We start from the raw sequence: 230,686 nt of genomic DNA, 5'->3' as shown, positions 1-230,686 counted from the left end.
CTGCGCTACAGCGACGCCGAAGTGCTGTCCCGGCTGCGCCGGCGGCGCGGGGACCGCGACCCGCTCGGCTTCGGCCTCGCCGAGGTCGCGCCGCTGGTGGCCCCCCTGGTGTGGCTGACCCTGGACCAGGCCCGGGAGAGGCTCGCGCAGGCGATGGTCGACGGGGCCTCGCGGGGTTCGGCATCGGTGTGGCAGCGCGTGCTGCGGCGCAGGCCGGCCCCTGCCGTCATCCCGGCACTGACCCCGGCGCAGCAGCGGGTGGTCCACCGGATGGTGCTCGACGCCGCCGCGCGGGCCACGCTGCCGGACGAGCAGGCCAGACGGATCGCCGACGGGGTGGTGGCCGGCCTGGTGCTGTCCGATCCCGGCGAGGACCGGGGGGTGGGCCCGGAGGAGGTACGGTGACGGCCGCCGATCCGGGGCCGCCCGCGCCCGACGAGCGGATTCTGCGCGCGGGCACGAACGCCCGGTTCGCCCTGCTCCTGGTGCTGCTCGTGGCGTCCAGCGGCGCGATGCTGCTGTCGGTGCTCGCCGGCCTGCGCGACGGGGACTCCATCGGGTGCCTGCTGGCGGCCGGGGCCGACGCCGACCATCCCTTCGAGGCGGGATCGGCACTCCGTCGGACCGGCCAGGCGCTCGCCTACCTGCCCTGTGTGGCCCAGTACGATCCGCCGGTGCCGTGGTGGCAGATCCTGACCGGGCCCGCCGTGGTCCTCCTCGTCGCGGCGGCCACCACCGTCCTGCTGCCCCGGTGGAAGGAGCGGCCCGGCCGCTGCGTCCGGCTGGAGCTGATCGACGGCACGGGCGCGATCTCCGCCCGGATCCGTGACCTGGCCGCGGGCCGCGTCGACCGGGTGCCGGCGCTGTTCGTGGCACCCGCCGCGCTCTCCAGGAGCGGCGCGGTCTTCGGGACCGACCGCAGTCCCCGGCTACGGCTGAACGCGGGACTGGTCGCCTGCCGCGACACCGACCCGCGCACCTTCGACGCCGTCGTGCTGCACGAGCTGGGCCATGTGGCCAACCGCGACCTGACGATCACCTACGCCACCGTGGCCCTGTGGCGCGCCTTCCTCGTGCTGGTCGTCTGCCCCTACCTGGTCTTCTCCGCCTGGCTGGCCTCGGTCTTCATCACCTCGGGCAGCGGATCCTTCGCCGCCCCCGTCGCGCGCTTCCTGATCCTGCCGCTGGTGATCGCCGTCGTGCTGTACGTCGTGCGCGCGGACGTCCTGCGCAGCCGGGAACTGCACGCCGACCTGACGGCCCGCCGGTGGGGTGCGCCGCTGGGGCACGTCTGGGCGGCGATGCCCGCGCGGGCCGGCCACGGGCGGGTGCGGCGATGGGCGGGCGCGGTGGCGGATCGGGTACGGACCCATCCGAAGTGGGAGGTACGCCGGGACGCCCTGGCCGATCCCGCGCCCCTGTTCTCCGTCAGCGCGCTGCTGATGTTCCTGATCGGCGTGATCGCCACCCTGACGAACGTTCACCTGATCTCGTACTTCTTGCCGCGCCTCGGGATGCTGAGTGGCTGGGTCGGGCAGGCCGTCGGAGCCCTGCCGGCCGTGATGGTCTCGGTGTCGGCGTCGGTGCTGATGTGGCGGGCGGCGGCCTGGGCCGCCGTCCGGGACCGGCGGCCCCCCACCGGCCTGCGCGGCGGGCTGTGGCTGGGAGCGGGGATGGTGTCCGGTTCGTTGCTGAACGGCCAGTCCACCGGGGACCTGTGGCTGCCGCGCGGGTGGTGGGCCCTGGCCGTGGTCGTGGTGGCCGCCACCGGGTACGTCTGCTGGACGACCGAGTGCGCCCGGCTGGCGGCCGTGTCGTGGCCCGGCCGCTCACTCGGGCCGCCGCTGACGCTCTGTCTGGTCGCGGGCGGCCTCGTCCTGGCGGCCTGGTTCAGCTGGTGGGACTTCTTCGGGGTGACGCTCGCCCACGGGGTCGGCCTCGATACGGCCGGGGTCCGACAAGGCGTCGTCACCTGGTTCCCCGGCGAGGGCGAGGCCCATCCCGGTGCGCCCATGGTGATGGTGTGGACGCTCGTCGCGCTGGCGACCACGATGCAGATACCGCTGGTGCCCGTCGCCGCCGTCGTGGCGTGGGCCGTTCCGTTCGTTCTGTGGGCCGCGGGCCGGACCGGCACGGGACGCGGCCGGGCGGTCGCGGACGGCCGGGCGGCAGGGGATCACGCCTCGCGGGGCGGCGCGAAGCCGGCCCGGCTCGTTCCTTCTCTGCGGTGGGCGGTGTGGCCCGCGCTGGGCGGTGGGGCGGTGGCCGCCCTCGGCATCGTCGGAGTCCAGGCGTCGCTGCACGCCCTGCACGCGGCAGCGGACCAGCGCGGTGGGCCGTTCGCCCTCGGCTACGCGCTCTGGACGCTCGCGGCGGTCGTCCTCGGATCGGCGGCCGCCGCCGTGGTCGCGGTGCTCGCGCCGGGGTTCCGGTTGCAGGCGGCACTGATCGCCTCCGGCCTCGCCGCCCTGCTGGGCCTGGGCGGCGCGGTGGCTCTGATCTCCGCCGACGGCTGCTTCCCGGCGCTGACCGTCCTCCACGACGGGTGCGGCTGGCGGCCCGCGTGGCGGCAGCTGGAGGGCGGGCACACGTTCCGCCTGGTCGTGCAGGGAGCGCTCCTGCCGGCCCCCGTCACCGCGATGCTCGTCACCGCGGTGGCGGCTCTCGTCCGGCGCGCCCTGCATCCGCTGCGCGCACGGCGCGCACGGCGCGCACCGCGCGCGGCCGCGGCCCGGCGGCCTTCCGGTCCGGCGCGGGCCGCCGCCACCTCGGCGTTCGGCGGTTTCGCGGTCGCGGTGGCCCTGGCCACCGCGACCGTACTGGTCATCGGCGATGCGCACGCCCAGCTCCGCACCCAGGCCCAGACGGTGACCCCCGCCTACCAGGCCTCCCTCCAACGGGTGCTGGGCATGCCGGACCTGCCGGTCCCTGCGCGGATGCGCCGACGCCAGGTCCACGCCTGGTACCGCCTCGGCGGCCGGTACCTCCTCGACCGTGCGATCGCGTACGACGACGCGCTCCAGACGCTCCTGACTCCGGACATGCGCATCACCCCGGAGCTGACCGCCAGGATGCGCCCGCTCTGCGTGGACCTGCAGATCATCGGCAGCTGGGAGCCCTACTACTTCCGGGTGCCCGACCCGGCGGCACAGGATTCCTGGCACCAGTTCGGGGTGACCGCCGTGAGCGAGGGCCGGCGGTGCGCACAGGCACTCGACCGGGCGGACCTGAAGGCGCTCATCAGTGCGGTGACCGGCCTGACGCTCGCGGCGTACTACGCCACCGACGCGTCGGTCCAGGTCAAGGCGGTCATCGACGATCCGCTGGACTCCGTCTTCACCGGCCCTCCGGTCCAACCGGCCCAACCCCGGCTCTGACGGGCGGGGACCGCTTGCCGGGGATCGCCGGGTGGCGGACGCATCCGGTGGCGGCCGGGGCGGCGAAGAGGGGGTGAGGGGCGCGGCAGCGGGCCGGGCGCCGGGGCGGTGGAGGAGTGGGCACGGTGATCACGGTGGAGCGCGGTTTCCTCGTCGGGGTTCCCCTCGACGTCCTGGTCTCCTACCTGGAGGACTTCGGGCACGCCGCGCAATGGGATCCGGGCACGCTGCGGTGTGACCGGATCGACGGGGGGCCGGTACGGCCGGGCGCCCGCTGGCGCAACACCTCGCGCTTCCGCGGGCGTACCACGGAGCTGGTGTACCGCCTGGCGTCCCGCGAGCCGCAACGGCTCGTGTTCGTCGGGGAGAACAAGACCGTGACCGCCACCGACGACATGCGCTTCGAGGCACGGTCGGCCGGCGCCACCCACATGACCTACACCGCCTCGCTGCGGTTCAAGGGCCTCGCCCGGTTCGCCGAGCCGTTCCTGCGGCGGGAGTTCGAGGGGCTCGCGGACAAGGTCGCCGAGCGGCTGCCGGCCGTGGCGCAGTCCCGGTGAGGCGCGACGCTCAGGAGGGGTCCGGCGGGCGGGGGACGCGGACCAGGAAGACCTCGTCCGGGAAGCACCAGGCCCAGTCCTCGTCCGGGGCGAGCGAGACGACGAGGGGATGGCCCGTGGCGGTGTGGTGTGCGTACGCGTGACGGCCCCGGGAGCTGTCGCAACACCCCACGTACCCGCAGGTCAGGCAGCGGCGCAGGCGCACCCAGGACCAGCCCCGCGCACGACAGTCCGTACAGCCCTCCTCCGGTGCGGGGGCGGGGGTCGGCGGATCGGCCGGCAGCTCCGCGGCGTGGGCGCAGGTGCGGGCCCGGGGACGTCCGCCGTCCGGGGCCACCGCCCACTCGGTCCGACGGCCCACGGCCACCTCCGGAACTCCTGCGCGCGGGCGCCCGCGCGGACGGCTGGAAGCGCGTGCCCGGGGGTCGCGGCACGCGCTTCCAGCGTACGCCCGGCCGGGCGCGGCCCCGCGCTACTGGTGGGAGGCCTCGGCCTCGGCCACCCGCTGGAACTCGCCCAGGTCGTAGTTGGCCAGCGTCGAGTCGAGGTTCGTCAGCGCGCCCAGGTGCTCGATGAACCCCTGGGGTTCGTACTCGATCTGGAGCGTCACCCGGCTCTCGGTGTCGCTGAGGCGGTGGAAGGTGACGACGCCCGCGTGGTGGACGCCCTCGATCGTGCGCCAGGCGATGCGCTCCTGGGGGACCACCTCGACGAGTTCGGCCACGAAGCCCTTGTCCGCGCCCGGCAGGGCCACCTGCCAGGCGAACGTCGAGGCGTCGATCCGGTCGACGTGCTTGACGTGGCTGAGGAAGGCGGGCCAGCGCTCCACGTCCTGCCACAGGGCCCAGCTCACCGCCACCGGTGCCTTGATGTCGACCGCTTCGAGCAATGAGGACGCCATGGGTCCCTCCCTCTGTCCGTCTCCTGTGTGAACGTGCCTGCTGTCCCTCCGCTACCCAGCGGATCACGTTTCACCGCACGGAACGCGGGGCGGGCGTCCGTCGTCAGGCGGGCTGCGGGGTGAGGCGTTTGTGGCCCTTGCGGTCGTAGTACGAGGTCATGGCGAAACCGAACACGAGGGCGAGGACGATGCCGACCGCGATCATGATCCAGGAGTGGGTGAGGCCGGCGTCGCCGCGGGCGTCGAAGTAGAGGATGGCGCGCACCCCGTCGCTGAGCTGGCGCATCGGCTCGAAGTGGGACAGGAAGCGGTAGAAGCCGGGGACGGCCTGGAGCGGGACGGTGGCTCCCGAAGACGGCAGGCCCAGCACGATGAAGACGAACATGGAGACCAGCTGGCCGATCCCGCCGAACGCGGCGTTGATGGCCTGGACGCCCAGGCCGACCGCGAGGGCGGCGCAGTAGGAGTAGACCCACAGCAGGGGCAGCCGGGTCGCGTCCATGTCCAGCACGGCGACGCAGGCCAGCATCACCAGCGTGGTGGTGAGGAGCGTGATCCCGGCGGTCATCACCATCTTGAGCAGCAGCGTCTGGGTGCGGTTGATCGGCACGGTCGGGCGGCGGGTGTGCCAGGGGCCGATCTCGTTGTCGGCGTAACCGAGGGCGGTGTCGACCCCGTTGCTGATGACGTTGCCGCCCATGAACCCCGCCAGGACGAGGAGCAGGGTGTAGTAAAAGGCGGTCAGCCCGAGGCCGCTGCGGGTGCCGATGGGGTGGCCGGCCTGGGTGACGATGCGCAGCGGGTCGGCGAGCAGGACCTTGGCGGTGGGGCTCGCCGCGGCGGCGGCGGACGCCGTCAGCTGCCGGCCGACGGTCAGGGAGGCGGCGTGGGCCGCCCGGTTGGTGATCTGGGCGGCGAGGGAGGAACCGAGGCTGCCCTTGCCGGGGTTGGTGAGGATGAGGAGCGTCGGCTGCCGCGTGGCCCCGGACGTCGCCAGCGCGGCGACGGAGTCCGTGAACCCGGCCGGGACGACGAGCGCGCCGTACACCTTCCCGGAGTCGAGCTGGTCCTGGGCCTGGGCGGGGGTCAGCGGGCGCCATTGGGCCTTGCCGCCGGCGGGGTCGGAGGCGATGGCGGTGGTGAGCTGGGAGCCCAGGTTCTGCTGCTGCCCGGGGAGCGGCTTGCCGGTGTCGTCGTTGACGAGGGCGATGGGCAGGTGGCGGAGCTGCGCGTTGGGGTTGACGATGCCGCCCATGTAGAGGAGGGACAGCAGCAGCGCCAGCAGTCCGGCGAGGACCGTGGGTACCAGCCACAGTCGGGGCCGTCGCAGGAGCGTCGCGGCACGGGCTTCGGGGGCGGCGGGCTGGGACATCGCTCTCCGTAGGTTCCCGGCGGCGGGGGGAACCGGGCTCGGGCGCCGGGCGGGCGGGGTGGTGGCGGGGCGGGGGGCGTGGGACGCCCTGTCGGCTCACGGAACATCAGGAGGGGGCCCGTGGCGGGAGAAGCCGCGCCGTACGTGCGCCTCGTCCACTCCGTTGCACTAGGGGCGGGCGGGGGCGGCGGGAGTTCCGTTACGGGGCCAGGGCCGCGGCCAGTTGGGTGCGCGAGCGGATGCCCAGCTTGCGGTAGACGCGGCTCAGCATCGTCTCCACCGTCTTCACCGACAGGAACATCCGCTGCGCGGCCTCCCGGTTGGTGGCTCCCCCGGACACCAGGGCCGCCAGCCTGAGCTCGTGCCCGGTCAGCCGGGCGAGCGGGCCGCCGGGGGCGGAGCCGGGGGCCGGGGCCGCCGTGTCGGGGCGCAGGCCCGTCAGGCGGGCCAGGTGCTCCCGCGTCAGCTCGCTCCACGGGCGGGCCGCCGACTCCTCGAACACCTCCAGGGCCGCCTCCCAGGACGCGCGGGCGGCCGCGCGGCGGCGCCGGCCCCGCTCCAGGCGGCCGAGGGTCAGCCGGGTCCGGCCCTCTTCGACCGGGAACCCGAGCCGTGCGAAGGTCCGCGCCGCGTCGCGCAGCAGCTCCGCCGCCTCGTCGTCGGCGCCCTCCAGGTGCCGGCACACCGCCCGGGCCCTGGTCAGCGCGGCCCGCAGACCCGCGTGCGCCGGGCCGGGACCGACCCGCTCGCGCATCCGCTCCAGCAGGGCCCGGGCCCGCTCCTGCTGGCCTGACGCGGCGAAGGCCTCCACGGCGTCGCCCTGCCAGCGCAGGATCCCGGGGTCCGCCGCCCCCTCCCGGTCCTCCAGGTCGGCCACTTCGGCCAGCGCCGCCGCGGCCCGCTCCACCTCGCCGGTGTGCAGGTGGACCGCGCCCAGCACCCACAGGCCCCGCGCCACGTGCAGGGAGTCCCGCTCCTCGCGCGAGGCCCGTACGCCCTGCTCCGCGTACCGCAGGGCCTCGGGGAAGGCTCCGCCGCAGCTGTGCGCGAGCGCGGCCGTGTACCAGGCCGGCCCGGGCGACAGGCCCGCCGCCGCGGTGAGGGCGACCGCGCGGGCCGACCAGTGCAGGGCCCGCGCGCAGTCCCCCAGCCCGGCGTCCGCCTCGGCCATGCTCCGCCACACGTCGACCAGGTCCTCGGCCTCCCCGGCGGCCTCGGCGGCCGGGAGGAGTCCGGTCAGCATCCGGCGGGCGTGGGCGAGGCGGCCGTCGAAGACCGCGTGCCGGGCGGCCAGGTACTGGGGGCTGTTGCGGATGCCGAGCCGTGGCGGGGGCACGGCCAGGGACAGGGCGCGTGCCAGGGTGACCGGCGCGGCGTCGAGCCGGCCCAGGACCCGTTCCATGCGGGCGCGCATCGTCAGGGCGGCCGCTTCGAGGGGGAGGTCCCCGCCGTCGCGGGCGAGCCGGGCGGCGGCCCCCGCGTGCCGCAGGGCCGCCGCTGCCTCGCCGCCGGTGATGTTGGCCCGTACGGCCGAGCGCAGTTCCACGGCGGCGAGCAGCGCCGGGTCTCCGGCCGCCCGCCGGTGTGCCGAGGCGAGGAGGGGCTCCATGGCGCCCGTGTCCTGGCCGTGCGCGTCCACCACGGCCAGCAGGGCGTGCACCCGTTGCGCGGCGCTGCCGCCCGCCGCCGCGATCAGGTCGGACGCCTGCCGGGCCAGGTCCGCCCGCCCGGCGGCCGCCGCGTCCCGGGCGGCCGAGGCGAGCCGCTCCAGCCGTGGCCGGGGGTGGTCGGCGGGGGTCAGCCGGGCGGCGAGGAGCTCCAGTTCGGCGGCCGCGAGGCGGTCCCCGGCCTCCCGGGCGACGGCGGCGGCCCGCGCGGTGTCCTCCGCGAGGGGCTGGTCGGCGCCGTCCTGGGCGAGGGCCCGGTGCCGGGCCCGCTGGACGGGGTCGTGCACCGCCCCGGCGAGGGCCCGGTGGATGCGGCGGCGCTGCCGGGCGGTGCCGGTCGCCGCCGCGGCCTCGGCGAGGGCCCGCGCGGCGAACCGGGCCGGGGCCGGGGTCACCGCGTCGGGGTCGAGGGGGGTTCCGGGGGTTCCGGTGGGTCCGGGGGTTCCTGGGGTCAGCAGCCCGACGCTGACGGCCCGGTCGACGTGGTCCTCGGCGAGCGGGCGTCCGGCCGCGCGCAGCAGATCGAGATCCGGCTGCCGGGCCAGCGCGGCCACCTGGAGGGTGTCGCGCACCTCGGCGGGGACGGTGGCCAGCCAGGCCCCGGCCAGCTCCCGCACTTCCCGGGGCCAGCGCGGGCCGCCGTGGGCGTCGGGGCGCAGGGCGGCGCAGCAGGCGTCGAGGAGGGCCCGGTGGCCGCCGGTGTACTCGCGCACCGGCGCCGCCCAGCGGGCGGGGAGCCCCGCCCGGCCGAGGGCGGCGGCCGTCTCGGTCAGGTCCGCCGGGGGTACGGGCAGCAGGGGCGGGTGCCCGCCGAGCAGGGCGGCCGCCGCGGCGGGGTGTCCGGTGGTCCGCTCGGCGACCACCGCCGCCAGCCGGTCGGCGGGCAGGGCGCGCAGGGCGTACCCGAGTGCGGCGGCACTGGCCGGATCCAGCCACTGGGCCCCGTCGACGACGAGCAGTACGCGCTCCCCCGCCCCGAGCCACGCAACCAGCGCCACCCTCACCCCGAGCGACCCCCCACCCTCACCCCAGCCGACCCCGCCCGGGCCGCCGCCGGAGCCGCCGGACGGAACCGGGCCGGGGGCGCCGAAGCGGGCGTCGGCCGGGGCGGGTTCGCCCCGCCGGGGGCGGGTCCCGCGCGCGGCGTCCGCTTCGGGGGCCGCGCCCGGGATGCCCGCCGTGCGGCGCCCGTTCCCACCGTGCGGCCCCACCACCCCGGCCCCGGCCGCCGGGGCCGGAGCGGCCGTACCGCACGCCGGGCAAGCGCACAGCTCGCACTCCGACGCCCCGACCGCCGGACAGCCCGACGGGGCGCCGCCCGGGATGGCCACCGTTGAAGCCCCGTCCCCGCCGCGCGGCTCCAGCGCCCCGGGCCCGGATGCCGGGGCCGGAAGGGCGGTGCCGCTCGCCGGGCAGGCCCACAGGGCGTACTCCGGTGCCCCGACTGCCCCAATGCCCGGGGCTCCCCCCGGGATGCCCAACGTAGAACCCCCACCACGCGGCCCGGGCGGTGACGGGTCGTCCTCCGGCGTCCCGCCCACCCGCGGGCCCGGCGGGGCCGGTGCCGGTGTGCGGTCCGGCGGGGGGTACGGGCCCGGCCGGGGGGTGATCAGGCTCAGCAGGGTGGCCGCTCGGGCGGCGTGGGAGCCGTCGTCCCCGGCCGGGGCGGCCCCCGGTGCGGCGAGCAGCTGGGCGACGGCGGCGTACGGGACGTGCTCGTCGCCCGGCTGCGTACGGACGCGCAGGCACCGCCACGGCGCGGGCGTCGCCGACAGGGCGTCGAGGAGCGCGCTCTTGCCCGCGCCCCACGGCCCGCTCACGGCCAGCCGGCCGTGCCGTTCCAGCAGCCGGACGGCGTCCCGGGCCGGCGGGGGCGGCCGGTCCCCGTCGGCCCCGTACCCCCTGCTCGTACCGTCCGTCCGCGCGTTCACACCGCGCACCGTAGGCGGGCCCGCCCGCCCCGGCAACGGTTCTGACCACGGATCGGCCCGCGACAAGGGTTTTCCCCCACCTCCCCCTCCATCTTTTCCGCACGCGCGAGCGCCCCTCGGCGCGGGGGTTTTCCCGGATACCGGCGGTGGTGCCCGGCCGGGACGCTGTGGGCCTCCCCGGGAGCCGCCCCACCCCGGCCCCGCCCCGGCCGCCGTGCCCGTCGTCCCCGCGCACCCCTGCGGGAAGGGCCGCAGCACGCACCGCGGATGACACGCCGTCACCCGTCCGCTCTCCTTCATGGAAGGCCCCCACCCCATGCGCAGTTCCGTCAACCGGCCGGCGCTGACCGGCCTCGTGGCCTTCGCGGCCCTCGCCACGCTCGCCGTGCCCGCCGCCCGGGCCGGCGGCCCCTCGCCGTCCGCCCCGGCCGCCGCCGCCCCCGCCGCCGCCACCGCCGCCGCCACCGCGCCGCAGGCCCGGGTGCCGCAGGACGTCCAGGACGCGATGGGCCGCGATTTCGGCCTGTCCGCCGCCCAGGTCCGTGACCGGATCGACCGGGAGACCGAGGCCGCCCGCGCCGCGACCGCCGTACGGGCCACCGTCGGCGACCGGATCGCGGGGCTCTGGTTCGACGCCTCCGACGGCCGTCTGCACGTCGCCGTCACGGGCGCCGCCGGCTCCGCCGAGGCCGCCGCCGTCCGCGCCGCCGGAGCGGTCCCGCACCAGGCCCGCTCCTCACGCGCCCGGCTGGAGGAGACGGCCGCCACCGTGGGCCGCTGGGCCTCCGGCGTGCCCGGCGTCGTGTCCTGGGGCCCGGACGCCCGCGCCGACGGGGTCGAGGTCACCGTCGACCCGGGCCGCTCCACCGCCGCGACCACCGCGTTCCGCGCCCGCCTGGCCGCGCTCGCGGACCTCGTACGGGTCGTCGAGTCGCGGGACGTGCCCCGCCAGCAGGGCGGCAGCGTCATCGGCGGGGAGAAGTGGATACCGGGCAGCGAGAGCCCCTGTTCGATCGGCTTCCCCGTCACCCGTACCACCGGGGGCGGCGGCAAGGCGTTCCTGACGGCCGGTCACTGCACCAACGACGCGGACCAGCCCGCCTACGGCAAGGACGGCAGCCGCGTCGGCACGTCCAACAGGGGTGGCGTGGGCAGCGTCAACGCCAGGGAGGGGGACATGGGCATCGTGGACGTGGACCAGGCCGCCTGGAGCCTGGCCCCCACGGTCGCGGGCTGGGGCAAGGGCGACGTCACCGTCACCGGTTCCGCCGAGGCCGTCGTCGGCACCGCCGTCTGCCACTCCGGGCAGACCACGGGCCTGCAGTGCGGCGAGGTCACCAAGGTCGACCAGAGCGTGGACTACGGCACCGTGGTCATCGACGGGCTCTCCTACTCCAGCGCCTGCTCGGCGGGCGGCGACTCGGGCGGCAGCTACGTCACCGCGGCCGGCGGCAAGGCCGTCGGACTGCACTCGGGCGGCGGCAGCGCCACCTGCACCGGCGGCAGCGGGGAAAAGTTCACCATCTTCCAGCCCGTCAACGAGGCCCTGACCAGGTTCGGGGCGTCGCTGGTGACCTCCGCCCCGCAGCCGGACGCCGTGACGGTGGCCGCCGTCTCCGCGCAGAGCGGCGTCACCGGAACCCCCGTGGAGCTGAAGAACTCCGCCGAGGGCGGCACCGCCCCCTACACCTGGACCGCCACGGGCCTGCCCGCCGGGCTGGCCGTCGCGTCGGCCACCGGCACCGTCTCCGGCACTCCCACCACCGCCGGAACGTCCTCCGTCACCCTCACCGCCACCGACGCCGCCGGCCGGCGGGGCAGCACCACCTTCAGCTGGACGGTGACCCTCCCCGGCACCGGCAGCGGCCCGGCCCTGAGCGACCCGGGCAGCCAGAGCGCCTACATCGGCCGCCCGTACCGTCTCCAGCTCCAGGCCACGGGCGGGACGAAGCCGTACGCCTTCGGCGCGACCGGCCTGCCCGTCGGGCTCACTGTCGACAAGTCGACCGGTGTGGTCTCGGGCACGGCGACGGCCTGGGGCTTCCGCAACGCCACGCTGACCGTCACGGACGCCTCGGGCAGGAAGTCCACGGTCACGACCACCTTCACCGTCTGGTCCTGACGCCCCGCACGCGGCGCCGTCGTCTCCGGTCCGGGGGGCCGGAGACGACGGCGGACGGATCCGGGGCTGCCGGGCCGGGGCGGTTCCTCATACGGTTCAGCCCTTGGCACCGTCAGACCGTCAGACCGTCAGACAGGGGAGGCCCGCTCACATGGCCGAGCTCCATCCGCCCATCGAGCCCTACGCGCACGGCATGCTCGACGTCGGCGACGGCAACCGCGTGTACTGGGAGACCTGCGGCAACCCCGAGGGCAAGCCGGCCCTCGTCCTGCACGGCGGCCCGGGCTCCGGCGCGGGGCCGTCCTGGCGCCGGCTGTTCGACCCGGCGGCCTACCGCATCGTGCTCTTCGACCAGCGCGGGTGCGGCCGGAGCACGCCCGACGCCGCGGATCCGCAGACCTCGCTCGCCACGAACACCACCCCGCACCTGATCGCCGACGTCGAGCTCCTGCGCCGGCACCTCGGGATCGACAAGTGGCTCGTCACCGGCGGCTCCTGGGGGGTGACCCTCGCGCTGGCCTACGCCGTGCGGCATCCCGGACGCGTATCGGAGCTGGTGCTCTTCAGCGTCACCCACACCACCCGCCGTGAAGTGGACTGGGTCACCCGGGACATGGGGCGGGTCTTCCCCGGGGAGTGGGCCCGGTTCCGCGACGCCGTGCCGGAGCGGGAGCGGGACGGCAGCCTGGTGGAGGCGTACGCCCGGATGCTCGCCGACCCGGATCCGGCCGTGCGGGAGCGGGCGGCCCGGGAGTGGTGCCGGTGGGAAGACGTGCACGTGTCCACCCACAGCGGGCACAGGCCCGATCCCCGTTTCGAGGACCCGCGCTTCCGGATGCGCTTCGCCCGCCTCGTGACGCACTACTGGCGGCACGCCGGCTTCCTGGAGGACGGCGCGCTGCTGAGCGGTGCCGGGAAGCTCACCGGCGTCCCCGGCGTGCTGGTACACGGGCGCCTGGACATCAGCAGCCCCCCGGACGTCGCGTGGCGGCTGGCGCAGGTGTGGCCGGACGCGGAGCTCGTGCTGATCGGCGACGAGGGGCACGGGCTGTCGGGTCACGCCACGACGGAGGCCGTACTGGCGGCCATTGACCGGTTCCGGTAGGCCCGGCCGGCCCAGCCGGCTCAGGCCGGCCGGCCCGGCGTCCCGTACAGGTCCCGGTAGGCGGGGAAGGAGCCGCCGGGCCCCTCGAAGCCCTCCGCCGCCCGCACCGCGTTCACGACGGCCCGGGTCACCGTGTCCGCCGCGCCCGCGAGGACCGCGTTCACGGCCGCCGTGCCGGGTATCTCCCGCTCCCCCGTGGCGAGGGCGAACACGGTGTCGCCGTCGTTCATCAGGTGCACCGGCCGGATCGCCCGCGCGAGTCCGTCGTGCGCGCAGCCCGCCGGCTTCTGCGCCTGGGCCTGGGCCTTGGACAGCACGGCGTCCGTGGCCACCACCGCCAGCGTGGTGTTGAGCAGGTCGCCCGTACGGGTCCGCGCGCGGGCCCGGTCCAGGCGGGCCCGGGCGGCCCGGTGCACCGCTGCCGCGGGGTGGGCGGCCGGCCGGCCGCCGTAGAACTCGCCGTACAGGGCGCCGGTCCGGGGGTCCACGACGGAGCCCACCGCGTTGACGACGACCAGCGCGCCCACCGTGACAACCGGCTCCAGCAGGGTCCCGGCCGAGCCCACGCCGCCGCGCATGCCGCCCGCGACGGCGCCCGTCCCCGCCCCCACCGACCCCTGGGCCACCGGGGCCCGTACGGGCGTACGGGCCGCCGACTCCACGGCGGCCCGGCCCAGGGCCGCGTCGGGCCGGGCACCGAAGTCCCCGCCGCGGCCGAGGTCGAAGAGCGCGGCGGCGGGGACGACCGGGACGACCTGTCCCGCCCCGGGGCCGACGGAGAAGCCCCGCCCGTGTTCCTCCAGCCAGCTCAGGACGCCGTGCACCTAGGCCAGACCGTAGGCGCTGCCGCCGGTCAGGACGACGGCCTCCACCTTCTGCACGAGGTTGCGCGGATCCAGGGCGTCGGTCTCGTGCGTCCCCGGCCCCCCGCCCCGGACATCGACCCCGGCCACGACCCCGCCGGCCGGCGCCAGCACCACGGTGCGGGTCCAGCCAAGGTGAGCCCAAAAGGGGCAGTGGGATGATCTTGAAGCCCTGGCGGGGTAGGCCTTCGGTTAGAAGTGGCTCGGCGGCCTTCTCCCACCGCCTCCGCCCGGCCACGGGCGCCTCGTCGCCCAGTGCCGTCGATGTGCACCCGCACCGCGCCCTTGATCAGCCTGCTTCGGTCAAGGCTGCGCGCGCGGCGGCGAGGATCTCCTCGGAGAGCGGGGAGCCGCTGGTGGCCCGGGACAGAACCAGCGCTCCGAACAGGGTGCAGAGGCGGACGATGCCGTCCTGGTCGTCGGTGGCGAGGAAGTCGGCGAAGTCGGCCACCCCCTCGGTGTAGACGCGACGGGCCTCGCGCCCCCCGCCCTCGCGCGCGATGTCGGTGGCGAGGGCGGCGACCGGGCAGCCGTCCGCCGGGGCGTCGCGGTGCTCGACGGAGAGGTAGGCGTCGATCAGCGCCTGCTGGGCGGCCTCACGCTGCCCCTCGTGCCGCTCCAGCCCGGCGCTGTAGCGCTGGGTGAGCTCGGCGAAGGCGTGGGCGGTGGCCTCGTCGACGAGCGCCTCCTTGGAGGCGAACTGCTTGTAGAAGCCGCCGTGGGTCAGACCGGCCGCCTTCATCAGGTCGGCGACGCTGACCTGTGTGCCCTGCTCCCGGAACAGCCGGGATGCGGTGTCCACCACCCGCCTGCGATTTTCCTCCGCCTGCGCCTGCGATACGCGGCCCATGACCACCTCCCATTTGGATGTCGGCTGGCATCTATCGTAGACCCATGTTTAGATTGGAATCGTAATCTAATTTTTTGCGGGTGGCCGGCGGCGCCCGCCAGGACAGGAGCGAGCATGGAACTGAAGAACACGGTCGCGGTCGTCACCGGCGCCAACCGAGGGCTCGGGCGACACCTGGCCGCCCAGCTCGTCGAGCGCGGCGCGAAGGTGTACGGCGCGGCCCGACGCCCTGAGACGGTCGACGTGCCGGGCGCCGTCCCGCTGCGCCTGGACGTCACGGACGAGGCGTCGATACGGGAGGCCGCCCTCATCGCGTCGGATGCGACCCTGCTGATCAACAACGCCGGTATCTCCACCGGCGCGACGCTGATCGGAGGCGACACCGACGAGGTGCGCCGGGAGATGGAGACGAACTTCTTCGGCCCGCTCGCCGCGACCCGCGCCTTCGCCCCGGTCATCGAGGGCAACGGCGGCGGTGCCGTGCTCAACGTCCTGTCCGCCCTGTCCTGGTTCCACCCGGCCGGCCTCGGCTCCTACGCGGCCTCCAAGGCCGCCGCCTGGGCGCTGAGCGACGCGACCCGTGAGGAGCTGGCACCGCGCGGGATCACCGTATCGGCGCTGCACGTCGGCTACATGGACACTGACATGGCCGCCGGCGTGCCTGCCGATCAGAAGGTCGCTGCCGCCGACGTCGCGGCCCAGGCCCTGGACGGCATCGAGACCGGCCTGCCCGAGATCCTCGCCGACGAGACCAGCCGGTACGTCAAGCAGAACCTGTCCGCGGCACCCCAGCCGACCGCGGGCTGACGCTCACCCCTCCACCCCGGCGCGACCGCCTTCTCCCACCCCTCATGCAAGGACATCTCATGCGCTACACGACCTTCGGACACCGAACCGGACTGCGTGTCTCCGAGTACGCGCTCGGCACCGCGAACTTCGGCACGGGCTGGGGCGCAGGCGCCGAGCCGGACGAGGCACGCCGGATCTTCGAGCGGTTCGCCGAGGCCGGCGGCACCTTCCTCGACAGCGCGGACGGCTACCAGTTCGGCGAGTCGGAGGAGCTGACCGGAAAGCTGATCTCCGCCGACCGCGAGCACTTCGTCCTGGCCACGAAGTTCGCCCTCGGCGCCGCCCCGCAGCCGGACATATCCAAAACCGGCAACAGCCGCAAGAACATGGTCGCCTCGGTCGAGGCCAGCCTGAAGCGCCTGGGCACCGACTACATCGACCTGCTGTGGGTGCACTTCCCCGACGAGCTCACTCCGATGGAGGAACTCCTGCGCGGACTCGACGACCTGGTGAGCGCCGGCAAGATCCACCATGCCGCGCTGTCCAACTTCCCCGCCTGGCGCGTCTCGCGCGCGGTAACTCTCGCGGACCTGAAGAACTGGGCCCCGATCGTGGGCATCCAGCACGAGTACAGCCTCGTCGAACGCACCGCCGACCGCGAGCTGCTGCCCATGGCCGAGAGCCTCGGACTCGGCGCCGCCCTGTGGTCCCCGCTCGGCGGCGGACTGCTCACCGGCAAGTACCGCACCTCTGCCGAGGGCCGCCTGAGCGACCTGGGTGCAGTCATCCACACCGAGAGCACCGGCCAGAAGACCGCCGTCGTAGACACCGTCCTGGCGATCTCCGAGGAGACCGGCGTGACGCCCGCCCAGGTGGCGGTGGCCTGGGTGCGCGAGCGCGCCGCCCGTTCCGTGGCCACGCTCGTCCCGATCATCGGCCCGCGCAACCTCTCCCAGCTCGACAGCTATCTCGGCGCCCTCGACGTCCAGCTGACCGACGCGCAGTACACCCGCCTGACCGAGGTCAGCGCGGTGCCGCTCGGCGCGCCCCACGAGGGGACCGCCGCCTCCCTGGACCGCCTCCAAGGAGGCGCCGCCGACCGCGTCACCACCCCGATCGTGCCAGTGGCCTGATGAGTGAACGCGGCTCAGGCCGCAACGCGCCCGCGCCGCAGCCAGAAAAACTACACAAACCATTTCAAGAAGTACGGCGGCCATCCGGGATGCGCCACCGAGATACCCGACCCCCAGAAACGCTTTGCCAGGAGTGCTCCGTGAAAGCCTTCGTCCTCGAGAAGTACGGTTCCCCCTTGCGGGAGGTCGAGATGCCCGCACCGGTCCCCGCCCCCCATGAGGTGCTCGTGCGCATGGTCGCGTCGGGCGTGAACCATGCCGACGAACGGGTCCGTTCCGGCGAGTTCAAGGCAATTTTCCCGTTCCGGCTACCCAAAGTCATGGGCGGTGAGCTCTCCGGCGAGGTCATCGAGGCCGGCTCCGCGGTACGCGACATCGCCGTGGGTGACCACGTGTACGGCTATGTCGACTTGGCGGCCACGGGCACCTTCTCCGAGTTCGTCGCGGTCGACGCCGCCACGATGGCACCCGTGCCCCGGTCGGTGAGCCTGGTCGAGGCCGCGGGACTTCCAGTCGTCGCGCTCACGGCCTGGCAGGCCCTCGTCGAGATGGGCAAGGTGAAGAAGGGCCAGACCGTCCTCATCCACGGCGGGACCGGTGGCGTGGGATCGGTCGCGATCCAGCTCGCCAAGCACCTGGGCTGCACCGTCGCCACCACCGTCTCGACGGCGAACATCGCAGCCGCACGAGAGCTTGGCGCCGACATCGTCATCGACTACCGCCACGACGACCTCGCACAGAGCCTCGCCGGCACGCCCGTCGACCTCGTCCTCGACACCCAGGGCGGAGCCACCCTGCAGGCTTCCCTCGGCGTTGTGCGCCCAGGCGGCACCGTCATCGGCATCACGGGCCCGCCCGACCCGGCCTTCGCGCGGCGCGTCGGCGTCAACCCCATCGTCCGACTCGCCATCCGGGCCCTGAGTGCCCGCACCCGCCGCCGGGCACGCGCGCTCGGGGTCACCTACCGCTTCCTGTTCATCACACCCGACAGCGCCGCGCTGCGTCAGGTCGCCGGGCTGGTCGACGACGGGGTGCTGCGCCCGGTCATCGACCGCGTGCTCCCCTTCGGCCAGACCCCGCGGGCTCTCGACGAGGCGCTCGCCGGCGGCACACGCGGCAAGGTCCTGGTCACCACCGACCCGAAGGCGGTGACCAACCGTGGCTGAGTCCAACGTCCGTCCCCGCCCGACCACGTGGGCCACGGCGCCCAACCGCCGCATCGTCGTAGGGTCGGACACGCTCGTCTACCGCGACCTCGGCCCCGAGAACGGCGTCCCGCTGGTCCTGCTCACTCACCTGGGTGCCACGCTCGACGAGTGGGATCCCCGATTTGTCGACGCGCTCGCCCGCGACCGCCGCATCGTCGCGCTCGACCTCCCCGGGGTCGGCGGATCCACCGGCCGCGTCCCAGGCACCGTCGCCGCGATGGCGCGTGCGGCGGAGGGGTTCGTGGCCGCCCTCGGCCTGACCCAGATGGACCTGCTCGGATTCTCGCTCGGTGGCTTCGTCGCCCAGCAGGTGGCCCTCGATGCGCCGGGACTCGTGCGCCGCCTCGTCCTGGCCGGAACCGGCCCCGCCGGGGGAGCCGGAATCGACCGTCCGACCGGAGGAGCCTACGTCTACTGGGACATGGCCCGTGCCGCGATGGCCCGCACCGACGCCAAGGAGTTCCTGTTCTTTCCCCGCACCCCAGCGGGCAAGGCGGCAGCCAAGGCCTACCTCGCGCGCCTGCGCGAGCGCGTCATGGACCGTGACACCCCCATTAAACTGTCGTCCTTTCACCGCCAGATCACCACTATCCGGGGCTGGGGCCGGGCTGAGCCGCAGGACCTCTCCCGCATCGGCGCCCCGACGCTCATCGCCAACGGCGACCACGACCGCATGGTCCCCACTGAGCTGTCCCACGACATGCACGCCCGCATTCCCGGCAGCACGCTGATCATCTACCCAGGGGCCGGGCACGGCGGCGTCTTCCAACACGTCGACGAGTTCATCAACGCCGTGCGATCCCACCTTGACACCGACAGCTGACATCGGCTCCTCCGCACGCACCCTCGGCCCGGCCGACCTCGCCCCCCGCCGGGCCGGGGTGGGCCTGTACGACGGCGGCACCCTCGTCTACGTGACCGCCCGCCCGGCTGGCGAGGACGCCAACGAGATAGAGCGCTTCGAGGCGACGGCCCAGGAATGGACCAGCTTCTACGCCCAGCCTTAAGCCGAAGGTGATGGAGTCAGGTCTCGCCTTCGGCTGGAGTCGGTTGTCACCTACGAAGCCACCCGACAGCAGCAAACGGCTCGGCCAGATCAACGACCTCCTGCGGCGTTGGAGCCAGGAGAGGCGGCTGGTGACGACCTGGGACGCGGTAGGCGACCCTGCGAGCACATGGCCCCGGCCGCCGCGGTCTACACCGCCTTGTGCCGGACCTGCGGCGGCCTGTACGACAAGCCATGGCGCCGTATCCGGCCCTGCCCCGGTCAGCCTCGGCGTCCTCCGTATCGCAGCCGCTTGAGCAGCAGCGTCGAGGAGATCGTGCCCTCGCGGACCGAGACCGTGACCCGCATCAGGTCCTTGAAGTGGGTATCGATCAGGTCCCAGCCGATCACGTTGCGCCCCGCTTCGCCGAACAGGGCGTCGATGTGCTCGTAGACGGCGCTCCGGGACGGGCGGAAGAACAGGCAGTCCTTCCAGTTGTGGATCCTGGGCATCAGATCAATGCCGAGCAGGTCCGCGAGCGCGAACACCGGATAGCTCTGGCCTTGCGTGTCGGCGTGGATCGTGCCCGGCTGCACCTCGGAAGCGTTCTTCAGCAGGCCCTCGATGATGTAGACCGCCTCCCACACCCCGCACGGCACGAAGTGCGTGAACAGCGCGATATACAGGTCCGAGATGTGGTGGTATGCGATGCCACCCACTGCCCCGTACCGTACCGAGGTCTCGGCGAGGAGGTTGTCGAGGTAGGTGTCCATATGGGTGCCGTCGGCCGCGGCGGTGGTGCCGTTGCCCCAGGCGCGGGACATGTCCAGCTTGGCGTGCGCGTTCACCACGTCGGTGAGCGCCTCGTTCAGCTTGGCGGTGGTCGCGTGCCGGCGGGCGGCCACCGACAGCTCGTGCGCGCTGACATTGGCGATGTGGCGGGCGGCCTCGGCGAAGGTCATGTTCGTGCCCTTGACGAACGTGGTGATCACATACCGGCCGAAGGGGTCCTTCAGTTTCGGGTCGTTGCCGGAGGCCGGCCCGAACGCGCATTGAGCTTGGGCACCCCGGTGTCCGGGTCGATGAACAGCTCGCCGTTGGCCGGGTACTCCCCGTCCGCCGCGGCCGCCGCTGCGGTCAAGCGCCTGTGCAGCAGGGCCACCAGTGCGCGGCCGTCGAACACCGCGGTCTCGCCCGGCTTGAGCATGCCGACCTCTACCAGGTACTCGGGCAGCTTTGCCTCCACCTGCTCCCAGGGCAGCAGCAGCTCGGACCAGTTGGCGTACTCCTCCGACCCGATCACCGCCACATCCCCGGTACGCAGTTCGTCGGCGAGGTAGTAGAAGACCATGGCCTCGAAGTGGCGGCGTACGAAGTACCCGGGCCGGCGGCGGTCCCGGATGACCTTCTGCCAGTTCTGCGTCGCGAAGGAGACGTCGACCTTGTTCCCGTCCGCGTCACGGTCGGGGATGTAGTCACGGGCCGGGGTGCGGTGGGCTTTGGCGTGCAGCAGGGCGTCCAGGACGGCGGTGTCCTCGCTGGTGGCCTTCAACTCGATGACGTCGGTCAGGTCGAACATCACCGGACGGTCGGCCTTCAGGTGCCCGTGCAGCAGCACTTCCCAGTTGTCGCCGTGGTGGGCGGAGACCTTCTCGATCTGCGCGTACTGGGCCTCGAACCCGCCGAGCCCGTCCACCGCCGACAGCAGCGAGCCCAGGCCGTTCGACTGGACCATCAGCCCCTCGGCCAGCAGCAGGAACGCCGGCGAGACTCTCCCGCCCACCCGCTGGGCTGCTGGCGGTGGATCTCGGCCAGCTCCTCGCGGGCCTTCTTCGCCTTCGCCGCCATCCGCTTGCAGAACATCGTGGCCACATCGTCCCGGGCGCGCATACGGGCCTTGGCCGCCAGACACGCGATCAGCGCCACCCGCCTGTCCTCGGTGTAGTCCTTCAGCGTCCCCGCGTCCTGGGCCTCCGCCTCGCCCGCGAAGTCCGCGACCTTCGCCGACGCGACCCCCTCAAGCCACTTCCCCGGATCACCGAGCCCGTCCACCCGCTCCACATGGCCCTTGAGCCGCTTGAAGTGCGACCACGTCGCCCGGCCCGGATTCTGCTTGAGCGCGTTGAACAGCGTCTTGCCGTCCAGCCCGATCACATCCGCCAGCCCCAGCAGCCGGCCCCGCTCCTCCCCGGCCATCCGGCCCCGGATCCCCGCCAGGATCTCCTCGTTGACCTGGCCCCGCACCGTAGACGCCATCGCCTCCAGCGTGGAGAACCGCGGGAACTCCAGCCCGGCCTCGACCAGCTTCTCCAGCGCGATGTTGATCACATCCGCCGGATTGTTCTTCGACGCCGCCTCGACCCGCATCGTCTCCCCGGCCAGAGCGCGGGCCGCCGGGCCGTCGTAGCGAACCTGGCACCGCTGGCGGACCATGCTCCGCTGACTCTTGGCCGTCCGTTCCGAGCCGCATACCGGCAGGGTGACCTCCGGGAGCTCCGCCGCCCGGCGCACGAACTCCACCACCTGGTCCGGAACGTCGTGCGCCTTCGGGAAGCAACCCATCCGCTGGTAGGACTTCAGCGCCAGCAGCAGGGCGAGCCGGTGCTCGTCGGAATCCGTGACCTCCTCGGCCCAGACCCGCTCCTCCTCACCGGGAGTGAAGAACACGTGCAGCTCGCGCGCGGTTATCAGCCGCTTGAACCGCGGATACGCGGTCCTCTCGATCGAAGTCATCCCCACCCCACCCGACGTTCAGCCCAACCAGACGCACCACATGCGCCCGCGCGTGATCATCGCGGCGGCAGCACCCGGAAGAAGAGCGAAACAGCGGAGCCCAGGAAAAGGCCAAGCCCTCGGTGGTAGGCCCAAAACCCTGGCGCTCACCCCTTCAAGATCATCCCACTGCCCCTTTTGAGCTCACCTTGGCTGGACCCCCGGTGGTGCCCGTGAGCGCACCGCTCCCCGTCAACTGAGCGTGCCCCACCTTCAATCCGCGTACGTCCGTGATCGCGTCGACGCGTCCCGCAGGCTCGTTGGCTTCCATGGGCCATGGCATACCACCGGGCGACCGGAGCCGAACAGCCCTCCCGTCAGCGGTACTTGGGCACCGCCCGAGGAGGCGACCGCCGTCAGGCCGGATCGCCGCCCGGAGGGGCGGGGAGGAGGGCCCGGACGCGGACGCGGAGGGCTTCGTCCTGGCCGATGACGCGGTCTTCGACGCCCGAGCGGATCACACGGGCGTCGCCGTCGGCCAGGGCGGCGAGCCGGCGCAGGTGGTCACCGGTCACGGCGGTGGCGCCGAGGGCTTCCAGGGCGTCGCAGGCACCCGTCGGGTCGGCGTCCGCCTCGGCCGACCGCAAGGCGGCCCCGACGAGCGCGGGGCGGTCCGGTGCGGCGGGTTCCGCCACGGCCGTGAGGGCCAGCACGGCGGCCGCCGCCTGCACCGGATCGTCCAGGGCGGCTTCCAGGCGGGCGACGAGCGGCCGTCCCGCCGGACCGAGGAGCGCCGCCGTACGGGCCGCCCGTACCACCGGCCACCGGGACCAGGGATCGTCCGCGGTGCGGGCGAAGACGGAGTCCAGTACGGCGACCGCCTCGTCCGCCCGTCCCGTGACGCGCCACAGGGCCTCGGCGAGCGCCGTCGCGGTGTCCGGTGGGGGCGGCGTGCTGTCGCCGTCGGGGCCGCCGAGCGCCTCGCGCAGGGCCGGCGCCAGCGCCGCTCCCCGGTGTCCGAGCGCGGCAGCGGCGGCGACGGCCGCTCTCAGGTCGTGGCCGCCGCGCCGGAGTTCCCGTTCGAGGCAGTGCAGCAGGGGCACGGCGTCGCCGACGAGGTCGTAGAGGCCCTTCGCCGCGGGCAGGACTCCCCGCTCGGCCGCCGCACGCAGCGCGGCGACGGCCCGGGAGCGGTCGGACGGGGCACGGCCGGCGGCGAGGGCGGCGATGACCGGGGCGGCCGGGCCGGGGAAGTGCGGGAGCGCCGCGCACAGCACGGGCAGCGCCGGCCCCGCGTCGGCCCCCCAGCCGGCCAGCAGGTTCACCAGCTGCCACGGTTCGTTGCCGGTCAGGGCCTCGGGCCGGGAAAGGCGCTCCCGCACCGCGTCGAGCAGGCCGGGATCGTACGGGAAGGGGGATTCCGCGGAGCTGCGGAATCCGGCGGCGGCGTCGAGGGCCCGCGGGCGCCGCCCGAGACCGGCCGCCAGGAGCGGGACGGCCCGGGCGGGCGCTACGAGGACGAGCGCGGCCAGGGCCCGGTCCGCGTGGTCGTCGTCCCGGTCCGGATTGCGGCGGGCGAGCCCGGCGAGGGCGTCCGCGGCCGGCGCCGCGACGCTGCCCAGCCGGCCGAGCAGGGACGCCGCGCCGACCAGCGCCTGCTCGTCGACGGCCGCCGCCGCGGCCAGGCTCCGCACCAGCCGCGCCGGGGCGCTGCGGGAGAGCGTGCACGCGCGGTCGGCCGCCCAGAGGCCTTCGGCGCGCACCTCGGCCCGGTCGTCGCGCAGGGCCGCTTCGACCAGGGCGAACGCCGCCTCGCGCGCCGACCGGTGGTCCCGGCCCAGAAGTGCCGCCATGACGGCGGCGAGCGGTTCGCCGCGTTCGAGGTCGAGGTCGGAGCGCAGCGCGTCGGCGGGGAGCAGGGACAGCATCGTCGTGTGTACGGCCCCGGTCCACGGGGCGCCCGCGTCGAGGCGGGCGAAGACGGCGGCCAGGCGCACCTCGGCGGGCTGGGACGGCTCCAGGACGCCGGCGGCCGCCGCCGAGGCGCCCTGCGGGTCGAGCCGGGCCAGGCCGGCCAGGACCTCCGCGCGGGCGCCGGGCTCGGCTTCCCGGGTCCATCGCGCGCGCAGCGCGGGCAGTACGGTCTCGGCCGCGCGGGTGTGGGAGAGCGCCCAGGCGGCGGTCCGGCGGACGGCCGGCTCCGGTGCCCGCAGCAACGGCAGGAGCAGCGGCAGCTGTTCCGCCACGGCCTCCCGTACCGCGCCCGGTGCCGTGCCGTACTCGTCCTCGCTCTCGGCCATGCCCCCGAGCAGGCCCAGGACGTCGGACGTGTGGTGGCCGGCCGCCGCGATCCTGGCGAGGAACGGGGCCGCCTCGGCACTGGCGGCGTAGACCGTTCCCTGATGGAGGACGCACCCGTACAGCTCGGACAGCGCCTCGCCCGCCGCGTCCGCGTCGGTGCCGGTCAGCGCCCGCAGCAGGCCGGGGACGTCCTCGGCGCTGCCGTAGGCGTGGGAGGAGGAGAGCCACGGGCGGTCGTCCAGGCCGTCGAGCGGGTGTGCGAGATCCATGCGGTGCATGGTGCCTGCCAGGTCCGACATTCCCCTCCCGCCCTGCGAGCGGAGCCGACGCCGGGCGCGGGCGCGGGCGCGGGGCGGTCAGGGCGATGCGCAGGTGCGGGGGAGGGTCACGGTGCCGGGGCGGCGCTCGAAGGTGTCCATGACCAGCCACTCGTCCAGTTCGGGGTCGTAGAGGTTCTGGACGCCGAACTGCAGCACCTGCCAGAAGGTGCCGCGGTCGTGCTCGTCGACGTAGATGTCGCCCAGGGCGAGGGGGAGGCGGGGGTAGTTGCCGGGAGGCAGCTGCGGGAGGACCACGCCCATCCGCCAGTGGTTCACCTGCCGTTGCGTGGTGCGCCGCAGGGTCTCCCGGCCGACGAACCGGGCGCCCTCGAACCCCCGGTTCAGGTCGTCCAGGCTGAAGCCCGGGATGCGTGAGCAGGGGTGCTCGGTCAGACCGGGCCATTTGTACGTCAGCGTGTAGAGCGTGCCGTGGTAGATCAGGTTGGTGAACCAGATGGGGTACTGCGGGCCGCCCGCGGTCATCTGGCTGTCGCCGTTCCTGCCGTCCCAGGTGAACGGCACCGTGATGTCCAGGTCACGGACGATCCACTTGCCCTTGCCGTGGAAGTCGCGGGGCAGGCGGGGCGGAAGGGGTGCGGGGGTGGTCGGGGCGCTCGGGGAGGTCGCCGGCCGGGCGGCCGCCGTCCGGGGAGCGGCGGCCACCGGGAGCGGGGCCGCCAGGACGAGGGCGATCGCTCCGGCGAGAGCGGCCGAGGTGGCCGTCCGACGTGTGCCTTTCCAACCCATGCGCTGTCCCAGCTGTCGTGTCGGTCCGTCACGGCGTGGGGGCCGTCACGGCGATGCTGGGACACGGTCCCCGGAACTGGCGATTCCGAAACCGGCGGTCACCGTTGGCCCACGGGTGGCCCACCGCGCCTTGCGGCCCGCTTCACTCCGCGCCGGTGGCGTACCGGTACGACCTCTGGACGATCTTCCAGACCGTCTCCAGCTCCGCCGCGTTGCGGGGCCCGTAGATGAGGGTCACGTCCTGGGCGGGGTGGTGCACGCCCCAGCCCGCCCCGATGACCTCGGCCTCCTCCTGCGCGGGGAGGGTGAGGTGCAGCGAGCCGTCGTGGTGGGGGTGGATGTGGGCCCACTCCCGGCCGCGCTGGAAGGCCTCGGCCGGACCCGTACCGATGCCCTCCGGCAGGAACAGCGCACGGGCGTGCGGCACCGAGACCAGCGTGGGCGACATGTACACGTACGGCAGCGCACGCATCCGCTCCCACAGCTCCTCCTGGAGCATGATCGGGGAGATCTGCGAACCCTGGCCGTGCGGCGCGGGGCCGAAGACCCTCGGGGCCGCACCGGTACGGGGAGTGAGCGTGAGCATGGCGGTGATCCTCTCCGGCCGGCCGGTGAGCCGGCTGCGGCGTGAAGGGGCAAACGGAGCTGCATCATGTGCACCGCGGGCTCTCGCCCCGGTGGAGGGCGGGTCGAGGGGCGGCGGAATCCGGTGGCGCCGGTGGTCGGATCCGGGGGGGCCTCGGGAGCCGGTGGCGGAGCGCGTGCGCGGGTGAGCGATCCTTGAGCGATGCGCCCCGGAGACAAGGACGGCCGAGCTCGTGGATCACTTCGGGCTCACCCCGCTGCCCTCGGAGCCGGATGCGGTGGCCGACCGCGTGATCTCCTGGTGGGCAGCGGCCCGCGAGGCAGGGCGCCGGTCCCGCGCAGCCGGTCCCGCGCTGAGCGCCGAACTCATGCGCGCGGTGACGGGTTTGGCGGACGGGATCGGGGACATACGCGCCAGGACGGTCGTGCGCCTTCGCAGACGGGCCACGGCCGCCGCTGGGTGACCGTAGGCGGCTTCCTCCCCCGGGGCCGCCTACGGCCCGACGGCCGCCGGCTCAGCCGGCGGCGGGCAGACCCGCCCGCCCGGTGCCGTAGGCCGCGGCCATGGGCGAGGTACCCGTGGTGACGAAGTCCCGGATGCCGCTCAGGTAGGTGTCGCGGTCGACCAGGCCGTCCCGGTCGGCGTCGAGGGCGTCGAACGCCTCCTCGACTCCGGACTCGCCCTTGCCCGCCGCCGTGCGCAGGCGGGTGAACTCGGCGCGGTCCAGCCGCCCGTCGGCGTCGAGGTCGGCGATGTCGAACAGGGAGCCCAGCGCGCGTCGGCAGTAGCGCTCGAAGGCCTCGTGCCCCACCCAGGTGCGGTATTCCTCGAAGGTCACGCGCCCGTCCTGGTCGGCGTCCATGTCCTGGAAGACGGCGTCGTGGGCGACGCGCGACGCGGCGACGACCGGGTCGCAGCCGTCCACCCACAAGGGTGAAAAAGGAACGTCTCAGCTGTCCCCGGGAGCCTCCGTGCGGTCCGGCCGGGCTCTCCTGGGCGGGAGCAGGGCGGCCGCGCACAGCAGCGCGGCGAGCAGGAACGCGCTCGCGGCGAGGAAGGCCGACGGGGTGGCCGTGGCCGTGACGATGCCCGCCGCGTCGTCGGCGTCGTCGTTGGCGGCCAGGACCAGCGCCCCTGCGGTCGCCAGCCCGACCGCCCCGCCCAGCTGGCGCAGCGTCTGGCGCAGGACGGAGGCGTCGCCCCGCTTGTCCTTCGGTACCGCGCGCATGAGTTCGGCACTCAGCGCGGGAACCGGCAGGCCCATCCCGAGCCCCGCGAGGGCCATTCCGGGCACCTGGCGGGCGTAGGAGAGCGACGGCAGGGCCAGCGTCCAGAGCACCGCGCCCAGCGTGGCGACCACCAGCCCGAGCAGGACGGGCACCCGGACCGACCGGGAGCGGTCCAGCAGGTACCCGGACAGGAGCGTGCCCGCCGTCAGGGTGACGACCAGGGGCAGCAGGCACAAGCCGGTGGCCAGGAGCGGCCGGTGCATGGCCTGCCGCAGGAACAGCGTGCCGTGCACCAGCACGACCAGCTGGGCGGCCTGCACCGCGAACGTGAGCGCCACCGCCACGGCGTAGGGGCGGATGCCCAGCAGACGCAGGTCGAGGAAGGGCTCCGGGGAGCCCAGTACGAGGCGTACCGCGAGGGCCAGGGCCATGGCGCCGCCCAGCAGCACGGCGAACGGCTCGGGCTCGGTGAAACCCCCGGCACCGCACCAGTAGAGCCCGAGGACGAGGAGGACCACGGACGCGACCACCAGGAGGGGCCGGACCACGGTCAGCGCGCCCCCCACCGGCTGCGGCTCCCCCGTGATCCGGGCCTTGGAGGCCAGCCACAGGACCGCCGCGGCGACGGGCACGTTGACGAGGAAGAGGGAACGCCACCCGAGGTACTGGGTCAGCACCGCGCCCACCACGGGGCCCAGGACGAAGAAGACCTGCGCCAGCCCCGCGTACGTCGCCAGGGCCCTGCCGCGTTCGTGTTCCTCGTAGAGGTGCGTGATCAGGGTCGTGGCCACCGGAAGCATCAGCCCGGCCCCGGCGCCCTGGAGGGCCCTCAGCAGCAGCAGAAGGGGTTCGGCGGCCGCGCCCGCCGGAGTGAGCCCGCAGGCGCCCGAGGCGAGGGCGAAGACGACGACGCCGCAGCGGAAGGTGGGCAGCAGGCCGAAACGCCGGGCGGCCATCCCGCCGACCGGCGCGAACGCCGCCATCCCGAGCACGTAGACGAGCGCCACGCCGTGCAGTGCGTACGTCGTCAGCCCCAGACCCGAGGCCATCGAGGCGAGGGCGACCGCGACGACGGTCTGGTCGAGCATGATCATGCCCCCGGCGCAGCCCATGGACGCGAGCACGAAGCGCCTGCGCTGCGGTCGGGGGCTCCCCGTCATCCGGCCGCGCGCGTACGGGCCCGGTCGTCCGGCAGGTGCCAGCGGTACGGCGCGACGAGGGCGTCGATGCCGTCCGGCCCCCAGCTCCCGGGGGCGTACCGGGCCACCGGCGGCGGCGCGTCGAGCAGCGGGGCAGCGACCTCCCAGAGCCGTTCGACGCCGTCGGACCGGGTGAACAGGGCCTGGTTGCCGCGCATGGCCTCCAGCAGGAGGTGCTCGTAGCCCTCCAGGAAGTTCTGCGCGGCGAACGAGGTGCGGTAGGTGAAGACCATCTCGCCGTCGGCCAGCCGCATCGACGGCCCCGGCTCCTTGACCAGGAAGCGGGCGGCGATGGAGCCGGGGTCGTCGAAGTCGATGACGAGTTCGTTGCCCCGTCCCTCGGCGGTGGCCCGCGCGTCCAGCGGGAACATCCGCAGGACCGGCTCGCGCAGGCCGAGCGTGACCACGTGACGGCCTTCGGCCAGGGCCTTGCCGGTGCGCAGGTGGAACGGCACGCCGGCCCAGCGCCAGTTGTCGATCCCGACGCGCAGCGCGACGAACGTCTCCGTGTCCGACGCGGGATCGACGCCCTGCTCCTCGCGGTAGCCGGTGTACTGGCCGCGAACGGCCTGCGCGGGGTCCAGCGGGCGCATGCTGTGGAAGAGCTTGACCTGCTCGTCGCGGAGCGCGTCCGCCTCCAGGGCGACCGGCGGTTCCATGGCGATGAACCCGAGGAGCTGGAAGAGGTGGGTGACGACCATGTCGCGGAAGGTTCCGGTGCCCTCGAAGAAGCGCGCGCGGCCCTGGATGTCGATGTGCTCGGGCACGTCGATCTGTACGTGGCTGATGTGCTCGCGGTTCCACAGCGGCTCGAAGAGCCCGTTGGCGAAGCGGAGCGCGAGGACGTTGTCGACGGCTTCCTTCCCGAGGAAGTGGTCGATCCGGAACACCCGTGACTCGTCGAAGACGGCGTGGATGGCGGCGTTGAGCGCGCGGGCGGAGGAGAGGTCGGTGCCGAAGGGCTTCTCGACGATGACCCGGCCGTCCCCGGCGAGCCCCGTGGCGCCGAGCAGGTCGATCACCGAGGTGAACGCGACGGGGGGCACGGCCAGGTGGAAGAGCCGGCGCGGCTTGCCCCCGAGCGCCGTCTCGGCCCCGCGCACCGCCGCCACCAGGGGCTCCGCGGCTCCGGTGTCGGCCGCGCCGAAGGTCAGGGCGGCCGCGAACGCCTCCCAGGCCGGGCCCTCGGGCCGCGAGCGGCCGAATTGCGCGACGGCCTGCTGCGCGTGGGCCCGGAACTCCTGGTCGGTCAGGGCTTCCGCGGCCGGCGCGGTGCCGACGATGCGGTAGCGCCGCGGCATCAGCCCCGCCCGCGCCAGGTGGAACAGCCCGGGCAGCAGCTTGCGGCGGGCCAGGTCGCCGGTGGCGCCGAACAGGACGATGACGTGGTCCGCGGGGGGTTCGGGGGTCTCGCCGGGCTCGGGGGGCGCGCCCGGCTCGGCGGGCGCGCCCGGCTCGGTGGGCTCGGGGGACCTGGCGGGCTGGGCCATCGGGCATCCTCACTCGTCCGCGCCTGAGCGCTGCACCGGCACGGCCCGGGCCCCGTGCCGTCTGCGCGCCGTGGCGGCGGCCGTGCGTCCTCGGGCCCCACTCTGCCCGCCCCCGGTCCATCCGGCACGCCGGGCCCGCCCGAACCGGTCCGAACCGGTCCGGACGGACCCGAGGGGGCGTTCAGCCGTCGAAGCGGTCCGGGTCGGGGCCGGTGCGCTCGTCCCGGTTGAGGGCGGAGATCGCGTTCATGTCCGCTTCGGCGAGCTCGAAGTCGAAGAGGTCGAAGTTCTCCTCGATGCGGGCGCGGGTCGAGGACTTCGGGAAGACGATGTCCCCGCGCTGCAGGTGCCAGCGCAGGGTCACCTGAGCCGGCGTCTTGCCGGCCCGCTCCGCGACGCGCCGGATGACCGGGTCGTCGAGCACCTTGCCCCGGGCGATGGGCGACCAGGCCTCGGTGGCGATGCCGTGCTCGGCTCCGTAGGCCCGTGCGTCGGCCTGGGTGAGGTACGGATGCACCTCGATCTGGTTGACGGCGGGCACCAGCAGGCCGCCCTCCAGCAGCCGGCTGAGGTGGCGGGGCTGGAAGTTGGACACGCCGACGGCCTTGGCCCGTCCGGAGCGGTAGATCTCCTCCATGGCCCGCCAGATCTCCACGACGTCGCGCCGGGCGGGCAGCGGCCAGTGGACGAGGAAGAGGTCCAGGTGGTCGAAGCCCATGACCTCCAGGCTGCGGTCGAACGCCCGGAGGGCGTCGTCGTACGTACGGGCTTCGTTGGTGACCTTGCTGGTCACGAAGACGTCGGCGCGGTCGAGGCCGCTGTCGCGGACCGCCTGGCCGACCTCCTTCTCGTTGCCGTACATCTGCGCCGTGTCGATGTGCCGGTAGCCCGTCTCCAGGGCGGCCAGGGTCGTCCGCCGGGTCTCTTCCGGGGGGATCTGGAAGGTGCCGAAGCCCAGCTGGGGAATGCGGACGGCGTTGTTGAGGGTCACGGTGGGTACTGCGGTCACGGATCGGCTCCCGGGGTCGCGGTGGCTGGGTGTGTAGGGGTGGCAGGGGGGTGGGGCGCGGGGGTGCGGAGGGGGCTGTCAGCCCGCGATGCCGCCCACTTCCGCGTCGGGGGGCAGCACCCGGATGAGCTTGCGGTTGGCGAACTCGTGCATGCCCAGGCGGGAGAGCTCCCGCCCGTAGCCGGACCGCTTGATGCCGCCGAACGGCAGTTCGGCCCGGGTCGAGGTCGGGTGGTTGACCCAGACCATGCCGGACTCCACGCGCTCCGCCACCCGGCGTCCCCGTTCCGCGTCCGCGCAGAAGACCGAGCCGCCGAGGCCGTACTGGCTGTCGTTGGCCAGGGCGACGGCCTCGTCCTCGTCGGCGACGCGGTAGACCACCGCGGCCGGGCCGAAGAGTTCCTCGGCGTAGGCGCGCATGCCCGGCTTGACGCCGGTGAGGACGGTGGGTTCGACGAAGGCGCCCGGGCGGTCGATCCGGTGGCCGCCGGTGACCAGTTCCGCGCCCTGTTCCACGGTCTCGCGGATCTGGTCGGCCAGGTTCGCGGCCGCCCGCTCCGAGGAGAGCGGGCCGAGGGTGGTCGCCTCGTCGGCGGGGTCGCCCGGCTCCAGCTCCTCGAAGGCGCGGCGCAGGCCGTCCACGAAGTCGTCGTGGACCTCGTCCAGCACGATGAACCGCTTCGAGGCCACGCAGCTCTGGCCGGTGTTCCCCATGCGTCCCTTCACGGCGGCGGCCACGGTGCGTTCCAGGCCTTCGCCGTCGAGGACGATGAAGGCGTCGCTGCCGCCGAGCTCCAGCAGGCTGGGCTTCATGTTCCGTCCGGCCGCTTCCGCGACCCGGGCTCCCGCCCTCTCGCTGCCGGTGAGGGAGACGCCGCGGACGCTCGTGCTGTCGATGATGCGGGAGATCTCCTCGTGGCTCACGAACAGGTTCGTGTACACGCCTTCCGGGGCGTCGGCGTCGCGGAACAGCGATTCCAGGGCGAGGGCGGACTGCGGGCAGATCCCGGCGTGCTTGACCAGCAGGGTGTTGCCCAGCACCAGGTTGGGCGCGGCGAAGCGGACCACCTGGTAGAGCGGGAAGTTCCACGGCATGACGCCCAGGAGGACGCCGAGGGGCTGGTAGACGAGGTGGGCCTCGCCCTCCCCTACGTCGAGCCGCTCGTCGGCGATGTATCCGGCGCCGTGGTGCGCGTAGTGCTCCAGGATCGAGGCGGCGAGGTCGACCTCTGCGCGGGCCTCGGCTATGAGCTTGCCCATCTCCAGGGTGATCAGCTGGGCGAGCTCTTCCTTGCGTTCCCTCATCAGCTCCGCCGCGCGCCCGACGACGGCCGCGCGCTCTTCGACGGGCCGCTCGCGCCAGGCGTCGGAGGCATCGGCGGCGAGCGCGAGCGCGTTGTCCACTTCTTCGCCCTCGATGACCGGGAATTCCACGATCGTCTTCCCGGTGTACGGGTTCACGGTCGCGAACGGGCTCTTCGTTTGATCCGACATGACTCTCCATAAAACGGTCGGCAGTCGGCTGTACGGAAGGGGCGAAAAGGTATGTATCTCGCTTCCTTAGCCGCTACCCGGCATTGACGTGGGCAAACGGCTCGCGGGCGTGGCCGATGAGTGGGGCGGGGGCGGGGCGGGGGGCGGAGCGGGGCGACCGCCGGGGAGTGGGGCGGTGGGCGGCGGGTAGGCGCCGCACACCACCACTCCCACCGGCCCGGGGAGCCAGTCGAGCCGGACCAGGCCAGGAAGGCAGACCCATGGCCGCACACTTCCCGGAGCCGCTACAGCCGCGCCTCCCCCTGCACGGGACGAACCCCGGGGTCCCCCCGGGCGAGACGCCGCCCTGCGAATCGAGCACCGGCAGCGGAGCGGGGCCCTACCGGCCGCTCACCCGCGGGTGGGCCATGGGGCCGCTCGTGCTGATCTGCCTGCTCGCCCTGTCCGTCGCCTTGTTCTTCCTGGCCTACGCCATCACCCTCAACATCTGAGCCACGGGGTGCTGGGCGCCGCGCGTCAGTGCTGTCCGCCCTCGCCGCCCTGTCCTCGCCGCAGGTCCAGCATGTCGAGGAGCGAGGCCAGGTCCTCCGGGCCCGTGGTGCGGGAGGCCACCGCCTCGTGTGCGGCTCGTTCACGCCGGGCCACGGCGCCGGGGCGGCGGCGGTCGCCGGTGCGGGGGCCGCCCGCAGTGCCCGTACGGGCCGTACCGGACCGGTGCGCGCAGGCCGTCGGGCAGACGGCGGCGCCCGGCGCCCCGCCACGGCGCCGGGCGCCCCGGGTGAGGAGCCCGACCGCCTCCGCCAGGAGGCGCGGGCCGAGCCGCGGGTAGGTGGAGCAGGACGTTCGAAGGACTGCCATGCCCCGCTGGTGCCCAGGCTCGGCGGGTCCATCCGGCCCACTTCCCGGCTGCCGGACCGCCGGGTCCGCGGGCGGCCGTCGGCCTCGTGGCCCTCGGCGCCCTGGCCATCGTCGCCGACCTCGTCGGCGAACCGGACACCCGGCGCTTCGGGGCCCTGCTGCCGGCCGGTGCCCACGGCATCGCCGACATGGAGCTCACGGGCCACCTCGACGCCGAGGGCCTGAACGCCACCGCCGACGAGCTCGTCGACACCCTCGTCCGCTTGGTCACGGACGCCGGCGCGACCGGATAGCCCGGCCGCCTGCGGCCGGACCTTCCGGTGCGCCACCGCGAGGGCTTCCGGCGAACGCCGCTACGGGGTCACGGAGGGCAGCTCCTCTTCCGGCACAGCCTGGACGAGACCCGAGCTGACGGGGCGCTCGTCGCGGGACACGGAGCCGGTTCGCGGCCCAGGTATCGAGTCGGCCGCATGCCCAGACGGGGTCGTACGCTGCCGTGGGCAGTTGGGGTATGCGCTTTCGACCGGTGTCGTCGAGCCGGTAGGGGACCTCGAAGGCCGTGTTCCAGTCGTCCAGGGCCGCGGCGAACCGCTCTTGCGCCGCTGCCGGACCGATGCCCAGGTACTGGGCGATGTCCGTCCAGGAGCTGCCCCGCTCCCGTTCGTAGATCACGGCCGAGGCCAGAGCGCGCTCCGCGAGCTCTACGAGCTGGAACGCCTGGCTCGCCCGGCCTCCGGGGCCGGTGTCGGGGTCGTTGCCGGTGGCGACCAGGCCGGCGGCGCCGTCCGCCACGTCCGTTGCGTGATCGCACAGGACGAGGCGCGCCAGGGCCTGGCGGGGGAATCGGGCACGGTCGGCGTCATAAGGAGTCGTCTCGCTCACCCCCACAGCCTCGCAGGACGCGTCCGCGGCGCGTACCCGATTTCCGCGGGGGCCGTTCTCCACGTGACGGCGTGAGGGTGTCTAGGGTCGTGTCCATGACCAGAACCACTCCCCCGCGCCCTCTCGACGTCGAGGTGCTCTTCCCGGAACTGGCCGCCTTTCGGGGGACGACGACTCGGCTTCATCCGCGGCCGGGCACACCGGACGCTTCGGCCAGTTCCGTGGGCGGTCCCCTGCTGTGGCCGGCGGACGAGCCGTGGCCGGTGTGCGGGGAGGCCCACGGCCGTGGGCGGGGCCGGCGCCCGGCCGACATCCGCAGCCATCGGCGGGTTCTGGCATCCGCGTGGGCCCGCGAGGAAGATCCCGGCCCGACCGACGAAGAACGGGAGCTCCTGGGTGAGCTGCGCCGGGAGCACCGGATCCCCGGGGCGTCCGAGGCCGGTCCGCTGCCGCTGATCGGCCTGGCACAGCTGTACCGACGGGACGTGCCCGACCTGCCGGCGGGGCCGGGCGACTGCGATCTGCTGCAAGTGTTCTGGTGTCCCTTCGACGCGCACGGCCCGGGCCGGTACGACCTTGGGCTGCACCTGCGCTGGCGGCGGTCGTGGGAGGTCGGCGAGGTGCTGGCCGTGCCGCCGCAGCCGCTGGTCGTCGGGTCCGATGGCTTCGTGCCCGAGCCCTGTGTGCTGCATCCGGAGCAGGTGGTCACCTACCCGTTCGCCGGCCTCCTGCCCGAGGAGCTGTGCGCCCGGATCGACGCCTGGGAGGAAGCCCTTGAAGACCTTGCAGAGGAGGCCGAGCCATCGGCGGACGAATGCACGACGGAGCCGCTCGGCTACCAGTACGACCTGTCCATCCCGCCCGGCTGGCGGGTGGGCGGCTTCGCCTCCTGGCACGCGACCGACCCGCATCCCATGGACTGCCTGACCTGCTCGACCCCGATGCACCTGCTGCTGACCGTCGACAGCTCGGAATGGGACGACGGAAGCGGCAGCTGGAAACCGCTGGAGGACCAGGACCGGCCCACGCACCGTTGCGCCACTCCCACGGAGGTCATCGTGGGGGGCGGGGGCGAGCTCAACGTATTCGCCTGCCCCCGACATCCCGAGCACCCGCACCGCTGGAGCATCCAGTAGCCCGTCGCACCCCGGGGCGCGCGGCGCGCAACCGGCCTTTGGCCTCGGGGCACGCCGTGCGGCCGGCCTCCTGGGAACGGTGCCAGACCAGCGTGTAGCGCCAGAACAGTCGTCGGCGCAGCCGTGCACCAGGGAGCGCCTGGCGGGCGTCGAGGACGGTGTCCGCGAAGGTCATGGTCGCCGGTCGGGTCGGGGCGGTCATCGAGGCCGGCCGCGGCGCCTTGCGACCCTTGTTCTTGAGCCAGGCCATGGCGACGTTCGCCGGAATGGCCACGGCGTCGATCAGGTAATCGCTCGGAGGCTGCGGGCGGTAGACGCCGACGACGACCAGAGCTCCGCCGGGCGACAGCTGGTGGCGGAAGCAGGTGAGAGCGTCTCTGAACGGCATGTGGTGGATGGTGGCGACACAGGTGATGGCGTCGTAAGGGCCGGGCGGCGCCTCCTTCAGTGCGTCTCCGACGGTGAAGCTCACCGGGGCGGCGGGGTCGGTGAGCTCCCGCGCGCGATCGACGATCGTGGGATCGACGTCGATACCGTGCACTGCTCCGGCCCGTGAGGCCAGGAGTCTGGCGAGGTCCCCGCTGCCTGATCCGACGTCCAGAGCCCTGCCGAGACGTCTGGGCAGTTGGCGCAGGATCCACCGGTGATAGTGGGCGTTGTGGTCCCAGGGGTGGGTGGCATGGAACTGCTCAAGTGCTCGCATGATGCGGAGCGGCCATGTCGTCATGGCGTGAGTCCATCACCCCCTCGGGAGGCCGGGGGTTTGCGGGTGCGGGGAGTGGGCAGCCGCGGGGCAGTGACCGACCGCCGTGGATGAGGGAGTTGCTTAGCGTGAACGCGAACGTGTGGGCCTACCGCAAGACTTCGGGCTGGCGGCCGGGCATCGACCTGACCGGGTTCACCGTGGAGGCGACCGAGGGGCCCGTCGGCAAGATCGACGCGAACTCCCACGAGGTCGGCTCGTCCTACCTGGTCGTCGACACCGGTGTATGGATCTTCGGCAAGGAGATCCTGCTCCCGGTCCGCGCCATCACAAAGGTCGACGAGGAGTCCCGGAAGATCTACGTGGACCTCACCAAGAGCGAGCTCAAGAACGCCCCCGAGTTCGACCGCGAGCGTCACCTCGGCCACGCCGACTACCGCTCCGCGCTGAGCACCTACTACGGCTTCGGCGCGGCCGTCGGCCGCCGCACCGCCTGAGGCAGCGGCCCGGCCGGGCGTGGGCGCGGGCGGCAGGCGGCGGGTGATGCGGTCGAACAGCTCCGTCAGCGGTTCGCCGATGTCCCGGCCGAACTCGGTGAGCCCGTAGGTGACCTGGGGCGGTGTCGTCGGCTCGACCTCCCGCCAGACCAGGCCGTCCTGGACCAGCGCCCGCAGGGTCTGGGAGAGCATCTTCTCGCTGATGCCGCGAATGCCGTCGCGCAGCTCGTAGAACCGAAGGTCGTTGCTCCGCAAGGAGATCAGCACCCAGACGCCCCACCTGCTGGTCACGTGGTCGACCACGTCGCGGGCGGGACAGTCCGTGTGAAACACGTCATACCCCTTGGCCGGTCCGGCCTGTCCTTGCTGCACGCCTTCCACCATGCCCGGAGCTTACCCTGAGGTATGTCCTTACCAGAAGTTAGCCCAGCTCCTAGCGTGACGGCCCTGGCCACAGAGGGCACGAACGACGAGGAGCTGCATCATGATCGTGATCACCGGGGCCACCGGAAACATCGGACGGCCATTGACGCGGGCGCTCGCCGGGGCGGGCGAGCAGGTGACGGCGGTGTCGCGGCACGCGGCGGCGGTGCCGGACGGCGTCCGGCACGTCGTGGCCGACCTGGCCGAACCGGCCGGCCTGGAACCGGCGTTGGCCGGGGCGAAGTCCCTGTTCCTGCTGCTGTCCGGCGACCTGCACGCCACGGGAGCCGGCCCGGCCGGCATCATCGGCCGGGCCGCGGCCGCCGGGGTCCGCCGCATCGTCCTGCTCTCCACGCTCGGCGTCGTGACCAGGCCCTTCGGCACGACCCGGATCGCGATGCGCGCGCTGGAGGACGCCCTGCGCGGCTCCGGCCTGGAGTGGGCCGTCCTGCGGCCGGGCGGCTTCGCCTCCAATGCCCTGTGGTGGGCCGAGTCCGTCCGCGCGCAGCGGCTCGTCGCCGCGCCGTTCGGGGACGTCGGGGTGCCGGTCATCGACCCGGCGGACATCGCCGAGGTCGCGGCGGCCTGCCTGCTGGACGAGCGGCACACCGGCGCCGCGTACGAGCTGACCGGCCCGGAGGTGATCACTCCGCGGGGGCAGACGGAGGCCATCGCCGCCGCGCTGGGCACGCCCGTCGGGTTCCACGAGCTCACGCGCGAGGAGGCCGGGGCGGCCATGGCCCGGAGCATGCCGGCGGAACTCGCCGCAGACACACTGGACATCCTCGGTTCCCCGAGCCCGGCCGAGCTGCGCGTCAGCCCGGACGTCCAGCGGGTCCTGGGCCGCGCCCCGCGCCCCTTCGCCGACTGGGCCGCCCGCAACGTGGCCGCCTTCCGCTGACCCCGCCCGCGTACGGAGCGAACGGGTACGGAGCGAACGGGTGCGGCGCGGAGCCGGCCCGGACACCGCCACCGCACCCCCGCGGCCCCGCTCGCGCCGTACGCGGTCCGTGGGGGCGGGGTCATTTGCCCCCGCCGGGAGTTACGTTGGGGAGAGCCCTTGGTGATATCCGCGCCGCCGCGTCCCCTGCCCGGTGCAGGGGGCGCTCCGGTACGGGCCTCCTCGACCGCGCGGCCGCCGAACGGCCGCGCGCTTCTTTCCCGCTGTAGCGCGCGGAAAGGGAGGGGTGTCCCACCCACAAGGACGGCAACATGCCCCTGCGTACCCACGGCGCCCCGCGCCCGCCCCGCTCCCACTCCCCCTCCCGCCCCGGCCCCGGCCCCCGCTCCACCGCGACGCCGCCTCCGGAACCGGCCGAGGCCGACTGCGAGATGGGGCCCGACGGGACCGTGATCCGCGTCCGGGGCGAGCTCGACCTCGACTCCGTACACGTCCTGCACACCGCCCTGCACCGGGCGCGCGGCCGGACCGTCGTCGACCTCAGCGGCGTCGCCTTCGCCGACACCGCGCTCCTGCACGCCCTGCTCGACGCCCGCGCCGCGCACGGGTTCGTCCTCGCCGGTCCCCTCAGCACCGGCCTGAGACGGCTCTTCGACCTCAGCGACACCCGCCGCTGCTTCGCCTTCACCGCAGAGGGGTGAGGCGGAGCGCTCCGGCGCCGCTCTCAGGGCTTGTTCAGGTAGGCGAGGACCGCGCGGACGCGGCGGTTGGTGTCGTCGTCGTCCGTGACGCCGAGCTTGCCGAACAGGGAGGTCGTGTACTTGCTGATGGCGCCCTCGCTGAGGAAGAGGCGGCGCGCGATGGCGTGGTTGGACAGGCCCTCGGCCATCAATCCCAGTACGGAGTACTCGCGTTCGGTGAGCCGGCCCAGCCCCCGGCCGGGGGCGCTGCCGGTCAGCAGCTTCGCGATCACGGCCGGATCCATGGCGGTGCCGCCCGCCGCGACGCGTTCCAGGGAACCGATGAACTGCTCGGCGTCGAACACGCTCTCCTTGAGGAGGTAGCCGACGCCGCCGGAGCCGTCGGCCAGCAGTTCGCGGGCGTACAGCTGCTCCACGTGCTGGGAGAGGATCAGGACCGGCAGGCCGGGGATCTCCGCGCGGGCGGTGAGGGCGGCGCGCAGGCCCTCGTCCGACTGGGTCGGGGGCATGCGCACGTCGATGACGGACACGTCCGGGCGGTGCGTCCGCAGGGCGTCGAGCGTCTCGGGGCCGGTGGCGGCGGTGGCCACCACCTCGTGCCCGAACGCCTCGATCAGGCGGACCATCCCGTCGCGCAGCAGGTACAGGTCTTCGGCTACGGCTATGCGCATGGCAGGGTCATCCTCACACGGGTCGGGCCGCCCCGGGGGCTGGTGATCGCGAGCGTGCCGTCGAAGGCGGCCAGGCGGCGGCGCAGTCCGGCGAGCCCGCCGCCGGGCGGGGCGTCGGCCCCGCCCCGCCCGTCGTCCTCGACCTCGACGACGATGCCCGTCTCGTCCCGTACGAGGCTGACGTGCGCCCGGGCCGCCCCGGCGTGCTTGACCGCGTTGGTGAGGAGCTCGGCGACGCCGAAGTAGACGGCCGACTCGATCGGCGGGTCCAGGCGCAGCGGGCCGCCGGAACTGACGGCCACGTCGAGGGGGACGTCCAGCGCGAGGGCGCGGACGGCGTCGAGGAGCCCGCGCTCGCTGAGGACGGGCGGGCTGATGCCCCGGATCAGCTCGCGGAGTTCGGTCAGCGAGGCGGCGGCCCCGGTGCGCGCCTCCCGCATCAGCGCCTTGGCCTGCGCGGGGTCCCGGTCCATCAGCGCCTCGGCGGTGGCCAGGGCGAGTCCGAGTGCGACGAGGCGGGCCTGGGCGCCGTCGTGGAGGTCGCGCTCGATGCGGCGGATCTCGGCGGCCTGCGCGACGGTGGCGTCGGCGCGCTGGGCGGTCAGCTCGTCCACCCGCCGGGCCAGCGCCATCGCGGGCGAGGGGGCGAGGAAGCGGACGGCCACCCGGGGCAGCGACCGCCAGGCGTACGGGGCGCAGCCGATGGCGACGGCGAGGGCGCAGGCCGCGATCGGGCGCGCGGCGGGCCCGGGCACGGGGATCGCCGCTCCGAGGACGGCGACGGCCAGCGCGGCCGGCGGGAGGGCGGCCACCACCCCGGCGGTGAGCGGGGCGATGACGGCGAACCGCAGGTCGCGCCAGGTGGCGGGGTCGCTCCACCACAGCCGCATCCGCTGGTCCATGACGGCGTCCCGGCGGCTGCGTTCGTAGCTGAAGCCGTTCCACCAGTACCCGGTGGACAGTTGCGTCACGGGCCCGGCCTCGCGGTGACCGGCGGGGATGGCCGTCCCGGTCCAGCGCGCGACGAGGGCGCGGACCGCCCGGCAGACGGTCCGCGCCAGTGCGAGAGTGCCCGCGCACACGATCACGACGGGCCCGATCCACGACCACGGGTGCTCCGCCCCGCACCACACCCCCAGCCCCACCGCGCCGGTCCACACCACCGGCACGAGCAGGCAGACGGCGGCGCCGGCACACGCCCGCCCGAAGCCGACGCCGACCTGCACCGCGGCCCGCACCGCAGCGTGGCCCACGGCCCGGACCACCCGGGAACCCACCCGTCCCATGACTCCCCCTCACTCTCCTTGCCCCGCCCCTACTGTGCACCGCCCGGCGCCCGCGACGCACCGGGCCTGCCGGGGAGTGGGTCTGGCCCCACCCCCCTGTGGGTCCAGGCCGATACCGCGCCGCACGGCCGGTCCCTAGCGTCGTGGTCATGGAAACCAACGCGCACTCCCCGGCCACGCCGACGCCCCCCACCACCGCCACCGCCGCCGGCCCGGCCCTCCTCGACGGCCCCGCAGCCCGCGCCGCCTTCGGCACGATCGGAACCGGCATCAGGATCTACGGCGTACTCACCGGCGCCGCCCTGCTGACGGTCATCGCGGTCGCGGGCACGGGCCACCTGGTGAACCCGTTCATGTGGATCCGCGCGATCCTGCTCCCCCTCGTAGCGGTGCTGCTGCACCGCCTGGCCGGCTCCGCGTCCCGCGGTTCCCGGCGCTCCTTCGAGCGGCTGCGCGGCGTCTCGGCCGTCTTCCCCGTCGCGATCGTCGGGGTGGACCTGATCCCGGGCGTCTGCCCGTGGTGGTACGCGGCGCTGCAAGCGCTCTGCGTGCTCCCGGTCGCCCGCGTCGCCCTCACCCTGCGCGGCGCCGCCCTGCGGGCGGCGTTCCCGGGCGGCCCCGGCGCGCACGGCAAAGACGGCGCGCGGGACGCCCGTTGAGCCGTCTCAGACGTCCCGGCGGCGCATGACCGTCACCGCGACGGTCACGGAGACGAGCGCCCAGGCCGCGAGTGCGACCCAGGAGCCCGTGATCGTTGCCGGGTACGTGCCCAGGCTGGTGCGGCCGTCGGGGTTCAGCGCCAGCCGGGCCTGCGCGGCCAGCGGCAGGTGGTTGCCGATCTCCTTCAGGAGCCGGTACCTGTCGCCCCCGAAGAGCATGGGCAGGAGGAAGAGCATGGACACGACGGCGACGATGGAGGCCGTGGCGTGTCGCAGGACGGCACCGAACGCGAGGCCGATGAGCGCGCAGACCGGGATGACCAGCGCGTACGCCGCGACGGCCCGCAGGCAGCCGGGGTCGTGGAGGGAGAGTCCGATGTGGCGGGACGCGAGCATCGCGTTCGTGGTGAGGAACGAGGTCACGGAGACGGTCACACCGAGGAAGAGCGTGATCGCCGTGACGAGAACCACCTTCGCCGCGACCACCGCGCGCCGGTCGGGGGTGGCGGCGAGCGTGGTGCGGATCATTCCGGTGGCGTACTCGCCGAAGACCGTGATGGCGCCGAAGCTGGCCGCGGCCAGTGCCATGACGTCGATCGCGATGCTGCCCAGGCCGTGGAACAGCGGGTCGTACGTGAAGGGGGGCACACCGGGGGGAGCGGGATGCGGCTGGTCTATGTACGTCAGGTCGGAGTGGACGGCGTTGACGTTGATCGCGATGGCGACGACGGCGCTCAGGGCGAGCACCCAGTAGGTCGACCGGAGGGACCGCATCTTGATCCACTCGGCGGCGAGCAGGTCGGTGAACCTGGCCGCCGGTTCGCCGGCGCGCCCGGACGGCTTGATGGCGCGGGACGTCATGGTGCTCATCGGGCTTCTCCCGCGAGGTATTCGACGCTGTCGGCGGTGAGGGACATGAACGCCGACTCCAGGGACGAGGTGTGGGTGGCGAGTTCGTGCAGCATGATGCGGTGCCGGTGGGCCAGTTCGCCGATCCGGGCCGCGGTCAGGCCGGTGACCCGGACCGCCCGGTCGCCCTCGCGGCGCACCGACGCGCCCTCGGCGATCAGCACGGCCTCCAGGGCCGCCAGGCCGGGCGTGCGCACGGTCACGCCCAGGGTGGCGTTGCGGGCCGAGAAGTCCTCCAGGCCCTCGTCGGCGATCAGCCGGCCCTGCCCGACGACGATGAGCCGGTCGGCGGTGTGCTCCATCTCGGCCATCATGTGGCTCGAGACGAACACGGTGCGGCCCTCGGACGCCAGCCGGCGGAACAGGCCGCGCACCCACAGCACCCCCTCGGGGTCCAGACCGTTCAGGGGCTCGTCGAAGAGCAGCACCGGCGGATCGCCGAGCAGGGCGCCCGCGATGCCGAGGCGCTGTTTCATGCCGAGGGAGAACCCTCCGATCCGGCGCCGCGCCGCCTTGGCCAGCCCGACCTCCTGGAGGACCTCGTCCACGCGGGCCGGGGGGATGCGGTTGCTGCGGGCCAGGGCGGTCAGGTGCGCCCTCGCGCTGCGTCCGCCGTGGACGTCCTGGGCGTCCAGCAGCGCGCCGACGTGGCGCAGTCCGCGGGGGCGCTGCGAGAAGGGAACCCCGTCCACGGTGACGGACCCGCTGGTGGGGGTGTTCAGGCCCAGGATCATCCGCAGGGTGGTGGATTTGCCGGCACCGTTCGGGCCGAGGAAGCCGGTGACCTTGCCGGGTTCCACGGTGAAGGTCAGGTTGTCGACGGCGACGGTGTCGCCGTACCGCTTGGTCAGTCGGGTGGATTCGATCACGGGTCCAAGCTGCCGTGGAGGGAGCGGAGCCGGCATCGGCCGGCGGTCCGGACTTGGGAGCGCCGCTGGTGGCCCGGGGGACTAGTTCCGCGGGCCGATGTCCCGGCGGCAGCGCGTCGATAGGATCGGCTGATGATCGCCACTCCTCCTCCACCCCTGCTCAGACGCGTGCCACCGGGTGTGTGGGTGGCGGCCTTCTGGTCGGTCCTCATCCTGGTGCGCACGTTCCAGCGGCCGGACGAACTGCAGCATCTGCTCCGGTACGACGGCAACACGGAGGACGCACCCCTGCTGGTCACCGCCGTCGTCACCACCCTGGGCGCGCTGCTGCTGGTCCGCGCGCCGCTGGCGGCCGTGGCCATCGCGCTCGCGGGCGCCTCGTTCTCGATCGGGATGGCGGTGCGGGAGACACCGTACGTGCTCTTCCTGCTGGCCGACGCGGGCGTGGGCTACACCGCGGCGACCCGCTCACGGCGCGTGTCGGTCCTCGCGGCCGCGCTGCCGGTCGGGGTGCTGGCCGCGTACACGCTCTGGCGGCTGGGCAGCGGGTACTTCTTCGACCTCTCGGTGCCGGCCGGCCTCGCGTCGACCGTCGTCATCGCCTGGCTGACCGGCAACACGGTCCATCAGAACCGGGCGCACGCGGACACGGTGCGCGCCCAGGCCACGCAGCAGGCGGTCACGGCCGAGCGGCTGCGGATCGCCCGGGAGCTGCACGACATGGTCGCCCACAACATCGGCATCATCGCCATCCAGGCCGGGGTGGGCAGCCTGGTCATGGACACCCAGCCCGCCGAGACGCGCAACGCGCTGGACGCCATCGAGGCCACCAGCAGGGAGACGCTCGCCGGCCTGCGGCGGATGCTCGGCGCGCTGCGCCGGAGCGACCCGCAGTCCGCGCCGCTGGATCCGCTCCCCGGTCTGGCCGCCCTCGGTCCGCTGGTCGCGAAGACCGCGGCCGCCGGGGTCCGGGTCGACGTCCGGTGGCGGGGGGAGCGCCGCGGCCTGCCCTCCGACGTCGACCTGGCGGCCTTCCGCATCGTCCAGGAGGCGGTCACCAACGTCGTGCGGCATTCCGGCACCCGGGACTGCAGCGTCACCGTCGACTACCGCCACGACGAGCTGGCCGTCGATGTCGTCGACCTCGGCTCGGGCGGCGCCGTCGCGGACTGCGGATACGGCATCGCGGGAATGCGCGAACGGGTCGCTCTGCTGCACGGCGAGTTCAGCGCCGGGCCGCGTCCGGAGGGCGGCTTCCGGGTGGCGGCCCGGCTTCCGGTGCCGGTGGAGGCGGGACGATGATCCGTGTCGTCCTGGTCGACGACCAGCCCCTGATCCGTTCCGGCCTGCGCGTCCTCATCGCCGACACCCCCGGCCTGGAGGTGGCGGGGGAGGCCGGGGACGGTGCCGAGGCGGTGGAACTGGTCCAGCGGCTGCGGCCGGACGTCGCCATCATGGACATCCGCATGCCCGGTACGGACGGCATCGAGGCCACCCGCCGGATCCACGCGGATCCGGAGTCGACGACCCGCGTCCTCGTCCTGACCACCTTCGACGACGACGAGTACGTCTACGGCGCGCTGCGTGCCGGAGCGAGCGGCTTCCTCGTCAAGGACATGCCGCTGAGGACCATCCTCGAAGGGATCAGGGTCGTCGCCGCCGGAGACGCCCTCATCGCTCCCGGCGTCACCCGGCGGCTCATCGAGGAGTTCGCGGCACGGCCCGAACCCGCCGCCACCGGCCGGGCGGTGGTCGACGGCATCACGGCCCGGGAGCGCGAGGTCCTGATCCTGGTCGGCCGCGGGCTGTCCAATGCCGAGATCGCCGAAGAGCTCACCATCAGCGTGGCCACCGCCAAGGCCCACCTCGCACGGCTCTTCACGAAACTCGACGCGCGCGACCGGGTCCACCTTGTGATCCTCGCCTACGAGACCGGCCTGGTCGCGCCCCCGCGGTGAGGCGCGCCCGCGGCTGTCAGACCCCCTCTGACCTGCCCGTAAGGGGCCCGGGACGCGCGGGGGGGCCGATCCGGTGACACTGGCAGGACCACGAACGCAGGGAGGCCGGATGAGCTGGGCGTCATGGACCACCCGCGGTGTCTTCGCCGGGCGCGCCGGAGTACGGACGGGCGAGGGGGGCCCCGTCCTGACCGGCGAGCTCGACGTGCACACCACCTGGATCGAAGCCACCGGCCTCGCGCAGGTCACCGTGCAGTACAGCGGGGCGTCCGAGTGGTTCCCGCTGGCGGAGAGCCCCATCCCGTGCACCGGCGAGGCCGAGAGCCGCGCCCTGCACGACCTGGTGATCGCCTCCATCCGCGCCGGCACCCCGCTCCTGCTTGGCCCGACCTCCCCCACCGCCGGGCCGCTGGCCTAGGCGGCGGCCGCCGGGTCCGGGCCGCCCGGCACCGCGGGGGCGCCCCGAAGGCGTGCCCCCGCGGTGGGGCCGGATCAGGCGTTGACGCAGGTGTTGCCGAAGGCCGGGTTGAGCAGCCCGATGATGCTGACGGTGTTCCCGCAGACGTTGACGGGGATGTGGACCGGTACCTGGATGAGGTTGCCCGAACCCACGCCCGGCGAGTACGCGGCCACGCCCCGGGCGCCCGCGTCGGCGCCGGCCGCGGACGCGCCGCCGGCCATCACCGCGCCGACCGCCAGGGCCACTGCCAGACCTCGTCGTACACGAACCATGTGAAGTACCTCCGTAAGGGTGCCGTGGCCGTGCGGAGGGCCCGCGCGGCCGGTGCGGGGCCGGGGGAACCGCCCCCGTCTCCCCCACGTGCTGTCTTCGCCGCCGCGCTCGCGCCGGTTTGGCCGGTGCGTCATGCTTCCCCCGATCGGAGCAGTCGCGGGCGTGGCGGGCACGCCCCTCCCATCCGCGGGGCCCCTCCGCTCCGAAGAACCGATGACGACCGGCGGCACACGCAGAGCGAGGACGAAGGACCGGTATGCGAGCAGGACGCCCCGCCGGGGGCCGGACATGGGCGTGACGCGCAAGGGGACGGGCGGCCCGGCCGGCCCCGCCCCGGACCCCGCAGGCCCGGCGGCCCCCGCCCTGGTCCCCGTACGCTCCGGCCCGGCGCCGCGCGGTGCGAGGGCGGCGGTCCTCGTCCTGCACGGGGGACGCGCGGACGACCTGCGGCCCCCGGACCGGCTGAGCCTGCCCGCCCTGCGGATGCGGCCCTTCGAGGCCGCCATCGCCCGTGCCACCGGGGACGGCGTCCTGGTCGCCCGCGTCCGCTACCGCCACCGGGGCTGGAACGGCCGGCACGCCCACCCGGTCGCCGACGTACGGCACGCCCTGGAGGAGCTGCGGGCGCTCGCCGGGCCGCTGCCCGTCGTCCTGGTCGGCCACTCCCTCGGCGGCCGGGCCGCGCTCCGGGCCGCGGCGGACCCCGGCGTGACCGCGGTCGTGGCCCTGGCTCCCTGGTGTCCGCCCGCCGAACCGACGGCCCATCTGGACGGCCGTACGGTCGTCGCGCTGCACGACGAATCCGACCGCGTCACCTCCGCGGCGGACACCTGGTCCTACCTGACCCGCGCCCAGGGGGCGGGCGCCCGCGTCCGGGGGATCTCGATGCCCGCGGGCGGCCACGCCATGCTCCGCGACGCCCGCCGGTGGCACCGCCTGACGGCGCAGGTCACGGCCGCGCTCCTCGGCCTCGGGCCCCTCCCCGCCGCGCTCGCCGACAGCCCCGCCTGGGCGGGCCGCCCGCACCCCCTGCGGACCGACGGGGCCGGGCCGGCAGCCCGCTGACGGGGCCGCCCGCGCGGCCCCGTCCTGCCGGGGGCCGCTCTACCGGGGTACGTCCATGTGCAGGCGGACCGTGGTCCCCTGGTCCCGGGTGGAGCGGATCTCGACGAGGTCGCACAGCTGGTGCGCCAGCCACAGGCCCCGGCCGCCGATCTGGTGGGGGTCGGGACGGCTGCGGCCCGCCATCACGTCGGCGATGTAGCCCGCATCGCGGAATTCGCACAGGAACGTGGCGTCCTGGGACCAGGTCCGCAGGGTGCCGCGGCCCCCGCCGTGGCGGATGCTGTTCGTCGCGATCTCCGTGACGGCCACGGCGAGCTTGGCGAGCCGGTCCTCGGGCAGGCCCGCCTCGGAGGCGCACTGGGCCACTTTCGACCGGATCGCGCCCAGGTCGCCCTGCGCGTAGCTCAGCTCCTGGAACGGATCGCGGGCGGCCGACAGTGCGTCGAAGGCGTACTCGTCCCCGCCGAGGTACTCCTCGTTGGCCGCGTGCAGCCCGTCGCGGCGGATCAGCGGGTGGCAGCGCGACAGCGACCGCAAGGCGTCCTGGTCATCGTCCCCGGCGTCGTAGGGGCACAGCATCGACCAGGTGGGGCTGTGGGCGAAGGCCCGGTTCAAGAGCCATTCGTGGTAGCGCAGTTCGGAGAGGTGCGCGGCGTTGCGCGCGTGACGCCAGGCGGTTTCGCCGATGCCGCGCACGGGCCGGTCGCCCTCGCCCCGCTCCCTCATCCAGGCCGACCAGGCGGCCACGAGCCGGCCGGGGTTGGGGCCCGCGGTCGTCGTGTCGACGAAGGTGACGGCGGGCTCGTCGGCGAGTTCGCCGCGCAGCAGCGAGGTCTTGTCGGAGGGCACGGCGACGACGACGGCCTCGCCGCCCTCCAGGGCCTCGTGGATGAAGTCCAGCGTCCCGGACAGGAACTCCTCGTCGCCCCGGTAGGGGTACAGCTCGTGGCGGAAGGGGCTCCCGGCCCCGCCGGGCGCCGCCGCGGGCACGGTCTCGGTCACGGCGCCATCACCACCGGTACGCCGGCGTCCGCGTACCCCGCGAGTTCCCAGCACAGGCGCACGGTCTCGTTGGCTCCCTCGACGTCGATCCGGCGGCCGGGCAGGTGACGGGCCGCGTCGACGAGCGCCTGCATGCCGGCCGCGTCGATCATCCCCAGGGTGTCGAACTGCAGCCTGACCTCGGCCGTGTGCCGCATGGCGGCCCGCAGCGCGGCGTTGAACGCCGCCGCGCACTCCGAATCGATCACTCCGTCAACGCTCCACCTGTCGGCGCCGGTGCTGAACATCCGGAAGGCCGGACGCGGTGCGCGCGTGCCCGTCTCGTGGGGATGCATACATGCCGCCCGCTCCAGCTCCGGCGCGTCCCACAGGGACGGCCTGAAGGCGCACACGACGATGGCGCCGCTCTCGGAGGCGAACTCGTCGAGCTTCAGCTCCTGGGCGAGCAGTTCCTCGGCCCCGCCGGGCGCCGTCGCGGGGACCCGCTCGGTGAGGACGCGGACCGACCGGAAGCCCTGGCGGGCGGCGGTACGGGCCTCCCTGCGCACCGCGGCGAGAACCGACTCGGTGTCCGCGTGATCCGGCAGATCCAGCACCACCGAGGCCGGGGGCAGGCGGCCGGAGGCGGGCCGCGTCAGACCGGAGGCGCCGCGGGAGGGAGCGACGAACACGAGCTTGTCCCCGTAGAGGGCGCCGTCGGCCACGTACGCCCGGGCGTCCGTGGGGAAGGCCGCGGACGGGTCCATCCGCCAGCAGACGTGGTCACCGAGCTCGACCTCGTCCAGCGTCGCCAACGCGCGTGCCGCTCTCACCTCGCCCCCCTTCCGGCCTCCCGGCCCTCCGATCGGGCTCCGCGCCCCCGCCCGGCAGCCTACTGGGCCCGGCCCGCGCCCGGGGACCGGACGGAGACGGACGGGCCTGACCGCCGGGCTGCGCACGCTGTGCGACTGCCCGCTCGGCGCGCTCCCAATCAGCGGGCCCGGGCCATCGGCTGGCTCCCGCGGCCCGCCGCCCGGCCCCCGTGAAAAGTGCCATTCAGGATCTTGATGTTTGTTCATTCCCATGCCAGATTCGGCGCCACCACAACTACGGGGAGAGGCCACCCACATGCCGGCAGAACGCACCCCCGCAGATCGCCCCGCGGTGGAGAGACGGACCATCGAGCCCGTCCCGGACGGCGAACGGCACGGCACGCCGCGCAGCCAGTTCACCCTCTGGTTCGGCGCCAACATGCAGATCACCGCGATAGTCGACGGCGCGCTGTCGGTCGTCTTCGGCGCCGACCCGCTCTGGGCGATACCCGCGCTGCTCATCGGCAACGTGCTCGGCGGCATCGTCATGGCCCTGCATTCCGCGCAGGGACCCCGGCTGGGCGTACCGCAGATGATCTCCAGCCGCGCGCAGTTCGGCGTGTACGGGGCGGTACTGCCACTGCTGCTGGTGATCCTCATGTACCTCGGCTTCGCCGCGACCGGCAGCGTGCTGGCCGGGCAGGCGGTGGCCGAGGTCCTCCACGTCGGCACGGACGCCGGAATCCTCGTCTTCGGGGCGCTGACCGCCGTCGTCGCCGTGACCGGCTACCGCCTCATCCACGTCGCGGGCCGCATCGCGACCGTCGTCGGCGCGCTCGGCCTCGGCTACCTGATGGTGCGGCTGTTCACCCAGTACGACGTCGGCGCGCACGTCGGCGCCAAGGGGTTCGAGGCGGCGACCTTCCTGCTCGCCGTGGGGCTCGGGGCCGGCTGGCAGCTCACCTTCGGGCCGTACGTCGCCGACTACTCGCGCTACCTGCCCCGCGACACCAGCACCCGTACGACGTTCTGGTCCACCTTCGCCGGCTCCGTCATCGGATCCCAGTGGGCGATGACGCTGGGCGCGCTCACCGCCGCCGTCGCGGGCGCGGCCTTCCTGCCCGACCAGGTGGGCTTCCTCGGCGATCTGGCGGGTCCGGCGGTCCTGGCGTTCCTGATCTACCTGGTGATCGTCGTCGGCAAGCTGACCGTCAACTGCCTCAACGCCTACGGCGGTTTCATGTCGATCCTGACCACCGTCACCGCCTTCGGCCGCCGCTCGCACGTCTCGCCCCTGGTGCGCGCCGCCTCCATCGTCGGTTTCATCGCGGTGTCCATGGCCATCGCGCTGGCCGCCAGCGCCGACTTCCTGACCCACTTCAAGAACTTCGTGCTGCTGCTCCTGACCGTGTTCACGCCCTGGAGCGCGATCAACCTGGTCGACTACTACCTGATCTCCCGGGAACGCGTCGACATCCCGGCCCTCTACGATCCGGCGGGCCGCTACGGCCGCTGGAACGTCACCGCGCTGACCTGCTACCTCTTCGGCATCCTCGTACAGGTCCCGTTCCTGGCCACCACCCTCTACACCGGCGCGATCACCGAACGGCTGGGCGGCGCCGACATCTCGTGGATCGTCGGGCTGGCGGCCACCTCGGCCCTGTACTGGCTCTGGGCGCGGCGCAGGGCCGATCCGCCCGCCGCGACCGTCCACCCGGCCGCGGACGCGTAGGCGGGAGCCCGGCGCCCTCCGGGGGCGCCGGTGCCGCATGGGGTATCCATGGGGCATGGAAACCGAACGGCTGACCTTCGACGGATGGATCGCCGCCGTCGGGACGGGATCGGGCGCGCGCGTGGTCGTGGGCCACTGGCCGCGGTCCCCCTTCGGCCCCTTCAGCGACGTGATGCTGGAGCGGGCCGACGGCCGGCGCACGCTGCTGGCGCCCACCGCCCGGACGGCCGGGTACGTCTCCTCCGTCTACCACTTCGACGAGGTCCGGACGGTCGTGGTGAGCGTACGGAGCCGCGACGGCCTGTGGGAGGTCGCGGCGGGTCCCCTGGACCTGTGGTTCCGGGTCGGGCGCCGGGGCCTCCTCGGCCTCGCGCTGCGGGCCGTCCCCCGGCCGCTCGCCCGCAGGCCGCTGTGGGCGGCCGCGGCGGACGCCCCGTCCCGCCTGATGACCGGCGTACGGACCCGGGGCAGCTCGCGCCCCGGATGCCGCCAGTGGTACGCCGCGGGGGACCTGCGGCCGATCGTCGCCGCCCGCGCCCGCCTCGACGGCGCCGACCTCGGCCCGCTGGCCCCGGTCTCCCCGCCCGTGCGGTTCGGCTTCGGGTCGGCCCCTTCGGCCCCGTCCCTGGTCCGGGTGGTGTCCACCGTCGAGCGCGCCGTGCCCTGACGGCCCCGGCCGGGCATGAGCGGCGGCCGGCCCGGGGAGGCTGGGGGCGGGGGGTGGTGCGGCATGGTGTCGACGGCTGCGGTGGCGACCGGCGCGGCGTGGTGCCTGGTGCTGCTGGCCGGGGGGCTGCGGCTCGGCGGCGGGCGGGTGCGGGCGCCCGTGGGGGCGCTGTCCCCGGTCGAGGCCGGGATGCTGCGCGGGGGCGTGCGGGCGGCGACGCGGACCGCGCTGGTCGAGCTCTATCTCGGCGGCACGGTGGAGGCGGGGTTCCGGCAGACGGTCATGAACGTCCCCACCCGGGTGCCGCCGAGGGGCAGCTCCCCGCTGGCTCGCGCGCTGTACGGGGCGCTGTACCGGCGGACGCACCCCGGCAGGCTCCACGACCACGAGCGGGTGGGGCGGGCCCTCGGGGAGATGACCCGGAAGCTGGAGCGGGCCGGGCTGCTGGTGTCCGCGAAGCGGCGGTGGGCCGAACGGGCGGTGCTGCTGCCGGTGTTCGCCGCCGTGCCCGTCACGGCCGCCACGGGTGGGGCGGACGGGGCGCCGGCGGTATGGCTGTGGCTCGGCGTCGCCGCCGACGTGGCCGCGGTCGTACTGGGGGCGGCGTCCCGGCGCACCCGGCGCGGCGCGACGCTGCTGGCCCGGCTGCGGCTGCTGCACGCGGGGGCGCGCCGGGCCACGGAACGGGGCGACCCCGCCGCGGTGTTGCTGAGCGCGGCCCTGTTCGGGGCCCCGGCGCTGCGCGCCCAGCTCCCCCGGTTCACCGAGGAGAGCGGGCTGCTGACCCGGCCGCCGAGGGAGCCCATGGAGCGGAGTGGGCGCGGCGGCTGGCACCCGTCGGAAGGGGGATGCGGAGGCTGACGGAGGCCGCCCGTCGGCGCCGTCCGGGGACGGGGGAGCGGCGCGGCCGGAGTCGGTGCGCCGGCCGCAGCGTTCCCGGCGGACCGGGAGAGGGTGCTGCCGCCCCGGCCGGGCGTGTGGCCCGCGCCTTCGAGGACGGTGGGCCGCGCCTTCGAGGACGGTGGGCCGGGCGCCGGAGTCACCGCAAGGGGCGAGGGCGGGGGGCCGGTGCGCACGGGGGAAGGGCACCGGCCCCCCGGGGGCGCGCGGATCGGTGTCCGTCCGCGGCCCGCTCGGCGCCGGACGTCGCGGTGACCGCCCGGGGGGGCGGGCGGGCACCGGCGTCACAAACGCCGGTTGAATCCTAAACCATTCCACCGGGGGTGCTTCCCGCCCCCGCCCGGGCCGCCGCGTCACCGGCCGGCCCGGGGCGGTGGCCGGAGCCCGGGGCCTGGGGGGCGCCCACCCGGTGGCGGAGGGGGGCGAAGGCGAGGAGGTAGCACAGGCCGCCGAGCGGGAGGAAGTCCAGGCTGGCCGCGATGGCGACCGTACCCAGGACGAACGCCACGAGCGAGGGGACGGCCCGGGGGCCCTTGAGCGCGGCGAGGAGGGCGATCACGCCGACGTAGAGGAAGAGCGGTACGACCGTGTACACGACCGGCATCACCCCGGGCACGTTCTGCACCCGGGCGAAGATCTCGCTCATCTCCGCCTTGTCGGCGGCCCGGAACCCCGCGTAGAGGTCGATCACCGCCTGGGCCGTGGCCGCGGCCACCCCCGCCAGCGCGACCGGCCAGGCGGCGCGGACCACCGCCCGCCGGGCCGGTCCGGCCGCCCCGGCCGCCGCGCGGCGCAGCCCGGAGCAGACCACCCCGAAGAGCAACACCCCGCCGAGGAAGGCGAGATGGCCGGTGATCCACGCCGCGCCGGGCTCCCTGGACCCCTCCACCAGGAGGCGGACCGACCCGTAGGCCACGAGGAGGAGGGGGGCGGCGATGAAGGAGAACCGGGTGAACCGCACTGCTCGATGTGTCATGACCACAGCCTGCCGCCCGGTGCCGGGGCGCCACCATTGGTGATCACCCCGACAACACCCCCGAGAAGTCCGGGGGTTGATCCGGGGCACGGGTCCGGGCCGCGGTCGGGGTCGGCGTCGGGGTCGGCGTCCGGGTCCGGATCGGAGGCGGGGATCAGCGGTCCTGGGAGAGCTCCAGGAGTTCGGCGAAGGTGCCGCCCGCGTGGACCAGGTCGTCGTAACCTCCCTGCTCGGTGATGCGGCCGTGTTCCATGACGACGATGTGGTCGGCGATCTTGGTGTTCTCCAGGCGGTGGGTGACCACGATGGTGATGCGGTCCCCCGCGATGGCCTTGATCCGCTCGAAGATCTGGTGCTCGCCGCGCGGATCCATCTGCGAGGTGGGCTCGTCCAGGATCAGCAGCCCCGGGCGCCGGTACAGCGCCCTGGAGCAGGCCACGCGCTGCCACTGGCCGCCGGACAGCTCCGAGCCGCCGAAGACGTCGCGCGACAGCAGCGTGTCCAGGCCGGCCGGCAGATCGTCGACGGCCTCGCGCAGACCGACCGCGTCGATGGCCTCCCACACCGGGGCGTCGTCGTGGGTGCGGGGCTGGCCGAGCGTGACGTTCTCGCGCACCCGCAGCGGCCACTGCGCGAAGATCTGCGGCACCAGGCCCGTGTCCTGCCACACCGTGCGGGGGTCGACCTCGGCGAGGTCGGTGCCGTTCCACGTCACCCTGCCCTTGTCCGGCAGGTAGATGCCGGTCAGCAGCCGGGTGAGGGTGGACTTCCCCGAGCCGTTCGCCCCGACGATCGCGAGGATCTGGCCGCGCCGCAGGGTGAGCGAGACCCCGTCGACGGCCGGTTTGTCCTTGCCCGGGTAGCGGTACGCGACCTCCTCCAGCCGGATCTCCTCGGCCGGCCCGGCGTGGGCACGGGGTCCGCGCCGGGGGGCGCGGGCGGTGGCCTCGTCGAGGAAGGACTGCATGTCGCCGAGGTACAGGCTGGTGTGGAAGACCGCGGCTCCGTTGACGACGACCTGGGAGAGCGCGGCGAGCGTGCTCTGCACGGCGATGACGGCCGTCGCGGCCACCGCGAGCCCGATCCGGCCGGATACCGCCAGCCACGCCAGGGCGCCCCAGGTCACGACCAGGAACACGCCGCCGGCCAGCGCGGACAGCAGGGCGATCCGCAGGGTCCGGGGCGCGGCGGCCAGGGTGCGCCGGTCGCACCGGTCGGAGAGGGCCCGGTACCAGTAGACGAGGTAGTCCGTCATCGAGTTGGCGCGCACCTCGTCGCCGTACTTCGACGTGGTCGCCCACCAGCGCATCATGCCGCGCACGTTGCGGTCGGCGACGTTCGCGTAGTGGATCTCGTAGTCGACCCGGGCGCTCAGGACCGCGCCGACGCCTGCGGGCAGTACGGCCAGCAGGAGCAGGGGCAGCATCAGCGGGTTCAGTACGGACAGCACACCGGCGGCGCTCGCCATGCGGATGAGCGCGGACAGGAACCGCTGGGCGTCGGTGACCATCACGTGGGTGCGCATGACGCCCATCTCGGCCGCCTCGTGCCGGTCCGAGAAGCCGTCCTCCGCGTACGCCGACGCCTCGACGCGGCACACCGCCTCGACCAGCGCGGTGTCCGTCTCGGTGGTCAGCCGCGGGGTGATCCGCCGCTCGGCGTACGCGGCCACCGCCCCCGCCACCCGGGCCAGCGCCGCGGCGGAGGCCACCACCAGCAGGGCGGGCAGCGCACCGCGCAGCCGGTCGGATGCGGAGCCGTCGCCCAGGACGGACCCCATGGCGCGGGAGGTGGCCGCCAGCAGCACGGCGGCCGCGACGCCCGTGACGGCCTGGCAGCCGGCGAGCAGCTGCACCGCCCGCCGGTCCGTCCGCCAGGACACCCGGGCGATGCGGCCCAGGACGGCCGGGATCTGCCCGCACATCCGGCGGAAGGAGACCGTGGCGAGGGGATTGACGGAGTACTGCCCGCTGTAGGTGATCTCCGCCGGCGGGGGCGGGGGCGGCGGGGGCCGCCGCGTGCTGGTGGTCTGCTGCTCTTGCGCATCGGCCGAGGTCAACTGCTCCCCCTGGAGGTCCGTCGGGCGTGGTCACGGGGCTCAACGACGGGGCCGCAATATCGAACACATGTATTTCGGTCGGCCTTCGACCCCCGGTATCGCGGGCTTCGCGGAGCGTGCCGGATGCATCGATCCGCCTCCCGCAACAGGACTGCCACGCACGGGGGTTGGCCGAATCGCCGAGGGTCGGACCGGGGCGGGGCGGACGGGAGCGGGGGGACGGGACCGGGCGGCCGGAGCGCAAAGGCGTGGACCGCGCGGGCCGCCTCGTGATCCACTTCGCACATGAGCCTGTCCGTCGATGTGTTCACCGCCGACGAGAACGGCGGCGCCCGCTTCCTCGACGTCCCCGACGGGTCCTCGGACCTGGCGGGCTTCGAGAGCTGGCGCACCGAGGTGTGGGGATCGCAGACCGTCCGCGCGCTCGGAGCGCGGTTCTTCCCCCTGCTGGCCGGGGGCGACCTCCGCGTCGCCCCGCACGACGTACGGGAGTTCCTCGCGGAGGCCCTCCTGGTACGGGGCCACGTCGATTCCATCGCCGCCCGCATGGACTCGGCCGAGCCCGTCGCCCGGCGGGCCGGCGCGATCGCCGACCGCCTGGAGAACATCCTCGACGCCGCCCGGCGGGCCTCACGGGCCGGCGGCGGGGTGCAGATCTGGTAGTCCCGCGCCGGGCAGGCAGGGGATCCGGACGTTCGAGCGAGATGCCGTCCGATCGTGAATAGCGCCTCCCCGGGGCCCGGTGCCACGGGATGCTGAGGAACACGGCGTGTGACCGACGTAGCCGGAGCTCAGCGGGGGGAGTGACATGGCACGGGAAGCGGGACGGCACAGCGGCCTGGACGAACAGGCGGTCCTGCTGGCCGCCGGGCTGGCCGACCTGGCACTGAGCACGCTGGGTTCGGCCCTGGGCACGGTGCGGGGGCTGCTGCGCCGCTCGGACACCGGCGCGCTGGCGGCGGAAGCGGAACACGATCTGATGGCCCGCGGACGCCTGGCCCTGGACCGGTACGCGGCCCCGCCCCCCGCCCACCTGGAGCTCCTGGCCCGGCAGGTCCTGGCCCGGGAGCGCGCGGCGTCCGGCGCCGCCACGGCGGAACCCGGCCCGGCGGGCCGGCCGTGACGCCGTGCGAGGGCTGGGAGCCGGCCGCGTTCAAGGCCCGCGTCGACGAGGTGCTCCAGCAGTACGTCGCCCGGGAGGCCGACCGGTTCGCCGCCGTCGACCCGCTCCTGGCGCCGGTGGCCGTGCAGCTCGAAGCGGCGGTCGCGCACGGCAAGCGGCTGCGGGCGGCGTTCTGTTACTGGGGCTGGCGGGCGGTCGGGCAGCCCGACAGCGACGCGCTGGTACGGGCGGCGGCCTCCATGGAGCTGGTGCACGCCGCGGCCGTGACGCACGACGACCTCATCGACGACAGCCCGCTGCGCCACGGCCGCCCCACCGCGCACGTCGCGCTGCGCACCGCCGTGCGCGGCGCCCGGGGTCATGCGAGCGGCGGCCCGGGCGGCCGGGACGGCCCCGGCGCCTCCGGTGTCACGGACGCCGCGAGGTCGCTGGCCATGCTGACGGGCGACCTGCTGATGGCCCTCGCCGGAGACCTCTTCGCCACCAGCGGCCTGCCCGTCGCCTACCTGACCCGGGCCCGGCCCCTGTGGCTGCTGATGGCCCGGGAACTCATCGCCGGTGAATGCCTGGAGATCCTGCGCACCGGGGCCCGCCCGGACGTCACCCAGTCGCTGAAGGTGATCCGGTACAAGACGGCCAAGTACACCGTCGAGCAGCCCCTGCTCATCGGCGGCGCCCTGGCCGGGGCCGGGCCACGGCTGCGCGAGGGCTACTCCGCGTACGGGCTGCCGCTGGGCGAGGCCTTCCAGCTGCGCGACGACCTGCTGGGCCTGTTCGGCGCCACGCGGGACACCGGGAAGGCCAACGCGGACGACCTCCGCGGCCACCGCCCCACGGCCCTGCTGGCGGAGACCTGGCGCCTGGCCGGTGACGACGCGCGCGAACTGCTGGGCAGCTACCTCGGCCGGAGCGACCTCGGCGGAGAGGACGTGGACGCGGTCCGCGAGGTGATGCGCGGCCTCAAGGCCCCCGACCGCATCGAGGACATGATCAGCGCCCGGGTCGGGGAAGCGCTCGACACCCTGCACGCGCTGGACGTCCCGGCACTCGCCGCGACAGCACTGACCGCGCTGGCGCACTCGGCGGCGGTCCGCCCTTCCTGACTCCTGACTCCTGACCCCGGACGAGGACCACGAGGAGCCCCGCCATGACCCATTCCGCGGCGTCGATGGACGCCCTGCGCCGCAGCGGTGACGAGCTCGCCGACGCGACCGTCGCCACGCTGTTCGAGCGCGGGGAGGTCGGCACGTTCAACACCCTGATGCGCTACGTGTCCACCGCCGGCGCCCCGCTCCCGGACGGGCTCCCCGAGGTGGCACGGGAGTACCTCGAAGCCACTCGCGTCCCGCCGGCCTGGGTGGACTGGGGGGAGATGGAGAAGGCCAGGCTCTTCTTCATCGACAACAGCGTGCACATCACCACCGCGCTGTCCTTCGCGGCCATGCCCGCCTGCTACCTCGTCCCGCACGTCGCGAAGCTCCTGTCGGCGACCCACGGGCTGGAGTACCCCTCCAAGCGGATGGCGGAGACCGGCCAGTTCACCGTCTACCTGATGCAGCCCGACGCCTTCGAGGCCGGCAGCCGCTTCATCCCGGCCGCCCAGAAGGTCCGCCTCCTGCACGCCTCGATCCGCCACCACCTCACGCGCGAGAACCGCTGGGACAGCGGCGCGCTCGGCACCCCGATCTGTCAGGAGGACATGATCGGCGGGCAGATGTTCTTCTCGATGCTCGTCCTGGACAGCCTGCACCGCCTCGGCATCCACATGTCGACGGAGGGCGCGGAGGCGTACTACTACGCCTGGCGCGTCGTCGGCGCCATGCTCGGCGTCGACCAGGACGCCGTGCCCAAGTCCCTCGACGAGGCCCGCCACTTCCTCGACCGGTACATGGTCCGGCACATGGGCCCCTCCGAGGAGGGCGCGCACCTGACGCGGCAGCTCATCGACCTCTACGAGGAGGTGGTGCCCGGCACCCTCTTCGACCCGGTCGTCTCGGCTCTCATCCGGCACCTCGTCGGCGACACCCCGGCCGACTGGCTCCGGGTCCCGCGCACCTCGTGGGACACCGTCGTCAAGGCCGTGCCCCACCTCCTGGGCGTGCTGGAGACCCTGGAGGACCGCTCGCCGCTCGGGGCCTGGGCCCTGGACCGCCTCGGCCAGCTGAGCTCGGTCTTCGCCCTGTCCTCCCTCACCCGTGGACGCGTCATGCACTACGCCGTGCCCGAACACCTCAGGAAGGACTACGGCGTCTCCGGCTCCGGCCGGGGCGCACGCCGCTGGACCCCGCCGGCCCCCACGCTCGCCTGAACCCCGCCCGCAGCGCCCCGGTGGCGAAGCCCCACGAGCGGCTCAGCGACTCAGCGGCGGAGGTCGGCCAGCAGCCGTCCGGCGTCGTTGAGGAGCGCGCCCTGCAGCACGGGTACCGACGCGGGGGCATCGGCCGTCGCACGTGCCTGCCGCCGGACCCGTTCGAGTTCCGTCCCACCCCCGTCGATCAGTTCGCCGAGGCGGCCGTCCTCGTCCGGGGAAGCGCGGCCGGTCTCCCGCAGGGCGGTGGCCGCCGTCCGCAGCACGGAGGCGAGCCCCTCCCGGAAGGGGACGGGCAGGTGCTCCGTCTCCCCGTCGGCGATGGCGTGGTCGAGGGCCCGGGTCATCGACCGCAGGTGGTCGAGGGCGCGTTCGGCGACGGTGACCGTTTCGCGCGCGCGGGGCAGGACCTCGGCCGCTCCCGCGATGCTGCGCCGGGGGTTGAGGCGGCCGTTCTCGATCTCGGCCCCGATGCCGTGGCGCACGTCGTGGCAGCGCGCGGCCAGCTCCCGCCCGTCGCGGCGCCACCGCCGTACCCGCTCCAGGTCGGGTTCCGCGCTGTCGAAGGCCCCCGCGAGGTTTTCGGCCAGCTCGCCCGTCGCGGTGAAGAGGTCGGCCACGGCCTGCTGCCGGTGGTCGGTGTGGCGGGCGGGAGCGAGGATCAGGTGGGCCCCGAGGCCGCAGAGCGCACCGATGGCCACGGAGGCCGCCAGGTGTCCGATGTAGTCGATCCGCCCCGCGCCGGAGGAGAAGGCGAAGAAGCCGACGACGGCGACCTGGGTGCCCTGCTGGCCGAACCGGCGGATCCGCCCCACGCCCAGCGCGATCAGGGTGAGCAGGGCGAACGTCCACACGTGGATGCCCGCCACGCCGGCCAGCGACGCGGCGAGCAGGGCCCCCACCGTCATCGCGACGAGGTACTGCACGCACTCCCGCACCGAGCGGTACACCGTGGCCTGCAAGGTCACCAGCGCGGTGAAGGGCGCGAAGGTGGAGACGGCCGGCGGCAGCAGGTAGCGGGCCAGCGTCCACGCCCCGACGGCCGCGAGCACCGACTTCACGCCGAGGACGAGCGCGTCCCGTTCGCTTCCCGTGCCGCGCAGGGCACGCCGCAGGTATCCGGCTCGCTCCGCGGCGACCGTCCTGGCCCTCGCGGGCAGCGCTCGCCATACGGGCAAGGTCGACCACCTCCTGCCGCGCGCCTTCCCGGCCGCCGCGCGGCGAACCCCTCGGACCCCGGCCGCCCGGCTCCAGGACCGCCGCGGGAAAGAGCCGCGGGGGAAAGAGCAGCGGGGAAGGAGCCGCGGGGGAAGACCCGGGGTGGGAACCGGAACACCGGGTAGTCGCGGGTCATGGAAGCCACAGAGAACACCCCGCTGCGCGCCGTCGCGCTCGTCTGCACCCTCTCCCCGTCCCCCGCCGCCTCCAGCTCCGAGCTGCTCGCCCAGCAGACCCTGGACGCGCTCGCCGAGCACGGCGTGACCGGCAAGACCGTCCGGATCGCGGACCACGACGTGAAGCCCGGCGTGGAGACCGATATGGGAGGCGGCGACGCCTGGCCGGACATCAGGGAGACCATCCTCGGCACCGACATCCTGATCCTGTCGACGCCGATCTGGCTCGGCCACCCCTCCAGCGTCGCCCAGCGGGTGCTGGAACGCCTGAACGCGGAGATCGGTGAGAGCGACGAGGAGGGCCGCATGCTCACCTACGGCAAGGTGGCCGCGGTCTGCGTCGTCGGCAACGAGGACGGCGCGCACAAGGTCAGCGCCGACCTCTTCCAGGGCCTCAACGACGTCGGCTTCTCCCTCGCCCCGAACGCCGTCACCTACTGGGTCGGCGAAGCCATGCAGGGCACCGACTACCAGGACCTCGACAAGACCCCCGAGAAGACCGCCGCCACCACCAGGACCCTGGCCGCGAACACCGCGCCCCTCGCCCGGCGCCTCAAGCGCAGCGTCTACCCGCCCTCCTGAGCGGCGGGGGCGTCGGACGGGGCCCGGGCGGGCAGGAGACCGGCATGGACGAGTCCCAGCGCGGCGGTCGGCGGTATCTGCGGGAGCGGGTGGGAGCGACGCTGTTCAGCCGGGTGGCCGGGCCCTCGGGCCCCGCCAACCGCGCCCGGATCCACACCACGCCCGGGCCCCGCTGGTTCGGCCCCGGATGCCCCATCCGTACCGTGCACGGCGACGCCTCCATGTTCATCGGGGGTCTGAGCGCACTCCTGCTCCAGTCCCTGCACCCGCTCGCCATGGCCGCGGTCGCGGCGCACTCCGGCTTCCGCGGCGACCCCTGGGGCCGGCTCCAGCGCACCAGCACCTTCCTCGCCGTCACCACCTACGGCACCGCGCGGGACGCGCAGCTCGCCGTCGACCGGGTCCGGGCGGTCCACGCCTCCGTACGGGGCACCACGGCGGCGGGCCGGGAGTACCGCGCGGCCGATCCGCACCTGCTGGGCTGGGTGCACGCCGCCGAGGTCGACAGCTTCCTGCGGGCCCACGAGCGCTTCGGGGCGCACCCCCTGGACCCCGCCGGGTACGACGCCTACGTCGCGGACACCGCGCGGGTCGCGACGGCCCTCGGCGTGGTGGACCCGCCCCGCGACCGGGCCGCGCTGACGGCCCTGCTCGGGCGCTACCGCCCGGAGCTGGAGGCCACGCCCGAGGCCCTCGACGCGGCCCGCTTCCTGCTGCGCGAACCGCCCCTGCCCCGCGCCGCCCGGCCCCCGTACGCACTGCTCGCCGCGAACGCGGTCGCGCTGCTGCCCCCGTGGGCGTCCGGCCTGCTGGGCCTGCGCCCCGCGACGGGCCCGGCGGCGGCCTGCGTCCGCCTGTCGGGGCACGCCCTGACGCGCTCGATCCGCTGGGCCCTGACCCCGCCGCCGCCCCCACCGCCCGCGCCGGCGCCTTGAACCGGCCGCGGTCCAGTCGCGGTTCAGTGCGCCGCGAACGGCCCGGCGGGGCCGAAGGCGCGTTCCGCGAAGCGCTCGCCGATGCGGCGGTGGGCGGCGGCGTCGGGGTGGAGCCGGTCGGGGAGGGGGAGTTCGGCGCTGTCCTGCTCGCCGTAGAGCTCGCGGCCGTCGAGGTAGTGCAGGTGCGGGTCGGTGGCCGCCCGGGCTTCGACGATGCGGGCGAGGGTGTCCCGTACCACCTTCAGGGTGAGCTTGCCCGCCGCGACCTCGGCCGGGTCGCCGGCGGCCCTGAACTTCAGGCGGCCCGTGCCGAGGTTCTCGAAGTCCGCGGCGGTGGGGCCCGGGGTGTCCTCGTGCATGGGGCACAGGACGGGCGACACGACGAGGAGCGGGGTGGCCGGGTGGCCTTCGCGCAGGGTGTCGAGGAAGCCGTGGACGGCCGGCCCGAAGGCGCGCAGGCGCATCAGGTCGGTGTTGACGATGTTGATGCCGATCTTGACGCTGATGAGGTCGGCCGGGGTGTCGCGCATGGCGCGCGCGGTGAACGGGTCGAGCAGGGCGCTGCCGCCGAAGCCAAGGTTGACCAGCTCGACCCCGCCGCGCCGGGCGGCCAGCGCGGGCCAGACGGTCGTCGGGCTCTCGGCGTCCGAGCCCTGGCTGATGGAACTGCCGTGGTGCAGCCAGGTCCTGCGGCCCTCGGGGACGGGCGAGGGGAGGACGGGGAAGTCCGTACGGAGGGCGACGAGCTCGGTGATCTCGTTGTACGGCAGCCAGATCTCGACGTCCTTCTCCCGGTCGGGCAGGCCGGTGAAGCGGACGGTGCCCACGGGGCCGGGGACGGTGCTGGTGGTCCCGGCGGACAGGTCGACGAGCAGGGTGTTGCCGCCCGTGGTGCTCGCGCGGCCGGCGAGGCGGCCGTCGATGACCAGGTCGTATGTGCCGTCGGGCCGGTCCGGGGCGCCCGCGTAGGCGTTCTTGGTGCGCAGGGTGTCCAGTTCGACGGCGGTCGCGCGGGTGCGGAAGGCGAGCCGTACGCCGCTGGGCTGCACCTCCGCCATGGCGATCAGGTCGCCCTCGGGAATCTGCCGGCGGGCCGGGGCGGGGAGCCGGTGGGGCAGCAGGCCGTGTGCGGTGCGTTCCAGTTCGAGGGCGCCGCGTACGAGCCCTTCGGTGAGGGGGGTGGTGATCCAGTGGTGGTCCGTGGTCGTGCCGGGCATGGTCGGTCCCTGGTGCTCGCAGTGACGGGGGCTGTCGGCGGTCCGGCTCAGGAGGCGGGCCAGTTGCGCAGGAGCGCGTCGAGGGCGTTCAGGCACTGCTCCCAGGACTCCTGCGAGCCGGGGGCGCTGTGGCTGAAACCGCCCGCCAGTTCCAGGCTCACATAGCCGTGGAAGAAGCCGCCGAGGAGGCGGACGGCGTGCGTCTGGGCCGGTTCGTCCAGGTCGTAGCCGCGCAGGACGGCTCGTGTCATCTGGGCGTGGCGGCCGCCGGCGCTCGCGGCGGCGGCTTGCGGATCGAGGGGGAACTGGGCGGCGGCGTAGCGGCCGGGGTGCCGGCGGGCGTAGTCGCGGTACACGTTCGCCTGGGCGGTCAGGGCGTCCTTGCCGGCCCTCCCCGCGAGCGCGTCGGCGCCTCGGTCGGCGAGTTCCTCCAGGGCGAGGAGGGCGATGCGCGTCTTGAGGTCGCGGGAGTTCTTCACGTGCGCGTACAGGCTCGCGACCTTGACGCCGAAGCGTCGGGCCAGCTCGGAGACGGTCACCTGGTCGAACCCGAGCTCGTCCGCGAGCTCGGCGCCCGCCTGGACCAGCCGTTCCGTCGTCAGTCCCACCCGTGCCATCAACATCCTCCTGTTTGCCTTGAGCCAGTATGCATTTGCCTAAGAGCTTTAGGCAAACTAGCTTGGGCCTTATGAAGCCGTTGACCGAGCAAGAGATCCGCGCCGCGTTCGTGAACTGTTCCAAGGGGGAGGCCGGACGCCTGTCCATACCCCGCGACCTGGACGAGCGCCCCTGGGAGGAAATGGAGTACCTGGGCTGGCGGGACCCGCAAGCCCCGGACCGCACCTATCTGGTGGTCGAACGGGACGGGGCCGCGCGGGCCGTCGCGATGCGCTCGCCGAACCACCTGGTGGGCCAGGGCAAGCGCAACATGTGCTCGCTCTGCCTGACCACGCACTCCGCGGGCGTCTCGCTGATGGTCGCGCCGAAGGCGGGCAAGGCCGGGAAGCAGGGCAACTCGGTGGGCACGTACATATGCAGCGACCTGGCCTGCTCCCTGTACGTGCGGGGCAAGAAGGACGCGGGGATCGGCGGCCGTCTCCACGAGACGATCACCCTGGACGAGAAGATCCAGCGGATGGTGGTGAACCTGTCCGGCTTCCTCGCCAAGGTGACCTCTTGAGTCCCGGCCAGGTGTAGTGACCCGCAGCCCTCATTCAGCGGTCAGCTTTCGAGGGCGATGCGGATGGCCCGCTCGACATGGGCTGCGGTGTTGGCGTGGCCTTCCGCGTTGGGGTGGACGAGGGTGACGTGCTTGTTGACGAGGCCGCAGTTCAGCAGGGTGCCGGGGACCTTGGTGGGCCAGTAGTCCTCCGCGTCGCCGCAGATGCCCTCGACCCACTTGGTGCCGGCGGGCTGGCAGGCGTCGTGGCCGACGCTGGAGGAGTAGACGTCGACGAAGCGGTCGCCGAAGTAGTGCGTGACCCGCTGGATGGTGCTGTTCAGCTGCTTGAGGACGTCGTCGCGGAGCCAGTCGACGTCGGTGTGGGTGATCGCGCCGAGTTCGGTGAGGGCGAGGCGGTTGCAGGCACTGCTGTCGTCGGGAAGGACGGCCGGATAGCCGACCGTGATCACCTTGGCGTGGGGCGCGTCCCGATGCACCTGGGCCAGCATCTCGATGTACTCGTCCTGGACCCGGGCCAGCCTGTCCTGGATGCTTTCCTCCCCCTCGGGAGGATTGGTGTAGTGGTCGCGGCAGGACCTGCCGGTCGTGCCCAGGGTGAGGCACTTGGTCAGAATGTCGCCGAAGGGCAGGCTGTTGCCCCCGACGCCGATGGTGACGACGTCGGTCTGGTCGCCCAGATCGGCCCGCTTGGTCTGCGTGTCCACCGCCGCCCAGCCGCCCTCGGGCGCCTGGACCGGGCTGATCGGTGTCTGCTTGGACTTGGCGATGTCGCTGATGGTGGCGGCGCCGCAGCTGACGTTGGTCAGGTGAACGGGCCTGCCCGGCGGGAACTCGGCCAGCTCTCGGTCGATGAGGTCGGGGTAGGCGTTGCTGGTGCGGTCGCAGCCGTCCCGTGCCGGGTCGCCCAGCGCGGGCTGCGGGTCACCGACGAAGACGCCGGCGGTGTACGAGTCGCCCAGCGCGGCCCACTGGTACTGATCGGCCGCGCCGGCGGAACCGGAAGGCACAAGCGCGGACACCGCCATGGCGAGTCCGACGGCCAGGGCGCGCGTGCGCGGGCGGGAGACAGGGTGTCGCATGGATCCTCCAGGATCTGCAAAAACGCCCGGAGTTGGAACGTGGCTCCGGGCGGAAGGCACCTCGGCCAAGATCATCCACGCCTTCGGCTTGCCCCTGCACCGAATCGGACTCATCGCCCCCGATCGAGCTAAATGGTCAGATCTTCGGGCGAATCCGTGGACAGTGGCCTGCGGCGTGCGGTGGTCGTGACGCTTGGCGAACCCGGGCGAAGCGATGACTGGCGTGACCGGGCGGATGCCGGTCACAGCCCGGCAGGGTTCGCCGAGATGCCGGGGGCCGTAGAGCCACTGCTGGGCCTTGTGCTCGACCGTGGTGACACCTTCGTCACCCGACGAACGGCGGAGGGCTTGCTGCGGCGAAAGGAAGCCGCCGCGCGCGCGGCCAAGGCCCACCTCCGGGCGACCGGCCGCGTGCTGATGAGCCCGCACGATCGTGGAGCCGACCGAGATGTCCCGATCGCTCTCACCCGCCGCGTCGGTGGCGGCCTGGACCTGCCGGAGCAGACGCTCCCACGTCCCGCCGCCCGACCACAGGCGGTGCCGTTCGCAGGCCTCCGCACCCGGTGCAGCGCGCGCCGAGGTTCACGGCCTCCTGGCAGCGGCCGGCCCAGCCGCCCTCCGGATCCAGGCGCACGCGTTGTCCTCTCCGCCGCACAAGGTCACCTGACCCGCCATCACCACCGCGGCGGGGACCAGGCGGGAAGGTCCGCGCGGGCGCGGCCGGGGGCGCTCGTGGCCGGTGCCGGGTCAGTCTCCCGCCGGGCGGGGGTCCGCCGTCGCCAACGGGCCCGGAAGCGCCCGCCCTTGCTCGCGGGGCCGCCCCGCCCCGGCCGGGGCGGGGTCCAGGGCCCTGGTGAGGTGGCGGCGCAGCAGGGGGCCGAGTCCACGGTCGACGTACCAGTTCAGCACGGCTGCCAGGAGCAGGGAGAACAGCAGGCCGACGGCGATCGACGGCAGCAGGCCGAGGGACGGGCCCGCCTTGAGGACCCCGCGCGCGACGGGTATGCCCACGCTCTGGTGGACCAGGTAGAAGGGGTAGGTCAGGGCCCCCGCGTAGATCAGGGCCCGCCACTGGAGGTGGCGCAGCCGGCTGAGGGCGGCCAGGACGAGCAGCACGAGGAAGCCGGTGAGCACGGCCGCGCTGACCGGCCAGTCGGAGGTGGGGTGCGTGGCCACGCGGTCCTCCAGGACCGTGAGGGTGTAGCACCAGGCGAAGCCGGTCAGCAGCCACAGGAGCAGGTTGGGGCCGAAGCGGTGCATCAGGTAGCAGGCGATGCCGGCGACGAAGAGGCCCGCGTACTGGCTCAGCAGGAGCTCGTCCAGGACGGCCGACTCCAGCTCGCGGCCGATGGAGGCCAGGACCAGCCAGAGGAATCCGAAGGCCACGACGCGCAGATAGGTCAGGCCGATGAGCAGCAGGGCGCCCATGAGCAGGTAGAAGCGGGCCTCCACCCAGAGGGTCCAGGCGACGCCCGCGGTGAAGTCCACGCCCAGCGGGCCGGGGATCATCGTCAGGTTGCCGAGGGTGGTGCGCAGGTCGGTGGGCGCCCCTGACCGCTGTCCGATGAGCACCGTGACGGTCCCCATCGCGACGACGAGCAGGACGACGGCCCAGTACAGGGGGAAGAGCCGGGCGATGCGGGAGACGGCGAACCGTGCCGGGGTGCGCCCCCAGCAGCTCATGCAGATGACGAAGCCGCTGATCAGGAAGAACGCCTCCACGCCGAGCCAGCCGTAGCCGCTGACGGCGTGCAGCAGCGGGGCCGCCTGGGGCAGGTCGTGGGTGTCGCCCCAGAAGCGGGGGGTGGGGGTGCCCACGTAGTGGTACGCCGCCACCGCCACGGCCGCCAGCAGCCTCAGCGCGTCGATCGCGGCCAGGCGTCCACCGCCGGCCGGCGCGTCTGCCAGCCGCGTGCGGGTGGCGGGGCGGAGCGGGGTGCGGGCGGCGTCGCGGACCGCGGACTCGGACATGGGAGCTCCTGTGACGGGGCGGCCGTCCGTCACGGGTGGCCGCCGGTGTGGGAGGGAGGAGGGCATGCCGCTCCCGGCCACCGGACGACGCCGGCGGCGGGGAGGGGACATGACGGGCGGTCCGCCCGTATCAGGCCGGCTTCACCGGATCGGAGCCGTTCCGGCGGCTGATGCGCAGGGCCACGGCGGCGAGGGTCAGGGCGCCGACGGCCGTGAGGAGTTCATCGGCGCTCACCCAGCCCGAGAAGTAGAGGGTGACGAGGAGCGGCGCCGCCGCGACGGCGAGAGCGGCGGTACTGCGGATCCCGGCGAAGGCCGGGCGGCCCGCCAGGACGAGGGCCGCGGCGAGCGGGACGCCGAACCGCCAGGGCAGGACGAGGCCGAGGCCGAGCGGGTCGGTCACCACCATGGCGCCCACCAGCAGTACGGCCCACGCCACCAGGGCGAGCACCCCGGCCCCGCCGCGCACGCGGCGCACCGGGCGCAGGTCCGGCGGGCACGCGAGCGGGAGCGCGGCGATCAGGACCGGCGCGAGCAGGAAGCCCACCACCTCCCACGGCAGTTCGGGCGGCATGAGCCGGATCGGGTACAGGAAGCTCGCCGAACTGCCCACCGCCCCGGCGACGGCGCACAGCACCCCGGGGACGTGGCGTCCGGCCAGCGCGACCACGGCGCCGATCAGGGTCAGCAGGTAGCAGCCGTTCATCAGGGTCATGAGCGGGCCCACCGCGCCGACGGCCCCGGCGGTGCGCATGACGTACCAGTCGCCGAGGGTTCCGATGAGGTTGAAGGCGGCGTACGCGGCCGTCGCGGCCAGGCTGAAGGGGGCGGCGCAGGCGAAGAGCCGGCCGCCGGGGTGGGCGGAGCCGATGCCGAGGCGCAGGCGCAGGGCGTGCGCGACGACGTCGGCGGCTTCGCGCAGGCGGGCGCGCGGGCCCGCCCCTTCGGTCGCCTCCCGGTAGGACTCGGCTATCTCGCTGCCGAACGCGCGGCGGAATCCCGCCGGGTACAGGCGCAGCAGTACGGGGTTCACGCGGTGGCCGCCTTGCCGGTGGCACCGCCCAGGCGCCGGGTGGCCTCGCGCGCGGTGGCGGCGATCCGCTCGGCCTCGGCGGCCAGGGTCGCGCGGCCGGGGGACGTCAGGGTGTAGGTGCGGCGCAGGCGGCTGTCGACGACCTCCTCCCTGTGGACCTCGATCAGTCCCTGCTGCAACAGGCGCTCCAGCGCGCCGTAGAGGGTGCCGGTCCGGAGCTTCACCCGGCCGCCGGAGATCGCCTCCACCTCACGGGCGATGGCGTAGCCGTGGCGTGGTTCGTCCGCGAGCGCGGTGAGCAGGAGCAGGGTCGGTTCCTGCATCGCACGGTCAGTCATGTGACCAGCATATGTCATTCACCGGCATATGACGTCGGGCGGAGGGCGCGGCCGGGTCCGTGCCCTTGCCCGTGCCGTTGGCCGTGCCCGTGCCGTTGGCCGTGCCCTTGCCCGTGCCGTTGGCCGTGCCCTCGCACCCCTTGCCCTGCCCCTTGACGTCGCCCCCGCTCTTGCCCCGGCGGTGGAACTCGTCCACGATGCTCCACAGCCCCCGGCCCCAGGGATTCCACCCGGCCGGGACCTCGCAGAACAGGGGAGACAGTGACCAGGAACAGCAGCCCAGGAAAACGCCCCGCAGCGGCGGCAGCCCTCGTACCGCTCCTGGTGCTGGCCGGGCTGCTGCTGGGCCCGGCGGCCACCGCGTCGGCGAGCGCGCCGGCCGCGGCCGTGGTGCGGCAGGCTCCCGCCGCGGCGGCGCTCCCGCACGACGCCCTCGCGGCGGGCTCGGGCGTGGCGAGCGGGCTGCGCGCGCCGACGTCCTCCCAGGCCCGGGCCGTCACCGGCGTCAAGAAGGGCAAGAAGAGCAAGAAGAAGAAGGGCGGCTTCCTCGGCAAGCTCGTCCTCATCGTGCTCGTGGTGCTCGTCCTGCTCGTGGTCCTGTACCTGGTCCGCCGGGCCCTGCGGCGCAGGTCCGCCTAACGCTCCTGAACTCTCACGAACTCTCACGAACCTCTTAGAACTGCTCCCTAGCCTCACCGGTCATGACGACCCGACAGTCCTCCGCCATGATCGGCGTACTCCTCGCCGCGACCCTCGCCGCGTCCGCCCTCGCGCCGACGGCCACCGCCGCCCCCGCCGCCCCGGCCCCCGCCGGCTCCGGCGGCGGGGGCGCGGGCCGGGGCCCGGCCCAGTACCTCTACTCCTCGATCGGGGACTTCGACACCGAGGTGAAGCCCCTGGCCGGCCGGCCCGACATCGCGGGCGTGCAGGTGGTCGTGCCGTGGAAGGCCCTCGAACAGCGGAAGGGCCAATACGACTTCTCCGCGATCGAGGAGGCCCTGAACTACCTCCGGCCGCGCGGCAAGAAGCTGTTCGTCCAGGTGCAGGACCGTTTCTTCAGCGCCCCCACCCGGCTTCCGGACTACCTGCTCACGGAGCCGGAGTACGCCGGCGGGGCCGCGGCGACCACGAACGAGAACGGACTCGGCGCCGGTGAGCCGGGAGCCGTCGCGGCCCAGTGGAACCCCCGGGTGCGCCAGCGCTTCCAGAGCCTGCTCAAGGCCCTCGCGGACCGCTTCGACGGACGCCTCGCGGGGGTGAACCTCCCCGAGACCGCCACTCAGGTGGACCCGGACAAGGACCACAGCGGCTACACCGACGAGTCCTACTTCCGGGCCGAACTCGACAACATGGCCTTCGGAGCCAAGGTCTTCAAGCGGACCCAGTTCATCCAGTACGTGAACTTCTGGCCCGGGGAGTGGAACAACGACCACGGCCGCATGGCGCAGACCTTCGCGTTCGCCCGGGCCCACGGCGTGGGCCTGGGCGGGCCCGACGTCCTGCCGAACCGGCAGGCGCAGATGGAGAACTCGTACCCCTTCTTCGAGCGCTACCGCGGCCGGCTCCCGATGGTGGCGATGGCGGTGCAGGAGCCCGACTTCGCATACACCAACCCCGCGACCGGCAAGCCCTACACCAAGGAGGAGTTCACCGACTTCGGCGGCCGGACCCTGGGCGCGGACGTGATGTTCTGGGCGACCAGCGCGCCCTGGCTCCACCAGCCCGCGTCCTGACGGTCCCCCGGGCGCGCCTGCCGGACAGGGACCGCTCGCACGCCGGCCGGCCCTGACCGTCCGGGTCCTCGCCGCGCTCCTGGTGACCGTCGACGCGACCGTGATCGGCCTTGCGACACCGTTCCCAGCGAGGACCTCGGGCCGTCCGCGGCCCGGCCCCTGGGGCTCGGGGGCCCTCTTCTGGTTCGCACGCCGCCGGCCGGCCCTGTACCTGGCCGGCCTCGGCTCGGGCCTCACCTTCACGGTGACCGCCGAGGTCGTCTTGCCCGAGACGGCCTACGAACTGGGTGCGGCCCTCGGTATCGCGGTACTGGGCTCCCTCGTCACCGGCATCCACCGCGGCTTCCCCGTCCCGGCGGACGTCCCCGCGCAGGTCGCCGCCGCCACGCACGACTCGCTCGGCGGAGCCGTCCGGGCCGCGACCGCGCTTCCCCGGGACCAGGCCGCCGCGCTGCCGGCCGCGGCACGGGACGCCTTCACCGACGGCTTCCGGACGGCGGCGGTTAGCCTGTGTTCCATGATCGGGAAGCGTCTCAGCATGCGGATATCCGGCTCTCCGCCGTCAAGCGGTCCGCAGCGCGCCCTCATCGTGGCGAGCTTCGTCAGCCGGGTGGGGAACGGGCTGTTCAACACCGCCTCGGTGCTCTACTTCACCCTCGTGGTGCACCTGCCCGCCGCACAGGTCGGCATCGGCCTCACCGTCGCCGGGCTGGTCGGGCTGGCGGCCGGGATACCGGCCGGGAACCTGGCGGACCGGTACGGGCCGCGCCCGGTCTGGCTGGCCTCCGTCACGGTGCAGGCCGCGGCGATGACCGCGTTCGTCTTCATCCACGACTGGGTCACCTTCACCCTCGTCGCCACCCTCGACCGGCTCGCCGCGACGGCGAGCGGCGCCGCGGGCGGTGCGCTGATCGCCCGGGCCGGCGGCCCGCGCCCTGCGGCGTTCAGGGCGCGGCTCCGTACGTTCGTCAACCTCGGCGTGGTGCTGGGCACGCTCGGCGCCGCCGTCGCCGTCTCGGTCGGCACGCGCGAGGCCTACACCGTGCTCATCCTCGCCAACGCCGCCAGCTTCGCGGGCGCCGCCCTGGTCGCCCTGCGCGGCGTCCCCGCCTACCGGCCGCTGCCCCGGCCGCCGGAACACCACCGCCGGGCCGTCCTCTCCGACCGGCCCTACCTGTCCTTCGTCGCGCTGTACGGGGCGATGGGCCTGCAATACCAGACCGTCTCCCTGCTGCTGCCGGTCTGGCTGTCCGCGCACACCGACGCGCCGCGCTGGACGGTGGCGGCGGTCTACGCGGTCAACAGCGGGGTGTGCGTACTGCTCCAGAGCCGGATCGGCTCCCGGGTGGAGACACCGCGTCAGGGCGGCCGGGCGTTGCGCGTCGCGGGGCTGCTGTTCCTGGTGAGCTGCCCCCTGATGGCCCTGACCGCGGACGTGCCGGTCTGGATGGCGCCGCTGCTCGCCGTGCTCGCCGTCGCCCTGCACAGCCTCGGCGAGGTGTGGGAGTCCTCGGGCGGCTTCGCGCTCGGTTTCGGTCTCGCCCCCGACCACGCGCAGGGCCAGTACCAGGGCCTGTTCGGACTCGGCTTCAACGCCGGACAGGCGCTGGCCCCGCTGGTCCTCACGACGGCCGTCCTCGGACTCGGGCACGCGGGCTGGCTGCTGCTCGGGGTGTTCTTCGCGGCCCTGGGCGCGGCGGGGCCGCCGGTGGCCGCCTGGGCGGAACGCACCCGCCGCCCGCCCCTGCCCACGCCCCCACCCCCACCCCGGCCCGACGGTTCCGCGCAACTCCCGCTCCCCGACTCCGCCTAGACCTTTTCCTGCGTGTCTTCACCGTCCAGCGGGCCGCCCACCAGCTCCACGTGCGCGCGGCCCGGCTTCGGGCGAGCATGCAAGTGCCGGGTGGCACCAGTGGAGTTGATGGCATCCCACGCCCCCATTCGGGCGTCACGGTCATGGCGGCCGGCGGCTGGAGCGGCAGCCGTCAGCCAATCCCGGTGGCTGTCGAGGCCAACGACAGAAACAGCGCGCCCAGCGCCCCCACACAGCCGTAAAGCCGCACTTCACGCTGTCCATCGTGGCGGCGGACATAATGTGTGGCGGCCGCGGCAAAGGCCAGACCGCCGGCAATGAACCACGGCCCCCACAGGTAGAGGTACCAGTGGGTCAGCCCGGCCAGATCCGGCGCGACAGCGCGCGCCCCGGCTTCAACCAGCACCCCGTGGACAACGAACAGACATCCGTGCCAGACCAGTAGCACCGCTGCACCACCGCCACAGAACACCATGAGTCGACCCGTCCACTTGCCGCGTCGGCGCGTCAGGCCGATACCGACCAAAGCCCCGAAAAGCTTCAGGAAACCGGTCACCCACAAGACGGCCAGGAACCACGCCACCCGGTCATCAGCGAGCTTTATCAGTTCCGGAGCGACCGTCGACTGCGCACCGAAGGTGCCACCCATCGCCCAGTGGAAGCTGGGTACCGCGAACAGAAACCCCCATGCCGCAACTGCGAACCCGGGCCACCTGCCCCGACGGAGGTCCAGCGCCCGGATCGAAGCCGGACGCACTGGATTGCCCGAAGAATGCTTGATCGTCACGACTCCACCGCTTCCGGAACTCGATGCCAGGACGTCGTCCGCGCGAACGACCGGGCTCCCCACGGGGGAGTCACCTTCGGACGCGCCGGCGGCTGACGGTCAGCGGGGCATCGCCCACACCGCGGTCGGATCGACGGCGTTGCCCATGGCCGTCTCCAAAGACGCGCCCTGAAACGGTTGAAAGAAGAAGAACAAGGTTTTGCGCTCATGAATGGCACTCACGACCGCCGTGTCGTGGACGCGAGAATGAGCAGCACGGCCGGCACCAGTCCCAGCAGGAATCCGGACGGTTCCAAGATCCATCCGGCTGGCACCACCCAGCCCGCCAGGGCCCATCCCACGTAGCGCGGGACCTCCTGGCCGGTGCGGGCCATCCGCGACAGCAGCAGACCCAAAAGGATCAGCGGCACCGCGAAACCGCCCGGCAGTGCCCAGAACAGGCGCAGCGTCTCGGCGCGGGAATCGGGGTCCGCGCCACGTAGCGCGCCCGACAGCCAGCCACCCCATTCCGACCGGCTCTTGACGGCGAAGAGCGCGGCGTGGAGGCCGCCGATGGATACCGCGCCGCGGCCCGCCCACAGGGTCAGGGCGCGGGCGCGTGCACTGCCGCCTGCGGCAGTAGTTTCGATACATCCAGTTCCGATACTCACAGTTTCGTATAGTGGAGCAATGCAGCCTCCGAAGCAACCCACCGGCCGCCCGCGCGAGACCCGCGTGGACGCCGCAATCCGCGACGCGGTACGCGAGTTGGTTCCGCGCGTGGGATACGCCGGCCTGACCATGGACGCCATCGCCGCCAAGGCAGGCATCGGCAAAGCGGCCATCTACCGCCGCCACACCTCGCGCGGCGAACTCGTCTTCTCCGTCCTCGTCCACGGGAGAAAATCGCAGCCCCTGCCCGACACCGGAACGCTCACCGGCGACCTCACCGCGCTCGCGAACCTGATCCTGGGGATCTTCTCCGACCCGGTGACCGCCGCAGCCACCCCGGGGCTGCTCGCGGACCTGCAACAGCAGCCGGACATCGCCACGCGGTTCCAGGAGACCTTCATCGCCGAAGAGCGCGCACAGATCACCGCATTGCTGGAACGTGCCCACCAGCGAGGCGAACTGACCACACCGGCGGACCCCGCAGTGGTACACGCCGCCATCCTCGGCACCGCGTACGCCTGGTTGTTCCTCCTCGCCCAGCCACCCACCCCCGCCCTCGCGTCGCGCATCGCCGCGATCACCGAAGCCGCCGCCCGGGGCGATTGACCGACGGCGTTCCCCAGTGCCCACGGCACCAGACGCCCACGACCTGGCGGTGACATCCGGACGCAGCCGCTCGAACCGCAGCGCGTGACGGAACATCCCCCCGCTCCGGCCGCCCGGCCCGTCCTCATGCGGGCCCTCTCGGCATGGGAGACCGGGCGTGGTCGGCGAACAAGACCTCCAGGCGGGCGCGGCGCTCGACGCAGGGAGGTCGAGCAAGTCCCAGCTGTCGAGCTGCAAGACGTCGAACGCCGAAGGCGACCTCGCCTGGGGCCGTCGCCCGCGATTCCACCATCGTCCGTGCCCACCAGCACGCCGCCGGGGCCTGGCAAAAGGGGCCCCGCACGGCGAGCCCGCCGACCATGCCCTGGGACGGTCCCGCGGCGGACCGACCACGAAAATCCACCTGGCCGCCGACAACCGCTGTCGGCCCCTGGCCTTCCCCGTCACACCCGGCCGGGCCGGTGACGCACCCGCGTTCCCGAAGCTCATGGCCCGCTTACGGGTTCCGCGGCCGGTTGGCCGACCCAGGGTGGCCCCCGACGTGGTCCTGGCCGACTAGGCGTACTCGTCGCGCGCGAGCCGTCCCCATCCGCGGCGCCGCGGGATCCGGGCGGTGATCCCACAGCCCGCCGACCAGGCCGCCGGCCTTCGATCGCTAGGACTTGTCCGGCCGATCATGTGACTACTCCGCGCTCGGGTCGTTGACGCGGACATGGGGCGGGGTGATCTGAGTGATGCCGAGTGGGAACGGCTACGGCCGTTCCTGCCGGTCAGCAACAGGCGTTGTGGCAGGTGGCGGGACCACCGGCAGGTGATCGACGGGATTCTCCATCGGGTGCCGACCGGAGTGCAATGGCGGGACCTGCCTGAACGGTTCGGCCCGTGGAAAACGGTCTATGAACGGCACCGGTTGTGGTCGGCCGACGGCACCTGGGAACGACTGCTCCAGCAGGTCCAAGCCGAGGCCGACGCGGCGGGTGAGATCGACTGGGAGGAGGTGGTGCAGGAGGCGAGGGCCTGGGCCGCTCGCGTGGCGGCTTCACCACAAAGCTCCACCTGAGTGCGGACGGCCGCTGCCGCCCACTGTCCCTGGTCGTCACGCCAGGTCAGCGGGTCGACTACACCCAGTTCAAACCGGTGCTGGAGAAGATCCGCGTCCCCCGCCTCGGGCTGGGCAAGCCCCGCAAGAAGCCGGACAGTCTCGCCGCGGACAAGGCATACAGCAACGGGCCCTGCCGCGACTACCTGCGACGACGCGGCATCCAGCACACCATCCCGGAGAAAACCGACAGCCAGGCCGCCCGCCTCCGCAAAGGGTCAGGCGGCGGACGGCCGCCGGGCTTCGATGAAGAGCGGTACAAGAAGCGCAACACCGTCGAGCGGGCCATCAACCGGCCCAAGCAGCACCGGGCCGTGGCTACCCGCTACGACAAACGCCGCTATGTCTACCTTGGCACCGCAACCGCAGCAGCCCTCACCATCTGGCTCCGCACATGCCCGCCGGCTGAGGTCGCTTCGGGGTTTCACGGGAGGGTGAAGCGCCAGTTGTTGCTGGCGTGGTGCTGGCCCGGGGGGAATTCGTGCATCGTCTCGGCGAGGAGGGCGAAGCCCACCGCACGGCAGACCGCGTTCGAGGCCTCGTTCGATACACGGGGAAAGGCGTGAACCGCCACGCGGCGGTGCGCCGAGGGGAGGGCCGCCAGGTGGGCAAGGAGGCCTCTGACGGAGGCCGTCGCCCATCCTTGGCGCTGGTACTCGGGGAGAACGCCCCAGCCCAATTCAAAGATCGGCTCTCCCTCGTGCTCCTTCGGCGTGAAGGAGACCGTACCCACGGTGTCCCCCGTCGGAGACTCCACGCGGAACACCCGGCCCTCGTGCGCTGCGTTCGCGCTCATGGCCGTCCAGCGGCGGTGGCGGGCGAGGAGGGCAGCGTCCGATTCGGGGCCTCCCAGGTAGGTCGTCATCTCCGAGGTATTGCGCCGCCGGAGCAGCCAAAGGTCGTCGTCCGTCCAAGGGCAGAGACGCACCAGTTTCGTCGTGTCCATGAGGTGAGGAAACAGCCTGGGGCCAGCGACCCGCACCCATTTATTCGACATCAGGCGGCAAGGGCTGGTACGCGTCGGACGGAACGAACTCTGGAGTCGGCATCACTCGTCCTCTCAGATCACCCGCCCGAGCTCGACCTAACGAGCGGGCGCGCGGTCATCACATGATCGACCGGACAAGTCCAGGCCTACAAACAGCGGAACAGCGTCGAGCGCTGCATCAACACGCTCAAGCAAGGGCGCGACCTGGCCACCCGCTACGACAAGACCGCCACCATGCACCTCGCCGGACTCCACCTCGCAGCCATCTTCATCTGGTGGCGGGACGCGCACCGCAGATCCGGAAGCGCGAACGGGGTGTAATCCTATAAATCACCCAACCGATATCCATAGGGCTAAATCAGACATCATGCCGTTGGTTTCGGTCGCGCGCAGCCAAGGCCCTTGCGTGATCCACCCATGGCGCGGGAATCTCGATGTGCAACCGCGAATCATTGGACGGTCCATCGCGGTGCGGGTTCTGCACGCCTGTCGGGCACGGAAGACCCAGGACTCGTATTCCGTGAAGGAGAGATCGCGCCGATGAATCCGAAGAGGTTCCTTCGATCGGCCGCCGTTGTTTTCGCGGCGGCGGCTTCGCTGACGATGACCATCCCCGGTAACGCCTACGCCATCGACCATGTCGAGTGCCGCGGAGGCGAGAACTACCTGAAGATCTGGTCCCACAGCGGGGGCCGCCAGAGCGTGGACTGCTACGCGAACAGGGGACGGACCGATTTCGGAGGCTGGTGGGTCGACAAGATCTCCACCGGCAACAACGACCTTATCTACTACGACGCCAACGGCGACTCCGTCCGGATCGACCGCTGGACCGAGATCTCGTTCCCCAATCGCCCGCCCCAGGTCAACTCCATCGAAATCCTCTGACGCCCCCCTTTAACGTGCACGCCTTTACGCCATCGCGGTCGCACATTTCCTCCCCTCGGTAAAGACGGGAAAGCTACGCGTGAGCATTGCGGAGGCCCGGTTCGCCTTGTGCGGACCGGGCCTCCGGGCATTCGGGGTGCGGACAGAGCAGGACACCCCGACATGGCGCTCTGGCCGCGGCCGCGGGTGGGTTACAGGTCCGGGTGGCGGTGGGTCGGGCGGCCGTCGAGGACGGTGAGCAGCACGGGGAGGTCGGCGAGCTCGGTGGCGGGGGTGGTGAGCGGGTTGTCCGCGAGGACGGTGAGGTCGGCGCGGTGGCCGATGGTGAGGCGGCCTGCCAGGTGTTCCTCCGCGGCCGCGTGCGCCGCGTTCTGCGTCATCGCGCGCAGGGCCTCCAGCGGGGTCAGTGCCTGTTCGGGGGCGTGCGGCGGCTGGGTGAGATCGCGCCCGGGACGGCGGTGGCGAGCTCCCGCCATGACGCCCAGCGGCGGGTAGGGGGCGATGGGCCAGTCCGAACCGAGCACCACGGTGGCGCCCGAGTCCCACAGGTCGCGGCAGCGCCAGGCGCGGGCGGCGCGCTCCTCGCCAAGGCGGCGCGACCAGTTGTCGGTGTGGTCGGCGCGGGTGAAGTCGCAGCAGTGGGTGGGCTGCATGGAGGCGAGGACGCCGAGCTCGGCGAAGCGGTGCAGGGTGTCGTCGGGGACGGTTTCGATGTGCTCGATCCGATGCCGGACCCGGCCGGCCCCGTGCGCTGCCTGCGCCTTCCCGACGGAGTCGAGTGCGTGCCGTACGGCCGCGTCCCCGATGGCGTGGGTGGCCGTGGGTACACCGGCCCGGTGGAGTGCCGATGACGTCGGTGTAGGCGGCCGGGAACAGCTTGACGCCCGTGACGCGCCACAGCCGGCCGCCCGCGCCCTGCTGGTCGATGAGCGCGCGCACCCCGTCCGCGTCGGTGCCCGGCTGGCACCAGGGGGCGACCCGCAGGCGCAGCGGCAGCTCGCCCGCCGCGTCGAGCTCGGCGAGGAGGTCGAGGCTGGGCCCGTTGGCGTCCATGACGTGTCCGCCGGTCAGTCCTGCCGCGGCCATCGAGCGCAGCGTCGCGGCGAGCCGTTCGCGGTGCTCCTCGTGCCTGGGCCGGGGGGCGACCCGCTCTACGAGCTCGCAGGCCGCGTCCTCCTGGAGGAGCCCGGTCGGGCGGCCGTGCTCGTCGCAGACGACCTCCGCGGACGCCTGGCCGAACCTGCGCGGGCCGTCCACCCCGGCCAGTTCCAGGGCGCGCCGGCTGGCGAGCGCCGAGTGCGCGTCGAAGAGGAGGAGGAAGGCGGGGACGCCGTCGAGCACGGAGTCGAACGGCGCTGTCCCGACGGGCCGGTCACCGAAGACGTTCGGATCGAGCCCCCACCCGGTCAGCCACTGCCCGGGCGCCAGCCCCCGTACCGCGCGCGCCAGCGCCGTACGCACCTCGACCAGGTCCCGGCAGCCCGACAGGTCGAGTCCGTGGGTGAGTTCGGCCCCCGAGACGGGGTGGAGGTGACCGTCCACGAGTCCGGGTGTGACCACGGCCCCTTTTCGACGGGGCGTCGACATATCGATCGGGTTGTCGAGCCGGCGGGTCAGGAGAGTTCGTGCCGGGTGCCGTTGGCGACGGCGTGGAGCTTGTCGGGGTTGGCCACGTTGTGGATGGTCGAGATGCGGCCCTCCGCGTCGAAGTCGAAGGTCAGCGTCGCGATCACGCGGTCCGGGGCGCGGAAGACCAGCCCCGGGCCGCCGTTGATCCAGGTCAGCTCCGCGCGCATCTGACCGGGCTCGACGCCCTGGTAGGTCACGGTGCCGAGCGCGGCGAACCAGCCCGCCACGGTTTTGAGGCCGACGACCGGCTTGAGGGCCTGGCGCACCTTGCCGCCCCCGTCGGTCCACAGTGTCACGTCCGGGGAGAGCACCTCCATGAGGGTGTTGAGGTCACCGCCCGTCGTCGCCGCGAAGAAGCGCTCGGTGACGTGCCGTTGGCGCGCCCGGTCCGTGGTGAAGCGGGGACGGCGGGCTTGGACGTGCTCGCGGGCGCGGTGTGCGGCCTGCCGCACCGCCGCCTCCGAGCGTTCCACCGCCCGGGCGATCTCCACGTAGCTGAACGCGAAGACTTCCTTCAGTACGAAGACCGCGCGCTCCAGCGGGCTCAGCGTCTCCAGCACCACCAGCAGGGCCGTCGAGACCGAGTCCGCCGCGGCGACGCCGTCTGCGGTGTCCGGGCCGGTGAGGATCGGCTCGGGCAGCCAGGGACCCACGTAGGTCTCGCGCTGGTGGCGGGTAGAACGCAGCCGCTCCATGGCCAGGTTGGAGACGATCCGGGTCAGATAGGCCTTGGGGTCGGCGACCTGGGAACGGTCGGCCGCCGACCACTTCAGCCACGCGTCCTGGACCACGTCCTCGGCGTCGGCGGCCGTGCCGAGGATGCGGTAGCCGACGGAGAAGAGCAGGGTGCGGTACTGCTGGAAGGCGAGCTGGTCGGGGCCGTCCTGCTGCGGCTGGGTCACTTCGCGCTCCTGATCCGGGTGTGGCGGCCGCCGTGCGGCCAGAGGGCGCCCGAGGCGGGCATTTTCTTCATGCGGGCGAAGGTCGGCCACGGCGCTGCGGTGACCGTCTCCTTGTACTGCGCGGCCCGCTTGCCGGTCAGCACGATCCGGCGCGGGCTGTCGTCGGGACGGGTGAACTGCACGACGGCGTCGTTCCTGCCCAGGCTGACGGGCGTGTGGTAGTAGCCGAAGCGGAAGGGCTTGGGCTCCTTGCCGGCCAGCACCCGCAGGATCGACAGGGCCGCGTGCATGCCGGTGGGCATGCCGCCCTGGCAGGTCCCGTGCATCACGCCGTAGCCCTGACGGATCGCCGCCGCGTCGCCCACGGCGTACACGTCCGGGTGGGAGACCGAGCGCAGTGCGCTGTCGGTCACCACCCGGCCGCGCTCGTCCACCGTCAGGCCCGCGGCCGCGGCCAGCGGTGAGACGCGCGTGCCGCTGGTCCACAGCACGGCGGCCGCCGTGATGCGGGAGCCGTCCGCGAGCTCGACGCGGTCCGGCAGCACCTTCACCACCTCGACGCCACTGCGCACCCGTACGCCGAGCCGGGCGAGCGCCGTGTCCAGGTACGCCTTGGCCTTCGGGTGCATGCTCGCGCCCGGCTCCTCCCGGCCCAGCAGTACCACCCGGAGCTCCGGGTGCCGCTCGGCGATCTCCGCGGCGGCCTCGATGCCGGTGAGGCCGCTGCCGCCGACCACGACCGTCCCTCCGTTCCCCCCGTTCCCCCCGTCGAGCCGGGTCAGCCGGTCGGCGAGGAGAGCGGCGTCCTCGGGGCTGTTGAGGGTGTGGGCGTGCTCGTCCGCGCCGGGGACGGGGGCGGTGTCCGCGATGCTGCCCAGGCCGTAGACCAGGGTGTCGTAGCGCAGGAGCCGGTCGTCGTCGATCCGGACGGTCTTGGCCGCCGTGTCCACGGCGGTGACCCAGCCGCGGACGAACTCGGCGCCGGTGCCCTCCAGCAGCTCCGGGATGTTCAGCTCGGCCGTCTCCTGGCCGGTGGCGGTCATGTGCAGCCGGAGCCGCTCGGTGAAGGTGTCGTAGGGGTTGACCAGCGTCACTCGCAGGTTGCCGCGCTTCCTGGTGCGGGCCGCGAGCTGTATCGCGGCGCCGAGCCCGGCGTAGCCGGCGCCCATGACCAGGACCTCGTGCCGCGTTGTCGTCGTGTTCATCGCTCAGCTGCCTCTTTCGTGTGGACCGTTCCCGCCTTGCGGACGACCACCAGACGCAAGCTGCCCTTCCGTTCGTGACATGGGGGCGATGTGACCCGCGTCACCTTATGGAGGGAGGGTCGGCACGACGCGGCAACAGCCCCCGGAGCCGGCGACGCAGCATTCAACCATGATCGACATGCCCTGCGCGGAAGCTGGCGGGCCGACAGCAGCCGCGCGTCGGCCAGGGGCGTCGCCGGGCATGCCGGTGGCCCATCGGGGCACACGGCCAGGCATGGCACCGAAGACTGCACACCTGATGTCCCTGCGGGCCGTACGGCAGTTGCGCCGGGTCCGGACCGTATACGCCACGGGGGTCCTGCTGTGGGCGGCTGCCTCAGCCTGGACGGGAACAACTCACCCCTGGAGCCGGCAGATGTGGGCCTGTGTGCTCCTCCTGGCGGTTTTCACCGGCCTGCTCGGCACGGCCTCGCTGTGGCTGCGGCGCCTTCGAGCCGCCCTGGGACACGAACCGGTCCGTCACACCGCACCGCGGCGTGCAATCACCCCGCGCCATGTGAACGCCTGAATCACACCCGAGCAGCCCCCCTCAGCACCTCTGGCACAAGCTTCGTGAAAGGAGCCGGGCTGTCTGCGACTGGGGTGACACCATGCAGTGTCATGGCAGACGACAACACCACTGCGTTTCAGGCGGGCCAGACGGCTCTCATCGTCCGGATACCGGAGGCGGAGCCCGCCGTCCGCGGGTGGCGCGACCGGCTCGACCCCTCAGCCCAGGCCGGGGTTCCAGCCCACGTCACCGTGCTCTTCCCGTTCCTTGATGAGAGCCGAATAGATGCGCTCGTCTACTCCGCTCTCGCGGACGTGCTGGGCGGCCACCAGGCCTTCGACCTGCGGTTCGAGAGGTGTGGACGGCTCCCGGAAGTGCTGTATCTCGCCCCTGAGCCCGACACGCAGTTGCGGCAGCTCACGGAGGCGATCGCTGATCGTTGGCCTGAGGCTCCTCCGTATGGCGGTCGGTTTGCCGAGGTCGTGCCACACCTGACCATCGCGCAAGGTCAGGAATACGCCGTCATGGAGGAGATCGAGGCCGACCTCGCCGTCGAGCTCCCGTTCACGTCTCATGTCGCGGCGGTTGAACTGATGGTGCACGACGGCGTGAGGTGGCAGGAACGAGCGTCGTTCGCACTTGGTGAATGAAGCAGGTCAGAGGCTTGGCCGGCTGCGACGTGTCAGGCGCGTGCGCGGGTGCTGGCGCGGGTGCTGGCGCGGGTGGCGGAACACGCCGCCGCGATCGGCCGCCCGGTCCGCGCAGTTGGAGGCCCAGGCCGCCGCCCCTGAGCCCGCCGTCGCCGACTGTCGCGCCGGGCGCCTCGCTGCGGCTCCGGCTTCGCCGCCCGCCGAGGGGTGTTCAGCGGGGCGTGGCGAGCCAGGCGCGGTAGGGGGTGGGGGCCAGGCGGGCGTGGGGGCCGCCGGTCAGGACCTTGCCGTCGACGGCCGCGAACATGCCCGCCCGCTCGTCGGTGACGACCGTACGGGGGTCCTTCCGGGCGGCCAGGGTGAGGCGGCCGAGCTCGTCGAGGGCGAGGACCTCGGGGCCCGCGACGTCGACGGTGCCGTTCAGGGGCGCGCTGGTGGCGACCTCCGCGAGCGCGGCGACGACATCGGCCGCGGCCATCGGCTGGAGGGGGGTGGAGGGCAGCCGGACCGTGCGGTCGTCGGCGGCCCAGGACAGCACCGCGTCCATGAACTCGAAGAACTGGGTGGCGCGGACGATCGAGTACGGGGTGGGCCCCTGCTTGAGGAGGTCCTCCTGGAGGGTCTTCGCGCGGTAGTAGTCCAGCTGCGGAACCTGGTCGACGCCGACGATCGAGAGGATGACCTGGTGGCGTACGCCCGCGCGCTCCCCCGCCGCCAGCAGGTTGCCCATGGTGGTGCGGAAGAAGTCCGGGGAGGCCGCGTCGAAGGTGGGTGAATTGGTCACGTTGACGACCGTGTCCGCGCCGGCGAGAGCCTGGTCCAGTTCGGTGCCGGTGAGCAGGTCGACCCCGCTCGACAGGGATGCGGCGACGACCTCGTGGCCGGCGGCGCGGAGCGTGTGGACGAGCTGGGAACCGATGAGACCGGTGCCGCCGATGACCGTGATCTTCATGACCGTGCCCTTCTGTACGTGAGGCCGGGCGGCCCGGTGCCGTCCCAAACTCAGACACTTCTTGTCTGAGATAGTACTCGGATAGAATGTATCCGAGTCAAATGGAGGGGTGCATGAAACTGTCCGGGGGCGTGGAGTGGGCCCTGCACTGCTGCGTGGCGCTGACCGCGGCGAGCCGGCCGGTGCCGGCCGCCCGGCTGGCGCTGCTGCACGACGTCTCGCCGAGCTACCTGGCCAAGCAGATGCAGGCCCTGTCGCGGGCCGGCCTCGTGACCTCCGTACAGGGCAAAACGGGCGGATACGCCCTGACCAGACCCGCCCACGAGATCACCGTCCTGGACGTGGTGCAGGCCGTCGACGGAGCGGACCCGGCGTTCGTGTGCACCGAGATCCGACAGCGCGGCCCGCTCGGGGCCGCGCCCGAGGACTGCACGAAGCGGTGCGGGATCGCCCGGGTGATGGGCGCCGCCGAGGCCGCCTGGCGGGCGTCCCTGCGCGGGGTCACCATCGCCGATCTGGTCGGCTCGGTGGAACGGGACAACGGCCCCGCGGCGCTGCCGGCCGTCGGCGCCTGGCTCGCCCCGCCGTCCGGTCCGGCCGCCCGGACGGACTGACCTCGGGCGGCGCCCCGTAGAGTGCCCGCGAGTGTCTGAGCAGGGAAAACGGGGGTGCGGGATGACGGAACGGCGCGAGCGGATACCCGGGCGGCGGCTGGCGGTGGCATCGGCGGTGACGCTGGCGCTGGGTGCGGTGGTGGGCGGTGCGGGCGCCATCGGCGGCCACTTCCTCATGCCCGCCAAGACCATGACGTCGCGTCACATGCTCCCGTCGTACCCGGTCGGCCGATCGGTGGTCTTCAACCTGATGGCCCCCGGGGTGATGCGCGGCGACGTCGTGCTCCTGGACGCCGCGGGCTGGGGCAACGGGGGGCTGACGGTGGAGCGGGTGGTCGCGGTGGGCGGCGACCGCATCGCCTACGCACCCGGCGACCGTACGCTGACGCTCAACGGGAAGCCGCTGGACGAGCCGTACGTCGCGGGCGGCGACCCGGTGGCGGGGACGCCCGGCGCGTTCAGCGTGACGGTGCCCTCGGGGCGGCTGTTCCTGCTGGGCGACAACCGCCTCGACTCCGCCGACTCCCGCTACCGGCTCCAGGAAACGCCGGGCGGGACGGTCTCCGACACGGCCGTGAAGGGCGTCGCCGTCGACGGGGGCAGCCCCCTGGTCGGCGCCGTGCGGTCCGTGACGTTCGCCGGGATCGCCCTGCTGGCGGCCGGCGCCGTGTGCGGCGTCCTGGCCCTGCGCCACCGCCGCCGGGCGGCGCGGGGCACGGCGTACGGACCCCCGTCGGCGGGCTGACGGCCCTGGCGCCCTGACGGCCCTGGCGCCCTGGCGCTCTGACGCCCTGGCCGGTCCGTACTCCTCAGCCGCGCGGGGCCCTGGACCGCCGGGCCTCGGCCGCCTGCTCCCGCACGTACGGGTCTGCGTCCGCCGCCAGCCGCTCCAGCACGGCCGCGACCCCGGGCTCCGCCGACGCGGCGGCGGGAAAGCGGCCCAGAGCGATCGCCACCCAGGTCCGGACCCGGGGATCGGCGTCGTCCGCGCGCCGGCAGATCTTCCGCAGGGTCCCGGGCTGCCGGAGGAACCCCAGGGCGCCGAGGGCGGAGATCCGCACCTGCGGGGAGGGGTCGTCCAGCAGCCCCACCAGGAGGTCGACGGCGCCCGGCTCGCTCCCGTGGCTGCCGAGCGTGCCAACGACCGCGCTGCGGACCCCTTCGTCCGCGTCCCGCGCGGCGCGGGCCAGCAGGCCGAGATCGGCGGGGTCCGGGACGAACCCGAGCAGCCAGACCGCCGTCCGGCGCAGCCCCTCGTCGGGTCCTGCGACCCACGGCAGCAGGACTTCGCGCGCGGCGGCCGGATCCTTTCGCGCGAGGACGTGGAGCGTCGTCGAGAGAGAGTCCTGGTCGTCCCCAAGATCGCGTGAATGGGCCCGCAGCAGCGCGGCGAGAGACGTGCGGCCGGCCGTCTCGGCCAGGATCCGGGCGAGCACGTGCCGGGCGTACCGGTCGCCCGCTTCCACGGCGGCCGCGAGATGCCCCTCCAGATACGGAATCAGCTCCTGCCGCCGGGCGGCCACGAGCTCCTCTTCGATCTCCGCGAGGTCATCGAGGTCGCTGTCCGGATCCGCGAGGCCGGCCGCCAGCTCGGCGAGCCGCAGCATGAGATCGCCCGTCGGCCGTGGCTCTTCCACTTGATCCCCCTCCGTTGTCCCACCCCATCTTCACGGGTGAACGGCGGTCGCCTCCGCGCCGGGGCCCTCGGTCAGGGTGACGCCGAGCGCCGGCCTCGGGCGTGCGGGACCCCGTACGCCGCCACACACCAGGGCCACGCGGCGCCCCCGTTCGGCCAGTTCGGCGGCGGTCTCGAAGGCGGCGGCTGGGTGGGCGAACTCGGCCGCCTCCGGCATCGCGTCGGTGCGGGTTGCGGTGTCGGCCGCCTGCCGGACGCCGGCGGCTGGCGGGGCCGGGCGGGGTCAGGGGGTGAGGGATTCCTGGAGCCGGGTCAGCATGAGGCGGGCGGCGGGGGCGCGTTGGTCGGGGCGGACGGCCAGGCCGAGGCAGGCGTGGGTCGGGGCGTCGGTGATGACGGCCGGCTCCAGGCCCTCGCCGGCCCCGGAGGACGGGCTCAGGACGGCCACCCCCGCTCCCCGCCGGGCAAGGCCCAGCAGGGTCTGCGGGGAGCCGGCCTCGATGTCCACGCGGGGTACGGTCCCCCGCTGGAGGCACGACCGCTCGTACGCCTCGCGGATGCCGGTCCCGCGCGGCAGGCAGAGGATCTTCTCCCCTTCCAGGTCGGCGAGCCGCACCGGCCCGCGCCGCAGCCGGTGGCCCTCGGGCGCGGCGACGGCGATCGGCTCGTCGACGATCACGACGGTGTCCAGGCCGGGTTCGGGCCGTCCGGCGAACGCGATCAGGGCCAGGTCGAGGGAGCGGGCGAGCACCTGGGCGCGCAGGGCGTCCGAATCGTCCTCGTGGAGGCTCAGGGCGATGCCCGGGTGGGTCCGCCCGAGACCGGCGACGGCGTCCAGGAAGCCCGGGATCGCACAGCCCCTGATCATGCCCAGCCGGACCCGGCCCCGCACGGCCCGCGCGAAACGGGCCGCGGTGTCCTCGATGCCGTCGACCGTCTCCAGGGCCGCCCGGGCCAGCGGCAGTACGGCCTCCCCCGCGGCCGTCAGCCGGACCCGGCGCCCCGAGCGCTCCAGCAGCCGCTGCCCCAGCTCCCGTTCGAGCTTGCCCACCTGTGTGCTGATGCCCGACTGGCTGACGTGCAGCCGCGCCGCGGCGGCCGTGAAGGTCCCCTCGTCGACGACGGCGGCCAGGTAGCGCAGCTGGTGGAGTTCCATGCGTACTGATGATAATCGGTATCCGAATCATCTGTTGGACTGATGCCCCGGCCTCCGGGATCCTGGTCACATGAAGACACCGGCAGAGATTTCCGAGCAGTACTTCACCGCCTGGCAGAAGGGCGACTTCGAGACCCTTCGCGGCCTCCTGGCCGACGACGTCGACTTCGTCGGCACCCTCGGGCGGGCGCGCGGCGTCGACGAGTGCATCGCCGGTCTGCGCGGCATGGGCCGGATGCTGGAACGGATCGAGGTGCACGCCCGGGTGGCGGACGACACCGACGTGATCACGTGGTTCGACCTCTACACGGCGGACGCGCCGCCCGCCGCCACCGCGAACTGGAGCCACGTCGAGGACGGGAAGATCACCCGGATCCGGGTCACCTTCGACCCCCGGGAGATCCTGGCGCAGTCCGGCCGGTGATCCGTGGCCCGGCCCCGGGCCGAACTCTCCTGGGCCGGCGCGCGGATGGAGCGTGGAACCGTCGCCCGTCGCCCGTCACCCGAATGCCCGGTCAGCGCGCACTTTCCGTGCACGCTGACCGGGCCTTGTGGTTTCCTGGGCCCGCCTCGCAGCGTGACGGGGCGACTACATGAAGTGAGGGGATGGTGTCGTGAGCGTTCTGGACATCAAGTTGGAGCGGGCGTTCGACGTCTTCGATTCGGACCGCGACGGGAAGCTCGACAAGGCGGACCTGACCGGCCTGTCGGACCGGCTCGCCGAGTCGCTCGACTACACCCCGGACGACGTGGCCGGGCTGCGGAACTCGCTGGCGGACCTCTGGGACACCGTCTTCCACAAGATGGACAAGAACGACGACGGCGGGGTCGACCGGCAGGAGTTCCGGCAGGCGTTCCGGGCGCGGATCGTCTCGGACCAGAACCGGATCTGGGAACGGATCAGGATCATGAGCAACGCCTGGACCGAGCTCGCCGACCGCGACGGCGACGGCATGCTGAGCCGCGAGGAGTACACCTCCCTCCTCCACGGCATGTTCCGCCTGCCCCGGGAGACCTTCGACGAGGCCTTCAACCAGCTGGACGTCGACGGTGACGGACAGCTGAGCCGCGACGAGATCAGCTCCGCGATGAAGGAGTACTACACGAGCGAGAAGCATTCGGCGCGCGGGAACCAGTTCTTCGGCCGCCTCTGAGCAGCGCGCAGGGGGGGCGCCGCGCCCCCCTGCCCCGTACCGCCCGCCGCGTATCCGCCCACCGCGTGTCCGATCGCTCGCACGAACTGTCTGGAGGACCTCTTCATGTCCGATGCCGCACTGCCGGTGATCGTTCTCTCCGACTCCGATCCGCTCCGCCGGCACGAGACGGCCGAGCTGGTGCAGAGCTGGTACCGGACGTCGTTCCGCGTACTGCAGGTCGGAGGGCCGGCGGAGGTGGTCCGGGCGCTGAAGTCGCTGGCCGACCGGAGGGTGCCCGTGGCGGCCGTGCTCGCGGACGAGGCCCCCGACCCCGCTGCCGCGCATCCCGGGGTGCGCTGGCTGCCGCTGGCCGGACACCTCGGCGCCGTGCCCGGCGCCCGTACAGGGGAGGAGCGGGAGGAGCGGGAGGAGAGCCCGGCCGAGCACCTGCGCAGCGCGCTCGACGACTCCCTGTGCACCTGGAACGCCGACTGCGCGGGGGAGTTGCCCACCGCCGAGGTGCGCGGCAGCCGCTTCTCGCCCGCCGCGTACGCGGTACGGGACTTCCTCGGCCGCAGCGGCGTCCTCTTCCGGTGGCTCCCCGAGGAGGACGCGCGGGAGGCGCCGGTGACCGTCCGGCTCGGCGACGGCACCGAGCTGGTGGACCCCACGATCAGCGCGCTGGCCGAGCGGCTCGGCCTCATCCGGCCGGCCGGGCGGGACCATTACGACGTCGCGGTGATCGGCGGTGGCCCGGGAGGCCTGTCCGCGGCGGTGTACGCCGCCGCCGAGGGCATGAGCGTGGTCGTCATCGAGGACGACGCGCCCGGCGGTCAGGCGGGATCGACCTCCCGGATCGAGAACTACCTCGGTTTTCCCGTCGGGCTCACCGGTGGCGACCTGGCTCAGCGGGCCCTCCAGCAGGCGCGCAGGGCCCGTGTCGAGTGGCAGCCCACCCGGGTGGCCAGCCGGGTGACCCCGGTCGAGACCGGCGGCCACCGCGTCGAGTTCGTCAAGGCCGGAACCGAGGAGACGGCCTCGGTGACCGCGGCCGCCGTGGTCGTCGCCACGGGCGTGGACTGGAACCGCCTGACGGCTCCCGGCGTCGACCGGCTCCTGAACTCCGGCGTGTACTACGGGTCGTGCCTGTCCGACGCCCCCTCGACCGCCGGCGAGGACGTGTACATGGTGGGCGCGGGCAACTCCGCCGGACAGGCCGCCCTCTACTTCGCGCGCTACGCCCGCTCGGTCACCCTGCTGGTACGGGGCACGGACCTCGGCGCGTCCATGTCGAGCTACCTGGTGCAGCGCATCGAGCGGACCCCGGGCCTCTCCGTCCTCCTGGGCACCGAAGTGGCCGCCTGCCTGGGCGAGTCCACCCTCACCGGGCTCACGCTCCGCGATCGCGGGGGCCAGGAGCGGACCGTCGCCGCGCACTGCCTGTACGTGCTGATCGGCGGGCGCCCGTCGAGCGAGTGGCTGGGCGGCACGCTGAAGCTCGACGACCGCGGGTACGTCCTGACCGGCGGCGGCGGAGCCGGCCCGGACGCGCTGGCGATGGAGACCAGCAGGCCCGGCGTGTTCGCCGTGGGCGACGTACGGTCCGGATCGGTCAAGCGGGTCGGCGCCGCCGTGGGCGAGGGCGCCGCGGTGGCCCAGTCCCTGGTCGAGTACCGGCGGCGCCACCCCGAGCTCTTCCAGGACGCGCGCACGCCCTGCGGGTTCTGACCGGCGGGCCGTCGGCGGGGCCGCCGGCCGGGTCGACGGCGGCGGCCCTGGGGCGGTAGGCGCGTGCGGGGAGGCCGTGGGCGCGGCGGCCGGCGCTCGCGTCGGTGCCGCGTCAGCGCCGCGTCGGTCATCCGTCGGTGGCCGCTGCGAGCGTGGGCGGCGCGTTGCCCGAGGGGGCGACGCAGCCGCCTCCTCCGACAGCAAGGGACCCGCCGCCATGTCGTCCACGCCCCCGTCCACGCCCCCGTCCACGCCCTGGGACGTCCGGTGCCTGCCCGGTGCCGGTGACCGCGTCTTCCTGGTCACCGGCGGCAACGCCGGCATCGGGTACTTCGTCGCGGAGCAGCTGTCGGCCACCGGCGCCACCGTCGTCCTGGGGAGCCGGAACCCCGCCCGGGCCGGGGCCGCCACCGACGCGATCCGTACGCGGGTTCCCGGCGCACGGGTACGGGCCGTACGGCTCGACCTCGCCGACCTCTCCTCGCTCGAAGCGGTGGCCGGGGAGCTGGGGGCGCTGGGAGTTGATCGCCTCGACGCCGTCGTCCTCAACGCCGGGGTCGCGCTGGACGACCCCCCGCGCCGGGAGACGGGGGACGGCCACGAGCTCATGTTCGGCACGAACCACCTCGGCCACTTCGCCCTCACCTCCTGGCTGATGCCGCTGCTGTCGGCCGCGCCGGCGGCCCGCGTCGTGACCACGGGCAGTTTCGCGGCGAAGTCCGAGCGGCTGGACCTCGACGACCTCCAGTCCCGCGCGGACTACCGGCCCAAGCGCACCTACGGGCGCTCCAAACTGGCCCAGATGTACTTCGGCGTCGAACTCGGCCGCCGCCTGCGTGCCGCGGGCAGCACGGTGGCGAGCGTGGTGGTCCATCCCGGCGGCGCACTGGACTCCCTCACCCCGTCCCGGCCGCCGGTGCACGTACGCGGAGCGGGCGCGCGGCTGGGCGCGGCCCCGGCGGCCCTCGTCCTCCAGGGCAAGGACGCCGGCGCGTGGCCCGCCGTCCGGGCGGTGCTCGACCCGGCGGTGCTCGACCCGGACGTGCTCGACCCGGCGGTGCGCGGAGGCGGGATGTGGGAACCGCGCGTCTTCGGCCTGCGCGGCGAACCCCGGCGCGCACCGCTGTGGAACCACCTCGCCGACCCCGTCGTCGCGGCGCGCCTGTGGGAGGCGAGCCGCGCCCTGACGGGGGTGGACGTCGGCGCCGTCCCGGGCTAGCCCCAACGCCGGCGGCATCGGAACTAGTGCCGCGTCAGTGAGTGTTTGAGATCTCTGGCCAGGGCGTCTGTGTGGCTGGACGATGAGGCTTGTGGCGTCTGGTGGGCTGGCCCGGCGGTACTGCCGGGAGTGTGGGGTCCTGCTGCTGGCGACTTCGTCGCCAGCAGCAGTGTTCTGCTCGGGTAGGTGCAGGTCCAGGCGGTGGAGGGTGCTGGAGCAGGCCCGGCGGCGGGTGGCTGCGATGCAGCGTGGGGATGAGGTCGTCTGTCCTGTTTGCGGGCGGGGGTGGACGGTCGGGGTCGAACGTCGGCGGTCGGCGGTCGGCGGTGTTCTGTTCACCGCGGTGTCGCACGAGGGCCTGGCGGCAGAAGGCGTCGCCGGATGGCGTCACCGTGACGCCATAACCGAACGCCACGCGAACCCCGTCAACGAGTCGGGAACGTCACCCGGTCGCGTTACGAGCAGATCGTCACCGAAGCGCGCGAGCTGGTCGCGCAGGTCGCGCGGGCTCAGTTCAGCCTGGGGGACAAGGCCTTGGAGATCGAGCCGATGAGGGCGGCGGGCGGTTCGACGCCGAACGGGACCGACGACCTGTTCACGGTCGAGGAGTCGCTGGCCATGTTCGCCGACGACATCGGGGTGGCTCCCTCGACGGTGAAGGACTGGCGGTGGGTCGCCTCCCGCTGGCCCAGGGACAGGAAGCCCACATGACCTGGGCACTCATCACCCTCATGACGCGCCGCCTCACCCGCAAAGGCCCTCAGGCCAAGTGGGCGAAGAAGGGCTGACACAACTGCGACGGTCACACTCCCGCCAGCCCCGCCGTCTCCCACGCTGAGCTTCAGACCTGGCCCCAGCACATCCTGCACTCCGTCGCCGTCGCCGTCGCCGTCGCCGTCCCGCTCCAGGCCCGGTCCGGGTGGCGGCGCTGGGGGCTCACCCCGACGTCACCGGTGTGGAGCGGGACGGCGGGGTGGCCGGGGTGCCGGTGGAGGGGCCGGGGGTTACAGGCCGCCGGTGAAGAGGAGCGCGTTCGGGCTGCTCTTGCTGATCTTCTTCAGGACGTCCTTGGTGGACCCCTCCTCCAGGAAGTCGGCGAGCTCGGCAGGGTCCGCCTTGGGGTGGGCCTGCATGTAGAGGACCGCGGCGCCGGTGACGTGCGGCGCCGCCATGGAGGTGCCGTTCAGGGAGACCGATCCGCCGCCGAGCTTCGCGGAGAGGATGTCCTCGCCGGGTGCGTAGAGCTCCACGGCCGTACCCCAGTTGGAGAAGTCGGTCTCTTCGTCGTACTTGTTGGAGGCGGCGACGGTGACGACCCGGTCGGCGGAGGCCGGTGAGACCGTGCCGGCGTCCTTGGCGTCGTTGCCCGCGGCGACGATGGGCAGGACCCCCGCGTCGGACAGGGCGGTCGCCGCGGCGTCGAGCGCCGCGGACTTGTCGCCGCCGAGGGATGCGTTGAGGACGGCGGGCTGCTTGGCGTTCTTCATGACCCAGTCCAGCCCGGCGATCATCCCGGAGTACTCGCCCTTGCCCTCGCAGTTCAGGACGCGGACGCTGACGAGGTTGGCCTTGGACGCCACCCCGTAGGTCTTGCCCGCGACCGTGCCCGCGACGTGCGTGCCGTGGCCGTTGCAGTCCATGCCGTCCCGGCCGTCGCCCACGGCGTCGAAGCCGAAGGTGGCGCGGCTGTTGTCGGGACCGCCGAACTCCGTGTGCTTGTAGTCGATGCCGGTGTCCAGGATGTAGGCGGTCACCCCGGCGCCGTTGCCCTCGGTGGTGAAGTTGCCGTCGAGCGGCAGCTGCTTCTGGTCGATCCGGTCCAGGCCCCAGGCCGAGGCCGGGCCGCGGGGCGCGGAGCGGCTCGGGACGCCCTCCGACGCGGGCGAGGAGAGCTTCGAGTCCTCCTCGACCGCCTTCACCCCCAGGCTGTTGCGGACGAGCGTCAGCTGGAGCGGGGTCAGCGGGACGGCGAAGCCGTTGAGGGCCTTGGTGTAGAGGAAGGTCGGCTTCACGCCCAGCTTCTCGGCGGCCTTGGCCGGGTCCACGAGCTTGTCGAGGGTGACGATGTACTTGCCGGCCACCGGGTTGCCCGAGCGGATCAGCGGCGCAGGGTTCGGCTCCGGTGCGGCGGTGAAGGGGGAGGCGGTCGCCAGCGGGGCGGCGAGGGCGAGGGCCGCGGTGACGGTGGCCGCGAGAACGAGCTTGCTGCGAGTGGTCATGCGAGGTAGAGCATCATGCGGAAACGATCCCTCCCTATGACCCCACCCGGCAATTCGTCGCTGCCGACCGAACTCACACCCGAACGTCCCACCACCTCCCGGGAGCCCCGCCAACCGACCACAACACCAGCCCTCACCGCGGGCCCGGCCGGCCGGCCAGGCCGCCTCGGGGCGGAAGCTACAGGTCTCTCGGTGAGGTCCAACGACGGCTAGGGATGCCAGACAGGCACTCAGGCCGGTTCGGCGGTGGGCGTGGTGCAGGGTGTCGGCGAGTTCCGCCCTGCGCCGGATGCCCGGTCTGCGGTAGGTGCGAGCAGTTGCTCCGCGAGGGCGCGCACCACCTCGGCGTGCTGCTCGACCAGGTAGAAGTGGCCGCCGGGCAGGATGCGCAGCCGGAAGCCGTGGGGGGCGACGGCACGCCAGGCGTTCATCTCCGCCGCCGGGGTGGCCGGGTCCGCGTCGCCGATCCAGGCGTGGACGGGGCACGGGACGGGGACGGCGGGGCGCGGACCGTAGGTGTCCACGATGGTGAGGTCCGCCCGGAGCGCCGGCAGGACGAAGGCCTGTACGTCCGGGTCGTCCAGGAGCGCGGAGTCGGTCCCGCCCATCCTGCGCAGCTCGGCGATGAGCGCCGCGTCCTCCATCCGGTAGAGCTCGCGGGGGACGAGCCGGTGCGGGGCCTCGCGGCCGGACACGTGCAGGGCCGCGGGGCGGACGCCGTGCCGCTCCGCCAGCCGCCGCGTCACCTCGTAGGCCAGCGAGGCCCCCATGCTGTGGCCGAAGAGCGTGAGGGGTACGTCCGCGAGGGGCAGCAGCGCCGCGGTGACCTGGTCGGCGAGCGCGTCCATGCTGTCGGCGAAGGGATCGGCGAGCCGCTCGTGGCGGCCCGGGTACTTGGCGACCAGCACGTCCGTGCCGGCGCCGAAGGCGTGGCCCCAGGAGTGGAAGAAGCTCGCGGAGCCGCCCGCGTGCGGCAGGACCACCAGGCGGCGCCGGGGTGCGTCCGTCGCGGAGTACCTGCGGAACCACGTGTCGCTGTCGGTGTCGCTGTCGGTGTCGCTGCCGCTGGTCATGGCGGTGGTCATGCTCGGGTGCACCTCGTCGTGGGTTCGTTTCCGGCGTACGTGTGCACGGCCGGCACCGGTCGCGCGGGACGGCGCGACAGGTGCCGGCCGGAGGGACGGCCTATGCCCCGGGCGGGGCGGACAGGGTCGCCCGGACCGAGACGGGGAGGTCCAGGGCGATGACGAGGAAGCACTCCTCGTGGGCGGTCAGGCACAGGTCCTGGAACACGGCCGGGGGCAGGTCCGCCACACCGTGGACGGTCAGGGAGCCCGAGGTGAGGGAGTGCCGGCCCGGTTCCACGGGTTCCAGGTGGAGCGTGGCCTCGACGTCGAGTTCGCGGGCGAGGTGGCCGCGCTCTTCCAGCTTGTGGGTGAGGCACTGGGCGTAGTCCATGGCCAGCGCGGCCGCCACGAGTTCCTCCGGGGTGCTCTCCCCGGCGGGCTCGGAGACCCTGCTGCTCCATCGCATCGGCAGCCCGGTGCCCACCGAATCGAGGGAGACCCGCCCCTCCCCGGCGTCCTCGGGCCGTTCGCCGAACAGCGGGCCCCGCCACACGGCGCGGGCGGATCTGGTCGCCATCAGCGGGCTCCCGTCGTCTCGGTCCGCGCGGCCGCTTCGGTGATCGCGTCCACGATCCGGCCGCACACCTCGGGTGCGCGGTCGAAGAGGTAGAAGTGGTCCCCGGGCCAGGTGCGGAAGTCGGTGGCGTCGGCGTGATCGGCCCATGCCGCCATCTCCCGGGCACTGACCAGCGGGTCCTGCTCCCCCCGCATGACGGAGAGCGGGGAGGCGAGGGGGGCGCGGCCGGTGTAGCGGTAGCCGTGGTTCACGACGAGGTCGTTGCGGAGCGCGGCGATCATCCGGTCCGCGAGGACGGTGTTGCTCCACAGCGCCTCGGGGGTGGCGCCCAGCCAGCGCATGTAGTCGACGTACTGCTCGCGCGTCCAGTCCTCGGGCGGGCCGTTCGCCGGCTCGGGGGCGACGAGCCGGGGTGCCGGGCTGCCCGACACGCCGACCCACAGCGGCCGGTGGGCCCGCCGGTCGAGTGCGTGGGCGAGTTCGAAGGCGATCAGCGCGCCGAGGCAGTGGCCGAAGACCGCGTACGGTCCGGAGAGTTCCGCGGCCAGCTCCCCGGCGAAGGAGTCCACCGCGCTCTCGACGCTCGGGCAGACGGCCTGCCGGGGCGCGGTCGCCCGGGCCGGCAGCTCCGGGACCAGGATCCGCCAGGTCGCGGGGAGGTGGGGAAGGAGGGGGACGAAGCTGCCCGCCGACCCTCCCGCGTGGTGCAGGAGGACCAAGGTCAGGTCAGCCGGTTCCACGGTGGTGGCCGACCGGCCGCGCAGGACGCAGATGCTCAACGTTTCGCCCCCTCAGACTCGGGCGGACTCTGCGGCCAGCGCAGCGTCATAGGCTCTGACGAGGTCGGCGACCGTCCGCATCTCGACGATCGAGGTCTCGCCCTGGAAGGGGTCCACGCCGAGTTCCATCTCCATGCCGATGAGCAGCTCGGCGAACATGAGCGAGGTGAGGCCGAGCCCGACCAGGTCGCTCGCCGGGGAGATGGCGGGGACGTCGCCGCCCGCGCCCTGGAGCAGGCGCAGGATCTCCGCCTCGATCGACTCGTGTGCGTTCAGCATGTGAGGCCTCCGTCAATGACAAGGGATTGCCCGGTCACGAATTGCGCCCGGGGAGAGCTGAGGTAGAGCACGGCGTCGGCGATGTCGTCCGCCGAGGCGAGCCGTCCGAGGGGGGTCCGGCGCTCGATGCGGGCGCGGTGCGCGGCGGGCATCTCGGCCGTCATCGCGCTGTCGAAGTAGCCGGGCACCACCGAGTTGACGCGGATGCCGTTCTCGCCCAGTTCACGGGCCAGGCTGCGGGTGAACCCGTCGAGACCCGCCTTGGTGGCCGCGTAGACCGAGACGCCCCGGTAGCCGCGGACGGCGTTGATGGACGAGATGTTGACGATGGATCCGCCGCCCTGGCGGGTCATCAGGCGGGCGCAGGCCTGGGTGAGCATGATGGGGGCGACCAGGTTGGCGGTGATCTGCGTTTCGATCGCCTTCGGCGGCATGGTGAAGAGCAGTTCCTCGCGCACCAGGCCGGCGTTGTTGACGAGCAGGTCCAGCCTGCCGAACGTCCGGTACACGTTGCGCACGAAGGTCCGCGCCGTGGCGGGATCGCCCAGGTCGACGGCCTCCCAGTGGAAGGAGCCGGGGTGGGCCGCGCTGGTTTCGGCGATGAACGCGGAGCTGGAGCGGCTGAAGGTGGCGACCCGCCAGCCGTCGGCGAGCAGGCGTTCGACCAGGACGCGTCCGAGCCCCCGGCTGCCGCCGCTGACGAGGGCCACCCGTCCTTCACCGACGCCGTGCTCCGCGTGCTGCACTGCTGTGCTGAGATTGTCCGTCATGCGGGTGTACGCACCTTCTTGAAGCGGTCGGAGTGCTGGTCGGCGGTGGAAACCTCCACCACGAGCGGGACTTTGTACGCCTCAAGCCGCTGGGCGCAGTACGCGCGGACCCGGCGGGCGACCTCGCGCTCGTCCTCGGGGACGACCAGTTTCACGGTGGCCTTCACCACCATTCCCGTCACGTGGCTGGGCTTGCCGCAGACCGTGGCCTCGGCGATGTTGGGGATGTCGAGCAGGACGCCCTCGACCTCGCTCGGGTAGACCTTCTCCCCGGCGACGTTGATCAGTTCGCTGACGCGGCCGAGGATCCGTACGTAGTCGCCGTCGCTCTCCACGGCGTCCTGGGTGTTGAAGAAGCCCTCGTCGTCGAAGGGGGCGGACGCGTTGAGGTAGCCGAGCATGGCCGTGTCGGAGCGCACCCAGAGGATGCCTGCGGTGATCCGGTAGTCGAACCCGGCCCCGCCGAGCTTGACCCAGAGGCTCCCGTCGCCCTTGGACTTGGTCGACATGATGCCGAGCTCGGACAGACCGTACGTCTGCTTGAACCGCACGGACGGCAGCGCCTCGTTGAGCAGCTGGAGCGTGCGCTGGGGCATGGGCTCGGTGCCGTAGGTGATCAGTTCCAGCGACGTCAGGTCGTGCTGTTCGTGCGCGTGGGAGATGAGCAGCATGTTGAGGAAGGTGGGCGTGGTGGGAAGGACCTCGACGCCGTGGCCGGCGATGGCCGCGCACACCGTGGCGGGCCTGCGGTCGGAGACCGTGACCAGGGTGCCGCCGTGGTGGAGGGTGTGCAGCAGGGTGTTGATCCCGCCGATGTGGTCGATGCTGAGGAAGCCGAGGGTGCGCCGGGCCCTCGACGGCGCGCCGTACTGCCGGAGCATTTTGCCCAGGTCGAGCACGATCGCCTTGCTGCGTCCCGTGGTTCCCGAGCTGAACAGCACCAGGCCCGGGGTTCCGGCGTCCCGGAGGCGTCCGTGGAGGGCGTGCGTCGCCCGCGTTCCGGTCCGTCGCAGGACGGGCTCCGCCCCGCCGGACATCGTGACGGTCACCTCCACCTCGGCGGTCTCCAGGTACTCCGCGCGCTTGGCACCCGAGGACTGCGGCAGCGGGACGAGGATCGCGCCCCGGTCGGCCAGGGCGACGAACGCGGCGCACACGTCGACGTCGCAGGCGCCTTCCAGGGCGACGACCTGGCCGGCGCCGACCGCGTGTGCGTCGAGGTGGGCCCGCCAGTCGCGGACGCGTCGCGCCAGGGCCGCGTAGGTGTGCCGGACGCCGTCGACGATGAGGGCGTCGCGGTCCCCGAAGGCACGGAATCGGTCGGTCAGTGAGCTCGTCACGGCTTCCTCGTCGGGTTCGTCATCAAGGGTCGTCTTCCTTCGCGGGGGCTGCTCAAGGGATGCACCGGGGCGCCGGGCACGGGGCGCCGGGCCGCCGGGGCTCCGGGAGGGACGCGGCGCCGGCGTCCCTCCCGGACGCCGCGGGCGATCACGCGGTGGCGGGGGCCAGTTCGTCCTCGGGCTCGGCGTCGGCCGCCGCCCCGGTCGCCGCCCCGGGCGCCCCTTCCGGCGCGGCCTCGGGCGCCGGGCGGTCGTGCTCGTCCGACAGGCTCCGGCGCAGCCGCAGCCCGGCCAGCGGGACGAGCAGGCTCGCGACGGCCAGCACCACGATCAGCACCCTGCCCCGGTCGACGTCGAGGAGGGCGGTCGTGAGCAGCGGGCCCAGGATCATCCCCCCGGAGATGACGAAGGAGAACAGGGCGTTGGTGCGCCCGCGGACCTCGTCGGTGACCAGACCGTTGATGAGGGCGGCGACGATGGGGATCACGATGACCTCGGCGACCGAGAAGATCGCGACGCCCACGACGAGCGTCACCAGCGCGGCGGTCCCGGAGGTCAGGCCCGCGAGGAAGACGCACACCCAGCTGGCCGCCGACAGGACGCCCGAGGCCGAGATCAGCGTGCTCCTGCGGACGGTGGCCAGGCGCGGCATGAGCAGGAACTGGGCGAGGACGATCACCACGACGTTCGCGATGAAGGCCACCGAGATCCCGCGCGGCGCGACCGCGTCGTTGACCGTGACGTAGCCGGGCAGCGCGGACTGGAACTGGCTGAGGGAGACCGTCGCGCACAGCAGCATGCCGAACAGGGCCAGCGCGAGGGCGGGGGTGCGCAGGACGGTGCGGTAGGAGGGCTTGGGGGCGTCGGCGTCGGCCCCGGGCTTGCGGTGCTGCTTCTCGGCGCTCTTCGGCAGCAGGACCATGAAGGCAAGCGCGGTGATGACGAAGGAGAGCCCGTCGCCCAGGTAGAGCAGCTGGTAGCTGCGCAGGGTGCCCGCGGCGACGAGGCCGCCGACGAGGACGCCGAGTCCGACGAAGGCGTTGAAGAGGGTGAATTCGAGGCCGAACGTCAGCGTGCGGTGCTCCTTGGGCACCACGGTGGCGAACATCGTCTTGGTGACGGTGCCCACGCCGCCCATGCCGAGGCCGTACAGGGCCGAGACGGCCAGGGCGATCCACGGCCGGTCCGCGAGGGCGTACAGGCCGGTGCCGACGCCGGCGATGAGCATGACGACCGGCATCACCAGCCGGTAACTCAGCTTGTCCAGCAGGTGGCCCCAGACCAGGCCCGAGCCGAACGAACACAGGCCGGTGACGGCGATGGCGGCGGGGGCGATCCGGATGTCCATGCCGCGGACGTCTCCGAAGTACACCAGCAGGAAGGGCATGACCAGGCCCGCGCCGAACGAGTTCACCGCGTTGGCGACCAGCAGCGCCTGGGCGCGCCGTGGCAGCATGCCTATCACGCGGAGCGGATGGTGCTTGGTTGATGACATGGGACGCATCTTTCGGTTCGACGGGAACGGCCGGTGCCCGGGCGCCGGCACGGCGGTACGGGACTACGCGCAGGCGGCGTCGAGGGTGAGCCGCCAGATCGTCCGGCCGTCCTTGCGGTCGAAACCGGCCCGGGGCAGGGCGGCGGCGAGTTCGGCCTGGCCCTTCTCCTCCACGATCGCGGTCACCGTGACCTCCTCCCGGTCCGCCCAGCGGGCGGCCGCGGCCAGCAGGGCGTCCGGTACGCCGGCGCCGGCGCACTCGGCGAGCGGCTGGACGTCCACCAGGTTCACGGCGCCGTCCCGGACCGCGTCCGAGGCCAGCCAGCCGACGGGGCGGCCCTCCTGACGGCACAGGAGCAGCAGGCCGCCGCCGTCTCCGATCAGGATCTGACGCACCGTCTCCGGCTCCAGCCGGAGCTTGACACCGCCGGGCAGCACGGCCTCGGCGAAGGTCACGGTCGCGAGGGCGACGAGCTCCTCGACGGCCGTGGCGTCGGCGGCGTCCACCTGCTCGACGCTCAGGTGGGCGGGGGCCGGGGCGGCCGGCGCGCCGGGCGTGCGCTTGCTGACGCCGTGCAGGCCGATCACCTCGAAGCCGTGCTTGTGCACCCAGGCGCCGGAGATCTCGTCCTCGTCGGCGGTGGCGGCGACCAGGCCGGTCTTGCCCTCGGCGCGGGCGAAGACGCGGGCCTCGGCGAGCAGCCGCGAGGCCAGGCCGCGGCGGGCGGCCTCCGGACGCACGACGATGTCCAGGAAGTGGTTGTCCTTGTCGTCGACGCCCTTGAGGGCGCCGCACTGGACGAAGCCCAGCGCGCGGCCGTCCTCGCGGACCGTCCGCAGCAGCGGGCCGCTGCCGGGCACGAAGGACAGCTCGTGGCGCCGTCCGTTCGCCAGGCGCGCCTCGATCACCTCGGCGATGGCGGCGCGGCCCTCGTCGTCGAGGTCGAAGGGCTCGAAGGCGGGGGCGAGGTCGCCGGCACCGAGGACGAAGCGTTCGATCTCCCCGTCACGGGAGACGTGGGTGAAGCCGGTCCGGGTCAGGACGCCCTGGGAGGGGGTGTTGGACTCGGTGGTGCGGCCCACGATCCGGTCGACGCCCGGCTGGGAGAAGGCCCAGCGGGCGAGCCCGGTGAGGGCCTCGGTGGCGTAGCCCGCGCCGCGGCAGGACTCCGCGAGGCCGAAGCCGACCTCGACGGTGCCGCCGCTCGGCGGCTGGTGGAAGCCCATCTCGCCGATGACCAGGCCGTCCGACGCGCGGACGAGGTGGTACATGCCGAAGCCGTAGCGCATCTGGTCGGCGGTGCGGCGGCCGAAGCCGGTGGCGGCGTACTTGCTGCCGGGCAGCGGGTAGCCGTCGGTCCAGTCCTCGGACGTGGCGTTCTCGTCGAGCAGGGCGGCCACCTGGTCGGCCGTCAGCTCCCGCAGGACCAGGCGCTCGGTGCTGAACGTGTGGGTCCGCGGTGCGCGCAGCTCGCGCACGGTCACCGGTGTGAGGTCCGTCCACTCCTGCGCTATGTGGTGCAGGCAGGCTTCCTCGGAGCCGCTGAATCCGGTCGGCTTCCAGCCCTCGGGCAGTTCCCGGCCGGCCGGCCAGGTCGAGTACTGGCCCTCGTCGTTGCTGACGACGTCGTGGTTCACTGTGCTGCTCCCTTGGTTCGGGTGTTCTCAGAGCGGGTGGCGAAGTCCCAGAGCCGGGACTTGGGGAAGAAACCGGTGGCGATGCCGTGGCCCAGGAGCGTGCGCAGCAGCGCCGCGTCGGGCTCGGGGCAGCGCAGGTCGCCCAGCGCCTCGGTGGTGGCCCGTGCGTCGTACTGGACCAGGGTGGCCACGGGCTTGACGAACTGGGCGAGGAAGGCGAAGGCGTTGGCGTCGGTGGCGTCGGCCTGCGGCCGTCCCAGCCAGCTGCCGACCTCGGCCGGCGGGGCGGGGATGACGGGGTAGCCGAGGTCGCGCAGGATCGTCACGAGGCCGGTCGAGGGGAGACTGACCGGGTTGCAGACGTGGAAGGTGCGGCCCGAGTGCGCCGGATCGCGCGAGAGCGCCAGGATCGCGTCGGCCGCGAAGTCGACGGGGATCAGGTCCATGCCCCAGCCCGGCGCCGAGGGGACGAGGCCGCAGCTGAGGATCACCCGCAGGATCTGGTACATCATGTTCACGCTCGGGTCGGGCAGGAACGTCCCGGTCCGGGTGTTGCCGACCAGGGTGCCCACGCGGTGCACGGTCGCGTCCAGGCCGTCGGCGATGGCCTTCCTGACGACCAGTTCGGCCTCGTACTTGGACCGGGCGTAGGGGCTGTCGAAACTCTCGCCCCGGTCGAAGTCCTCCTCGGTCAGGATGACCGTCGGCCCGTCCCCGGCCGCGGGGCCGACGGCGGACAGGGTGGACATGTGGGCCATGCGCCAGCCGCGGTCCAGAGCCAGAGCGACGAGCAGGGCGGTCGGGGCGATGTTGTTCGCCGCGTAGTGGTCGTCGGGTCCGTAGTGGCGCACCTCGGCGGCCGCGTGGATGACCTCGCGGACCCCTTCGGTGGCGGCCGCCAGCGCGTCCTTCCCGAGCGTGCTCAGGTCGCCCTCGATGATCCGTACCCGGTGCAGTTCGGGAAGGACGTCCGGGACGTAGTACGCGGCCACCTGCGCGAGCCGGTCCTCGGGCGCCGCCCCACCGCTGCGGCGCACCACGCACACCACCCGGCGGCCGGGCTCGCGCAGCAGCGCGGCCAGCAGGTGCGCGCCGAGGAAGCCGGTGGCGCCGGTGAGGAGGACCTCACCGCCGTCGGCCGCCGGGGCCTCGGCGGGCGGGGCCGTACGGACCGCGGGTGCGGGGCCGGGGCGGCCGGCCGGCTCCCGGACGGCGGGCGCGGGCTGCTGCGTCTCCAGTTCGGCCAGTCTGGCGGCGAACTGCTCCACGGTCGGGTGGGCGAAGAAGTCCTGGATGGTGGTGTCGGGGTGGCGCTCCTGGATCTCGACCAGGCAGGTCAGCACCTGGAGGGAGTGCCCGCCGATCTCGAAGAAGTCGTCGTCGGGGCGGTGGACGGCGACCTTCAGGTTCTCGGACCACAGGTCCGCGACGTACCGTTCGAGATCGCTGAACGGCCGATCGCCGCCGTCTGGCGTCATGCTCATACCTTCCGTCGTGCCGGTCCCGGGGCCGTGGGCCCCGGACTCGGGCAGGGCCGGGCGGACGCCGGGATCGGCCACCACCGCTTCCAGCAGCCGCGTGTAGTCGGCGCCCCACTGCCGGATCGTCGCCTCGTCGAAGAGCGCCGGGTCGTACTCCATGTCCAGGTGCAGACCGCCGTCCGCGGTCGGGGTGACGTACAGGGTCAGATCGAACTTGGCGCCGATGCCCGGCAGTTCCACCGGGCGGCTGGTCATACCGTCGAACGCGGGCAGGGGGAAGTCCACCGGCATCGCGAACATCACGGAGAACACGGGGGTGCGGCCGGGGTCGCGCTTCGGGTTCAGCTCGGCGACCAGCCGGTCGAAGGGGAACGCCGAGTGCCCGATCGCTTCGAGCACCACCGAGCTCACGTTCCTCGTCAGGGCGGCGAAGGTGTCGTCGTGGCCGAGCCCGATCCGGAGCGCCAGGGTGTTCAGCAGCAGTCCGAATACCCGCTGCGAGGCTTCCGTGGTCCTGCTGGTGACCGGGGTCGCGATCACCATGTCGTCCGCGCCGCTGTGGTGGCGCAGCAGGACCGCGTAGGCGGCCAGCATGGTGCTGAACGGGGTGGCGTTCAGCTCGGCGGACAGCGCGCGGATCCCTGCCGCCAGCCCGGGGGCGAGGTCGCTGCCCCACAGGGCGCCGGCGCCCGCCCGCACGTCGGGACGGGGGCGGTCGGTGGGCAGGGGCACCAGGTCGGGGGCGCCGTCGAGCCGCTCCCGCCAGTAGTCGCTGCTCTCCCGCGTCGTTCCGTGCTCTTCGGTGCGCTCCAGTTCGGCGAGGACGTCGTGGAACTGGTGCCGGGCGGCCGGGGCGGGGCTGTGGTCGCCCGCCCGCCTGCGGTGGTAGTCCTGCGCCAGGTCCTCGACCATGACGCCCATGGACGTCGCGTCGGTCACCGCGTGGTGGACCGTGACCACCAGCAGGCTCCGCTCCGGGCCGAGGACCAGCGTCGCGCGGACGGGCGGGCCGGCGAGGCAGCGCAGGGGCGGCTCACCCAGCTCGCGCACCCAGGCCCGGGCGTCGTCGTCCCCGGTGAGCGGATGCCGTGCCGGTCCGGACTCCGTGTCGAGGACGGCGAGTTCCACGGCCGGCTCGGCGAGGATCTCGGTCTCGAAGCGGCCGCCCCGCTGGTGGAAGACGGTGCGCAGACCGGAGTGGCGGCGCTGGGCGTCGGTGAAGGCCTCCCGCATCGCGGCGGGGTCCACGCGGCCCGCGATGTCCACGGCGAGCGTGACGTTGTGCTGGTTGGAGTCCTCCTGCATCAGGTCCACGAACAGCATCCGCCGCTGGGCCAGGGAGGGCTCGTAGGAGGCCACCTCCGAGGGGGCGGCCGGGGCGGGGGCCGGGGCCGTGGCCGGGGCCGGGGAGGCGGGCTCCGCGCCGTGGCCGGGCAGCAGCGCGAGCACGGCCCCGAAGGTCCCGGCGTCCAGCAGTTCGCCCAGGGCGGGCGCGGTGCCCAGTTCCGTCTCCAGCCGCTGGCGCAGCCGCAGCAGGGTCAGCGAGTCGCCGCCGGCCGCGACGAACGAGGGGCACTCCTCGGGGGTGACGGCCAGCAGGTCCGTCCAGATGGCGGCGAGCACCTCGCGCGCCGCGGGCCGGGCGGTGCCGGCCGCGTCGGCCCGGTCCCGGTCCCGGTCCCGGTCGCGGGCCTGGCCCGTTCCCGGACCCGTACTGACCGGCTTCGGTTCCTCGCGCTCCGAGTGGACCCGGCGGTCGAATCCGTAGCCGGGGAGGTGGATCCTGCGGCCGGGCAGGCCGCCGGTGAGGTCCGCGGGAACGCCCAGGCACCATGCCCGGGCCGCGGCTGCCGCCACGGCGGCGGCCGCGTCGCGGTCCCGGTCGAGCGTGGGCACCAGGGCGGGCGGATCGGCCAGTTGCCCGGCGAGCTGGAGGAGCGTGGGGTGCGGGCCGATCTCCACCAGGACGGTCGGGGTCCCCGCCGGGCACACCCGGGAGAGGGCGTCCCAGAACGCCACCGGGCGCAGCAGGTGGTCCCGCCAGTGCGCGGCGCCGGGGGCCGTCTCCATCGGACCGGCCGCGCAGCTGAACCACGCGGCGGAGGTGGGCGCCGACCAGGTGACGGCCCGCGCCGCCCGGTGGAAGTCGTCCGCCATCGGCTCGAGGAGCGGGGAGTGGAAGGCGTGCGAGACCGACAGCCGGCGCGTCCGTACGCCCTGCGCGCCCAGAGCCTCCTCGATCCGCTCCAGGGAGGTTCCGTCGCCGCTCAGCACCAGGTCCCGGGGGCTGTTGACCGCGGCCACCGCCACCAGGGGGTGGTCGGCGGCCAGCCGCGCCACCGCGTCGGCGTTCCAGCCCGAGTCGGGGTGGCAGCGTACGGACAGCATGGCGCCGGGCGGGGTCCGCTCCACCATCAGCCTGCCGCGCTCCGCGACCAGCAGGAGGGCGTCCTCCTCGGACACCGCTCCCGCGACGGCCGCGGCCGCGAACTCGCCCACGCTGTGGCCCAGGACCGCGTCGGGCCGCACGCCGTAGCGCGCGAGCACCCGTACCAGGCCGAACTGCACGGCGAGCAGCGCGGGCGCCGCGACGTCCGTACGGGCCAGGTCGGCGGCCCGGTCCGCGTCGAAGAGGCAGTCCCGGAGCGGATACGGCATCACGCCGTCCAGCAGGGCGTGGGCCCGGTCGATCCACTCCCGGAACTCGGGGTAGGCGGCATAGGCGCCCGCCGCCATACCGGTGTACTGGCCCCCCTGGCCGGTGAAGGCGAAGACGGTGCGGGGCGCGCCTTCGGCGGCGGTGCCCCGCAGGACGTCGGCCGAGGGGGTGTGGGGCTCCCGCAGGAGGGCGGCCGCGGATTCCGTGTCACCGGCGAGCACGGCGAGGCGGTGTCCGAAGCTCTCGCGGCCGTGGACGAGCGTGTGCGCCACGTCCCGCGGGCCGGTGGCGCCCCCGTGGTCCGCCAGGAAGGCGGCGAGGCGGGCCGAGGCGTTCGCGAGGGCCATCCCGGACCGCGCGGAGAGCGGCAGGATGGAGGGCGGTTCGGCCCTGTTCCGTACAGTCACTGATGGATCTCCCCAGTCGGCCCGGTGAATTCCTCCACGAGCACGCAGGCATTGGTACCGCCGATTCCGAACGAGCTGACCGCGGCGAGGCGCGGTGCGTCCCCGGCCGGCCACTCCTCGTTCGCGGTCACCAGGCGAAGGCTCCCGTTCTGCGTGAGCTCCTCGATCGGCTGCCCGGAGTTGACCGTTCCGGGAAGGGTCTTCTCCCGTAGCGCGTAGACCGCGGTGAGCAGCCCGGCGATCCCGGCCGCCGTGTTGCAGTGGCCGATCGCGGACTTCACCGAGCTCACGGGCAGCGCGGCCGTCCGCTCCCCGACGGCCTCGGCCAGCGCCGTCGCCTCGACGGCGTCCCCCAGCCGGGTGCCGGTGCCGTGGGTCTCGACGAAACCGAGCCGGCCCGCGTCCCGGCCCGCGTCGCGCAGCGCGCCGCGCACCACGGCCACCTGGCCGTCCGCTCCGGGCGCGGTGTAACCGGCCTTGCGGCTGCCGTCGTTGTTGATCGCCGAGCCGACGATCGTGGCGTGCACCGGGTCCCCGTCACGGAGTGCGTCGGAGAGCCGCTTGAGGAGGACGACCCCGGCGCCGTCCCCGCCGACCGTGCCGGTGGCGCGGGCGTCGAAGGGGCGGCACACGCCGTCGGTGGCGTAGATCATGCCGGGTTCGTAGACGTAGCCGCCGTTCGCCGGGTCGGCGATCGACACCCCGCCCGCGAAGGCGTAGTCGCTGGCGCCCGAGCGCAGGCTGGCGCAGGCCAGGTGGACGGCCACCAGGGAGGTCGAGCACGCCGTGTCGACCATGACGCTCTCGCCCCGGAAGTCGTGCCGGTAGGAGTACCGGGTGGCGGCGAACGCGGGCCTGGCGTGGAAGGCGCCGGCCAGCCCCTCCGCGAGGGAGCTCCCGTCGGGCGGTCGCGGTGCTTCGCTCTCCGCGCAGCCCGCGTAGATGCTGGTGCGCCCGCGCAGCCGGTCCAGGGTGACCGCGGCGTTCTCCATGGCGGCCCACAGGCATTCGTGGAGCAGCCCGTGCTGCGGGTCGGTCGCACGCGCCTCGGCCGGAGAGAGCCGCAGCAGCTCGGCGTCGAACGCGCGGGGCGATTCCAGCAGGCCCCAGCGGTCGACGCGCAGCCGGCCGTCGCCGAGCGCGACCGGCGCGCTGTCCGCGCCGGCGACGCAGTCGCGGGCGTCGCGCAGGTTGTCCCAGAAGGCGTACACGTCCGGCGCGAGCGCGAAGCGCCCGGCGACGCCGATGACGGCGATCGGCTCGTCGGCCGTGCCCGCAGCGTCTGGGGCGGCCCGGACGGTACCAGGTGCGAGCGCCGCGGCGCCCTCCAGTCGTGCCGCCTGGGCCCGGACGGTGGTGAACCGGAGCAGTTCGGCGATGCCCAGTTCGAGACCGGCGTGCCGCTTGAGCATCGCCTGGAGGCGTGCGAGCAGCAGCGAATGGCCGCCGGCCTCGAAGAAGTTGACGTCGTCGTCCGCCGGGAGTTCGCCGAGCACCTCGCACCACGCGGCCCGGACGGCGGCCAGGCCGTGGGCTGCGGGCTGCGGGGCCTGCGGGGCTTGCGCGGCCTGCGGGGCTTGCGCGGCCTGCGGGGCTTGCGCGGCCTGCGCGGCGCGCGCCGGGACGGCGGCCGGACGGGAGCCGGCCCGGCGCCGCGGAGCGGGCAGCCGGCGCCGGTCGACCTTGCCGTTCGCGTTGAGCGGGAGTTCGTCCAGCTCCGCCCAGACGGTCGGCACGGCGAAGTCCGGCAGGACCGCGCCCATCCGGGACCGCACGTCCTGCGAGCTGCCGCCCGGCCGCATGACCAGGTAGGCCGCGATCTCCTTCTCGTCGCGCGGATTGCGCCAGGCCGTGACGTGGCAGGCTCGGACCGCGGGGTCGGCGAGCAGTGCGGAGCGGACCTCTCCCAGCTCGATGCGCTGGCTGCGGATCTTGACCTGCTCGTCCATGCGCCCGACGAACTCGATCTCACCGCCCGGCAGGAGGCGGACCCGGTCACCCGTCCGGTAGAGACGGCTGCCCGGCCGGCCGCCGAAGGGGTCCGGCACGAAGGCCGCGGCCGTACGGCGCGGGTCGCCGAGGTATCCCCGGGCGAGACCGGTGCCGCCGAGCAGCAGCTCGCCGGGGCATCCCACGGGAGCGAGGTCGAAGGTCCCCTCGTGGACGACGTACGCCTGCGTGCCCGGGACGCAACGGCCGATCGGGAGCGTCCGGCTGCCCTCCCGCACCGAGTCGACGCGGGTGAACATCGAGGTGAAGGAGTTCTCGGTGGGTCCGTAGCCGTGCAGCAGCACCCCGGGACCGCACCACTTCACGGCGCGCGCCACCTGCGGGATCGCGGCGGTGTCGCCGCCGAAGACCATCACCCGCAGGTACTGGAAGAGGTCGGGAGCCTCGGTGACGAGGTTGTGGAAGAGCGGGGTCGTGACCATGAGCATGGTGACGCCGTGTTCGGCGATGGCGTCGCGCAGGCCGGCGGGCGAGAGCGCCAGCTCCCGGTCGAGGATCACCAGGCGGGCGCCGTGGGTCAGCGCCCCCCAGATCTCGTAGGTCGCGCCGTCGAAGTTCAGCGGGGACAGGTGCGCGATCCGGTCACCCCCTTCGAGGCGGACGTATCCGTCGCCGCGCATCAGCCGGGAGACGCCCAGGTGCGACAGCATGACGCCCTTGGGCCGTCCGGTGGATCCGGAGGTGTACAGGACGTTGAGGAGCATGTCGGGGTGGAGCGCGACGGCGGGCGGGACGGCCGGGAGGCCCGAGGCGGCGGCCAGCAGGTCGGTGAGGGAGTGCGCCGCGAGGCCGAGGCCCGAGACGCGCTCCAGCGCGTCGGACGAGGTGAGGACCCGGCGGACGCCGGAGTCCCGCAGGATCGCCCGGAGCTGCTCGTCGGGGTAGCCGGGCTCCAGCGGCAGGTACGCCTTGCCGGCCAGGGCGATGCCGAGGAAGGCGATGACGGCGTCGATGCCCTCGGAGAGCAGGACCGCCACGAGTTCCTCGGGCTGCTCCTGCCCGCGGCGCGAGGCGGGGTGGTCCTCCGCCAGGAGCCGGTGGGCGAGCCGCGCGGACGCGGCGACGAGCTCGCCGTAGGTGAGGGTTCGCGCGCCGTGGACCACGGCGATGCGGTCCGGATCGGCCGCCGCGGCCTCGACGACCATGTCCGGCGGTGTCATGTCCGGGTGGGGGGCCGGGGCTGCGGGCCGGGCCGCGTGCGCGGCCGCGGCGTCGGATGCGAGCAGGAGCGCGCCCAGGCCCGTCGACGGGCTCGCCGCGGCGGCGAGCAGGAGGCCGGTGAGCTGGTCGAGCATCGCCCGGGCGGTGGACCGCCGGTGGATGCCGGCGTCGTAGTCCAGCTTGAGCGTGAGGCCGTCGGCCGTTTCGACCGCCATCAGCGCCACGTCGTGCTTCACCGCGCCGAGCCGTACCTCGGCCCGGGTGACGGTGGTGCCGGTACGCAGCCGCCGGGGGGCGGGCTCGGTGCGGTGCGTGAAGGTGGCGCGGAAGGTGGGGTACCGCTGCCCCTTCGCGGCGAGCCGCGCGCGCAGGGCGGCGGTGTCCACGCCCGAGTGTTCGAAGGACTCGATGACCTGGCCGCGTACGGCGCTCAGGTGATCGGCCCACGGTGTGGCCGGTGCGAAGGAGGACCGCACCGGAAGCACGCGCGCCACCAGGGCGACGGTGTCGTCGGCGCCGGGGCCGAACCGGCCGCCGAACGGGATGCCCAGGAGGCCTTCGGGCTGCCCGCTCCACTGGTGCAGGACGGCGGTCCAGGCCGCGAGGACGCCGATGGCCGGGGAGACCAGGGCGGACTCGAAGTGGGCGCGCAGGGCAGCCAGCGACTCGCCGGTGACCGACGCCTCTTCGCATCCCGCCGAGGACGGGCGTACGCCCCGTACCAGGTCGGGCAGCGGCTCCAGCATCTCGGACGAGGCGTGGAGCAGGCCGAGCCAGTGGTCGAGGTCCGCGGCCGGGTCCGCGGGCGGCTCCTCGTCCTGCGGCGGGCGCTCCCGGGAGGGGGCCGGCCGGGGCTCGACCGCGTCCTCGTAGGCGGAGCAGAAGTCGTCCACGAGGATGTCGACCGAGGCGGCGTCCAGGACGATGTGGTGGCCCGTCATGACCAGCAGGGCCCCGTCGCTCTCCAGCAGGAGATCGGAGCGCAGCAGGCCGGGCGTCGTCATGTCGAGGGGCCGCAGCCCCGCTCGGCGGGCCCAGGCCGCCCTGCCCGCGTCGTCGAGGTCCCCGCCGGAGCGGACGACCCTGAGGGACGGCTCGACGCGGTCGGCGACGAGCTGCCCGACGACGCCGTCGTCGTCCGTGCGGAACGAGGAGCGCAGGGCCGGGTGGCGCTCGTGCAGCCGGACGAGGGCCGCGCGGACGGCCGACTCGTCGACCGGGCCCTGGAACTCCAGGCAGACGGGGACGTTGTAGCGGGAGGATTCCGGATCCTGGCTCGCGGCCAGCCAGAGGTCGATCTGCTCGGCTCCGGCCGTGACGACGGTGGTCATGCCTGGACGGCCCGGGCCGGGGTGGCCTGCCGGTAGGTGTCGTCGACGCCCTGCCACAGGCGGGGGAAGACGGACCGCTCGGAGAGGCGCTCCAGCTCGCTCACGGGCTCACCGCGCAGACTGGTCGGGCCGTCGGCGGCCGCCGAGGGCTTCTGCTCGGCGCGCGCGGCGGGGTGGCCGCCCAGGTGCGTGCGGACCAGGCGCAGGTGCAGCTGGTTCCACTCCATGAGCTTGCAGTCGAGGGCGTGCAGTGCGGTCTGCACCGTGGAGAGGCCGCCCAGCCACTCGGCGGGCACCGCACCGCCCTCTCGCGCGAACTCCTCGACCAGGTCACGGGGCGTCATGTCGTGCCGCTTCATGGCGGCTTCGAAGGACTGCCACACCGCCCGGCACACCCGGCGCAGGTTGCGTCCGCCCGGCGAGTCCAGCCCGCTGGTGTTCGCCGGGATCAGGTCGCGCATCCGCAGGAAGCTGGCCTGGGGCAGGAAGTCCTGGAGCAGCCGGACGCACTGGACGGGCATCTCCGCCAGTCCGTTCGTCCGGGTCAGGAGCCTTGCGGCCAGGGCGTAGTCGTCGTTGTCGAGGGCTCCGGCCACGCCGCGCAGTTCGTGGTGCATCGCGCACCACACGTATTCGTTGACCAGGTGGACGATCTGGAACATCCGGTGGTCGGAGTTGTGCAGCTCGGCCTCGGGGACCAGGGCCGCCATGGCGGTCGTGATCCGGGTGTCGCTCTCGTAGTTGCTGCCGCGGTCGTACTCGAAGCGCAGGAGCGGGTTGGGCTCGTCGGGGTTCAGAACGGCCTTGGCCTCGCCCGGCCGGCCTTCTTCCATGCGTCGTGCCATTAGTACGTGGTCTCCTCAGCTCGGCGGAACAGTCTGTTGTCTATGACGGATCTCAGATACGGGGTGCCCGCGGTGTAGCCGGTGCCGCTGACCGAACCGATCATGCGGACGGCCAGCCGGTAGTGGGTTCGCTTCCACCGCTGGTGGACGGCTTCGATGTGCGCCATCGCCCGGGTCAGCCGGGCTTCGGCCTCCGGGTCGTGGGGCGTGCTCGCGATGAGGGCGTCCGCGGCCCCGCGCACCGTCGTCATGCTCCCGAGGACGCGGCCGCGCACCTCGGGCACGGACTGGAAGGCGGCGGACTCGACGCGTGCGGGCGCCGGGGTGCCGCACAGGGCTTCGAAGGTCTTGTAGTTGACCGACTGGATGGCGCTGGCGCCCTCGGTGAACTTCCTGAAGAACTCGAACGACTCGCGCTGCATCGTGGCGAGCAGGGAGAAGAGCGGGAGGCCGAGGCTCAGGACGCGGGCGATCGAGGAGAGCAGCAGAAGGGCTTCTTCCGTCTCCCGGGCTTCGAGCCGGACGATCGCTTCCGACGCCAGTCGGGCCAGGTGCTCGAATATCGACTCGAATGACTGTAGCACTCGGATGAAGAGGTATTCGTCGTGGATGATGTAGACCGGAAGAATGGTCTGATCCAGCCTCGTCGCCATTCCGGACGGCGCCCCTTCGAGCACGTCGATGAGCTGGTCGAACCGCTCCTGAAGGCCGGAGACCCTCGGTGTGATGGGCTTGCTGTTGAAAGCGTCCATTTCGGTTGCGACACGGAGGCCATGGCGCAGTCGCTTCTCCACCGCATCCCGGGGCGGCCGCATGCACGGAAGCTGGGACCGGTATCCGAGAGCCGCTCCGCATTCGAATGCAAGAGCATCATAGATGAGGAATGCTATGCGGGTTCCGATCTCGGCCTCGAAATCGGGGAGCGGTGCGGCGGCCGGCGGGCGCAGCAGGCCGAGGGCCGTGTAGGTCGCGTAGTCGTAGGTCCCGTCGCGCTTGTCCAGCACCACGGAGAGGAAGCGCCGCAGGTGGCTGCGGCTCTCCTCGTCGCCCGTCCACTCGGACTGGGCGGCGCGGACCTGGACGAGCGCCTCGACCACCGGTTCCGCGAGGAAGTGCTTCCCGACGGATCTGATGTAGCGCACGACCCCCGAATAGGGAAATTCACGCGCCAGCGGCGACGTGCGCCACGATTCGAGCTCCATCAGCAAGAGTCCGGGCAGGCCGAATTCCCCTTCATGGAAATACATACAGAATCCCCCGTGCATGATCTTGCACCGACAAGAGTGCCAGGTGAGTTCCAAGGCAGATTCCCCGGATGGGCGACGCGGAAGACGACACGCTCGTAAGCGGACATCGCACCATCGATGCGGGATTCCTTGATCAGTTCACCTTAACTATGTTGACCGGGACAGCCCCTGTCAACCTTTTCCGCATTACTTTTCGCAGCCCTGAATTCAATGCCGCGGTACCTGCGCGTGGTGGTCGCGTCAGGGCGGTGAATGGCGCATGGAAATCGCCGGCTGCCGGGGCGAACGCACGGCGAGGGCCGCCGCGTGCGCCGCGTCCACGGGCAGGTCGACGACCCGCCAGCCGGGGATCGGCGCCCCGGTGTCGTCCTCGCCGAGGCCGCGCCCCAGGCCCGTGCCGATGCCCTTGAGGTACGCCTCCTTGCGCGCCCACGCGCGGGCGAACGCCGCGCCCCGCCCGGCGGGCGGCGCGGCCTCGATCGCGGCGCGTTCCGCCGGGTGCAGGGCGCGCGCCACGCCCGTGACCGTCGTGCCGCCGGGGACGGCCTCCACGTCGACGCCCACGGTCCGTTCGGCGACGGCGATCAGCACCCGCTGCCCCCGGTGGGAGAGGGAGAACCGCGTCCGCGTCGACGGCGCGTCCAGCGCGGGCCGTCCGTGCGGTCCCGCGCAGACCGGGCAGGGCTCGCGCCGGAACCGCACCGCGCGGGGAGCGACGTCGAGCCGCGCGGCCAGGATCCGCCGCAGGGCGACGTGCGCGAAGCCGTAGCGTGCGCGGTCCTCCGCGCGCCGGTACCGCGCCATGCGCCGCCGTTCCTCCGCGTCGAGCACCCGGAGGTCGTAGCCGCCGAGCTCCCCGGCGGGCGGCACGCCCATCGACCAGACGGAGATCTCGTCCCCGATCTCGTCTCCGGTCTCGTCTCCGGTCTCGTCTCCGGTCTCGTCCCTCCGGCCGGCGGCGGATCCCCCGCCCGGGCCGCCGTTCACCCGGCGCCCCCGGCGGCGGCCCCCGGGCCGGGGTCCGCCAGCAGCCGGTCCCGGTCGGTCTTGCCCGTGGGGCCGACCGGGAAGGAGGCGACGGCGGTGAGGCGCCCGGGCAGCATGTACGCGGGAAGGAGTCCGCCGAGGGCCGCCAGGACCTGCTCCGGCGTCACCGCCGGGGCGCCGCCGGCCACCGTCCGCTCGGGAACGTAGAAGGCCACCAGCTCCCTCCCGTGCGCGCTCCGGGGAGCCAGGACGACGGCGGACCTGACCCCCGGGCAGCGGGTCAACGCCGCCTGTACCTCGGCCAGTTCGATCCGATAGCCGCGGATCTTGACCTGGTCGTCGAGCCGGCCCAGGAATTCGAGGTTGCCGTCCGCCAGCCAGCGGGCCCGGTCGCCGGTGCGGTACATCCTGGCCTCCGTCCCCTCCGTCCCCTCCGGCGCTCCGGCGGGGGCGAAGGGGTCCGGCAGGAACCGGGAGGCCGTGAGCGCGGGCGCCCCCGTATAGCCGAGGGCCACGCAGGTGCCCGCGATGTACAGGTCGCCGGCGACGCCGACCGGGCAGGGCTCCAGCCCCGGACCCAGCACGTGGTAGCGGGAGTTCTGCATGGGGCGGCCGTACGGGATGCTCGGCCAGGCCGGGTCCACGTCCCCGATCTCGAAGGCGTTCGACCAGACGGTGCACTCGGTCGCGCCGCCCAGCGCGACCACGCCCGCGCCCGGGAACGCCTCCCGGATCTCGTCCGGCAGGGTCACCGGGATCCAGTCGCCGCTGAGCAGGACGAGCCGCAGGTCGCCCCGGCCCTCCGGGTCGCGGCATTCGAGGAACGGCATCACATGGGCCATCGCCGCGGGGGCGGAGTCCCAGATGGTGACCGGCTCCTGTTCGAGCAGGTCCACCAGGGCGTCCGGCTCCGCCAGCGCCGCGTCCGGCACCACCCGTACGGAGCCGCCCGCCGCGAGCACGCCGAACATGTCGTACACCGACAGGTCGAAGCAGAACGACGTGACGAACAGCAGCCGGTCGTCCTCGCCCACCGCGTGGACGCGGTTGATCCAGTCGATGAGATTGACGACGGCCCGGTGGTCGACCATGACGCCCTTCGGCGCCCCCGTGGACCCGGAGGTGAAGATGACGTACGCGATGTCCTGCGCGGCGGGCTCGCTGTGGACCGACGCGGTCGGGCGCCGGTCCACGTGCCAGCGCGTCCAGGTGCGCAGCGCTCGCAGCCCGTGGTCCTCGGGGATCCGGGCCGGGACGGTGATCACCACGTCGTAGCGCGCGGCCAGGTCGGCGGGCCACCGGGCGGCGTCCCGGCCGAGCACCCTGACCACCGCCCCGGGGACGGCCCTGCCCAGCGCCGCGAAGAACGAACGCGGCACGCTCAGACCGGTGTGCTGGCCGAGGTCCGGATCGACGAGGTCGGCGAGCACGACGGAACCGCCCGCGGCCAGCTTCGGCAGGAGGTCCGACAGGACGCGCACGAGGTAGTCCGTGTCGGGGAAGAACTGGACGGTGCTCGCGAGGACGACGAGGTCGACCGGGTGGTCGAGGGCGCTCGCGGCCTCGTGGGCGAACAGGGTGGCGCCGGTGAGCGTGACGCCCTCCCGGGCGGCGCGCTCGCGTACGGCCGCCACCGCGGAGGCGGCCGGATCGACGGCGGTGTACCGCGCGGCGTGCGGCGCGAGGGCCTGCGTGATCAGCCCCGAACCGCAGCCGATCTCCAGTACCGCGCCCCCGTCGGGCAGTACGTCGCGGGCCAGTCGCACCACGTGGTCCCGGTAGCCGGCCACTTCGTCGGCGGCGTAGAGGTGGGCGGGGACGCCGATGTTGAAGCCGGCGGCCTGGAGCGGATCGGGCAGCTCCGCCACGTAGTTCCAGAGGTCACCGATCGCCTCCTCGTCGAAGGAGTCCGCCCAGGTGTCCTCGGTCGTGAGGTCGTGCGCGACGACGTGGCGCAGCGTGGGCACGTCCCAGCGGACCGCCGCGACGGCGGGGAGCTGGTCCCGCGAGGTGAGCAGGGCGCTGACGCCCAGGCCGGCCAGCAGCGACCGCAGCCGCGACCGCGGCCACCGGATGTCGAGCGGCACGTAGGTGGCGCCCGCCTTGAGGACGGCGAGGAGGCTGATGACGGCCTCCGCCGACCGGGTGGACAGCAGGGCCACGTGGGAGCCCCTGCCGATGCCCAGCGTGCGCAGGTGATTGGCCAGCCGCTCGGCCCGCCGGTCGAGTTCGGCGTGGGTGAGGGTGCGGGCGCCGTCCAGGAGCGCCGGGCGCTCGGGCACCCGGCGCGCCGCCTCGGCGAGCAGCGCGGACAGGGTCGTCGCCCGGTCGAAGGGGCGGGCGGTGTCGTTCCAGGCGTCCGGGGGCAGGTCCCGCCCCACGGGGCCGGCCACGGTGTCGTTCAGGAAGTTCATGCGGTGATGTCGCTTTCTGCGGGACGGGGCGGCTTCGGGGGCGCGTCCAGCGCGCTGAGCAGCGCGGCGATCCGCTCCCGCAGGGCGCGGGCCGTCGCGGCGGGGAAGGCCTCGGCACGGAACTGCACGGTGCCCGCGACCGGGCCGTCCGCGCCGGAACGGGCCGGCCAGAGTTCCCAGGTGAGCTCGAAGCCGCCGTCGCCGGCCGGAGTCGGAGCGGGGCGCGAGCGGGCGGGCGGCAGGGTCAGGACGGGGTCGGCGTCCGTCTGGTAGGCCAGGCAGACCTGGACGAGCGGCATCCGGTGGCCCCGGTCGCCGCCGACGGCCGCGACGATGTCGTTGAACGGCAGCTCGTCGCGCAGCGCCCGCAGGAAACGCTCCCGGAGGACCGGTACGAGCGCGAGCGGATCGCCGCCGGGCTCGGTGTCGACGCGTACGGGGAGGGTGTTCACGCAGAATCCCACCGTGCGTGCGAGTGCGGGGTCGGACCTGCCCGCCACCGGAACGGCCACGCAGAACCGGCGCGCGCCGGTGACGTCGGAGACCGCCTGCGCGAACAGCGACAGCAGCACGACGGCCGGGGTCGCCGCCACCGAGCGGGCGGTGTCGCGTACGGCGGCGGCGGCCGGGGCCGGGACGGGCGCCGCGATCACGCCCACGTCCTCGCCGGGGGCGGCGGCCGCGCCGGGGGCGGCGGCCGCGCCGGGGGCGGCCGCGCCGCCGCCGGAGGTGCCCGGCGTGCGGGGCGGTACCTGCTGGGGCACGTCCTGAACGCCCGCCAGTTCCGCCCGCCACACCGCGCCGCGCCGCTCCCGTTCGGCGGGGTCGGCCGTGGCCGCCTCCGCCCGGTGCCAGGCCGTGTATCCGACGCTCTCCGCCGGCAGGGCGGGCGCGTCCCCGCGCGAGCGCGCCTCGTAGGCGCGGCGCAGGTCCTCGACGATGACCGGGAGGGACCAGCCGTCCACCGCGATGTGGTGCACGGCCAGGACCGCGACGGCGCGCCCGGGCGCCTGCGGGTCGTGCAGCACGGTGAGCCGCAGCAGGGGCCCCGTGGTGAGGTCCACCGGGGCGGCGGCCGCCGCCCGGGCCCGCGCCGGAAGGCCGGCCGCCGGGATCCGGACCTCGTCCAGGGGCGGAACGCCTCCGGGCGGCAGGACCCGCTGGAACGGGTCGCCGTCCTCGTCCTCCAGGTAGACCGTCCGCAGGGACGGATGACAGTCGATGACGTCGCCCAGCGCGGCGCGCAACGCCGTTACGTCCAGCGGGCCTTCGAGTTCCGTCGTGCGGTGGACGAGGTTCTGCGGGCAGCCCGGGGCGAACTGCTCGGTGAGCCAGATCCGGATCTGACCCGCGGACAGCGGGGATTCGGCGCTCTCGGCCCCTCCGTCCGCGCCCGGCGCGCCGCCCGACGCCCGGGGCAGCTCCGGGATGCGCGCCGCGAGCCGCGCGACCAGCGGGGCCGACAGCACGTCGGCGGCCGTGACCCGGCGGCCGGTGGCCAGCGTGAGCCGGTGGGCGATCCGGACGGCGGCGAGGGAATCGCCGCCGGAGTGGATCAGGTGGGTGTCCGACCAGGCCCTCGGGGCGCCCAGGACGGTGGCGAACACGGCCGCCACCAGCTCCTCCCCGGGCCCCGCCGCGGGCCGGGAACCGTCTGCCCGGGTGGCCTGGCCGACGGCGCGGCGTTCCAGCTCCGGGTAGTCGGTCTTGCCCGAACCGTTGCGCGGGTAGGCGTCGAGCCGGCCTATCCAGCGCGGTGCCAGGGGGCCGGGCAGCAGCGCGACCAGCCTCTCCCGCAGGGCCGTGACGTCCAGCCCCTCGTCGCCGGTGACCCACGCGGCGAGCCCGACGGGCCGCTCCTGCGCGTCGCGCAGCGCGACCACGGCGGCGTCGCGCACGCCCGGCTCGCGGCGCAGTGCGGCCTCGGTCTCCGCCGGTTCGACACGGACCCCGCGGATCTTCAGCTGCCGGTCTCCCCGGCCGCGGTACCAGAGCATCCCGGCCTCGTCGAGCACGCCCAGGTCGCCGGTCCGGTACAGCCGGACCCGGGTGCCGTCCGGCAGGCCGGTGACCTCCGCCGGGAGCGGCGTCTCGACGAACTGCCGCGCCGTCTGGCGCGGGTCGCCGAGGTACTCGTGGACCAGTCCGGGGCCGCCCAGCCAGATCTCGCCGGTCTCGCCCCGGCCGGCGACGGCGCCGTCCGCCCGGAGCACGAGCACGAGGGTGCCGGGCAGGGCGGTGCCGATCGGCACGTCGACCGCGCCTTCGAGGGCCGCCACGTCGTGGATCCGGACCGCGGTGGCCAGGATGGTGCACTCGACGGGCCCGTACCCGTTCACCAGGTGGAGCGCCGGGTGGGCGGTCAGCAGCCGCCGCGCGTGTTCGGCCGACATCCGCTCGCCGCCGGTGAGCACCTGGGCGATGCCGTCGAAGCAGCGCGGGTCCTCGTCCACGAGGGTGTTCAGGAGCGACGGCGTGATCGTGAGCGTGTTGACGCCGTGCACCTCCACCGCTTCCCGCAGGGCGGCCGGGGTCAGCGGACCGGGGGCGCCGTAGGTGACGGATCCGCCGTTCAGCAGCGGCGCCCAGTTCTCCATGGAGGCCAGGTCCCAGGCGACCGAGGACGTGCGCAGGGTGACCGTGCGCGGCCCGAAGTGCGCGATCGGGGCCTGCCCGGGGAACAGGTCCGGGCAGTCGCCGAACGGCGGGACGGGCCGGGCGGAGTAGGGGGTGGGAGTGAACAGCCGCAGGGTCGCCGCGTGCGGTGAGACGGCCCCCTTGGGCTCTCCGGTGGAGCCGGAGGTGAAGAAGACGCAGGCCGGCGAGTTCGCCGAGGCGGCGGCGGGGACCGGGCGGCCGCTCCGGTCCGCCGCGAGGGCCGTGACGCCGGACGGCACGCGCACGCTCGCGCGCCCCGTCACGGTGACCTCGACGCCCTCGCCGACGATGAGGACGGGGGCCCCGCACCGGTCGGCGATCTGCTGGAGCCGCCCCGCCGGCCAGTCCACGGGCAGCGCCACGTACGCCGCACCGGTCTTGAGCACGGCCAGCAGTACGGCGGGCAGGACCGGGCCGGGCGGCACCAGGACCGGCACGAAGTCGCCCTCGCCGATGCGCAGTTCGAGAAGTTCGGCGGCGAACCGGTTCGCCGCGGCGTCCAGTTCCCCGTAGCCGACGGTCAGGCCGTCCCCGTACCGCAGGGCGACCGCGTCGGGGTGCAGGGCGGCAGCGGCGGCGATACCGCCGTGGATCGTCGCGGAGACCGGGATGTCCTTGGTGTGCGCGAGCACGGCGCGCGGCCGGACCGCCCTCACGCGGCGCCCCGGCCGGCGGGGGCCTCGGGGGCGGTGTGGGCGGCGGGGCCGGTGTGGGCGTAGTGGAGCAACTCCGCCTCTTCGGCGGTCCGGTGGAAGCCGGCCCGCTCCAGTACGGCCCGCGCGGCGGTGTTGTCCCTCAAGGTGCGCGCCACGACCGCGCCGACGCCGGGCTGCGCCAGCGCCCAGTGCGTCAGCTCGTGGAGCGCGCCGCTCGCGTACCCGGCGCCACGGCCGGACTCCACGAGGCTGAACCCCACCTCGACGGAGCCCTCCCGGGGCGGGGCGTGGAAGCCGATGGCACCGATCACCCGGCCGTCGGCGCACCGTACGACCTGGTACATGCCGAAGCCCCGGACGTGCTGGTCCGCGGGGCGCTCGCCGTACCCGGCGGCGGCGGCGCGCGTACCGGCCATGGGGTAGCCGGGCGCCCAGTCCTCGCCCGGCGCGTCGTCGCGCAGCAGCGCGGCGACCTGGTCGGCGGTCAGCTCGCGCAGCACGAACCGCTCGGTCGCCAGGACGTTCGGCGCGGCGGCGGACAGGTCCCGCAGGGAGCGCGGGCGCATGTCGGTCCAGACCTCCGCGATGTGGGCGAGGCATTCCTCCTCGGTCCCGGAGAAGCCGGTGGCCCGCCAGCCGGAGGGGATCTCCGGGGTGTGCGGCCACAGCGCGTGCTGGCCTTCGCCGTTGACGACGACGAGAGGGGACATGGGTGACTCCAGGAAGGAAAGGGAAGGGGGTGGTCCGGCCTCACCGGCCGACGCGGGCGGGCGGATCGGTGCGCGTACCCGAGCGGGCGCGGGATCCGCGGGCGGGGGGCGTCCGTTCGCGCCCCGGGGCCGGCGCCCGGCGCCGGGGTCAGTTCTGGGCGGACACCTGGGCGTGAACGGCGTCCGCCAGCCGCTCCACCGTGCGGTGGTCGAAGATCAGCTGCATGGAGAGGCGCGTGCCGACAGCGCGTCCGAGCCGTGCCATCACCTTCGACGCGAGCAGAGAATGCCCGCCCGCTTCGAAGAAGCTGTCGCTGTCGCTGAAGTCGGAGCGGCCCAGGACCTCGGTCCAGATGGCCCGCACGCGGTCGGTGAGTTCGGCCGGCGTCATGTCGGTCTGCATCGGTGCCTGCTTCCTTCCCGGCGCGCGCCGGGTCGAGTCATCGGTCGTCGGGAGCTGGAGGGTTCCAGGGGGGCACCCCCTAGTCCCAGGCCCAGTTGCGGGGGGCCGGGAGGGCCTCGTGCCCTTCCTCGTGGACCACCGCGGCGGGCGCCGCCGCGGTCACCTCGGGGGCCACCTCGGGGGCCGCATCGCCGGGGAGGAGCACCGGAAGGGCACAGAGGACGGTGAGAACGCCGAGAACGGCTGCCCGGGAAATTCGGTTCATTCGGTCGTGCATGGTTGCCTTTCAAGGAAAAAATGCATGCCGGAACCACAGGGGTATGTGGGGAAGACACGGAGGAACGGGCAGTTCTGCGTAATCGTCCGACGCAGTGGGGCCCTCGTCCTGACTGATACTCGCTGTAGCCGCCGACCGGTGGCTACGATTCCGGATGGCCCATGTAGGCCATGGCACCAACCGGTCAGTTTGAGCCAGGTTGGCGAATGAACGCCTCTGCGGCAGCCCAGACGCCCAGCATCAGATCGGCGCCGTACGAGGACATTTTCCAGCCCGCCGACCAGTCACGGCCGAGCCAGGCCTCCCACGCCGCGGCGGCCAGCCGCTCGGCGGCGCGGAGATCGGCGGCGACGACGAAGGTCATGGCCACGACCTGCGAGGCCAGCGGAACGAGGCTCACATGGGCGATCCCGGGCTGGGGGTCTGCGACGAGCCCGTCCTCGATGGGTCCGCTGCTGGTCGGGCCGGCGGTTCGAGCACCGTACGGCGGTTGCAGGAACACCTTGATGGCATACACAAGGCTCACCATAGCCAGCCTTTGGGAACATCAAACGATGGCTGATACGGCCGCCTGATGCCATGGCCTGAATTGGCCACCGGGCCACCGCCGACGCTTCCGGTACCCCGCGGTCGGGCGCACCGAACACTACGGGATGTTACGAACGGACTTCGCCGGCTTCGGAATTCGCCGCCGCCGACGCAATTCCCCGGCCCGGCCGCCGAACCCGTCAGATCCACCCTCGGCGGGCGGCTTGCAGGCCCGCCTGGAACCGGCTTTCGGCGTTCAGCGTTTTGAGCAGGTCGGCCATCAGACGGCGGACCGTGCGGATCGACACCCCGAGCTTGCGCGCGATGACCTCGTCGGTGTGGCCGTCCTCCAGCATCCTGAGCAGCGCCAGCTCGCGCTCGCTGGGCCCGTCGCAGTGCGGAGCGCAGGACTCTCCCAGCGGGGTGGCGCGCTCCCAGGTCAGGTCGAAGAGCTGGTTGAGCGCGGTGACCATGCTGGTGAGGCGGATGACGAACGCCCCCTGCTCACTCGCGTCCGGCCGCACGGGGAGCACGGCCACGGACCGGTCGCAGAGGATGAGGCGCATCGGCAGGGAGGGCATGGTGCGCGTCTGGCCCCCCTGCCGGGCGAACCAGGTGGCGTACTCGACCGTCGCGGGGTCCTTGCGCACCGTGTCCAGGTACACCGTCTGCATGCGGACGCCCCGCGCGAGGTTCTGTACGTCCAGGGGGCGTGACGCGTCCAGCGCCGCCTGGCTGAGCGCCGGACCCGGCATGAACGCACGCACTTCGGAGGTGGCTCCCTGGGCGAGCTGCCCCAGATGGGAGCGCACCGCGTCCAGGCCCACGAGCCGCTCGACGCCCGCGACGTCGTTCTGGACGCGCCGCGCGGTGTACTCGGACGTCAGGGCCGTCAGCATGGCCCGGTCGCGCGACAGCCTGGCGCGGCGTTCGTCCAGTTCGGCTTCCAGGTTCTGCAGCAGTGGGAGGAGCCCGAGCTCCGGGCTGGCCGGTACGAACGGCTCGGCCTCGGAGGCGGAACGCAGGAGCGAGAACCTGGTCAGCCGGTCCAGCGTCTCGCGGACCTCGGCCTCCCCCATGCCGAGGTTCTGGCCTATGTCCCGCATATCCCAGCCGGGATGGACGAGAAGTGCCCTATAAACGTCGTGGTCACGATTCTCGAGTCCGATGCTCTCCAGCATTTGCCGCTCCCCCTGTGGTCGTCCCGCAGCCGGAGCGCTCATAGTTCCCGATTGCGCGAGTGACAGCATACCCGTCCGCATACCCAGGTCAACACGAATAGGGGAGGGGTCTGAGGGACGAGGGGAGGATGACCTCACCCGGAACACCCGGGACATTTTGGGCTTTACCACAGTGGAAATGCCGAACGCGGCGGCAGCCGCGCGTACGGGCCGTGGGCGGCCACAGCGGCTGCGCGGGGCGCGCGGAACCAGGAGCCGACAGCCCCCGGTACCACCCCCGGACCGCGGGTCCGCACGGCGCGAATCCCGGCAGAGGCGCACTACTCACGACCGCGGGACAAATGAATTCGGTCCGCGAACTCCCTTTCCTCCAGACCAGTTCACAGGAGACCGGCATGAATACCCGAAGGACAATCCACCGGCCACCGCACGGGACGGCGGCCGCGATTCAATGGCACGCCGCCCGTAGGCACAGCCGCCCGAATCCGTTGCCCCCGATAGAGGATTCGGGCACGCCCGTACTTCGCGCCGTGAATTACTTCACCGCTCAACCAGGAGGGCGGCGTCTCGCCCCTCGGAACGAAAAGCCCCGTACCTGACGTCGGATCAACAGCCCACGGACGGGCACCCCTCAGCGCTCGGGGACGTCCTTGACGAACACGATGCCGTCGCTGTCCGCCAGGCGGGCCGGGTCGAGCGGGGCGTAGCCGAACCAGGGGGAGGTGCGCGGCGCCGGCGGTGTGCCGTCGAGGGCGGTGGCCAGCCGTCGGGCGTCGATGACGCAGCGGTCGTCCGGCAGGGCGTACAGGAGCCCTTCGACGGTGTCCGGCGCCGGCTCGTCCACTCCCCGGTGCCGGATCGTGCCGAGGGCCGTGGCCACGTACGCGTACTCCGCACCGAGCCGGGCGCTCACCAGCGCACCGGCGCTCCACCACTCCACCGGCCCCTGCCACATCCGCATCGTGCTCTTCTCCCGCTGGAGGTGGGCGTTGTGGGCATGGACGAGGACGGGGCCGCGCGCGGCGAGGGCGAGGAGGTTGCCGGCCATCATCGAGTCCCGCAGCGCGCACAGCCGCGTCATGCGGGCCGGGGAGGTGTCGGCCATCGCGTGGTGGTAGCGCAGCAGGCCGGTCGCGGTCCGCGCGTACAGGCGCGCCCGGTCGTAGTCCTCGCGCGGGGTCGCCGCGAGCAGGTGCGGCGTCTGCGCGTCGAGCAGCGCGGTCAGTTCATCGGCGAGCAGCCGCAGCCGGCCGGCCTCGGCCGAGCGCCCCACGGACACGGCCGGGTCCATCATCGCGGCGGGGTCGGTCCACCGGTCGTCGGCGCCGAGCAGGCGGTCGAGCGTGGCGGCGGTGCAGGGGAGCAGGTCCGCGTCGACGTGGGGCGCGAGGTAGTCCTGGAGCGCGGTGAGGGCCTGGCGGGGGCTCGCGGCTTCGGTGATCTCCAGCGGGCCGTCGAAGCCGGCGAAGCGGATCCGCTCGGACGCGGGCCGGCCGTCGTTGTGGGCGCGCATCCAGCGCACGAGGGCGCGGTTGCCCGCGAAGGCGCCCCAGCCGTGGCTGAATCCGTACTCCATGACCTCGTCGAGGGAGCCCGCGCCCGAGGTGACGTAGTCGTCCACGGCCAGGCCCGCCACGCAGTCGCTCTCGATCGCGATCGTCCGGTAGCCCTCCTGCTCGACGAGCCGGCGGAAGAGCTCGTTGCGCAGGCCGAGCAGGGCCTCCTCGCCGTGGGCGGGCTCGCCCAGGGCCAGCACCCGGGGCCGGCCCGGGGGCAGCGCCATGACGGCGGCGGCGTCGAAGGCGCGGGCGGTGTCCTTGATGTCGGTAGCCATGGCTTCAACGGTATCGTTGAACCTTCGGTGTAAACTTTTCCGCTCTATCCTGGGCTTCATGCGGCAAAACCTTCAAAGCGGTGAGCGGCTCCGGCCGATCGATCTGGCGCGCGGGCACGGTCTGTCCACGCAGGCGGTCAGGAACTACGAGGAGGCCGGAATCCTGCCGGCCGCCGCGCGCACGCCGCACGGCTACCGCACCTACACCCCGGCGCACGCCGGTGCCCTGCGGGCGTTCCTCGCCCTGCTGCCCGGCCACGGCCACCGGACGGCGGCGGCGATCATGCGGGCCGTGAACCAGGGCGCGGCCGACGAGGCGTTCCGCCTCATCGACGAGAGCCACGCGCAGCTCCTCGACGACCGGCGGACCCTGCGGGCGGTGGAGGACGCCCTCCGCAACCTGGGGCCCGTCCCGGTGTCCGGGTCCGGGTCCGGGTCCGGGCCGGCGTCCGGCGGCATGTTCATCGGGCCGCTGGCGGACGGGCTCGGCATCAAGCCGGCGACGCTGCGCAAGTGGGAGGACGCCGGTCTGGTGCGCCCGCGCCGCGACCCCCGGACCGGGTACCGCGTCTACGACGAGGCCGACGTACGGGACGTCCGGCTGGCCCACCAGCTCCGGCGCGGCGGCTATCTGCTGGAGCGGATCGCCCCGCTGATCGCCCACGTGCGCGCGGCCGGGGGCCTCGAACCCCTGGAGGCCACCCTGGCCGACTGGCGCGCCCGCCTGTCCGCGCGCGGCCGGGCCATGCTCACCGGCGCGGCCGAGCTGGACGCCTACCTCGGCGGGCCGGGCGCGCCATCGACCATCCGGTAGTCCGTCCGGAAGCCCGCGTCCCTGAGCCTGCGTCCCGGGAGCCCGTGAAAAAAGGGCCCCGCCCAGCCGGGGGGGGGTTGGCTGGACGGGGCGGGTCCTGACCGACCGGGGGGGATGGCAGGTCAGGACGTATGGGGGGTGGGCTGGAAACGGCGTTCGGTCCCTCACCCACGTAAGGACGAACGTACAGGCATGTCCGGATGTTCCCACACACGGGTCCCCCCGCATGCGCGCCGCGCCCGACTGGTGGTGGTGCCGTGCGCGCAGGTCAGGATCCGCACGCACGGCTGCCCACCAGAGCCGCTCAACTCCAGCCAAGACGCGTTTGTCCCGCCCGCCGGGATCTACACCTGTGACGGCCGACACGCTGGGCTCGTACCCGAGGGCGATGGACACCCCCTAGGGGCGGGCGCCGGCCGGCGGCGGCGGGGTGGTCGGGGCGGTTTCTGGCTGGGCCGCTCCCGCGAGGGAGTGGCCGGGGGTCAGGGCCTCGGCGATGCGGCCGGCGATGGTCTGCGCCGTGTTGTACCCGGGCGCCCCGGTTCCCACGGTGGTGGTGACCGCTATCGCGAGCCGGTCGGACGGGAGGTACGCCTGGATGGCCGCGTACCCCGCGAAGGACGGGTTCGACTGGATCCACCCGTTCTGGACGATCACCCCGTACCCGAAGTGGCGCGCCGGGAGCTGGCGGAAGCAGTCCCGGGGCGGGCAGCCGGGCGTGTTGCCGCCCAGGCCGACGGTGCCCGGGTCGAGCTGGGTCTCGAAGCCCTGCGCGCTGAGCAGCTCGCCCTTGCCGACCGCCTCGGCCGAACGGGCCAGGTCGCAGATGTCGCTGTTCAGGACCGCGCCGGGGGCGGTGGTCCAGGAGGGGTTCCAGTACGTGGACTCCTCGTACTTCCCGCGCTCGGCGTCGTAGGAGTGCAGGACGGGTTCCTCGATCTCGGGAGTGGGGCTGCTGCGGGTGTTGTCCAGCCCGGCCGGATCCATGACCTTGCGCTCCAGCAGTTCGGCCAGGGGCGTGCCGGAGATCTTCTCCAGGACCTCCCCGAGGAGTACGAAGTTCGCGTGGGAGTAGCTCCAGCTCGTCCCCGGCGCGTAGAGGAGGGGGTGGGAGGCGGATATGGCGACGAGCTCCTCGGGCGTCCACTGCCGGAACGGGTCGGCGTACAGCGCCGCGAGGAACCGGGGATCGGGCACGTAGTCGCGCAGGCCCGACGTGCTGCTGCCCAGCATGCGCAGGGTGATCTTGCGGGCGTGCGGGGCGTCGGGGAGCCAGCGCGCGATCGGGTCGTCGAGGCCGGCCTTGCCGTCCGCGACGAGCTGGAGCGCGGCGATGCCCATGTAGACGATGGCCACCGAACCGACCCGGAAGTGCATGTCCGCCGTGGCCGGGACGCCCGACATCGACTGGCCGAGCGCGGTCGTGACGACCTCCCGCCCGTCGCGGGTGACCCGCAGCACGACGGACTTCAGGTCCAGTTCCCGCTGCGCGGCCCGGGCGATGTCCAGGATCCGCTTCGCGTCACCGCCCGTCGGGGTGGGGGAGGCCGCGCACGACGCGGGCGCCGCCTCCCCCACCCCCGCGACGGCCCAGGCGTCGCCGGCCGGCAGGGCCGCCGTACCGACCAGCGCGGCGGCGCACAGCATCACCAGCCGGGCTCGGCCCCGGTGGGCGGTCATGGCTCCGACAGGCCGGCCGGGCCTGCCGCACGGATCGCGAGGATCATGACGGTCTCCTGCCGTGAGAAGGCCCGGCCCACAGCCCCACGCCCCACGCCCCGCGCCGGGGCGGTGGACGCCGGACCGCGAGCGCCCTCGTAGGGACCGGTACGGCCGCGGGGACGGGACCTGTCGTCCTTCGATGAAACGCCGCCCGCGCGCGAGGGGCCAATCGGGGGCTCCGAGGTCGCCGCGCCCCTCGCCACCGCGCCGCCGAGAGACGCGGCGGGCCCGACGGGCCCCGCCGGGCGTCCGCCATTCGGTTCCTGGATCCGCCCCTGGGGGTGACGGGCCGGATCGGCGTGCGATCACCGGCGGTTCAGGTGTGCGACGTTCGGTCACGGCTGCGAGGCAGCCACCGGATCCGAACGGCCCCGGCCCCCGCATGCCCTCTCCCACCGGAGCGCGCACGGGTGCCCGGTACCGGGCGGGTGCGGCATCTGTGGACAGGCGGGCCCGCCCTGCGGCAGGCCCGCACTGACGGTTGGAGGAAACGGTATGACGACCCTCACCTGGGCGGCACGCGGTGTGGCGGCAGTATCGGGCGCGGTACTCGCCGGGGCGCTCCTGGCCCCGGCCGCGTTCGCCCACACCGGGCCCGACCCCAAGGCGCCGGCCAAACATACCTCCAGCAAGAAGACCCCGGCCAAGAAGGCTCCCGCCAAGAAGGCCCCGGCCAAGCAGGCTCCGGCCCGGCCCGGCATGGACGAGCCCCAGAACGCGCAGCTGGCGAACGGCAAGTGCCACACGAGCCGTGACGTCAGCTCCGCGGTGGTCGACTACTCCGGCTCCGGCCTGTTCCAGACGGTGTACCGCTCGGCGACCGACAACGAGGGTCACGCCTTCCTCAACGACAGCCGCAACCCCGGCGTCTGGATCAACCTCCACCTGGTCCCCGGCGCCCCCCGGTGCGTCTACGACACCGCCGTCTCCGTGACCGAGGAGAACCCCGGCCACTTGTACATCACCCTCCTCGGCAGCGACGGCGCCCTCCACCAGGCCGTCTGCACCTCCTCCGCCGCGGCCCCCTTCACCCCCGCCAACGTGGCCACGGCCTGTGCGCCCGGTTTCACGGAGCTGGCGGGCACCCCGGTCTGACCCGACCCGTCGGGTGGGCCGGACCTCGGTCCGGCCCATCCGCGGTCCGGCCCATCCGCGGTCCGGCCCACCAGCGGTGCGGCCCACCAGCGGCGCGGACGGGCTACGCCGTGACCGGGCTACGCGGTGGCCGGGCTGACCGGGCTCACCGTGAAGCGGTTCGAGCAGACCTGGAAGGGCGTGTTCAGCAGGACGGCATCCCTCGACGCGGGCGGATAGACCTTCAGGAACTCGCCCTTGGGCAGGCACGGGCCGCCGATCGGACCGTTCGTCGTGTGCAGGGTGGCGGTGGCGCTGCGTCCGGGAGCCAGTGAAACGGCGGCCGGCACCTGGCCGTCCCGGTCCGCCGGCCGCCCGATCTGCTGCCGGCTGCCGTTCAGGACGCTGACGCCGGGATACCCGAGCAGGGTGCACGGCCGGTCGCCGGTGTTGGTGAAGCGCAGCGGTACGTACAACTGGCCCGCCCCCACGTCCGGTTCCCCGGCGGAGACCTTCAGGTTCCCCAGCGCGCAGGTGCTTTCTCGGACGGCCGGCCGCTCGGCCCCGGCAGCGGGACCGGCACCCACCAGCGCGGCCCCCGCCGCGAGGGACAGCAGGACGGGAACCACCGTTCGTGCGGACGTCAACGTCACCTTGGCTCACCCCGATCGATCGGCCGGCGCGGGCGCCGACACATGCGATTGATGCCTGTCCCACCTACCCGTGATGCGCGCCCCTACGCGATCGGGGCGGCGGCGGAGCCGGGGCAGGGCGGGACGGGGAGGACCCGGAGGGGGCGGCCGACGCCCGCAGGGCACGGGTTCCGGACCGGATCCCGTGCCCTGCGGTCAACCGTGCGGTCAGGCGGGGGTGATGTTCTCCGCCTGCGGGCCCTTCTGGCCCTGCGTGATCTCGAAGGTCACGGCCTGGCCTTCCTGGAGCTCGCGGTAGCCGGTGGCGTTGATGTTGGAGTAGTGCGCGAAGACGTCGGGGCCGCCGCCGTCCTGCTGGATGAAGCCGAAGCCCTTTTCGGCGTTGAACCACTTCACGGTTCCGCTGGCCATGTCATGCCTCCCGGTCGAAGTCGGATCCGCACCGCGCGGACCCGGAGGTGATCGCCCTGGTCCGGCACTGCACAGCAAAACGCCCACGCCAGGGCGCGGGCAGGAACTGCGAACCACGACAGCTGGAGCTGAAACTACACGCCGGATTCGCCTCTCACCAGAGAGCGACAAGGATCAAATGTGGTCACGTCGCGGAGGGATTGATTCCCGTACCGACATCGCGGCCGGGCGGGGCCACCGTCCCACCGGGCCCGGTGGCCTCCCCCGGACACCTGCGCCCCGGGTCAGCCGGCGGTCTGCCGGTCCAGGACGTCGCAGTCGGTGTAGACCGGCGGCCTGGTCATCAGTGCCGCGAGGCCCTGGGCGAGCTCGTTCGTCTCGGCCGCGCGGCTGTTGGCCATCGCCGCCTCGTAGGACTCGAACTCGACCACCGCGAGGTAGCGGTTGGGGTTGGCGCGGTCCCTGAGCAGGGTGCGGCCTCCGGGGCCGCCCGTGCGGCCCTCGGAGCGGATGCGCTCCTCGTAGCCGCGCATGAGCTCGCGCACGTCGTCGATGCGCTCGGTCTCGAAGTCGATGATCTGCGTGAACGTCATGGCTGCCGCTCCTGTTCGCCCGGGGCGGCCCCGCGGATGGGGGCTCGCGCCCAGCAAACACCGCGGCGCGCGGCGCCCGCGGGCTCCCACGCCCGGCCGGGCGCGGATTCCACGAGCCCGGCCGCAGCACGGGACCCGGTTACGGGGCCGCGGCCCGCAGCGCGGCCAGCCGGTGCTCGAACGGGATCACCTCGAAGCCGTCCGCCGGATCCACCGAGGTGACGGCCCCGGTCAGCGAGCGGGGTGCGACGGCCGCCGCGGTATCACCGTACGGGGCGGCGGTGGCCGGTGGGGCCGTGGCCGGTGTGGCCGTGGCCGGTGCCATGAAGCGGGCCAGTTCCGCGCCCGCGCGCTCGATCCGCTGTGCCAGCCCCTGCCCGCCCCAGTCCTCGGAGGCCGCGTACACGGCGGTCGGCAGGGCGAGCGCGCGCAGGTGCGCGAACAGCGGGCGCATGGCGTGCTCGGTGACCAGGGAGTGCCGGGCCGTGCCGCCGGTCGCGCCGATGAGGACCGGCTTCCCGGTGAGGGCGTCCTTGTGGAGGACGTCGAAGAACGACTTGAACAGGCCGCTGTACGAGGCCGCGAACACCGGTGTCACGACGATCAGGCCGTCCGCGGCCGCCACCGCGTCGAGGGCGGCGGCCAGCCGGGCCGACGGGAACCCGGTGACGAGGTGTTGCGCGGTCTCGGTCGCCAGGTCCCGCAGTTCGATCACCTCGGGGACGGCGTCCACGTGTCCCAGCGTCGCGGCCGCGAGCCGGTCGGCGAGCAGCCGCGTCGAGGAGGGCGAACCCAGCCCCGCCGATACGACGACGAGCTTCTTCTTCGTGTCCCTCGTGTCCCTCGTGTCCCTGGTGGTCATGTCCGCGTCTCCCGGGTGGTCTCGGCCGGGGTGGTGCGGGCGGCCGTCACGCGGGCGGCGTGCGTCGGCGCGTCCGGCACTCCGGCGGGGCGCAGGTTCGCGAACTCCTTGCGCAGGACCGGCACGACCTCCTCGCCGAGCAGGTCGAGCTGTTCCAGGACGGTCTTCAGCGGCAGGCCCGCGTGGTCCATCAGGAACAGCTGGCGCTGGTAGTCGCCGGCGTAGTCGCGGAAGGACAGGGTCCGTTCGATCACCTGCTGGGGCGAGCCGACGGTCAGCGGCGTCTGGGAGGTGAACTCCTCCAGGGACGGCCCGTGGCCGTACACCGGCGCGTTGTCGAAGTAGGGGCGGAACTCGCGCACCGCGTCCTGCGAGTTCTTGCGCATGAACACCTGGCCGCCGAGGCCGACGATGGCCTGTTCCGGGGTGCCGTGCCCGTAGTGGGCGTAGCGCTGCCGGTAGAGGTTCACCATCTGCCGGGTGTGGGAGGACGGCCAGAAGATGTTGTTGTGGAAGAAGCCGTCCCCGTAGTACGCGGCCTGCTCGGCGATCTCCGGGGAGCGGATGGAGCCGTGCCAGACGAAGGGCGCGACGCCGTCGAGCGGGCGCGGGGTCGAGGTGAAGGACTGGAGCGGCGTACGGAACTTGCCGTTCCAGGTGACGGAGTCCTCGTGCCACAGGCGGCGCAGCAGCGCGTAGTTCTCGATGGCGAGGTCGATGCCGTCCCGGATGTCCTTGCCGAACCACGGGTAGACGGGGCCGGTGTTGCCGCGGCCCATCATGACGTCGACGCGGCCGTCGGCGACGTGCTGGAGCATCGCGAAGTCCTCGGCGATCTTCACCGGGTCGTTCGTCGTGATCAGCGTCGTGGAGGTGGAGAGGATCAGGCGCTCGGTGCGCGCGGCGACGTAGCCGAGGAGCGTCGTCGGGGAGGAGGGGACGAACGGCGGGTTGTGGTGCTCGCCGGTGGCGAAGACGTCGAGGCCGACCTCTTCGGCCTTCTGCGCGATGGCGAGCATCGCCTTGATCCGCTCGTGCTCACCGGGCGCGCGTCCGGCCGTCGGATCGGCCGTGACGTCCCCGACGGTGAAGATCCCGAACTGCATGGCTCCCCTTCCCATTGCCAAGATTGTTTATGATTCAACTATACCCTGGAACTGGTGGCCCGCCCGGCGTATTCCCCTCCCCCGACCACCTCTCGTCCTCCTCGTCCTCCTCGTCCTTCCGGCCGAGGGGCCGGTGCCCGGGCGCGCGGGCTCCGGGGCGGGGGGCCCGGGGCCCGCGTCCGCGCTTCCTCCGATCAGCCACTCATCGACGGCCACAGGACCGTGGATACGCGGGAGGGCGGCTCCTAGCCTGGATACCGGGGGGTGCCCGTGTACCCGTGCGGCGCGGACCGGCTCCGCGTCCGCCGCCACCGACACTCAGCGAGGTGCTGCCATGTCCGGCCCGTCCGCCCTGTCCGCCCGGCTGATCGACATCTCCCTGCCCGGGGACCTCGCGGCCGCCGGCCTGGCCCGCGAGACCCTCGGCACCTGCGTCGCGGACCGGGACCTGGCGGACGACGGCAAGCTGCTGCTGTCCGAGGCCGTCGCCAACGCCGTCGAGCACAGCGGCAGCGGCCGGCTGCGGCTGGTCATCCGGCACGACACCGCCACCGGCTCGCTGATGTGCGCCGTACGGGACGACAGCGCCGAGATGGCCCGTACGGCGGGCACGCCCGCGGGGTGCGCGGAGCGCGAGTCCGGCCGCGGCCTCGCGATCATCGCCGCGCTGAGCCTCGCCTGGGGCTTCAGCACCGACGGCTTCGGCAAGTGGCTGTGGTTCTGCCTGGGCCCCGCCGCCTGAGCCCGGCCCGCCGCGGGGCGCTCCGCGTACTCACGTCCGTCTGAGTACGGGAGCGGTGCCGCCCGGCCCGGCCCGCCTGCTGGGATGGGCCCATGACGACGAAGCCCGCTTCCGCCCCGCACGCCGCGCACCCCGCGCCCTCGCGCCGACGCCCTGCCAGGGCGCTGCTCGCGGGCGGCGCGGTGCTGGTGGTGGCGGCGTTCACCCAGGGGTGCGCGAGCGGCCGGGTCATGTCGGAGACGGAGTTCCGCGGGCACATGCGGCAGACCGAGGCGGCGGGCCAGGACGCGGTGCGGCAGCTGGGCATGGACCCCGCGGCCACGGTGGACCGGCGCTCCATGGACGACTCCGCCTGCAAGGACGACCTCGGCCTCGACTCCGAGGGCGTCACCCGCGACCAGCCGAGCGTCACCTGGGCGCCCCGCTTCGCGAGCCCCGCGGCGTACGAGGCGGCCCTCGCCCGACTGCGCGCGGCGTGGGCCGCGCGGGGCCTGGAGGTGGAGGACGTACCCGCCCCGGCGACGGGCCGGCCGGGATCCGGCCTGCGGGGGATCCGGACGACGGACGGCCACGCCGTCGAACTGTCGCTGCGCCCGGACTGGTACTCGGGGGATCCGGTGCTGCGCGCCGACGGCGGATGCGTCCGGCACCTCGGGTACCTGGCCGGGTGGGAGTGAGCGGCCGCCCCGGCCGGCGCGTCACGTAGCCTCGGGAGCGTTCCACGACTTCGCATCGCACCGCACCGCACCGCATCCGGACGGCCCGTCACCTGTGAGCACACCCATCAGCACCGAGAACCCGGCGCATCGGCCACCGACCCCTGGGGTGATCGTGGACCGGACCGACCACCCGCCCTCCCCCGGCCGCCACCTGACGCCCCGGGGGATCGTGGACCTGCGGGGCCGGGCGGGCGGTGACGTCAGGCTGACCTACCCGGCGAACGCGGCGGTCGTCGTCGCCGGGCTCCCCGGGAGCGGGAAGAGCACGCTGCTGCGCGCGTGGTCCGCCGCCGCCACCGTCGTCGATCCGCGTGTCACCCGCGAGGCCCACGAGGCGCGGATGCCCGACTGGCTCCCGTACGGCGCGTACCGGCCGTGGGCGCGGCTGAACCACATGCGGTGGATACGCTGCGAGATGGGGCGGCGCCGCCCCCTGCTCATACACGACTGCGGAAGCCGGACGTGGATGCGGCGCTGGCTCGCGCACACGGCGGGCCGCGCCGGCCGTCCGCTGCACATGGTGGTCCTCGACGTCGGCCCCCAGGAGGCCCTTTCGGGCCAGCACGCCCGCCGCCGACTGGTGTCGCCGCGGGTCTTCCGCGTCCACCAACGGGGCCTCGCGCGGCTGCTGGACCGGCTCGGGCACGCCGACGGCCCGCCCACGACGACCGCCGCAGCCGTCGCCGGCGGGGTCAGCTCCGTGGTGCTGCTCGACCGCGCTCTGCGGGACCGCCGGGTCGTCTCGGTGCGGTTCGGCCCCGAACGGGAGGCGTGAGCCGGGTCACTGGGCGCCGAGCGTCATCCACGACTCGGGCTTCTCCAGCGGGGCGAAACCGACCTTGGCGTAGACCTCGTGCGCGTCCGCGGTGGCGAGCAGGATGCGGCGCAGGCCGTACGGGGCGAGGTGGTCGCGCACCGCGGTGACCAGGGCGGTGCCCAGCCCCTCGCCGCGCGCTTCCGGGGCGATGTACACGTCGCACAGCCAGGCGAAGTCGGCGTGGTCGGTCACCACCCGGGCGTAGCCGACCTGCCGTCCGGAAGCCCGTTCGTAGACGCCGAAGTTGAGGGAGCCGGCGATCGCCCGGTCCTGCTTCTCCCGGGACCGGTCGCGGGCCCAGTAGGCGTCCTGCGACAGCCATTGGTGGATCAGGGCGGGATCGATCCGGGCGGAGTCGGCGGAGATCTCGTACGCGGGGGGAAGGGCGCTGGTCATGACCGCATCCAAGCAGGTCCGATCATTTCCGGCCGCCGATTTTCGTACCGCTCCGGCGCCGGCCGCCGACCGCCGCCCGGAGCGCGAGCCGGAGCGGGAGCGTGTTTTCCGGGCGGGTTGGTGACGCGCCCGGCCGCGGTTAACCTGCCTCGTCGCGAACAGGCCATGGAGGTCACTCAGCATGAGCAGCACAACGCCGTCGTTTCCCGAGCGGATCGAGCTCTCGGGGGAGGGTCTCGTCCTACGTGACTGGGCGGAGGCGGACCTGGCGCCGATGCCGGAGCTCTTCGACCACCCCGACATCGCGTACTGGACTCCGATCGTCTCCCCCTTCGACGAGGCGGCCGCCGCCGCCCGCCTGGTGCGGGCCCGGGAGTTGCGGGAGGAGGGCACGGCGATCCTGCTCGCCATCACCCTCGACGGGGGCGCGCCGCTCGGCGAGGTGATGCTGCGGCGCGCCCCGGAGGGGACCGAGATCGGCTACGCGGTCGGGCCGGCCCACCGGGGCCAGGGGCTGGCGGTGCGCGCGGTGCGGCTGGTGGCCGCGTACGCCTTCGAGCAGCTGGGCGCGGAGCAGGTGATCCTGGAGCTGGAGCCCGAGAACGCGGCCAGTGTCGCCGTGGCGACGAAGGCGGGCTTCGAGCTGCTCGACGTACCGCTGATCACCGGCGAGGAGAAGGGGCGGCCCTACGGCCTGCAGACGTGGGGGCTCAGCCGCTCCTGACGTCCAGTGCCCGCGCCTGCGGCGGTACGGCGGCCTGCGTGTGCAGGGCGGCCTCGGCGGCGGTGTGGGGGTCGGCGAAGGTGAACGCGTACGGGGACGGTCCGTGGGCGCGCAGGGCCGCCAGCCGTTCCAGGGCCTCGCCGACCGTCGGCAGGTGCCCGGCGGGGATCCACCAGAGCACCAGGTGCGCCTCGACGTGCCGGTGGAACCAGTCGCGGCGGTGCCGCATCACCTCCAGGTGTCCGCTGCGGTAGACGAAGTCCCACAGGGCTTCCCGCGTCTGCCACACCGACAGGGTGACGATGACGTTCTCGCCCGCCGGACGCAGGCCGGTGGCGTCCGCCTCGCCCTCTTCGACGAGCCGCCACACGAAGCCGGGCGCGCCGTCGGCGGCCGCGTTGACCGGATCGAGCAGCTCGACGAACGGCGCGACGCGCGGGTCGTCGAGGGGGTACCTGAGCGTGGCCACGTTGAGCTGGGCGAGGTGGGCGGCGGCGTGCGGGGGCGAGGTCATGTCGGAAGGGGCGGTCATGGCCCCATCCCAGCACGGCCGGCTTTTCTATGTCAATGATCGTTGTTTTTAGAAACTTCCTCCACCACCACGCAGCACTCCCCCGGCCGGGCGTCCATGCGCGGGCGGACGGGGCCGTCCACGCCGAGCAGCCCTTCGAGCAGGGCCAGGTTCATGCCGCAGACCAGCGGCGGGAAGCGTTCGGCGACGGCGTGGAAGGGGCAGTTGCGCATGCGGACGACCTCGGTGGCCCCGGCACCGGCGTCCTCCAGGTGCGGTTCGTAACCGCGGGCGGCGAGCGCCTCCACGGCCTCCGCGAGGCCGCCGCAGGGCGCCCCCGGCCCGCGCAGGGCCTCCCCCCGGCGGCGCGCGGCCGCGCACAGCGCGGCGTCCAGTCCGGCCTGCTCGGCGGCCTCGGCGAGCAGTTCGGCGGCGGTGCGGTAGTCGCGGGCGGGCAGCGAGACCGAGCGTTCGCCCGGCGCCCGCGTGTAGACCTTGGCGGGACGGCCCGCCCCCGGCCCCGACCGGCCCGTCAGGCGGCGGCTGCCGCTCTCCAGCAGCCCGGCGTCGGCCAGCTTGTCGAGGTGGTGCGCGGCGAGCGTGCGCGCCACCCCGGCCGCCTCGGCGGCCTCGTTGCGGCCGACCTCGCGGCCCTGCGCGGCAACGTACTCGTACAGCCGGCGGCGCACGGGATCCTGTAGCGCCGCGATCGCGTCGATGTCCTCCATACGGCCATTCTAAGAACCATGCGCATAGGAGATAGAAAGCGGAACGGAAGGGACCGGCTCGGCACGGCCGGCCCGGCATGACAGCTGTCATACGGCATGCGTGACCCAGGCCCCTGCCCGCGCACCCGTCGGCCGAACAGACTGATGGTCAACACACCGACCATGGGGGACACATGAACGCCAGGACCAAGAAGACCACGACGACGACCGCACCGGCCGCGCCGGCCGACTACCGCCTCCCGGTCTGGTTCTTCGCCTTCGAAGGCGTTCTCGCGGGTGCCTTCGACATCCTCCAGGCCTTCCCCACCGCGTGGCCCGTCCTGCTCCTCCTGCTGGCCGTGAACATCATCATCTCCCTGACGATGCTGCGGGGGCGCCTCAAGCTCGCCAAGGAGCTGTGGCGCGGCCGGGAGACCCGCAAGGTCGCCCTCGCGCTCGTCGCCCTGCGGATCGGCAGCCACTTCGCCCTGAGCGCCCTGGGTCTGGCCGTCACCTCCACCCTCGGGCACCTGTTCTTCGCCGTCGTCATGGCCGCCATGACGATCGGCCTGCTCGCCTACTCGCAGCACGCCGCCCTCCGCGCCCTCGCCGCCTCCACCGCCTCCACCGCCCCGGCGGTCTGACCCGGCGGCGCCGCACGCCGCGCCGAACGCCACGGCGTGGCGGGAAACGCCCCCCACGGCACGCGAAGATGGAAGGCTCCGGCCCCCGCGACGCAGCCGCCGGGCCGCGACAGGATGGAGCACCGTGACGTCTTCGTTCACCACCGAGGCCGAGCACCGCGGCAACACCGTACTGATCAGCTTCATCGGAGACCTGGACGCGGCCGCCGCGCCCGCCCTGTACGACGTACTGCCGGTGCTCGCCACCGACACCGGCTCCGACGTGCTCATGCTCGACCTGCACCAGGTGTCGTACATGGACACCCCGGGGCTGCTCCTGCTCCTGGACCTGCACCGGCGGGCCGAATGCCTCGGCCTGCGGGTCCTGGCCATCGGCTGGCGCGAACAGCCCCAGCAGCTCATGGCCACCGTCGCGGGCATCCGCGGACGCGGATCCGCGACGGGAGAGCGCTACGCGCTGGCCGGTTTCCGCCGCCTCATCGAAACGCGCGCCGAACACTCCACCGCCGCCGAGGCCCAGGCCCAGGCCCAGGTCCCCCGGCCCCTGGTACCGGGCGGAGCGTCCGGCCCGTACGGCACGGCCCCCTGGGCCCCGGCCCTGCGCGGGGGACGCTGAGCCCTCCCCGTTCCCGAGAGCCCCGTACCCCGGGGCCGGCATCCCCCGTGGCGGGCGACGGCCTTCCCGCGCCCGGCGCGCCCGGCGCGCCCGTCGGCGGGGTGTCGGTGGGGCGTCGGGGGTGTCGGGCCGCTGTCGGTGGGGTCCGGCACCGTTCGGGGGGTCGGCCGGTGCTCATCCGGCCGGGGGTCAGGGAAGGGGATCTCTCGTGTATGACGTAGTGATCGTGGGGGCCGGTCCGGTCGGTCTGTTCCTCGCCTGCGAGCTCGGCCTCGCGGGCTGTTCGGTGCTGGTGCTGGAGCGGGATCCGCAGCCGCACTCCCCGTTCAAGGAGGGGCCGCTCGGCATGCGCGGCCTGTCCGCCGCGTCGGTGGAGGCGTTCGACCGCCGCGGGATGCTGGACGCGCTGCTGACGGCTTCGGCCGCGCACGGTGATGACCCCTGGGCGGCGCCGGGCGCCGAAGCGGAGGGGGAGGCCGGTCCGGACGCGGGCGAGCCCTCGCCCCCGCTACGGGTGGGCCACTTCGCCGGCATGATGCTCGATCCGGCGCGGGTCGACGTCGCCGCCCTGCCGTACCGGCTTCCCGGCCCGGCGACGGAGGGCATGCGGACGTACCTCGTGGCGGTCGAGGCGCTGCTGGCCGGGCGGGCGTTACGGCTCGGCGTGGACATCGAGCGCGGCGTCACCGTCACGGCCGTCTCCCAGGACGACGGGGGCGTGGTCGTCCGGGCCGGCGAGCGGGCGTACGCGGCCCGCTGGGCCGTGGGCTGCGACGGCGGCCGCAGTACGGTGCGCCGACTGGCCGGCTTCGAATTCACCGGCACCGAGCCGCAGTTCACCGGCTACACCATGCAGGCCACCGTCACCGGCGGCGCGGAGCTGCGCCCCGGCTTCCACCTGACGCCGACGGGCATGTACCTGCGGCCCTCCGAGGGTCACATCGGCGTCATGGACTTCGACGGCGGCGCGTTCGACCGCTCCCGGCAGCCGACCCACGACCATCTCCAGACGGTGGTGCGCCGCGTGGCGGGCACCGGGGCGGTGCTGAGCGACGTACGCCTGGTCTCGACCTTCACCGACCGGGCGATGCAGGCGACGACCTACCGGCTCGGCCGCGTCCTCCTCGCGGGCGACGCCGCCCACATACACGCGCCCCTCGGCGGCCAGGGGCTCAACACCGGCCTGGGCGACGCCCTGAACCTGGGCTGGAAGCTCGCGGCGACGGTGCACGGGCACGCGCCGGACGGGCTGCTCGACACCTACACGCGCGAGCGCCATCCGGTCGGCGCTGCGGTGCTCGACTGGTCGCGCGCCCAGGTGGCGGTGATGCGGCCGGACGCGTACGGCCGGGCGGTCCAGTCCGTGGTGCGCGACCTGATCGGAACCCGTGACGGGACGACGTACATGTTCGGGAGGCTGTCGGGGGCGTCGATCCGGTACGACCTGGGGGAGGGACATCCCCTGATCGGCCGCAGCGCCCCGGACCTGCGGCTCGGGGACGGCAGCCGCCTCGGCGACCTGATGCGGGACGGACGGGGCGTCCTGCTCGACCTCAGCCCCGACGGGTGCCTGCGCGAGGTGGCGGCGGCCCGGGCGGGCCGGATCCGGTACGCGGCCGGGCCCGCGAGGCACGACCTCGGCCTGGGCGCCGTGCTCGTCCGGCCCGACGGCGTGGTCGCCTGGGCGGCCGGGGGCAGCCCTGACCGTGCGGCGTCGGAACGGGCCGCCGACCGGTGGTTCGGGGCCCCGCTCCCCCGCTGAAGCGGCCCCCTGCCGAGGCATCCCTGGCCCGGGGTGCGGCCCGTTGCGTACGCTGGCCGTATGCGGATGCGCCCCACTCTGAGCTGGACTCCGACCGGGGAACCACGGCCCGGCAGCACCGATGCCGAGCCGGTCGCCGAGGCGCTGCGCGGCGGCGGCGTGGTGGTGCTCAGCGGGGCGGGCCTGTCCACGGAGTCGGGCATCCCCGACTACCGGGGCAAGGGCGGCAGTCTGCGCCGGCACACCCCGATGACCTACCAGGAGTTCACCGCCAGCCCCCGGGCCCGGCGCCGGTACTGGGCGCGCAGTCATCTGGGCTGGCGCACGTTCGGCCGGGCCCGGCCCAACGCCGGGCACCGGGCGGTGGCGGCGTTCGGGCGGCACGGCCTGCTCTCGGGCGTGATCACCCAGAACGTCGACGGCCTGCACCAGGCCGCCGGCAGCGAGGGCGTGGTGGAACTCCACGGCAGCCTGGACCGGGTCGTCTGCCTTTCCTGCGGGGCCTTCGAACCGCGCCGGGAGCTGGCCGGGCGGCTGGAGGAGGCCAACGCCGGCTTCGAGCCGGTCGCCGCCGCGCTGAATCCGGACGGGGACGCCGACCTCACCGACGGGCAGGTCGGGGACTTCCGCGTGGTGCCGTGTACGCGGTGCGGGGGCGTCCTCAAGCCGGACGTGGTGTTCTTCGGCGAGTCCGTTCCGCCGGGGCGGGTCGAGCAGTGCCGCGCACTGGTCGGCGGGGCCGCCTCGCTGCTGGTCCTGGGGTCCTCGTTGACGGTGATGTCCGGGCTGCGGTTCGTACGGCAGGCGGCCGGCGCCGGCACGCCCGTACTGATCGTCAACCACGACCCGACCCGGGGTGACCAGCACGCCCTCACCCGTATCGCGCTCCCCCTGGGGCCCACCCTCAGCGCCCTGGCCGACCGGCTGGGGATCCCGGCCGACGGCCTGGCTGGCGGCCCGGCCGACGGTCCGGCGGCGGACTGAGGCGGACTGAGGCGGACTGAGGCGCTCAGGCTTGCGGGAGGGGGCGCACCGGCGGCGGCCGGCCGCCGCCGCCGCGCAGCTCATCGGCGGCGCCGGATCCGGATCGGTCCCCGGGCCGTGGCCGGGTCGACGGGGCGACCGCCCTGGGTGATGTCCACCTCGCCGGCCTCCGCCAGCCGCCGGGCCGCGCGCCGGACCGGTTCCATGAGCGCGCGCCAGCCGTCGTCCTGCCCGGTGTGCGCCGCCCGGGCGGCATCGGAGGGGCAGACCGTCGCGGACGGGCCGCGGCGCTCCAGCAGTTCCAGGATGGCCCGCTCCAGACGCCGCTCCAGACCCCGCTCCCCCGGTCGTCCGCGCTCGCCGTCGTCCATGGCGCCAGTGTCGCCCCGGTCGGGGCGCCTGCGCACCCGGTGCGCGGGTCCGCGGGTCCGTGGGTCCGTGGGCAGACGTACGAAGATCATCCGGGGCGGGCCGGGGCGCCCGGGCGCCCGGGGCTCAGGACGCGCCGGCGCGTGCCGATCCGGTGCTCGCGCCGCTGGAGTCGCCGAGGAAGCAGGTGACCTTGCGGTCGCCGAGCGTCCAGGTCGCGGCCTGCGGGAAGTAGTAGTAGAGCTCCAGCTTCGCCGCGTGCTTGGGGTCGTTGCCCACGTAGTCGGTGAGGAGCGTGCCGCCGCACTTCTCCTCGGCCATCGCGACGACCTTGTCCGAGCCGGGGTACGCGCCGCCCGGCAGGTCGAAGACGGCGTACGCCTCGCCCTCGTGGGGCTGGCTGCAAGGCACCACGCGGACGGAGGGGGAGGCCTTGGCGCCGTCCTTGTCCTTGTAGTCGGTCAGGTCGCCGTCCGTGTCGAAGCAGTCCCCGGCCCGGATGTCGTTGACCTTGCTGGAGCCCGAGCCGGTGACCTGGCCGCTGGTGTCGCGCTTGGGCGCGGCGGCGCCGTGCAGGGTCCCGGTCAGTCCGAGGACGAGGACGGTGCCGTAGATCAGGATGGTCGCGGCGTGGATGACGATCGCCGCGACGGCGAAGCCCTTGCCCTTCTCGCCGCGCGAGCGGATCTGGGAGAGGGCGACGATGCCGAGGATCAGCGGCACCAGGGGGATCGCGCAGACGATCGACATGACGAACGCCACGATGGCCAGGGCGTTCGTCTTCTGCGGCGCCATCTGCGGCGCGTACCAGCCGTTCGGGCCGGGGGGCGGTCCGGGCGGACCGGGCTGCTGGCCCGGCTGGCCGTACGGCGCTCCGTACGGGTTGGGGGACGGCTGCGGCGGCGGGGGTATGGACATGCGCGTGGGGCTCCTCGTAGAACAGGGGAATGCGTCGCCGGTGGCCGGGCGGTGGGGCCGCGGCCGTCGGGCGGCGTCTGATGGTCGCACGCTGCTCGGACAAGCGGGCGGCGGGGCGGTCTTGCTGCGCATGGCCGGTGGCCCAGGGCCAGTCGGCCGCGCCGCCGGCCTCGATGAGGGGGACCACGTCGAACGCGGCGCCCATGAGGCCGCCGAAGGAGCCGTGGGCGGGCTGATGCCCCGCCAGGTTCCAGGTGCAGACGGGGATTTCGACCGGTGCGGTTTCGGCCGGGCCGTCCGGGCGGGTGCCCGGCCGCCCGCGTCCAGGATTTCGTCATCCTCGCCGCCATCCAGTGGGCTGACCATCCGGACCGTGAGAAGGCGTTCCTCCTGTCCTACGGGCGGGAGCTGTCCGACGACGAGCGGTACGCGCTGCGCTGCCTGACCGCGCTCGACGCGGTCAACTGCCTGGCCTGAGGCCCGGACAACGGCGACGCCGATGTCACCGCCCGGGGCCGGCGGACCATGGACCGGCCCATGGAGGAGGACCGGTTGAGCGCCGTCCACCGGCGTATCGGAAACGTCATGGTCCTGGTTCGGCGGTGCCGGTGCCGGCGTTGTTGACCGGCACGTCGACCCGGCCGAGTTCGTCGGCGAGCGCGTCGATCACGTCGGCCGCATCGGGGAGGTCCGTCAGGTCGAGCCGGGCGACGGCCGCCGTGGGCCGGCGCGCGGTTGCGAGGGGAGTGGTCACGTCCCGGCCGGCTCGCCGGCGAGGGCGGCCAGTACGCGGTCGGGGGTCAGGGGCAGCTCGCGCAGGCGCCGGCCGGTGGCATGGCTCACGGCGTTGCCGATGGCCGCCGCGGCGCCGACGATGCCGATCTCCCCGATGCCCTTGCTGCCCATCGGGTTGAGGTGCTTGTCGTGCTCCTCGATCCAGTGGGCCTCTACGGCCGGGACGTCGGCGTTGGCCGGTACGTGGTAGGCGGCCAGGTCGCGCTCCGCGAAGTCGCCGAACGCCGGGTCGAGGCCGCCGTGTTCGGTCAGGGCCATGCCGAGCCCCATCACCATCCCGCCGGTGAGCTGGGAGCGGGCCGTGCGGGGGTTGAGGATTCGGCCGGCGGCGAAGACGCCGAGCATCCGGCGCACGCGTACCTCGCCGGTGACGGTGTCCGCCTGGACCTCGGCGAAGTGCGCCCCGAACGCGTGGCGGGCGTACGGTGACTTCTGCTTCGCCGACTGGGTGGTGTCGGCGGACGCGGAGAGCCCGGCGGCGGGCAGCGGCCCCTCGTGCCGGGCGAGCCGGTCGGTCAGGGCGGTGCACGCGTCGTGTACCGCCCACCCCCACGAGGCGGTTCCGGTGGAGCCGCCGGCGACGGGTCCCGGAGGCAGCGCGCTGTTCGCGATGGACAGCGCGACGGCGTCGAGCGGGACGCGCAGCGCGTCGGCGGCGATCTGGGAGAGGACCGTACGGGCGCCGGTCCCGATGTCGGTGGCGTTGACCTCGACGAGGTAGCTCCCGTCCGGGCGGGCGTGGGCCCGGGCACCCGCCGGGGCGATGTACACGGGGTAGGTGGCGGCGGCCACGCCGCTGCCGATGAGCAACGGCCCCTCCCGCAGGGGCGGCCGGCGGCCCGGCCAGCCGAAGCGGCGCGCGCCCTCGCGCAGGCATTCCACGAGGTGGCGGCTGCTGAAGGGGCGGCCGCTGTCGGGCTCGGTGTCCGGGTCGTTGCGTACGCGCAGCTCGACGGGGTCCATGTCGAGGGCGTCGGCCAGTTCGTCCATGGCCGACTCCAGCGCGTACATGCCGGGCGTCTCGCCGGGGGCCCGCATCCAGGAGGGGGTGGGCACGTCGAGCGCGGTGACCCGGTGCGTCGTGCGGTGGTCAGCGGCGCCGTACATCACCCGGGCGGGTACGCCGGCCTGCTCGACGAACTCGCGCACCTGCGAGGTGTACGTGGTGACCTCGTGGATCAGCGAGGTGAGGGTGCCGTCGGGGCGGGCGCCGAGCCGGACTCGGTGCAGGGTCGGCGCGCGGTGGCCGACCGTGGCGGCCATGTACTGACGGGGCAGGGCCAGGGTGACGGGTCGTCCGCAGTGGCGGGTGGCCATGACGGCGAGGACGACGTGGGGGCGCGGTGTGCCCTTGGAGCCGAATCCGCCGCCCACGTGCTCGGCCAGGACGGTGATGCTGTCCTCCGGCAGCCGGAACAGCCCGGCCAGGACGCTGCGCACCACCGTGGTGCCCTGGCAGGAGTCGTACACGGTGAGCCGGCCGCGGCCGGCGTCCCAGTCAGCGGTGGCGGCGTGCGGCTCCATGGGGTGGTTGTGCAGGGGCGGCACCGAGTAGCGGGCGTCGACCCGTACGGGCGCGGCCGCGAACGCCGCGTCCGGATCGCCCTGTTCGCGGTGCGCGGGGTATCCGCCGTTGACTTCCTCGGGGGTGTAGAGGCCGGGGTGTCCCTCGCGCAGGGTGACGTCGTACGGCTCCGCCTCGTAGGTGACGCGCACCGCGTCGGCGGCGGCCCGGGCCACCTCCAGGGTGTCGGCGACGGCCAGCGCCACGTACCACCCGCGGTGCGGTACCCGCAGGTCCTGGAGCAGTTGGAGGGTGGGGTCGTCGGAGGGGCCCAGGCGCGGTGCGTCGTACGGGGTGAGGACGCCCAGGACGCCGGGCAGGGCCAAGGCGGCGGCGGTGTCGACGGCGGTGATCCGGCCGCGGGCGATCGTCGCGGGCACCGGCCAGGCGTACGCCCGTCGGGGCAGGTGCTGTTCGGCGGCGTACCGGGCGGCGCCGGTCACCTTCTCCCGGCCTTCGCGCCGCGGGACGGGGGCACCGAGAGAGGCTTGGGCGGTGGTGTCGGGGCTGGCGGCGGTGGGGCTCATCGTGGTCCTGTTCCTGGTCGGTGGCGCGGCTTACGGCGTGGCGGGGGAACCGGGATGCGGACCGGCCAGCGCGGCGACGGCGTCGCAGGCGAGGTTGCGGGCGAGGGGGATCTTGTACGCGTTGTCGCGCAGCGGCTCTGCCCGGGCGAGTTCCGCGTCCACTGCCGCTCGGACGGCGTCGGGGTGCGGCTCGGCCCCGGTCAGCCGCGCCTCGGCCGTGGTGGCCCGCCAGGGCCGGTGGGCGAGGCCGCCGAAGGCGAGGGCGATCCGGCGTACCCGGCCGTCGTCGAGTTCGAGCACGACGGCGACCGACGCGAGGGCGAAGGCGTACGAGGCACGTTCGCGGGCCTTGCGGTAGAGCGAGACGGCGTCGGGCGCCGCCGGCGGCAGGAGGACCCCGGTGATGATCTCCCCGGGGCGGATGACGGTGTCCTGCTCGGGGTGGTCGCCGGGCAGCCGGTGGAACTCGCCGGCCGCGACGGTGCGGGTGGTGTCCGGGCCGCCGTACAACTCGACCTCGGCGTCCAGCGCGGCCAGGGCCACGGCCATGTCCGAGGGCTGGGTGGCGATGCAGTGCTCGGAGTGCCCGAGTACCGCGTGGTCGCGGTGGATTCCCTCGCGGGCGCCGCAGCCGCTGCCGGGTTCGCGCTTGTTGCACGGCTTGGAGAGGTCCTGGAAGTAGGCGCAGCGGGTGCGCTGGAGCAGGTTGCCGCCGGTGGTGGCGACGTTGCGCAGTTGTCCGGAGGCGCCGGCGAGCAGCGCCTGGCTGAGGAGCGGGTAGCGGGTGCGCACGCGCGGGTCGGCGGCCATGTCGGCGCCCCGGACCATGGCACCGACGCGCAGGCCGCCGTCGGGCAGTTCGGTGATCTCCTCCAGCGGCAGCCGGGAGATGTCGATGAGGGCGGTGGGGGTCTCGACGCCCAGTTTCATCAGGTCCACGAGGTTGGTGCCGCCGGCGAGGTAACGGGAACCGGGGTGGGCGGCGTAGGCGTCGGCGGCCTCGCGCAGGCTGGTGGCGCGTACGTAGGCGAAGGGCTTCACGCGATCACGTCCGCGCCGGCCTTGGTGGCCGCGGCGTCCGCGCCCGCGTCGGCGACGGCGCCGACGATGCCGGGGTAGGCACCGCAGCGGCACAGGTTGCCGCTGAGCCGTTCCCTGATCTCCTCGGCGGTCAGCGTCGCCGGCCCGGCCTGCGCGGCGGCGGCGGCGGTGACGTGTGAGGGGTGTCCGGCGGCGGCTTCGCGGAGGACGCCGACGGCGGAGCAGAGCTGGCCGGGGGTGCAGTAGCCGCACTGGAAGGCGTCGTGCTCGATGAAGGCGCGCTGGAGCGGGTGGAGGGCGCCGTCGGCGGCGGCGAGGCCTTCCACGGTGGTGATCTCGCAGCCGTCGAGGGCGACGGCGAGCAGCAGGCAGCTGTTGACGCGCCGGCCGTCCACGAGGACGGTGCAGGCGCCGCACTGCCCGTGGTCGCATCCCTTCTTGGCGCCGGTCAGGTCCAGGTGCTCGCGCAGGGCGTCGAGGAGCGTGACGCGGTGGTCCAGGTCCAGGTCCTGGTGGACACCGTTGACGCGCAGGGTCACGCGGGAGCGGGCACCGCCGGCGACCGCGTCGTGCGGCGTGCGCGACCCCGGTCCGGGGTCACCGGCGTGCTCCGGCCGGGATGCGGGCGGGTCGTTTGCGTGGGCCACGACGAACTCCCTTGTCTTCCGTTCGGGGAGGGAATATCCGTCCCACTGCCCAGCCTGGCGCCTCTCACGCCCGCGCGCGCTCCACGCCCCCGCCCGCCTCACCGGCCTCCCCCATCCGGCCGACGGTCGGATTTCGTACGAGGCGGCCCGGTAAGACGCGGCCGCTGGTGCGCATCGGGTACACGATGTCGTGGACTGCGAGTTGTTGTCGGGCGGGCGGTTCCGGCTGGGCCTCGGTTCGGGCGAGGATCACGGCGTCGCCGGCGCGCCTGACCGAGTTGTCCTTCTGGTTGCCGCTCCCTTTCGCCTCGGGCGTCTCGAACGGCATGGCGGCGTCATTGTCGCCGGTCGGGCCGGCACCGATGGGACATGGCGACGTCGGCACCCGGCTGCCGGCCGCTGTCGACGCCTTTGAGCATCCGGTGGACCTCCTGGTCAACAACGCCGGCACCGCACACCACGGCCCCTCCCCAGAGACCGCCGCCCAGGACGCGTTCACCGCGATACGGCTGAACCGCGAGGCCGTCGTCCCCCTGGCACACGCCTTCCTCACCCAGGCCCGGCCAGGCGACGCACTGATCAACGTCTCGTCGCCCCTCGCATACGCCCCAGCCCCCGGGCGTAGGCCGTGTTTTAGAACTTGCCGGCCTGCCTCGTTGGCCGTCCGGGGAAGTCGCGGGCGGCCATCCAGATCGTGAGGTCGCGGGCGATGTCGTTGATGCTGGTCGCCGTGGTGACCTCGTGCTCGTTGCGGGTGGTGTCACGGCGGACGATCTCGTAGCCGCTCTCGTCCAGGACGGCCACTGAGGTGAACCAGACGGGGTCGTCTTCGTCGGGCTGGACGACGACGAAGGTGTTGTCGGAGTCGTCGAGGTCGCTGATCAGCATGAACAGCGCGTCCTCGGAGGGGTCGTCGATGCGGTCGCCGTCTTCGCTGTCGGCGCCGGGGTGTTGCGGGCTGAGCCGGTGTGGGTCGAGACGTTCACGGGCTTGCGAGTCGACCGGTTCGCGAAGCTGGTGAAAGTAGTGAAGGAACGGGGTGGGAACGGTCCCGGTGGTGGCCGGCCGTGGTGTCTGCCACTGGCCGACCGGGTCCTGCTGGTGGCGGTCTACTACCGGACGAACCTCACGATGCGGCAGCTCGCCCCGCTCTTCGGGATCTCCCCGGCCACTGTCTGCCGGGTCATCCACCGCCTACGTCCGTTGCTGGCCCTGGAGGCGGCTCCGCGGCCGGTCGCCGACATGGACCGGCTGTGGATCGTGGACGGTACCTTGATCCCGGTCCGCGATCGCACCGTCGGAGCTTCTTCCCGTAACTACCGGCTCTCGGCGAACGTGCAGGTCATCATCGATGCGGACAGCCGCCTGGTCATCGCCTCGGCCTGGCCCGCCCCGGGCAACAAGGCCGACGCCCACGTGTGGAGGGACTCCGACCTGCCGGCCACTGCGGCCGGGACGACGGTGATCGCGGACGGCGCCTACCTCGGCACCGGCCTGATCGTCCCGCACCGCAGAAGGGCCGGACGTCCCCTCCTGCGCGGCCAAGAGGAGGACAACGCCGAACACCGACGCGTCCGTGCACGCGTCGAGCACACCTTCGCCCGCACGAAGAACTGGAAGATCCTCCGCGACTGCCGCCAAAAGGGAGACGGCGTCCACCATGCAGTCCAGGCCGTAGCCACCATGCACAACCTCGCCATGGCGCGGTGAAACAACAGGCCAGACACCACTTCAGGCTGCCGAGGCCCGACCTTCGGCGACCCCCTTAGCCATCCCGCGGGTGGCCTTGCGGGGGCGCGAGCTTGTCGTGGACGAGGCCGGTGCCTCACCGACGGCCGATGTCGCGACGTGCGTGCAGCGGTACACGCTCAGCACCACGACTTCGGAATGAACCGCGCGGGGGCGGGAGCCCGCGAAGACGATCTACCGCCCCGTCCCGGCGTCAGACGCGCTCGGGCAGGTGCACGACCTCCTCGCCCTGGTCTTCGGCGGGCTCGGTGGGCGCCACACGGTCCGCGATCACCCGGCGGAGCCGCGTCACCTTGGGCCCCCAGAACTCCCGCGTGAGGCTGACGAGGCGCTTTGTCACGGGCGGCGGCCCGATGACCGCGGCGCTGACCCCGACGAGGGTGGATTCCGCCCCATTCTCGGCAATCGCCGAAATGGTGATGTTGATGAACTGCACGGGAACCCGATGTCGATGAACGGGCGTAGCAGCCGCCTGTTCCGTGGATCAGGCAACGAGCGCCCAGAGGTGAACTGGGGCATCGAGGTGGAGATCGAGCTGCGGCCCACGCGGCACCTCAGGTGAAGCCATCCTGAGCAGGCCGCATGGCGACTTGTCATGGGGCGGTGTGTGCGCGGCAAACTCGTAGTCGTCGATCTTGAGGAGTCGATCCAGGGCTCGTTGAATCCGTCGGCTCAGGCGGGCCAGCCGGCGTCCCAGCCTTGCGAGTTCAGCGTTGGACAGTTCTCGCAGGACGCGAACCAGCGGCCGCCGGGCGGCGTCCGCTGCTTGCTGATGCGCCTGCTCATGTGCCAGGAGACTCGCGAACCTCGGACTGTAAGGCGAGGTACCTGGGGAGGCGGCGGCCGCCTGGCGTGGACCACAGATGGTCCAGCCGCGCCCTCGGAGATCGCGGACTCGGCGGTTTTCGAGCTCTGCCGTAATCGCGTTGCTACTGCGTTCCGTTGCCCTCAGCAGCCGCAGGGTTTTGCTGAGTCGACCTGTGCCGGGCGGGCCGTTGACTTCCGGTTCTTTGGCGAGCCACAAAGCGGCCCTGCCGGGGAATGGCTCCCGACGATCTGCCCAAGACCGCCCCCCGTAGCGAAGCAGCACAGCGCCCTGCGGCCCTGTCGGGCGCTCCCTGCGTAGCGCAGGGGCCGTGATCGGTCACACGGCGATTCTAGCGGTCCAGCTCCATCAACTCGGATCGGATCGGGGCACCTTCTGGACGCCGCTCGGCCAGCATTAAGCCCATCAAAGTGATGATTGCGTAGGTCAGTCAGAGCGCCGGGTTTCGCAGCAGTTGCGCGGCGACCAGAGCCGCTGGAAGTGACCGGGGCCGGAGCTGCTAGCCTCCGGCGGTCTTTGCACGCACACGGGGGGTCAGAATGTTCTTCTCCTACTTCTTGCTGCTTTTCGGCCTGGCCGGCGCGGTCTCGGGCGGCTGGTTCGCCCTCAACATCCGCGGCGCGGCTGCCGCCTACGAGGCATACAGTGCCAAAAATGCGGAACTTCGCGCCCACGCCGCAGGCCGCCTCGACGTACCTCCGAACATCTGGACGGCGAAGGTAGCCCGCATCTTGGGGACCGTCGTCGGACTCTGCGGGGCCGTGCTGGTCCTCGCCTCCATCGCTCTGATCGTCGAGGGCACTGCCTGATCGGTGGGCCCGCACGGGCGGATCACGCAATGGCTCACCGGCTATGCGTGGAGATTTGCACGTGAAAGGACAAGTGCCTGGTCCAGCCAATGCTGGACCAGGCACTCGCCGTGCGTGAGGTCGTAAGCGGGGTAGGTCAGCCGATGGTGCGGGCGGTGTTCCAGTCGTCTTCTTCGACGCGCCGTCCGTTGCCGATGGTGGTGCGGCCTCCGTTGTAGAGGTGGAGGGTGCCGTCGTTGCGGGTGAGGTACATGTCGGGGATGCCGTCCCCGTTCATGTCGGGGGTGCCTCGGAGGAGGGGCCAGGTGGTGCTGTCCCAGCCGGTGGTGCCGTAGGGGAGGTCCTTGCCGTCGGCGGAGTTGACGGCGAGAGCGAGGGAGTTGATGTCGGCTCCGCCATTGGCGCCGGGCTTGCCCCGGCGCAGGGCCAGGCCCCGGCTGGGGTCGGCGTCGTCGCGGAAGACGAGGTCGGGGACGCCGTCGCCGGTGACGTCGCGGACGTCCACGATGTCGCGCTTGGTCCAGCTGGTGGCGGAGAGCTGGCGGGCTTCGGTGATGGAGGCGCCGCTGTAGCCGGTGAGGATCCAGAAGGTGTCGCCGGCGGTGGCGAAGATGTCGTCGGCCTTGTCGCCGTTCATGTCGGGGACGACGACGATCTGGGTGAGGGTGGCCGGATCGGGTGCGCCGGCGGGGAGGAGGATTTCGGTGCGGCGGCTGATGTCGAAGCGGCCGTTGCCGTCGCCCTGGTAGACGTACAGCTTGCCGTCGGGCATGCGGGCGATGAGGTCGGTGATGCCGTCGCCGGGGTACCAGTCGCTGGAGTGCGCGATCAGCGCGCTCCTGCCGCTGGGGTCCTTCCAGTAGCCGGTGGGGGCCGGCTTGCCGTTGTCGGTGGCGGCGGGCATCCAGGCGTCGACGTCGCCGGTGGCGTCGGCGGGGTAGACCCGCAGGTCGCCGGCTCCGTCAATGGCGAGGAGGTCGGCCTTGCTGTCGCCGGTGACGTCGCCGGGGCCGTCGAGGCCGGGGCGGGGGCGGACGTAGAAGGTGTAGATGAAGGGGTCGGAGAGGTTGCCGGCCTTGTTGACGATGCGGACGTAGAAGAGGTTCGGTCCGGCGTTGTCGGGGTTGACGTCGACGGTGACGGTGTCCTGCCCGGCGGCGGGGACGGCCTTCTGGTCGTAGACGGGGTGGTTCAGCGACCACTGGAACTCGCGGATGTCGGCGGGGTTGGTGCCGCCCGCGATGACGGTGATCTTGCCGGGGCCGAGGGTGTTCTTGCTCCACTCGGCGCCGTCGGGGCCGGGGGCGGGGAAGTCGTCCGAGCGGATCGTCGGCTTGGTGGGCTGGGTGTGGTCGACGGTGAACGAGCACGGCTTGTCGGTGCCGGCCGGGCCCTCTGGTGAGCGGGCGCCGTCGTAGTCGATGGTCACCGCGGCCCAGGAGTAGGTGTCGTTCGGGGTGAACAGTTCCCACTTGAGCGTGGTGCGGGCGACTCCGTAGCTGTCGGGGTTGACCTCTTGGTCGAAGAGGACCTTGCCGTCGCGCACGCGCCAGATCCGCATCTGGATGGCGCGCAGGTTGCCGTCGCCGTCGCGGCCCTGGACCTCGAACATGACGTCGGACTTGCCGACCTTGTTGAAGGGGGCGTCGGTGACGCACAGCCCGCCGGGGACGGTGTCCATGCCGGCGAGGGTGGGCTCGTCGGGGGCCTTGTTGTACTCGACCTCGATGTACGGGGCGCTTTCACCGTTGGCCTGGAACTTCTTCCAGAAGTTCGCGTCGCTCTCGTTCGGGGAGCGCAGGCCGAGGGTGAGGTTCTGCCAGGCGCCGCGGGCGCCTTCCTCGATGGTGGGCTTGATGTCGATGCCGACCCAGGCGTCGGGGCAGGACTCGCTCTTGTAGCCGTGCCCGGTGGTGGCGCCGGCGATCCGCTTGCCCCAGAACGTGCCGTTGTCCGTGTTGTTCCAGCTGCTTGAGCTGTTGATCAGCGGGGTGTGGTAGACGTCGAAGGGCTTCGGGTCGCAGCCCCAGGAGTAGGTCTGCAGCAGGCGCAGGTTCGCGGAGCGGATCTGGGAGCCGTAGAGCTGGCTGCCGAAGTCGAAGATGAACGCCGCGCGCGAGGTGCCACCGGTCGTCGACTCATACCCGACACGGGCCTCGGGCGTACCGGAGCCGCTGTTGTAGTTCTGCCCGTTCCAGAAGCTGGAGCCGCCCTCGGTCTTGTAGAAGGTCGACCAGTTCTGCTTGTGCCCCTTGAACGACGGGTCGATGAATACCGGATACACCGTGTCCGCGTCGTTGAGCAGCTGCGCGTTCGGGGTCACGGTCAGCACGTTCTCGGCCGACAGCGCGGCTGAGGCGGCCTTCGCGTGATTGCCCTCCGCCCCGTTCAGACCGGGCAGGGCCAGGGTCGGGTGGTCCTTCGCCTCGGGAACGGGCTTCGCCAGGGGCTCGCCCTCGGTAACGGCAACCTTGCCGGCCGAGTCCCACATGAATGGAGTCGGAGACCCGGCGATCTCCTGCCCGTGCGCGTCCTGCGCACTGACCGCCTTGGACTCCGCGTCCAGGTGGAAGATCAGGTCGGGGGAACTGAGCCGGTAGTCCAGCTGGCCCAGCAACGGATCAGTGGCGGCCTGCTTGTCCTTGACGACGAGGACGTGCGTATAGCCCGCGTCCTGAGCCGTCATCACCAGGTCGATCCCCGGCCGCACGTTCTCGTACAGCGCCCGCGAACCGGAGATGACCGGCGCGGGCAGCGGCCCCGGCCAGGACACCACCAGCTCGTGCCCCTCGGTGTTGAGCCGCACCAGCTCACTCCACTCAGGAGGCGGCCCGTCAGTCTTCAGCACAGCAGGACGGACAAGCGACACACGCGAAACCCCGCGCGAAGCCCGCTCACCGCCACCGGCAGGCTGCGCCTTGGAACCCGCGCTGAACACCACCCGGCCGTTGACGGACTTGGGCGCGAAACCGCCCTCCACGCGCTCCAGCGTCGTATCGACCGGCTTCCACACCGCGCCGACCTTGGCACGGGTCGCCAGGCTCGACACCCTCAGCTTGAACGTGCCGCTCGGCTGCGCCCAGGTCGTGGTGTGCGCGGTCGCTTCAGCAGTGACCTCGACTTCCTTCCCGCCCTTGGCCGCCTCTCGCCGGGCCTCGGCCGCGGTGACTGGCGCACTCGAATCGCGCGAAGGCGCGGCGTCCGGATGCGGAGCGCCGTCACCACTCGGGAGGCTCAGTCCGACGGGTACCGCCACGGCGATGGCCAGCAGCGCGGCGATCCCGCCGAGGTTTCGACGGCGCTGGAACCAGCGGCCTCGCGGAGCGGCGGCCAAGACAACGGGCTTGCCCTCGGGAGCGGTTGATGGATTTTCGCCCGAGGAATCGTTTTCGGACACGACTAATTCTCCCCCCTCGGGTGCGTCATATCCGCAACCCCCGGGTGTTCGCAGGTAATAGCCCGGTGACCGGGCAGCGCGAAGAACCGGCTCCCCGACCGGTGTTCGCGCATGAAATGTGCGGACTGAGCATGCCGCATCACGTGGTCGACGTCACCTGAGCAGACAGCATCAAGGCACCCCTTTTGTGCTGAATGTTGCGACCTATGTAGTCCGTAAGTGACAAACTCCACACCTATTCACTGGCTATGGATTTTGTTTGCTCCGAGACCGCAGAATCAACGCACTATTTGTCAGTTCCCTGCCACACGTGTGTCTTCACCGTGGGCAGAGCGTGGGGGGTCCACATGTCGCCGTTCTCGGCGCATCATTTCCGCCTGCCCGGAAGCAAGAGAGCCCGCGCTAAACGCGCGCGCCTCGCCGGGCGTACCGGCATCACCGTCTCGGTGGCGCTGATCGCAACACTCTTGCCCATCCAGGCCTGGGCAGCGCCACCGGGCGACCGCAGCGGTGTACAGCTACCCGGCCTCCAGCAGGACATGAAGGCCAAGCTCGACAAAGTCGAGGCCGCCAAGCTGGAAGGCTGGGCGGGGGCGCCCGTCCAGTCACCGCCGGAGTACGAACCGTCGAAGGTGACGCCCCCGGCCGGCGGTACGGCCAGCGTCGCCCTGTCGGGGGACCAGCTGGTGCAGGTGGGCACGCTGCCGGTCAGCATCGGCAAGGCCTCGCCCACCGAGGCCAACCCGACCCCGCCAGCCCCGTCCGGCACGTGGTCGGTGGCGGTCGAGACGCGTACGGCCACGGAGGCCGCGAACGTCGACGGCGCACTCATCAAGGTCACACCGCCCGCCGAAGGCTCCACACCCGTCGACGTCCAGCTGGACTACAAGAAGTTCAAGGACCTCTACGGCACAGAGTGGGCCACCCGTCTGGAGCTCAAGCAGCTCCCCGCCTGCTTCCTCACCACTCCGGACCTCCCCGAGTGCACGGTGGCGCAGGATGTACCGAGCACAAACGACCCGGCCACGGGAACCGTCCGGGCAACCATCGACCCCGCTGCCGCACCGGGTCAGGGCCTGCGGACGATGACGGGCGGCAGTGGCGGCCCCACTGTCCTGGCGGCCTCGGATGGTGCGTCCGGCGCGGGCGGCACCTTCAAGGCCACCTCCCTCTCCCCATCCGGTTCCTGGACGGCGGGTGGCAGCGGCGGCGGCTTCTCCTGGTCATATCCCCTGACGGTGCCGGCGCCGCCGGCCGGCCCTTCACCGAAGGTCGGCTTCTCGTACTCCTCGCAGGCCGTCGATGGCAAAACATCAGTGGCCAACAGCCAGGCTTCCTGGGTGGGCGACGGCTGGGACTACGAACCGGGATACATCGAGCGGCGCTACCGTTCCTGCGCTGACGACCTCAAGGCCAGCCCTGGCAAGCCGAACAACGACAACGCCACGGACAAGAAGAAGGGCGATCTCTGCTGGGCAGGCGACAGCGTCGTCATGTCCATGGCTGGTTCGACAACCGAGCTCGTCCACGATGCCGCCACCGGCAACTGGATCCCGGCCTCCGACGACGGCTCGCGCGTCGAGCGCAAGACGGATACCACGGTTCCGAACGGCGCGAAAGATGGTGAGTACTGGATCGTCACCACTCGGGAGGGCACCCGCTACTTCTTCGGCCGCCACGATGTCGATGGCGCGGGCAGTCGCCCGGTCACCAACTCGGTCCTCACCGTCCCGGTCTACGGCAACCACCCCGGCGAGCCCTGCTATCAGGCCTCCTTCGCCGCCTCGTCCTGTGATCAGGGCTGGCGGTGGAACCTCGACTACGTCGAGGACGTCCACGGCAACGCCATGATCATCGACTGGGCCAAGGAAACCAACCGCTACGCCAAGAACTCCAGGTTCAAGGAAGCGGTCACCTACGCCCGGGCCGGGTACCCCACTCAGATCACCTACGGCCTCCGCAACGACAACCTCTCCGGCCCCCCGGCCGCCAAGGTCGAGTTCACCGTCGCCGAACGCTGCATCAAGGAGGGCACCACCCAGTGCTCCGACGCAGAGTTCGAAGGCAACAACTACGGCGATAAGCAGCCTTGGTGGGACACCCCGTCTACTCTGAACTGCAAGCCCACCGCCAAGGACTGTTACGTCGGTTCCCCCACGTTTTGGACCCGTAAGCGCCTGACCGCCGTCACCACCTACGGCCAGCGCACCGAGGGCTCCACCGCCCTGTCCCTGGTGGACCGCTGGAACCTGACTCAGTCCTTCCCCCGCCAGCGCACCGACACCCACCCGCCGCTCTGGCTGGAGTCGATCACCCGCACGGGCTATGGCACCACCAAGGACGGCGCCGGAAACCAGGAAGCAACCACCCTTCCTCCGGTCTCCTTCGTCGCCAACGTCCAGGACATGCCCAACCGCGTCGCGACCGGTCCGACCGACGCGACCCCGGACTTCGACCGCCTGCGCGTGGAGACCATCCGCACCGAAACGGGCGGCGAGATCGCCGTCGGCTACTCCGCGCCCTGCCCGGTCGGCGGCACGCACCCCAAGCCGGAGGAGAACACCACCCGCTGCTTCCCGGTGTACTGGTCGCCGGACGGCGACCTGGAGAAGCCTCCGCTGGAGTGGTTCAACAAGTACGTCGTCGACAAGGTCACCGAGAAGGACCGCGTCGCCCGCCAGCCCGACGTCACCACCAACTACAGCTACGAAGGCGACGCCGCCTGGGCCAAGGCCGACGACGAGTTCTCCAAACCCGAGCTGCGCACCTACAGCCAGTGGCGCGGCTACGCCAGCGTCGCCACGAGCAGGGGCATCACGGCGAATTCGGGCAAGCCCGATGCGACCGAGCAGTCCCAGACCCGCACCCGGTACTTCCGCGGCATGTCCGGCGACGCCGGCCGTCCCAAGATCACCATCAAGGACTCCACTAACACCGAAGACCTCGGTGAAGACCTGCCCCAGTACCAGGGAAGAGCTGCCGAAAGCATCACCTATACCAAGGCCGGCGGGAGCGTGGTCTCCCGTGACCTGACCTGGCCCTGGAGCCAGCAGACGGCAACGAGGCCCCGTGACGGCACCACACCCCTGAACGCATTCCGGTCGGGCACCTCACGCACCGACTCCGTCCAGACGGTCAGCGGCGGCGCCACCCGCATCCTGCGGTCCCGCACCGCATTCGAGCCCACCTACGGACTCACCCAGACCGTCCAGAACGAGGCCATCAGCCCCAACGGCACCGGCGGGTGGCAGACCACCCAGCAGACGTGTGCCACGACGACCTACGTCCACAACCCCGCCAAAAACCTGATCGGCTTCCCGCAGCGCGTCCGCACCACCAACGGCGACTGCGTGCAGGCCGCCACCGCGGCGCTGCTCTCCGATTCCCGCACGTCCTACGACGCGCTTGGAGCCTTCGGGACCGCCCCCGTCAAGGGGCTGATCTACCAGGTCGACACCAACGACGCGAACGGCACCGGCTGGATCACCACCGCGCGCACCGAGTACGACGCCCTCGGCCGCTCCGTCAAGGTCTACGATGCCGCCGGCAACTCCTCCACGACGACATACACCCCCAGCACGGGCGCCGTCTTCGCGGTGTCGGGCACCAACCCGCTCGGGCAGACGGTCTCCAGCAAGAGCGACCCCGGTCGCGGCGTCACCGTCGAGGAGACCGACGCCAACGGCCGCAAAACCAGCACCACCTACGACAACCTCGGCCGGTCCACGGCCATCTGGACACCTTCACAGAAGCCGGGCACCGACAAGCCCGCTTCAACATTCACGTACCAGATCGCCGAGCACGAACCCCCCGTCGTCACCACCAGCATCCTCCAGGACGACGGCACCTACGCCCAGGCCGTCACCATCTACGACGGCATGCTGCGCCCCCGCCAGAGCCAGGGCGAGGCCACGGGCGGCGGCCGGATCATCACCGACACCCTGTACGGCGCCAACGGCACCGTACGCCAGACCAACAACGGCTACTACGCCGAAGGGATGCCCGAAAAGAAGATCTTCGTTCCGGAAAGCGTCTTCCAGGTTCCCAACTCCACCAAGACCGCTTACGACGGCCTGGGCCGCGCCGTCCGCACCACCACCCTGTTCGCCGACGTCCCCCAGTACTCCGCCACCGCGCAGTACGAAGGCGACTACACCCTCACCCGCTCGGCCATGTCCGCAGACGGCACCACCGCCCTCAAGGGCAGCACCGCGTCCAAGACCTGGACCGACGTGCTGGGCCGGACCTCCGCGATCGAGCGCGCCACGTCAACCGACCTGACGACGTGGAACAGGACCACCTACGCCTACGACATCCGCAACAAGCTGACATCCGTCACGGATGCGGCCGGCAACAAGTGGGCGTACGAATACGACGTCCGCGGCCGTCAGACCGCTTCGGAGGACCCGGACACCGGACGCTCCGAATTCGGCTTCGACAACCTCGACCAGAAGACCTGGGCCAAGGACTCCAGCGGCCGCACCCAGTACACCGTCTACGACGCCCTCGGCCGGCCCACCGAGCTGCGCGACGACGCAGTGAACGGGCCGCTCGTAGCCTCATGGGCGTTCGACTCCCTGCCGGGCGCCAAGGGCCTGCCCGTCTCCTCCACCCGGTACGAGGGCGGCGCGGCGTACAAGAGCGAGGTCACGAGCTACGACGCCGAGTACCGGCCCACCGGGTCGAAGATCACGATCCCGGACGTGGCCGGCACCAAGGGCCTCGCCGGCACGTACGCCTCGAACGTCACCTACACTCCCACGGGCAAGATTCAGTCCACCACCACCCCGGCAACACCTGGTGGCCTGGCCGCCGAGAAGCTGATCACCCGCTACAACTCCGACGGCCTACCCCAGAGCATGTCCGGACTGGCCTGGTACACCGCCGACGTCAAATACAGCCCCTTCGGCGAAGTCCTGCGCACCGCCTCAGGCAACGCGCCGAACCGGGTGTGGACCACCACCCAGTACAACCCGAACACCGGCCAGGTCACCAACCAGATCTCCGACCGCGAGACCGGCCCGAGCCGCATCAGCGACGTCTCCTACGCCTACGACCCCGCCGGCAACATCACCTCCATCACGGACAGCCAGCCGGGCGGCCGTGAAGACCGCCAGTGCTTCGCCTACAACCCGATCGGCCAGCTGACCAAGGCCTGGACCGGCAAGACCTCGGCCTGCACCGGCCCCAGCCTCACTGACGTCACACCCGGCCCTGACGGCGACGGCTTCTGGCAGGAATACCAGTTCGACGCCATCGGCAACCGCACCAAACTCGTCAACAAGGACCTGACCAACGGCGCCCTCGACGACGAGACCACCTACACCTACGGCGTCACGACGACCGGCGGCCAGCCGCCCGTCACCACGAAGCCCCATGCCCTGTCCAAGACCGAGAAGACCACCCGCAACCCCGGCTCCACCGTCACCTCGCTCACCAACTACGCCTACGACGCCTCCGGCAACACCACCAGCCGGCGCATCGACGGCGACACCCAGACCCTGAACTGGGACCGCCGAAACAAGCTCGCCTCCGCCACCAGCCCCGGCATCGGCGCTGCCTCCGTTATCGGAGCCTCGGGCAAGTGCATGGACGTCGAGAGCGGCGGAACGGCAGATGGCACCCCGGTCCAGATCTACCCGTGCAACGAGACCAAGGCCCAGCAGTGGCGCCTGACCGGCAACACCGTCCGTGCCCTGGACAAGTGCCTGACCGCCAGCGGAACCAAGCTTGTCCTGGCCACCTGCGACGGAAGCGACAAGCAGAAGTTCGTTTACCGCGCGGGTGACAAATCCCTGAACAACCCGGTCACCAACCAGTGCGTCGATGTCCCCAACAACGCTGCCGACGGTAGTGATCTCCAACTCTGGTCTTGCAACACGACCGGTCCGCAGCAGTTCAGCTTCGACACCACGACCACGTACATCTACGACGCCGACGGCAACCGTCTGATTGAGGAGACTGGCAGCAGCCGCACTCTTTACCTGGGGGACGCCGAGGTCACTGTCAATAAGTCCGGACAGCCCATCGACGCCGTCCGCTACTACGCCGGCCCCGGAGCCACCACAGTCCGCCAGACGGGCGGCAAGCCGGACAACCACAAGTTCAGTGTCCAGCTGGCCGATCATCACGGCACCGCCACCACCACCATTGACCAAAGCAACGGCCAGAGCATCACACGGAGGAAGAGCGACCCGTACGGAAACCCCCGCGGCACCCAGCCCGGCAACTGGCCGGGCAACCGGGGCTTTCTCGGAAGCGGTGTCGATGACACCAACACCAGCCTGACCCACCTCGGCGCCCGCGAATACGAGTCCACCACCGGTCGCTTCATCTCCGTCGACCCCATCATCGACATCACCGACCCGATCCAGATGAACGGGTACACCTACTCCAACGGCAACCCCATCATGGGCGCAGACCCCAGCGGCCTCAAATCCGATAACTGCGCCTACCACTCCAACTGCAGCGCAAACGGCGGAACGCTCGACGAGAAGAACTATGACACCATGCCCGGCGCCGGTTCCGGCGGCGGGAGCGACGAACGCGAAGACCTCGACTACAACTACATTCCGCCCGCGCCTACATCACACAAGGGAAACTCCGGAAGCAGCGGAAGAGCAAGCTCGAAGAAAAGCTGCGGCTGGTTCTCTCTCTGCAACGTCAAAAAAGCAGCCAGCAAGGTAAACAAGGTCTGGCAGGAAAACAAGGTATTCATCGTCTCAACGGCCGTTGAGATCGCCGCAGGAGCCGCATGCGTAGCCGCCGCAGGCGGTGCAGCAGCCGCAACCGGCGGAGCTGGCTTCGCGCTCGTTGCCGGCTGTGGCGCAGTTGCCGGAGCAGCGGGTGCCGCTGTCGCCAACTTCATGGACCCGAATGCCGACCACAGCATCAAGGGTCAGCTCAAAGACATGGGCACCGGGGCGCTTTGGGGAGCTGCCAGCGCGGCTGGCACCGCCGCAGCGTCGCCGTACGTTGCAGCGGCGGCCAAAATCATCGCCAAGGGCGCAGGCGAGGCGGCTGCCAAAATCGCTTCCAGATTCGCATCCAAGAGCGGGTCCAGTGAGGCAGCGGCAGCAGCACCGTCACCACCTTGCAACAGCTTCGCTGTTGGTACGGCCATCCTGATGGCAGATGGATCCACCAAGCAGATTGCGGATCTGCAGGTGGGTGACAAGGTCGTCGCCACCGACCCCGAAACAGGCGAGACAGTCACCAAAGACGTCACCGCGACGATCCAGGGCCAGGGGACCAAGAACCTCGTCGAAATCACCGTCGACACCGACGGCAACGCCGGAACGGCCACCGAGCTCATCACGGCCACCGACAAGCACCCCTTCTGGGCAGTCGACCTCGCAAAGTGGATCGACGCGACCGACCTCCAGATCGGCCAGTGGCTTCGTGTCAGCAACGGAGCACACGTCCAGATCTCAGCGATCAAGCGCTCGACGACGCCCAATACCACCGTCTATAACCTCACCGTCGCAGACCTGCACACGTATTATGTGCTGGCGGGGGCCACTCCGGTCCTGGTTCACAATTGCGGCGGCGCTCTGCTTAATCGAGCCCGCGAGCTTCATGCAACGCGGGCCGATGAGGCATCGACAGTTGCGGTTGCCCGAGTTCGTAACGTGAATACGGGTCGATCTGAAACATGGGTTGCAACTGAACGCACGGGTTTGCCCGATGAATGGAGGGGCGGCAATGCGCCGCTGCGCGGCGAGCGCTACATCCCCGGGCAAGGCCATGCCGAGGCTACGATCATGAATCGCCTGGGGAGCGACTGGGAGATCACAGGGATGGCTTCGTCGACTAGGATGTGCCCTGCATGCTTCGCGCAAGCGACAGGGCCAGGCGTGGGCCTCACACCAAGCCCGATCGGCAAGGGCACCGGAGTGTCGAGTACTGGAAACACGCCATGGCGAGTGGTTCTAGGGGGTGGCGGCTGATGGACTTGTGGAGCCTGACCGGAGGGCTGTCTCTCGCCAGGATGCGACCCATCCTTGAGGTTGCGGGGGCCTCGCACCTGGCAGAGATCGATGACATCGTCGCTGGCTGCAGCGGTCCAGCAGTTCCTGGAGGCGCAGAGAAGATCGCCTCGCTGAGGAGCTGGCGAAGCGAGATCGGTGCCCTGGAGGACTCGTCTGACCCGTCATATTTTCAATCGACAGCTGCTGGCGTAGCGATACTGGTGGCGTCGCAAGAGCTGCCTTCAGACGATCGCGAATGGAGGATCAGATCCAGCGTGGGGAACTTTTGGGATTCCTGCGATGATCTGTTGCAGGCTGGCGGCGGATACTCAAGGGCTGAGTTTCAGGGAATCAAGACGACTCTGCGGGGAGTTGAGGACATATGGCGCGAGGGTGATTTCCGCTTGTTGTCCGAAGAGGGGGTCGATGTAGCGGAATTGTACGCGGAACGTCTCTCTAAGATTCGCTCCAGTTACCCGAAGCGTCGGCAGATTGCGCGAGTCGTAGCGGAGTGTGCCGAGTGGAATACTCCGACAATTTCCCCGTGATTCCTGGCGGGGTTATCGGAATCTAGTAGCAGTGCGACGGAGCCCTCATCGACAGTGATGTCGATGAGGGCTCCGTGCCGTTTGACGGCAAAGCTGACGGCAACGTCAGCGGACGGCGACCGCAGTGGGCGGGTCGTCAGGGTCGTCGTCCTGACTGCCGAGGGCGTGGCCCAAGGCGTCGATGGCGTCCCGCTGGAGTCGGAGTCGTACGTGGGCATAGACGCCGATGTGGGCGTGGCCCAAAAGCTCCTTGATCACGACGAGATCGACGCCTTGCTCCAAGAGCAGGGTGGCGGTCGAGTGGCGTAGGTCGTGGAAGCGGATGCGTCGGAGTCCGGCCCGTTCGAGGAAGCAGCGGAAGCGGCGGGTGAGGTTGGCGGGGTCGAGGGGCCGGCCAGTCGGTGTGGTGAAGACGAGGCCGCTGTCCTGCCAGGCTGACCCTGCGGTCTCGCGCTCCTTGCCATGCTGCTGCTTGTGCTCCTTGAGAGAGTGGATGCATTCGGTCGGGAGTGCGATGCGACGTTCGGACGCTCGGGTCTTGGTGGGGAGGTGGGTGAGGCCGCTGGTCCGGGTGCGCTGGAGCGAGTGGCGGATGCTGGCTGTTCCGGTGGTGAGGTCGAGGTCTTCCCAGTGGAGGCCGAGGAGTTCACCCTTGCGGAGGCCGGTGCGGAGAGCGAGTTCGTACAGAGCGTGGACCCGGTCGGTGCGGGCTGCGTCGAGGAACTGGCGGGCTTCGGTCGCGGTGAGGGGCTGGAAGCGCCTCGGCCGGTACGTGGTGATCTTGACGTTGCGGGGCAGTTCGTCTTCGCGGACGGCGTGTTCGAGGGCGGACTTGAGCACCGAGTGCACGTAGGTCACGGTCAACTGGGACAGCCGCTTCTGGCAGCATTCGCCGATCGCGCAGCACTTCTTCCGTTCGGTGTCGAGTTCCTGGGTGCAGCACTGGCAGGTGGTGCGGAGCCGGTCGAGGAAGGTGCGGACGTCCTTGGCGGTGAGGCGGGCGATCTTCTTGGTGCCGAGTCCGGGGACGAGGTGGAGGCGGACGCAGGCGGCGTAGCGGGTGTGGGTGTTCTCGCGGAGCCGGTGGACGGCGACGTTGCCGGCGGGCGGCCTGGCCGCCGCCGGGCACCTCCAGCCGGCTGCACCCGGTGCGTGGGCACCAGCAGCCCCCTGCCGACACGAACTGTCGATCCAGCTCTCTCCTGTGCCAGACGGCGGCAGCGAGGAGTCCGGCGCCGGGGCTGTAGCCCGAGCCGTGGTAGGCCCAGTGGCGACGACGAGGGTGGTCGTCGGGTCGGGCTCGGCCAGGCTGGCCCGGGTGCGGGCCTGCTCACGAGCGTGGCGCCGCGTCCCTGGCAGGGGCGGCAGAAGAGGGCTCGGTCGAGGGTGCCGGAGGCGTCGGCGGACTTGGTGGCGTACTTGGCCACGTAGGCGGCCACGGCCCGGTCGGTCAGTTCGGCGTCGGTGCCGAAGGCGGCGATCTCGCGCACGTCGAGCTTTTCGCCCCAGGCGAGTTCGCGTTCCCCGATCGCGTCCGACACGACCGCGATACGTGCGCGGGTGGCAGCAGCCCGGATGGCATCGGGGAGCAGGGTGACCGCGGCGGACGGCGGTGGAGGCTGGGTGCTGCCGTCCGGGCCGTCGAGCCGGATGACCGCGTGGAAGTGGACCAGGCCGCGCTTCTGGTACTCGGCCACCTTGGCGAACGAGACCCGCAGAACCGCGCGGGCGGCCTTCTGGGTGAGGCCGAGCCGGGCGGCGATCTCCCGGCGCAGGTAGATCGCGAACCGTGCCCACAGCGCGGAGGCATGGGCGTTGAACAGGACCGCGCCCGCGTAGTCGTACGTCGCCGGATTCAACGGGGTACCGAGCAGGGCGTCCGTGTGTTCGTGGAGCTTGCCGCAGCGGCAGGGGCGGGGTCGTTCGGCGCGGCTTGGGGGGCGGCTGGGATCCGACGCGGCGGGTTTCAGTCCTTGCGGTGCGGGCCGAGGTCGAGGAGGACGGCCGCCAGGTCGTGCGCGCTCAGGCCCGGGCCGGGAAGGTCCGTCGTGGGCCGGGTTCCGGACCGCAGGCCGTCGAGGAACAGGGCCAGTTGCCGGCGCCAGGCGTGCGGGGGGCCGGCGGCCGCGAGGGAGGGCACGGAGCGGCCGAGGGTGGCCAGGCTCAGGAGCACGTCCTCGACGGTGACGTCGGGGCGCATCGCGCCGTCCCGCTGGGCGCGGTCCATCAGCAGGGCGATGGTCTCGTGGTTGTGGGCCTGGACGGCGTCGAGGGAGGTCACGCCCTCTATGGCGGTGGTCATCAGGTCGTTGGCGCCTCGGTCGGTGGCCAGGACCGTGAAGACCGCCTCCAGGTAACGGGCCAGCGCCGCCCAGGGGTCCGCCGCGCGGCGGGCCTCGTCCCCGGCGGCGACGGTGCCCTGGAGGGCGTCCTCGAACACCGCGTCGATCAGGGCCGCGCGGGTGGGGAAGTGCCGGTACAGGGTGGCGTTCCCGACCCCCGCCCGGCGGGCGATCTCGTCGAGGGGGGTGTCCAGGCCCTGGGCGGCGAAGGCGGTGCGGGCGGCGCCCAGCAGCAGCTCGCGGTTGCGCCGCGCGTCACGCCGTACCGGCGCGGGCCGTTCCGTGCCCGGGGTCAATGTCCACTCCTCGCGTCTGCCGGTGCCGGTCCGCGTGGTCACGTACGCGTACGGGTGTACCGGGGATCGTTGTCCGGTACGGATGCTAGCGCGGCCGGGGCCCCCGTCACGCGGGGAGCCGCCGGGACCACCGTACGGGCAGGGCGCTCACGCCCCGGAGCATGGCGCCCGGGCGGCGCTCCACGGATTCCGGCGCGATGGCCAGGGCGAGGTCCGGCAGCCGCCGCAGCAGGGTCTCCACGGCGATCCGCCCTTCGAGGCGGGCGAGCGGCGCGCCCAGGCAGTGGTGGATGCCGTGGCCGAAGGCGAGGTGCCCCTGGGCGGAGCGCCGGATGTCGAAGCGGTCGGGCTCGGGGAAGTGGCCGGGGTCGCGGGAGGCGGCGGCCAGCGAGAGCATCACGCTGTCGCCGGCCGGGATGCGGACCCCGGCGATCTCCACGGATTCGGCGGCGTGCCGGAAGGCCGCGGCGGTGACGGGCCCGTCGTAGCGGAGCATCTCCTCGACGGCGCCGTCGATCAGGCTCGGGTCGGCCCGCAGCGCGGCGAGCTGGCCGGGGTGGCGCAGCAGGGCGAGGACCCCGCTCGAAATGAGGTTGACGGTGGTCTCGTGGCCCGCGACGAGCAGCAGGAAGGCCATGCCGAGCAGTTCCTCGGGGGAGAGTCCGTCCTCCTCTGCGGAGGCCAGGACCAGGGCGGTCATCAGGTCCGGGCCGGGGTCGTCGGCCTTGGCGGCGACGAGGGCGGCGAAGTACGCGCTCATATCGGCCGCCGCGGCGCCGGCCGCGGCCGGCGAGGAGGGGGCCACGAGCTCGGTCGACCAGGTGTGGAAGAGGGGCTGGTCCGAGGACGGGACGCCGAGCAGTTCGCAGATGACGGTCAGCGGCAGCGGAAGGGCGTAGCCGGCGACCAGATCGGCGGTGCCGGCGGCCGGGAGGGCGTCGAGGAGCCCGTCTGCGATCTGCCGGACGCGCGGCCGCATCGCCTCGACGCGCCCGGCGGTGAACTCGCGGGCGACCAGGCGGCGCAGGCGGGTGTGGTGGGGGGCGTCGGTCTGCAGCATGTTCAGCCCGATGGCGTTGCCGCCGTCGCTCTTCCACGTCGCGGAGTGCCGTATGTCGTTGCAGAGCCGGGGGTCGGTCAGCGCGGCGCGCACCTCGTCGCGTCCGAGGACGAGCCAGACGTCGCCGGTTCCGGGCACGTGGACGCGGTGGACGGGGCCCCGCTCGCGCAGGGCGGCGTAGACGGGGTACGGGTCGGCGGTGAAGTCCGTTCCCTCGGGGGCGAGTTGTTCGAGCGTCGGGGCGGGCGCGGCGAGCCGGGCGGTGGTGCGCATGGCGGTTCCCTTTCTCCCTCACGAACCGGGGAGTGTTCCCCGGTTCGTGAAGAGGACGCTACAGCATGAAACGGGGAGTTGTCCCCGGTTGAGAGCGGGCGACATAGTAGCCATGGCTATAGTCGCCATGTACACTATCTGGCATGAGCAAGGTTCCGCCGGGTCCCACGCCCGGTTTCCTGGTGTGGCGGCTCGCCAACAAGTGGCGCGTCGCGGTCGATCGGGCGGTGGCTCCGCTGGGGCTCACCCACGCGCAGTACTCGCTGGTCGCGTCGCTGTACGACCTGCGGAACTCCGGCGAGCCGCCGCCCAGTCAGCGCCGGCTCGCCGACCACACCGGGATGGAGGCGCTGTACGTCTCCAAGCTGGCGCGGGCCCTGGAGTCGGGCGGGCTGATCGAGCGCGCCCGCGACCCCCGCGATCCGCGTGCCGTTCAGCTCGCCCTGACCGAACGGGGCCTGACGGTCACACACCAGGCCGTCGGGGTGGTCCAGGAACTGATCCAGCGGCTGCTGGAGCCGCTGGGCGGCCTCGACGCCCCGCGGACACGCGCGTTCACCGACGAGCTGACCGCCCTGCTCGGCGTCCCGCTGACGCCGCCCCCGCCGCCGCTGCCTCCGCCGCCCGCGTCGGCGGCACCGGCCGAACCGGCCACCGCGAGCGCTCGAACCGAAGGGGACACCCCGACATGACCACCGTGACCACCGTGACCACCACCGCAGCCCTCCCCGACGCACCCCTCCCCGATGCACCCCTCGCCGACGCGCGCATGCTGGGTCTCGCCCACTACGCCGCCCGCGGCGTCCTGGAGCGGGTCCTGGCACGGCACGGCCTCACGTTCCAGGAGCAGGTGGCCCTGCGGGCCGCCGTCGCCGGGGCCCCGCAGCCGGGGGACGCCCTCGCCGCCCGGGTCCAGGACTCCCTCAAGGCCGGCCCGGCGGAGGCCGCCGTCGTCGTCGACGCACTGCTGGCGAAGCGGCTGCTGTCGCGCACGGACGGGGCGCTGCTGAGCGCCACGGACGCGGGGCGCGAGCTGCTGACCGCCGTCGCGGCGGAGACCGCCCCCGTCACCGCCCGTGTCTGGGCCGGCATCCCCGCCGAGGACCTGGCCGCAGCCGCCCGCGTCCTCACCCTCGTCACCGCCCGCGCCGAAGCCGAGCTCGCGGCAGAGGCGGGCGGGGCGGCCTGAGCAGGAGCAGGGGCTGATCCCGGTCCGCCAAACCCGTGGTCGATGGCGTGCCCCGTGCATACCATCACCACCCATGCCCACCCATGCAGAAATCATCGAACAGGCCCTGCTCCGCATAGAAGCCGAGTACGTCTTCCCCGAGAAGGCCGCGGCGACCGGCGTCGCGATCCGGCGCCGGCTCGCGGACGGCGCGTACGACGGCCTCGACGAGCGGACCCTGTGCGAGACGGTCACCAAGCACCTCCAGGAGGTGTGTCCGGACAAGCACCTGAGGCTGCTGTGGTCCGAGGAGGCGCAGTCGATGGAACCGGAGGACCAGGACGCCGGGCGGGCCGCGTTCCTGGCCATGCTCCGGGCCGACAACCAGGGCGTTCGCCGGGTCGAGCAACTGGAGGGCGGCGTCGCGCTCATCGAGATCCGCAGCATCGCGTCGGCCGTTGAGGGCGCCCCGCTGATCGGCGCCGCCATGCAGCTGGCCGCCGGCAGCTCGGCGCTGATCCTGGACCTGCGGGAGTGCCGGGGCGGGGCGCCCGAGGGGGCCGCCATGTGGTGCAGCTACTTCTTCCCCGACGACGAGGTCCACCTGAACGACATCTACGACGGGGCCAGCGGCACCACGCGCCAGTACTGGACCTCCGGCCACCTGCCCGCGCCCCGGTACCTCGACCGTCCGGTGTACGTGCTGACCAGCGCGATCACCTTCTCGGGGGGCGAGGACGTCGCCTACACCCTGCGGGCCCACGGCCGCGCGACCCTCGTCGGCGAGACCACGCGGGGCGGCGCGCACCCCACGGCCCGGCACGCGGTCACCCCGCACGTCCTGGTGACGGTGCCGGCCGCCCGCGCGATCAACACGGTGACGGGCACCAACTGGGAGGGCGTGGGGGTGGTGCCCGACGTGGCCGCACCGGCCGACGGCGCCCTCGACGCCGCCCTCGCGGCAATCCGCTCCGCCACCACCCCGGACCCCGGCCCCCACTGACGGCCGGATGAGGGGCCTCGTTCGCGATGACCGCTGCCAGTGTGCCGTCGGTCCCTGCCGCGCGCACGGCCTGAACGTCCGTGTCGCCGGGGGCGGCCCCCCGGCGCCGCCTCGGCTGCTGGTGGGCGAAGGGGGACCGCCGGCCGGCGTGGTCGTGCGGCAGGTGAGACTGAGCGTGATGGTTGGCGCGCGGGGGAAGCGGATGTCAAGGACGCCGGGAACATGGTGGAGCTGGGGTGATCCCGGCGCTCGTCGCTGCGGCGGGTGGGATCCTGAACGGATGAACGAGACATCCGCTGCTCTGGCGACCGCTCGATGGCCGCTGACCGCGTCTGCGGAGACGGATTGGCTACGGGACCTGGCCGACGATGACGGGCTCACCGGCTTCATGCCACCGGCACTGCCCGACGCCGCCTGGGTGCTGCACTCCATGTACGAACACGAACTCGGTCCCACCGACATGTCCTATGTCGCGTATCAACGAGCCGTGCTGAACGGCGGCGGGCCCGAGGTCATCCCGGGCCTCGACCCCGCGGACGTGTTCGAGGGGAAGCCGGGCGAGCCCCTTGGCCCCCAATGGCGCCGACTGCGCTGGGCGGAGCTCTCTCGGCGGACTGGTGATCCCGTGGCGCCCGAGGGGCGACTGCCCTGCTACCGCTCGTTCCCCTCGCTCCGGGAGCCGAACGGCTGGCCAGTGGGTATCAACGGGCCGGCCGAGGGCAGCCTGGACCGGTCCGACTGGAACCGCGTGGTCGACATCCTCACCGCACACAGCCCGCAGGGGGCGCAGACCCGCTGCCTGGCCTACTACAACCCGCTTTTGCACGGGGCCGAGGACCTCGACAACCTGCACGTTCGAGCCGGCACGCTCGCGGATGCCAAGGCGTTGTACGACCACCCCGACGAGGACGGTTGGAGCCCGTCCAACCTCTGGTCCCAAGACCGGTCCTGGGTCCTCTGCACGGACTATGACCTCTGGGCCACCAAGGTGGCGGGCCCTGCCCCGCTCGTCGAGGCCCTCCTGAACGACACGGAGATCGAGGCCCTCCGCCTGCCCTGGGCCCACTGATCCCGAGGCACCCCGCGGTGCCCAGGGGTCCATGTCCCCGGCGGTGCAGGCGATGGGGTCGAGGCAGCATTCCGAGTCGCTGATCACCTGGGCGGCGATCACCGTCATGACCAGGCGGATCACCCGCCACACGTCCCGCCCGGGACGGCCCGTCAGCTCACTCGCCCACCTCGGAGGCGGCGCCGGCCAATGATGTGATCCGTCCGGCACCGGGGCGAGGAGACCAGCACATCATGTGCTGTCTCCTCGCACGACCTCGGCATACCGGTTCCCCAACTTGACACGTAGGCGTGCGAGTTGGTCTGCCGCGACGGCCGCAACGTGTGCTGAGGGAGGTAGCGGTCCGGTCGTTCTCCACCAGTCCGGCTCGTTTTCCCCTCCAAGCCCCTCCGCCCGGATCAGGGTGTCGATCTCTGCCACATGTTGCGCGAAAGCCTGTGCCCACTCCTGTTCATCTGGTCGGAGGAATGGCGAGCGTCGGAGCAGGAGGAGGTTGACCTGCCGCAGCGTGCCTGCGTCGGCTTCAGCCGCGGCGCGGTTCCGGCGCAGGATGGACGTGCGTTGGGTCTCCTCAAGGTCTGACAGTGCCTCCCACACCTCCCTCAGAGCTTCCACCCGCTGGGCGTGAAAGGCTGCCCGCGCCTCGCGGGCCTGGGCTCGTTGCCACTGCCACAGACCAGCCGCCGTGGCCAACCCAGTACCCATGAAGGTGAGAACGCCCACGCTGACCGCGTCCGAGAGCATGGGTTGAGGCTACTGGGTGATGCCGGGCTCGACAGTGAGGTCGCTGTGTTCTGTGAGTGGCTTCACCAGGCCCGCCACCATCGCGCTCGGCTTCGGCTCACCGGCGAGACCGGCTGGGCTCCGGGTCGGATCCTTGAAGTGGCTCTCCGGCGCTGTGCGCGGGCGCGGCGCACGTGCCGCACCGTCACCGCCGCCGGCAAAGCGGTCAGGAGGAGGGACAGCCCCACCGGGAGCACCCCCGCCCACACCGTTGGTGAGACGTACGCGGTGCCGGACGTACCGTCCACCAGCCGCGCCCGGACGGGTTGCGCATCGACGTCGCCCTCGACGGGGACGGCGAACGACGAGCCGCCGTCGTCCGGGGTGAAGGCTCCCGAGCAGGACCTCGACGTTCCCGCGTTGGCGGCGGTGTTGTCGTACGTCCGGCAGTCGGCTTCGGTCACGGTCCCGGGCTCTCCCCACAGCGCCGCCCGCAGCTCTCCCGTGAAGTTCGTCAGCACGACGGAGGACAGGAACAGCCCGACCAGACAGGCCAGCGCCAGCCACGGCGCGGGTCCGACCTGCTCTGGTCGCCGCCCGTCCGGGACGTTCCCACCCTCGCTCATCCCCACCCCCGGATCGCCGACGGACTTCATGTTGACCGATCCGAAGCACCCTCGGAAGCCCTCCATGGCGTGCTGGTGAGTGCCCACGACCGTCGAGTCGAGCGACACCAGCCGACCAGGGCCCCTGGCGGGGCTGCCTGAAGCGAGGGGCCCCGTGCTCGTCGTCATCTGCGGACCGGTCGTCGCTGGTGCCTCAGCGGCTCAAGCGGCGCCTGTCTAGCCCTTGATCTGGAAGGTGATGACGTCGACTTCGTCGGTTCCCGACAGATCCGGGTAGTGGCCCTTGAGGCTTTCCCGGAGTTCGGCCGCGGTCGTCAGCCCCTCGGCTTGGGCGTCCTGGTGGGTGAGGTCGTTGACCCGGCAGTGCCTGATGTCGGTCACGTCCGCCGGCAGGACGACTTCGGGGTCGCTCTCGAACACCAGCCGTGCCGGCCCGAGCTGGGCCGGATCCCGGAAGCGGGTGGTCTTGGTCTTGGCGCTGGAGCGGACGGCTTCGAGGTAGCGGGGGTTGAACCGGATGATCGGGGGGCCGGCCGTCTCGGGGTCTTGGTAGGGCGACGGGTCGGGACCGCTCATGCCTTCCCGGGTCCATCGCTGGGTCAGCGGCATCAGGTCGGCGGCGAGAACGGACCTGGGCCCCTCGGGCGTGGGCACGATGACCCGCATGGTGGGGTAGTAGTCCACGAAGACCTGCCGGTCACGCCCGCACGGGCCGACGACCCCCCGCCCGTGGTTTCCCACGGCAACGATGCAGCGCATCTGGCGGGCGCCCTGGGCTCGTGCGGCTCCCAGAGCCACGAGTTCGGCGCAGGGGCCGCCGGTGAAGTGGTAGAGGTTCACGCCGACGAACATCCGGTGGTCGGCGGCCATGACCGCGGCGCCCATCGTGTGGATCCCGTCTTCGTCGGGCCCGGCGTCGCTATGCGCGTCTACGGTGCGGCGTGCCAGCTCGACGAGCTCACGCTCGTCATCATCGAGCGCGCGTGCAGATGACGGTACGTACACGGTTTCAGCCTCTTCTTCGGTCAGCGGTCGCCGAAGAGCATTCCACGCCACGCAGAGGGGCTCCACGGGATTTCGGCTGCCTTCCCCGGGCCCCTGTGGTGGTCCCGTGGGCCCGGCTGGTCGTGTACTTCGCGCGCGGGCTGTGCCCGTTCGCCCGGGAGTCGTACGAGGCGGTGATACGCGTGCTGACCAGCGGCATACCCGGCAGCCGGGCCCTGGCCTCGGCCCGGGTCAACCGCTCGCCGCTGTGCCGGGCGCGAGTCCGGCTCGGCGAAGGGGTGCTGAAAACCGTGCAACCGTCGTGACCTCCCTACAGCTGGTCCCCCCTGTTGGGTGTTTCCGGAGGATGCATCCCGCCACCGTCCTTGGGATCCACTTCACAGGTGCGTCCGTCGTAGGACTGGTCATTGGGGATCAACAACACTCCGGCAACCTGCTCAGGGTGCTCGACGGCGAGCCAGTCGTCGCCCGTGAGGGGATCGTCGGCCGGCCCGAACGCCTGGGACGAGTACACCTTCTGACACCCCAACGCCACACGCTTCTTGTCGACCGCGCAGGCGTCCACCACGCGGGCGGAATGTTCGGCGCCGTCGAAGCGGAAGCGGAAGTGGAAGTGGACCCGGTCACCTTCGGAAGGCACCTGTGGGTGGGGCTCAAGGCGCCAGTCGACGACCGCGGCGGTGACGCCGAGAGGCCGCCCGTCCGTGTTCATGACCTGCACCCTGACGTCAGCCTTACCGCGCTTCGCCGTCGTGTCGGTGCAGTCCCAGACAGAGCAGCCGGACAGGGCGAGGAGCACCAGAGCCAGCGGGGCAACGGCGAGTATGCGTGCGCGGAACACTGGGATGGCCTCCGGTCGGGGTGAGGCGGGGCAGTGTATCCCGGGGCCGCCGGGGCGGTCTGGCCCTCCCCCGGCGCCCTGCTACGCGATGTCTGCGTCGGCCTCGACGCGTGGGGGCCGGCCCGGAAGGTCAGCCATCGCGCTCGGGTCCGGCGGGGTCGGGGGCGAGTTCGGTGAGGAGGGTGCGGATGCGGCGTTCGATCGCGTCGCGGATCGGGCGGACGGCGGCCACGCCCTGGCCGGCGGGGTCTGCCAGCTGCCAGTCCAGGTACCGCTTGCCGGGGAAGTACGGGCAGGCGTCACCGCAGCCCATCGTGATCACGACGTCCGAGGACCGCACGGCCTCCACGGTGAGCACCTTGGGGGTCTCGGCCGAGATGTCGATGCCGACCTCGGCCATGGCCTCCACCACGGCCCCGTTCACGGCGTCGGCGGGGGCTGAGCCGGCGGAGCGGACCTGGACGCGGTCCCCGCCGAGGTGGGTGAGGAAGGCGGCGGCCATCTGGGAGCGGCCGGCGTTGTGGACGCAGACGAACAGTACGGAGGGGGCGGCGGATGTGCTCATGGGGTCAGGGCGCTTTCTGCGGCGGGGCGGGCGGGCTGCTCCGGGATGGCGGTCTCGTCCGTGGGGGTGGGAGCCGGGCGGCGGCCGAAGCAGACGGCGACCAGGGCCAGGCCGAGGGCGGCGCCGAGCAGTTGCGCGGCGAGGAACGGCGCCACGGAGGTGGGGGCGATCCCGGCGAAGGTGTCGGTGAAGGCCCGGCCGATCGTGACCGCGGGGTTGGCGAAGGAGGTGGAGGAGGTGAACCAGTACGCCGCCCCGATGTACGAGGCGACCAGCGGCGGCGCGAGGTGTGCGCGGCCGGCGCGGTTCAGGCCGAGGACGAGCCAGACCAGCCCGGCGGTGGCCACCACCTCGCCCAGCCACAGGTGTCCGGCCCACCGGTCGTGCGTGGAGAAGGCCGCCACCGGCTCGGCGAACATGGCGTCCGCCAGCACCGCGCCGCCGATCGCCCCGACGGTCTGGGCCGCTACGTACGCGGCGACGTCACGCGGGCCGGGGCCTTCGCCGCTCCGCCGGCCGGTGACGTACGCGGCCAGCGTGACGACGGGGTTGAAGTGCGCCCCGGACACCGGCCCGAGGAACGCGATCAGCACGCCCAGGCCGAAGACGGTCGCCAGGGAGTTGGCCAGCAGCTGCACGCCGGCGTCCCGGGTCAGCCCGGTGGCCTGGATGCCGGAGCCGACCACCACCGCCACCAGGGCCGCGGTGCCCAGCGCCTCCACGGCGGTGCGCCGGATCAGCGGCGCCCGGGCGTTCATCCTCCGGCCTTCGCGGGGACGGCGGGAATCTCCAGCAGCGCGGAGAGCTGGGCCAGGGCTTCGGGCAGCACCCAGTAGTACACCCAGGTCCCGCGCCGCTCGGAGCCGACCAGCCCGGCCTCGCGCAGCACCTTCAGGTGGTGGGAGATCGTCGGCTGGGACACGTCGAACGGGCCGGTCAGGTCGCACACGCACGCCTCACCGCCCTCGTGTGAGGCGATCAGCGACAGCAGCCGCAGCCGGACCGGATCCGAGAGCGCCTTGAACATCCGCGACAGTTCCGCCGCGGCCTCTTCGCCCAGCGGCTCGCGGACCAGCGGCGCGCAGCACGCGGCCGCTTCGTCGTCCTGTCCGAGCACCGGCAGACCCGCTTGTTTCGACATGTCTCTATGTTGACAGCCATCTAATCCGGTGGCAAGGTCGACTGTATCGACAGATGTCGAAACAAGTAGTCCGAGGGGAGACCGCCATGTCCCGTGTCCAGCTCGCCCTGCGCGTCGCCGACCTGGAAAGCTCGATCGCCTTCTACTCCAAGCTGTTCGACGCCGGGCCCGCCAAGCGCCGCCCGGGCTACGCCAACTTCGCCCTCACCGACCCGCCGCTCAAGCTCGTCCTCATCGAGGGCGAGGCCGGCGAGGAGACCCGGCTGGACCACCTCGGCGTCGAAGTCGCCTCCACCGAGGACGTTGACGCCGCCACGCACCGGCTGAAGGAGTCCGGCCTGGCCACCTTCGAGGAGAACGACACCTCCTGCTGCTACGCCCTCCAGGACAAGGTGTGGGTGACCGGCCCCGGCAAGGAGCCGTGGGAGGTCTACGTCGTCAAGGCGGACGCCGGCACTCTCGGCAAGAGCGCCGGCAGCGCGCCGCAGGCCTGCTGCGACGCCACCACCCCTGGCGAACAGGCCGCCGGGTGCGCCTGCGGCAGCTGACCGGGCGGATCCGCCCGACCGGCGGCCGGCCTCTGTTTGAATCACCCGGTGAGTGGCGGCGACGGGCTGCTGTCCGGCCGGTGCGCCGTCGCTCGGGCCCCGTTTGACCGGCGGGGTGTGCAGGGCTGCCCGGACGGTCCGGTCCGGGCATCCGTAACCGGCGAGGGGAGCCGACGTGGTGTCCGTGGGCGAGAGGCTGAGCAGGACGCGGGAGCGGGCCTTCATCGGCCGCGAGGAGGAACTCGGCCGTTTCGGCGAGGCGTTGGACGGGGACCAGGGAGCGCCGTTCGCGTTCTACGTGTACGGGCCGGGCGGCATAGGCAAATCGGCGCTGCTGCGCCGGCTGGCGGACGCGGCCCGGGCCGCCGGCCGCCCGCTGATCGAACTGGACGGCCGCTTCGTCAGCCGGGATCCGGCCGATTTCGAGCGGGCGGCCGCCTCCTTCGCGGACGTGCCCGGCACGGTCCTGTTCGTGGACTCCTTCGAGCACTGCCAGTGGCTGGAGAGCTGGCTGTGGCACCGGTTCCTGCCGCGCGCCGCGGACGGCGCGCTGGTGGTGCTGGCCGGCCGGTTCGCCCCGCAGCCGCAGTGGACCGCCGACCCCGCGTGGGCCGGGCTCCTGCACGTGCGCGAACTGGGGCCGTTCTCCGCGGAAGAGGCGCGGAGCCTGCTGGTGGCGGCGCGGATCCGGCCCGAGCTGCGCGAGCGGCTGCTGCGCTTCGCCGGGGGCAATCCGCTGGCCCTGTCCCTCGCGGCGGCCGGGGGGTCTACGGGCTGGAGCCGGGAGGAGGTCTGGGAGCCGTCGGCCGACCTGCTGCGCACCCTGCTGACCGGGCTGATCGGTGAGGTGCCGACGGCGGCCCACCGCCGTGCCCTGGAGGTGGCGGCGCAGGCGCACGCGACCTCCGAGGAGCTGCTGGCCTCGGTGCTGCCGGAGGAGGACGTCCACGTCCTGTTCGACTGGCTGCGGGACCTGCCCTTCATGGAGTCCACCGCCCGGGGTCTGCACCCGCACGACGCCGCCCGCGAGACGCTCTGCGCCGACCTGCGCTGGCGGGCCCCGAACGCCTACGCGGCGGTGCGCGGGCGGCTGGCGCAGGAGTACCTGCGGCTGCTGCGCGAGGCGCCCGAGGAGCGGGTGTGGACCGTGACCGACGAGCTCTTCTACCTCTTCCGCGAGGGGGAGGTGCTGGCCCGGCTGCGCACCTGGTCCCGCGAGGACGAGGTGCACGACCGGCCGCTGCGCCCCGAAGACCTCGATGCGGTGCTGGCCATGGCCGAGGAGACCGAGGGGCCGGCCTCCGCCGAGCTGGTCCGCTACTGGGCGCAGCGCCAGCCGCAGGCCTTCAGCGTCTACCGCCTCGTCAGCACCGGCCGGACCGTGGCGTTCACGGCCCGCCTGGCGCTGCCGGCCCCGCCGGACCCGCAGGACCTGGCCACCGATCCCGTCGTCGCCGCCGCGTGGCGGTACACCGACGCCACCGCGCCGGTCAGCCCCGGCGAGCACATCGGCGTCAGCCGCTTCACCGTCTACCCCGAGCGCTACCAGGTCCCCTCGCGGGTGATCGACCTGAGCAGTTCGCGCGCCCAGGCGGAGTCGGCCCGGGCCCGGGGCCGCGCGTACGGGTTCGCGGTCTACCGGGACGCCGAGACCTGGGCCGCACGCGTCGAGGGCACCCTCGCCGACACCGGGGCCCGGCCGAGGGTGGGGGACCACACCTACGGGGTGTTCGGCGTCGACTGGCGCCGGAACCCCGTGGAGTCCTGGCTCCAGCGCTTCATCTCGACGGCTCCCCGGGCACCGGTGCCGCCCGGGCCGTCGCCGCTGTCGCGCAGCGAGTTCACGCAGGCCGTGCGCGAGGCGCTGGCGCACTGGCGGGACCCGGCGGCCTTCGCCGCCTGCGCCCTCGTACGCACCCGGCTCGCGGCCGACTCCGACGACGGCGCCGGGGAGTTGCGCGCGCTGCTGCGCCGGGCCGTGGACGACCTCGCCCGCGACCCGCGCGGCGTGCGCGCCCGCGAGGCGCTGGTGGCGGGCCACTTCTCCGGCGCCCCCACCCAGGAAGCCGCCGCCCGCCGCCTGGGGCTTCCGTACGGCACCTACCGGCGCCATCTGCGCCAGGGGCTGGACCTGCTGTGCGAGGCCCTGTGGGAGCAGGAGCTGCACGGCCCGCGGGCCGGATAGGACCCGCTCCCCCGGCACCGGGCGGCGGCGGCCGGGGCAGGGGCGGCCGGGGCAGGGGCGGCGGGGGCGGGCGGGTGGACAGGCGCGGACAGGAGTGGACAGTCGCCGTCCCCTCCGGGCCTGGTGGGTGGACAGCGGGCCGCCCGAGGCTGTGCGTCATGGGACTCCGGGCGGCGCCCGCCGCACCCTCCCCCCTCACCACCCCCCCTCCACGGAAAGAGGCTCCGCCATGACCGTCGCCAGGCCGCCCTACCTGACCGGCCACTTCACGCCCGTCGTCCACGAGGTCACCGCCACCGGCCTCACCGTCGAGGGCACCCTGCCGAGCGAGCTCACCGGCCGGCTGCTGCGCAACGGCCACAACCCCCGGCCCGGCGTGACCCCCACCCACTGGTTCAAGGGCAGCGGCATGGTGCACGGCATCCGGCTGCGCGAGGGCCGCGCCGAGTGGTACCGCAACCGCTGGGTGCGCACCCCCGCGCTGGAGGGCGCGCCGTACATGACGGAGAGGGGCCCCGACCTGACGGCCAGCACCGCCGGGACCCACGTGATCGAGCACGGCGGGCGGCTGCTCGCGCTGTGCGAGGCGAACCTCCCCTTCGAGCTGACCCGGGAGCTGGAGACCGTCGGCGCCTACGACTTCGGCGGCAAGCTGCGCACGGCGATGACCGCGCACCCCAAGGAAGACCCGGTGACGGGTGAGCTCCACTTCTTCGGGTCGGCGCCGTTCCCGCCGTTCCTGGTGCACTACGTCGCCGACGCGAAGGGCGGGATCGTCCACAGCGCCGAGGTCCCCGGCGCGACCGCCGCGCTCAAGCACGACTTCGCCCTCACCCGTCACCACGTGGTCTTCGTCGAGGGCAACGTCACCTTCGACCCCACCGAACCCTCCGGCATCCCCTACGGCTGGAGCGAGCGGCAGCCCGCCCGGATCGGTGTCGTGCCGCGCGGCGCGGACGGCGCCCGCGAGGTGCGCTGGTTCTCCATCGAGCCGGGCAACGTGCTGCACGTCTCCAACGCGTACGAGGACGGCCTGGGCCGCATCGTGCTGGAGGGCCCCACCGTGGACCGCGAGGGCTTCCGGCTCTCCTGGAACTGGTGGACCGGCGCGCCGGGGCGCGGCAGCGAGCCCGTCTCCCGCTCCTACACCCGCCGTTGGGTGATCGACATGGCGGCGGGCACGGTCGACGAGCGGATCACCGACGACCTGCCGGTGGAGTTCCCGACCCTCAACGAGAAGTACCTGGGCGCCGAGAACCGCTACCAGTACGCCGTCTCGTTCCCCGACGAGAAGGGCTTCGGCGGCTACGGCGTGGTCAAGTACGACCGTACGACCGGCGCCCGGCGCATCCACCAGGCCGGCGACGCGCGGATGCCCGGCGAGGCGGTGTTCGTCCCGGCGGCCGGGGCCACCCGCGAGGACGACGGCTATCTGCTCACGGTCGTCTCGGACCTCAAGCAGGACGCCTCGCAGCTGCTCGTCCTCGACGCGTCGGGGCTGGAGCGGATCGCCACCGTCCACCTCCCCCACCGGGTCGGCGCCGGACTGCACGGCTCCTGGCTCCCCGACGGCCCCTCCGAGGGAGCCTGACCCCGTACGCCCGGCCGGGCTCAGCCCTCGGGAAGGGTCGGGTCGGGCGTGTAGGGGCTCGGTGCGGCGAGGGCCCAGCGTTCGTGGTCGCGCCAGGCGCCGTCGATGTAGAGGTAGGCGGGCGAGATCCCCTCGTAGTGGAAGCCCAGCCGGCGGACCAGGGCCAGGGACGCGTGGTTCGCCGGCTGGATGCCGGCCTCCAGGCGGTGGAGGCGCAGGTCGGTGAAGGCGTGGTGCAGGGTGGCGGTGAGCCCCTCGGTCATGTACCCGGCCCCGGCGGACGGGGCGAAGGCCGCGTAGCCGAGGGAGGCGCCCTGGTAGCGGCCCCGGATGATCGAGTTGATCTGGACGGTCCCGGCGGCCGCGCCGGTCTCCCGGACGCGGATCAGGAAGCCGAGGTTGGTGCCGTCCTCGAAGCGGCGCGTCCAGGCACGGAACTCCTCGGCGGTTTCGGGCAGTCGCATCCACGGCCGGTGCAAGGCGGCGCTGGCCCGGACGAGCGTGCAGAACTCGTCCTGGTCGGCGGCGGTGAGCGGGTGCAGTTCGACCCGCGAGGGCATCTGGGGCATGGGCCAACGGTAGGCGGTCGCCCGGCGGGTGGTCAGGGGCGGGCGGTCGGCGGCGGGTGGTGGTCAGGGGCGGGCGGTCATGTGGGCCAGGATCTGGGCGGCGCTGTCGGGGGCGAAGGCCCCGGCGATGCCCTCGGCGGCGCCTTCGGCCGCCTCGGCGGAGCGCGGCAGGAGGACCTCCTCGTACGCGGCGACGGCCTCCTCGACGGTCGGGTGGCCGGTCAGGGCCCGGGCGAGGTCGGCGCCGTCGAGCATGGCGAGGTTGGCGCCCATGCCGGAGAAGGGGGACATCAGGTGGGCGGCGTCGCCGAGGAGGGTGAGGCCGGGGACGCGGCTCCAGGTGTGGGGGACGGGCAGGGCGTGCAGGGGGCGGTTGGTGTAGCCGGTGTCGGTGTCGGTGATGAAGCCCAGGAGACCGGGGCTCCAGCCGGCGAAGCGGTCGAGGAGCGCGTCGCGGACGGCGGTGGTGTCGGCGAGGTCGAGGCCGCTGCGCCGGTGCCAGTCCTCGTCGGTGCGCATGCCGACGTAGACCCGGATGTGGCCGCCCGCGTTGCGCTGGGCCACGAAGCCCTGACCGCCGTCGAGGGCCATCATGGTGCCGTGGCCCGTGAGTTCCGCGAGCCGGGGGTGGCGGGTGTCGGCGGCGTCGAGTCCGGTCTCGACGAAGGTGACGCCGGTGTAGCCGGGTACCGCGCCGGACAGGAGCGGGCGGACCTTGGACCAGGCTCCGTCGGCCCCGATGACGAGGTCGGCGTCGGCGGTCGTGCCGTCGGCGAAGTGGAGGCGATGGACGGCCCCGTCGCGGGGTTCGACGCGCAGGAGCCGGTGGCCCCAGCGGACGGTGGCGGGGGCGAGGGAGCCGAGGAGGAGCCCGCGCAGCCGGCCTCGGTCGATCTCGGGGCGGACGTCGGCGGTGTCGCCGTCCCCGGGCGGGCTCGCGTCGAAGAGGAGGCGCCCGTCGCGGCCGACCAGCCGCATCTGCTGGCCCTCGGGGCGGGACAGGGCGAGGAACTCCTCCAGCAGTCCGGCCCGGCGCAGGGCTTCCTGGCCGGAGCGGGGGTGCAGGTCGAGGGTTCCGCCCTGGTCCCGGGCCGCGGGTGAGGCGTCCCCTTCGTAGACGGTGGCGGTGAGACCGTGCCGCTGGAGGACGCGGGCGCAGGTCAGGCCGCCGGGGCCGGCGCCGATGATCGCGATGCGGGGCGCGGGGTCGGGTGTGGTCATGGGGTGGTGCTCCGTTCTGGCCGGGGTCGCGGGGAGTCGCGGGGGGTGCGGGGAGTCGCAGGGGCGGCGCCCGTATCGCCCGGCCGCCGCCGTTCCACAAAAGCACAACGACTCAATAAGTGCAACGACTTCACTTTTGATGCTGTTCAACGAAGCGGTAGGGTGCTCCCGTGAACGACACCGAGACGGGACCCCCGGCGCCGGCGCCGGGCCGCCGCGAGCGCAAGAAGGCCGCCACCCGCAAGGCCATCGCCGACGCCGCGCTGCGCCTCTTCCTGGAGCGCGGGTACGACGACGTGGGCATCCGCGAGATCGCGGACGCCGCCGACGTCTCCACGACCACGCTGTTCAAGCACTTCCCGGTGAAGGAGGCCCTCGTCTTCGACGAGGACGCCGACCAGGAGGCCGGGCTGCTCGCCGCCGTCCGGGAACGGCCGCCCGGCCGGTCCGTCCCGGCCGCCCTGCGCGAACACGCCCTGCGCCACCGCATGGCCGCCGCCGACGGCGACGCCCGCTTCACCGCCTTCGCCGCACTGGTGGACGGCACCCCGGCGCTGCGCGACCACCTCCAGAACATGTGGCTGCGCCATGCGGCCGCCCTGGCCCGGGTCATCGCCGACGAGTGCGCCCTGCCCGCGGACGACCCCGCCTGCGCCGCCCTGGCGCACTTCGCCCTCGAAGCGCCCCGCGCCGCCCGCGGTCAGGCCGATCCCCGCCGGGCCCTCTGCCGCGCCTTCGACCTGCTCGAAGGGGGCTGGGACACCCTCACCGCCACCGCCGGCTGACGGCTGACGGCCCGCCACGGGCACCCGTACGGGGGCGCGTACGGGCTGCGTACGGGGGCCGAGTACGGGCCGAGTACGGGAACGCGAAAGGCCCCGGCCTCCATGAAGGAGGCCGGGGCCTTGATCGAGCGCTGGGCAGGCCTTGCACCTGCATCCCCCCACGGGAAGTGGGGTGTCTTTCCTTGGACCACCAACGCGAGCCCCACCACCGGGAATCCCGGCTGCGAGAACAAGGCCAACCATAGCCCATGATCTTCCGACCGGCACATCGGCTCTCCGGCGCGCGCCGCCCGCGCCCGTGGCCGTGGCCGTGGCCGACATCGCCCGTGGCCGACGCCCCGCGTGGCCGCCCGCGCTCGAACAGTAGGGTGGGGCGGGTGGACACTCCCTCGCTCCCGCGTTCCTTCCGGCTGCTCGTGACCGGCGGAGGAACTGGCGGTCACACCTATCCGGCCCTCACGGCCATCCGTACTCTGCAGGCCCGGCTCGCGGCCGCCGGCGGCACGCTGGACGTGCTGTGGATCGGCACCGCGGACGGCCTGGAGGCAAGGGTCGCGCCGGCGGAGGGCATCGCGTTCAAGACGGTGGCCACGGGCAAGATCCGCCGCTCGTCGAACCCCCTCAAGATGCTGTCCGCCGCCAACGTGAAGGACATGGCGCGGGTACCGCTCGGTGTGGCGCAGGCGCGCACCATCGTCTCCGAGTTCGAGCCGGACGTCGTCCTGGCGACGGGCGGTTACGTCGCGGTGCCCGCCGGGCTGGCCGCGCGGCTGTGCCGGCGTCCGCTGGTCCTGCACGAGCAGACGGTGCGGCTGGGCCTGGCCAACCGCAAGCTGGCGAGTTCGGCGACGCGCATCGCGGTGTCCTCGGAGTCCTCGCTGGAGCTGCTGCCGGCCGAGGTGCGCGACCGTGCGGTGGTCACGGGCAACCCGGTGCGGCCCGAGGTGCTCTCCGGTCACCCGGACAAGGCGGTGCAGGCGCTGTCGCTGTACGGGTTCGACCGGCGGCTGCCGACGGTCTACGTCACCGGCGGCGCGCAGGGCGCCCAGCAGATCAACGGGGTCGTGCGGGACGTGCTCCCCTGGCTGCTGAGCCACGCGAACGTGATCCACCAGTGCGGCCCCGCCAATGTGGACGAACTGCGCGCGGCCGCCGCGTCGCTGGACCCGGTCCTGGCCGGGCGCTACCACCTGACGGGGTTCGTCGGCCCGGAGCTGCCGGACGTACTGGCGCTGGCCGACATCGTGGTGTCGCGCAGCGGGGCCGGCACGCTGGCGGAGGTGACCGCGCTCGGGAAGCCGGCCGTGTTCGTGCCGCTGGCCACTTCGGCGGGCAACGAGCAGGCGCACAACGCCCGGCACCTGGCGGACGCCGGTGCGGCGGTGGCCCTGCTCGGCGAGGTCACTCCGCAGGCCCTCGGCGACGCGGTCGGCCCGCTGCTGACCGATGCCCGGCTGCGGGCGTCGATGGCGGAGCGGGCGCGGGCGTACGGCAGGCCGGACGCCGCGGACCGCCTCGTGGACGTGCTGCTGTCGGCGGCCCAGGGCTAACCGCCCCGCCCCCGAGGGGCAGAGACTCCTACGTCGCCCCCCGCCCCGTCCGCCGGGCCGGGGGGCGACGTTAGATTCGTCGTATGAATCGATCGCATGGGCAGGAATTCCCGGCGCCCGGGGCCAGGGCCGCGGACAGTGACCGGGAAGCGGTGGCGGAGCGGTTGCGGATGGCCGCCGGGGACGGCCGGATCGATCCGGCCGAGCTGGACGAGCGCCTGGAGCGGGCGTACGCGTCGAAGACGTACGCGGAGCTGGAGGCGCTGGTCGCCGACCTGCCCGCGAGCAGCGGGCCGGGGGCCGAGACGCTGGAGCTGAAGACGCACCTGTCGGCGATCCGGCAGTCCGGGCCGTGGGTGGTGCCGCCGCGGATCGTGGCCGAGTGCAAGATGCTGAACATCCTGATCGACTTCACCGAGGCGACCTGCGTGCACCGCGAGGTGACGCTGGAGGCGTCCTGCGGGATGGGGACGGTGCAGGTCGTGGTGCCCGCCGGGTGGGCGGTGCGGATCGACCCGGCGAGTACGAACACGGCGCACATCGCGAACCGGGCCGACGGGCCGGTGGACCCGACCGAGCCGGTGCTGACGGTGCTCGGGCACCCGAGGTCCGGGCAGATCAAGATCAGGCGGGCCCGCCGCTAGCCCACGGGGCCGCCGGCAGCCCACGGGCCCGCCGGCAACCGTCGGGGCCGCCGCTAGCCCACGGGGCCCCTCCCGCGACGGGGGCATCGCGGGCGGGGCCCCGGGCCCCGGGGCGGCCGGTCCTCGGGGGAGCGGGCCGGCCGCCCCGCGGTGACGACGTTACGGACCGCGGGCGCCGCCCGGAAGGGAGTTGGCAGCAGGGCGGGGGTGGTGGAAACCGCACCCCCCCCCAGACCGCCACGACCGGGGCTCGAACGGGGCGTGCCAGACTGGCCGGGTGCTCTCTCCGATCGGCCGGGAAGAACGACGTGAGGCGCCGACCGGAGCGGTCGGCGCCCTGATGAGGCTGCGGGCCCACGCGGCGGCGCCGCCCCGCGGCGTCGTCCTCGCACTGCTGGGACTGCTGGGGCTGTTGGCCGTGGTGCCCGCCCTGATCGCGGTGGGCGTGGGCGCGACGGGCGTGCTGGACGGGATCCGGCGGCTGCCGCGGCTGCGGCGCTCGCTGGCCGGGCGCTGGTCCGAGGTGCCCGTCGACGACCCCTATCTGCCGGAACCGCCGGCCCCCCGCCGCCGGGAGAGCGGCATGTACCGCGACGGCAGGCAGTTGTACGCCTCGTACGGTTCGGCGCTGCGCCAGCGGCGGGTGCGCCAGATGCGGCGGGACCCCGCGACGCGGCGGGACCTGGCGTTCCTGGCGCTCGACCCGCTGGCCGGGGTGCCGGTGGCGTCGCTGCCCGCGCTGCTGGTGGGCGGCGGTCTGTACGCGGTGGTGTCGCCCTCGGTCCGCGCCTTCGGCGGCGGCGCGCCGCCGGGGACGGCCTGGGCCGGTGCGGCGGTGGTCGCGGTGACCGGGCTGGTGTCCGTCGCGACGGGGCTGACGGCGGGGCCCCTGGTGCTGTGGGTGCACGGCTGCTGGACGCGGCTGCTGCTGACCCGCCGGACCGCCGGGCCGGTGGTGTCCGACGGGGGCACGCTCGGCCGGCGCCTGCGGCTGCTGGGCGCCGGGGCCCTGTTGTCGCTGATGTCGGTGGCCGGCGCGGTGCTGGCGGCCGTGCAGCTGGTGGCGCTGGTGGCCGGGCTGTGCACCGGCCTGGTGGTCCTCTTCCTGAAGGCCGTGGAACTCGGCCAGCGCTTCGTCACGCTGTACCGGCGGCTGGCCGGGGACTGGGTGGGCGTGCGCATCCCGGTGCCCTACCTCGCCGCGCCGGAGCCGGTGCGGCGCGGTGCGGACGGCTACTACCAGTACGGCAGGCGGCTGTACCGGGCCCCGTACCTGGTGCGGCAGTTGCAGCTGATGCGGCACACGCTGACCGATCCGGCCGTGTGGCGGGACCTGGTGTGGCTGGTGGTCAACCCGGTGGCGGCCGCGGCGCTGTTGCTGGCGCCGCTGGCCGTGGTGGGGTTCTCGCTGTTCGGGCTGGTGGTGCCGGGCGTACTGGACGTACTGACGGGCGGCTCGGGCCCGTACACCTTCTGGGACGAAGCGCTGCGGCGGCTGCCGGCGGTGCGGGCGCTCGCAGGCGTCCCCTGGGCGGCGGCCGCCGTGGGCGCGGCGCTGGGGGCGGCGGCTTCGCGGGTGGCCCCGTACGCGCTGCGGCTGCACGCCCGCTTCGCGCTGCTGCTGCTGCGGCCGACCCGGCACGCCCAGCTGGCCCGGCGGGTGCAGCGGCTGACCGAGACCCGCGCGGACGCCACCGGGGTGCAGGCCGCCGAGCTGCGCCGGATCGAACGGGACCTGCACGACGGGGCCCAGGTGAGCCTGGTGGCGATCGGGATGACGCTGCGGGTGGTCGAGCGGCGGCTCGGTGACGGGGCGCCGGAACTGCGCGAGCTGGTGGCCGAGGCGCGCCGGCAGTCGTCGACGGCGCTGGCGCAGCTGCGGGACCTGGTGCGCGGGATCCATCCGCCGGTGCTCGCGGAGCGCGGCGTGGGCGACGCGGTACGGGCGGTGGCGCTGGACTGCCCGCTGGACGTCGAGGTGACGGTGGACGTCCCGGGGCGGCCGGAGGCGCCGGTGGAGGCGTGCGCGTACTTCGCGGTGTGCGAGGTCCTCGCCAACGCCGCCAAGCACTCGGGGGCCTCCCGGGTGGGCATCGACCTGCGGCACTCGGACGGGGTGCTGCGGATGACGGTGACCGACGACGGCCGCGGCGGGGCCGATCCCGCCGGGGGCACGGGCCTTCAGGGCGTGCGCCGGCGGCTGGGTACATTCGACGGAGACCTGTTCGTGAGCAGCCCGGTGGGCGGCCCGACCATAGTGACCATGGAGCTGCCATGCGTGTTGTCCTCGCCGAGGACCAGTACCTCCTGAGGGAGGGGATGGTGCGGCTGCTGGAGTCGTACGACTTCGAGGTCGTCGCGGCCGTCGACAACGGGCCGGGGCTGTCGCGGGCGTTGCTGGAGCACCGGCCGGACGTGGCGGTAGTGGACGTGCGGCTGCCGCCGACCTTCACCGACGAGGGATTGCAGGCGGCGCTGGCGGCGCGCCGGGAGATTCCGGGGCTGCCGGTGCTGGTGCTGTCGCAGCACGTGGAGCAGCTGTATGCGCGCGAGCTGCTGGCGGACGGCCGGGGCGGGATCGGGTACCTGCTCAAGGACCGGGTCTTCAGCGACGAGGAGTTCGTCGACGCGCTGCGCCGGGTGGCGGGCGGCGGGACCGCGATGGATCCCGAGGTGATCTCCAAGCTGGTGGCGCGGGGCGAGCGCGCCGGGCCGCTGACCTCGCTCACCTCGCGCGAGCTCCAGGTGCTGGAGCTGATGGCGGAGGGCCGGTCCAACGCGGGCATCTCCGAGGAGCTGCACCTGAGCGACAGCGCCGTCAGCAAGCATTCGGCGAGCATCTTCACCAAGCTGGGGCTGACGCAGGACAACAGCGACAACCGGCGGGTGCTGGCCGTACTGGCCTACCTGAACGCGCCCCAGGGCTGAGGGAGGCCCGCGCGGCGGCCCGGGTCCCCCACGAGGGGGGTCCGGGCCGTCGGCGTGCGCGGGCGGCGGCGGGGGGCCGGACGGCGGGCGGCCCGTGCGGCGGCCGGGGGCGGGCGAAGCCAGGGGCGGGGTAGGGGGCGGTAAGGGTGTCGGCGTCCGAGGGCCCGTCCCTAGGCTCCACAGCACCCACGTCGCCGCCGCCCGACGCGTCGGCAGACCGTCTGAGGAGAAGGCTCGATGAAAGCCCTGGTCCTGTCAGGGGGGATGGGCACACGCCTGCGTCCCTTCACGTACTCGATGCCCAAGCAACTGATCCCCATCGCGAACAGACCCGTCCTGCTGCACGTCATGGACAACCTACGCGCCCTCGGGGTGCGGGAGGTCGGGGTGATCGTCGGAGACCGCCGCGACGAGATCGCCGAGGTCCTGGGCGACGGCTCGCCGGTGGGGATGGAGGTGACCTACATCCGCCAGGACGCGCCGCTCGGGCTGGCGCACTGCGTGCGCATCGCCCGGGACTTCCTGGGCGAGGACGACTTCGTGATGTACCTCGGCGACGTGATGCTGACCGACGGCGTCGTGGAGATGGCCGAGCGGTTCGCGCAACGCCGTCCGCAGGCGCAGGTGGTGGTGCAGAAGGTCGCCGACCCGCGGTCGTTCGGTCTGGCCGAGACGGACGCGGACGGGCGGGTGACGGCGCTGGTGGAGAAGCCCGAGCAGCCGCGGGGCGACCTGGCGATGGTCGGCGTGTATTTCTTCACGCCCGCGATCCACGAGGCGGTCGCCGCGATCGGACCGAGCGCGCGCGGCGAGCTGGAGATCACCGACGCGGTGCAGTGGCTGGTGAGCGAGGGCCGCGAGGTGCGGGCCGAGGTCTACCCCGGCTTCTGGAAGGACACCGGCCGGGTCGACGACATCATCGAGTGCAACCGCGAGGTCCTCGGCGGGCTGCGCCGGTCGGTGGCCGGCACCGTCTGTCCCGACAGCGAGATCGTCGGCGACGTGGTCGTCGACCCGACGGCGCGGGTGACGCGCTCGCGGATCGTGGGCCCGGCCGTGGTCGGCGCCGGCGCGGTGATCAGCGACAGCCAGATCGGCCCGTACACGGCGATCGGCGACGGCTGCGAGCTGAGCGACGCGGGCGTGGCCGACTCGATCGTGCTGGCCGGGGCGACGGTGCGGGACGTGCCGGGCATCCAGGGTTCGGTGATCGGCCGGGGCGCCGCGGTCAGTTCGAGCCGTACCCGCCACCGGCTGCTCGTCGGCGACGACGCCCGGGTCGAGGTGGCGGTATGAGGCTGCTGGTGACCGGCGCGGCCGGTTTCATCGGGTCCCACTACGTGCGCACGCTGCTGGCGGGCGGTTACCCGGGCTACGAGGACGCCCGGGTGACGGTGCTCGACAAGCTCACGTACGCGGGCAACCTGGCCAGCCTGCCCGCCGCGCACCCCCGGCTGGACTTCGTACGGGGCGACGTGTGCGACACCGCGCTGCTGCGCGAGCTGCTGCCGGGGCACGACGCGGTGGTGCACTTCGCGGCCGAGTCCCATGTGGACCGGTCGATCGACGGCGCGGCGGCGTTCACGACGACCAACGTCGGCGGGACGCAGAGCCTGCTGGAGGCGTGCCTGCACAGCGGCGTCGAGCGGGTCGTGCACGTCTCCACCGACGAGGTGTACGGGTCGATCGAGGCGGGTTCCTGGACGGAGGAGTGGCCGCTGGCCCCCAACTCCCCCTACGCCGCCTCCAAGGCCGGTTCGGACCTGCTGGCGCGCAGCTACTGGCGCACCCACGGGCTGGACGTGTCGATCACGCGCTGTTCCAACAACTACGGGCCGTACCAGCACGTGGAGAAGCTCATCCCGCGCTTCGTGACGAACCTGTTCGAGGGGCGGCAGGTGCCGCTGTACGGACGGGGCGCGAACGTCCGCGAGTGGGTGCACGTCGACGACCACTGCCGGGCGGTGCAGCTGGTGCTGACCGCGGGCGGGGCGGGCGAGGTCTACAACGTGGGCGGCGGCAACGAGCTGACCAACCGCGAGATCACCGAGCAGCTGCTCCGGCTGTGCGGGGCGGGCCCGGAGATGATCCGGCACGTCGCCGACCGCAAGGGCCACGACCTGCGGTACTCCCTGGACGACTCCAAGATCCGCGAACGGCTGGGGTACGCACCGCAGGTGCCGTTCGAGCGGGGGCTGGCCGCGACGGTCGACTGGTACCGCGACCGCCCCGACTGGTGGAAGCCGCTGCTGGACGGCGCCGGGGAGGTCGCGGCGTGAGCGTCCTGGATCCGGCCGCCGTGCTGCGGCCGCGCACCGACCGGGCGCTGACCGAGCGGCTGGCCGCTTCGGCCGCCCGGCGCGGGGCGGGCGTCCAGCTGCGGACGGAGGAGTTCGCCGAGTGGCTGGCCGGGCGCGGCCGGGCCCACCGCTTCGAGGTGTCCCGGATCCCGTTCGCCGCGCTGGACGGCTGGGGCTTCGCCCCGGGCAGCGGGAACCTGGAGCACCGCAGCGGACGGTTCTTCACCGTCGAGGGGCTGTCGGTGGAGACCACCGCGGGCCCCGTGGCGAGCTGGCGGCAGCCGATCATCCGGCAGCACGAGGTGGGCGTCCTGGGCATTCTCGTCAAGGAGTTCGACGGGGTGCCGCACTTCCTGATGCAGGCGAAGATGGAGCCGGGCAACCCCAACCTGCTCCAGCTCTCCCCCACCGTGCAGGCCACCCGCAGCAACTACACGCGGGTGCACGGCGGGACCGCGGTGCGCTACCTGGAGCACTTCATGGGGCCGCGGCGCGGCCGGATCCTCTCCGACGTGCTCCAGTCGGAGCACGGCTCGTGGTTCTACCGCAAGAGCAACCGCAACATGATCGTCGAGACGGACGAGGACGTGCCGCCGCACGAGGACTTCTGCTGGCTGACGCTGGGGCAGCTGTACGAACTGCTGGGCCGCGACAACACGGTCAACATGGACGCGCGCACCGTGCTGTCCGCCCTGCCCCCGCTCGCCGCCGGTCCGCGGGAGCGGGAGGAGGAGGGGCCGGCGCTGCTGAGCGACGCCGAGGTGCAGGGCTGGCTCACCGCCCACCGGGCCGAGCCGGAGTGGCGCATCGACCGGGTGCCGCTGGACGGGCTGCCCGGCTGGTACCGCACCGACGAGGAGATCGCCCGTCACGACGGCCGGTTCTTCCGGGTGGTGGCGGTCTCCGTACGGGCCGCCAGCCGTGAGGTGGGCAGCTGGAGCCAGCCGCTGCTGGAGCCGGGCGGGCTGGGCGTCACCGCCTTCGTGGTGCGTGACGTCGGGGGCGTGCGGCACGTGCTGGTGCAGGCCAAGATGGAGGGCGGGCTGCCCGGCGTGGTCGAGCTGGCCCCGACGGTGCAGTGCGTCCCGGAGAACCACCCCGCCGGCCGCTGGCCGTTCCTGCTGGACGACGTCCTGTCCGCGGACCCGGCGCGGATCCTGTACTCGGCGGTGCACGCCGAGGAGGGCGGCCGGTTCCGCAACGCCGAGAGCCGCTACCTCGTGGTGGAGGCGGACGAGCGGCTGCCGCGGGAGCTGCCGCCGCAGTACGCGTGGCTCACCGTGGGGCAGCTGTCCGACCTGGTCCGCCAGGGCGGCCGGGTCAACGTCCAGGCCCGCACCCTGCTGGCCTGCCTCGCCTCCCTGGCCTGAGCCGGGGGCCCGGGCCCGGAACCCGGCCCCGGAGGCAGCAGCCCGGGGCCCGGACCGGAGCCCGGCCCCGGAGGCCGCAACCCGCGGGCCCCGGCGCCCGAAGCCTGAAGCCTGAAGCTACAGCTGAGGCTGAGGCCTGGGCCCCGTCACCGTCCCGCGGCCCGGGGGCCCGTACGGGTCCCCGGGCCCTTTTCCGTCCCCAGGAGGACCCGTGGATCCCGTCCGCGTCGGCGTGCTCGGCTGCGCCTCGATCGCCCGGCGGCGGGTGCTGCCCGCGCTCGCCGCCGTCGACACCACCCGCCCCGTCGCCGTGGCCAGCCGCAGCCCGCGCCGGGCCGCCGAACTGGCGGCCGGATTCGGCTGCGCCGCCACCGGTTACGAGGAGCTGCTGGCGCGGCCGGACGTGGAGGCGGTGTACGTACCCGTACCGGCCGCCCTGCACGCCCGCTGGGTGCGGGCCGCGCTGTTCGCGGGCAAACACGTGCTGGCCGAGAAGCCGCTGACCACCGATGCCCGGCAGACGGCCGAGCTGGCGGCGCTGGCCGAGGAGCGCGGACTGGTGCTGCGGGAGAACTTCATGTTCCTGCACCACGCCCAGCACGCCGCGGCGGCCCGGCTCCTCGCCGACGGCGCCCTCGGCGAGCTGCGCTCCTTCGAGGCCGCGTTCACCATCCCGGCGCTGCCCCCGGACGACATTCGCCACCGCGCGGACCTCGGCGGCGGCGCCCTCCTCGACGTCGGCGTCTACCCGCTGCGCATCGCCCAGTTCTTCCTGGGGGCCGCCCTGGAGGTGGTCGGCGCCGAGCTGACGGGCCGTCCGGAGCACGCCGTGGAGCGGGGCGGGAGCGTCGTCCTGCGCTCCCCCGCCGGGGTGGAGGCCCGGCTGTCCTTCGGCATGGAGCACGCCTACCGGTCGGCGTACGCCCTGCACGGCAGCGGGGGGAGCCTGAGCCTGGACCGGGCGTTCACCCCGCCCGCCGACCACCGCCCGGTACTGCGGCTCACCGGCCCCGGCGGCGGGCGGGAGCTGGTCCTCGCCCCCGACGACCAGTGCGCCAACACCGTACGCGCCTTCGCCGCGGCGGTACGGGGCGGCCGGCCCGGCCGGGAGCCGCTGCGGGGGTCGCTGGCGCTGGCCCGGCTGGTGGACGACGTGCGCAACGCAGCGGCGCGGGCGTGAGAAACACACGCGGGGCATGAGGAATTCAGCGGCCGATCACGGAGGGCGGCACTGGGCCGGGCCCCCCGCCCGGTGCGACGATCGGACGGCACCCCGACCGCAGCCCGCCGAGGAGGAATGACGTGGAGATCCGCGTACTGGGACCGTTGACGGCCCTCGAAGAGGGGACGTCCGTGGTGCCGAGCGCCGGCAAGCCCCGGCAGATCTTCGCCACCCTCGCCCTGAACGCCGACTGCCCCGTGCCGATGGGGACCCTGCTGAAGGAACTGTGGGGCGACGCGCCGCCGCGCAGCGCGGTCCGCACCCTCCAGACGTACGTCATGCAGCTGCGCCGGCGCATCGAGACCGTCCTGGCCGACGGCGACCCGCGCACCGCCAAGGACGTGCTGACCACCGAGGACAACGCCTACCGGCTGGCGGTGCCCCGCGAGCAGGTGGACATCGCGCGCTACGAGCGGGTCGCCGCGGCGGGCCGCACGGCCCGGGCCGCGGGTGACGACGCGGCGGCCTCCGCCCTGCTGAACCGGGCGCTGGGCCTGTGGCGCGGGCCGGCCCTGGTCGACGTACCGGTGGGGCGGGTGCTGGAGGCCGAGGCGATGCGCTGGGACGACGACCGGACCGCGACGCTGGAGCAGCGCATCGACTGCGACCTGCGGCTGGGCCGGCACCGCGAACTGGTGCCGGAGCTGCGGGTGCTGACGACCCGGTACCCGCTGGACGAGAAGTTCTGCCGCCACTTCATGCTGGCGCTGTACCGCTCCGGCTACACGTGGCGGGCGCTGGAGGCGTACCAGCGGCTGCGCGCGGAGCTGACCGCGGAGCTGGGGCTGAGGCTGTCCCCCGAGGTGGAGCGGATGCAGCACCTGATCCTCTCCGAGGACCCGGCGCTGGACCTGCCCGGTGCGGTGGCGCGCCGGGAGCGGGCCCTGCTGTTCGCCTGAACCACCGGCTCCATTTCCCTCTCGCGGGGGCCCGGATCTTGCCAATTCCTTACCCGAACCGGCCACGCACAACGTGTACCCTGCAACGGCCAGGCGCCGACCAGCACCGACCGTCGGTGGTCGGCCTGGACGGGAACGGGGGATTCCATGATCCGCGTCATGCTTGCCGAGGATCTGTACATATTGCGCCGCGCGCTGGCGTCCCTGCTGGCGCTGGAGGACGACCTGGACGTGGTCGCCGAAGTCGAATCGGGCAGCGACATCCTGCCGACCGCCCGCCGCCTCAGACCGGACGTCGCGGTGCTCGACATCGACCTGCCGGGGGTGGACGGCATCACCGCCGCCGCGCAGCTGCACCAGGAGCTGCCGCAGTGCCGGGTGCTGATCCTGACCAGTCTGGCCAAGCCCGGCACGCTGCGCCGGGCCCTGGAGGCGCGCGTGTGCGGCTTCCTGCCCAAGGACGCCGAGCCGGCCCGGCTGACGGCGGCGATCCGCGCGGTGGCCGCCGGCCAGCGGGTGGTCGACCCGCAGCTCGCCCTGTCGGCCCTGGACGGCGGGCACGAGACGCCGCTGACGCCGCGCCAGACGGAGGTGCTGGAGCTCGCCGCCCGGGGCGAGGGTGCCTCGCAGATCGCCGCCCGGCTGTGTCTGTCCGTCGGCACGGTCCGCAACTACCTCACCAGCACGGTGCACAAGCTCGGCGCCCGCAACCGGGTCGACGCCATCCGCATCGCCCGCGAGTCCGGCTGGATGTGACGCGCGGCGCGCGCCGCGGGGGCCGGCCGGGCGGCCCGGTCCGTGACGCGGCGGTGGGCCGCGCGCCCGAGGGCGTGCGGCCCACCGCCGTCATGTCCCGTCCTACTCCCGGGCGGCGCGCGCCAGTTCGGCGATCCGGGCCGGGGTCGGCCGGCGCAGCACCTCGTCCAGGCGGCCCATGAACCGCTTCTCGCCCGCCGCCCCGACGATCTCGGCGCACACCGCGGCGAGCATCGCCACCAGGGTGAAGGACGTGCCGCCCAGCAGGTGGAAGTCGGTGTCGGCGCCGACCGAGGCGAGCTCGACATCGAGCACGCGGGCCCAGATCCCGGCCACCTCCCGCTCCAGCGGGTCGTGTGCGGCGGCGACCGGTGGTGCGGCCCCCTCGGTGGCGAACGGGTCGGGCAGCCGGGCCAGGTCCACCTTGCCGTTGACGGTCAGGGGGATGTCCGGCACGGCCACCACGGCCGCGGGCACCATGTACGCGGGCAGCAGCCCGGCCGTGAACGCGGTCAGCTCCGCGGGCCCGGTGGCCGGGTCGGCCACCACGTAGCCGACCAGCACCCCGTCCGCCCCGGCGGCCCGGCGCCGGTCGGCCACCACGGCCCGCACCACGTCCGGGTGCTGCTCCAGGACGCGGGCGATCTCGGCCGGCTCCACCCGGTGGCCGCGTACCTTGACCTGCTCGTCGTTGCGGCCACAGGACTCCAGCTCACCGCTGGGCAGCAGGCGCGCCAGGTCGCCCGAACGGTAGGCCCGGGTGCCGTCGGCGAGGGTCACGAACCGCTCGCGGGTCAGGTCGGGGCGGCCCCGGTAGCCGCGGGCCAGCTGCTCGCCGGCCAGGTACATCTCGCCGATCTCGCCCGGCGCGACGAAGCGCCGCTCCTCGTCCAGGAGGTGGATGCGGGTGTTGTCGGTGGGCACGCCGATCGGGACGGAGGCCGCGTCGGCGTCACCGTCCCGGCCGAAGCGCCGGGTCATGCAGCCGACGGTGGTCTCCGTGGGCCCGTACTCGTTGAAGATGCCGCACTGCGGGCCGAACGCCCGCTGCGCGGCGGCCGCGACCGAGCCGCGCAGCAGCTCGCCGCCGGCGATGACCGCCTTGAAGCCGGCCGGTTCGATGCCGAGGCGGCCGATCAGGTCGAGGTGGGTGGGCGTCAGCTTGATCGCGTTGCAGCCGGAGTCCTCCAGCACCTCGCGCAGCGTGACGTGGTTGAGCTCTCCGGGCACCAGCGCGATCGAGCCGCCCACCAGCAGCGGCAGGAACAGCGCCGTGTTGGAGAGGTCGAAGGCGAGCGAGGTGAACAGCGGGAAGCGGGTGGCGGCGTCGACGCCGTAGACGCGCACGGCCCAGTCGGCGAACGTCGTCAGCGCGCCGTGCTCGACCTCGACCCCCTTGGGCGCACCGGTGGAGCCGGAGGTGTAGATGATGTACGCCAGGTCGCCGGGGGCCGGCCCGTCCGGCAGTTCCCCGGCGGGACCTCCGGCCGGCGGCAGGCCGGCGGTGGCCAGGCGCTCGCAGCCCGCGGGCAGGCAGTCGCGCCCGGCGTGGGCGCGGTCGGTCAGGCACAGGACGGCCCCGGCGTCGGCGAGTACGCCGGCCAGCCTCCGGTCGGGGTGGTGGGGGTCGAGCGGGAGGTAGGCGGCGCCCGCCTTCAGCACGCCCCAGATGGCGGCGACGGCGTCGACGGTACGGTCGGCCAGCAGGCCGACGACGGATCCGCGGCCGATGCCGCGGCGGCGCAGTTCCGCGGCGACGGCGCCGGCGCGGGCGTCCAGTTCCCGGTAGGAGACCTCGCCCTCCGGGCCGGTGAGCGCGACGGCGTCGGGGGTGCGGCGGACCTGCTCGGCGAAGCGGTGGACCACGCTGCGGGAGACGTCGACCGGGCGGTCGGTGCGGTTGCCCTCCCACTGGCGGTGGGCGCGCGGGGACAGGGCCTCCTCGATCCGGTCGAGCAGTGCTTCGGCCCGCTCGGCGACGCCCGGGCCGTCGTACCAGCCCAGGGTGATCTCGGTGCGGCCGTCGACCTCGCACAGGTCCACCTCGGGCGGGCCGACCGGCCCGGAGTTGGGCAGGGCGTAGACGGTGGTGGGGTGGAAGCCGGGGGCGGCGAACTCGGCGAGGTCGAGGCGGCCCATGTGCGAGACGGTGGCCAGCGCCGCGTACCGGTCGATCTTGGCGGAGTAGGCGTCGAGGGCGTTGATCTGCTGGGCGAGCACGTCCAGCGGCACCGACGTCAGGGCGGGCTCGGCGCGGGCGGCCAGGTCGCCGCCGGCGGCGAGGGTGCGCAGCAGCCGCTCGTGGGCGTCCTGCCAGGGCTGTCCGGCGGTGACCTCCAGCAGCGGGTTGTGCACGAGGTTGCCGGTGGTGCGGATGTCGGGGAGGTGGCGGCGCAGGTCGACGGGGACCATGAACCGGCCGGTGTCCAGGCCGGTCGCCTCGGTGATGACGGTGGCGATCTTGGCGACCAGGGCGGGGTGGTTGCCGTCGACGGTGCGCCGGCGCCACAGGAAGCCGCCGCCCAGGGCGGGGCGGGTGCCCAGGCAGGACGGCCAGTTCAGGTCCGGCTTGGGGCCGTCGAACGCGGGGACGCCGACCTTGTCCAGCAGGTCGGTCTCGGTCAGCTCGCTGGGCGCGCCGAGCGGCCCCTCGCCGCGCAGCGCGCGGAAGACCTCGCCGGCCCACAGCAGGACGCCCTTGCCGTCCATCGCGCCGTGGAAGGCGCGGAAGACGACGGTGGCCGGCTCGCCCTCCAGCAGCAGCACCTCGCAGGTCGGGCCGCCGTCGCCCATCAGCGGCACGTGCAGGGCGGGCTCGTCCGCGAAGGTGGTGCGGTCCAGGCCGGCGCCGAGGCCGGTGCGCACCTCGGGTGCGCGGCCGCTGTCGACCCACTCCATGCCGCGGCGGGTCAGCCGGGAGCCGGGGCAGGCGTCGGCGGCCGTGTGGACGGCGGCGGTCAGTGCGGCGCGGTCGATGGTGCCACCGCCCTCCACGAAGACCTGGATGACGCCGGGGACGGAGGGCGGGTAGACCAGGAACCAGCATTCCGTGGGGGACACCGGCCTGCGGTAGGTGCCCGTCTCGGCTCCGACAGCCATCGTGGTCCTTTCTTCGGGGACGTCGTGGGGGTTGGTGTGGGTGTTCAGGGGGTTGGGGTTCAGGTGGTTGGGGTTCAGGGGGCTGGGGTTCAGGGGGTGCCGTGGACGACCGGGCCGTCGGCCGGCCGCAGGGCGCGCGAGCGCCGCAGGTCGCGGTGGACGAAGGCGCGCTGGAGCCAGCGGTCGCGGCCGTCGTAGCGCGGCAGGAAGGAGTTGCGGCCGTGCAGCGCGAGCCGGTTGTCGACGAAGGCCAGGTCGCCCGGGGCCAGGATCAGGGTGGTGGTGACGCGGTCGATCGCGGTGCGCAGCCGGGCGAGGGCCGCAGCGGCGACGTCGTCGAGGGGGGTGGTGCTGGTGAAGTCCACCGTGATGTCGGGGTCTTCGGGGCTGCCCGAGAGCACGCCGGTGGCCTCGGGCAGGCCCTGGTCCTCGCCGAAGGAGGCGGGTGCGGCCGTGACGTAGCGCGGCTGGTGCAGCAGGACCCGGTCGGCGTCCTCCAGCAGCGGCAGCGCGCGGCGGATGGAGGCCACGCGCAGGCCGGCCACGTTCGCGTGGTCGTTGCGCAGGCACATCAGGCCCACGAAGTCGGGGCGGAAGGCGTGGAAGGCGTTCTCGGTGTGCATGTTGAGCGCCACCGAACCGGCGTTGCCCTGGTACTCCTCCATGCCGGGCACCGGCACCACGTCGTGCACGAGCGCGCCCTGCTTCTCCTCGCGGAAGGACACCAGTTCGCCCAGACCCAGCGCGACGAGCGACAGGGCGGCGGCCGGCACGGTGGCGGTGCGCTGCACCGAACCCGCGACCAGCGGGGTGTCCGGGACGGCGCCCCGGTGCCGCGGAAGGTTGCGCACCAGGAGCATGGCGTCGGGGCCCGCGTCGCGGGTGAACCGGCGCAGGGTGCGCCGCAGCCGGTCCGGCAGCAGCGTGCTGCGGTCCCGGGCCTCCCGTACCCACTCCTCGGTGTCGATCCGGGACGGTGCGCTGCGGAGCAGGTCCTCGGCCAGCTCCGCCAGTTCGGCCCGTTCCGGCTCGTCCAGGGTGACCACCGCGTCGTTGCCGACCTTGTCGGATACGTCAACAGACATGCCGTCCCGCTTTCTCGCCGATTACGAATTTCCCACCGGTCAGCCTATGAATGCGGGCGGCCGGCCCCAACCCCTAAAGCCGGGCGGAAAACCCCTCATCATTTCCGGGCGGCGTTATACGGATTCCATCGGAAAACGCCGGATCACCGGCCGGGGAATTCCCCGGCCGGTGATCCGGCGTTCTTCCGTGAGGGTGGTCGGATCAGGCCGGCGCCACCTCGCGCCGCATGCCCGCCGCGGGCAGCGGTCCACGGCCGGCGCCGTCGGCCGGGGCCGGGGCGGGGAGCGCGATGGCGGTCATCAGCAGTCCGTCGCGGGCCATCCAGCGTCCGGTCAGGGTGTGGAGCCGCGTCCCGCGCACGGACGGCCCGGGGAGCAGCAGCCGGGCCGAGAAGGTGCCGTCGTACGGGGCGATGGTGATCGCCGCGTCGGTGAAGTCCAGGCGCCGGCGCATCAGCGGGAACCACGTCTTGTACACGGCCTCCTTGGCGCTGAACAGCAGCCGGTCCCAGTGCACGGGCGGGTCGGTCAGCGGCAGGTCCAGCAGCCGGCGGCGTTCCTCGCGCAGCGAGATGGCCCCCAGCACGCCCTCGGGCAGCGCCAGGTTCGGTTCGGCGTCGACGCCGAGACCCAGGAACGCGTCGGCCGGGGCCAGCGCCGCGCACCGGTATTCGGCGCAGTGCGTGATGCTGCCCACCACCCCGTGCGGCCAGCGCGGTTCACCGCGCGGGCCGGGCACCACCGGCGCCGGCGGCAGTCCGAGTCCGGCCAGGGCGCGCCGGGCGCACAGCCGGGCCGTGGTGAATTCCAGGCGCCTTTTCAGAACGGCCTGACCCAGCGCCCTTTCCTCCTCGGGAAAGAGCATCAGATCCGGTTCCGGATCCCCGAACTCCTCGGCGCTCAGCACGCCCGCGGGAAGAATTTCCTCGATCATGTCACCCCCATGGTGCGCTTTCGCCGCGGCTCTCGCTCACACGGCCGCGGTCGCCCGCAGCCCGTCCGCGATGTCCGCGACGACCGCCTTGCTGTGGTCGTTGAGGAAGAAGTGGCCGCCGCCGTACACCTTCAGGGTGAAGGGGCCGGTGGTGTGCGCCGCCCAGTCCGCGGCCTCGTCCACCAGCGCCTTGGGGTCGGCGTCGCCGACGAAGGCGGTGACCGGGCAGCTCAGGTCGGGGCCGGGCACGTAGCGGTAGGTCTCGGCGGCCTTGTAGTCGCCGCGCAGCGCGGGCAGGGCCATGCGCAGCACCTCCGGGTCGTCCAGGAGGCGGGCCTCGGTGCCGCTGAGCCGCTGGATCTCCTGGATGAGCCGCTGGTCGCCCTGGGCGTGGACGTTCTCGTCGCGGTGGCGCGAGGGCGCGCGGCGTCCGGAGGGGAACAGCGCGGCCGGCACGACGCCGGCCCGGTGCTCCAGCAGGCGGGCCACCTCGAAGCCGACCGAGGCGCCCATGCTGTGCCCGAACAGGGCCAGGGGGCGGTCGGTCCAGGGGGTCAGCGCGGCGAAGACCTGCTCTGCGAGCTCCTGGATGTCGTCGATGCAGGGCTCGTGGCGGCGGTCCTGGCGGCCGGGGTACTGGACGGCCAGTACCTCCACGTCGGGGGCGAGCGCGGCGGAGACGGGGAAGTAGTAGCTGGCCGAGCCGCCGGCGTGCGGCAGGCAGACCAGGCGGACCCGGGCGTCGGGCGACGGGTGGAAGCGCCGCACCCACAGGCCGTTGTCTTCGGTGTTGCTCATGTTCTGGTGCTCCTCGGTCGGTTCGGTCTCGGTCGGGTGTGTGCGGTCGGTCATGCGGTCCGGCCGTCGGGCCGTCAGGTGGTCGTGCGGCCGGCCGTCAGACGGTCGCGGGGAGGGCGTCGAGCGGCCGTGCGGCCGTGGTGAGCCCGTCGAGCCAGGCGTCGAGGTGCCCGGCGGCGGTCCCGGCGTGCTCGCCGATCATCGTGAAGTGGCTGCCGGGGCAGTCCACGGCGGTGTGCGGGAAGTCCCACGCGGCCCGCCAGTCCCCCTCCCCGGTCCACTCCCGCAGCGGCTCGGCGGCACGCAGCAGCAGGGTCGGGGCGGCCGTCGGCTCGGGGCGCCAGTCGGCGAACAGCGGGATGTACGCGGCCCAGGCGGTGACGCGGAAGTCGTCCATCGGCGTGTACGCGGTGGTCCGCTCGGTCATCCCGTCCATCAGCTGCGGGATCCAGGCGGCCATCACCTCGCTGTCCGAGGGGTAGACGTCCAGCAGTGCCTGGCCCAGCGGTGGCCGGCCGGCCGCTTCGAGGTGGCGGGCGAGGGAGTTGGCGACCATGGCGCCGCCGGAGTGCCCGGCGAGGACGAACTCCCGCTCCCCCACCACCTCCAGGACCGCCTCCGCCTGCGCCCGTACGAGGGCCTCCCGGTCGGCGGGCAGCAGCTCCTCGGGGCCGAAGCCCGGATGCGGCAGGGCGTACACGTCGCGCTTGCCGCGGAAGTGCGCGGCCAGCCGGGCGTACTCCTGCGCCCCCGCCAGCGGGGACATGGTGCAGCAGCACACCAGCGCCGGGCCGTCTCCCCCGGAGGCGAGCCGCACCGGGCCGGTGCTGCGGACGAGCTCCGCCGGATCGGTGAACGTGGGCCGGAACGAGGCGAGTTCGAGCAGCAGGCGGGTGTACTGGTCGGGCCGGCCGGCCCGGCGCGCGGTCCCGAACAGGGTGCCGAGCAGGCCCTGGGCCGGCGGGGCCCCGGCCGCTCCGGCGTCCGGGGCGTCCCCGGCGGGGGTGCCCGGGGCGTCCAGGAGCGTGGCCAGATGACGGGCGAGGGCGGTGGCGGTGGGGTGGTCGAACAGCAGCGTGCCCGACAGCTCCAGGTCCAGCAGCCGGGCCAGCCGGTCGCGCAGCTCCAGCGCGGTCAGCGAGTCGAAACCCAGCTCAAGGAAGTCCCGCTCCCCGTCGAGCTCGCCCTCGTCGGCGTAGCGCAGCACGGCCGCGGCCCGTTCGAGGACGGCGGCGCGCAGCAGCGCCTCGCGCGGCCCGGCGGGAGCGGCCGCGATCCGGCCGCGCAGCTCCGCGTCGGCGGCACCCGGCGCCGTGTCCCCGTCCGGCCCGGGCGCGGTGCCGGGCGCGGCCGGGGCACCTGCGCGCGGGGCCGGGGCCGGGGCGCCGGTGGGCTGTGGCCAGTACCGCTGGTGCTGGAAGGCGTACGTGGGCAGCTCGGCCCGGCCGCCGCCCCACGGCCCGTACACGGCCGCCCAGTCGACGGCCGCGCCGCGCACGTGCAGTTCGGCCACGGCGGTGAGCAGGCAGTCCTCTTCCGGCCGGCCCGGGCGCAGGGCCGCGACGGCGGCCGGGGCGGGACCCTCGGCGGGCGGCAGGGCCGCCAGGGACTCCCTGGCCAGCGCGGTCAGTACGCCGCCGGGGCCCAGTTCGAGGAAGGTGGCCGTGCCGGCCGCGCGCAGCCGGCGCACGCCGTCGTCGAAGCGGACGGTGTGGCGCGCCTGGCGCACCCAGTACCCGGCGGTGCGCACCTCGTCGGCGTCCACGGGCTCACCGGTCAGGCCGGAGAAGAGCGGGAGGCGCGGCGGGCGGAAGGCGATGCCCTCGGCGATCCGGCGGAAATCGTCGAGCGCGGGGTCGAGCAGCGCGGAGTGGAAGGCGTGACCGGCCGGCAGCCATTTCGTCTTCACCCCGTGCGCCCCGAACTCCGCCACGACCCGCTCCAGGGCGGTCCGGGGGCCGGAGAGCACGGTGGCGGCCGGGCCGTTGACGGCGGCGACCGCGACGGCGGCGCCGTCCGGATGGCCGGCCAGCACGGCGGCGGCCCGCTCCTCCCCGGCGCGCACGGCGACCATGGTGCCGCCCGCCGGCAGCGCGTCCATCAGCCGGCCCCGGGCCGCCACCAGGGTGCAGGCGTCCGCGAGGGTGAGGACGTCGGCGGCGTGGGCGGCGGCGAGCTCGCCGACCGAGTGGCCGAAGACGAAGTCGGGGACGACGCCCCAGTCCGCCAGGAGCCGCAGCAGCGCGGTCTGGAGCGCGAACAGCGCCGGCTGGGCCCAGCCGGTCCGCTCCAGGAGTGCGGCGCGCTCCGAGCCGGGCTCGGCGAAGGCGACCTCGCGCAGCGGCAGGCCGAGGAGCGGGTCGAGGTGGGCGCAGATCGCGTCGAAGGCGTCGGCGAAGGCCGGCCGGGAGGCGTACAGTTCGCGTCCGGTTCCGGCCCAGCCGCCACCCTGGCCGGTGAACAGGAAGGCCGTGCGTCCGCCGCGTACGGCCTGCCCGGTGATCAGGTCCGGGGCCGGTTCGCCGGCCTCCAGCGCGTGCAGGGAGCGGACGGCGCCCGCCCGGTCGGGGGCGAGGACCACGGCCCGCCGCTCGAAGTGGGAGCGGGTGGTGGCCAGCGCCCGGCCGACCTCCAGCTGCCCGGCCCCGGGGCGGGCCGCCAGGTACGCGGCGAGCTTGCGGGCCTGGCCGCGCAGGGCGGCCGGGGTGCGGCCGGAGACCGGCCAGGGGAAGGCGACGGGCGGCGCCGTCCGGGCCGCGGGCGCGACGCCGGGCTCATGCTCGGCAGCTGCCTGTCCGGCCTGGGGCTGTTCGGCCTGGGGCTGTCCGGCCTGGGGCTGTTCGGCCTGGGCCCCTTCGGGCGGGGCCTGTTCGAGGATGACGTGCGCGTTGGTGCCGCTGACGCCGAAGGCGGAGACGGCGGCTCGGCGCGGCTGGCCCGTCTCGGGCCAGGGCCGCCCCGCCGTGAGCAGTTCGACCGCGCCGGAGGTCCAGTCGACCATCGGGGACGGCTCGTCCACGTGCAGCGTCGCGGGCATGACGCCGTGGCGCATCGCCTCGACGGCCTTGATGACGCCCGCCATGCCCGAGGCGGCCTGCGTGTGGCCGATGTTGGACTTCACCGAGCCCAGCCACAGCGGCCGGTCCGCGGCGCGCCCCTGGCCGTAGGTGGCCAGCAGCGCCTGCGCCTCGATGGGGTCGCCGAGGGTGGTGCCGGTGCCGTGCGCCTCCAGCAGGTCGACCTGGTGGGCGGCGAGCCCGGCGTCGGCGAGTGCCTGGCGGATGACACGGCGCTGGGCCGGGCCGCTCGGCGCGGTCAGGCCGTTGGAGGCGCCGTCCTGGTTGACGGCGGAGCCGCGGAGCACGGCGAGGACCCGGTGGCCGTTCCTGCGCGCGTCGGACAGCCGCTCCAGGACGAGGACGCCCGCGCCCTCGCCCCAGCCGGTGCCGTCGGCCGCGGCCGCGAAGGACTTGCAGCGGCCGTCGCCCGCAAGGCCGCGCTGGCGGGCGAACTCGGCGAACGCGCCGGGCGTCACCATGACGGTCACGCCCGCGGCGAGCGCCAGGGTGCACTCGTCGGCGCGCAGGGCGCGGGCCGCCAGGTGCAGGGCCACCAGCGAGGAGGAACAGGCCGTGTCGACGGTGACCGCGGGGCCCTCCAGGCCGAGCGCGTAGGCGACCCGGCCCGAGATGACGCTGCCCGAGGAACCGGTGAGCAGGTAGCCCTCGGTGCCCTCCTCGGTGCCGAGCAGGCCGGCCGCGTAGCCGGAGCCCGACGCGCCCGCGAAGACACCGGTGGCACTGCCGCGCAGGGTGGCCGGGTCGATGCCGGCCCGTTCGACGGCCTCCCAGGAGGTTTCCAGCAGCAGCCGCTGCTGGGGGTCCATGGCGAGGGCCTCGCGCGGCGAGATCCCGAAGAACGCCGGGTCGAACCCGGTGACGCCGTGGACGAACCCGCCGACGGGGGCGTAGCCATCGCCTCCGCCGCCCTGCCCGTCTGCGTCACCGTCACCGTCGTCGGCCGCCTCTGCATCTGCGTCTGCATCCGCGTCGACGGCTGCGGCCCGGGCCCCGGCGGTGAATCCGGCCGCCTCCCAGCCCCGGTCGTCCGGGAACCCGCCGAGCGCGTCGACGCCCTCGGCCGCCAGCCGGTACAGCTCCTCCGGGGTGTCGGCGCCGCCCGGGAAGCGGCAGCTCATGCCGACGATCGCGACGGGCTCGGCCGCCCGCGCGGCCCCGGCGGCCAGCCGTCCGTTCTCCGTGCGCAGCCGTTGGTTGTCCAGCAGCGTCGTCCGCAACGCGGCGACGACCTCGTCGGTGTTCGTCTCGCTCACCGGTCCCACTCCCCTAGTTCCAGCTCATTCGGATTGGTCGTCGCCCAGCGCCATGCGGATCAGGTCCCGGACGTCCATCGACCCGATCTCGGCGCTGAGGTCGGCCTGCGGCCGCGGCGGGGCGGCATCCCGTACCGCGTCGGCCGCGTCCCCCACGGGGCCCCCGGTACGGGGCCCGTCCGCCGCGGTCGCCTCGGCGGCCAGCCGCCACAGCGCGTCCAGCAGCCCCTCCTCACGGAACCGTTCGAGCGGCACCGCGGCCAGGGCCTCGCGCAGGGCGGCCTCGTCCCCGGTGTCACCCGGACCGGCCCCCTCGGCGGGCAGCAGCTCGGTACGCAGCAGGTCGCGCAGGGCGGTCGGCGCCGGGTGGTCGAAGACCACGGTGGCCGGCAGCCGCAGGCCCGTCGCCGTGCCCAGCCGCTTGCGCAGTTCCAGCGCGGTCACCGAGTCGAAGCCCAGTTCCCGGAAGGCCCGCTCCGGGTCGACGGCGGCGCCGGACGCGTGGCCCAGTACCGCCGCGGCCGCGTCGCACACCAGGTCCAGCAGGATCCGGTCCCGCTCGGACTCGGCCGCGGCGAGCAGCCGGGCGCGCAGCGCGGCCCGCGTGTCGCCGGTGCCGCTCTCCTGCGGGTCCTCGGCCGGCTCCAGCGCGCTGCGCGCCTCCGGCAGGTCCGCCAGGAGCGGGCTGGGGCGGGCGATGGTGAACGCGGGGGCGAAGCGCGCCCAATCGACGTCGGCCACGGTCAGCGTCGGCGTACCGGCGCCGACCGCGAGCGCCAGCGCGGACACCGCCCGCTCCGGCGCCATGGCGCGCACGCCCCGCCGCAGCAGTTCCCGTTCGGCGTCGCCATCCGCCATCCCGCCGCCCGCCCAGCTGCCCCAGGCCACCGAGGTGGCGGCGAGGCCGAGGCCGGCCCGGTACTCGGCGAGCCCGTCGAGGTAGGCGTTGGCGGCGGCGTACGCGCCCTGCCCGGCGCCGCCCCAGACGGCCGCACCGGAGGAGAACAGCACGAAGGCGTCCAGGTCCAGACCGGCGGTGAGTTCGTGCAGGTGCCGGGCGCCGGCCGCCTTGGCGGCGAACACGTCGGCGAAGCCGTCGTGCGTGACGGCGTCCAGGGCGCCCTGCGCGGTGATCCCGGCGGCGTGCACCACGGCCCGTACGGGACCGCCGTCGGCGGCCACCTTCTCCAGGAGCGCGGCGAGCCGGTCGCGGTCGGCGGCGTCGCAGGCGGCGATCGTCACCCGGGCACCCGACTCCTCCAGCTCCCGGGCAAGTTCCCGGGCTCCGGGGGCGTCCGGGCCACGCCGGCCGGTCAGCACCAGGTGTTCGGCGCCGTTCGCGGCCAGCCAGCGGGCTACGTGGCCGCCGAGGGCGCCGGTGCCGCCGGTGACCAGTACGGTTCCGCGCGGCCGCCACGGCCGGGCGGGCCGGCCGGCGCCGCCCGGGACCCGGGTCAGGCGGCGGACGTACGCGGCCGTGTCGCGCAGGGCGATCTGGTCCTCGCCGTGGTCCCCGGCGAGCAGCGCGAGCAGCCGGCGCAGGGAGCGCGCGTCGGTCTCCTCCGGCAGGTCCAGCAGGCCGCCGCGGCGCCCGGGGTGTTCCAGGGCCGCGACGCGGCCGAGGCCCCAGACGGCCGTGTGCGCCGGACGCGTCACGGACTCCGAGCGGCCCACGGCGACCGCGCCCCGGGTGGCGCACCACAGGGGTGCGACGGCGTCCGCGTCGGCCAGGGCCTGGAGCAGGGTCAGGGTGGAAGCCAGCCCCGCCGGCAGTCCGGTGCTCGCCGCCTGCGGCCGTTCGGCCAGGGCCAGCAGGGACAGGACGCCGGCGGGCCGCTCGGCGCGGATCCGCGTGGCGAGCCCGGCCCGGTCCGGCTCCGCGTCGGGCACGGTGATCCGGGTGAAACCGGCGTATCCGTCGGCGAGCCAGCCGGCGATCCGTTCGGCCTCGGCCCGCGCCGCGGGGTCCGCGACCTCGGGGGTCACCAGCAGCCAGTTGCCGGTCGGGGCCGTCCGGGCCGGCTCGGCGAGCGGCTTCCAGGTGACCCGGTAGCGCCAGCCGTCCACCGCCGACTGCTCGCGGCGCTCGCGCCGCCAGTGGGACAGGGCGGGCAGGACGTCGCTCCAGGGCTGGTCGCCGGAGATCTCCAGGGTCGCGGCCAGAACGTCCGCGTCCTCGCGTTCGACGGCCTCCCAGAAGGCGGCGTCGACCGGATCGGCCTGGGCCGTCCCGGACGGCGGGCTGAAGGCCTTGGGCCGGGGCCAGAACCGCTGGTGCTGGAAAGCGTACGTCGGCAGGTCGACACGCTGCGCGCCGGTCCCGGCGAACACCACGGACCAGTCGACGTCGGCGCCGTTCACCCACGCCTCGGCGAGGGAGGTGAACACCCGGCGCAGACCGCCCTCGTCCCGGCGCAGCGAGCCGACGGCCAGGACGTCCATCTCGGCGAGGCCGACGGCGAGGACGGGGTGCGGGCTGGACTCGATGAACAGCCGGTGCCCATCGGCCACGGCGGCCTTCACCGCGTCCTCGAACAGGACCGTATTGCGCAGGTTGCGGTACCAGTACCCGCCGTCCAGTCCGGTGGTGTCCAGCACCTCACCGGTCAGCGTCGAATACATGGGGATCTCGGAGGCTTGCGGGTTCAGTCCGCCCAGCAGCTCGGCCAGTTCGGCCTCCAGCTTCTCCACGTGCGCGCAGTGCGAGGCGTACTCCACCGCCACCCGACGCACCCGGACGCCCTCGGCCGACAGGACAGTGACCAGCTCCTCACAGGCGTCCGCATCACCCGACACCACCGTCGAAACCGGGCCGTTGACCGCCGCCACCGCCAGCCGGTCCCCGAAGGACACGGCGATCCGCTCGGCCGCATCGGCGGCCGACAGCCCGACCGAGACCATGCCCCCCAGACCCGCGATGGCATCGATGGCCCGGCTGCGCAACGCCACGACCTTGGCGGCGTCGTCCAGCGACAGCGCTCCCGCGACGCACGCGGCGGCGATCTCACCCTGCGAGTGCCCGATGACGGCCGACGGACGGACCCCGTACGAGATCCACACCTCGGCCAGCGCCACCATCACCGCGAACAGCACCGGCTGGACCACGTCCACCCGCTCCAGCGGATCGTCCGAACGCAGCACCTCCGTCAGCGACCAGTCCACGTAGTCGGCAAGGGCCTCCTCGCACTCCGCGATCCGCGCCGCGAACACCGGCGAGGAATCGAGGAGTTCGACGGCCATACCGACCCACTGCGAACCCTGCCCGGGGAAGACGAACACCGCCTCCGAGGCCGTCGCCCGGCCGTACACCACGTCCGAGCTGTCGCGGCCGTCGGCCAGGGCCGTCAGGGAACCGGTGAAATCCGGGCCCAGGACGACCGCGCGGTGCTCCATCACGGCCCGGGTCGTCGCCAGCGAGAGGCCGACGTCCACCGCCTCCAGCCCGGCGCGCTCGGCCGTGTACGCGGCGAGGCGCTCGGCCTGCCCCCGGACGGCCGCCTCGGTGCGGCCGGAGAGCACCCACGGCACGGCCGGGGTACCGACGTCGCTCCGCACGGGCGCGGGGTCCGCTTCGGGGGCCTCCGGGGCCTGTTCCAGGATCACGTGGGCGTTGGTGCCGCTGACGCCGAAGGAGGAGACGCCGGCCCGGCGCGGGCGGTCCTCGTCCGCCGCCCAGGTGCGGTCCTCGGTGAGCAGCTCCACGGCGCCCGCCGTCCAGTCCACGTGCGGGGACGGCGCGTCGACGTGCAGGGTCTTGGGCAGCACGCCGTGGTGCATCGCCTGGACCATCTTGATGATGCCCGCGACGCCCGCGGCGGCCTGGGTGTGGCCGATGTTCGACTTCACCGAGCCCAGCCACAGCGGCCGGTCCTCGGCGCGCCCCTGTCCGTACGTGGCCAGCAGGGCCTGGGCCTCGATCGGGTCGCCGAGCGCGGTGCCGGTGCCGTGCGCCTCGACGGCGTCCACGTCGGCGGCGGTGAGCCCGGCGTTGGCGAGGGCGGCGCGGATGACGCGCTGCTGGGCGGGGCCGTTGGGGGCGGTGAGTCCGTTGCTGGCGCCGTCCTGGTTGACGGCGGAGCCCCGGACGACCGCCAGGACGCGGTGGCCGTTGGCGCGGGCGTCGGAGAGCCGCTCCAGCAGAAGCATGCCGACGCCCTCGCCCCAGCCGGTGCCGTCCGCCCCGGCCGCGAAGGCCTTGCAGCGGCCGTCGGCGGCGAGGCCGCGCTGGCGGGAGAACTCCACGAAGGCGCCGGGGGTCGACATCACCGTCACGCCGCCCGCGAGGGCCAGCGAGCACTCGCCGGTGCGCAGCGCCTGCGCCGCGAGGTGGAGGGCGACCAGGGACGAGGAGCAGGCGGTGTCGACGGTCATGGCCGGGCCTTCGAGGCCGAGCGCGTAGGAGACGCGGCCGGAGAGGACGCTGGCGCCGTTGCCGGTGGCCATGTAGCCCTCGACGCCGGCCTGGGCGGCCAGCAGGAGGCCCGCGTAGTCCTGGCCGTTGGTGCCCGCGAAGACGCCCGTGGCGGTGGAGCGCAGCGAGGCCGGGTCGATGCCCGCGCGCTCCAGGACCTCCCAGGAGGCCTCCAGGAGCAGGCGCTGCTGGGGGTCCATGGCGAGGGCCTCGCGGGGCGAGATCCCGAAGAACTCGGCGTCGAAGTCGCCCGCCTCGTGCAGGAAGCCGCCGGAGCGTACGTAGGAGGTGCCGGTGCTGTCGGGGTCGGCGTCGTAGAGCCGGTCGGTGTCCCAGCCGCGGTGCTCGGGCAGGGCGGTGATGGCGTCCCGGCCCGCGGCGAGCAGCTGCCACAGCCGTTCGGGGCTGTCGGCGCCGCCGGGGAAGCGGCAGCTCATGCCGACGATGGCGATGGGCTCGTCGGAGGCGGCGGCGGAGGCGGCGGCGGGCCTCGTGGTGGGCGCGTCGGCGGCGGAGGCGCCGAAGAGTTCCTCCTCCAGGTGCCGGGCGAGCAGGGCCGGGACGGGGTAGTCGAAGACGAGCGTGGCGGACAGGGCCAGTCCGGTGGCGGCGCCCAGGAGGTTGCGCAGCTCCATGGCGGTGAGCGAGTCGAAGCCGAGCTCGCGGAAGGCCTTGCCGGGCGGGACGGCGTCGGCGGAGGGGTGGCCGAGGACGGCGGCGGCCCGGGTGCGGACGAGGTCCAGGAGCAGCCGGCCGCGTTCGGCGGCGGAGGCGCGGACGAGGCGTTCGCGCAGCGGGTCGCCGGGGGCCGGGCGGCCGCCCTGGCCGGGGCCGGCCGCGTCGAGCAGGGCGCGTACCGCGGGGACGTCGTGGAGCAGCGGGGCACGGCGGGCGGCGAGGAAGCCGGGGGCGAAGCGCTCCCAGTCGATCTCGGCCACGGCCGTGAGGGGGGCGCCGCGGTGCACGGCGCGGGCCAGCGCCTCCAGGGCGGCGTCCGCGGCGAGGGCCGGCATGCCGGAGCGGCGCATGCGCTCCTCGACGACGGCGGAGTCGGTGGCCATGCCCGCTCCGGCCCAGGGGCCCCAGGCCAGGGAGGTGGCGGGCAGGCCGAGGGCGTGGCGGTGGGCGGCGAGGGCGTCGAGGAAGGCGTTCGCGGCGGCGTAGTTGGCCTGTCCGGCGTTGCCGAGGAGGCCGGCCAGGGAGGAGTAGAGGACGAAGGCGTCGAGGTCCAGGTGCCGGGTGAGGTCGTGCAGGTGCGCGGCGGCGTCGGCCTTGGGGCGCAGCACGGCGTCGATGCGGTCGTCCGTGAGCTGGTCGAGTACGCCGTCGTCGAGGACGCCCGCGGTGTGGACGACGGCGGTGAGAGGCTCTTCGAGTCCGGCCAGCAGCGCGGCGAGGGCCTCGCGGTCGGCGACGTCGCAGGCGGCGAGGGTGACGCGGGCGCCGAGGGTGCGCAGTTCGTCGGCGAGCCGCTCGGCGCCGGGGGCGGCGGGGCCGGACCGGCTGGTGAGGACGAGGTGGCCGGCGCCGTGGGCGGCGAGCCAGCGGGCGGTGTGGGCGCCGAGGGCGCCGGTGCCGCCGGTGACGAGGACGGTGCCGCGCGGGGTCCATCCGGGCCGGGGGGCCGGGTCGGCGGGGGTGTGTGCGAGGCGGCGGGCGAAGGCGCCCGCGGGGCGGACCGCGACCTCGTCCTCGGCGCCTTCGGTGAGGACGGCGAGGAGCAGGTCGGCGGTGCGGGTGTCGAGGGTGGCGGGGAGGTCGACGAGGGCGCCCCAGCGGTGGGGGTGTTCGCGGCCGGCGGTCTTGCCGTAGCCCCACAGCAGGGCCTGGGCGGGGGCGTCGAGGGGGTCGGCGGTGACGGCCGAGACCGCGCCCCGGGTGACGCACCACAGGGGGGCCCGCAGGCCGGCGTCGCCGAGGGCGAGGAAGAGGGCGTGGGTGCGGTGGAGCAGGGAGCGGCCGGCCGCGATCCCGAGCGGGTCGGTGGCGGCTGTGGGGGCCGGGTCCGTGGCCGCGGGTTCGTCGAGGGCGAGCAGCGACAGGATGCCGTCGGGCGGGGTCAGTTCGCGCAGCCGGGCGGCGAGGGCGGTGCGGTCGTCGGCGGCGGGGGTGAAGGGCACGATGTGCACGCCGCGTCCGGCGAGCGCCTCCAGGACCTCGCGGGCGGCGGCTCCGGCGTGCTCGGGCAGCACCACGAGCCAGGTGCCGGGGGCGCCGGCGGGGCGGGCGAGGGTCAGCGGCCGCCAGGTCACGTCGTAGCGCAACGGGTCCGTGGCGGCGGCCCGGGGTGCGCCGGGAGCGGCGCCGGGGGCGGTGAAGGTGCGGGGGGTGGGCCAGTAGCGCTGGTGCCGGAAGGCGTACGTCGGCAGGTCGACGGCGCGGCCGGGGGTGACGATCCGGCCCCAGTCGGGGCCGGCGCCGCGTACGTGCAGCCGGGCGAGCGCGGTCAGCAGGGCCTGCGGCTCGGGCCGGTCGGAGCGCAGCAGCGGCACGGCATCGGCGGCCGGTCCGGTGTCGCCCGGGCCGGTGGCGCCCGGCCCGGCGGCGGCGGTGTCGGCGAGGCATTCCCGGGTCAGGGCGGACAGGACACCGCCGGGGCCGAGTTCGACGAAGGTGCGCACGCCGCTGTCGTGGAGCCGGTGGACGGTGTCGGCGAAGCGGACGGTCTCCCGGACGTGGCGCACCCAGTGGTCGGGGGTGCACAGCTGGGCGGCGGGCACGGGCCGGCCGGTGAGGCCGGAGACGACGGGCAGGGCCGGCGGCGCGTACGTGAGCTCCTGCGCGACCTGCCGGAACCCTTCCAGCATGGGCTCCATGAGCGGGGAGTGGAAGGCGTGGCTGACGGTGAGCCGCTTGGTCTTCACGCCGCGTCCGGCGAGCGTGCCGGCGATCTCGGTGACGGCCTCGGCCGCGCCCGAGACCACCACGGATTCCGGGCCGTTGACGGCGGCGATGCTCACGTCCGGGTACGCGGCGACGAGTGCGGCGACCTCGTCCTCGCAGGCGCGTACGGAGACCATCGCACCGCCCTCGGGCAGCGCGGCCATGAGCCGGCCGCGGGCGGCGACCAGGCGCGCGGCGTCGGGCAGCGAGAGCACCCCGGCGACGTGGGCGGCGGTGATCTCGCCGACGGAGTGGCCCGCGAGGTGGTCGGCGCGCAGGCCCCAGGCGGTGACGAGGCGGTACAGGGCGGTCCCGACGGCGAAGAGGGCGGCCTGGGTGAAGTCGGTGCGGTGCAGCAGCCCGGCCTCGGCGGAGCCCTCCTCGGCGAAGAGCACCTCGCGCAGCGGGCGCTCCAGGTGCGGGTCGAGGTGGGCGGCGGCCTCGTCGAAGGCGGCGGCGAACTCCGGTGCGGCGGCGTGCAGCGCGCGGCCCGCGCCGAGGCGCTGGGAGCCCTGGCCGCTGAAGAGGAAGGCCACCTTGCCGTCGGCGACGGTGCCGCGCACCAGGCCGGGCGCGTCGTCACCGGCGGTGAGCGCGTCCAGGGCGGTGAGCAGGCCCTCGCGGTCGGGGGCGGTGAGCACGGCCCGGTCCTCGAAGGCGGTGCGGCCGGTGGCCAGGGAGTGCGCGACGTCCGCGACGCCCTGGTCGGGGCGGGCGGCGAGGTGGGCGCGGAGCGCGGCGGCCTGGGCGCGCAGGGCGGCGTCGCCGCGTCCGGACAGCAGCCAGGGCGTCGCGAAGCCCGCCCCGGGCGCGGAACTCGCGGTCTCGGAACTCGCGGTCGCGGAACTCGCGGTCGCGGGGGCCGGATCGGCGGGTGCCGGGTCGGCGGGGGCTTCTTCCAGGATGGTGTGGGCGTTGGTGCCGCTGACGCCGAAGGAGGAGACGCCGGCCCGGCGCGGCCGGTCCTCCCGGGCGGGCCAGGGGCGCGCTTCGGTGAGGAGGTCGACGGCCCCGGCGCTCCAGTCGACGTGCGGGGTGGGGGCGTCGACGTGCAGGGTGCGCGGGAGGGTGCCGTGCCGCATGGCCATGACCATCTTGATGACGCCGGCGATGCCCGCGGCGGCCTGGGTGTGGCCGATGTTGGACTTCAGCGAGCCCAGGTACAGCGGGTCGGCGCCCTCGCGGTGCTGCCCGTAGGTGGCGAGCAGGGCCTGGGCCTCGATGGGGTCGCCGAGGGTGGTGCCGGTGCCGTGCGCCTCGACGGCGTCGACCTGGTCGGCGGTGAGGCGGGCGTCGGCCAGCGCCTGGTGGATGACGCGCTGCTGGGCGGGGCCGTTGGGGGCGGTGAGGCCGTTGCTGGCGCCGTCCTGGTTGACGGCGGAGCCGCGGACGAGGGCCAGGACGCGGTGGCCGTTGCGCCGGGCGTCGCCGAGGCGTTCCACGAGGAGCACCCCGACGCCCTCGGCGAAGCCGGTGCCGTCGGCGTCGGCCGAGAACGCCTTGCAGCGGCCGGACGCCGACAGCCCGCGCTGGCGGCTGAAGCCGATGAACATGCCGGGCGTGGCCATGACGGTGACGCCGGCGGCCAGCGCGAGGGTGGACTCGCGCCGGCGCAGCGACTGGCAGGCCAGGTGGAGGGCGACCAGCGACGAGGAGCAGGCGGTGTCGACGGTGACCGAGGGCCCCTCCAGGCCGAGGGCGTAGGAGACGCGGCCGGAGACGACGGCGGCGGCGCTGCCGGTGGCCAGGTAGCCCTCCAGACCGTCCGCGACGTCGGCCGAGCCCATCAGCAGGGCCGGGTAGTCCTGCCCGTTGGTGCCGGCGAAGACGCCGGTGCGGCTGCCGCGCAGCGACGCCGGGTCGATGCCGGCCCGCTCGAAGGCCTCCCAGGAGGTTTCCAGCAGCAGCCGCTGCTGGGGGTCCATGGCGAGGGCCTCGCGCGGCGAGATCCCGAAGAACGCCGGGTCGAAGTCGCCCGCGTCGTGGAGGAACCCGCCGTCACGGGCGTACGAGGTGCCCCGGTGGTCGGGGTCGGCGTCGAAGAGCGTCTCCAAGTTCCAGCCGCGGTCGGCGGGGAACGGGGTGAGCGCGTCGACGCCGCCCTCGACCAGGTCCCACAGGTGCTCGGGGGACCGGACGCCGCCGGGGAAGCGGCAGCTCATGCCGACGATGGCGAGCGGCTCCGTGTCGCGCGCCTCCACTTCGCGGAGCCGCTCGTGCGCTGTTTCCAGGTCGGCGGAGACCCGCTTGAGGAAGTAGCGCAGTTTCTCTTCGTTCGCCATCTGGGGCGCCATCAGGGGGTTCTCCATCGTCGGCTGGTGGACGGGTCGGGACGGGGGCGGTGGGTCAGGAGATCCCGAACTTCTTGCCCAGCAGGTCGAACATCTCGTCGTCCGAGGCGGTCTCCATGACCTGTGCGGCGGCGGCCTTGACGGCGGGTTCGCCGCCGCCCTGCCAGCCCGCGACGAGGTTCTGCATCCGCACCAGGAAGCGGGTGCGGTGCGGGTCGTCGGGGTCGAGGCGGCCCAGCGCCGACTCGATGCGGTCCCACTCCTCCAGCGCGGCCAGGTCCTCGTCGGCCGTCTCCGGCGGCGCGACGAGGGTGAAGAGGTGGTCGGCGAGCCGGGTGGCGGTGGGGTGGTCGAAGGCCAGCGAGACGGGCAGGTGCAGACCGGTGGTGACGCCGAGCCGGTTGCGCAGCTCCACGGCGGTGACCGAGTCGAATCCCATGTCGCGGAAGGCCCGCTTGACGTCGACGGCCTCGGGTCCGGGGTAGCCGAGGACGCCGGCGACGTGTCCGCGCACCAGGTCCAGCAGGGCGTCCTGCTGTTCGGCCGGGGTCAGACCGGCGAGCCGGCGCTCCAGGGCCGGGCCGTCGTCGGCGCCGTCGCGCCGCGCGCTCTCGGCGAGCGCCCGTACCTCGGGCACCTCCGACAGCAGCGGGCTGGGCCGGGTCGCGGTGAACGCGACGTAGAAGCGTTCCCAGACGATGTCGGCGATGACGGTGGACGCCTCGCCCCGGTCGACCGCGGCCTGCATGGCCGCGGTGGCCAGGGCGGGCTCCATCTCGCGCAGCCCGTGCCGGCTTAGGATCTCGCCGAAGGCCCCGTCGGCCATGCCGCCACCGCCCCAGGCGCCCCAGGCCACGGAGGTGGCGGGCAGGCCGCGGTCGCGGCGAGCCTGCGCGAGGGCGTCCAGGAAGGCGTTGGCGGGGGCGTAGTTGCCCTGGCCGGGGGTGCCGACCGTACCGCCGAAGGAGGAGAACAGCACGAAGGCGTCCAGGTCCAGGCCGGCGGTGAGTTCGTGCAGGTTGAGTGCGGTGGTGGCCTTGGCGCGCAGGGCCCGGTCGAGCCGTTCGGTGCCGAGCGCGTCGATCACCCCGTCGTCGAGGACGGCGGCGGTGTGCACGACGGCCGTGAGCGGTTCGTCGAGCCCGGCCAGCAGGCCGGCCAGCTGCTCGCGGTCGGAGGCGTCGCAGGCGGCGACGGTGACGCGGACCCCGGTGGCGCGCAGCTCCTCGGCGAGTGCGGTGGCCCCGGGGGCCCGCTCGCCGCGCCGGCTGACGAGCAGCAGGTGTTCGGCGCCGTTCCCGGCGAGCCAGCGGGCGACCTGCCCGCCCAGCGCGCCGGTGCCGCCGGTGATGAGCACGCTGCCGCGCGGGGTCCAGGGCCGGGCGCCGGAGCCGGCGCGGCCCGGGGCGCGGGTGAGGCGGCGTACGAACGCTCCGGCGGGGCGCAGCGCGATCTGGTCCTCGTCGCCCGCGGCGGCCAGCACGGTGGCGAGCCGGGCCCGCACGCGCTCGTCGCAGTCGGCGGGCAGGTCGATCAGGCCGCCCCAGCGCTCGGTGTGTTCCAGTGCCGCGACCCGGCCCAGACCCCACACCAGGGCGTGCTCGGGGGTGTCGAGGGTGTCGCTGCGGCCCACGGAGACCGCGCCCCGGGTGGCGCACCACAGCGGTGCGGTGACCGCGGCGGCGCCCAGGGCGCGCAGCAGGGCGACGGTGGTGGCGAAGCCGGTGGGGACGGCGGTGTGGTCGGGGTGCGGGTCGGTGTCCAGCGCCAGCAGGGACAGGACGCCCCCGATCGCGGGGGCGGCGGCGGCCGCGTCGCGCAGCCGTCCGGCGAGGACCCCGTCGGCGAGGTCGGCCGTGCCGACGGTGATCCGTACGACGTCCGCGCCGTGTTCGGCGAGGGCGGTGGCGCAGGCCTCCACCTCGGGGCGCCCGGCGGCGCCGGCCGGGACGGCCAGCAGCCAGGTGCCGGACAGGGCGGGCACGCCGGCGCCGGTGAGCGGCTGCCAGCCGACCCGGTAGTTCCAGGAGTCCACGGTGGAGCGGCTGTGGTGCTGGCGGCGGTAGTGGGACAGCAGCGGCAGCAGTCCGGCCAGCTGGGCCTGCTGGGTGTCGTCGTCCGCGGCGAGGGTGCCGACGAGGGCCTGGAGGTCCTCGCGTTCGACGGCGTCCCAGAACGCGGCGTCGACGGCGGAGGCGCCGGGCATCCGTGCGGCCCTTCCGTCACCGCCGTTCACCACGTCCTCGATCCAGTAGCGGCGCCGCTGGAAGGCGTACGTGGGCAGGTCGACGCGGCGCGCCCCGGTCCCGGCGAAGACGTCCTCCCAGGCGACGTCGAGGCCGTGGGCGTGGGCTTCGGCGAGCGAGGTGACGAAGCGCGGCAGACCGCCCTCGTCGTGGCGCAGGGTGGCGACGGCGACGGCCTCGCTCTGCCGGGCCTCGAAGGTCTCGGTCATGCCGATGAGGAGCACCGGGTGCGGGCTGACCTCGATGAAGACGCGGTGCCCGGCGATGAGGGCGGTGGCGACGGCCGGCTCGAAGAGCACGGGGTTGCGCAGATTGCGGTACCAGTAGGCGCCGTCCATGCCGGTGGTGTCGAGGAGTTCCCCGGTCACCGAGGAGTAGACGGGCAGCCGGGCGGGCCGCGGGGTGAGCCCGTCGAGCAGTCCGGCCAGCTCCGCCTCGATGTTCTCGACGTAGGTGGAGTGGGAGGCGTAGTCGACCGCGACGCGGCGCACGCGCACGCCCTCCTCGCGCAGCGTCCGGACGAGTTCGTCGCAGGCGGCGGTCTCGCCGGAGACCACGGTGAGGGTGGGGCCGTTGACGACGGCGACGGCCAGCCGGCCGTCCCAGGGGGCGATGCGGGCGGCGGCGTCCTCGGCGGACAGGGCGACGGCGACCATGCCGCCGAGCCCGGACAGGGCGTTGATGGCCCGGCTGCGCAGGGCGACGACCTTGGCGGCGTCCTCCAGGGACAGCGCGCCGGCCACGCAGGCGGCGGCGATCTCGCCCTGGGAGTGGCCGATGACGGCGCTGGGGGCGACGCCGGCGGACTCCCAGACGGCGGTCAGCGCGACCATCACCGCGAACAGCACGGGCTGGACGACGTCGACCCGTTCCAGGGGCTCGCCGGAGCGCAGCACCTCGGTCAGCGACCAGTCGACGTACGGTTCGAGGGCCTTCTCGCAGTCGGCGATCCGCTCGGCGAACACCGGCGAGGAGTCGAGGAGTTCGACGGCCATGCCGTCCCACTGGGAGCCCTGGCCGGGGTAGACGAAGACGGGTCCGGCGCCGGACTTGGCGGCGGCGGCGCGGACGACGTCGCCGCTGTTCTCGCCGCGGGCGAGCGCGCTCAGGCCGGCGACCATGGCGTCGCGGTCGGGGCCGACGACGACGGCGCGGTGCTCGAAGGCGGCCCGGGTGGTGGCCAGCGAGTAGGCGATGTCGGCGGAGTCGACCTCGGGGTGGGCGGCGGCGAAGGAGCGCAGCCGTTCGGCCTGGCCGCGCAGCGCCTGTTCGGTGCGGCCGGTGACGACCCACGGCAGGACGGGTCCGGCGGCCAGGCCGGTGCCCTCGCCCGCGGCGGGGACGGTCTCGTCCTCGTACTGCTCGGCGTGCTCCAGGATGACGTGGGAGTTGGTTCCGCTGACGCCGAAGGAGGAGACGCCGGCGCGGCGCGGGTGGTCCAGCTCGGGCCAGTCGCGGCCCTCGGTGAGCAGGGCGACCGCCCCGGCGTTCCAGTCGACCAGCGGGTTGGGTTCGCGTACGTGCAGGGTGGGCGGCATCACGCCGTGGCGCAGCGACATGACGACCTTGATCAGGCCCGCCATGCCGGCGGCGCACTGGGTGTGGCCGATGTTGGACTTCACGGAGCCGATGTACAGGGGCTGGTCGGCCGGCCGGTCCTGTCCGTAGGTGTTGATCAGCGCCTGCGCCTCGATGGGGTCACCGAGGGTGGTGCCGGTGCCGTGCGCCTCGACGAGGTCGACCTGCTGGGCGGAGAGGCGGGCGTCGGCCAGCGCCTGCTGGATCACGCGCTGCTGGGCGGGGCCGTTGGGGGCGGTCAGGCCGTTGCTGGCGCCGTCCTGGTTGATGGCCGAGCCGCGCAGTACGGCGAGGACGGGCCGGCCGGCCCGGCGGGCGTCGGAGAGGCGCTCCACCAGCAGCATGCCCAGGCCCTCGCCCCAGCCGGTGCCGTCGGCGTCGGCGGAGAAGGCCTTGCAGCGGCCGTTGGTGGACAGCCCGCGCTGGCGGGAGAACTCGGTGAAGGCGCCCGGGTTGGCCATGATGGTGGCCGCGCCGACCAGCGCCATCGAGCATTCGCCCTTGCGCAGCGCCTGCGCCGCCATGTGCAGGGCGACCAGCGAGGACGAGCAGGCGGTGTCGATGGTGAGGGCCGGGCCGTTGAAGCCGTAGGTGTAGGCGATGCGGCCGGAGGCCACGCTCGGGGTGTTGCCGATGCCCAGGTAGAGCTCGGTGCCCTCCGGCGGGTGGATGACGGTGCCGCCGTAGCCCTGGAAGGTGGTGCCGACGTAGACGCCGGTCTGGCTGCCGCGCAGCGACGCCGGGTCGATGCCGGCCCGCTCGAAGACCTCCCAGGAGGCCTCCAGCAGCAGCCGCTGCTGGGGGTCCATGGCGAGGGCCTCGCGGGGGGAGATCCCGAAGAACTCCGGGTCGAAGTCGGCGATGTCGTAGATGAACCCGCCTTCGAGGGAGTAGTCGCGGTCGGGGTCCTCGGGCGCCTGGAAGAAGACGCCCTCGAAGTTCCAGCCGCGGTCCTCGGGGAACGGCGACAGGGCGTCGACGCCGCCGGTGACGAGGTCCCACAGGGCTTCGGGCGAGTCGAGGCCGCCGGGGAACCGGCAGGCCATCGCGGTGATGGCGAGCGGCTCCTGCTCCCGGCTCTCCACCGAGCGCAGCCGCCCCCGTGTCTCCTGCAGTTCGGCCGTCACGCGCTTGAGGAAGTGACGGAGCTTGTTGTTGTCGTCTTCGGTGGTCATGGTGTGCCTCACCCCTCCCGGGCGATTGCGTTCGGACGGAGCACCGGTGATCAGGAGATCCCGAACTCGTCGGTGATGAAGGCGAAGATCTCGTCGTCGGTGGCGGACTCCAGGTCGCGGGCGTCGTCCTGCTCCGCCGTCGCGTGCCCGGGGTGGCCCCACTTCGCCAGTACGTCGTTCAGTCGCATGCCGATGCGCAGCCGGTCGGCCTCGTCGGCCGGCACGGGCCCCAGCAGGGCCTCCAGCCGGTCGATCTCCGCCAGCAGCGGGGCGATGCCCGCCGGTTCGCCGGGGACGATCTCGGCGTGCAGGTACGCGGTCAGTTCGGTGGGTGTCGGGTAGTCGAACACCAGCGTCGCGGGCAGCCGTACGCCGGTCGTGGCCGCCAGCCGGTTGCGCAGGTCGACGGCGGTCAGCGAGTCGAACCCGAGCTCCTTGAAGGAGGATTCGGCGCTCACCGCCTCGGCGGAGTCGTGGCCGAGGACCACGGCCGCCTGACGGCGCACCAGGTCCAGGACGGCCCGTACCCGGTCGGGTTCGGACAGGGCGGCCAGGCGCTGCGCGAAGTCGGCGCCGGCGTCGCCGGCCGCGGCCTCGGCCGCGCGCCGCACCGGGGTGCGGACCAGCTTGCGCAGCAGTGGCGGCAGGGCGCCGGCCCCGGCCTGGACGCGCAGCGCGGCGGTGTCCAGGCGGACGGGCAGCAGTTCCGGCTCGCCGGTGGCGAGCGCCAGGTCGAACAGGGCCAGGCCGGTCTCGTCGCTCAGACCGCTGATGCCGCCGCTCTGCATGCGCCGCCGGTCGGCCTCGTCGAGGTGCCCGGTCATGCCGCTGGCCTGCGCCCAGAAGCCCCATGCCAGCGAGGTGGCGGGGAGGCCCTGGCCCCGGCGGCGCCGGGCGAGGGCGTCGAGGAAGGCGTTGGCGGCCGCGTAGTTGGCCTGTCCGGAGCCGCCGAGCACGCCGGTGGCGGAGGAGAACAGCACGAACGCGGCGAGATCGTGGTCACGGGTGAGTTCGTGCAGGTGGACGGCCGCGTCGGCCTTGGGCCGCAGGACGGCGGCCAGCCGGTCCGGGGTCAGGGACTCCAGGACGCCGTCGTCGAGGACGCCGGCCGCGTGGACCACACCGGTCAGCGGGCGCGGCACACGGGCGAGGAGCTGTGCCAGCGCGTCGCGGTCGGCGGTGTCGCAGGCGGCGACGGTGACGTCGGCGCCCGCGGCGGCCAGTTCGGCCCGCAGTGCGTCGGCGCCCGCCGCGGCGGGGCCGCTGCGGCTGACGAGCAGCAGGTGGCGCACGCCGTGTGCGGTGACCAGGTGGCGGGCGAGCAGGCCGCCCAGTACGCCGGTCCCACCGGTGATCAGGACGGTGCCGTCGGGGTCGAAGGCCGGGGCGGCCGCCCCTTCGGCGGGTGCGTCCGCCCGGACCAGCCGCGGCACGGTGACGTTTCCGGCGCGGACCGCGAGCTGCGGTTCGCCGGTGGCCAGGGCGGCGGGCAGGGCCCGCCAGGAGGCATCGGCGCCGTCGACGTCGGCCAGGACGAACCGGCCGGGCGCCTCGGACTGTGCGGAGCGCATCAGGCCCCACACCGCCGCGGCGGCCGGGTCCGCGGCGGCCCCGTCGGCGGTCGCGCCGACGGTGACCACGGCGAGCGGGGCCCGGCCGGCCCCGTCGGCGGCCAGCCACCGCTGTACGTCGGCCAGGGCGCGGCGGGTCGCGGTGTGGGCCCGCTCCGCGAGGTAGGCGTCGGCGGCGGGAGCGGCGGCGTCGGCGCCGGTGTCCTCGGGGGTTCCGGCGGCCAGCAGCACCAGGTCGGGTGCGGAGGCACCGGCCGCGAGGGCGGCGGTCAGCTCGGCGAGATCGGCGTACCGGGCGGCCCGCACCCCGGCCTCGGCGAGCGCGTCGGCGAGCGGCCCGGGGCCGGCCACGGCGAGCCGCTGGACGGCCGGGGCGGCGCCGGCGGGCGCGTCGGCCCACTCCACCCGGTAGAGGGAGTCGCCGTGGGCCCGTCCGGCGTTGCGCAGTTGCTCGGGAGCGACCGGCAGCATCGTCAGGGACTCCACCGTGGCCACCGGGGCGCCGGTGGCGTCGGCCACCGCGAAGGCGATGCCGTTGCGGCCGGTGTGCGAGAGCCGGACGCGCAGGGCGCCGGCGCCCGCGGCGTGCAGGGTGACGCCCCGCCAGGCGAACGGCAGCCGCGGCTTGCCCTGGTCCTCGTCGGCGACGGCGCCGTCGAGGAAGGTGCCGAGGCCCATGGCCTGGAGGGCGGAGTCGAGCAGACCGGGGTGGACGCCGAACGCGGCGGCGTCGGCGCGCGCCTCGGCGGGCAGCTCCACCTCGGCGAAGATCTCCTCGCCGAGCTGCCAGGCGGCCCGGAGCCCCTGGAAGGAGGGCCCGTAGCCGAAGCCCTGCCGGGCGGCCTCCTCGTAGACGCCGTCGAGCGGCAGCTCCCGGGCGCCGCGCGGCGGCCAGACCGCCAGGTCGGCCGGGCGGTCCTGGCCGGTCCCGGCGGGGGCCAGCACGCCGGTGGCGTGGCGGCTCCACTCGGCGTCGGGGTCACCGGCGGGCCGCGAGTGCACCGCGAGCGTCCGGCGGCCGGTGCCGTCCGCGGCGCCGACGGCGACCTGGATCTGCCGCCCGCCCAGCTCCGGGAGCAGCAGCGGTGCCTGGAGGGTGAGTTCCTCGACCCGGCCGCAGCCGACCTGGTCACCGGCCCGCACCGCGAGCTCCACGAACGCGGTGCCGGGGAAGATGACCGTGCCGACGACGGCGTGGTCCCCCAGCCAGGGGTGCGAGTCGACGGACAGCCGGCCGGTGAACAGGAAGCCGTCCGTCTCCGCCAGCTCCACGCCGGCGCCCAGCAGCGGGTGCTCGGCCGACCCGAGTCCGGCGGACCCGATGTCGCCGATGGTGCGGCGCGGCACCTCCAGCCAGTAGCGGCGGCGCTGGAAGGCGTACGTCGGCAGGTCGACGCGCTGGGCGCCGGTACCGGCGAAGACGGCCGTCCAGTCGACGTCCGCGCCGTTCACCCACGCCTCGGCGAGGGAGGTGAGCACCCGGCGGGGCCCGCCTTCGTCGCGGCGGAGCGTGCCGAGCGCGACCGCGTCCATCTCGGCGAGGCCGACGGCGAGGACGGGGTGCGGGCTGGTCTCGATGAACAGCCGGTGGCCGTCGGCGACGGCGGCGTTGACGGCGTCCTCGAAGAGGACGGTGTTGCGCAGATTGCGGTACCAGTACCCGCCGTCGAGCCCGGTGGTGTCCAGCACCTCACCGGTGAGCGTCGAATACATGGGGATCGCCGAAGCCTGCGGGTCCAGCCCGGCGAGGAGCTCGGCCAGTTCGGCTTCGAGCTTCTCCACGTGGACGCAGTGGGAGGCATACTCCACGGCCACCCGGCGGGCCCGGATTCCGTCCGCTTCCAGGACGGTGACCAGCTCCGCGCAGGCATCCGCGTCACCCGAGACCACCGTGGAGGCGGGACCGTTGACGGCGGCCACGGCCAGCCGGCCCTCGAAGGACGCGGCGATCCGCTCGGCCGCGTCGGCGGCGGACAGACTCACCGACACCATGCCGCCCAGACCCGCGATGGCGTCGATGGCCCGGCTCCGCAGGGCCACCACCTTCGCCGCGTCATCGAGGGACAGGGCCCCGGCCACACAGGCGGCGGCGATCTCACCCTGCGAGTGGCCGATGACGGCCGACGGCCGGACCCCGTACGAGATCCACACCTCCGCCAGCGCCACCATCACCGCGAACAGCACCGGCTGGACCACGTCCACCCGCTCCAGCGGGTCGTCCGAACGCAGCACCTCCGTCAGCGACCAGTCCACGTACGGTTCGAGGGCCTTCTCACACTCCGCGATCCGCGCCGCGAACACCGGCGAGGAATCGAGGAGTTCGACGGCCATCCCGACCCACTGCGAACCCTGCCCCGGGAACACGAACACCGGACCGGACCCACCGGCGCCCGCGAAGCCGCGGACGATGCCGGGGGCCTCGCGGCCCTCGGCCAGGGCCGTGAGCGCTCCGGCCGGGTCGGCGCCCAGGACCACCGCGCGGTGCTCCATGACGGCGCGGGCCGTCGCCAGCGAGAGGCCGACGTCGACGGTTTCCGGGGCGGCGCGCTCCGCGAGGTGGGCGGCGAGCCGCTCGGCCTGGGCCTGGACCGCCGCCTCGGACTTGCCCGAGAGCACCCAGGGGGTGACGGCGAGCGGGGTGCGGGCGGCGGGGGTCGCGGCGGCGTCGGGGGCCTGCTCCAGCACCACGTGGGCGTTGGTGCCGCTGATGCCGAAGGAGGACACGCCGGCCCGGCGCGGACGGCCCGTCTCGGGCCACTCCCGCTCCTCGGTCAGCAGTTCCACCGCGCCCGCCGACCAGTCCACGTGCGGCGAAGGCTCGTCCACGTGCAGCGTCTTGGGCAGCACACCGTGCTGGAGGGCGAGGACCATCTTCATCACGCCGGCGACGCCCGCGGCGGCCTGGGCGTGGCCGATGTTCGACTTCAGCGAACCGAGCCACAGCGGCTCGTCGCCGAAACGTTCCTGCCCGTACGTGGCCAGCAGCGCCTGCGCCTCGATCGGGTCGCCCAGCGTCGTACCGGTGCCGTGCGCCTCCACCACGTCCACCTCGGCGGCGGACAGCCCGCCGTTGGCGAGGGCCTGGCGGATCACCCGCTGCTGAGACGGCCCGTTCGGGGCGGTCAGGCCGTTGCTCGCGCCGTCCTGGTTGACGGCCGTACCCCGCACGACGGCCAGGACCGGGTGTCCGTTGCGTTCGGCGTCCGAGAGCCGCTCCACCAGGAGCATGCCGACGCCCTCGGACCAGCCCGTACCGTCGGCGGCGCCCGCGAAGGCCTTGCAGCGGCCGTCGGCGGCGAAGCCGCCCTGACCGCTCAGGCCGACGAAGCCGGCCGGGGTGGCCATGACCATGACGCCGCCGGCGAGGGCCATCGAGCATTCGCCGTTGCGCAGGGACTGCGCCGCGAGGTGCAGGGCGACCAGGGACGAGGAGCAGGCGGTGTCGACGGTGACGGCCGGGCCCTCGAAGCCGAAGGTGTAGGAGACGCGGCCGGAGACCACGCTGGCGGTGGTGCCGGTCAGGAAGTAGCCCTCGATGCCCTCGGGGGCCTGCTGGAGCAGGGCAGCGTAGTCCTGGCCGCTGGAGCCGGCGAAGACGCCGGTGCGGCTGCCGCGCAGCGTGCCCGGGTCGATGCCGGCCCGCTCGAACGCCTCCCAGGAGGTCTCCAGCAGCAGTCGCTGCTGGGGGTCCATCGCGGTCGCCTCGCGCGGCGAGATCCCGAAGAAGGCCGGGTCGAAGGCGCCGGGGTCGTCGATGAAGCCGCCCTGGATCGCCTCGCGTCCGGCTCCGTCGCCGTCCTGGTGGGGCAGGGCGGTGGCGTGCCAGCCGCGGTCGTCGGGGACGGCGGAGACGGCGTCGCCGCCTTCGGTCACCAGGCGCCACAGCTGTTCGGGCGTGGTGACGCCGCCGGGCAGCCGGCAGGCCATGCCGACGATCGCGATGGGCTCGTCGTCGGCCGGGGTCACCGTCGCCACCGTGCGTCCGGCGGCGGGTTCCCGGCCGAGCAGGAGCTCGGCCAGGTGGTCGGCGAGGACCTGCGGGGTCGGGTAGTCGAAGATCAGCGTCGCGGACAGGGCCAGCCCGGTGAGGGCCTTGAGGCCGTTGCGCATCTCGACGGCGGTCAGCGAGTCGAAGCCGAGGTCGTTGAAGGCGCGCTGGGCCTCGATGCCGTCGGGGCCGGCGTGGCCGAGGACGGCGGCGGCCTGGGTGCGCACCAGGTCGAGCAGCCGGCGCCGGCGGTCCGGCTCCGGGAGTCCGGCCAGCTGCGCGGCGAGCGCGTTGCCGTCGCCGGCCGCGGACGCGGCGCTGCGCCGGGCCGGGACCCGGACCAGGCCGCGCAGCAGGGCGGGGATCCGGGTGGCGGACTGGGCGCGGAAGGCGGCCAGGTCGAGGCGGGCGGGCATCAGGTGCGCGTCCGGCAGGGCGACGGCCGTGTCGAACAGGCCGAGGGCCTCGTCGCTGTCCATGGCGGCGACACCGGTGCGGCCGATGCGCTCCAGGTGGGCGTCGTCCAGCTTGCCGGCCAGGCCGCTGCGTTCGGCCCACAGGCCCCAGGCGAGCGAGGTCGCGGGCAGGCCGAGGGCCCGCCGGTGCTGGGCGAGGGAGTCCAGGAAGGCGTTGGCGGCGGCGTAGTTGCCCTGGCCGGGTCCGCCGAAGGCGGCGGCGACGGAGGAGAACAGCACGAAGGCGGTCAGGTCCTCGCCCCGGGTCAGTTCGTGCAGGTTGACGGCCGCGTCCGCCTTGGGACGCAGGACCGCGTCGACGCGGTCGGGCGTCAGCGCGGAGATCACGCCGTCGTCCGAGACGCCGGCGGCGTGGACGACGGCGGTCAGCGGGTGCCCGTCCGGGATCCCGGCGAGGACGGCGGCCAGCGCGTCGCGGTCGGCCGCGTCGCAGGCGGCGAACGTGACGGTGGCGCCGAGGGCGGTGAGCTCCGCGTGCAGAGCGGCGGCGCCGGGGGCGTCCTGGCCGCGGCGGCTGAGCAGCAGCAGGTGGCGCACCCCGCGCGCGGTGACCAGGTGGCGGGCGAGGAGCTGCCCGAGGGTGCCGGTGGCGCCGGTGAGCAGGACGGTGCCCTGCGGGTCGTACGCCGCCGGGGCGGCCTGCGGAGCCTCCGCTGCGGTGCCGGGTCCGGCGGCGGCTCCGGTGCCGGGTCCGGCGTCCGCCGAGGTGGCGAAGCGGGCCAGGCGCGGTACGTGGCCCTGCCCGGCGCGCAGCGCCAGCTGGGGTTCGCCGGTGGCGAGGGCGGCCGGCAGGGCGCGGGCCGACTCCTCGGTGGCGTCGAGGTCGACGAGGACGAAGCGGTCGGGGTGCTCCGACTGCGCCGAGCGGACCAGACCCCAGACGGGGGCGGCGGCCAGCCCGGCGGCGGTGTCGCCGGGGCGGGCGGCGACCGCGTCGCGGGTCAGCAGGATCAGCCGCGCGCCGTCGAAGCGGGTGTCCTCGGCCCACTGCTGGGCCAGGAGCAGCGCGCGGTGGGCGTGGACGTGCGCGGCCGCGGCGGTGCCTTCGGCGCCGGCCGGCGGAAGGGGGGCCACCAGGACCGTCCCGGGTACGGGGGCGCCGCCGTCGACGGCCGCGCCGAGCGCGGCCAGGTCGGCGTACTCGGTGAGGCCGGCGGGGAGCACGTCCGGGTCGCGCAGGGCGGTCAGGAACTCCGGGGCGGCGGCGCCGATCAGGGCCCACGGGCCCGGCGCGGTGACGGGCGGGGCGGCGGGCGCACCGGTCCACTCGACGCGGTACAGCGCCTCGTGGTGACCGGCGCCCGCGCCGGCCAGCTGCTCGGCCGCGACCGGCCGCAGCACCATGGACTCCACGGTGGCGACGGGCAGGCCCGCGCCGTCGGCGAGGAAGACGCTGACGCCGTCACGGCCGGCGGGGGTGATCCGTACCCGCAGCGCACGGGCGCCGGAGGCGTGCAGCGCGACGCCGTTCCACACGAACGGCAGACGGCCGCGGCCGGGGCCCATGGCACCGTCGGCGTCCTGGAACGCCATGGCGTGCATAGCCGCGTCGAAGAGGGCCGGGTGCAGCCCGAAGAGGGCGGCGTCGGCCTCGTGGCCGTCGGGGAAACCGGCCTCGGCGAAGATCTCCTCGCCGCGCCGCCACACGGCGCGCAGCCCCTGGAACTGGGGCCCGTAGTCATAGCTCTGGGCGGCGAGGGCGGCGTAGAAGCCGTCGGTGTCGAGCGGTTCGGCGCCGGCCGGCGGCCACTGGGCGAGTTCCGCCCAGACCGGCTCGGTCCGCGGTGCGGGCCCGGCCGCGGGGGCCAGGGTGCCGCTGGCGTTCCGGGTCCAGGGGGCGTCGGGGTCGTCGCCGTCGGCGCGGGAGTGCACGGCGAGCGGGCGGTGTCCGTGGGCGTCGGCGGCGCCGACGGAGACCTGGAGCTGGACCCCGCCCCACACGGGCAGGACCAGCGGGGCTTCCAGGGTCAGTTCCTCGACCCGGGAGCAGCCGCTCTGGTCGCCGGCGCGGACCGCGAGGTCCACGAAGGCGGTGCCGGGCACGAGGACGGTGTCCAGGACGGCGTGGTCGGCGAGCCAGGAGTGGGTCTGGAGGGAGAGCCGGCCGGTGAAGAGGAAGCCGTCGCCGTCGGCGAGGCTCACGGCCGCGCCCAGCAGCGGGTGTTCGGCGGGGCGCAGTCCGGCGGCACTGACGTCCCCGGTCTGCGGCAGCCAGCGCGAGGGCCAGTGCCGCTGCTGCTGGAAGGCGTACGTGGGCAGGTCGATCCGGCGCGCACCGGTCCCGGCGAAGAGGGCGGCCCAGTCGGGGGCAGAGCCGTGGACGTGGGCGGTGGCCAGCCCGGTGAGCAGGGACGGCGCCTCCGGGCGCCCACCCCGCTGGAGGGGGATGAACACGGCGTCGGCGGCGTCATCGGCGGCGGCGGCGGTGTCGGCGCCCATGGCGGACAGCACGGCGTCGGGGCCGAGTTCGACGAAGCGGGTGACGCCGGCCCGGTGCAGGGTGGCGATGCCGTCCGCGAAGCGCACGGCCTCGCGCACGTGCCGCACCCAGTAGGCGGGGTCGCGCAGCTCATGGGCGGTGGCGGTGCGCCCGGTGACGTCGGAGACGACCGGGATGACCGGGGCGTGGTAGGTGAGACCCTCGGCGACCTGCCGGAACTCCTCCAGCATGGGGTCCATGAGCGGGGAGTGGAAGGCGTGGCTGACGGTGAGCCGCTTGGTCTTCACCCCACGCCCGGCCAGCACCTCCGCGATCTCACCCACGGCCTCGGCCGCACCGGAAATCACCACGGACGCAGGCCCGTTGACGGCTGCGATGCTCACGTCCTCGTACGAGGCGACCAGCTCGGCCACCTCTGCCTCGGCGGCCCGCACCGACACCATGGCCCCGCCCTCGGGCAGCGCCTGCATCAGCCGGCCACGCGCCACGACCAGCCGGGCCGCGTCCTCCAGCGAGAACACCCCGGCCACATGCGCCGCAGCGATCTCACCGATGGAATGACCCAGCAGGTAGTCGGGCTTCACACCCCAGCCCTCGACCAGCCGGTACAGGGCCACCTCCAGCGCGAACAGCGCCGGCTGGGTGAACTCCGTACGGTCCAGCTCGGCGGAGTCCTCCGCGAACATCACCGCGCGCAGCGAACGCCCCAACTCCGCATCCACGACCGCGCACACCGCGTCGAGGGCCTCCGCGAACCCGGGGAACGCCTCGTACAGCTCCCGGCCCATGCCGGCCCGCTGCGCGCCCTGGCCGGTGAAGAGGAAGGCGGTGGGGCCGGTGGTGGTGGCGCCGGTGATCAGACCGGGGGCCGCTTCGCCTGCCGCCAGCGCGTCGAGCGCGGCCAGCAGGCCGTCCGCGTCGGTGCCGAGGGCGACGGCCCGGTGCTCCAGCGCGGCGCGTCCGGTCGCAAGCGAGTAGCCGGTGTCGGCGGGGGCCGGCTCGCCGTGGGCGCGCAGGTGCGCGGCGAGGCGGGCGGCCTGCGCGCGCAGGGCGGCCGCGGTCTTGCCGGAGACCGGCCACGGGACCAGCGGCAGCGGTGCCGTGGGCGTCGGGCCGTCGGCCGGCGCCGGGGCGGGGGCGGGAAGGGGAGCGGGCGGCTCTTCCACGATGACGTGGGCGTTGGTGCCGCTGATGCCGAAGGAGGAGACGCCGGCCCGGCGCGGGCGCTCGCCCCGCGGCCACGGACGGGCCTCGGTGAGCAGTTCCACCGCGCCGGCGGACCAGTCGATGTGCGGGGTCGGCTCGTCGACGTGGAGGGTCTTGGGCAGCACCTCGTGGTGCATCGCCTGGACCATCTTGATGACGCCGCCGACACCGGCGGCGGCCTGGCTGTGGCCGATGTTGGACTTCAGGGAACCCAGCCACAGCGGCCGGCCGGCGGGCCGGTCCTGGCCGTAGGCGGAGATCAGGGCGTGCGCCTCGATCGGGTCGCCGAGGGTGGTGCCGGTGCCGTGCGCCTCGACCGCGTCGACCTGCGCCGCGGTGAGGCCCGCGTTGTCGAGGGCCTGCTGGATGACGCGCTGCTGGGAGGGGCCGTTGGGGGCGGTGAGGCCGTTGCTCGCGCCGTCCTGGTTGACGGCGGAGCCGCGGAGGACGGCGAGGACGGGGTGGCCGTTCTTGCGGGCGTCGGACAGCCGCTCCAGGAGCAGCATGCCGACGCCCTCCGCCCAGCCCGTGCCGTCGGCGGCGGCCGCGAACGCCTTGCAGCGGCCGTCGAGGGCGAGGCCGCGCTGGCGGGAGAACTCGACGAACATGCCGGGGGCGGACATCACGGTGGAGCCGCCGGCCAGCGCGAGGGTGCACTCGCCGGCCCGCAGCGCCTGCGCCGCGAGGTGCAGCGCTACCAGGGACGAGGAACAGGCCGTGTCCAGGGTGACCGCGGGGCCCTCCAGGCCGAGCGCGTACGAGACGCGCCCGGAGACCACGCTGGCCGCGGTGCCCGTGAGGTAATAGCCCTCCACGGGCTCCGCCGAACGCTGGAGGAGCGTCGAGTAGTCCTGGCCGGTGCTGCCGGCGAAGACGCCGGTGCGGCTGCCGCGCAGCGACGCCGGGTCGATGCCGGCCCGCTCGAAGGCCTCCCAGGAGGTCTCCAGCAGCAGCCGCTGCTGGGGGTCCATGGCGAGTGCCTCGCGCGGGGATATCCCGAACAGGGTCTCGTCGAAGTCGGCGACGTCCCGCAGGAAGCCGCCCTCGCGGACGTAGGAGGTGCCGGGCTGGTCGGGGTCCTCGGCGTAGAGCCGCTCGACGTCCCAGCCACGGTCGTCGGGGAACGCCCCGACGGCGTCCGTGCCCGAGGCGACCAGCCGCCACAGGTCTTCCGGGCTGCGCACGCCGCCGGGGTAGCGGCAGCTCATGGCGACGATCGCCACGGGCTCCTGCTCACCGGCCTCGACCTCGCGCAGGCGCTGGCGGGTCTGGTGGAGATCAGCCGTCACCCGCTTGAGGTAATCGAGGATCTTCTGGTCGTCCGTCATGATCGGCTGTCCCCTTTGCGCAAGATGTACGCGTCCATCAGGTCCATCAGGAAGTTCCGAGCTCGTTGTCGATGAAGGCGAGGACCTCGGCCGCCGAGGCGGCCTGGAGCTGCTCGGCGACACCCGCCGCCGCCTCCGTGGGCTCCGGTTCGTCGTCCAGGGCCGACAGGAGGCCCTGCATCCTGGCCCTGAGCTGGGCGCGGGCGCGCTTGTCAGCGGTCAGGTCGGCGAACGCGGCCTCCAGCCGGTCGAGTTCGGCCAGCGCGGACACCGGGGCCGCGAGGCCTTCCTCGACGAGCTGGGCCCGCAGGTGCGCGGCCAGGTCGGCGGGGGTCGGGTGGTCGAAGGCGACCGACACGGGCAGCCGCAGTCCGGTGGCGGCGCCGAGCCGGTTGCGCAGTTCCACCGCGGTCAGTGACTGGAACCCGATCTCCCGGAACGGCTGGTGCTCCTCGACCTCCTCCACCGACTCGTGTCCCAGGACCGCCGCCGCCGTACGGCGGACCAGGTCCAGCAGGCGCAGGGCCCGTTCGGTCCCGGTGAGTGCGGCGAGTTCGGCGCGAAGTGCGGAACCGTCCCCTGGTTCACTTTCGTCCATCGCGTTCGCATTCGACTCGGGCGGCTCTTGTCGAGCCGTCCGCGCCGGACCCGCGAGGGGTTCGTCCAGCCAGTAGCGGCGGCGCTGGAAGGCGTACGTCGGCAGGTCGACGCGCTGGGCGCCGGTGCCGGCGAAGACGGCCGTCCAGTCGACGGTGACGCCCCCCACCCAGGCTTCGGCGAGGGAGGTGAGCAGGCGGGCCGGGCCGCCTTCGTCGCGGCGCAGCGTGCCGACCGCGACGGCGTCCATTTCGGCGAGGCCGACGGCGAGGACGGGGTGCGGGCTGGACTCCACGAAGAGCCGGTGCCCGTCGGCGAGCGCCGCCTTCACGGCCTGCTCGAACAGGACGGGATTGCGCAGGTTGCGGTACCAGTAGCCGCCGTCCAGCCCGGTGGTGTCCAGCAGCCCGCCCGTGAGGGTCGAGTACATCGGGATGCGGGATGCCCTCGGGTCCAGTCCGCCGAGGAGCTCGGCCAGTTCGGCCTCCAGCTTCTCCACGTGGACGCAGTGGGAGGCGTACTCCACCGCCACGCGGCGGGCCCGGACGCCCTCGGCCTCCAGGGCGGTGACCAGCTCGGCGCAGGCGTCCGCGTCACCGGAGACCACCGTGGAGGACGGGCCGTTGACGGCCGCGACCGCCAGCCGGTCCCCGAAGGAGGCGGCGATCCGCTCGGCCGCGTCGGCGGCGGACAGGCTCACGGAGACCATGCCGCCCAGACCCGCGATGGCGTCGATGGCCCGGCTCCGCAGGGCGACGACCTTCGCGGCGTCCTCCAGGGAGAGGGCCCCGGCCACACAGGCGGCGGCGATCTCACCCTGCGAGTGCCCGATGACGGCAGCGGGCCGGACCCCGTAGGAGATCCACACCTCGGCCAGCGCCACCATCACCGCGAACAGCACCGGCTGGACCACGTCCACCCGCTCCAGCGGATCGTCCGAACGCAGCACCTCCGTCAGCGACCAGTCCACATACGGGGCCAGCGCCTTCTCACACTCCGCGATCCGCGCCGCGAACACCGGTGAGGAATCGAGGAGTTCCACCGCCATGCCGATCCACTGGGTGCCCTGGCCCGGGAAGACCAGGACGGGGTTGCCCGAGCCGGCCGCGGCCGCGTGGCCGCGGACCACGCCGGGGGCCTCGCGGCCCTCGGCCAGGGCGGCGAGCGCTCCGGCCGGGTCGGCGCCCAGCACCACCGCGCGGTGTTCGAAGGTGGCGCGGCCGGTGGTCAGGGAGAAGCCGATGTCGGCCGGTCGTGCGCCGGGCCGCCGCGCCAGGTGGGCGGCGAGCCGTTCCGCCTGAGCGCGCAGGGCCGCGCGGGACTTGCCGGAGAGCGTCCAGGGCACTGCGGGCAGCGTCCTGCCGCCCTCGTCCGGCACGGACGGCCGGGGCTCGTCCTCGGGCGCCTCGTCCTCGGGCGCCTGCTCCACGATGACGTGGGCGTTGGTGCCGCTGACGCCGAAGGAGGAGACGCCGGCCCGGCGCGGACGGCCGGTCTGCGGCCACTCCCGCTCCTCGGTCAGCAGTTCCACCGCGCCCGCCGACCAGTCCACCATCGGGGAGGGCTCGTCCACGTGCAGCGTCTTGGGCAGGACGCCGTGCTGGAGGGCGAGCACCGTCTTGATGACGCCGCCCACGCCGGCCGCGGCCTGCATGTGCCCGATGTTCGACTTCACGGAGCCGAGCAGCAGCGGCCGGCCGGCGGGCCGGCCCTGGCCGTAAGTGGCCAGGAGGGCCTGGGCCTCGATCGGGTCGCCGAGCGTCGTACCGGTGCCGTGCGCCTCGACGGCGTCGACCTCGGTCGCGTCCAGGCCCGCACCGGCGAGCGCGGCACGGATGACGCGCTGCTGGGAGGGGCCGTTGGGGGCGGTGAGGCCGTTGCTGGCACCGTCCTGGTTGACGGCGGAGCCGCGGACGACCGCCAGGACCGGATGGCCGTTCCTGCGGGCGTCGGAGAGGCGTTCGACGAGGAGCATGCCCGCGCCCTCGGCCCAGCCGGTGCCGTCCGCACCGGCCGCGAAGGCCTTGCACCGGCCGTCGGGGGCGAGGCCGCGCTGGCGGGCGAACTCGGTGAAGATGCCGGGCTGCGCCATGACGGTCACACCGCCGGCCAGGGCCGCGGTGCACTCCCCGTTGCGGATCGCCTGCACCGCCAGGTGCAGCGCGACCAGCGCGGAGGAGCAGGCGGTGTCGACGGTGACCGCGGGGCCTTCGAGGCCGAAGGTGTAGGAGACGCGGCCGGAGACGACGCTGGTGGCGCTGCCGGTGAGCAGGTGGCCCTCCACGCCCTCGGGCAGGCGCATGCCGGACCCGTAGGAGGAGGAGGCGGTGCCGACGAAGACGCCGGTACGGCTGCCGCGCAGCGTGCCCGGGTCGATGCCCGCGCGCTCGACGGCCTCCCAGGAGGTTTCCAGCAGCAGCCGCTGCTGGGGGTCCATGGCGAGGGCCTCGCGCGGCGAGATCCCGAAGAACCGCGCGTCGAACTCGCCCGCCCCGGTGAGGAAGCCGCCCCCCTTCGCGTACGTCGTGCCGACGCCGTCCGGGTCGGGGTCGTAGAGGCGCTCCAGGTCCCATCCGCGGTCGTCCGGGAGTTCGCCGACGGCGTCGCGGCCCTCGGCCAGCATGTCCCACAGCTGTTCGGGGGTGGAGACTCCGCCGGGCAGCCGGCAGGCCATGCCGACGATGACGACCGGGTCGTCCTCGGGGGCGGCTGCCGCCGCCGGGTGCCGTTCGGCGGCTTCGGGCGCGTCCTGCCCGGCGAAGAGCTCGGCGCGCAGGTGGTCGGCGAGCGCCACGGGTGTCGGGTAGTCGAAGATCAGCGTGGCCGGCAGGCGCAGGCCGGTGGCCGCGTTCATCCGGTTGCGCAGTTCGACGGCGGTCAGCGAGTCGAAGCCGATCTCCTTGAACGCCTTGGTGGGCTGGACGTCTTCCGCGGTGGCGTGGCCGAGGACGGCCGCGACCTGGTCGGCGACGAGCGCCACGAGGAGCCGGTCGCGTTCGGCGGCGGGCAGCGCGGCCAGCCGCTGCTGGAAGGCGGAGCCGCTCTCCTGGGGCGCGGCCGTGACGGCCCGCCGGGAGGGCGTGCGCACCAGCTTGCGGAAGACCGGCGGTACGCCGCCGGCGGCCGCCTGGGCGCGCAGCGCGGCGGTGTCGACGGCGACGGGCACCACGGCGGCGTCACCGGCGGCGCGGCCCGCGTCGAACAGGGCCAGGCCCCGGTCTGGGGCGAGCGGGGCGACGCCGGAGCGGGCGATGCGCCCGGCCGTGTCGTCGGCGAGCGTGCCGAGCATGCCGCCGCCGCTGGTGTCCCAGGGTCCCCAGACGAAGGACTGGGCGGGCAGGCCGTGGGCCTGGCGGTGGGCGGCGAGGGCGTCGAGGAAGGCGTTGGCGGCGGCGTAGTTGCCCTGGCCGGGGGCGCCGAAGACGCCCGCGACGGAGGAGAACAGGACGAAGGCCGACAGGTCGCTGTCGCGGGTCAGCTCGTGCAGGTTCCAGGCCGCGTCGGCCTTGGGGCGCAGCACGGCGGCGAGCCGTTTGGGCGTGAGCGCGGACAGGATGCCGTCGTCGAGGATGCCTGCGGCGTGCAGGACGCCGGTCAGCGGACGGTCCGCCGGGATCCCGGCCAGCACCCCCGCCAACGCCTCACGGTCAGCCGCGTCACACGCGACCACCGAAACCGACTCAGCCCCCAGCTCCTCCAGCTCCGCGACCAGAGCGGCCACACCCGGAGCATCCCCGCCCCGCCGGCTCAGCAACAGCAGATGCCGCACCCCCTGCCCCACCAGATGCCGGGCCACCAGACCGCCCAACGCACCCGTACCACCCGTCACCAACACCGTCCCGGCAGCCTCCAACGGAGCCGGAAGCGTCAACACCACCTTCCCCACATGACGGGCCTGACTCAGATGACGGAACGCCTCACCCGCCCGCCGCACATCCCACGACACCACCGGCAACGGCTCCAGCACACCCGCCGCGAACAGCCCCAGAACCTCACCCAGAAGCTCACCAATACGCTCCGGACCCGCATCGATCAGATCGAACGACCGATACACCACCCCCGGATGATCCACCGCAACCCGCACCGGATCCCGCAGATCCGCCTTGCCCATCTCGACGAAACGCCCACCGCGCGGCAACAGCCGCAACGACGCATCCACGAACTCG

At 73.6% G+C, this 230,686-nt stretch carries 182 protein-coding genes and 12 pseudogenes (1 of these 194 cut by a window edge); 81 read left to right on the top strand and 113 right to left on the bottom strand.

Going from position 1 to position 230,686, the window contains the following annotated elements:
- From ACFYYT_RS23760 to ACFYYT_RS23750, 3 genes are all read left to right on the top strand, one after another.
- Positions 1-405, top strand: partial view of a hypothetical protein gene (locus tag ACFYYT_RS23760; protein WP_351818706.1) — the 3' portion only. Its footprint begins 105 nt before the window's first position; the window shows 405 of its 510 coding nt (coding positions 106-510); its start codon lies off the left edge, out of view; it ends in the stop codon at positions 403-405.
- Positions 402-3,377 carry a M48 family metalloprotease gene (locus ACFYYT_RS23755; protein WP_351818709.1) on the top strand — a complete coding sequence of 992 codons (2,976 nt, stop codon included), beginning with the start codon at positions 402-404 and terminating at the stop codon, positions 3,375-3,377. Before ACFYYT_RS23760 ends, ACFYYT_RS23755 begins: the two co-directional genes overlap by 4 nt.
- A gap of 125 nt (positions 3,378-3,502) precedes the next feature.
- Complete coding sequence (locus tag ACFYYT_RS23750; protein WP_351818711.1) at positions 3,503-3,937, top strand: SRPBCC family protein; 435 nt, start codon at positions 3,503-3,505, stop codon at positions 3,935-3,937.
- 10 nt (positions 3,938-3,947) lie between these two features.
- Here the strand turns inward: ACFYYT_RS23750 and ACFYYT_RS23745 are convergent, their stop codons facing one another.
- The 4 genes from ACFYYT_RS23745 to ACFYYT_RS23730 form a co-directional block, all read right to left on the bottom strand.
- Positions 3,948-4,298, bottom strand: coding sequence for a UBP-type zinc finger domain-containing protein (locus tag ACFYYT_RS23745; RefSeq protein WP_388609152.1), 351 nt, complete (start codon positions 4,296-4,298; stop codon positions 3,948-3,950).
- Positions 4,299-4,409: 111 nt separating this feature from the next.
- Positions 4,410-4,838 carry an SRPBCC family protein gene (locus ACFYYT_RS23740; protein WP_351818714.1) on the bottom strand — a complete coding sequence of 143 codons (429 nt, stop codon included), beginning with the start codon at positions 4,836-4,838 and terminating at the stop codon, positions 4,410-4,412.
- A gap of 103 nt (positions 4,839-4,941) precedes the next feature.
- Positions 4,942-6,210: a DUF3533 domain-containing protein gene (locus ACFYYT_RS23735; protein ID WP_351818717.1), complete on the bottom strand. Its 1,269-nt coding sequence runs from the start codon at positions 6,208-6,210 to the stop codon at positions 4,942-4,944.
- A gap of 199 nt (positions 6,211-6,409) precedes the next feature.
- A complete protein-coding gene (locus ACFYYT_RS23730) occupies positions 6,410-9,808 on the bottom strand; it encodes a LuxR C-terminal-related transcriptional regulator (RefSeq protein ID WP_351818720.1) in 3,399 nt (1,132 codons plus the stop codon).
- A gap of 316 nt (positions 9,809-10,124) precedes the next feature.
- Here ACFYYT_RS23730 and ACFYYT_RS23725 point away from each other — a divergent pair, with 316 nt between their 5' ends.
- Complete coding sequence (locus ACFYYT_RS23725) at positions 10,125-11,930, top strand: putative Ig domain-containing protein (RefSeq protein WP_388609147.1); 1,806 nt, start codon at positions 10,125-10,127, stop codon at positions 11,928-11,930.
- Positions 11,931-12,081: 151 nt separating this feature from the next.
- Positions 12,082-13,035, top strand: a complete 954-nt coding sequence (pip, locus tag ACFYYT_RS23720; RefSeq protein WP_351829724.1) for a prolyl aminopeptidase — start codon at positions 12,082-12,084, stop codon at positions 13,033-13,035.
- A 20-nt stretch (positions 13,036-13,055) separates the two neighbouring features.
- Here pip and ACFYYT_RS23715 read toward each other — a convergent pair.
- Positions 13,056-14,015, bottom strand: a pseudogene (locus ACFYYT_RS23715) (P1 family peptidase).
- Between the two features lie 172 nt (positions 14,016-14,187).
- A complete protein-coding gene (locus ACFYYT_RS23710; protein ID WP_351829722.1) occupies positions 14,188-14,748 on the bottom strand; it encodes a TetR/AcrR family transcriptional regulator in 561 nt (186 codons plus the stop codon).
- A gap of 114 nt (positions 14,749-14,862) precedes the next feature.
- Here ACFYYT_RS23710 and ACFYYT_RS23705 point away from each other — a divergent pair, with 114 nt between their 5' ends.
- From ACFYYT_RS23705 to ACFYYT_RS23685, 5 genes are all read left to right on the top strand, one after another.
- Positions 14,863-15,555 (top strand): SDR family oxidoreductase, encoded by a 693-nt coding sequence (locus tag ACFYYT_RS23705; RefSeq protein WP_351829719.1) that lies wholly within the window; start codon positions 14,863-14,865, stop codon positions 15,553-15,555.
- Between the two features lie 59 nt (positions 15,556-15,614).
- On the top strand, positions 15,615-16,670 hold the full coding sequence (locus ACFYYT_RS23700) for an aldo/keto reductase (RefSeq protein WP_351829717.1): 1,056 nt from the start codon (positions 15,615-15,617) through the stop codon (positions 16,668-16,670).
- Positions 16,671-16,810: 140 nt separating this feature from the next.
- Positions 16,811-17,836 carry an NADP-dependent oxidoreductase gene (locus ACFYYT_RS23695; protein WP_351829715.1) on the top strand — a complete coding sequence of 342 codons (1,026 nt, stop codon included), beginning with the start codon at positions 16,811-16,813 and terminating at the stop codon, positions 17,834-17,836.
- Positions 17,829-18,701: an alpha/beta hydrolase gene (locus ACFYYT_RS23690; protein WP_351829713.1), complete on the top strand. Its 873-nt coding sequence runs from the start codon at positions 17,829-17,831 to the stop codon at positions 18,699-18,701. Before ACFYYT_RS23695 ends, ACFYYT_RS23690 begins: the two co-directional genes overlap by 8 nt.
- Entirely contained in the window at positions 18,685-18,885 is a 201-nt protein-coding gene (locus ACFYYT_RS23685; protein ID WP_351829711.1) for a hypothetical protein, read from the top strand. The genes ACFYYT_RS23690 and ACFYYT_RS23685 overlap by 17 nt, the downstream gene beginning before the upstream one ends.
- Positions 18,886-19,145: 260 nt before the next feature.
- Here ACFYYT_RS23685 and ACFYYT_RS23680 read toward each other — a convergent pair whose 3' ends face one another.
- The 11 genes from ACFYYT_RS23680 to ACFYYT_RS23630 form a co-directional block, all read right to left on the bottom strand.
- A complete protein-coding gene (locus tag ACFYYT_RS23680; RefSeq protein ID WP_351829708.1) occupies positions 19,146-19,856 on the bottom strand; it encodes a Tn3 family transposase in 711 nt (236 codons plus the stop codon).
- 20 nt (positions 19,857-19,876) lie between these two features.
- Positions 19,877-20,647, bottom strand: a complete 771-nt coding sequence (locus tag ACFYYT_RS23675; protein ID WP_351829705.1) for a hypothetical protein — start codon at positions 20,645-20,647, stop codon at positions 19,877-19,879.
- Complete coding sequence (locus tag ACFYYT_RS23670; RefSeq protein ID WP_351829702.1) at positions 20,599-21,597, bottom strand: DUF4158 domain-containing protein; 999 nt, start codon at positions 21,595-21,597, stop codon at positions 20,599-20,601. Before ACFYYT_RS23670 ends, ACFYYT_RS23675 begins: the two co-directional genes overlap by 49 nt.
- Before the next feature lie 395 nt (positions 21,598-21,992).
- Positions 21,993-24,146: a HEAT repeat domain-containing protein gene (locus ACFYYT_RS23665; protein WP_351829699.1), complete on the bottom strand. Its 2,154-nt coding sequence runs from the start codon at positions 24,144-24,146 to the stop codon at positions 21,993-21,995.
- An 87-nt stretch (positions 24,147-24,233) separates the two neighbouring features.
- Positions 24,234-24,944 (bottom strand): hypothetical protein, encoded by a 711-nt coding sequence (locus tag ACFYYT_RS23660; protein ID WP_351829696.1) that lies wholly within the window; start codon positions 24,942-24,944, stop codon positions 24,234-24,236.
- A gap of 142 nt (positions 24,945-25,086) precedes the next feature.
- On the bottom strand, positions 25,087-25,530 hold the full coding sequence (locus ACFYYT_RS23655; RefSeq protein ID WP_351829694.1) for a luciferase family protein: 444 nt from the start codon (positions 25,528-25,530) through the stop codon (positions 25,087-25,089).
- A 514-nt stretch (positions 25,531-26,044) separates the two neighbouring features.
- Positions 26,045-26,455, bottom strand: coding sequence for an EF-hand domain-containing protein (locus ACFYYT_RS23650; RefSeq protein WP_351829691.1), 411 nt, complete (start codon positions 26,453-26,455; stop codon positions 26,045-26,047).
- Between the two features lie 24 nt (positions 26,456-26,479).
- Positions 26,480-27,883 carry an MFS transporter gene (locus tag ACFYYT_RS23645; RefSeq protein ID WP_351829688.1) on the bottom strand — a complete coding sequence of 468 codons (1,404 nt, stop codon included), beginning with the start codon at positions 27,881-27,883 and terminating at the stop codon, positions 26,480-26,482.
- A 32-nt stretch (positions 27,884-27,915) separates the two neighbouring features.
- Positions 27,916-29,448: a glucose-6-phosphate dehydrogenase gene (zwf, locus tag ACFYYT_RS23640; protein WP_388609138.1), complete on the bottom strand. Its 1,533-nt coding sequence runs from the start codon at positions 29,446-29,448 to the stop codon at positions 27,916-27,918.
- Between the two features lie 181 nt (positions 29,449-29,629).
- Complete coding sequence (locus ACFYYT_RS23635) at positions 29,630-30,457, bottom strand: aldo/keto reductase (RefSeq protein ID WP_351820326.1); 828 nt, start codon at positions 30,455-30,457, stop codon at positions 29,630-29,632.
- A gap of 78 nt (positions 30,458-30,535) precedes the next feature.
- Positions 30,536-31,951 (bottom strand): NAD-dependent succinate-semialdehyde dehydrogenase, encoded by a 1,416-nt coding sequence (locus ACFYYT_RS23630; protein WP_351820329.1) that lies wholly within the window; start codon positions 31,949-31,951, stop codon positions 30,536-30,538.
- Between the two features lie 260 nt (positions 31,952-32,211).
- Here ACFYYT_RS23630 and ACFYYT_RS23625 point away from each other — a divergent pair, with 260 nt between their 5' ends.
- Positions 32,212-32,442 (top strand): DUF6480 family protein, encoded by a 231-nt coding sequence (locus ACFYYT_RS23625; protein WP_351820332.1) that lies wholly within the window; start codon positions 32,212-32,214, stop codon positions 32,440-32,442.
- Between the two features lie 25 nt (positions 32,443-32,467).
- Here the strand turns inward: ACFYYT_RS23625 and ACFYYT_RS23620 are convergent, their stop codons facing one another.
- Positions 32,468-32,809 carry a hypothetical protein gene (locus tag ACFYYT_RS23620; RefSeq protein ID WP_351820335.1) on the bottom strand — a complete coding sequence of 114 codons (342 nt, stop codon included), beginning with the start codon at positions 32,807-32,809 and terminating at the stop codon, positions 32,468-32,470.
- An 86-nt stretch (positions 32,810-32,895) separates the two neighbouring features.
- On the opposite strand from ACFYYT_RS23620, the gene ACFYYT_RS23615 reads away from it, so the two are divergent.
- Positions 32,896-33,102, top strand: a complete 207-nt coding sequence (locus tag ACFYYT_RS23615) for a hypothetical protein (RefSeq protein WP_351820338.1) — start codon at positions 32,896-32,898, stop codon at positions 33,100-33,102.
- A 684-nt stretch (positions 33,103-33,786) separates the two neighbouring features.
- A complete protein-coding gene (locus ACFYYT_RS23610) occupies positions 33,787-34,827 on the top strand; it encodes a hypothetical protein (RefSeq protein WP_351820341.1) in 1,041 nt (346 codons plus the stop codon).
- Here ACFYYT_RS23610 and ACFYYT_RS23605 read toward each other — a convergent pair.
- Positions 34,769-35,554 carry a class I SAM-dependent methyltransferase gene (locus ACFYYT_RS23605; RefSeq protein ID WP_351820344.1) on the bottom strand — a complete coding sequence of 262 codons (786 nt, stop codon included), beginning with the start codon at positions 35,552-35,554 and terminating at the stop codon, positions 34,769-34,771. The genes ACFYYT_RS23610 and ACFYYT_RS23605 overlap by 59 nt on opposite strands.
- A 104-nt stretch (positions 35,555-35,658) precedes the next feature.
- Between ACFYYT_RS23605 and ACFYYT_RS23600 the strand changes: the two genes are divergently transcribed.
- Positions 35,659-36,027 carry a PRC-barrel domain-containing protein gene (locus ACFYYT_RS23600; protein ID WP_351820347.1) on the top strand — a complete coding sequence of 123 codons (369 nt, stop codon included), beginning with the start codon at positions 35,659-35,661 and terminating at the stop codon, positions 36,025-36,027.
- Between the two features lie 21 nt (positions 36,028-36,048).
- On the opposite strand, the pseudogene ACFYYT_RS23595 reads toward ACFYYT_RS23600, so the two are convergent.
- Positions 36,049-36,411, bottom strand: a pseudogene (locus ACFYYT_RS23595) (winged helix-turn-helix transcriptional regulator); the annotation flags it as partial.
- A gap of 100 nt (positions 36,412-36,511) precedes the next feature.
- On the opposite strand from ACFYYT_RS23595, the gene ACFYYT_RS23590 reads away from it, so the two are divergent.
- Both ACFYYT_RS23590 and ACFYYT_RS23585 read left to right on the top strand, forming a co-directional pair.
- A complete protein-coding gene (locus tag ACFYYT_RS23590; RefSeq protein WP_351820349.1) occupies positions 36,512-37,351 on the top strand; it encodes an NAD(P)H-binding protein in 840 nt (279 codons plus the stop codon).
- A gap of 311 nt (positions 37,352-37,662) precedes the next feature.
- Positions 37,663-38,052 (top strand): STAS domain-containing protein, encoded by a 390-nt coding sequence (locus tag ACFYYT_RS23585; RefSeq protein ID WP_351820350.1) that lies wholly within the window; start codon positions 37,663-37,665, stop codon positions 38,050-38,052.
- Positions 38,053-38,075: 23 nt separating this feature from the next.
- Here ACFYYT_RS23585 and ACFYYT_RS23580 read toward each other — a convergent pair whose 3' ends face one another.
- Positions 38,076-38,723, bottom strand: a complete 648-nt coding sequence (locus tag ACFYYT_RS23580; protein ID WP_351820353.1) for a response regulator transcription factor — start codon at positions 38,721-38,723, stop codon at positions 38,076-38,078.
- Complete coding sequence (locus ACFYYT_RS23575; protein ID WP_351820355.1) at positions 38,714-40,009, bottom strand: histidine kinase; 1,296 nt, start codon at positions 40,007-40,009, stop codon at positions 38,714-38,716. The genes ACFYYT_RS23580 and ACFYYT_RS23575 overlap by 10 nt, the downstream gene beginning before the upstream one ends.
- Positions 40,010-40,158: 149 nt before the next feature.
- Here ACFYYT_RS23575 and ACFYYT_RS23570 point away from each other — a divergent pair, with 149 nt between their 5' ends.
- Entirely contained in the window at positions 40,159-40,668 is a 510-nt protein-coding gene (locus ACFYYT_RS23570) for a hypothetical protein (RefSeq protein WP_351820357.1), read from the top strand.
- 6 nt (positions 40,669-40,674) lie between these two features.
- Here ACFYYT_RS23570 and ACFYYT_RS23565 read toward each other — a convergent pair whose 3' ends face one another.
- Positions 40,675-41,538 carry an ABC transporter permease gene (locus tag ACFYYT_RS23565; protein WP_351820360.1) on the bottom strand — a complete coding sequence of 288 codons (864 nt, stop codon included), beginning with the start codon at positions 41,536-41,538 and terminating at the stop codon, positions 40,675-40,677.
- Positions 41,535-42,446, bottom strand: a complete 912-nt coding sequence (locus tag ACFYYT_RS23560) for an ATP-binding cassette domain-containing protein (RefSeq protein WP_351820362.1) — start codon at positions 42,444-42,446, stop codon at positions 41,535-41,537. Before ACFYYT_RS23560 ends, ACFYYT_RS23565 begins: the two co-directional genes overlap by 4 nt.
- Positions 42,447-42,578: 132 nt before the next feature.
- Here ACFYYT_RS23560 and ACFYYT_RS23555 point away from each other — a divergent pair, with 132 nt between their 5' ends.
- The 3 genes from ACFYYT_RS23555 (at position 42,579) to ACFYYT_RS23545 (ending at position 44,822) form a co-directional block, all read left to right on the top strand.
- A complete protein-coding gene (locus tag ACFYYT_RS23555) occupies positions 42,579-43,748 on the top strand; it encodes a histidine kinase (protein ID WP_351820365.1) in 1,170 nt (389 codons plus the stop codon).
- Positions 43,745-44,404, top strand: coding sequence for a response regulator transcription factor (locus ACFYYT_RS23550; protein ID WP_351820367.1), 660 nt, complete (start codon positions 43,745-43,747; stop codon positions 44,402-44,404). Before ACFYYT_RS23555 ends, ACFYYT_RS23550 begins: the two co-directional genes overlap by 4 nt.
- A gap of 109 nt (positions 44,405-44,513) precedes the next feature.
- Positions 44,514-44,822, top strand: a complete 309-nt coding sequence (locus tag ACFYYT_RS23545; RefSeq protein ID WP_351820370.1) for a hypothetical protein — start codon at positions 44,514-44,516, stop codon at positions 44,820-44,822.
- A 74-nt stretch (positions 44,823-44,896) separates the two neighbouring features.
- Here ACFYYT_RS23545 and ACFYYT_RS23540 read toward each other — a convergent pair whose 3' ends face one another.
- The gene (locus ACFYYT_RS23540; RefSeq protein ID WP_351820372.1) at positions 44,897-45,136 is read right to left on the bottom strand and encodes a chaplin; all 240 of its coding nucleotides are present in this window, start codon (positions 45,134-45,136) and stop codon (positions 44,897-44,899) included.
- A gap of 289 nt (positions 45,137-45,425) precedes the next feature.
- Here ACFYYT_RS23540 and ACFYYT_RS23535 point away from each other — a divergent pair, with 289 nt between their 5' ends.
- Positions 45,426-46,202, top strand: coding sequence for an alpha/beta fold hydrolase (locus ACFYYT_RS23535; protein ID WP_351820375.1), 777 nt, complete (start codon positions 45,426-45,428; stop codon positions 46,200-46,202).
- 39 nt (positions 46,203-46,241) lie between these two features.
- Here ACFYYT_RS23535 and ACFYYT_RS23530 read toward each other — a convergent pair whose 3' ends face one another.
- Positions 46,242-47,204: a sensor histidine kinase gene (locus ACFYYT_RS23530; protein ID WP_351820378.1), complete on the bottom strand. Its 963-nt coding sequence runs from the start codon at positions 47,202-47,204 to the stop codon at positions 46,242-46,244.
- Entirely contained in the window at positions 47,201-48,016 is an 816-nt protein-coding gene (locus tag ACFYYT_RS23525) for an MEDS domain-containing protein (protein WP_351820381.1), read from the bottom strand. The genes ACFYYT_RS23530 and ACFYYT_RS23525 overlap by 4 nt, the downstream gene beginning before the upstream one ends.
- Positions 48,017-48,347: 331 nt before the next feature.
- On the opposite strand from ACFYYT_RS23525, the gene ACFYYT_RS23520 reads away from it, so the two are divergent.
- From ACFYYT_RS23520 to ACFYYT_RS23510, 3 genes are all read left to right on the top strand, one after another.
- Complete coding sequence (locus ACFYYT_RS23520; protein WP_388609124.1) at positions 48,348-49,727, top strand: purine-cytosine permease family protein; 1,380 nt, start codon at positions 48,348-48,350, stop codon at positions 49,725-49,727.
- Between the two features lie 55 nt (positions 49,728-49,782).
- Positions 49,783-50,394, top strand: coding sequence for a hypothetical protein (locus tag ACFYYT_RS23515; protein ID WP_351820386.1), 612 nt, complete (start codon positions 49,783-49,785; stop codon positions 50,392-50,394).
- Between the two features lie 63 nt (positions 50,395-50,457).
- Positions 50,458-51,255 carry a TIGR04222 domain-containing membrane protein gene (locus tag ACFYYT_RS23510; protein WP_351820389.1) on the top strand — a complete coding sequence of 266 codons (798 nt, stop codon included), beginning with the start codon at positions 50,458-50,460 and terminating at the stop codon, positions 51,253-51,255.
- Positions 51,256-51,598: 343 nt separating this feature from the next.
- Here ACFYYT_RS23510 and ACFYYT_RS23505 read toward each other — a convergent pair whose 3' ends face one another.
- Together ACFYYT_RS23505 and ACFYYT_RS23500 are read right to left on the bottom strand one after the other, a co-directional pair.
- Positions 51,599-52,270 carry a hypothetical protein gene (locus ACFYYT_RS23505; RefSeq protein WP_351820391.1) on the bottom strand — a complete coding sequence of 224 codons (672 nt, stop codon included), beginning with the start codon at positions 52,268-52,270 and terminating at the stop codon, positions 51,599-51,601.
- A gap of 154 nt (positions 52,271-52,424) precedes the next feature.
- Entirely contained in the window at positions 52,425-54,329 is a 1,905-nt protein-coding gene (locus ACFYYT_RS23500; RefSeq protein WP_351820394.1) for an ATP-binding cassette domain-containing protein, read from the bottom strand.
- A gap of 285 nt (positions 54,330-54,614) precedes the next feature.
- Between ACFYYT_RS23500 and ACFYYT_RS23495 the strand changes: the two genes are divergently transcribed.
- The 4 genes from ACFYYT_RS23495 to ACFYYT_RS23480 all read left to right on the top strand — a co-directional run bounded on the left by ACFYYT_RS23495 (position 54,615) and on the right by ACFYYT_RS23480 (position 57,760).
- Positions 54,615-54,992 carry a hypothetical protein gene (locus tag ACFYYT_RS23495; protein WP_351820397.1) on the top strand — a complete coding sequence of 126 codons (378 nt, stop codon included), beginning with the start codon at positions 54,615-54,617 and terminating at the stop codon, positions 54,990-54,992.
- A gap of 145 nt (positions 54,993-55,137) precedes the next feature.
- Positions 55,138-55,452: a polyprenyl synthetase gene (locus tag ACFYYT_RS23490; protein ID WP_351820399.1), complete on the top strand. Its 315-nt coding sequence runs from the start codon at positions 55,138-55,140 to the stop codon at positions 55,450-55,452.
- On the top strand, positions 55,449-56,555 hold the full coding sequence (locus tag ACFYYT_RS23485; RefSeq protein ID WP_351820402.1) for a polyprenyl synthetase family protein: 1,107 nt from the start codon (positions 55,449-55,451) through the stop codon (positions 56,553-56,555). Before ACFYYT_RS23490 ends, ACFYYT_RS23485 begins: the two co-directional genes overlap by 4 nt.
- A 44-nt stretch (positions 56,556-56,599) precedes the next feature.
- The gene (locus ACFYYT_RS23480) at positions 56,600-57,760 is read left to right on the top strand and encodes an oxygenase MpaB family protein (RefSeq protein WP_351820405.1); all 1,161 of its coding nucleotides are present in this window, start codon (positions 56,600-56,602) and stop codon (positions 57,758-57,760) included.
- Between the two features lie 50 nt (positions 57,761-57,810).
- On the opposite strand, the gene ACFYYT_RS23475 is transcribed toward ACFYYT_RS23480, so the two are convergent.
- Positions 57,811-58,938, bottom strand: coding sequence for an aromatic acid exporter family protein (locus ACFYYT_RS23475; RefSeq protein WP_351820408.1), 1,128 nt, complete (start codon positions 58,936-58,938; stop codon positions 57,811-57,813).
- A gap of 174 nt (positions 58,939-59,112) precedes the next feature.
- Between ACFYYT_RS23475 and ACFYYT_RS23470 the strand changes: the two genes are divergently transcribed.
- Positions 59,113-59,736, top strand: coding sequence for an NAD(P)H-dependent oxidoreductase (locus ACFYYT_RS23470; protein ID WP_351820411.1), 624 nt, complete (start codon positions 59,113-59,115; stop codon positions 59,734-59,736).
- A 44-nt stretch (positions 59,737-59,780) separates the two neighbouring features.
- Positions 59,781-60,671 carry an oxygenase MpaB family protein gene (locus ACFYYT_RS23465; RefSeq protein WP_351820414.1) on the top strand — a complete coding sequence of 297 codons (891 nt, stop codon included), beginning with the start codon at positions 59,781-59,783 and terminating at the stop codon, positions 60,669-60,671.
- A gap of 23 nt (positions 60,672-60,694) precedes the next feature.
- On the opposite strand, the gene ACFYYT_RS23460 is transcribed toward ACFYYT_RS23465, so the two are convergent.
- Both ACFYYT_RS23460 and ACFYYT_RS23455 read right to left on the bottom strand, forming a co-directional pair.
- Positions 60,695-61,888: a GDSL-type esterase/lipase family protein gene (locus ACFYYT_RS23460; RefSeq protein ID WP_351820417.1), complete on the bottom strand. Its 1,194-nt coding sequence runs from the start codon at positions 61,886-61,888 to the stop codon at positions 60,695-60,697.
- A 47-nt stretch (positions 61,889-61,935) separates the two neighbouring features.
- The gene (locus ACFYYT_RS23455) at positions 61,936-62,505 is read right to left on the bottom strand and encodes a WHG domain-containing protein (RefSeq protein WP_351820420.1); all 570 of its coding nucleotides are present in this window, start codon (positions 62,503-62,505) and stop codon (positions 61,936-61,938) included.
- Positions 62,506-62,576: 71 nt separating this feature from the next.
- Between ACFYYT_RS23455 and ACFYYT_RS23450 the strand changes: the two genes are divergently transcribed.
- Complete coding sequence (locus ACFYYT_RS23450) at positions 62,577-63,068, top strand: FBP domain-containing protein (RefSeq protein WP_351820423.1); 492 nt, start codon at positions 62,577-62,579, stop codon at positions 63,066-63,068.
- A 41-nt stretch (positions 63,069-63,109) separates the two neighbouring features.
- Here the strand turns inward: ACFYYT_RS23450 and ACFYYT_RS23445 are convergent, their stop codons facing one another.
- The 5 genes from ACFYYT_RS23445 to ACFYYT_RS23425 all read right to left on the bottom strand — a co-directional run bounded on the left by ACFYYT_RS23445 (position 63,110) and on the right by ACFYYT_RS23425 (position 67,688).
- Complete coding sequence (locus tag ACFYYT_RS23445; RefSeq protein ID WP_351820426.1) at positions 63,110-64,150, bottom strand: SGNH/GDSL hydrolase family protein; 1,041 nt, start codon at positions 64,148-64,150, stop codon at positions 63,110-63,112.
- Positions 64,151-64,897: 747 nt separating this feature from the next.
- A complete protein-coding gene (locus tag ACFYYT_RS23440; RefSeq protein ID WP_351820429.1) occupies positions 64,898-66,121 on the bottom strand; it encodes an acyltransferase in 1,224 nt (407 codons plus the stop codon).
- Between the two features lie 130 nt (positions 66,122-66,251).
- Complete coding sequence (locus ACFYYT_RS23435; protein WP_351820432.1) at positions 66,252-67,154, bottom strand: hypothetical protein; 903 nt, start codon at positions 67,152-67,154, stop codon at positions 66,252-66,254.
- Positions 67,151-67,492, bottom strand: coding sequence for a PadR family transcriptional regulator (locus ACFYYT_RS23430; protein ID WP_351820435.1), 342 nt, complete (start codon positions 67,490-67,492; stop codon positions 67,151-67,153). Before ACFYYT_RS23430 ends, ACFYYT_RS23435 begins: the two co-directional genes overlap by 4 nt.
- Positions 67,485-67,688, bottom strand: coding sequence for a hypothetical protein (locus tag ACFYYT_RS23425; protein WP_351820437.1), 204 nt, complete (start codon positions 67,686-67,688; stop codon positions 67,485-67,487). The genes ACFYYT_RS23430 and ACFYYT_RS23425 overlap by 8 nt, the downstream gene beginning before the upstream one ends.
- A gap of 65 nt (positions 67,689-67,753) precedes the next feature.
- Here ACFYYT_RS23425 and ACFYYT_RS23420 point away from each other — a divergent pair, with 65 nt between their 5' ends.
- The 3 genes from ACFYYT_RS23420 to ACFYYT_RS23410 all read left to right on the top strand — a co-directional run bounded on the left by ACFYYT_RS23420 (position 67,754) and on the right by ACFYYT_RS23410 (position 71,038).
- Positions 67,754-68,131, top strand: a complete 378-nt coding sequence (locus ACFYYT_RS23420; protein ID WP_351820440.1) for a hypothetical protein — start codon at positions 67,754-67,756, stop codon at positions 68,129-68,131.
- A gap of 62 nt (positions 68,132-68,193) precedes the next feature.
- Entirely contained in the window at positions 68,194-69,225 is a 1,032-nt protein-coding gene (locus tag ACFYYT_RS23415; protein ID WP_351820442.1) for a hypothetical protein, read from the top strand.
- Positions 69,226-69,325: 100 nt separating this feature from the next.
- Positions 69,326-71,038: an MFS transporter gene (locus ACFYYT_RS23410; RefSeq protein ID WP_351820445.1), complete on the top strand. Its 1,713-nt coding sequence runs from the start codon at positions 69,326-69,328 to the stop codon at positions 71,036-71,038.
- Positions 71,039-71,210: 172 nt separating this feature from the next.
- Here ACFYYT_RS23410 and ACFYYT_RS23405 read toward each other — a convergent pair whose 3' ends face one another.
- The 3 genes from ACFYYT_RS23405 to ACFYYT_RS23395 all read right to left on the bottom strand — a co-directional run bounded on the left by ACFYYT_RS23405 (position 71,211) and on the right by ACFYYT_RS23395 (position 72,475).
- Positions 71,211-71,825: a DUF3995 domain-containing protein gene (locus ACFYYT_RS23405; protein WP_351820447.1), complete on the bottom strand. Its 615-nt coding sequence runs from the start codon at positions 71,823-71,825 to the stop codon at positions 71,211-71,213.
- A 99-nt stretch (positions 71,826-71,924) separates the two neighbouring features.
- On the bottom strand, positions 71,925-72,047 hold the full coding sequence (locus ACFYYT_RS23400) for a hypothetical protein (RefSeq protein ID WP_351820450.1): 123 nt from the start codon (positions 72,045-72,047) through the stop codon (positions 71,925-71,927).
- Entirely contained in the window at positions 72,044-72,475 is a 432-nt protein-coding gene (locus tag ACFYYT_RS23395; protein ID WP_351820453.1) for a DUF6463 family protein, read from the bottom strand. Before ACFYYT_RS23395 ends, ACFYYT_RS23400 begins: the two co-directional genes overlap by 4 nt.
- A gap of 19 nt (positions 72,476-72,494) precedes the next feature.
- On the opposite strand from ACFYYT_RS23395, the gene ACFYYT_RS23390 reads away from it, so the two are divergent.
- The 3 genes and pseudogenes from ACFYYT_RS23390 to ACFYYT_RS23380 form a co-directional block, all read left to right on the top strand.
- On the top strand, positions 72,495-73,082 hold the full coding sequence (locus tag ACFYYT_RS23390) for a TetR-like C-terminal domain-containing protein (protein ID WP_351820456.1): 588 nt from the start codon (positions 72,495-72,497) through the stop codon (positions 73,080-73,082).
- A 269-nt stretch (positions 73,083-73,351) separates the two neighbouring features.
- Positions 73,352-73,719, top strand: a pseudogene (locus tag ACFYYT_RS23385) (transposase); the annotation flags it as partial.
- Positions 73,720-73,794: 75 nt separating this feature from the next.
- Positions 73,795-74,510, top strand: a pseudogene (locus ACFYYT_RS23380) (IS5 family transposase); the annotation flags it as partial.
- Positions 74,511-74,605: 95 nt separating this feature from the next.
- On the opposite strand, the gene ACFYYT_RS23375 reads toward ACFYYT_RS23380, so the two are convergent.
- Positions 74,606-75,046, bottom strand: a complete 441-nt coding sequence (locus tag ACFYYT_RS23375) for a GNAT family N-acetyltransferase (RefSeq protein WP_388609209.1) — start codon at positions 75,044-75,046, stop codon at positions 74,606-74,608.
- Positions 75,047-75,316: 270 nt separating this feature from the next.
- Here ACFYYT_RS23375 and ACFYYT_RS23370 point away from each other — a divergent pair.
- A pseudogene (locus ACFYYT_RS23370) lies at positions 75,317-75,490 on the top strand (IS5/IS1182 family transposase); the annotation flags it as partial.
- Between the two features lie 219 nt (positions 75,491-75,709).
- Positions 75,710-76,054, top strand: a complete 345-nt coding sequence (locus ACFYYT_RS23365) for a beta/gamma crystallin domain-containing protein (RefSeq protein WP_351820462.1) — start codon at positions 75,710-75,712, stop codon at positions 76,052-76,054.
- Positions 76,055-76,245: 191 nt separating this feature from the next.
- Here the strand turns inward: ACFYYT_RS23365 and ACFYYT_RS23360 are convergent.
- The 3 genes and pseudogenes from ACFYYT_RS23360 to ACFYYT_RS23350 all read right to left on the bottom strand — a co-directional run.
- A pseudogene (locus ACFYYT_RS23360) lies at positions 76,246-77,623 on the bottom strand (amidohydrolase); the annotation flags it as partial.
- Positions 77,624-77,667: 44 nt separating this feature from the next.
- A complete protein-coding gene (locus ACFYYT_RS23355; RefSeq protein ID WP_351820464.1) occupies positions 77,668-78,585 on the bottom strand; it encodes an RNA polymerase sigma-70 factor in 918 nt (305 codons plus the stop codon).
- The gene (locus tag ACFYYT_RS23350; protein ID WP_351820467.1) at positions 78,582-79,790 is read right to left on the bottom strand and encodes an FAD-dependent oxidoreductase; all 1,209 of its coding nucleotides are present in this window, start codon (positions 79,788-79,790) and stop codon (positions 78,582-78,584) included. The genes ACFYYT_RS23355 and ACFYYT_RS23350 overlap by 4 nt, the downstream gene beginning before the upstream one ends.
- A gap of 660 nt (positions 79,791-80,450) precedes the next feature.
- Between ACFYYT_RS23350 and ACFYYT_RS23345 the strand changes: the two genes are divergently transcribed.
- Positions 80,451-80,990, top strand: coding sequence for a 2'-5' RNA ligase family protein (locus ACFYYT_RS23345; protein WP_351820469.1), 540 nt, complete (start codon positions 80,451-80,453; stop codon positions 80,988-80,990).
- Positions 80,991-81,201: 211 nt separating this feature from the next.
- Here ACFYYT_RS23345 and ACFYYT_RS23340 read toward each other — a convergent pair whose 3' ends face one another.
- Positions 81,202-81,942: an NAD(P)H-binding protein gene (locus ACFYYT_RS23340; RefSeq protein WP_351820471.1), complete on the bottom strand. Its 741-nt coding sequence runs from the start codon at positions 81,940-81,942 to the stop codon at positions 81,202-81,204.
- 113 nt (positions 81,943-82,055) lie between these two features.
- On the opposite strand from ACFYYT_RS23340, the gene ACFYYT_RS23335 reads away from it, so the two are divergent.
- Together ACFYYT_RS23335 and lepB are read left to right on the top strand one after the other, a co-directional pair.
- Positions 82,056-82,556: an Rrf2 family transcriptional regulator gene (locus tag ACFYYT_RS23335; RefSeq protein WP_351820474.1), complete on the top strand. Its 501-nt coding sequence runs from the start codon at positions 82,056-82,058 to the stop codon at positions 82,554-82,556.
- Positions 82,557-82,617: 61 nt separating this feature from the next.
- Positions 82,618-83,301 (top strand): signal peptidase I, encoded by a 684-nt coding sequence (gene lepB / locus ACFYYT_RS23330; RefSeq protein WP_351820477.1) that lies wholly within the window; start codon positions 82,618-82,620, stop codon positions 83,299-83,301.
- Between the two features lie 64 nt (positions 83,302-83,365).
- Here the strand turns inward: lepB and ACFYYT_RS23325 are convergent, their stop codons facing one another.
- The 3 genes from ACFYYT_RS23325 to ACFYYT_RS23315 all read right to left on the bottom strand — a co-directional run bounded on the left by ACFYYT_RS23325 (position 83,366) and on the right by ACFYYT_RS23315 (position 85,348).
- Positions 83,366-84,193 (bottom strand): HEAT repeat domain-containing protein, encoded by an 828-nt coding sequence (locus ACFYYT_RS23325; protein WP_351820480.1) that lies wholly within the window; start codon positions 84,191-84,193, stop codon positions 83,366-83,368.
- Between the two features lie 30 nt (positions 84,194-84,223).
- On the bottom strand, positions 84,224-84,409 hold the full coding sequence (locus ACFYYT_RS23320; RefSeq protein ID WP_351820483.1) for a hypothetical protein: 186 nt from the start codon (positions 84,407-84,409) through the stop codon (positions 84,224-84,226).
- Between the two features lie 66 nt (positions 84,410-84,475).
- A complete protein-coding gene (locus ACFYYT_RS23315) occupies positions 84,476-85,348 on the bottom strand; it encodes a LysR family transcriptional regulator (RefSeq protein ID WP_351820486.1) in 873 nt (290 codons plus the stop codon).
- A gap of 70 nt (positions 85,349-85,418) precedes the next feature.
- Between ACFYYT_RS23315 and ACFYYT_RS23310 the strand changes: the two genes are divergently transcribed.
- From ACFYYT_RS23310 to ACFYYT_RS23290, 5 genes are all read left to right on the top strand, one after another.
- On the top strand, positions 85,419-85,772 hold the full coding sequence (locus ACFYYT_RS23310) for a nuclear transport factor 2 family protein (RefSeq protein WP_351820488.1): 354 nt from the start codon (positions 85,419-85,421) through the stop codon (positions 85,770-85,772).
- A 190-nt stretch (positions 85,773-85,962) separates the two neighbouring features.
- A complete protein-coding gene (locus tag ACFYYT_RS23305) occupies positions 85,963-86,502 on the top strand; it encodes an EF-hand domain-containing protein (protein ID WP_351820491.1) in 540 nt (179 codons plus the stop codon).
- Between the two features lie 105 nt (positions 86,503-86,607).
- Complete coding sequence (locus ACFYYT_RS23300) at positions 86,608-88,212, top strand: NAD(P)/FAD-dependent oxidoreductase (RefSeq protein WP_351820493.1); 1,605 nt, start codon at positions 86,608-86,610, stop codon at positions 88,210-88,212.
- A 217-nt stretch (positions 88,213-88,429) separates the two neighbouring features.
- A complete protein-coding gene (locus ACFYYT_RS23295; RefSeq protein ID WP_351820496.1) occupies positions 88,430-89,431 on the top strand; it encodes an SDR family NAD(P)-dependent oxidoreductase in 1,002 nt (333 codons plus the stop codon).
- Positions 89,432-89,965: 534 nt separating this feature from the next.
- Entirely contained in the window at positions 89,966-90,142 is a 177-nt protein-coding gene (locus ACFYYT_RS23290; protein ID WP_351820499.1) for a hypothetical protein, read from the top strand.
- Positions 90,143-90,435: 293 nt separating this feature from the next.
- Here ACFYYT_RS23290 and ACFYYT_RS23285 read toward each other — a convergent pair whose 3' ends face one another.
- The 24 genes and pseudogenes from ACFYYT_RS23285 to ACFYYT_RS23170 all read right to left on the bottom strand — a co-directional run bounded on the left by ACFYYT_RS23285 (position 90,436) and on the right by ACFYYT_RS23170 (position 122,384).
- On the bottom strand, positions 90,436-91,650 hold the full coding sequence (locus ACFYYT_RS23285) for a S8 family peptidase (RefSeq protein WP_351820502.1): 1,215 nt from the start codon (positions 91,648-91,650) through the stop codon (positions 90,436-90,438).
- Positions 91,651-91,880: 230 nt separating this feature from the next.
- Positions 91,881-92,735 carry an alpha/beta fold hydrolase gene (locus tag ACFYYT_RS23280; RefSeq protein ID WP_351820505.1) on the bottom strand — a complete coding sequence of 285 codons (855 nt, stop codon included), beginning with the start codon at positions 92,733-92,735 and terminating at the stop codon, positions 91,881-91,883.
- A 100-nt stretch (positions 92,736-92,835) separates the two neighbouring features.
- Entirely contained in the window at positions 92,836-93,294 is a 459-nt protein-coding gene (locus ACFYYT_RS23275; RefSeq protein ID WP_351820508.1) for a hypothetical protein, read from the bottom strand.
- A complete protein-coding gene (locus tag ACFYYT_RS23270) occupies positions 93,294-94,073 on the bottom strand; it encodes a thioesterase domain-containing protein (RefSeq protein ID WP_351820511.1) in 780 nt (259 codons plus the stop codon). The genes ACFYYT_RS23275 and ACFYYT_RS23270 overlap by 1 nt, the downstream gene beginning before the upstream one ends.
- A 12-nt stretch (positions 94,074-94,085) precedes the next feature.
- Positions 94,086-94,352 carry a phosphopantetheine-binding protein gene (locus tag ACFYYT_RS23265; RefSeq protein ID WP_351820515.1) on the bottom strand — a complete coding sequence of 89 codons (267 nt, stop codon included), beginning with the start codon at positions 94,350-94,352 and terminating at the stop codon, positions 94,086-94,088.
- On the bottom strand, positions 94,346-95,122 hold the full coding sequence (locus ACFYYT_RS23260; protein WP_351820518.1) for an SDR family oxidoreductase: 777 nt from the start codon (positions 95,120-95,122) through the stop codon (positions 94,346-94,348). The genes ACFYYT_RS23265 and ACFYYT_RS23260 overlap by 7 nt, the downstream gene beginning before the upstream one ends.
- Entirely contained in the window at positions 95,119-96,462 is a 1,344-nt protein-coding gene (locus ACFYYT_RS23255; protein WP_351820521.1) for a class I adenylate-forming enzyme family protein, read from the bottom strand. The genes ACFYYT_RS23260 and ACFYYT_RS23255 overlap by 4 nt, the downstream gene beginning before the upstream one ends.
- A 148-nt stretch (positions 96,463-96,610) precedes the next feature.
- Positions 96,611-97,957 carry an MFS transporter gene (locus tag ACFYYT_RS23250; RefSeq protein ID WP_351820524.1) on the bottom strand — a complete coding sequence of 449 codons (1,347 nt, stop codon included), beginning with the start codon at positions 97,955-97,957 and terminating at the stop codon, positions 96,611-96,613.
- Between the two features lie 63 nt (positions 97,958-98,020).
- The gene (locus ACFYYT_RS23245) at positions 98,021-99,595 is read right to left on the bottom strand and encodes a GNAT family N-acetyltransferase (protein WP_351820526.1); all 1,575 of its coding nucleotides are present in this window, start codon (positions 99,593-99,595) and stop codon (positions 98,021-98,023) included.
- Complete coding sequence (locus tag ACFYYT_RS23240) at positions 99,592-104,142, bottom strand: condensation domain-containing protein (RefSeq protein WP_351820528.1); 4,551 nt, start codon at positions 104,140-104,142, stop codon at positions 99,592-99,594. The genes ACFYYT_RS23245 and ACFYYT_RS23240 overlap by 4 nt, the downstream gene beginning before the upstream one ends.
- A complete protein-coding gene (locus ACFYYT_RS23235; RefSeq protein ID WP_388609099.1) occupies positions 104,139-108,644 on the bottom strand; it encodes an amino acid adenylation domain-containing protein in 4,506 nt (1,501 codons plus the stop codon). Before ACFYYT_RS23235 ends, ACFYYT_RS23240 begins: the two co-directional genes overlap by 4 nt.
- On the bottom strand, positions 108,641-109,489 hold the full coding sequence (locus ACFYYT_RS23230; RefSeq protein WP_351816808.1) for a hypothetical protein: 849 nt from the start codon (positions 109,487-109,489) through the stop codon (positions 108,641-108,643). The genes ACFYYT_RS23235 and ACFYYT_RS23230 overlap by 4 nt, the downstream gene beginning before the upstream one ends.
- A complete protein-coding gene (locus tag ACFYYT_RS23225; protein ID WP_351816810.1) occupies positions 109,489-110,736 on the bottom strand; it encodes a tryptophan 2,3-dioxygenase in 1,248 nt (415 codons plus the stop codon). The genes ACFYYT_RS23230 and ACFYYT_RS23225 overlap by 1 nt, the downstream gene beginning before the upstream one ends.
- A gap of 240 nt (positions 110,737-110,976) precedes the next feature.
- The gene (locus ACFYYT_RS23220; protein ID WP_351816813.1) at positions 110,977-111,723 is read right to left on the bottom strand and encodes a 4'-phosphopantetheinyl transferase superfamily protein; all 747 of its coding nucleotides are present in this window, start codon (positions 111,721-111,723) and stop codon (positions 110,977-110,979) included.
- Positions 111,720-112,028 carry a hypothetical protein gene (locus tag ACFYYT_RS23215; protein WP_388609206.1) on the bottom strand — a complete coding sequence of 103 codons (309 nt, stop codon included), beginning with the start codon at positions 112,026-112,028 and terminating at the stop codon, positions 111,720-111,722. Before ACFYYT_RS23215 ends, ACFYYT_RS23220 begins: the two co-directional genes overlap by 4 nt.
- Before the next feature lie 3 nt (positions 112,029-112,031).
- Positions 112,032-112,868, bottom strand: a pseudogene (locus tag ACFYYT_RS23210) (AMP-binding protein); the annotation flags it as partial.
- 282 nt (positions 112,869-113,150) lie between these two features.
- Positions 113,151-114,137, bottom strand: a pseudogene (locus tag ACFYYT_RS23205) (AMP-binding protein); the annotation flags it as partial.
- A complete protein-coding gene (locus ACFYYT_RS23200) occupies positions 114,134-117,451 on the bottom strand; it encodes an AMP-binding protein (RefSeq protein ID WP_388609095.1) in 3,318 nt (1,105 codons plus the stop codon). The gene ACFYYT_RS23200 and the pseudogene ACFYYT_RS23205, both read right to left, overlap by 4 nt.
- On the bottom strand, positions 117,448-118,161 hold the full coding sequence (locus ACFYYT_RS23195) for a GNAT family N-acetyltransferase (protein WP_351816822.1): 714 nt from the start codon (positions 118,159-118,161) through the stop codon (positions 117,448-117,450). Before ACFYYT_RS23195 ends, ACFYYT_RS23200 begins: the two co-directional genes overlap by 4 nt.
- Positions 118,162-118,309: 148 nt before the next feature.
- The gene (locus ACFYYT_RS23190) at positions 118,310-118,564 is read right to left on the bottom strand and encodes a phosphopantetheine-binding protein (protein WP_351816825.1); all 255 of its coding nucleotides are present in this window, start codon (positions 118,562-118,564) and stop codon (positions 118,310-118,312) included.
- A gap of 79 nt (positions 118,565-118,643) precedes the next feature.
- Positions 118,644-118,829 carry a hypothetical protein gene (locus tag ACFYYT_RS23185; RefSeq protein WP_351816827.1) on the bottom strand — a complete coding sequence of 62 codons (186 nt, stop codon included), beginning with the start codon at positions 118,827-118,829 and terminating at the stop codon, positions 118,644-118,646.
- Positions 118,830-119,025: 196 nt separating this feature from the next.
- A complete protein-coding gene (locus tag ACFYYT_RS23180; RefSeq protein ID WP_351816830.1) occupies positions 119,026-119,358 on the bottom strand; it encodes a hypothetical protein in 333 nt (110 codons plus the stop codon).
- Positions 119,359-119,569: 211 nt separating this feature from the next.
- The gene (locus tag ACFYYT_RS23175; RefSeq protein ID WP_362861071.1) at positions 119,570-120,550 is read right to left on the bottom strand and encodes a LuxR C-terminal-related transcriptional regulator; all 981 of its coding nucleotides are present in this window, start codon (positions 120,548-120,550) and stop codon (positions 119,570-119,572) included.
- A 631-nt stretch (positions 120,551-121,181) separates the two neighbouring features.
- Positions 121,182-122,384 (bottom strand): erythromycin esterase family protein, encoded by a 1,203-nt coding sequence (locus ACFYYT_RS23170; protein ID WP_351816836.1) that lies wholly within the window; start codon positions 122,382-122,384, stop codon positions 121,182-121,184.
- A 58-nt stretch (positions 122,385-122,442) separates the two neighbouring features.
- Between ACFYYT_RS23170 and ACFYYT_RS23165 the strand changes: the two genes are divergently transcribed.
- A complete protein-coding gene (locus tag ACFYYT_RS23165) occupies positions 122,443-123,198 on the top strand; it encodes a TioE family transcriptional regulator (RefSeq protein ID WP_351816838.1) in 756 nt (251 codons plus the stop codon).
- Between the two features lie 399 nt (positions 123,199-123,597).
- On the opposite strand, the gene ACFYYT_RS23160 is transcribed toward ACFYYT_RS23165, so the two are convergent.
- On the bottom strand, positions 123,598-124,878 hold the full coding sequence (locus ACFYYT_RS23160; protein ID WP_351816841.1) for a serine hydrolase domain-containing protein: 1,281 nt from the start codon (positions 124,876-124,878) through the stop codon (positions 123,598-123,600).
- Positions 124,879-125,415: 537 nt separating this feature from the next.
- Between ACFYYT_RS23160 and ACFYYT_RS23155 the strand changes: the two genes are divergently transcribed.
- On the top strand, positions 125,416-126,015 hold the full coding sequence (locus ACFYYT_RS23155) for a hypothetical protein (protein ID WP_351816844.1): 600 nt from the start codon (positions 125,416-125,418) through the stop codon (positions 126,013-126,015).
- A 119-nt stretch (positions 126,016-126,134) separates the two neighbouring features.
- On the opposite strand, the gene ACFYYT_RS23150 is transcribed toward ACFYYT_RS23155, so the two are convergent.
- From ACFYYT_RS23150 to ACFYYT_RS23130, 5 genes are all read right to left on the bottom strand, one after another.
- On the bottom strand, positions 126,135-126,641 hold the full coding sequence (locus ACFYYT_RS23150) for a DUF4232 domain-containing protein (protein WP_351816847.1): 507 nt from the start codon (positions 126,639-126,641) through the stop codon (positions 126,135-126,137).
- A gap of 213 nt (positions 126,642-126,854) precedes the next feature.
- On the bottom strand, positions 126,855-127,058 hold the full coding sequence (locus ACFYYT_RS23145; RefSeq protein WP_351816850.1) for a cold-shock protein: 204 nt from the start codon (positions 127,056-127,058) through the stop codon (positions 126,855-126,857).
- 284 nt (positions 127,059-127,342) lie between these two features.
- Positions 127,343-127,651, bottom strand: coding sequence for a hypothetical protein (locus tag ACFYYT_RS23140; protein ID WP_351816852.1), 309 nt, complete (start codon positions 127,649-127,651; stop codon positions 127,343-127,345).
- Between the two features lie 139 nt (positions 127,652-127,790).
- Positions 127,791-128,513, bottom strand: a complete 723-nt coding sequence (locus ACFYYT_RS23135) for a CE1759 family FMN reductase (protein ID WP_351816854.1) — start codon at positions 128,511-128,513, stop codon at positions 127,791-127,793.
- Entirely contained in the window at positions 128,510-129,619 is a 1,110-nt protein-coding gene (locus ACFYYT_RS23130; protein ID WP_351817022.1) for an LLM class flavin-dependent oxidoreductase, read from the bottom strand. The genes ACFYYT_RS23135 and ACFYYT_RS23130 overlap by 4 nt, the downstream gene beginning before the upstream one ends.
- 334 nt (positions 129,620-129,953) lie before the next feature.
- Here ACFYYT_RS23130 and ACFYYT_RS23125 point away from each other — a divergent pair, with 334 nt between their 5' ends.
- The 3 genes from ACFYYT_RS23125 (at position 129,954) to ACFYYT_RS23115 (ending at position 131,855) form a co-directional block, all read left to right on the top strand.
- Positions 129,954-130,361: an ATP-binding protein gene (locus tag ACFYYT_RS23125; protein ID WP_351816857.1), complete on the top strand. Its 408-nt coding sequence runs from the start codon at positions 129,954-129,956 to the stop codon at positions 130,359-130,361.
- A gap of 92 nt (positions 130,362-130,453) precedes the next feature.
- On the top strand, positions 130,454-131,038 hold the full coding sequence (locus ACFYYT_RS23120; protein WP_351816860.1) for a hypothetical protein: 585 nt from the start codon (positions 130,454-130,456) through the stop codon (positions 131,036-131,038).
- A gap of 154 nt (positions 131,039-131,192) precedes the next feature.
- Positions 131,193-131,855 carry an AAA family ATPase gene (locus ACFYYT_RS23115; RefSeq protein WP_351816863.1) on the top strand — a complete coding sequence of 221 codons (663 nt, stop codon included), beginning with the start codon at positions 131,193-131,195 and terminating at the stop codon, positions 131,853-131,855.
- A gap of 6 nt (positions 131,856-131,861) precedes the next feature.
- On the opposite strand, the gene ACFYYT_RS23110 is transcribed toward ACFYYT_RS23115, so the two are convergent.
- Complete coding sequence (locus ACFYYT_RS23110; RefSeq protein WP_351816866.1) at positions 131,862-132,293, bottom strand: GNAT family N-acetyltransferase; 432 nt, start codon at positions 132,291-132,293, stop codon at positions 131,862-131,864.
- A 181-nt stretch (positions 132,294-132,474) separates the two neighbouring features.
- On the opposite strand from ACFYYT_RS23110, the gene ACFYYT_RS23105 reads away from it, so the two are divergent.
- Positions 132,475-133,017, top strand: a complete 543-nt coding sequence (locus ACFYYT_RS23105; RefSeq protein WP_351816869.1) for a GNAT family N-acetyltransferase — start codon at positions 132,475-132,477, stop codon at positions 133,015-133,017.
- Here ACFYYT_RS23105 and ACFYYT_RS23100 read toward each other — a convergent pair.
- On the bottom strand, positions 133,004-133,531 hold the full coding sequence (locus tag ACFYYT_RS23100) for a DUF3291 domain-containing protein (RefSeq protein ID WP_351817025.1): 528 nt from the start codon (positions 133,529-133,531) through the stop codon (positions 133,004-133,006). The genes ACFYYT_RS23105 and ACFYYT_RS23100 overlap by 14 nt on opposite strands.
- Positions 133,532-133,581: 50 nt before the next feature.
- Positions 133,582-134,256: a helix-turn-helix domain-containing protein gene (locus ACFYYT_RS23095; protein WP_351816872.1), complete on the bottom strand. Its 675-nt coding sequence runs from the start codon at positions 134,254-134,256 to the stop codon at positions 133,582-133,584.
- A gap of 173 nt (positions 134,257-134,429) precedes the next feature.
- Here ACFYYT_RS23095 and ACFYYT_RS23090 point away from each other — a divergent pair, with 173 nt between their 5' ends.
- From ACFYYT_RS23090 to ACFYYT_RS23075, 4 genes are all read left to right on the top strand, one after another.
- On the top strand, positions 134,430-134,879 hold the full coding sequence (locus tag ACFYYT_RS23090) for a hypothetical protein (protein WP_351816875.1): 450 nt from the start codon (positions 134,430-134,432) through the stop codon (positions 134,877-134,879).
- A gap of 124 nt (positions 134,880-135,003) precedes the next feature.
- Positions 135,004-135,495 (top strand): STAS domain-containing protein, encoded by a 492-nt coding sequence (locus ACFYYT_RS23085; protein ID WP_351816878.1) that lies wholly within the window; start codon positions 135,004-135,006, stop codon positions 135,493-135,495.
- A 208-nt stretch (positions 135,496-135,703) separates the two neighbouring features.
- On the top strand, positions 135,704-137,257 hold the full coding sequence (locus ACFYYT_RS23080) for an FAD-dependent monooxygenase (protein WP_351816880.1): 1,554 nt from the start codon (positions 135,704-135,706) through the stop codon (positions 137,255-137,257).
- Positions 137,258-137,323: 66 nt separating this feature from the next.
- Positions 137,324-138,241, top strand: coding sequence for an NAD-dependent protein deacetylase (locus ACFYYT_RS23075; RefSeq protein ID WP_351817028.1), 918 nt, complete (start codon positions 137,324-137,326; stop codon positions 138,239-138,241).
- Positions 138,242-138,321: 80 nt separating this feature from the next.
- Here the strand turns inward: ACFYYT_RS23075 and ACFYYT_RS23070 are convergent, their stop codons facing one another.
- Entirely contained in the window at positions 138,322-138,612 is a 291-nt protein-coding gene (locus ACFYYT_RS23070; protein ID WP_351816882.1) for a DUF3253 domain-containing protein, read from the bottom strand.
- A gap of 124 nt (positions 138,613-138,736) precedes the next feature.
- Entirely contained in the window at positions 138,737-139,528 is a 792-nt protein-coding gene (locus ACFYYT_RS23065; protein ID WP_351816885.1) for a DUF4190 domain-containing protein, read from the bottom strand.
- A gap of 276 nt (positions 139,529-139,804) precedes the next feature.
- Between ACFYYT_RS23065 and ACFYYT_RS23060 the strand changes: the two genes are divergently transcribed.
- Positions 139,805-140,005 carry a hypothetical protein gene (locus tag ACFYYT_RS23060; protein ID WP_351816887.1) on the top strand — a complete coding sequence of 67 codons (201 nt, stop codon included), beginning with the start codon at positions 139,805-139,807 and terminating at the stop codon, positions 140,003-140,005.
- Positions 140,006-140,120: 115 nt separating this feature from the next.
- Here ACFYYT_RS23060 and ACFYYT_RS23055 read toward each other — a convergent pair.
- From ACFYYT_RS23055 to ACFYYT_RS23035, 5 genes and pseudogenes are all read right to left on the bottom strand, one after another.
- Positions 140,121-140,249 (bottom strand): annotated as a pseudogene (locus ACFYYT_RS23055) (SDR family oxidoreductase); the annotation flags it as partial.
- 29 nt (positions 140,250-140,278) lie between these two features.
- Entirely contained in the window at positions 140,279-142,414 is a 2,136-nt protein-coding gene (locus ACFYYT_RS23050) for a xanthine dehydrogenase family protein molybdopterin-binding subunit (RefSeq protein ID WP_351816889.1), read from the bottom strand.
- Between the two features lie 30 nt (positions 142,415-142,444).
- Entirely contained in the window at positions 142,445-143,455 is a 1,011-nt protein-coding gene (locus ACFYYT_RS23045; RefSeq protein WP_351816892.1) for a xanthine dehydrogenase family protein subunit M, read from the bottom strand.
- Entirely contained in the window at positions 143,452-144,102 is a 651-nt protein-coding gene (locus ACFYYT_RS23040) for a 2Fe-2S iron-sulfur cluster-binding protein (RefSeq protein ID WP_388609078.1), read from the bottom strand. The genes ACFYYT_RS23045 and ACFYYT_RS23040 overlap by 4 nt, the downstream gene beginning before the upstream one ends.
- Before the next feature lie 64 nt (positions 144,103-144,166).
- Positions 144,167-144,430, bottom strand: coding sequence for a hypothetical protein (locus ACFYYT_RS23035; RefSeq protein ID WP_351816895.1), 264 nt, complete (start codon positions 144,428-144,430; stop codon positions 144,167-144,169).
- Here ACFYYT_RS23035 and ACFYYT_RS23030 point away from each other — a divergent pair.
- On the top strand, positions 144,429-144,800 hold the full coding sequence (locus tag ACFYYT_RS23030; protein WP_388609074.1) for an SDR family NAD(P)-dependent oxidoreductase: 372 nt from the start codon (positions 144,429-144,431) through the stop codon (positions 144,798-144,800). The two genes, ACFYYT_RS23035 and ACFYYT_RS23030, sit on opposite strands and share 2 nt — an antisense overlap.
- Here ACFYYT_RS23030 and ACFYYT_RS23025 read toward each other — a convergent pair.
- The gene (locus tag ACFYYT_RS23025) at positions 144,736-145,020 is read right to left on the bottom strand and encodes a hypothetical protein (RefSeq protein ID WP_351817034.1); all 285 of its coding nucleotides are present in this window, start codon (positions 145,018-145,020) and stop codon (positions 144,736-144,738) included. The two genes, ACFYYT_RS23030 and ACFYYT_RS23025, sit on opposite strands and share 65 nt — an antisense overlap.
- A 30-nt stretch (positions 145,021-145,050) precedes the next feature.
- Here ACFYYT_RS23025 and ACFYYT_RS23020 point away from each other — a divergent pair, with 30 nt between their 5' ends.
- Positions 145,051-145,812: a transposase gene (locus ACFYYT_RS23020; RefSeq protein ID WP_351816900.1), complete on the top strand. Its 762-nt coding sequence runs from the start codon at positions 145,051-145,053 to the stop codon at positions 145,810-145,812.
- A gap of 232 nt (positions 145,813-146,044) precedes the next feature.
- On the opposite strand, the gene ACFYYT_RS23015 is transcribed toward ACFYYT_RS23020, so the two are convergent.
- Positions 146,045-146,287 (bottom strand): hypothetical protein, encoded by a 243-nt coding sequence (locus ACFYYT_RS23015; protein ID WP_351816903.1) that lies wholly within the window; start codon positions 146,285-146,287, stop codon positions 146,045-146,047.
- A gap of 929 nt (positions 146,288-147,216) precedes the next feature.
- Here ACFYYT_RS23015 and ACFYYT_RS23010 point away from each other — a divergent pair.
- Complete coding sequence (locus ACFYYT_RS23010; RefSeq protein ID WP_351816906.1) at positions 147,217-147,486, top strand: hypothetical protein; 270 nt, start codon at positions 147,217-147,219, stop codon at positions 147,484-147,486.
- A gap of 136 nt (positions 147,487-147,622) precedes the next feature.
- On the opposite strand, the gene ACFYYT_RS23005 is transcribed toward ACFYYT_RS23010, so the two are convergent.
- Positions 147,623-150,820, bottom strand: a complete 3,198-nt coding sequence (locus ACFYYT_RS23005) for a DNRLRE domain-containing protein (RefSeq protein WP_351816909.1) — start codon at positions 150,818-150,820, stop codon at positions 147,623-147,625.
- 410 nt (positions 150,821-151,230) lie between these two features.
- Here ACFYYT_RS23005 and ACFYYT_RS23000 point away from each other — a divergent pair, with 410 nt between their 5' ends.
- The gene (locus ACFYYT_RS23000) at positions 151,231-158,832 is read left to right on the top strand and encodes a ricin-type beta-trefoil lectin domain protein (protein WP_351816912.1); all 7,602 of its coding nucleotides are present in this window, start codon (positions 151,231-151,233) and stop codon (positions 158,830-158,832) included.
- 674 nt (positions 158,833-159,506) lie between these two features.
- On the opposite strand, the pseudogene ACFYYT_RS22995 reads toward ACFYYT_RS23000, so the two are convergent.
- The 4 genes and pseudogenes from ACFYYT_RS22995 to ACFYYT_RS22980 all read right to left on the bottom strand — a co-directional run.
- Positions 159,507-160,499 (bottom strand): annotated as a pseudogene (locus ACFYYT_RS22995) (tyrosine-type recombinase/integrase); the annotation flags it as partial.
- Positions 160,500-160,563: 64 nt separating this feature from the next.
- A pseudogene (locus tag ACFYYT_RS22990) lies at positions 160,564-161,347 on the bottom strand (replication initiator); the annotation flags it as partial.
- A 20-nt stretch (positions 161,348-161,367) separates the two neighbouring features.
- A complete protein-coding gene (locus tag ACFYYT_RS22985) occupies positions 161,368-162,039 on the bottom strand; it encodes a helix-turn-helix domain-containing protein (protein ID WP_351816915.1) in 672 nt (223 codons plus the stop codon).
- A 106-nt stretch (positions 162,040-162,145) separates the two neighbouring features.
- Positions 162,146-163,372: a cytochrome P450 gene (locus ACFYYT_RS22980; RefSeq protein ID WP_351816918.1), complete on the bottom strand. Its 1,227-nt coding sequence runs from the start codon at positions 163,370-163,372 to the stop codon at positions 162,146-162,148.
- 143 nt (positions 163,373-163,515) lie between these two features.
- On the opposite strand from ACFYYT_RS22980, the gene ACFYYT_RS22975 reads away from it, so the two are divergent.
- The 4 genes from ACFYYT_RS22975 to ACFYYT_RS22960 all read left to right on the top strand — a co-directional run bounded on the left by ACFYYT_RS22975 (position 163,516) and on the right by ACFYYT_RS22960 (position 166,612).
- Positions 163,516-164,064, top strand: coding sequence for a MarR family transcriptional regulator (locus tag ACFYYT_RS22975; protein WP_351816921.1), 549 nt, complete (start codon positions 163,516-163,518; stop codon positions 164,062-164,064).
- Positions 164,061-164,561, top strand: a complete 501-nt coding sequence (locus tag ACFYYT_RS22970) for a MarR family transcriptional regulator (protein ID WP_351816923.1) — start codon at positions 164,061-164,063, stop codon at positions 164,559-164,561. The genes ACFYYT_RS22975 and ACFYYT_RS22970 overlap by 4 nt, the downstream gene beginning before the upstream one ends.
- A 73-nt stretch (positions 164,562-164,634) precedes the next feature.
- Positions 164,635-165,543 carry a S41 family peptidase gene (locus tag ACFYYT_RS22965; RefSeq protein ID WP_351816926.1) on the top strand — a complete coding sequence of 303 codons (909 nt, stop codon included), beginning with the start codon at positions 164,635-164,637 and terminating at the stop codon, positions 165,541-165,543.
- A 280-nt stretch (positions 165,544-165,823) separates the two neighbouring features.
- Positions 165,824-166,612 carry a hypothetical protein gene (locus ACFYYT_RS22960; protein WP_351816929.1) on the top strand — a complete coding sequence of 263 codons (789 nt, stop codon included), beginning with the start codon at positions 165,824-165,826 and terminating at the stop codon, positions 166,610-166,612.
- Positions 166,613-166,843: 231 nt separating this feature from the next.
- Here the strand turns inward: ACFYYT_RS22960 and ACFYYT_RS22955 are convergent, their stop codons facing one another.
- From ACFYYT_RS22955 to ACFYYT_RS22945, 3 genes are all read right to left on the bottom strand, one after another.
- Entirely contained in the window at positions 166,844-167,356 is a 513-nt protein-coding gene (locus ACFYYT_RS22955) for a hypothetical protein (protein WP_351816932.1), read from the bottom strand.
- Between the two features lie 62 nt (positions 167,357-167,418).
- Complete coding sequence (locus ACFYYT_RS22950) at positions 167,419-168,048, bottom strand: hypothetical protein (protein WP_351816935.1); 630 nt, start codon at positions 168,046-168,048, stop codon at positions 167,419-167,421.
- 129 nt (positions 168,049-168,177) lie between these two features.
- Complete coding sequence (locus ACFYYT_RS22945; RefSeq protein ID WP_351816938.1) at positions 168,178-168,966, bottom strand: ASCH domain-containing protein; 789 nt, start codon at positions 168,964-168,966, stop codon at positions 168,178-168,180.
- A gap of 95 nt (positions 168,967-169,061) precedes the next feature.
- On the opposite strand from ACFYYT_RS22945, the gene ACFYYT_RS22940 reads away from it, so the two are divergent.
- Positions 169,062-169,271 (top strand): transposase domain-containing protein, encoded by a 210-nt coding sequence (locus ACFYYT_RS22940; protein WP_351816941.1) that lies wholly within the window; start codon positions 169,062-169,064, stop codon positions 169,269-169,271.
- Positions 169,272-169,276: 5 nt separating this feature from the next.
- Here ACFYYT_RS22940 and ACFYYT_RS22935 read toward each other — a convergent pair whose 3' ends face one another.
- The 4 genes from ACFYYT_RS22935 to ACFYYT_RS22920 all read right to left on the bottom strand — a co-directional run bounded on the left by ACFYYT_RS22935 (position 169,277) and on the right by ACFYYT_RS22920 (position 171,513).
- Positions 169,277-169,765 (bottom strand): hypothetical protein, encoded by a 489-nt coding sequence (locus ACFYYT_RS22935; protein ID WP_388609064.1) that lies wholly within the window; start codon positions 169,763-169,765, stop codon positions 169,277-169,279.
- A gap of 172 nt (positions 169,766-169,937) precedes the next feature.
- Positions 169,938-170,372 carry an arsenate reductase ArsC gene (locus ACFYYT_RS22930; RefSeq protein WP_351816946.1) on the bottom strand — a complete coding sequence of 145 codons (435 nt, stop codon included), beginning with the start codon at positions 170,370-170,372 and terminating at the stop codon, positions 169,938-169,940.
- The gene (locus ACFYYT_RS22925; RefSeq protein WP_351816949.1) at positions 170,369-171,130 is read right to left on the bottom strand and encodes an MIP/aquaporin family protein; all 762 of its coding nucleotides are present in this window, start codon (positions 171,128-171,130) and stop codon (positions 170,369-170,371) included. Before ACFYYT_RS22925 ends, ACFYYT_RS22930 begins: the two co-directional genes overlap by 4 nt.
- Entirely contained in the window at positions 171,127-171,513 is a 387-nt protein-coding gene (locus ACFYYT_RS22920; protein WP_351816951.1) for a metalloregulator ArsR/SmtB family transcription factor, read from the bottom strand. Before ACFYYT_RS22920 ends, ACFYYT_RS22925 begins: the two co-directional genes overlap by 4 nt.
- An 86-nt stretch (positions 171,514-171,599) precedes the next feature.
- Here ACFYYT_RS22920 and ACFYYT_RS22915 point away from each other — a divergent pair, with 86 nt between their 5' ends.
- The 3 genes from ACFYYT_RS22915 (at position 171,600) to ACFYYT_RS22905 (ending at position 175,837) form a co-directional block, all read left to right on the top strand.
- Entirely contained in the window at positions 171,600-172,061 is a 462-nt protein-coding gene (locus tag ACFYYT_RS22915) for an ArsI/CadI family heavy metal resistance metalloenzyme (protein ID WP_351816954.1), read from the top strand.
- A gap of 175 nt (positions 172,062-172,236) precedes the next feature.
- Positions 172,237-174,246 (top strand): AAA family ATPase, encoded by a 2,010-nt coding sequence (locus ACFYYT_RS22910; RefSeq protein WP_351816957.1) that lies wholly within the window; start codon positions 172,237-172,239, stop codon positions 174,244-174,246.
- Between the two features lie 229 nt (positions 174,247-174,475).
- Entirely contained in the window at positions 174,476-175,837 is a 1,362-nt protein-coding gene (locus ACFYYT_RS22905) for a carotenoid oxygenase family protein (RefSeq protein WP_351816960.1), read from the top strand.
- Positions 175,838-175,857: 20 nt separating this feature from the next.
- On the opposite strand, the gene ACFYYT_RS22900 is transcribed toward ACFYYT_RS22905, so the two are convergent.
- Both ACFYYT_RS22900 and ACFYYT_RS22895 read right to left on the bottom strand, forming a co-directional pair.
- Entirely contained in the window at positions 175,858-176,406 is a 549-nt protein-coding gene (locus ACFYYT_RS22900) for a GNAT family N-acetyltransferase (RefSeq protein WP_351816963.1), read from the bottom strand.
- A 63-nt stretch (positions 176,407-176,469) separates the two neighbouring features.
- Positions 176,470-177,627 (bottom strand): NAD(P)/FAD-dependent oxidoreductase, encoded by a 1,158-nt coding sequence (locus tag ACFYYT_RS22895; protein WP_351816965.1) that lies wholly within the window; start codon positions 177,625-177,627, stop codon positions 176,470-176,472.
- A 170-nt stretch (positions 177,628-177,797) separates the two neighbouring features.
- Here ACFYYT_RS22895 and ACFYYT_RS22890 point away from each other — a divergent pair, with 170 nt between their 5' ends.
- From ACFYYT_RS22890 to ACFYYT_RS22840, 11 genes are all read left to right on the top strand, one after another.
- Positions 177,798-178,412, top strand: a complete 615-nt coding sequence (locus tag ACFYYT_RS22890; protein ID WP_351816968.1) for a helix-turn-helix domain-containing protein — start codon at positions 177,798-177,800, stop codon at positions 178,410-178,412.
- 377 nt (positions 178,413-178,789) lie between these two features.
- Positions 178,790-179,962, top strand: a complete 1,173-nt coding sequence (locus tag ACFYYT_RS22885; RefSeq protein WP_351816970.1) for a UDP-N-acetylglucosamine--N-acetylmuramyl-(pentapeptide) pyrophosphoryl-undecaprenol N-acetylglucosamine transferase — start codon at positions 178,790-178,792, stop codon at positions 179,960-179,962.
- Between the two features lie 83 nt (positions 179,963-180,045).
- On the top strand, positions 180,046-180,606 hold the full coding sequence (locus ACFYYT_RS22880; RefSeq protein ID WP_351816973.1) for a DUF1707 domain-containing protein: 561 nt from the start codon (positions 180,046-180,048) through the stop codon (positions 180,604-180,606).
- A gap of 277 nt (positions 180,607-180,883) precedes the next feature.
- Positions 180,884-182,917, top strand: coding sequence for a sensor domain-containing protein (locus ACFYYT_RS22875; RefSeq protein ID WP_351816976.1), 2,034 nt, complete (start codon positions 180,884-180,886; stop codon positions 182,915-182,917).
- Positions 182,881-183,534 (top strand): response regulator transcription factor, encoded by a 654-nt coding sequence (locus ACFYYT_RS22870; RefSeq protein WP_351816979.1) that lies wholly within the window; start codon positions 182,881-182,883, stop codon positions 183,532-183,534. Before ACFYYT_RS22875 ends, ACFYYT_RS22870 begins: the two co-directional genes overlap by 37 nt.
- Before the next feature lie 237 nt (positions 183,535-183,771).
- Positions 183,772-184,830 (top strand): glucose-1-phosphate thymidylyltransferase, encoded by a 1,059-nt coding sequence (locus tag ACFYYT_RS22865; RefSeq protein WP_351816982.1) that lies wholly within the window; start codon positions 183,772-183,774, stop codon positions 184,828-184,830.
- On the top strand, positions 184,827-185,813 hold the full coding sequence (gene rfbB / locus ACFYYT_RS22860; protein WP_351816985.1) for a dTDP-glucose 4,6-dehydratase: 987 nt from the start codon (positions 184,827-184,829) through the stop codon (positions 185,811-185,813). The genes ACFYYT_RS22865 and rfbB overlap by 4 nt, the downstream gene beginning before the upstream one ends.
- A gap of 5 nt (positions 185,814-185,818) precedes the next feature.
- Positions 185,819-187,204, top strand: a complete 1,386-nt coding sequence (locus ACFYYT_RS22855; RefSeq protein WP_351817037.1) for an NDP-hexose 2,3-dehydratase family protein — start codon at positions 185,819-185,821, stop codon at positions 187,202-187,204.
- 211 nt (positions 187,205-187,415) lie between these two features.
- On the top strand, positions 187,416-188,384 hold the full coding sequence (locus ACFYYT_RS22850; protein WP_351816988.1) for a Gfo/Idh/MocA family oxidoreductase: 969 nt from the start codon (positions 187,416-187,418) through the stop codon (positions 188,382-188,384).
- A 122-nt stretch (positions 188,385-188,506) separates the two neighbouring features.
- Positions 188,507-189,325, top strand: a complete 819-nt coding sequence (locus ACFYYT_RS22845) for an AfsR/SARP family transcriptional regulator (protein WP_351816991.1) — start codon at positions 188,507-188,509, stop codon at positions 189,323-189,325.
- A gap of 147 nt (positions 189,326-189,472) precedes the next feature.
- Positions 189,473-190,081, top strand: coding sequence for a response regulator transcription factor (locus ACFYYT_RS22840; protein ID WP_351816994.1), 609 nt, complete (start codon positions 189,473-189,475; stop codon positions 190,079-190,081).
- Between the two features lie 102 nt (positions 190,082-190,183).
- Here the strand turns inward: ACFYYT_RS22840 and ACFYYT_RS22835 are convergent, their stop codons facing one another.
- The 9 genes and pseudogenes from ACFYYT_RS22835 to ACFYYT_RS22795 form a co-directional block, all read right to left on the bottom strand.
- Positions 190,184-193,180, bottom strand: a complete 2,997-nt coding sequence (locus ACFYYT_RS22835) for a non-ribosomal peptide synthetase (RefSeq protein ID WP_351816997.1) — start codon at positions 193,178-193,180, stop codon at positions 190,184-190,186.
- An 89-nt stretch (positions 193,181-193,269) separates the two neighbouring features.
- Positions 193,270-194,265, bottom strand: a complete 996-nt coding sequence (locus ACFYYT_RS22830; RefSeq protein ID WP_351816999.1) for a TauD/TfdA family dioxygenase — start codon at positions 194,263-194,265, stop codon at positions 193,270-193,272.
- Between the two features lie 202 nt (positions 194,266-194,467).
- On the bottom strand, positions 194,468-195,199 hold the full coding sequence (locus tag ACFYYT_RS22825) for a 4'-phosphopantetheinyl transferase superfamily protein (RefSeq protein ID WP_351817002.1): 732 nt from the start codon (positions 195,197-195,199) through the stop codon (positions 194,468-194,470).
- 36 nt (positions 195,200-195,235) lie between these two features.
- A complete protein-coding gene (locus ACFYYT_RS22820) occupies positions 195,236-195,997 on the bottom strand; it encodes an alpha/beta fold hydrolase (RefSeq protein WP_351817005.1) in 762 nt (253 codons plus the stop codon).
- Positions 195,998-196,094: 97 nt separating this feature from the next.
- The gene (locus tag ACFYYT_RS22815) at positions 196,095-200,330 is read right to left on the bottom strand and encodes a beta-ketoacyl synthase N-terminal-like domain-containing protein (RefSeq protein WP_351817008.1); all 4,236 of its coding nucleotides are present in this window, start codon (positions 200,328-200,330) and stop codon (positions 196,095-196,097) included.
- 24 nt (positions 200,331-200,354) lie between these two features.
- Positions 200,355-209,864, bottom strand: a pseudogene (locus ACFYYT_RS22810) (type I polyketide synthase); the annotation flags it as partial.
- Positions 209,865-209,970: 106 nt separating this feature from the next.
- A complete protein-coding gene (locus tag ACFYYT_RS22805) occupies positions 209,971-214,914 on the bottom strand; it encodes a type I polyketide synthase (protein WP_351817014.1) in 4,944 nt (1,647 codons plus the stop codon).
- A 50-nt stretch (positions 214,915-214,964) separates the two neighbouring features.
- Positions 214,965-225,926 (bottom strand): type I polyketide synthase, encoded by a 10,962-nt coding sequence (locus tag ACFYYT_RS22800; RefSeq protein WP_388609203.1) that lies wholly within the window; start codon positions 225,924-225,926, stop codon positions 214,965-214,967.
- Between the two features lie 43 nt (positions 225,927-225,969).
- Positions 225,970-230,686: SDR family NAD(P)-dependent oxidoreductase (locus ACFYYT_RS22795; protein ID WP_351817019.1), on the bottom strand; the 4,717-nt coding region annotated here is incomplete at its 5' end.

Source organism: Streptomyces sp. NPDC002032, from assembly GCF_042890765.1.
Lineage (GTDB): Bacteria > Actinomycetota > Actinomycetes > Streptomycetales > Streptomycetaceae > Streptomyces.
This window is presented reverse-complemented; position numbering and strand designations above follow the sequence as displayed.

Coding starts and splice junctions, on each gene's coding strand:
- ACFYYT_RS23555 (WP_351820365.1), top strand. CDS start 42,579: ATGATCGCCACTCCTCCTCCACCCCTGCTCAGACGCGTGCCACCGGGT.
- ACFYYT_RS23440 (WP_351820429.1), bottom strand. CDS start 66,121: ATGTCCGAGTCCGCGGTCCGCGACGCCGCCCGCACCCCGCTCCGCCCC.
- ACFYYT_RS23140 (WP_351816852.1), bottom strand. CDS start 127,651: ATGACGTTCACGCAGATCATCGACTTCGAGACCGAGCGCATCGACGAC.
- ACFYYT_RS23605 (WP_351820344.1), bottom strand. CDS start 35,554: ATGACGACATGGCCGCTCCGCATCATGCGAGCACTTGAGCAGTTCCAT.
- ACFYYT_RS23130 (WP_351817022.1), bottom strand. CDS start 129,619: ATGCAGTTCGGGATCTTCACCGTCGGGGACGTCACGGCCGATCCGACG.
- ACFYYT_RS23575 (WP_351820355.1), bottom strand. CDS start 40,009: ATGGGACGGGTGGGTTCCCGGGTGGTCCGGGCCGTGGGCCACGCTGCG.
- ACFYYT_RS22865 (WP_351816982.1), top strand. CDS start 183,772: ATGAAAGCCCTGGTCCTGTCAGGGGGGATGGGCACACGCCTGCGTCCC.
- ACFYYT_RS23505 (WP_351820391.1), bottom strand. CDS start 52,270: ATGACACATCGAGCAGTGCGGTTCACCCGGTTCTCCTTCATCGCCGCC.
- ACFYYT_RS23070 (WP_351816882.1), bottom strand. CDS start 138,612: ATGGACGACGGCGAGCGCGGACGACCGGGGGAGCGGGGTCTGGAGCGG.
- ACFYYT_RS22835 (WP_351816997.1), bottom strand. CDS start 193,180: ATGGCTGTCGGAGCCGAGACGGGCACCTACCGCAGGCCGGTGTCCCCC.
- ACFYYT_RS23170 (WP_351816836.1), bottom strand. CDS start 122,384: ATGGCTACCGACATCAAGGACACCGCCCGCGCCTTCGACGCCGCCGCC.
- ACFYYT_RS23095 (WP_351816872.1), bottom strand. CDS start 134,256: ATGGAGGACATCGACGCGATCGCGGCGCTACAGGATCCCGTGCGCCGC.
- ACFYYT_RS23000 (WP_351816912.1), top strand. CDS start 151,231: ATGTCGCCGTTCTCGGCGCATCATTTCCGCCTGCCCGGAAGCAAGAGA.
- ACFYYT_RS22895 (WP_351816965.1), bottom strand. CDS start 177,627: ATGACCACACCCGACCCCGCGCCCCGCATCGCGATCATCGGCGCCGGC.
- ACFYYT_RS23655 (WP_351829694.1), bottom strand. CDS start 25,530: ATGCTCACGCTCACTCCCCGTACCGGTGCGGCCCCGAGGGTCTTCGGC.
- pip (WP_351829724.1), top strand. CDS start 12,082: ATGGCCGAGCTCCATCCGCCCATCGAGCCCTACGCGCACGGCATGCTC.
- ACFYYT_RS22975 (WP_351816921.1), top strand. CDS start 163,516: ATGAGCAAGGTTCCGCCGGGTCCCACGCCCGGTTTCCTGGTGTGGCGG.
- ACFYYT_RS23275 (WP_351820508.1), bottom strand. CDS start 93,294: ATGGCGACCAGATCCGCCCGCGCCGTGTGGCGGGGCCCGCTGTTCGGC.
- ACFYYT_RS23460 (WP_351820417.1), bottom strand. CDS start 61,888: ATGCCCGGCACGACCACGGACCACCACTGGATCACCACCCCCCTCACC.
- ACFYYT_RS22820 (WP_351817005.1), bottom strand. CDS start 195,997: ATGAGCAACACCGAAGACAACGGCCTGTGGGTGCGGCGCTTCCACCCG.
- ACFYYT_RS23160 (WP_351816841.1), bottom strand. CDS start 124,878: ATGACCGCCCACCGGGGCCGAGCCCGGCTGGTGATGCTGTGCGCCGCC.
- ACFYYT_RS23295 (WP_351820496.1), top strand. CDS start 88,430: ATGTCGTCCACGCCCCCGTCCACGCCCCCGTCCACGCCCTGGGACGTC.
- ACFYYT_RS23310 (WP_351820488.1), top strand. CDS start 85,419: ATGAAGACACCGGCAGAGATTTCCGAGCAGTACTTCACCGCCTGGCAG.
- ACFYYT_RS23700 (WP_351829717.1), top strand. CDS start 15,615: ATGCGCTACACGACCTTCGGACACCGAACCGGACTGCGTGTCTCCGAG.
- ACFYYT_RS23540 (WP_351820372.1), bottom strand. CDS start 45,136: ATGGTTCGTGTACGACGAGGTCTGGCAGTGGCCCTGGCGGTCGGCGCG.
- ACFYYT_RS23235 (WP_388609099.1), bottom strand. CDS start 108,644: ATGACCACCGTCGTCACGGCCGGAGCCGAGCAGATCGACCTCTGGCTG.
- ACFYYT_RS23090 (WP_351816875.1), top strand. CDS start 134,430: ATGAACGCCAGGACCAAGAAGACCACGACGACGACCGCACCGGCCGCG.
- ACFYYT_RS23285 (WP_351820502.1), bottom strand. CDS start 91,650: ATGACCACTCGCAGCAAGCTCGTTCTCGCGGCCACCGTCACCGCGGCC.
- ACFYYT_RS23315 (WP_351820486.1), bottom strand. CDS start 85,348: ATGGAACTCCACCAGCTGCGCTACCTGGCCGCCGTCGTCGACGAGGGG.
- ACFYYT_RS23455 (WP_351820420.1), bottom strand. CDS start 62,505: ATGGCACGGGTGGGACTGACGACGGAACGGCTGGTCCAGGCGGGCGCC.
- ACFYYT_RS23550 (WP_351820367.1), top strand. CDS start 43,745: ATGATCCGTGTCGTCCTGGTCGACGACCAGCCCCTGATCCGTTCCGGC.
- ACFYYT_RS23510 (WP_351820389.1), top strand. CDS start 50,458: ATGGTGTCGACGGCTGCGGTGGCGACCGGCGCGGCGTGGTGCCTGGTG.
- ACFYYT_RS23415 (WP_351820442.1), top strand. CDS start 68,194: ATGACGACCCGACAGTCCTCCGCCATGATCGGCGTACTCCTCGCCGCG.
- ACFYYT_RS23030 (WP_388609074.1), top strand. CDS start 144,429: ATGGCGGCGTCATTGTCGCCGGTCGGGCCGGCACCGATGGGACATGGC.
- ACFYYT_RS23630 (WP_351820329.1), bottom strand. CDS start 31,951: ATGTCGGATCAAACGAAGAGCCCGTTCGCGACCGTGAACCCGTACACC.
- lepB (WP_351820477.1), top strand. CDS start 82,618: ATGACGGAACGGCGCGAGCGGATACCCGGGCGGCGGCTGGCGGTGGCA.
- ACFYYT_RS23335 (WP_351820474.1), top strand. CDS start 82,056: ATGAAACTGTCCGGGGGCGTGGAGTGGGCCCTGCACTGCTGCGTGGCG.
- ACFYYT_RS23705 (WP_351829719.1), top strand. CDS start 14,863: ATGGAACTGAAGAACACGGTCGCGGTCGTCACCGGCGCCAACCGAGGG.
- ACFYYT_RS23740 (WP_351818714.1), bottom strand. CDS start 4,838: ATGGCGTCCTCATTGCTCGAAGCGGTCGACATCAAGGCACCGGTGGCG.
- ACFYYT_RS23075 (WP_351817028.1), top strand. CDS start 137,324: ATGCGCCCCACTCTGAGCTGGACTCCGACCGGGGAACCACGGCCCGGC.
- ACFYYT_RS23340 (WP_351820471.1), bottom strand. CDS start 81,942: ATGAAGATCACGGTCATCGGCGGCACCGGTCTCATCGGTTCCCAGCTC.
- ACFYYT_RS23265 (WP_351820515.1), bottom strand. CDS start 94,352: ATGCTGAACGCACACGAGTCGATCGAGGCGGAGATCCTGCGCCTGCTC.
- ACFYYT_RS23565 (WP_351820360.1), bottom strand. CDS start 41,538: ATGAGCACCATGACGTCCCGCGCCATCAAGCCGTCCGGGCGCGCCGGC.
- ACFYYT_RS23155 (WP_351816844.1), top strand. CDS start 125,416: ATGACGACCCTCACCTGGGCGGCACGCGGTGTGGCGGCAGTATCGGGC.
- ACFYYT_RS23190 (WP_351816825.1), bottom strand. CDS start 118,564: ATGCAGACCGACATGACGCCGGCCGAACTCACCGACCGCGTGCGGGCC.
- ACFYYT_RS23665 (WP_351829699.1), bottom strand. CDS start 24,146: ATGGATCTCGCACACCCGCTCGACGGCCTGGACGACCGCCCGTGGCTC.
- ACFYYT_RS23620 (WP_351820335.1), bottom strand. CDS start 32,809: ATGGCAGTCCTTCGAACGTCCTGCTCCACCTACCCGCGGCTCGGCCCG.
- ACFYYT_RS23545 (WP_351820370.1), top strand. CDS start 44,514: ATGAGCTGGGCGTCATGGACCACCCGCGGTGTCTTCGCCGGGCGCGCC.
- ACFYYT_RS23445 (WP_351820426.1), bottom strand. CDS start 64,150: ATGCGACACCCTGTCTCCCGCCCGCGCACGCGCGCCCTGGCCGTCGGA.
- ACFYYT_RS23195 (WP_351816822.1), bottom strand. CDS start 118,161: ATGTCCCCTCTCGTCGTCGTCAACGGCGAAGGCCAGCACGCGCTGTGG.
- ACFYYT_RS23660 (WP_351829696.1), bottom strand. CDS start 24,944: ATGGGTTGGAAAGGCACACGTCGGACGGCCACCTCGGCCGCTCTCGCC.
- ACFYYT_RS23365 (WP_351820462.1), top strand. CDS start 75,710: ATGAATCCGAAGAGGTTCCTTCGATCGGCCGCCGTTGTTTTCGCGGCG.
- ACFYYT_RS23590 (WP_351820349.1), top strand. CDS start 36,512: ATGATCGTGATCACCGGGGCCACCGGAAACATCGGACGGCCATTGACG.
- ACFYYT_RS23345 (WP_351820469.1), top strand. CDS start 80,451: ATGGCAGACGACAACACCACTGCGTTTCAGGCGGGCCAGACGGCTCTC.
- ACFYYT_RS22980 (WP_351816918.1), bottom strand. CDS start 163,372: ATGCGCACCACCGCCCGGCTCGCCGCGCCCGCCCCGACGCTCGAACAA.
- ACFYYT_RS23570 (WP_351820357.1), top strand. CDS start 40,159: ATGGAAACCAACGCGCACTCCCCGGCCACGCCGACGCCCCCCACCACC.
- ACFYYT_RS22915 (WP_351816954.1), top strand. CDS start 171,600: ATGTCCCGTGTCCAGCTCGCCCTGCGCGTCGCCGACCTGGAAAGCTCG.
- ACFYYT_RS23585 (WP_351820350.1), top strand. CDS start 37,663: ATGCCCCTGCGTACCCACGGCGCCCCGCGCCCGCCCCGCTCCCACTCC.
- ACFYYT_RS23375 (WP_388609209.1), bottom strand. CDS start 75,046: ATGACGACCTACCTGGGAGGCCCCGAATCGGACGCTGCCCTCCTCGCC.
- ACFYYT_RS23495 (WP_351820397.1), top strand. CDS start 54,615: ATGAGCCTGTCCGTCGATGTGTTCACCGCCGACGAGAACGGCGGCGCC.
- ACFYYT_RS22870 (WP_351816979.1), top strand. CDS start 182,881: ATGCGTGTTGTCCTCGCCGAGGACCAGTACCTCCTGAGGGAGGGGATG.
- ACFYYT_RS23165 (WP_351816838.1), top strand. CDS start 122,443: ATGCGGCAAAACCTTCAAAGCGGTGAGCGGCTCCGGCCGATCGATCTG.
- ACFYYT_RS23610 (WP_351820341.1), top strand. CDS start 33,787: ATGACCAGAACCACTCCCCCGCGCCCTCTCGACGTCGAGGTGCTCTTC.
- ACFYYT_RS23175 (WP_362861071.1), bottom strand. CDS start 120,550: ATGCTGGAGAGCATCGGACTCGAGAATCGTGACCACGACGTTTATAGG.
- ACFYYT_RS22970 (WP_351816923.1), top strand. CDS start 164,061: ATGACCACCGTGACCACCGTGACCACCACCGCAGCCCTCCCCGACGCA.
- ACFYYT_RS23110 (WP_351816866.1), bottom strand. CDS start 132,293: ATGACCAGCGCCCTTCCCCCCGCGTACGAGATCTCCGCCGACTCCGCC.
- ACFYYT_RS23470 (WP_351820411.1), top strand. CDS start 59,113: ATGGAAGCCACAGAGAACACCCCGCTGCGCGCCGTCGCGCTCGTCTGC.
- ACFYYT_RS23065 (WP_351816885.1), bottom strand. CDS start 139,528: ATGTCCATACCCCCGCCGCCGCAGCCGTCCCCCAACCCGTACGGAGCG.
- ACFYYT_RS23580 (WP_351820353.1), bottom strand. CDS start 38,723: ATGCGCATAGCCGTAGCCGAAGACCTGTACCTGCTGCGCGACGGGATG.
- ACFYYT_RS23120 (WP_351816860.1), top strand. CDS start 130,454: ATGACGACGAAGCCCGCTTCCGCCCCGCACGCCGCGCACCCCGCGCCC.
- ACFYYT_RS23135 (WP_351816854.1), bottom strand. CDS start 128,513: ATGACCACCAGGGACACGAGGGACACGAGGGACACGAAGAAGAAGCTC.
- rfbB (WP_351816985.1), top strand. CDS start 184,827: ATGAGGCTGCTGGTGACCGGCGCGGCCGGTTTCATCGGGTCCCACTAC.
- ACFYYT_RS22880 (WP_351816973.1), top strand. CDS start 180,046: ATGAATCGATCGCATGGGCAGGAATTCCCGGCGCCCGGGGCCAGGGCC.
- ACFYYT_RS23390 (WP_351820456.1), top strand. CDS start 72,495: ATGCAGCCTCCGAAGCAACCCACCGGCCGCCCGCGCGAGACCCGCGTG.
- ACFYYT_RS23300 (WP_351820493.1), top strand. CDS start 86,608: ATGTCCGATGCCGCACTGCCGGTGATCGTTCTCTCCGACTCCGATCCG.
- ACFYYT_RS22955 (WP_351816932.1), bottom strand. CDS start 167,356: ATGCTCTCGGACGCGGTCAGCGTGGGCGTTCTCACCTTCATGGGTACT.
- ACFYYT_RS23125 (WP_351816857.1), top strand. CDS start 129,954: ATGTCCGGCCCGTCCGCCCTGTCCGCCCGGCTGATCGACATCTCCCTG.
- ACFYYT_RS23035 (WP_351816895.1), bottom strand. CDS start 144,430: ATGCCGTTCGAGACGCCCGAGGCGAAAGGGAGCGGCAACCAGAAGGAC.
- ACFYYT_RS23145 (WP_351816850.1), bottom strand. CDS start 127,058: ATGGCCAGCGGAACCGTGAAGTGGTTCAACGCCGAAAAGGGCTTCGGC.
- ACFYYT_RS23320 (WP_351820483.1), bottom strand. CDS start 84,409: ATGCCGGAGGCGGCCGAGTTCGCCCACCCAGCCGCCGCCTTCGAGACC.
- ACFYYT_RS22930 (WP_351816946.1), bottom strand. CDS start 170,372: ATGAGCACATCCGCCGCCCCCTCCGTACTGTTCGTCTGCGTCCACAAC.
- ACFYYT_RS23185 (WP_351816827.1), bottom strand. CDS start 118,829: ATGAACCGAATTTCCCGGGCAGCCGTTCTCGGCGTTCTCACCGTCCTC.
- ACFYYT_RS23225 (WP_351816810.1), bottom strand. CDS start 110,736: ATGTATTTCCATGAAGGGGAATTCGGCCTGCCCGGACTCTTGCTGATG.
- ACFYYT_RS23725 (WP_388609147.1), top strand. CDS start 10,125: ATGCGCAGTTCCGTCAACCGGCCGGCGCTGACCGGCCTCGTGGCCTTC.
- ACFYYT_RS23480 (WP_351820405.1), top strand. CDS start 56,600: ATGACCCATTCCGCGGCGTCGATGGACGCCCTGCGCCGCAGCGGTGAC.
- ACFYYT_RS23710 (WP_351829722.1), bottom strand. CDS start 14,748: ATGGGCCGCGTATCGCAGGCGCAGGCGGAGGAAAATCGCAGGCGGGTG.
- ACFYYT_RS23280 (WP_351820505.1), bottom strand. CDS start 92,735: ATGACCACCGCCATGACCAGCGGCAGCGACACCGACAGCGACACCGAC.
- ACFYYT_RS23625 (WP_351820332.1), top strand. CDS start 32,212: ATGGCCGCACACTTCCCGGAGCCGCTACAGCCGCGCCTCCCCCTGCAC.
- ACFYYT_RS22805 (WP_351817014.1), bottom strand. CDS start 214,914: ATGACCACCGAAGACGACAACAACAAGCTCCGTCACTTCCTCAAGCGC.
- ACFYYT_RS23010 (WP_351816906.1), top strand. CDS start 147,217: ATGTTCTTCTCCTACTTCTTGCTGCTTTTCGGCCTGGCCGGCGCGGTC.
- ACFYYT_RS22965 (WP_351816926.1), top strand. CDS start 164,635: ATGCCCACCCATGCAGAAATCATCGAACAGGCCCTGCTCCGCATAGAA.
- ACFYYT_RS23515 (WP_351820386.1), top strand. CDS start 49,783: ATGGAAACCGAACGGCTGACCTTCGACGGATGGATCGCCGCCGTCGGG.
- ACFYYT_RS22900 (WP_351816963.1), bottom strand. CDS start 176,406: ATGCCCCAGATGCCCTCGCGGGTCGAACTGCACCCGCTCACCGCCGCC.
- ACFYYT_RS23105 (WP_351816869.1), top strand. CDS start 132,475: ATGAGCAGCACAACGCCGTCGTTTCCCGAGCGGATCGAGCTCTCGGGG.
- ACFYYT_RS23670 (WP_351829702.1), bottom strand. CDS start 21,597: ATGACTTCGATCGAGAGGACCGCGTATCCGCGGTTCAAGCGGCTGATA.
- zwf (WP_388609138.1), bottom strand. CDS start 29,448: ATGGCCCAGCCCGCCAGGTCCCCCGAGCCCACCGAGCCGGGCGCGCCC.
- ACFYYT_RS22825 (WP_351817002.1), bottom strand. CDS start 195,199: ATGATCGAGGAAATTCTTCCCGCGGGCGTGCTGAGCGCCGAGGAGTTC.
- ACFYYT_RS22920 (WP_351816951.1), bottom strand. CDS start 171,513: ATGTCGAAACAAGCGGGTCTGCCGGTGCTCGGACAGGACGACGAAGCG.
- ACFYYT_RS23260 (WP_351820518.1), bottom strand. CDS start 95,122: ATGACGGACAATCTCAGCACAGCAGTGCAGCACGCGGAGCACGGCGTC.
- ACFYYT_RS23465 (WP_351820414.1), top strand. CDS start 59,781: ATGGACGAGTCCCAGCGCGGCGGTCGGCGGTATCTGCGGGAGCGGGTG.
- ACFYYT_RS23350 (WP_351820467.1), bottom strand. CDS start 79,790: ATGAACACGACGACAACGCGGCACGAGGTCCTGGTCATGGGCGCCGGC.
- ACFYYT_RS23450 (WP_351820423.1), top strand. CDS start 62,577: ATGAAGCCGTTGACCGAGCAAGAGATCCGCGCCGCGTTCGTGAACTGT.
- ACFYYT_RS23100 (WP_351817025.1), bottom strand. CDS start 133,531: ATGACCTCGCCCCCGCACGCCGCCGCCCACCTCGCCCAGCTCAACGTG.
- ACFYYT_RS23490 (WP_351820399.1), top strand. CDS start 55,138: ATGGCACGGGAAGCGGGACGGCACAGCGGCCTGGACGAACAGGCGGTC.
- ACFYYT_RS22905 (WP_351816960.1), top strand. CDS start 174,476: ATGACCGTCGCCAGGCCGCCCTACCTGACCGGCCACTTCACGCCCGTC.
- ACFYYT_RS22960 (WP_351816929.1), top strand. CDS start 165,824: ATGAACGAGACATCCGCTGCTCTGGCGACCGCTCGATGGCCGCTGACC.
- ACFYYT_RS22830 (WP_351816999.1), bottom strand. CDS start 194,265: ATGTCTGTTGACGTATCCGACAAGGTCGGCAACGACGCGGTGGTCACC.
- ACFYYT_RS23230 (WP_351816808.1), bottom strand. CDS start 109,489: ATGGCACGACGCATGGAAGAAGGCCGGCCGGGCGAGGCCAAGGCCGTT.
- ACFYYT_RS23535 (WP_351820375.1), top strand. CDS start 45,426: ATGGGCGTGACGCGCAAGGGGACGGGCGGCCCGGCCGGCCCCGCCCCG.
- ACFYYT_RS23050 (WP_351816889.1), bottom strand. CDS start 142,414: ATGAGCCCCACCGCCGCCAGCCCCGACACCACCGCCCAAGCCTCTCTC.
- ACFYYT_RS22925 (WP_351816949.1), bottom strand. CDS start 171,130: ATGAACGCCCGGGCGCCGCTGATCCGGCGCACCGCCGTGGAGGCGCTG.
- ACFYYT_RS23250 (WP_351820524.1), bottom strand. CDS start 97,957: ATGTCATCAACCAAGCACCATCCGCTCCGCGTGATAGGCATGCTGCCA.
- ACFYYT_RS22840 (WP_351816994.1), top strand. CDS start 189,473: ATGATCCGCGTCATGCTTGCCGAGGATCTGTACATATTGCGCCGCGCG.
- ACFYYT_RS23430 (WP_351820435.1), bottom strand. CDS start 67,492: ATGACTGACCGTGCGATGCAGGAACCGACCCTGCTCCTGCTCACCGCG.
- ACFYYT_RS23735 (WP_351818717.1), bottom strand. CDS start 6,210: ATGTCCCAGCCCGCCGCCCCCGAAGCCCGTGCCGCGACGCTCCTGCGA.